We start from the raw sequence: 230,686 nt of genomic DNA, 5'->3' as shown, positions 1-230,686 counted from the left end.
ACTGTGCCATCGCGCGATTATGTTTTTCAGAAATGCCATAATGATCACCATATAAAACAATAATAGAATCATCATACATTCCCTCGGCTTTTAAACGCTCAATAAATTTTTTTATTGATTCGTCTAAGTAACGTGCTGTTACAATATAACGATCAAATACGCCATTACCAGAGTTATATGGTTCAATGAATTGTGTATCTTCATCATACGTAAATGGATAATGGTTCGTTAAAGTAAGAAAACGAGCGTAAAATGGTTGATCAACAGTTTTTAATATATCTACTGATTGATCAAAGTATTCGATATCTTTTAAGCCCCAATTTAAATTTGTTTCGGGCGTAATTTTGTAATCAAGTTCATTATAGTAACGATCATAACCGAGAGCAGAGTACATGATGTTACGATTCCAAAATGTGGCGTTATTCGCATGGAATACAGAAGTGAAATAACCTTGCTGACGTAGAATTTCTGGAGTCGCAGTATAATCGTTGTTACCGTGTGTGAAGAATACAGCTCCTCGATTTAATGGATACAATGACGTATCGATTAGAAATTCAGAATCGGATGTTTTTCCTTGCCCAGTTTGGTGGAAAAAGTTATCAAAGTAATAGCTTTCATTTATGAATTCATTCAAAAAGGGTGTAACTTCTTGTCCGTTAACTGTTGCTCCTATTAAAAAGGTTTGCAGGGATTCAAGAGTGACAACAATTACGTTTTTTCCTTTCGCTACACCAAACATATTAGGGTTCGGCTCACTTTGGTTTGCCTTCACGTAGTTTTCAGTTTCTTGTAATTTGCTACTATCAGCAAGTGCCTTTTGTGATCCTGCTTTTACTTGCAGTGTTAAATCATAAACTTGATGCGTGTATAGTCCTAAATTTTTAACAAGCATAACTCGGTCAAATGATCTTGTTAATAGTTCAGGTCGCTCTTTTTCTGCAAGATGTAGATTAGCAAAAAATACACCAATCGTTAAAAGAAAATATAACAAGCGTGCCGGATGAGTTACACGTCCTGTTTGGAAGACTATTGATTTTTTCTTCAATAAAATAAAGAAGAAAATAATGTCTACGAATGCGAGTATAATTTTGTAGTTCAATATTTCTATAATACTGCCGCCTAATTGGCCGAAGTTTGATGTTTGTCCAAGTACTGGTAACGTAACGAAATCGCTATAAAAATCATAGAACATTACATTTCCAACGAGTACGATTGTTAATACGAAGTTGATACATAGCGCGATATAATTTCTTTTTTCACCGGTTGCAAATAATGCTAATCCGACAAAAGCTAATGATGTAGCGAGTGGACTAATAAACAAAATAAGCTCTTGTGTAGAAGATTCAATTTTTAAATCAAAACTGAACCTTGTAATAAGATATGTTTTTAACCATACTGCTAAAGCAATTATTAAAACAAAGCTTATATTTTGCATTTGTAAATTGATTTTATTTTTCATTTTTACTCCTTCTTTTTGTAATTTATTTAACTTGTGTTATATATTATATTTTTATAACTATTATAGTATACTGAACCATTTAGCTAATGGTTTCTAAAGGTAATAATATAAAGTATTCACATACGTACAATGAGGAAATTTAAAGCGTAAATCTATTTTTTAGAACAGAGCAGAAAAAGTCATAGTTGTAGTAAAAAATACTTATAGACATCCTAACATATTAAACACTATGATGATGTTACAAAATATCGAACAAATGAAAATGGAAATGAATAGAGGATTTTAAAACTGTTGACATTCAATTTGTGAGAATTGAATGTCAATGGCTATGTTAAATATGTATCTCATAAAACCCTGATTTTTTGTGGGGAAATAGTAAGCTATTACTATGGAAGTTAAAATATTTAATTGCAATCTGAATGAAGGAAATTAAATGTGAGATAAATATTTTCCAACATATAACCCACTTGCAGCAGCTTGAGATAATGAATGAGTGACGCCTGAACAATCCCCAACTAAAAATAGGCCATTTATACTCGTTTCAAAATGATTATTGAGTTTTATCGTAGGAGCATAAAACTTTCCGTCAATTCCATATAATAAAGTATCTGTATCGATCGGTTCTTGGATGAATTGTTCTAATCGTAATAAAAATTCTTTAAGTCCTTCAATATATAATGGAGGAATTTCTGTATTCAAATCTCCATAATCTCCTTGTAGCGTAGGTTGTATACGGTTATATTTCATGTCGTTCGCTATTGTAGGCTGTTTATTTAGTAAGTCCTCTAAGCGCTGTATAACAATCCGATCTCGTCCTTGGTTAATGTTTTTAATAATTGAACTTGCATATACATTTGCTTCTTTGAGAGTTGGAAAATAGCGCGGGATAAATAAAGTGAAGTTTAAGTTAGGTGTACCAGTTCCTTTCTCTCGAAAATTTTGACCGTCAGGCATAACTAAACCTTCTTCGTACTTTCTAATAATGCGTCCTTTTGGATTCATACAGTATGTAGTCGCTGTGAAATCTTCATGCTCATAAGAAAGTTTAGTCTCAAATGTATCTTTTAATATAGAACGTAATTGGTGTTCTTTCATCTCTACCCTGATACCTAAATCTACACGAGTTTGTTCCTGAGAAATATGTAGAGAAGTGCACATCTCCTTTAACCAATCTGCTCCGGAACGCCCAGTTGCAAATACTAGTTGCCTAGATTGAAATGTTCCTTCATTTGTATCTATAGTAAAATGATCTTTCTGTTTCATAATATGTTGTACATCTATATGAAATTGTATATTTATTTTCGTAAGTAAAAATTCGTAGAGTTGCTGAAAAATTTCATTTGAAAGGGTAGTACCAAGATGCCGTACTTCTGTTGTTAGCATTTGTAAACCACACGATGCAGCTCTCTTATTGAGATTTGGATTTTCTGTAGAATATTTTGAAACTGAATTTCCTCCGAACTGACATAGAATTTCATCTACTTCAGCCATAAGTTGTATAAAGCCCTCTTTACCAACTTTTTGCTCAAGTTCTCCACCAAATCCGTTTGTATAATTAAATTTCCCTTCAGATTTTCCTAAACCAGCAAATCCGAAATATTTATCACATGTAGTACAATTACACGCTTTTCCTTCGTCTAAAGGACAATGGCGAGCTCCTAGCGTTTTACCTTTATCAAGAATTAAAACTTTTTTGTTATTTTTAACTAGTGAATAAGCCAGAAAAATGCTACTTACTCCAGCGCCGATAATTGTAACATCATACATATTCTTTCACCTGCTAACGAATAGTTTGTTTTTTATTTTTCTAGTGTATAACAATTTTATGAAGGTAAGAAATAAATTTTATTAATAAAGGGGAGTTTTTGAACTTGACGCTTTTTTAATTTCTTAGAGTGATGAAGTAAATACAAGTGTCTTTATTTACAAGAAGAATTAGTTTTCAAAGACCACTATATCACATGATAAATAAATTCTTACATACAAAAAAACAGACCTTTTAAGTGAAGAGGTCTGTTAATGATTTTAAATGTTATTTAGCGAAGACGTGGTTACCAATTACTGCTACTGTTTGACGTGTCGTAATCCACTTGTCTGTTGATGTTTTCGGGTTATAGAAATAAAGCCAATCAGAATGTATTCCATTTGTGGAGATAGCCTCTTCTACAGCCATTTTTGCTTCTGCGCTTGCAGGCTGATTAATTCTTCCATCTGTAACAGGAGTAAATGCATATCCGTATTTAATAGGTTCATAAATAACGCCTGTTATTGTATTTGGAAAACCTTTTGCGTTTACACGGTTTAGTATAACTTTAGCTACTGCTACTTTTCCTTTATATGATTCGCCACCTGCTTCAGCGGTAACTAAGCGTGCCATTAAGTCTTTTTCTTTTTCTGAAATACTTGAGTTGATTTTTAAATGTTGTCCTGTATAAAGCTTGTTTTCGATTGTGTTGTTCATTTGTTTTATAGATTGAACGGTAACATTGTAACGCTTTGCTATCGTTTCTAATGAATCTCCCGGTTGTACCTGATAAATAATTTGTCCAGAAATGTTCGCAGGCTTGGCGTTTTGGCGAACAGTGATTTCATTTGAGTTGACGGAACCCGGGATATGTAACTGTTCGCCAATGAAAGTTTGATCGTTTCCTTTATTATTAGCCTGTTTAATGGATTGTATTGAAACGCCGTATTGTTTACTAATGCCCCAAAGTGTATCATTCTTTTTTACTGTATGAATGGTAGAAGCTTCAGCTGTACTGTGACTACATACGAATGTAATTGCAGCTGCAGATAAAGGGATTATATGTTTTATTTTTAATAATTTCATTGTAAATCCTCCTAGGAAAAATAAGGTAAAACGGTTAAGTAATGTAGCTTAAAATGTCTACATATAATATTTTAATGTAAGTATATTAGCACATATAAAATAAATAATCATTATAAGTTTCTTATTTATTTAGTGTAGAGTCCGAATATGAAATATTGCATATGAAAATACATTGAAGTTCATATTGCTGATTACTATAATCTATTTAGTAGAAAGGGAATATGTTATATAAATAAAATCATTATAGATTAATATAGTGATTAATTATTATTAATAGGAGGATTGATGTAATGAAAATATTTCAAAAAATGTGTACGTCAACTGTAATTATTACAACACTTTTAGGAATAGGAGGCACTGTCAATAGTGTACATGCTGATTCTATAGAACAGCAGAGTAAATTAGGAATAGAACAAGAAACAGATAAGCAAATCATTGTAAAATTTAAAGCGGATTTGAAATTTCCATATGAAGATGGTATTGAAAAACAAATACAATCTCAAACGAACGATAAAGTAATAGAAGATCTTTTGGCAGAATACCCAGATGTAACATTTACTCGTTTATTCACATCTGTAAGCCCGGAACAAATACAAAACCTTGAAGTGAAAGCACCTAATAATGTATCTACAAGTTTATTAAACTACTATATTCTTCAAACTCAACATGGTGGGCAAGAGGAAGAACTAGTAGATAAGTTAAAGACATCTTCTTTAATAGAAGATGTGTATATAAAGAAACAAGAAAAAATAACACCACCGGAAGTACAGCCATTAAGTGTATCGTTTAATCCTAATAACAATCCTAGATATGAAAAACAAGGTTATCTTGAAGCAGCACCATCTGGTATTAATGCGCCTTTCGCCTGGGGAGTCCGAGGCGGTAATGGAAGTGATGTAACCTTTGTTGATATGGAATATGGATGGTTATTAAATCATGAGGATTTAGTACATCAAAATATTGAATTAATGTCTGGAAGAAATATAGATCAACATGTCGGTCATGGGACGTCTGTACTAGGAATTGTATCCTCTGAGGACAATGAAGTTGGGAATATTGGGATTGCGCCAAAAGCGAAAGCAAAGGTGATTTCTCAAATAAGAGATAACGGACAGTATAATACAGCTGATGCAATATTAAGTGCTATAAATCAGTTAGAAGCTGGGGATGTTTTATTATTAGAGGCACAAGCTTCCTTTGATGGGTATGGTGATAAATATTTACCTGTTGAGGTACAACCAGATATCTTTGATGCAATTCGTGCTGGTACAGATAAAGGTGTTGTCATTATAGAAGCTGGAGCGAATGGTTGGAATGATTTAGATCAATTTAAAGATAGAAATGGTAAACAAATTTTAAATCGTAATAGTAAAGATTTTAAAGATTCAGGTGCAATTATGGTAGGAGCGGGCTCTTCATCTTTCCCTCATGAACGTATGTGGTTTTCGAATTATGGAAGCCGTATTGATGTGTATGGTTGGGGAGAAAACGTAGATACAACTACAGCTGAGCAAAGTCGAAGTGCTGTAAATCTTTATACATCTAGCTTTAGTGGCACGTCGAGTGCGTCACCTATTATTGCCGGAGCAGCGACTTTAGTACAAAGCATTGCTAAAGAAAACTTAGGACAACCATATAGACCGAGTGAACTAAGAGCAATATTAAGCAACCAGGATACAGGAACAAAATCTAAAGATCCATATTCAGATAGAATTGGTGTTTTACCAGATTTGAAGTCTATACTAGTAAACTTAGGGTATGGACAAAGAAAACCAAACGGTGGAAATGAGTTACAAGTAACAGAAAATGAACCAAATAATGAACGTATACAGGCAAATAAAGTTAACTTTCATACACCGATGAAAGGGACACTACATAATAGTGATAGAGTAGATGTATTTACTTTCCAAATTGACTCGCCAGAAAATATTACTATTTCTCTATTAAATGAACAAAACATTGGGATGACATGGGTGCTTCATCATGAATCAGATTTAAATAACTATGTAGCATATGGTGAAAACGAAGGAAATGTAGTTAAAGGTACTTATAATGCAAAGCCAGGTAAATATTATTTATACGTCTATAAGTATGAGAATAAAGATGGTTCATATGTATTGAATATAAAGTAAACGAAAGGAACTTCAGGTGAAGTTCCTTTAAATTTTTCTAATTTAGGATATGTGAATGATTTTTTTACTTTACTTCTATGTAATATTTCATATTTATGAAATGTTATTTATTTTTTACTCACCAGATTATATTATATTCAATAAGTTTGATATAAAACAGAAAAAGGAGGAATAATAATGAGCAGTAAGAAATTTATTTTGAAATTATTCATATGTAGTACGATATTTATCACATTTGTATTTGCTTTACATGATAAGCAAGTAGTTGCAGCAAGCTCTGTTAATGAGTTTGAAAATTGGTCAAAGTGGATGCAATCTATACCTGATAATATCTCATTAGTACGAATTTCAATTCCAGGAACACATGATAGCGGGACGTTCAAATTACAAAATCCAATAAAGCAAGTGTGGGGAATGACGCAAGAATATGATTTTCGTTACCAAATGGATCATGGAGCTCGTATTTTTGATATAAGAGGACGTTTAACAGATGATAATACGATAGTCCTTCATCATGGGCCATTATATCTTTATGTAACACTGCATGAATTCATAAACGAAGCGAAACAATTTTTAAAAGATAACCCAAGTGAAACGATTATTATGTCTTTAAAAAAAGAGTATGAGGATATGAAAGGAGCAGAAAGTTCCTTTAGTAATACGTTTGAAAAAAGTTATTTTGTGGATCCTATCTTTTTAAAAACAGAAGGAAATATAAAATTGGGAGATGCTCGTGGGAAAATTGTACTACTAAAAAGATATGGTGGTAGTAATGAATCTGGAGGATATAATAATTTCTATTGGCCAGATAATGAGACGTTTACCACAACTGTAAATCAAAATGTACATGTAACAGTACAAGATAAATATAAAGTGAGTTATGATGAGAAAGTAAAATCTATTAAAGATACGATAAATGAAACGATGAACGATAGTGAGGATTTAAATCATCTATATATTAATTTTACAAGCTTGTCTTCTGGTGGTACAGCATGGAATAGTCCATATTACTATGCCTCTTATATAAATCCTGAAATTGCAAACTATATAAAACAAAAGAACCCTACAAGAGTAGGCTGGATTATTCAAGACTATATAAATGAAAATTGGTCACCACTGCTATATCAAGAAGTTATAAGAGCGAATAAGTCACTTATAAAAGAATAAAGATGATGAGGATAAGAAGCGATAAAATACGTCGCTTCTTATTGAAAATACAGTGTATCTTGTAAATGGAACAATTTTCGATTTATCTCAATCGATGTTTCATTATGAAAAGACTAAACTTTTAAATCGAATTAATTTCAAATGAAAATTGGCATAAATAATCCTGGGAAAAAGCAACTGATCATAAGTGTTCAGTTGCTTTTTATTTTTAAAGTGGATGAGCAAAAAAATATAAAAGTGGTTGGTCCGTTTTTTGCAAACATCTATTATGATAAGAGAAGAAAGGTAGTATGTTATCAACGTTTTAAAGAGGAAGTTCTTAATAAAAATAGACTGGCCTTAGAGAGGTGAAAATACAATGAGCTTTGCGATTTCACTAGTCGTTATTATTGTAATTGTATCACTGTTTGGGACCGTGCTAGTTGCACGAAATGTAGAGGAGAATTACGGCAAGTCCACAAAGAGAAATGTGAAAAATTTATCTGCCATCTATATTGTCCTTCTTTTTGTTCTACTGCTAGGGGTAACATGGTATGCGGTAATAATTTGATAGTTTGTAACCGAACTGCAACGAGAGCATGAAGCTGGAATTTCAGAAGCTATCGAGTAATTAGAGACGGAGCTATTTTAATATATCCATTTTTGGATGAGAAAATGTGACTAATTAATACTATTTTTACGGTGAATACTGTTAGTAATAAATTGAGGATAGTTCGTTTTGAAAGGAGGCAACTATATGGAATGGAAACCAAATCGTGCAGATAAGACGCCTGTATATAAACAAATAGCGGGTTATATTGAAAGGGGTATTTCTTCAGGTGAGTTTCCTTCTGACAGTAAGTTACCTTCTGAGCGTATGTTAGCAAAAGAATTACAAGTGAATAGGAGTACGATAGTAGCTGCATATGAAGAATTAAAATCACTTGGAGTAGTAGAACGGCAAAAAGGAAGCGGAACGCGGGTGAATACAGATATATGGGGTGTTTCGCATAAACGAATACCAAACTGGGGTAGGTACGTCGAGGATGGGTCATTCTTACCTAATGTACCACTCGTTCAACAAATTCGAACGGAAACACAAAAAAACGACTTAATTAATTTAGCGAGTGGTGAATTGTCACCAGAATTAATTCCGAGTGATAGATTCCGAACGATTTTGTCGGAGAAAACATTTATGGAAAACCTCGGTTATGACCATCCACTTGGAAATGAAATGTTGAGAAAAACAATTGCAGCACATGTTCAGCAATATAAACAAATTGAAGCAGATTCGAATTCTATCCTTATTACATCTGGAGCACAACAGGCACTTAATCTTATCGTTCAATGCCTATTAAAACCTGGTGATGCGATTGCAATTGAGGACCCTTCGTATTGTTTTTCACTGCCGATATTTAAATCAGCTGGCTTAAAAATATTCCATTTACCTGTTGATCAGCATGGAATGAATCCAGATGACTTAATTGATTTGCATAAAAAGCATCGTATTCGTATGGTATTTTTAAATCCGGATTATCAAAATCCAACTGGAACCGTGCTTTCATTGGCAAGACGTAAAAAGATTTTAGAACTGTCTTCTGAATTTGGCATACCGATTGTAGAAGATGATCCGTATAGTTTAACTTCATTTAATGGTGAAGTGAATCCAACATTAAAATCAATGGATCAAAACGGGAATGTTCTTTATATAAGTTCACTATCAAAAATTGTTGCATCAGGATTACGGATTGGCTGGGTAATTGGCCCTACGCGTGTAATAGAGCGTTTAGCGGATGCGAAGCAGCAAGTTGATTTTGGCCATAGTGTATTTACACAGTGGGTGGCAAATCAATTTTTAGAATCAGAAGATTTTCATGCACATATTACAATGCTTCGTGGACAATTGAAAGAAAGAAGAGATGCGTTAATTAGAAAGCTTAAAGAAATATTAGGGGATCAGGTTGAATTTTTTGTTCCAGAGGGTGGAATACATTTATGGTGCAAAGTGCAAGGAACGTTTGATGAATATCATTTATTAGGCGAATCTATACGAAATGGTGTAGCGTTTGTTCCGGGAAGTGTTTTAGGTACTAAAAGTGAATATATTCGTTTTACTTTTGGGAGAGTTAATATAGAACAAATTCAACTTGGAATTGCACGGTTTGCTGATACGTTAAATGAGATTTCATAACATGGATGTGAGATAGTGAAAAGAGGAGAAGAAATGAAGTACGTGACACTTTTACTTCAAGTATGCGTGCTATATATATTTAGCTTAGTTGGTCTATGACTTCTAGTTTTGTAGTTGTTGCAGGAATCACAGGTGCTATTATTGGACCAACAGTACTTAAGTTTTTCCGTATAACGAGTACAATTGGAAAAGGAGTGGGAATGGGCTGCTCATCACATATTATCGGGGTAAGTCGTCTTGTGAAGGAAGGCGAGAAAGAAGCGACGATCGGTTCGGTGACGATGATTGTAACCGGAATACTTATTAGTATAATTATACGGTATGGAACGAAATTTATATTTTAAAATGTAATGGAGATGATGAAAATGACAACATGGTTTATAGTTACATTATTTATTTTTGGTGCGATTAAAGTACTAGTTTCTAGTATGCCGACTTCTGTTGTAGAATCAATTATTAGTAGATTTGAATTGCATCAAAAACTTGAGGAAGAGAATACCACTATATTGATAGACGGAAAAAATATAGAGGGGGAAACGAAACTACAAGTTATTCATGAATTTAACGAAGCTCTATTTTTAGATAAACATTATTTTCCGCCGCACGGGGAAGGAACACCAATCGTTATTAACACGAAGAAAGGGAATAAAGAGATTCGATTTTCTCTGTATAGTCATGAGGAACATGTTGATGTAATAAAGCAATATAAAAAGAAAATCGTTGCCTATCGTTTGCGTTCAAAACGCCTTCAAAATCCTACATCATTAGCAATAACTGAAGATTATGCTTAAAAAGAGATCGTTATAAAAACGGTCTCTTTATTAAAGTGGGTTATATAATTATTAAATTTTTATTCATATCGTAGTCCATTTGAAAGGGTATCAATAGCTTTCCAATCGTCAACAACAATTTGTTTATTATTTTTATGCATGATATTGTTAGCTATTAGTTTTTCAATGACTCGATTAAGATGACGGGTAGTTGTCCCGATTAATGAGGCTATTTCATGATGATCTTTAGTATGAATTTCGCGCCCAAATAAATTAGATGGATTTCGGGCTGTACATAAATAACTAGCAAAGCGTGTTTCCACAGAAGCTAGTAAATTGATACGTGAAGCTGTTGTGCAGGTTTGTAGTTTATAAGTGACGTGATGAATGAGTTCTTGAAGGAAGATTACATCTTGTAATAAGTAACTTGTTACATAATTTTTATCAATAAAAAGAAAATCCGTCTGTTGTTCGGAGGTTACATGAGATTGTATGTTTACGGACTGAATTAATTCAATATCTCCCATGATAGAAACGGCAGAACAAAATCTTAGTAATAATGCTTTACCTGTAATTACACTTGAAGTTATTTTTGTACGACCTGACATTTGAATATATAGGCCATCAATCATTTCGCCTTCGTGTAGTACAGTTTCTTTCGCTTCATATCTAAGGATCTTAAATGGATGATTGAATTGTTGGAATAGCTTTTTTATGTACTCGTTATTTAAGTAGCTTAATAATAAGGTATTATCTACAATATTTTGCATAATGTTTCTCCTTTTGGGACGTCTGTCCTTTCTATTATAAAATAATTCATATACATTAAAAAGAAAGGAGTGATGTATATGAAATTTATTTTTGATATTGATGGTACTATTTGTTTTAAAGGGAACGCAGTAACGAAAGGGATAATTCACGCACTAGACGTATGTCAAAGTAAAGGGCATGAGGTTATATTTGCATCAGCTAGACCGATTAGGGACTTATTACCGGTGCTACCAAATCATATGCATCATTATTCAATGATTGGTGGGAATGGGGCATTTATTGCAAAGGGAAAGGAGACTATCGAAGTTATAACTTTTGATCCAGGAACGGTAAGTGCTATACATTCAATAATAAAGAAACATAGTCTTTCATATTTGATAGATAGTCATTGGAATTATTCTTATACAGGAAGCGAGAATCATCCTATCTACAAAAACATAGATCCTAATCAATTGGCTAATAATGTACATATTGATGAAATTAAGGAAGTAGTGAAGGTGGTATTATTTCCTGACCATGTTCAAAAAGAATATATTATGAATATGTTAACAGAACTTCCTATACGTATTTATGAACATGATAATGAAGGGATCGTGGATATAAGCCCTGAGAATATTGATAAATGGGTAGGGTTACAACGATTGGGTATAAAAGAGAGAGAATTCGTAGTGTTTGGTAATGATTCGAACGATTTATCAATGTTTCTACACGCTAAGGAAAGCATTTGTGTTGGGAGTCATGAAGTATTATTGGGTCATGCATCCACATGTTTAAAAATAGATGAACAAAGTATTGTTAATAAAATAATTGAGTTATCCGAATTATATGCGTAATAAATATATGAAACATAATAAAAAAGAGTACGAAAAGGTTTGCTAGCCTTTTAGTACTCTTTTTTATTAATTATGAAATAATATACTTTCCAAATAAAAGAAAAGAAAATCATATAGCCAAATAAAGAATATGTATGATTCCAATCCAAACTATGAATAAAGAAACCGAATCTTTCAGAAATCTGTTCAAAAATGCTAGCACAAATACCTATTGAAATAATAAATAGACTTCTAGAAACTGTAGATAATGTTTTTGAAATTTGTATGAAAATCGTTGTTAAAATCGGTAGTACAAATAAAGTAAAGCCAATGTTAATTGAAAATATGGATGAGAATGGTCTAACCGGAAAGGAATACATTTGTTTCGCAACAAAGAAAGCATCTAAGCAAGTTCCGATAATAGAAGAGAATAAGATTGTAATAACTAATGCGAAAAGGTTATTCTTCTTCTCGAAGGAGGACGTTTTTCTTTGCAAGAATTGCCAACTCAATTTTTTCGAGTGTTTTACAGTAGTCTTCTGTAATTTGTCCATGTATCCTTTCCTCCTTATCGGTTAAATAATGTATGACTTGCCAGTCGTTAAACCAATCTTCATGTTCTGTTTCTTCATGTTTCATATTTTTCCATACATACATAAGTGCAGGGCTATATATACGGTGGGCATCACTTTTTAATTGGCATTTCTTTATTCTTCGTTTATAAAACTCTCTTGAAAAGGATTCATTCACACTTGAAAATAAATGTGGCCAATAATCTTTTCGTGATCCAGTATGTGGATGAGTGTCAGCCCATTGTAGTATACGAGCTAAAACGTGTTCATCATGAAACAATAATGTATATAATCGTTTTCCGAGCAAAATTCGTTCGTGTAAGGAAGTGAAATGTTTCATTGTATCACCAATTAATATTGTTTTTTGTACAGTATTTTCTTCAGAGAAAGGGAAGAGAATATGATTAAATTGAAAGAAATCAAAAAGTTTAAATCCAATACTATTTAGTACATTTTTTTTGAAGTATTTATTTTGAATCACTCTTTTTTCTAAGTAGTTTTGTTCATTAATAATAGTCGCAATCGTTAATATTTGTTTGTTTCCAGTTTTCCAAAAAAAGTTCCACATCGTTTCCATAAATGTTGACACATTGAGGTGAGGGAGGAGATGAAAAAGATTTTTATTTTTTTTAACACTCTGTTCATATAATAAAAATTGTGGATACACATCTTGAAAGATAAGCCAATTACCCCGTTCTAAAAAAGAAAAGAAAGTAAATTGATCGTTATCAGATAACAATTTCGTATATAAATCCCCCTTTAAATCGGTCATATTCCAACCGCCGTTCCGCGATACCATATGTCCAAGTAATGCCCAATGTATTTCAGGATATCTTTTGTAAAATTGATAGTAAGCACGAGTTCTTGTAACATTATTTTGATTCAATAATTTTGTTCTTTCTTTAATTGTATATATGAATACTTTTTCTTCGTTCGAAAGGGGAGCAAGGAAGTTATTTACGTTGATGCATTTTTGTTTTAGCTCGTTTTTTATTGAGAAGAGGGATAGAGGAATGTTTTTGGAAAGTTTATGATTTGGATTGTCGTGGTGCATGTAATTCCCTCCTATTCAAGTCTGTTATCATAAATATATTAGTAACTACTTACATAAATGATATGTGAAGGAAATGAAAAGTTGCAAAGTACAAAAAAGGAAAGATGAGTCCGTCTCTTCTTTCCTTTTCTTGTATGTATTTACGTTACAGAGAATGAACACCTTTTTTGAGAAGAGTAGAAAATGAATCAGCATGAATAGGCTTGCTGTAGTAGTAACCTTGAATAAATTGACAATTATTTTTTTGAAGGAAACGCACGTGTTCTTTCGTTTCTACACCTTCAGCGATAACTGACATTCCTAATGTATTTGCTAATGTGATGATCGTTTTAATAATTTCCATTCCATCGTCACATGTTTCAGACATTGTAATAAATTCTCTCGGGATTTTTAACGTATCGATTGGATATAAAGGTAAATAAGCTAGCGAAGAATAACCTGTACCAAAGTCGTCAATTGAAATGTGAACGCCTAAACTCTTTAGTGTACGCAGTTTTATTAATGTTTCTCGCTCATCCATCATTGCAATTCGTTCTGTTAATTCAAGATCAAGAGAACTTGCTGGTAAACCTGTATTTGTTAATGTAGCAGAAATAGACTTTACAAAATCTTCTTGTTCAAATTCTTTAGCAGATAAATTTACGCCTATTTTTAAATGAGAATATCCGAGTGTATGCCAACGTTTCATTTGTTGACATGCTTGTTGTAATGTCCATTTTCCTATTGGAATGATTTGTAGTGTTTCTTCTGCAATCGGAATAAACTCGTATGGAGAAATAATACCTAATTCAGGATGATTCCACCTGATTAAAGCTTCAGCACCGATAATGTCGTTAGATTCGCTATCAACTTGAGGTTGATATAAAAGGAACAATTCTTCATTTTGAATTGCATTTGGTAAATCTTTTTCTAATCGTAATCGTCTTTCAATTTTGTTTGCAATTACGTCATCATAAATAGAGACAGAATTAAGTTCTTTTGCTTTCGCATCATACATTGCAACATTAGCGTTTTTCAGAAGTGTAGCGGTATCGATTCCGGAATATGGATAAATGGCGATGCCAATACTTAGTGATAAACTTAATGTATGTTCATGTATGACAAACGATTTTTCCATGCATTCAAATAACTGGTTGCATAACTCGAATAAAGAATCTTCATCAGTATAGTTTTCAATTAAGACTGTAAACTCATCACCACCGATTCTTGACAGATGAGTATGTGATGGAAGACAGGATTGGAATCGCTTCGCTACTTCTTCTAATATGTAATCCCCTGCCGAATGTCCAAGTGTATCGTTAATTGCTTTAAAGCGATCTAAGTCCAAATATAATAATGCAAACTCGCTTTCTGTCGTTTTAGCATTTTTTATAATTCTTTTTAATTTCTTATGGAAAAAGGCACGGTTCCCAATTTTCGTTACAGTATCATGGAATGCTAAATATTTTATTTCTTCTTGCTGTTTTTTTAGCGCAGTAATATCTTTCATCATAATATAGCTTCCTGAAATTTGCCCGTCTATCATAATAGGGACGATGGTAACGTATAAAGAATAAGTAAATCCATCTTTATATTGAGAACTAAGTTGTAAGGATGCTGATTCTTGTTGTTTCACTTTTTCTAATGCAGATGCTAGTTTATATTTGTCTTCATCTAAAATAATCGAAAAACAAGTTTCACCAAGTAACTCATCCGTTGGTGCACCGAGTAGTATACTTCCAGCTTTATTTACATTTAAGAATACGCCATTTAAATCAATTGTAAAAATAGGGTCAGGATGATATTCATATAATGATTTGAATTTTTGTTGCTTTTGAGATAGAGCCTCAGATTTATGAACTAAATCTGAAGTCCGTAAAGTAACCTTTTCTTCTAGTTGAGCATTAAATGCCTGTAAACGTTTAGTTAGGGAATTGTTTTGCATACGTACAATAGAATGACGAATGAGTACGAAAATAAAAGTAATACAATTTCCCGTAATGAGAGTGGAAGATGATGTTTGTTCCTTTAATGTAAACCCGATTAGTATTGCAACAGCAAGATAGGGAAATACAACTAAAGCCTTTTTTCCTATTATAGGGTTTACAATGAAATAATTTTTATGACTATTACGATCTTCTGAAATAGATCCAGCTATTGCAATAAGTAATATAGGTATTCTATATAAAAGACGTAATAATGTTATCGCTTCAGTTGATAAATGGTTATTTAAGTAAAAATAAATATAGTTAAAAGTTGCAGAACTTATTAATACAAAAATAAAGATATAAATTTTCCGTTTAGAATTAAAAATTGTTGGACGGAAAAAGAGACTAACACCTAGTAGAAGGAATAATAAATCTGCAATTGGATATAGAAATGAAAGAAAAACATCTCCTAGTGAAAGAGAGAATATATTTAAATTTGGTTGATTAAATAAATACCACTCTAATGTGAATATGGAAGTAAGTACTATGCATATATCACAAATAAAGAATGCTTTTTCCCATTTATCGCATTCTTTTAGGATTTTATAGCAGAAAGCGATAAGACAGAAAAGTAGAAAAAGCATATAAAACACATCAGAAATAGTAAAACGATGTATTGGAATTTTGAAGAAGCTATCTTGATATGTATATACTATTTTTCCTAATAAAAAACTACCAATTGCTATCGTGATACATATCCAAAACGGATTTGAACTAACTTTTTTAGAATATATAGAATAAATGAGTGATACAAATGTAATGGCTTCAACAATAAGTGAAGCGAAGCGTACATCCGAATTTGAAAAATGAGTGGGGAATAGATAGAAAAACATAAAATAGATTGAATAACACATTAATGTTCCAATTAATATACATAGTTGTAAATTTTTATTTAATTTCAATAAAATCACCTTCTTTAATTATGCACTATATTCGTAATATCTATACATAATAATATTATTTAAGAATTGTATCAGATTTCCTTATAAAAATCATGCGTATAAGGAAAGTGATGAAGAGTTTAATACTTCTTAAAATTAAAAAACATGGCGTTTGATAGTATATATTACATCAAGATTTTAAATGGAAATTGTATATTTAGTCATCCTTTGAATTTTAAAGGTTTTTTAGTGGTTCGCAAGTGAATATGTATAATTGCATAAGGGTATAACATTCAATTTTATATAAAATTGAATGTTATAAAGTATAAACTAAACTTTTGTATGCATCTATTCTCATACGAATGAGGGATTTCAAAAAGATGTTGCGTATATACAATAATACGTAAGTATGTATGAAATCTCTAGTATAGGAGGAAGAGCATGAAGAACTGGGTAAAGTTTCGAATAGCACGTCCAACTGATCAGTTTGAAAAGGTGATAGAATTCTATGAAAAAGGATTGGGCTTAAAACGTATAGGTGAATTCTATGATCATGAAGGCTATGATGGGGTCATGTTTGGACTCCCAGATGAAGAGTATCATTTAGAATTTACAAGACATATAGATGGGAGCCCATGTCCAGCTCCGACAAAAGATAATTTACTCGTATTTTATATGCATGAAGATAGTGAAATGAAAAAGGTGAGTAAAAGGTTGCATGCATTGGGATATGATGAAGTCGAACCAGAGAACCCATATTGGAAAGATAAGGGGATAACGATAGAGGATCCAGATGGCTGGAGAATTGTGTTGATGAAATTAGAAGAATAATGTGTAATTATGCTTGAAGTTCAAGTAGGAGGAAATACGTAAGAGAGCTTTCTTTTGAGGAGATACACTCATGGAAGGCTTTTTTTATTTGGAATCTGAAAAATAAAATTTGAAATTATGTTCTGAAAAGTTATAAAATAAGAACGTGTATTCCTATGGGGGTGAGAGGGGTGCCTGTAAAGATGAATAGAACACTAGGGGGACTTTTTTATGATATGCCGGATTAAGGATGCAGAAATATATTATGAAATTATTGGCGAAGGAAAACCAGTCATTATTATACATGGCTGTGCACCTGATCATAGGTTAATGCAGAGGTGCATGGAATCAGTATTCGAAAAATATAAAGGTTACCAAAGAATATATATTGATTTACCTGGCATGGGGAAATCGAATGCTCCAGATTGGATAAATAGTTCAGATCATATGTTAGAACTGTTAATTGCATGTATTGAAAAAATTATTCCAACGAAAAACTTTTTATTAATAGGGGAGTCCTATGGCGGATATTTAGCTCGAGGTATACTCACAAAGCTGTTTGAAAGAGTTAATGGATTACTATTAGTATGTCCTGTTGTTGTAGCGGAGCAAGAAAAAAGGATCCGCCCGAATAAACAGGTAATTGTACAAGATAAAGAGTTTTTAAATAAGCTTACTTCAACTGATAGAGAAGAATTTTGCGAGTTAGCAGTGGTCGCGAATGAATATACATATACGAGATTTAAAGAGGAGATTAAGCCGGGACTAGATATTGCTAATTATGAGTTTATTGAAAGGTTGCAAAAAAATTACTCTCTTACTATGAATTTTCATCATATGAAATATGAGAAACCTGTTCTTTTACTAGCTGGAAGACAAGATATATCCGTAGGTTATCAAGATATTATAGAAATTATTGATGATTATCCAAGAGCGACATTAGCGGTGTTAGATATGGCAGGGCATAATTTACAAATTGAACAACCTGAATTGTTCGAGAGTTTAGTAGGAGAATGGATTAAACGGACAAATCAGCAAAGTTTATAAAATATGAATGAATTAATATTTTCGAGGAGGAAGTATGAATACATATATTTATATGGTTAGGCACGGTGAATCACCAAAATTAGAAGAGGGTGAAAGAACACGTGGATTAACTGAAAAGGGAAGTTTAGACGCTCATAGAGTAACAGAGATATTAAAAACAGAGGGAATCGATACTTTCATTTCAAGTCCGTATAAGAGAGCGGTATTAACGATAGAAAAAACAGCCGATTTCTATGAAAAAGAAATATTAATATATGAAAATCTTAAGGAGTGTATGTTTTCCAGTGGAGATCAAGTTATATCAGATAAAGAAGTGTATCCACTTGTAAAGAAGATGTTCTCTAATCCGGACTTTGCACGAACGGAAGGAGAGTCATATGCGGATTGCCAAAGAAGGGTAGTGAAAGTATTAAAAGAAATCTTAATGGATTTTCAAGGACAAAAAATTATAATTGGTACACATGGACTTGTCATGACACTCATGATGAATTATTTTGATAAGCAATATGGTTTCGAATTTTTAATGAATACGTCAAAACCAGATATATATAAGATGGAGTTTAAAGAAGAACAATTAATGAATGTAGAGAGATTATGGAAAGCAGAATAAAATTGGTTGTATGGGCTTTATTGTAAAAGTTACTTTTATAGCAAAATCTTCTTATTTGAATAGAAAGTATTTTTATCAACTATTTTTAGAATGTTAAATCAATAAGTAATTATTCAGTTTCTGAATAATATAATTGGAAGTTGGTTTAAGTAAACAATTTTAAATGTGACAAAACTCCAAACGTTGGATTTATATTCAATAGGAGAAAAAGATGTAGAATTTTGTCTTACTGTCCTCGTTTACTTTTTATTTCATTACATATAGGCTTTGTGGTGTAAGGGGGGACATCACCTTTACGCAAAATCTATAAGGAGGTCATTGTAATGAAACAAATTAAAAAGTTTGCGGGAGTTGCTTTAGCGGGGACGATTGGATTAAGTGGACTACTGTTTTTAGAACCAAGTGTAAGCGCTGCGGAAGTACAGCAAATGAAAGAGGAGAATTTCAATGCAATTGATGTATCGATGAATCCAAATGAATTATATGTATTAAGTGGCAGAAGCATTGATGTTCTTTCTGGAGATAAAGAAGCAATTCAGCTAAACAAATACACAATTCGTTTTAGTAAACCTGGGAAGTACGTTATTAGGGTGAATGGTTGTATTTATAATGATGTATATACTTTTATTGTGAATGAGTAGCATATATTCTTAAATTGTGAGATGAAAAAGAAACACCCTATTTGCGGTGAGAGCCGTAAATAGGGTGAATTTATTTGTATTAAGTTGTGTTTTATAAATTTTCATTAATTTGCTCTTTGTTTTTGTTTTGTAAAGTATGTAGGAGTGTTTGAAACATTTTAAATGATTGCTGGAAGATTGGACTTTGAATAAAAGTGTATAGAAAAGTTACGACAAAAACAGGGCCACCGAGCATAAATCCAATAACTAGTACAAAGCATTCTACTATGATTCTAGCACGGCTAATAGATAGACCGGTTTTGTCGGAAATAGTAAGCATGAATCCATCACGAGGTCCAGCGCCGATTCCAGCCGCAACATACATACCTCCCCCGATACCTGTAATGGCAATGCCAGAAAATAAAATGAGTAAGTTTAACCATAAATAATCACTAGCGTTTGGAAGAATATTTGATTGTAAGAAAAAGTCCATAATCGGACCTATAAGTAGTGCATTTAAAAATGTTCCTACATTTATGTATTTTCGATCTACTAGTAAAGAAATGAGAACGAGACATAATCCACATACGACACTCCACGTACCAATAGTCCATCCAAACATTTGGTAGAGAGCCATGTTTAAAACTTCCCAAGGATGTAAACCGAGAAATTTAACTTTTACTGCAAGAGCATTTCCAAGGCCGAAAAAAATTAATCCTAAGAAAAAAAGAAAATAGCGAAAGAGAGTTAGCCTCATTTTTAAAACCTCCCATATTGTATAATTATGTATATTACATGTAAGAGTTCTAATGTACAAATATTACGACTTTTCAGTCGGTATTTAAAATAGCTAAAATGCAAATGAAATATATGTATTCACAGTCAAAAAAGTTAAAATATTTCGTCTCAAGGATTATAATAGAGAAAGAAATATAAAAGGGAGTGAACGAGTTTGAAACAAGAACTTATTGAAAGATTTACGAGATATGTAAAAATTGATACGCAATCAAATGAAGAAAGTCATACAGTGCCAACAACACCTGGACAAATTGAATTTGGTAAGTTATTAGTGGAAGAGCTAAAAGAAATTGGGTTAACAGAAGTGACGATGGATGATAACGGTTATGTAATGGCAACACTTCCTGCTAATACGGATAAGGATGTTCCTGTAATTGGCTTTTTAGCACATTTAGATACGGCGACAGATTTTACAGGGGAAAATGTAAAACCACAAATTCATGAAAACTTTGACGGGAACGCAATTACGTTAAATGAAGAGCTAAATGTTGTGTTAACACCAGAGCAATTCCCAGAGTTACCATCTTATAAAGGTCATACGATTATTACAACGGATGGTACGACACTTCTTGGAGCAGATGATAAAGCTGGTTTGACAGAAATTATGGTTGCAATGAACTATTTAGTACATAATCCACAAATTAAGCATGGAAAAATAAGAGTTGCATTTACGCCGGATGAAGAAATTGGCCGTGGCCCAGCACATTTTGATGTAGAAGCGTTTGGTGCATCATTCGCTTATACGATGGATGGAGGTCCATTAGGTGGTTTAGAATATGAAAGCTTTAATGCTGCAGGTGCTAAGTTAACGTTTAACGGAACGAATACACATCCTGGAACAGCGAAAAATAAAATGCGTAACGCAACTAAACTTGCTATGGAGTTTAATGGGTATTTACCAGTAGAAGAGGCGCCGGAATATACTGAGGGCTATGAAGGATTCTATCATTTACTTTCTTTAAATGGTGATGTTGAGCAAAGTAAAGCGTATTATATTATTCGAGATTTTGATCGTGAAAATTTTGAAGCACGTAAACATAACGTTGAAAATATTGTGAAGCAAATGCAAGAGAAGTATGGACAAGATGCAGTCGTTTTAGAAATGAATGATCAATACTATAACATGCTTGAAAAGATTGAACCAGTGAGAGAAATTGTTGATATTGCATATGAGGCAATGAAAAGTTTAAATATCGAACCAAACATTCATCCGATTCGCGGCGGGACAGATGGATCACAGTTATCATATATGGGATTACCAACGCCGAATATTTTCACAGGTGGTGAAAACTATCACGGTAAATTCGAGTATGTTTCGGTAGATGTTATGGAAAAAGCTGTTCAAGTTATTGTAGAGATTGCAAGACGATTTGAAGAACAAGCTTAAAAAAAGAACCAAGTAGTGCAGATGTGCTACTTGGTTTTTTAGTATAATACTCGCCACAAATAAAAAGTTGCGTAAGACTCCCAGTTCATCCAATTTGCCGCAAAATCTTTTATTTCCTGTTTAGTCGGTTTACTTTCGGAACCTGTTATATATTTAATTGCATTGTGCAAGCCAACATCGTCAATTGGAAAGGCAGAAGGAAAGCGTAAACAGCGCATTAAAACATAGTTGGCAGTCCACGGTCCTATACCATGTATAGCGGTTAATTGTTTTTCAGCTTGTTTCACATCTTGTATTTGCAGTAAAGATTCTTTTGATAGTTTTCCTTCTGTAATAAGCTTTGCAATACCGATTAAAGATTCACATTTTCTAGTCGTCATTTTTAAGTTTTTGAGATCCTCTACATGTAAATTGGCAATCGTTTCAGGAGAAGGGAATATCCAATGTTTTCTATCGTTCCATTCTACATAATTTCCAAAGTGTTCGACTAATCTTCTTTTTAGCGTATAAGCATATGTGAGGTTAATTTGCTGACCGATAATTCCCCAGGAAAGTGCTTCAAATAAGTCTGGAATACCTAAAGTACGAAGTCCATAATATTGTTCAATTGGTCTTTGAAGGAGTACATCATGTTTAGCCAATGTATAAAAGGGAGCTAAATCAGTAGTTAAATCAAACCAATCCTTCACATAGTTAGCTACAGATTCGTGTATCGATTCTTCAGATGTATATAATTCTTCTAAAAAACGTATTTGAATATGCTCATCTGTATTCATACTAATTGCAACTAAAGGATTTACATTGTGAACAGAGATAACTTTATAAATTTTGTTGTCTTCAATGTGAAACATACATTCATTGTTAGAACGTGATAGGTAGCGTAAATTTTCTTGGAAACTAAATTCTGTTGGCACTGCTAAAGTTAATGCGTTACTATATTCTGCTGTCATAAGAATTCTACCTGTGACTTTTCTAATGTAAGCAATTCTTTCTTCATTTCTAATCCCCCTCTAAAGCCAGTTAGTTTCCCATTCTTTCCAATAACACGATGGCAAGGAATCGTAATAAGAAGTGGGTTAGCCGCAATAGCAGTAGCAACGGCACGCACCGCTTTAGATTTTTGAATTCTTTCGGCAATTTCTGTGTAAGAATATGTTTTCCCATAAGGAATTTCACGTACTGTATTCCAAACAGATAATTGAAATTCAGTTCCGTAAGCATCGATAGGGAATGCAAAAGTTTCTCGCTTGTTTTCTAAATACTCGATAATTTCTTTTGTATATACTTGTAAGTAATCTGGATTATGGATCAATATATGTTGGGGTAGCTTTTTTCTAGCCCATATATTTAATTCTTCAAAGGTCTCATCTTGTGATCCAATGAAACATAGTCCATTTTCAGTTGCAGCAATATGAAATTGCCAATTTTCATGTGTAAGTAGCGTCCAATATATATAATCATTTTTGTAGGAATTCATTATTGTAACCCTCTTTCATTTCATTCTTTTTTCGATATGCAGTAGGCGTAAATCCGGTTTTCTTTTTAAATAAAGTTGCGAAATATTCTGGGTTTTCTATCCCAACAGCATTACTAATTTCTTTAATGGATTGATTTGTTTGTAATAGTTGTTCTGCCGCTTTAACAATTCTGAACTGTTGTATATATTCTATAGGACTTATTCCTGTCGTTTTTTTGAAAGTGCGTTGTAAATGAAATGAGCTACCATGGCACATTTCCGCAAGTATGTCGAGAGTTAATAATTCATCAAAGTGTTTTTCGATATACTTTTTAATTTGTTCTACCCACTCTTCATTAGGTAAAGTGAGCCCATTTGGTTTACAACGTTTGCACGGGCGAAAATTTTCACTTAACGCTTGCTCTGCATGATGAAAAATTCGTACATTGTTTTTATTCGGTATTCTTGATTTGCATGATGGCCTGCAAAAGATTCCGGTTGATTTCACAGCATAAAAGAACTTGCTATCATAGGAAGAATCATTATGAATAATCGCTTGCCAATGCTCATTTGTTAACGTAACTCCTTCATTGTACAAAGAACATCACCTCTGAAATTAGTATAACCTGAATAAAGTGCGTATGTATGTATTCACAAATGTAAGAGCAAGATTACAAAGGTGAAAATATTGGATGGCGTTTAGATTATTTTGTTGTTTCCGAAAGAATGAAAGACAAAATAACAGAGGCGAAAATTAATAGTGAAGTAATGGAATCAGACCATGGCCCAGTTGAATTACATATAAATTTCTAAAAAAAGAAGTATCCCCCTAACATTAGGCGGATACTTCTTTTTTATTCATTTTGTTAAAATTTTTCAAATCTTTCTTGAAATAATTGCGTATTAAATATATACTTAGTAACGATAATCATTATCAATTAAAATGATTATCAATGGATGAGGTATAAAAGAATTATAGCTTAGGGGAAGTGAACGCGAATGAGTTCTGGATAGAATTATTAATCTAATGAAATATATGTAAGACAAGTTTCATATAGTTAAATTTTATTGAGAATATAGTTTTGAAAATTCGAGAGGAGATGTATAAAGATGAATAAGAAGTTATTTACATTAGGGATGGTTACAGTTTTAAGCGTAGGGCTAGTAGCATGTAATAGTGCAGATAAAACTTCAGGAGAAAAAACACAACAGACAAAGGCTAGTGAGACGAAAAAAGACGAAAAACGAAAAATTACATATTTAGGTAAAGAATATACAGTGCCAGCAAAAGTAGATAAAATTGCGACAGCTAGTTTAGAGTCAATGGAAGATGCGGCGGTACTTGGTATTAAGCCAGTAGGTGCAATTACTGTTGGTGGTAAATTACCGAAGTATCTTGAGAAAGATTTAGAGGGTGCAAAATCTGTTGGTGAGAAAATGGAACCAAATTTCGAAACATTACTTCAATTAAAGCCAGATGTTATTACATCAAGTACGAAATTCCCAGCAGAAACAGCTGGAAAATTTACGAAAGTAGCTCCTACATTCCCGGTATCACATGTTTCAACAAATTGGGAAGATAACTTAAAGTTAATGGGAGAATTAACTGGCAAAAAAGATAAAGCGGAAAAAATTATTAAAGATTACAATGCGGACGCTGAAAAAGCAAAAGCAAAACTAGGAGATAAGTTAAAAGACAAAAAAGTACTTGTTATTAGACTAAGGGCAAACGAATTATTCCTATATCCAGAAGGAGTATACTTCAACCCTGTAATTTATAAAGATCTTGGGCTAACTGCTCCAGAACAATTAAAAACTGTAAAAGCACAAGAGAAGATTTCATTTGAAAAACTTGCTGAACTTAACCCGGATTATATTTTCTTACAATATGAAACAACTGAAAATAAAAACCCGAAAGTGCTAGAAGAAATTGAAAGTAATCCAATTTGGCAAAGTATGAATGCTGCGAAAGAAAAGAAAGTATTTGTAAACGTTGTGGATCCAATGGCACAAGGTGGTACTGCTTGGAGTAAAACAGCATTCTTAAAAGAAGCAGTGAAAAATTTATCTAAATAATATTTTAAGTAAGGTGCGTTGAATGATATGCAGAAAACAAATGCAGTACCAGTAACCATATTATGTATAGCACCCATACTCATCTTATTTACAGTTATACTTTCTATTTTGTATGGGGCGAAAAGTATTGATGCTGAAACGGTGTGGAACGCGTTATTTCATTTTGATTCAAGTGATGTAAATCATAATATCATTATTACTTCACGTTTACCAAGGGTAGTTGCAGCTCTTTTAGTTGGAGCATTTCTAGCCATATCAGGAGCACTTATGCAGGGGATGACAAGAAACTATCTTGCATCCCCTTCTATTATGGGTGTGACGGATGGGGCAGCTTTTGTTATTACACTTTGTATGATTTTTCTTCCAGGAATGTCATCGATTGGTATGGTTGTATGTTCAATGATTGGTTCTGCATTAGGAGCCGGTATCGTATTTGGTTTTGGTTCACTCCTTCAAAATGGCTTATCGCCAGTTAGGTTGGCAATTATCGGAACGGTTATTGGAACATTTTTAAGTAGTGTATCGGCCGCGATGGCTTCATATTTCCAAATTTCTCAAAATGTTAGTTTTTGGTTTAATGCAAAGTTAGATCAAGTTGATCCTAATATAATTAAAATCACAATACCTTTTGGGGTAATTGGAATAGTTTTAGCACTGTTAATATCAAAATCTATTACGATTCTTTCTTTAGGAGAAGAAGTTTCTATTAACCTAGGGCAGCGTACAAAACTAGTTAAAGCAATGGCTATTTTATCAGTAATCTTTTTAACAGGAACAGCAGTTGCTTTAGTGGGGAAAGTAGGTTTTGTAGGTTTAATTATTCCGCACATTACTCGCTTTATAATTGGAGTAGATTATAAGTGGATTTTACCATGTGCAGGCGTTATTGGCGGCGTTTTTCTAGCGTTATGTGACGTTTTAAGTAGATTTGTAAATTATCCATTTGAAACGCCGATTGGAGTCGTAACATCTTTAATTGGAATTCCTTTCTTCCTGTATTTAATCCGGACAAGAGGAGGAGAGAGACATGCTTAAAAGCTCAAATCAACGTTTCGGAATGACGATGGGGATACTTATATTTTTAATACTATGTGCTATTTATATTAGTTTAACGAATGGTACGTTTGATATTACGATTACAGATGTATTTAAAACACTCTTTAGAATAGATCCAGTACCAGACCATGATTTAGTTATTTTTGAGTTCCGTCTCCCGCGCATCATAATTGCTGGATTAGTAGGATTAGGTCTCGGTGTTGCAGGTGCTGTTATTCAAGGGATTACGAGAAATGGATTGGCAGACCCAGGTATTTTAGGGGTTAATGCCGGAGCAGGAACAGCAATCGTCATTTTTATGTTTTTCTTCCAAGGACAATTAAAAAGCACAGACTGGGTTTCTATTATGATGATGCCAATGTTTGGTTTAGTAGGTGGATTAGGTGCAGCTATCATCATTTATCTGTTTTCTTGGAAAAACGGTAAGTTAGATTCGCAGCGACTTTTATTAACAGGGATTGCAATTGGATCAGGATTTGGGGCATTTTCTATGTATTTATCACTCAAAATGAAGTCAACTGATTTTGAAATGGCTGCAGTATGGGTGTCCGGAAGTATATATAGTGCAAACTGGAAGTACATTATTGCCATGTTGCCGTGGCTTATCATATTAATTCCTCTCATACAAAAGAAAGCTTATTTATTAGATTTATTTCAGTTGGAAGAAACGAGTATTACAAGTTTAGGTGTTTCGCTAGAAAGAGAGAAATCAATTTTACTATTAAGTAGTATCGGACTTGTGAGCGCATGTGTTGCTGTTTCAGGGAGTATTGGTTTTATTGGATTAATGGCACCGCATATAGCGAAAAGACTTGTCGGTATTCAGCATAAGCATATCATTCCTACGTGCGGAGTAATCGGAATGTTTCTTGTAATTGCTTCAGACTTTATTGCAAAAACAGTTTTCACACCTGTAGAGTTACCAGTTGGAATCGTTATTTCTATTGTCGGTGTACCGTATTTCTTATATTTACTTTATAAGGCGAAAGCGTAAGAGGAGGAATAAAAGTGAGTATTTTAAGTGCAAAAAATTTAGAAACGAGTTATGAAAAGCTTACAGTGTTTCGCGATTTAAATGTGGAAATACAAGAAGGAAAAGTAACGACAATTATAGGGCCAAACGGGTGCGGCAAATCAACATTGTTAAAAACAATGGGAAGAATTTTAAAGCAAAAGAGTGGTAAAGTATATTTGCAAGGGCAAGATCTAAATACAATTCCAACGAAAGAAATTGCGAAGCAGTTAGCTTTACTCCCGCAAACTCCAATCGCGCCAGGAGAGCTTAAAGTAGAAGAATTAATTTCTTATGGACGTTATCCACATCGAAATAATGTAAATAAGTTAACTTCAAAAGATAAAGAGATGATTGACTGGGCATTAGATATAACGAAAACTTCTGCATTTCGAACGAGACAAATTGCAAATTTATCAGGTGGTCAACGACAAAAGGTATGGCTAGCAATGGCTTTAGCACAAGAGACAGAAGTGTTACTACTAGATGAACCAACTACATATCTTGATATGTCTCATCAATTAGATGTATTACAAATTGTGGAGAAGTTAAATAAAGAACATAATTGTACGGTTGTTATGGTACTACATGATATTAACCATGCAGCAAGGTTTTCAGATGAAATTATTGCAATGAAGGAAGGGGAGATTGTTACAACTGGTAGTCCAGAAGAGATTATTACAAATGAAGTATTAAAAGAAGTATTTCATATTGATGCGCGTGTCATGATCGATCCGTATAACGGGGCTCCTGTTTGCTTCGGTTATGATAGCGTTGTATCTCAAGAAGAAAAAGTGGAAATATATGTAACAAGTTAAAAGGGGGGATATAGGGTGAATACTACTATTGAAAAACAGCAGATTAAAACATCTAATACAGAACAGTGGAACATGTATTCAAAATTAGAAGGTAACGAATATCAAATTTATATTTCAAAGCCGAGGCAGCCAGCACCCGAGTCAGGGTATCCTGTTATATACGTATTAGACGGCAATGCCTTTTTTCAAACATTCCATGAAGCTGTTAAAATACAATCAGTTAGAGCAGAAAAAACAGGTGTTTCACCAGCCATTATAGTAGGTATTGGCTATCCGATTGAAGGGGCATTTTCAGGTGAAGAAAGATGCTATGATTTTACGCCTAGCGTAATTTCAAATGATGCACCTTTAAAGCCAGACGGTAAACCGTGGCCTAAAACAGGAGGAGCACATCATTTTTTTACTTTTATTGAAGAAGAATTAAAGCCGCAAATTGAAAAGAATTTTGAAATTGATAAAGGAAAGCAAACACTATTTGGGCATTCTTTAGGTGGTCTATTTGCTTTACATATATTATTTACAAATCTAAATGCTTTTCAAAATTATTTTATAAGTAGCCCGTCGATTTGGTGGAATAACCAATCTGTGCTTGAAAAAGAAGAGAATCTTATAAGTGAATTAAACAATGCAAAGGTTAAAACAGGAGTATTTCTTACAGTGGGTTCACTAGAACGAGAGCATATGGTTGTAGAGGCAAAGGAATTATCAGAGCGCCTTTTCCAAGTGAAACACGATCAGTTTAGATTTACGTTTTATGAAGCTGAAGGGGAGAATCACGCGTCTGTTGTGCCGACTTCTTTAAGTAAAGGATTGAGGTTTGTTAGTCACATATAGAAGAGGGAAAAGGTAAGCGATTGCTTACCTTTTTTTCATTATTGTTTAAAAGCAACGTATCCATCAATTAAAAAGCTAGTGAGAATGCGAGTAATTTAATATAAACGAGAAACATTCAAATAAATATTTGAATGTTTCTTATTTATAAGGTATACTACATACATAATCAAATATATATTTGAACAAGAGGTGTTACATATGAAGGAAGAACATTGTGAACTTTGTTATCATGATGAGCAAAAAGTAAAACATGCAAGTGATATGCTAGAGAAAGAAAATATAAGTAGTGTAGCAAAAATGTTTAAGGCACTTGCAGATGAAACACGTTTAAAAATTGCTTATGCGTTGTATACAGAAAAGGAACTTTGCGTACGCGATGTCGCAAGTATTATTCATAGTAGTATCGCAACAGCATCACACCACTTAAGACTATTACAAACGATAGGATTAGCGAAAAAGCGTAAAGAGGGGAAACTTGTTTTTTATTCATTAGATGACTCCCACGTAAATGGATTAATTGAATTAGCGTTTAGTCATAGTAGTGAAATAAGCAAAAAAGAACTAAATATGTAACAATGCATTTTCATAAAGATACTTCTTTATGAAAATGCAACTTTCAAGGGAGAGGGGATAATAAGTATGGTAAAGTTAGTTTTAATACGACATGGACAAAGTGAATGGAATGTTGAAAATCGGTTTACAGGTTGGACGGATGTTGATTTATCTAGTAAAGGTTTGGAAGAAGCAAGAGAAGCCGGAGTAATGCTGAAAGCTAGTGGTTTCTCATTTGATATCGCATATACATCTGTTTTGAGAAGAGCGATGCGTACTTTATGGATTACTCTCGAAGAAATGGATTTGATGTGGATACCTGTTTATAAAACATGGAAATTAAATGAGCGACATTACGGTGCACTTCAAGGGTTAAATAAGGAAGAGACAGCAAGAAAATATGGCGATGAACAAGTAACCTTATGGAGACGTTCAACAAATGTACGCCCACCAGCACTTACAAAAGATGATGAAAGATATGAAGCAGCACATCCGAAATATAGAGATATAAAAGATTATGAGTTCCCTCTTACAGAAGACCTAGAAGATACAGAGAAACGAGTTGTTTCATATTGGAATGAAGAGATAGCTCCTAACGTAAAAGCTGGTAAACAAGTAATTATTGCAGCCCATGGAAATACAATACGTGCTTTAGTAAAACATTTAGATCAAATTTCAGATAAAGATATAGAAAATGTAAACATTCCAACAGGAACACCATTAGTTTATGAATTGGATAACGATTTAAAACCGATAGGCCATTATTATTTAAATAGGGAAATAGAAACTTTAGAAGAAAAACAGGTGTGAAATAAACGATTTATAATACCCTACCTATGTATTGTATATTAACAATAGAGGTGATTAATAGTGTTACATTATACGGTCGTAAATAAAAAGAATTGTAAGTCATGTGGATTATGTACTTCTATAGCACCTGATATATATCAATTAGACGGAAGGGGGAAATCATTTGGTGTATTAGATAACAATCAAGGAATAGTGGGTATACCAAAAACTTTCTTGCAAGCAATGTTGGCGGCAAGTGACGGCTGCCCAACAAGTTCAATTCAGGTCAAAAAAGAGCCATTTATCCCACTTTAATGGGCAGTAAGACCCCCACTAATTGAAGTTTCACTTTATAAAGAAAGTAAAAATTTAATAGAGGAATTATGAAAGACAAAATTAAAAGGAGGCATTTATATGGGACATCATCACGGTCACCAACATCATGGACATGCTCATGGGCATTCACATGGACATCATCATTTTGAGGAAAGCAGGAAAGGAAATAGAAAAGGATTAATTACAGCTTTAGTAATTACAGCAACTATTATGTTCCTTGAATTTTTCGGGGGACTAGTCACAAATAGTTTGGCCTTATTATCTGATTCAGGCCATATGTTAAGTGATACAAGTTCATTATTATTAAGTTTAATTGCTATTGGATTGGCAGCTAGAACAGTTACTTCTAAAAAAACGTATGGATATTATCGTTTTGAGATTTTAGCAGCATTAATTAATGGAGTTACGTTATTTGTTGTAGCGGGGCTTATCGTATGGGAAGCAGTTGGTCGTTTTTTTGAACCACCAACTGTTGCAAGTGGTCCAATGATGTTAATCGCATCAATTGGTTTACTAGCAAATTTAATTAGTGCATGGGCACTTATGAGACAAGGTGATGTGAAAAATAATGTGAATTTACGTAGCGCGTATTTACATGTTCTTGGAGATGCTTTAGGATCAGTGGGAGCGTTAGTAGCTGGTGTACTTATGTCATTATTCTCATGGTATATTGCAGATCCAATTATTTCAGTAGTTGTTGCTTTATTAATTTTAAAGAGCGCGTGGGGAGTAACAAAACATTCCATTCATATACTTATGGAGGGTACACCCGTTGCAATTGAACTAGAGAAAGTAAAGCAAGCGATTAAAGGAGTAAAAGGTGTACGTGATTTACATGATCTTCATATTTGGACAATTACATCTGGATTAGATGCATTAAGCGTCCATGTAATGATTGATAAAAAACAGGATGATCAAGAAGTACTTCAAAATATTATTGATATGTTAAAACAAGAGTTTCATATTGAACATGCTACCATTCAAATTGAAACACTTACTATTAAACATAATGAAATGATCGTCTAATTATAAATGTAAACAAAAGGCTATGGGGAAATTCTCCATAGCCTTTTGTTTGCGTAAGTAGAATTGTCCTTTTTGAAAGTTTTGTTTCAATTTTTCGTCTAAAGAGACAAAAAGTTGTCACAATTCGTTCACAATTAGCATAAACATAAAATAGACGAAATGAATTTATTTCCGAAAAGGCTTGGTTCATTCCAATTATGATTCGTAGAGCTGAAAAAGCACGGATGAAAAGTTCACTATATTCTCAAGGAGGTAGATCGTATGAAAACTATTCTTGCTATTGCTGGGCTTATTTGGGTTTTATCACATGGCATTCCAATTTATGAAGGAGAACAAATTCGCAGTGCTCTGAATAAAAATTTTAATGAATATCATATTATTGATCGGCAAGATAACGTTGTGACTGTTCGTGTAAATGACTGTTTTCATACGGTAACCGTTGAAGGAACTTCAGTAGTGAATGATACAAAAGTATGTGATCAGCAATAATTATATATAGGAAGAAAAAGTCTCAATTTACATGTGTGAAGATTGAGGCTTTTATATTTGGGAATGAATAATAAGCGGGGATGGAAAATCCCCGCTTATTATTGTTTTTTGAAAAAAGGAAAGGGTATAATGAAAATTGAGACTGAGAAGCTAACAATGTATTAAAAATAATCATAAAGTGGAAATATACTCATATGGGGTATCATGCATGGATATTTAATGCTATAATTGGTATACTCGTAAAAGTAATTGTTTTATTGGATGAAGAGAAACTTTAAGAAGGTGATAATATGGGGCATAAAGAGCATGAAGCAGTAACACATAGATCAGAAAAAGAAAAAGAGCAAATTATAAATAGATTAAAGAGAATTGAAGGGCAAGTTCGGGGTATTCAAAATATGATTGAAAACGATCGGTATTGCGTGGATATTTTAGTACAAATTTCAGCGATTAATGCAGCGATGAAAAAAGTAGGAATGGGTGTATTAAAAAACCATACAAGTCATTGTGTTTCAGGTGCAATTAAAGATGGTAATGGTGACGAAGCAATTGAAGAATTAATGACAGTATTTGAACGTTTTTCAAAAGCGTAAAAACAAGCCAGTTACGTACTAGCTTGTTTTTTGTTTACTTTCATATAAGGTTTCGGGGTATTGATGTGAAAAGTGTATGTAAAATAAACTTTTAGAAAATAATTGAAAAATCATGATACAAAACTATTGATTACCTTAGGGGGGTATGGTAATATGTAATTGTGATTAACAAACAATGAAGAAACAAGAGGAGGATTTTAAATGGAACAGTTAACATTACAAGTTGAAGGTATGTCTTGTGGACATTGTGTAAATGCTATCGAAAGTAGTGTGAAAGAACTAAACGGTGTTGAACAAGTGAAAGTTCAATTAACAGAAGGAACTGTTGAAGTTACTATCGACTCATCAGTTGTAAAGTTAAAAGATATCGTTGCTGTAATTGAAGATCAAGGATATGATGTTCAATAATTATTTTTAGATATGGAAATAAATCGTACTTTATAGAAAGTACGATTTATTTTGCTAATAATTATACCTCATAAGGGTATATAGAGGTGAGAGACATGAATGAACAAAAAGAGGCCAATCTTCAAATATCAGGAATGACATGTGCCGCATGTGCAAATAGAATTGAAAAAGGCCTAAAAAAAGTAGAAGGTGTTCATGATGCAAATGTAAATTTTGCACTTGAAAAAACAAAAATAATGTATGATCCCCAAAAAACAAATCCGCAACAATTTAAGGAAAAAGTTGAATCGTTAGGATATGGAATTGTAAGTGATAAAGCTGAATTTACTGTTTCAGGAATGACATGCGCAGCATGTGCGAATAGAGTAGAAAAGCGTTTAAATAAGTTAGAAGGCGTGAACGAAGCGACAGTAAATTTCGCTTTGGAATCGGCTACAGTAGATTTTAATCCTGATGAAATTAATGTAAATGAAATGAAGAGTGCAATTACGAAATTAGGATATAAATTGGAATTGAAATCAGATGAGCAAGATGGATCAACTGATCATCGCTTACAAGAAATTGAGCGACAAAAGAAGAAGTTTATCGTTTCGTTTATTTTATCATTCCCGTTACTGTGGGCAATGGTAAGTCACTTCTCATTTACATCGTTTATTTATTTACCTGATATGCTTATGAACCCTTTGGTGCAGATGGCTCTTGCAACGCCAGTTCAATTTATCATTGGTGGACAGTTTTATGTTGGAGCTTATAAAGCGTTACGTAATAAAAGTGCTAACATGGATGTTCTTGTGGCACTTGGAACGTCGGCTGCCTATTTCTATAGTGTATATTTAAGCATTCAATCTATCGGTTCTTCGGAGCATATGACAGATTTATATTTTGAAACGAGCGCGGTACTTATTACACTAATTATTTTAGGTAAATTATTTGAAGCAAAAGCAAAGGGACGTTCATCAGAGGCAATTAAAAAGTTGATGGGTTTACAGGCAAAGACAGCTACAGTTGTGCGAGATGGAACAGAAATGAAAATTTTAATCGAAGAAGTAGTAGCTGGTGATATCGTTTATGTAAAGCCTGGTGAAAAAATTCCAGTAGATGGTGAGATTGTAGAAGGAAAGTCAGCAATAGATGAATCGATGTTAACAGGTGAAAGTATTCCAGTTGATAAAACAATTGGGGATGTAGTAATCGGTTCTACAATGAATAAAAATGGATTTTTAAAAGTGAAAGCAACTAAGGTAGGAAGAGATACTGCATTAGCTCAAATTATTAAAGTAGTAGAAGAGGCACAAGGTTCAAAAGCTCCTATTCAAAGGGTAGCTGATCAAATTTCTGGTATTTTTGTACCAGTTGTAGTTGGAATCGCGATTATTACATTTGCAGTGTGGATGATCTTTGTTACACCAGGTGATTTTGGCGGAGCACTTGAGAAAATGATAGCAGTACTTGTTATCGCTTGCCCATGTGCATTAGGTCTTGCAACGCCTACATCTATTATGGCTGGATCAGGAAGATCAGCTGAGTATGGTATTTTATTTAAAGGCGGAGAGCATTTAGAAGCAACGCATCGATTAGATACAGTTATTCTAGATAAAACAGGTACTGTGACAAACGGGAAGCCTGTGTTAACAGATGTAATTGTAGCAGATGGATTCCATGAAGAAGAAATACTACGTTTAGTAGGTGCGGCAGAAAAAAATTCTGAACACCCACTTGCAGAAGCGATTGTAGATGGAATTAAAGAAAAGAAAATTGATATTCCAAGTTCAGAAACATTTGAAGCGATTCCTGGATTTGGTATTGAATCAGTTGTAGAAGGGGAGCAATTATTAATTGGTACACGCCGATTAATGAAGAAATTCAATATTGATATTGAAGAAGTTTCTAAATCAATGGAAGAGTTAGAACGAGAAGGAAAAACAGCAATGCTTATTGCGATCAATAAAGAATATGCTGGTATAGTTGCCGTTGCAGATACTGTAAAAGATACGTCAAAAGCAGCAATCGCAAGACTTAAGAAAATGGGTCTAGACGTTGTTATGATTACAGGAGATAATACACAAACTGCTCAGGCAATCGCTAAGCAAGTAGGTATTGATCACGTAATCGCAGAAGTATTACCAGAAGGAAAAGCAGAAGAAGTGAAACAACTGCAAGCGCAAGGTAAAAAAGTAGCAATGGTTGGAGATGGAATAAATGATGCTCCAGCACTTGCAACGGCGGATATTGGTATGGCGATTGGAACAGGAACGGATGTAGCGATGGAAGCGGCAGATATTACGTTAATCCGTGGTGATTTAAATAGTATTGCCGATGCAATCTTTATGAGTAAGATGACGATAAGAAATATTAAGCAAAACTTATTCTGGGCACTAGCTTATAATGGCTTAGGAATCCCGATTGCAGCGCTTGGTTTCTTAGCGCCTTGGGTTGCAGGAGCAGCGATGGCATTTAGTTCTGTATCGGTCGTATTAAATGCATTACGATTGCAAAGAGTGAAGTTAAAATAAAGGCTTTATGTGCATAAAGGAACAAAAGAAACAGCATAATGGTCAGATTTTTATTAATTATGTAATGAAAAAAATAGCCCTCTCGTAAACGAGAAGGCTATTTTTCATTATTTTACAGCTTCTTTTAGTTCTTTACCAGCTTTGAAAGCAGGTACTTTAGAAGCTGCGATTTGCATTTCTTCACCAGTTTGTGGGTTACGGCCTGTACGAGCAGCTCTTTCGCGAACTTCGAATGTACCGAATCCGATAAGTTGTACTTTTTCACCAGCAGCTAGAGTGTTAGTGATTGATTCTACTACAGTTTGTACAACTACAGTAGCTTCTTTTTGAGAAATCTCAGCATTTTGTGCTACGTTTTTAATTAATTCTGTTTTGTTCATGTTTTTCACCTCATATGTAAATAATGCTATTTAAGTTGTTATTATAACGTATAAAACATTCGAGAACAAGTGTACGCACATATATTCGTAAAAAAAATGGAATTTGTAATATTTTTTAGATACGTCTATATAGACGGTTCATTTAAGCGGATACAGATTTTTTCTTTAATTCGGTTTGCTCTTTATTGGAAGGTAGTTTCTTATTATAAGATATGAAATAAGGTAATGCCACAAATAACATACCTCCCACTAAGTTTCCGAAGAAAACAAAAATGAAGTTTGGAAAATATTCAATCCATGTTAAATGACCAGCAAAAATTGCAGCTGGGATGACAAACATATTGGCTACAACGTGTTGAAATCCAATTGCAACAAAAGTCATAACTGGGAACCAAATGCCGATAATCTTTCCGATAAATTCTTTACTTCCCATACTAAGCCAAACAGCTAAACAAACGAGCCAATTACATCCGATGGCAGAAATGAAGGCTTGTAGTGGTGTATCTTGTAGTTTAGCTTGCGCAATAGAAACTGTTTTTGCTAAAAAAGCTCCCTCTGTTAATCCGACGACATGACCGAAAAAATAAGCAACGAATACAGCACCTATGAAGTTGCTAAACGTAACAATAACTAAATTTCGAATGAAGTGAAATAAGTCGATTTTTTTATGAAGCCACGCCATTGAAACGGTCATCATATTGCCAGTTACTAACTCACCGCCTGCAAGAATAACGAGTATAAGACCGATAGGGAATACAGCGGCACCTAGAAAACTAGTAAATGATCCCCAAGCTTTTGGCATTGTTCCAATAACATGAATATCGAGTAAATACCCTAATGCTATGAAAGCACCGCCAAAAAAACCGAGAATTAGCATAGGGAGTAATGATAAATGAGCTTTTTTTCTTCCGGAATTAGCAGCAAGTTCCGTGATTTCTTCTGGTGTAAATACAGACATGAATAATCTCTCCTTAATAAAATGATAAAAGAATAAATGGAACATTTTTAAGAATCTATGTATTATAAAAATATGTTATGACTTCTGTATAAATTTGTCAAAGTGAGCAGGGCTGGAATTGAATATAACTAACATTGTTCGTGTTGTCACATGAATGTAACAATAAGGTTTTAAAGTACTTCTAGAGGTGAGAACATGAATACGTATCACGTAAAAGAAGAACAAAAAAAATCAATCGTCAAGATATCTATAATCAGTTTCGTAAGTGTAGTAATGATTTCTATAAGTTTGTATTTCTATGCGACAGAAATAGAACGAAAACTAGTAACAGTTACGTGGAATGAAATAGAAGCTTCTACAATTCCTAAAGAGTTTCATAATAAAAAAATATTACAGTTCTCAGATGTACATTTAGGACCAGAATTCACACTGAAACAATTAGAAAATTTGGTGGAGAAGATGAATGCATTAAGTCCAGATGTAGTAGTTTTCACAGGGGATTTAATAGATAAGTTTGGATTGTACAAAGCCGAAAGAGAAGAAGCGAAAGGGATTTTACAAAAAATACATGCGCCCTTAGGGAAATATGCAGTGTTTGGGAATCATGATAGGGGCGGCGGAGGTAGTTTATTTTATAAAAAATATATGGAGGAAGCTGGTTTCGCTGTGTTAGTCAATGAAGTGCAGAAAATTAAAGCGGAAAACGGCAAATATATTACAATATCAGGTTTGGATGATTTTTTATTAGGTAAGCCGCAAATAGACTCGACTTTAAAACATGTAAGGCAACAAGATTTCAATATGTTATTAGTACATGAGCCGGATGTTGTAGACAAAATAGTACGTTACCCAGTTGATTTTCAAATGTCAGGCCATAGTCACGGAGGACAAGTTCAAATCCCTTTTATCGGTCCATTCATTACGACAAAACTAGCTGAGAGTCATGTTGAAGGTATGTATGAATTAGAAGGAAAGAATAAGCCATTACATTTATACGTAAATCGTGGGATTGGGACAACTCGAATGCCTGTTAGATTTTTGAGTGTACCTGAACTTTCAGTATTTGTATTGAAGCAAAATAGTAACTAATGTATTCAATTCCACATCATCATTCTTAATTTGATTTTGATGAACGAGCGATGTTAATTGATGGTAAATAAAAAACAACAATAGGTCATATAAAACCTATTGTTGTTTTTTATTATTTTTGCAAGGAAATCGCATCAAAATATGTTCTATAGTTATTAGAGAATTCAAAGTTGTTTTTTGCATCCCAATTAATAGACCAAGACATTAGGCCGCGGAATGCAGGATAGCCACTCTCATTTGAAAGTTTATACTTTCCTCCGAAAGGAATTCCCTTAATGATATAATCTAAAGCTTTTTTCATTTCAGTTGGAGAAATATACCCACCACTTGGAGCGGCCGCTGGTGCTGCAGGAAGTCCAATCATGACTTGATCCGAACGAAGAGCTGGGAACATGTTATTTGCATTACCACCTACAGGAAAACCATGTAAGAGCATATCTGCCATAGCGACCTCGTAGTCTGCAGTACCTTGATTGTAGTTATTACCGTCCATTCCAATGCCACTGCCAGCGTTGTAGTGTTGAACGTGAATGTATGTTAGTTTATCTTTCACTCCGTAAATAATCGGTAAATATGCGCCCCAGATGCTTCCGTATGCGCTATAACCGCCTTGAACATAAGCTGTTTCAGGAGCCATGCTTAATAGAAAGTCGGGACCGTAATGATCTGAGATTGTTCGAATAGCCGAAATAAGATTTACGATTTGAGGAGTAGTTGGGTTTTTGAAATTAGTGTCATTACCGTTTAAGTAAATACCTGATTCAAGGTCAATATCTATTCCATCAAAACCGTATTTATCGATTAGAGATTGTATGGAATTAATGAAACGTTGCTTAGCAGCATTGTCAGGAAGTAAAACGACCCCATTTTGTCCACCTATTGAAAGAACTACTTTCTTTCCTTTACTTTTTAAATAAGAAATATCTGATTTGAATTCTGCATCTGTACCATACACAGGAGAAAATTCAACAGTAGAACGATCACCACCAGTTTCCCCAAAAGATACATTGATTACATCCCATTTTGGTGAAACGTCTCTTAATTTAATAATGCCAGTACCGTTATCAAAGTTATGCCAGTATCCAACGAGTAGTTTTGATCCTAAATTGTTTGCTGCTTGTGCTTGAAAGGGGGATAGTGGTAACAGTAAAAAAATTACTAACGTACAACAAATGAATTTGAACTTGTTTAACATATCAACACTCCTATACAAAAAGTTGTCTAGATGTATAATCTTGTTTATTTAATAATATCTGAAAATTCATTCTTTTGTAAGGTAACTATAATTTTCTCAACAATTGTATATGGGAAATTGTTAAACTTAATGAAATAATTTTTATAGGAGCTTGCATTACAATTGTTAAATTCAGAATATTTTGATATATTTTAAAGTGTAGGCCAAGGTTTTTCACATAATACTCTTACATAAAGTTGAACCAATCGGGCATTTACGGGGAGTAGATTCCCACCTAACTTCTTTGCTTCCCCTGAATTTTGAGGTGGGGGTCTTACTGCCCGTTAATGCGGGGCAAATTTCAAAATTACGTTTGGAAGGGGATGTACAAGAGTTGGAAAAAAATCTTAAGAAAGACCTCAAAATACGCCATATTACAATGATTTCAATTGGTGGCGTAATAGGAGCTGGTTTGTTTGTTGGAAGTGGGGCGGTTGTACATTCAGCCGGACCAGGTTCTATCATTTCATATGCATTAGCAGGACTTCTAGTTATTTTCGTTATGAGAATGCTTGGAGAAATGGCAGCTATTAACCCGACAAGTGGGTCATTTGCAACATATGCAAGAGAAGCAATTGGTCCATGGGCCGGTTATACAATTGGGTGGCTATATTGGTTTTTCTGGGTAATTGTTATTGCAATAGAAGCCACAGCAGGTGCTGGTATTATTCAATACTGGATTCCAGAAATCCCACTTTGGTTATTAAGCCTAATATTAACGATTTTATTAACATTGACGAATGTTTTTTCGGTGAAATCATTTGGAGAGTTTGAATATTGGTTTTCTTTTATTAAAGTAATAAGTATCGTTTTGTTCCTTTGTCTTGGACTAGCTGTTATTTTAGGATTTGTACCAGGAACGGAAGCACCTGGCACTTCGAATTTAGTAGGACAAGGAGGATTTATGCCAAACGGTATAAGTTCGGTGCTACTTGGAATTACTGTCGTTATATTTTCATTTATGGGATCTGAGATTGTTGCAGTAGCTGCTGGAGAATCTGCTGAACCTGTAAAAGCAGTAAAAACAGCAACAAATAGTGTAATTTGGCGTATTCTCGTATTTTTCATTGGATCGATTGCTGTAGTTGTTACACTTCTTCCATGGAATTCAGCGAACATACTAAAAAGTCCGTTTGTAGCGGTACTGGAACATATAGGGATACCAGCGGCAGCACAAATTATGAATTTTATCGTTTTAACAGCTGTACTTTCTTGTTTAAATTCTGGTTTATATACGAACTCAAGAATGCTTTTTTCGATGGCAGAAAGAGGAGATGCTCCAAAGGCGTTTTTGAAATTGAACAATAGTGGTGTTCCAGTTCGGGCAGTTTTATTCGGAACGTTCTTCGCTTATATTGGAGTTGTTTTTAGTTATATATCTCCAGATAAAGTCTTTTTATTTTTAGTGAATGCATCTGGCGGGATTGCGTTACTCGTTTATCTCGTTATAGCTGTTTCGCATTTAAAGATCCGTAAAAAAATGGGGAAAGTAGAACAACAAAATTTGAAAGTGAAAATGTGGTTTTTCCCGTATGTAACGTATGTTACAATTGCCGCTATTATAGCAGTTTTAGTTGCGATGTTTGCAATTGAATCTTTACGTTCACAAGCACTTTTGACGATGCTTGTTACTGTTCTTATAATACTTTCTTATTTTATTTTCAATAGAAATAAAAATAGTACAGTATCGAATACTACAAGTAAGAATGAGGAATCTGTTCGATTCTAATTTCTTGTTTTCGAAGAGAGTTACACCCAATCATTGCTATAAAAGAATCATATATAATCATAGAAATGAGTAATTACTATTGTCATAGTGAATATAAACTTTTTTCTTGACTTTTTATACGAAGGCGAGCAGAATGGTAAAAAAGGAAGGGGGGATGACGATGGAAGATTACGTATTAGAGCTGTATAACCTGCTATATACGACAGAATGGCAAGATATTGTTTCGTTTCTAGGAATCGTATTTTGTATGAAAATAGTAATTGTATATATGGAAGAGCAAGGTATGTTCTATTCCTTCTCATCCCCGTTCGATATGCAACGCGAGCCGTTGCTAAACTATGCCAATGTGAATTACGAACAATTTCCTTTTGTTATTTTCTTTATGATTCGATTTATTACAGCAATTGTAAAGAAAAAGGAAAGTGACGATGAAGAGTGCCACTCAACTTGTAATATAGCGAATGTTTTTTAAGCTAAATACAAGGAGGAGATTTATATGTGGTTTCGATTTCTTATGATTGGTTTCTTTTCATTAACAGCAATTTCTTTAATGGGATATCAAGTGTCTGAAATTTTTCAAGCATATAGCGATACATTTTTTAACAAAAACTAATCGCATTGCTATTTGAATAATAAAGCGATAAAATCCTTCTTAAGAAGTTTTATTAAGAAGGGTTTTTTTCTTTGTTTTGTCTTGCTGTGTCAAACTATTGTCACATTTACACTGTGAATAGTATGTTAAAATAGTGAGGTTACGTATACATATTTGAAGGAAGAGGGAGTGACCATTTTGGTGGATCAATCAACAAATCAGAAAAGCTATGCTCCTATTGTGATAACGCTTTCTGTAATTGTAAATGCGATTATTTTATTTTTGTTCTTTGGACCTGTTGGCTATGAAGGAGAAGTACATTTTGATGTAACGATTTTACCAATGTTAAACGCAATTTTTAATAGCTTTACGTTCGTATTCTTATTAGCAGCGCTATACTCTATTATTAAGAAGAATGTGAAAATGCACCGTGGTTTCATCCTGGCAGCATTTACGACGACGTTGCTATTTTGTGTTTCTTATTTATCGTATCATTACTTAGCGCCGGCAACACATTTTGGCGGAGAAGGGTTTATTAAATATGTGTATTTCATCATTTTAATTACACATATTATCCTGGCAGCAATTATTGTACCGCTTGCATTGTTTGCACTTGTATTTGGTTTTACAAATCAATTAACACGTCATCGTAAAATTGTACGTTGGACGATGCCGATTTGGTTATATGTAAGTTTATCTGGTGTTATTGTTTACTTAATGATCTCACCTTATTATCAATAAAAAATCTCAGCCTATAGGCTGGGATTTTTTTGTTAGGCAAATATTTTTGTGAAATGAAAAAAATATGGTATACAAAAGTATAGTTACTTTTCATATAGAAGGGATGGTAAAGGGATATGCAAAATTTTGTATTTCGTAATCCAACGAAACTTATTTTCGGTAAAGGGCAATTAGAACAGTTGAAAACTGAAATTCCACAGTTCGGTAAAAAAGTTCTTCTCGTATACGGGGGAGGTAGTATTAAAAGAAACGGTATTTATGATAATGTAATTTCTATTTTAAAAGATATAAATGCAGAAGTGTTTGAATTGACAGGCGTTGAACCGAATCCACGTGTATCAACTGTAAAGAAAGGAATTCAAATTTGTAAAGATAACGGTGTTGAATTTATTTTAGCAGTTGGTGGAGGAAGTGTAATTGACTGTACGAAGGCAATTGCTGCTGGTAGTAAGTACGATGGAGATGTGTGGGATATTGTAACGAAAAAAGCTTTTGCTAGTGAGGCATTACCATTTGGTACTGTACTTACGCTTGCAGCAACAGGATCTGAAATGAATGCTGGTTCTGTCATTACAAACTGGGAAACGAATGAAAAATATGGTTGGGGTAGTCCAGTTACTTTCCCGCAATTTTCAATTTTAGATCCCGTTCATACTGCGTCTGTACCGAGGAATCAAACAATTTACGGTATGGTAGATATTATGTCGCACGTATTAGAGCAATATTTCCACCACGGAACAAATACAGAATTACAAGATCGTTATTGTGAGTCTGTTTTAAAAACAGTAATTGAAACTGCCCCTAAGCTTTTAAGTGATTTAGAAAGTTATGAGCATAGAGAAACTATTTTATACTGCGGTACTATGGCGCTAAACGGTATTTTAGCGATGGGAGTAAAAGGAGACTGGGCAACACACAATATTGAGCACGCAGTTTCTGCGGTTCATGATATACCACACGGAGGTGGCCTTGCGATTTTATTCCCGAACTGGATGAAGCATGTTGTAGATGAAAATGTAAGTCGTTTTAAACAATTCGCTATTCGTGTATTCGATGTAGAAACAGATGGAAAGACTGATCGAGAAATTGCGTTAGAAGGAATTGAGGCGTTACGTCAATTTTGGACTTCAATTGAGGCACCAGTAACGTTATCTGATTATGCTATTGGAGAAAATGAAATTGATGTAATGGCGGATAAAGCGATGGCTTATGGCGAATTTGGTAACTTTAAAAAATTAAATAAAGACGATGTTTTAAGCATATATAAAGCTTCCCTATAAGTGAAGCGAGTAAAGGAACCCATTTGATATAACAATCCAATGGGTTTCTTTTTTGGTGTTTATAACTGTTTGTGACTGATTTTGATTATTTGTGAATGTTTATGGTTGATTTTTGTGATCGTTTTCATTATACTGTAATCAAAGAAGAGGTGAATGAAATGTTAACTCCTGAACGTCATCAAATGATATTGCAACTTGTAAAAGAGCAGAAGGTTGTTAAATTACAACAATTAGTGGAAAGAACAGAAAGCTCTGAATCAACAATTCGTCGTGACTTAGCACAATTGGAAAAGCAAAGGTTATTAAAAAGAGTTCATGGTGGTGCGGCTGTTTTAACGGGAAAAGGACAGGAGCCAACGATGGTTGAAAAATCATCCAAAAACATTCAAATAAAACAACAAATTGCGAAGTATGCGGCTAACGTTGTGGAACAAGGTGATTGTATTTATTTAGATGCAGGAAGTACAACATTTGAAATGATTCCATTTTTAATAAATAAAGATGTTACCGTTGTTACGAATGGACTTATGCATATTGAAGCTTTAGTTGAAAATAATATTCGTGCATATTTACTAGGCGGAATGATGAAGAGTAGGACGAAAGCTTTAATCGGTGCAATGGCGCAGGAAAGTATGCAGAAGTATCGTTTTGATAAATGTTTTTTAGGAGCGAATGGTGTACATGAACAGCTTGGTTTTACAACACCAGATCCAGAAGAGGCACTTTTAAAGCAAATGGCATTAACATTAGCAAATGAAGGATATTTCTTAATAGATGAAAGTAAGTTTTCGGAAGTTGCGTTTGCGAAAATTGCCAATGTGGAAGAGGCAAATATTATTACAAACCATTTAGAAATTGATTTAGAAAAATATAAAAGACAAACCAATGTAATTGAGGCTGATAAACAATGATCTATACAGTAACTTTAAATCCATCTATTGATTATGTAGTACAAGTTAATTCCTTAGATTTAGGCGCAGTAAATCGAGCGGAGAAAGATATGAAGTTTCCTGGAGGAAAAGGAATTAATGTTTCTCGCGTTCTTCATCGTTTAGGTGTTGAAAATGTAGCGCTTGGATTTACTGGTGGATTTACCGGTCGATTTATTAAAGATGTATTACAGACAGAAGGTGTAATAACAAACTTCATCCAAGTAAGCGAAGATACTCGAATTAACGTGAAAATAAAAGGACGAGAAGAGACAGAATTAAATGGACAAGGTCCTAGTGTGACTAAGGAACAATTTGAACAATTAATGAAACAAATTGAAAGTATGGAGCAGGGAGATTGTGTTGTACTAGCTGGAAGTGTACCAGCGTCTATCCCAACTACTTTTTATGAATCAATCGCAGCGTTCGGAGCTGAAAAAGGCATTCGTGTAGTAGTAGATGCAAGTGGTAGTGCCTTGCAGCATGTAGTTAAAAATAAACCATTTTTAATAAAGCCTAATCATCATGAACTTGGTGAGTTATTCGGAGTAGAGATTTCCACAGTAGAAGATGTTTTACCATATGGAAGAAAATTAGTTGAACAAGGTGTAGAGCATGTTATCGTATCAATGGCTGGAGATGGGGCTTTATTATTTACGGCAGAAGGTATATATGAAGCAACTATTCCAAAAGGTGTTGTAATTAATTCGGTTGGGGCTGGAGATTCTCTCGTTGCGGGATTTGTAGGAAGATATGAACAGACAAAAGATATTGAAAAGGCATTTCAATATGGCGTTGCAACAGGGAGTGCAACAGCATTTTCAGCCGATTTATGTGAAAAGGAAAAAGTAGAAGAATTATTGTCGCAAGTAATTGTAACTAAGCGATAGGGGGAAGCAACATATGAAAATTACAGAACTATTAAAAAGGGATACAGTTATTATGAATTTGACAGCTTCAAATAAAGAAGCTGTCATAGATGAGTTAGTTGAGAAATTAAACGGGGCAAATCGTTTAAATAGCAAAGCTGAATTTAAAGAAGCTATTTTAAAGCGGGAGTCACAAAGTACAACCGGCATTGGTGAAGGGATTGCTATACCTCATGCGAAAACAAAAGCTGTTAAGCAACCAGCGATTTGTTTTGGTAGAAGTGTAAGCGGTATCAACTATGAATCGCTTGACGGACAACCTGCGCATTTATTCTTTATGATTGCTGCGAGTGAAGGGGCGAATAATACGCATTTAGAAACGTTATCACGCCTATCTACACTATTAATGGATGAAGGGTTTCGTAAGCAATTGTTAGAAACGAAGGATGAAGAAGAACTTCTTCGTTTATTTGATGAAAAAGAAAATGAAAAAGAAGAAGAGGTTGAAGTTGCAAAACCAGAAGGGAATGAACCGTACGTATTAGCTGTTACAGCTTGCCCGACTGGAATCGCTCACACATATATGGCTGCAGATAGCTTGAAAGCAAAAGCAGAAGAGCTAGGAATTGCAATTAAAGTTGAAACGAACGGATCAACAGGTATAAAAAACGGTTTAACGAAAGAGGATATTGAACGCGCAACAGCTATAATTGTTGCGGCAGATAAACAAGTAGAAATGAATCGTTTTGCTGGTAAACATGTTATTCAAGTGCCAGTCGCTGACGGGATTAGAAAAACTGAAAAGCTTCTTAATCGTGCTGTAAAACAGGATGCACCAATCTTTAAAGGTGTAAAAGAGGATGGAAAGGCAGAAAATACGGAGAAAGAAAATGGATTAGGAATTTATAAGCATTTAATGAACGGCGTAAGTAATATGCTTCCATTCGTTGTTGGTGGCGGGATTTTAATTGCGCTAGCGTTTTCGTTTGGTGGTATAAAAGCAGAAGGTCCTTTAGCTGAATTGTTCATGTCTATTGGAGGAGGGGGAACAGGGGCATTTCTATTCCTTGTACCAATTTTAGCAGGATTTATTGCTAGTTCTATTGCTGATCGTCCTGGTTTTATGCCTGGTGTTGTCGGAGGATTTTTAGCGGCACATGCGAATGCTGGATTTTTAGGTGGATTAATTGCTGGTTTCTTAGCCGGATATGTTGTTTTAGGATTGAAAAAATTATTTTCAGGGTTACCAGTACAGTTAGAAGGAATTAAGCCTGTTTTGTTATATCCAGTCTTTGGATTATTGATTACAGGAGTTGTTATGCAAAAAGTAGTAATTCCGCCTGTAGTAGCATTGAATGAAATGTTAACAGGATGGTTAAATGGTTTGAACGGTACAAATGCTATATTACTAGGTCTTATTTTAGGTGCGATGATGGCAATTGATATGGGTGGTCCAATTAATAAAGCAGCATTTACGTTTGGTATTGCTGCGATAGAAGCGAAGAACTTTGGGGTGCATTCAGCGGTTATGGCTGGTGGTATGGTGCCACCGCTTGCAATTGCGTTAGCAACTACCTTCTTTAAATCGAAGTTTACAGAAGCGGAACGTAAGTCTGGTTTAACAAATTATATTATGGGGGCATCGTTTATTACAGAAGGTGCGATTCCATTTGCAGCAGCAGATCCGGTTCGGGTAATTGTCAGTTGTGTTGTCGGTTCAAGTATTGCAGGTGCATTATCAATGTTATTCCAAATTACATTACCAGCACCGCATGGTGGATTGTTTGTTATCGCTTTAGTAAATAAACCAGTGTTATATATTTTCTCGATATTGATAGGGGCAGTTGTTTCTGCTCTTATGATGGGAATTTGGAAAAAGAAAGTTAAATAATACGTGTAAAGGGAGTAGCTTTTATTAGCTGCTCCTTTTTATTACAAAAAAGGAGGTTGATAATTGGAGAATGATGAATTTTGGTAAAAGATGTAATGAAATATGATTTTTTTGTAACAAAAAAGTAATACTGTAATTTTTTCTGGGAAAAAATTCTGGTGCTTGTATGTGGAAAATATATGAAAACTATTGGGAATTCTATAGGAAATGTAATCCATTAATATGGAAATTTATGTTACAGCTCATTAATCGTATATTACGAATGGTTTGTAATTGTGTGTTTTCTAAAAATCTTAAAAATCCGTTGCTATAATAAAAATACGAAAACAAAGCAAATGGAGGCTATTCATGAAAAAATTATTAGGTATAGCAACGGCGGCAGTTTTTGGTCTTGGGATTTTTGCAGGTTCTGCGAAAGCGGAAACGATTGTAACAACAGACGTATTAAATGTTAGAGAAAACCCAACTGTAGAGTCTAAGCTTGTAGGTAAAATGTTAAGTGGAAATAAATTAGATGTTGTAAATACAGAAAACGGATGGACAAAAATTAAATTAAATGGTCAAGAAGCGTTTGTAAGTGCTGAATTTACAAAAAGTACATATTATGTAACGGCGGGTGTGTTAAATGTTCGCGCTGGAGCGAATACTGACTCAGAAATTCTTGGAAAACTGAATAAAAATGATGTAATTGAAACGACAAATCAAGTTCAAAATGAATGGTTGCAATTTGACTATAATGGAAAAACAGGATATGTTCATGTGCCATTTTTAACAGGAACGGCACCAGTGATTGAAAAGAAAGAAGTTGCAACGAAAGAAGAAGCGCCGGAAAGAGTAAATACGCCGGTTAAAAGTAATAAAGTAGTTAAGAGTAAAGAATCTGTTAAGAATGTAGAATCAAGTAAACCTGTGGCAAAACAGCAGTCAACTACGAAACAAGTTGCGAAATCTAATGAAACAAGTGCACCGACTAGTGGACGTGAAATAACGGTAGAAGCGACAGCATATACAGCAGATCCGAGTGAGAATGGTTCGTATGGTGGTCGTGTATTAACTGCAATGGGGCATGACTTAACAGCGAATCCAAATATGAAAGTAATTGCTGTTGATCCTAAAGTAATTCCACTTGGATCAAAAGTATGGGTAGAAGGATATGGAGAAGCGATTGCTGGAGATACTGGTGGTGCGATTAAAGGAAATCGTATTGATGTTTTAGTTGGCTCAGATGGTAGTGCGAATAGCTGGGGGCGCAAATCTGTAAAAGTGAAAGTTATAGAGTAGTATATATGTAATATAAAAGGCGGTTGCTTGAAAGTATGTAAGCAATCGCCTTTTATGGATTATTGAAAAGGATAAATAGTTTTACCTGTAATAATTTTATATGCGCTGCAAAATTGGTTTTGTATATACTCTGTATCTTTATTTTCTAGATGTAATGTTGTTTCTTGGAGAGCAGAATGAAAAGAACGTAGTAAACAATTTAAGGCGAAGTATAATTCTTCTTGTGAACAATTGTGTTCTTTTGTAGCAGTAGCTAAAATGAGGTCTTTTGTCAAAGATGAAAAATTGATAGTGGATTGTTTCATAGTTAACTCATCCTCTCGAAGGTATTTTTAATCATGTATATGCGGAATTGGACAAACTATGTTCTTTTTTATTTATAATTTCATGTACCGTAATGAAAGAACTTGCAATCATGCCGTTAAAATTGGTAAGATTGGATATAATCAATAGATGGAGTACATTACATAAAGAGAGTTGAATGATATGGGAGAAGTGCAACGTGAAAAAGTTGCTGTCATCATTGGACCAACTGCTGTGGGGAAGACGAAGTTAAGTATTGATCTTGCCAAAGCGTTAAATGGTGAAATTATAAGTGGAGATTCCATGCAGATTTATCGTACGATGGATATTGGAACCGCAAAGGTGACGAAAGAAGAGATGGACGGAATTCCACATTATATGGTTGATATAAAAAATCCGGAAGAATCATTTTCGGTTGCCGAATTTCAAGAACGTGTTCGTAAGCATATTCGCGAGATTACAGAGCGTGGTAAATTGCCGATTATCGTTGGTGGAACTGGTCTGTATATACAATCTGTTTTATTCGATTATCAGTTTACGGATGATGCTGGTGATGCTATATACCGAGAACAAATGGAAAAGTTAGCATTAGAACATGGTGTGGAATATGTACATAAGAAATTACAGGAAGTAGACCCAGAAAGCGCTGAGCGTATTCATGCAAATAATGTACGCCGTGTCATTAGGGCGTTAGAAATTTTCCACACGACGGGTGAAAAAATGAGTGATCAACTTGAAAAACAAGAAAACGAGTTATTATACGATGTTTCCTTAATTGGCTTGACAATGGATCGTGAAATGCTATACGATCGCATTAACTTACGAGTTGATATAATGATGGACCAAGGTTTATTAGAAGAAGTAGAAGGGTTGTATAATCGAGGGATACGAGATTGTCAATCTATTCAAGCGATTGGGTATAAAGAGATATATGATTATTTTGAGGATCGTGTCTCTTTAGAAGAAGCGGTATCACAATTAAAGACGAATTCACGTCGTTATGCAAAACGTCAATTAACGTGGTTCCGTAATAAGATGGATGTCACATGGTTTGATGTTACAGACGGTGAAAAAACGTCAGAAATTTTACGATACATAGAAGGAAAGCTACAACTAAAGTCGAATAATAGTAAGTAGAGAAAAAGAGGAGGATTCGACATGAAGCAATCAATCAATATTCAAGATCAGTTTTTAAATCAACTCCGTAAAGAGAATACGTTTGTTACGCTGTACTTATTAAATGGTTTCCAGCTTCGTGGATTAATTAAAGGATTTGATAATTTTACAGTCCTACTGGAAACAGAAGGTAAGCAACAGCTTATTTATAAACATGCAATTTCTACGTTTGTACCACAAAAAAATGTTTCAATTGAATTAGAATAGTAATGAATTATTGTACATAACAAAAAAGAGCGAAATTTCTCGCTCTTTTTTTATTTGCTATAAACAATAAATAGTGAAATTTAAGCGATTCTAAATACAGTTAGACGAATGTTAGTGTTTCCTGTTGCAGGGATCGTAATCTCGTTAAGAGTAGATTGGACAGAAATGTTTGCTCCTGCAGCTAATGTTTCGATTGTAGTAAATGAAAGTGAGTCGCCTATTAAATTTGAAGAGAAGTTGTCAGTTGCGACTGCTCCATTTATTGAAATTCCTACTCCGAGTGGCGCACATCCTGGTGCAGTTGTAGAGATGGATACGCTAATTACATAAATACCACCGTTGATAACTGTAACTGTGTCTGTGCCATTAAAGATAATATTATTTACGTTAATTGCAGTACTGAAGATAAAGTTATTAAATTGTAGTACTGTTTGTTGAATGTTGTTTGTTACAACAATTGTTGCTATAGGGAAGCTAGGTCCAGTAGGCCCAGTAGGTCCGGTAACTCCTATACCAGTAGCGCCCGTTGGCCCTCGAACACCTTGAGGTCCAGTAGCACCAGTAGCACCCGCCGGTCCTTGAACGCCTTGAGGTCCAGTGGCACCAGTAGCACCCGCCGGTCCTTGAACGCCTTGAGGTCCAGTGGCACCAGTAGCACCCGCCGGCCCTTGAATACCTTGAGGTCCGGTAGCACCTGTATTACCTTGAGGTCCCTGAGGTCCAGTAGGTCCAGGAGGCCCACCAGAAGGCCCAGTAGGTCCGGTAACTCCTATACCAGTAGCACCCGTTGGCCCTTGAACACCTTGAGGTCCAGTGGCACCAGTAGCACCTGTGTTACCTTGAACGCCTTGAGGTCCAGTGGCACCAGTAGCACCTGTGTTACCTTGAACGCCTTGAGGTCCAGTAGCGCCAGTAGCACCCGCCGGTCCTTGAACACCTTGAGGTCCAGTGGCACCAGTAGCACCCGCCGGTCCTTGAACGCCTTGAGGTCCAGTAGCACCAGTAGCACCTGCTGGTCCTTGGACGCCTTGAGGTCCAGTAGCGCCGGTAGCACCTGTGTTACCTTGAACGCCTTGAGGTCCAGTAGCGCCAGTAGCACCCGCCGGTCCTTGAACACCTTGAGGTCCAGTAGCGCCAGTAGCACCTGTGTTACCTTGAGCACCCTGAGGTCCAGTAGCGCCGGTAGCACCTGTGTTACCTTGAACGCCTTGAGGTCCAGTGGCACCAGTAGCACCTGTGTTACCTTGAACGCCTTGAGGTCCAGTGGCACCAGTAGCGCCTGTGTTACCTTGAACGCCTTGAGGTCCAGTAGCGCCAGTAGCACCTGTGTTACCTTGAACGCCTTGAGGTCCAGTAGCGCCCGTGTTACCTCGAGGTCCAGTTGGCCCTGCTGGCCCAGTTGGCCCAGTTGGCCCAGTAGGTCCTTGAATGAATGAAGCAGAATTAACTAGAGCGGTTTGTAATGCTGCGATTAATTTAAGAAGCTCTTGAAGTGTGCAAGGGTCAATTCGGAATAGTTTTGTAATGGATAGTAAATAATTAATTAGATTTTGAAGTTCGATAAATACAGCGCTTGCTACGAAAGTTGGATTTTTTAATATAGTTATTAAGTTTTTAATAATAGCTAACCCTTGTGCTTTCAGGGAGGAAGTAGCATCTAGTGAACAAATAAATTTACTTAGTAGGTTCAATGTATCGATTAGATCTTCAATATTTTGGGGAGATGGATTTGCGAAAAGTTTTGGGATTATTTTTGTTAAATCGATAATGATTGCGCGAAATGTTCTAAGTTGTGCCTTAGTAACTGGGATTGATGGAGTGTTGGGGATTCGCCCAGCGCTACTTGGAAAGCATGGTTTGGAGAATTTGTTTTGACTGTCGTCATAACGAGACATTAAATCTCTCCTTTCTAATGAGAATGTGAATGAAACTCATCATAGTAGATGCAAAAATTAGTTAAATGGTCATAGTAAAATCGTTTGTTTGAAGAAAAAATAGAAAAAACGCCTTATGATAAGGCGTTTTTTCTATTTTCTGCGTATTGATAATATCGTTTTAGTGAAATCTTTGATTTGAACCCAGCTAGCTTTATAATTTCTGACTCTGGAGTCTCTTTTTTGATTAAATTTAAAATATAGGTGTTACGAAAGTGTTGCCCGGAGATTCCTTTGCGTAAATTAGCTCTAGACACTTCAAGGCGAATCATTTTTTGGATAGCGATTTCTGTTAATCCCTTTGGTGCATCATTTTCGTATACCCATCTGTATGTTCCGCGATTAAAATCGAATGCGACAAATAATGGGTCATTACTATGGTATTTTGGACGAACGGGTTCAGGGATACTTTTGTAATAAGTATATAGTTGTTTTTTGTCTTCGCTAGTTAATGTAATTGTTCTTTCTACTCCTGCGGTTGCAGGTATAGATAACGTGTTAGTTTCAAAGTGGACGTGATGCATAGTTAATGCTGTAAGTTCCTGTAAGGATAATCCATAGTCAATTAATAAATTTAAAATAGCGATATTACGATCCATCAATAAAGGGCGTACAGGACGTTGTTTTTCTGAAAGTCCTTCTAATGAAGTGACTATATGTTTTAATCTTTTTTCTTCATCAGATGAAATGAAATCTTCATTGCGGAGTGTGCGGTCTGGTTGAATAGACATTTCTATGTTCTTTAATGGGTTAGGAATATTTAGAAAGTGATGCATTCTATTTAATACAATGAATACACGGTGCATCGTTTTCTCTGAGTAATGTCGATTCTTTTTTAAGTCGGAAAAGTAATCTTCGTAGTCTTTTGTACAAAGTGTAGCCCATATATTACTGGAAGGAAGCTTTTTGTTTTTTTCTAACCAATGTCCGAAATCTTCAATGTCATAAACGTAACGTTTAATGGTTGAAGGTTTTCGGCCTTTATTCAATAAAAAAATAGAAAAGGCTTGTATTGTATCATGGAATTCCGTTGTCTCCATAGTCCCACCACCTTCATTATTTCTTTTATTATAGCAAACTTTTCTGAAAATAGTCATTTGCAAAGGAGACGAGAATAATAATATTTGGTGAGTGGATAAAATGAGGTGATTGTATGGAACAATCGATGCGAAAGAAAAATAATAATCAAATTAACATTGTGTTAAATCATCGAAAGAAAATTTCTTTACCGGCTGCAGAAAATAAAACAGTAATTTCAAGTGAAACTACTACGAAACATGAGATGCTGCAAAGAATTGAAGAAGAGATGGGAAAACTCGTTGGGATGGATGATATAAAAAAGATAATAAAAGAAATATATGCTTGGATTTATGTGAATAAAAAAAGACAAGAAATAGGATTGAAGTCTGAGAAACAAGTACTTCATATGTTATTTAAAGGGAATCCAGGTACAGGGAAGACAACTGTTGCTAGAATGATAGGGAAATTATTATTTGAGATGAATATTCTATCAAAAGGGCACTTAGTTGAAGCTGAACGTGCGGATCTTGTAGGAGAGTACATCGGTCATACAGCTCAAAAAACAAGAGATTTAATAAAAAAAGCAATGGGAGGAATTTTGTTTATTGATGAGGCGTATTCATTAGCCCGAGGGGGAGAAAAAGATTTTGGAAAAGAAGCAATTGATACGCTCGTAAAACATATGGAAGATAAACAACACGGTTTTGTATTGATTTTAGCTGGATATTCAAGAGAGATGAATCACTTTCTTTCATTGAATCCAGGACTGCAATCTCGTTTTCCATTTATAATTGAGTTTGCGGACTACTCAGTAAATCAGTTGTTAGAAATAGGGAAGAGGATGTATGAAGAACGTGAATATCAGTTATCGAAAGAGGCTGAATGGAAATTTAGAGATCATTTACATGCTGTAAAGTACTCATCGCAAATTACATCCTTTAGTAATGGACGATATGTCCGGAATATTGTTGAAAAATCGATTCGTACACAAGCTATGCGGTTGTTACAAGAGGATGCATATGATAAATATGATTTGATTGGAATATCAAGCAGTGATTTGATGCTTGAAGAGGAGACGCACAGTACGTAAACTGTGCGTCTGTTTTTCTGTATAAGTGCTTCTATTACTTTTTTGCTTTTTCTTGATAAGATTTATGGAATCGTTCCATTTTAGCACTTTTTTCGTGTGCGGAATTAGGGTCGTGTCCAATTTGACCTACTGAGCTTTTTTGAGCCCCTTTATTCACATGGTTTGTCATTTGTATTCACCTCGCTTTGAGGATTAGTATAAACATTCTGTAAAGAAAAACTCATTAGAAAAGAAAAACCCCTTTACGATTTGTAAAGAGGTTGGATTGCTATTTATGCATTGAACGTTCGTTTGTGTCTATGCGTCTATGCGGTAAATGCCATTTGTAATGAATAGAAACCATGCGGAAGCAAACAATTAAAATGAATAAGGTGTATAGAGCCCAATCGCTAACAATAATTTGAGCGCCAATTAAGAAACCTGCCAGAATCGTCCAAAAAGCATATACATCAGCTCGAAGAACGAGAGGTTTTCTACGGGCTAAAAGATCGCGGATAATACCGCCTCCAATGCCAGTTAAAACGGCTGCTACGATTGTAGCACTAATTGGTAAATTTAATTTTTGAGCGTATAATGCCCCTTGTACTGCAAATGCTGATAAGCCGATAGCATCAGTGATGTTTTCCCACTTTTTCCAGTGTCTAATTAATTTATTTGGAAAAAGAAAAATAATCGTCATTGATAAAAGTGCGATTTGGAATAACATGTCTTGTTGCCAAAACGCGACAATCGGATAACCGATTAATAAATTACGAAGGGCACCTCCCCCAAATGCGGTTGCCATTCCTAGAATATACACCCCGAAAATATCATAATCCTCTTCCATTGCAACAATAGCCCCGCTTAATGCGAAAGCAATTGTGCCTATGATGCTAAAAATCTCCCATGCCATGAATTTTCTCCCCCGCTAACTAGATGAAATGTGCTTCCTCTGCTATTATATTAGAAGGTTTAAATTTCGAAAAGGATGAGTGAACATATTTGATGGAAGAAAAAGAGAAAGTCATATTAGTGGGCTGTCAATTGCCGCAAGATGATGATGAAAAATTTATGCATTCCATGAAAGAACTTGCATCATTAGCGAAAACTGCACGAGCAGAATTGTTAGTGTCTACAACGCAAAAACGACCGAAGTTTCATCCGGCGACTTATATAGGTAAAGGTAAATTAGAAGAGCTTGCAATGTTAACTGAAGAATTAGAACCGGATGTTATCGTATTTAATAACGAATTAACACCGAGTCAAATTCGGAATTTATCCTCAGTATTAGATGCGAGGGTAATTGATCGAACGCAACTCATATTAGATATTTTTGCGCAACGTGCGAAGTCGAGAGAAGGGAAGCTTCAAGTTGAATTAGCTCAGTTGCAATATACAATGCCACGTCTTATGGGGCAAGGATTGTCTTTATCACGTCTTGGTGGTGGTATTGGAACGAGAGGGCCGGGTGAAACGAAACTTGAGACGGATCGTCGTCATATCCGATCACGGATTGATGAAATAAAGAAACAACTTGCAGTTGTTGTAGAACATCGGAAAAGATATCGTGAGAGAAGAAAAGATAATAAAGTATTTCAAGTTTCGTTAATAGGATATACAAATGCAGGGAAATCTACGTTGTTTAATAGATTAACGGAAGCCGATACATTTGAAGAGAACTTGTTGTTTGCAACGCTAGACCCGACAACAAGGAAGATGCCGTTACCTTCTGGTTATACAGTATTACTAACTGATACGGTTGGTTTTATACAAGATTTACCTACATCATTAATTGCTGCATTCCGCTCGACATTAGAAGAAGCTGGTGAAGCGGATGTTATTTTACATGTTGTGGATTCTGCAGATCCGAATTATGTAGGGCATGAGAAAACAGTAAAACAATTATTGTCAGAACTTGAAATCAATCATATTCCTATTATTACGTTATATAATAAAAAAGATGAATTACATCAAAACTTTATTCCGTTTCCGAAAAGTGACTTCTTAATGACTAGTGCTTTTGAAGAAAATGATCTATTACATATAAAAGAAGCGATAGAAACGAAAATGAAGAAAGAAATGAATCGTTATCAAGTGGAAATTCCTCCGAGTGAAGGTAAGTTATTAACTCTATTAAAGACAGAGACGCTATTAACAAAAATGGAGTTTTTGGAAGATAAATTTGTATATGATTGCGCGGGGTATATTTTTGCTCATTCATCGCTTAATGTACAATTAAAGAGATTTTTAGTGGAAGAAGGAGAAAATAAAAATGTTTGATCGTTTGAAAAATGGAGAAAAAATTGCTCCAATCGTAAAAGAAGTAGAGAGTCAAATTACAGAAGTACATAAACGTGCGGATGAAGTAATTGAAAGTAATCAGTTTCGTGTGTTAGAAAGTTTCCGTAAACATAAAATTAGTGATTCACATTTTATTCCGACGACAGGTTACGGTTATGATGATATTGGTCGTGATACGTTAGAAAAAGTGTATGCCGATGTATTTGGAGCGGAAGCTGGTCTTGTTCGTCCGCAAATCATTTCAGGTACTCACGCAATTTCAACAGCGCTATTCGGTATTTTACGTCCAGGAGATGAGTTGTTGTACATCACGGGTAAGCCGTATGATACATTAGAAGAAATTGTTGGTGTACGTGGAAAAGGTGTAGGATCATTCAAAGAATATAATATTGGTTATAATGCAGTTCCGCTTACTGAAGAGGGGCTAGTTGATTTTAGAGCTGTTGCAGCTGCCATTCATAGTAATACGAAGATGATTGGAATTCAGCGTTCAAAAGGTTATGCTACTCGTCCGTCGTTTACTATTTCTCAAATTAAAGAGATGATAGCGTTTGTGAAGGAAATTAAATCGGATGTTGTCGTGTTTGTAGATAACTGTTATGGCGAGTTTATTGAAGAGCAAGAGCCATGTCATGTTGGTGCAGATTTAATGGCAGGTTCGCTTATTAAAAACCCGGGTGGGGGAATTGTTAAAACTGGTGGTTACATTGTCGGTAAAGAACAGTATGTTGAAGCGTGTGCATATCGTTTAACATCTCCAGGAATCGGTGCGGAAGCAGGGGCATCTTTATACAGTCTGCAAGAAATGTATCAAGGTTTCTTCTTAGCGCCGCATGTAGCAGGACAAGCGCTAAAAGGTGCGATTTTTACAGCTGCATTTTTAGAAAAGTTAGGAATGAATACATCACCAGCGTGGAATGCACCAAGAACGGATTTAATTCAATCTGTTCAATTTGATGACAAAGATCGCATGATTGCATTCTGCCAAGCAATTCAATATGCATCTCCGATTAACTCTCATTTCACTCCATATGCCAACTATATGCCGGGGTATGAAGATGATGTAATTATGGCTGCGGGAACGTTTATTCAAGGTGCAAGTATTGAATTGTCGGCTGATGGTCCAATTCGTCCGCCTTATGTTGCTTACGTACAAGGTGGGCTAACTTATTCGCATGTGAAGATTGCGATTTGTTCTGCAATTGATGCATTAATTGAAAAAGAATTATTAACAATTTCTTAAAGGGAAGCTGTCAATTTTGACAGCTTTTTTTCGTGTGAAAGGAATGATTTATTTCATTAGAAAAAAGAATGAAAAAATTTATAAAAAATCATGTAAGAAAAGCTAACATCTATTGACATCAAACATAACATGGTATAAAATGAGAAGCAGTTAAGGCGAAGGAGGAACTGAAGCAATGAAAGAAGATAGACGTTCTGCCCCGCTGTTTCCTATTGGTATTGTTATGGATTTAACACAATTATCTGCACGTCAAATTCGCTACTATGAAGAGCATAATCTTATTTCTCCAACCCGTACAAAGGGGAATCGTAGATTATTTTCATTTAACGATGTAGATAAGTTGTTAGAGATTAAAGATTTATTAGATCAAGGCTTGAATATGGCTGGTATTAAACAAGTGTTACTAATGAAAGAAAATCAAACAGAAGCAGTGAAAGTAAAAGAAGAAACGAAAGAAATTTCAAAAACTGAGCTTCGCAAAATACTTCGAGACGAACTACAACATACAGGTAGATTTAATCGAACTTCATTGCGACAAGGTGATATTTCAAGGTTTTTTCACTAAAGAGAACTGATTCTGAAGGTGTTTAGAGGGACTAAGGAGGAATTTATAATGGCTAGGTACACAAAAGAAGATATTTTCCGTTTGGCGAAAGAAGAGAATGTAAAGTATATCCGTTTACAATTTACGGACCTTTTAGGAGTAATTAAAAACGTAGAAATTCCAGTGAGCCAATTAACAAAAGCTCTTGATAACAAAATGATGTTTGATGGATCTTCTATTGAAGGTTTCGTACGTATTGAAGAATCTGATATGTACTTATATCCAGACTTAGATACTTGGGTGATTTTCCCTTGGACAGCTGAAAAAGGTAAAGTAGCTCGATTAATCTGTGATATTTACAATGCAGATGGCACTCCATTTGAAGGGGATCCACGTAACAATTTAAAACGTGTATTAAAAGAAATGGAAGCTTTAGGATTCTCAGATTTCAATCTTGGACCAGAGCCGGAATTCTTCCTATTCAAAGTAGATGAAAAAGGAAATCCAACATTAGAATTAAACGATAACGGTGGATACTTCGACCTTGCGCCGATGGATCTAGGGGAAAACTGTCGTCGTGATATCGTTCTTGAACTTGAAGAAATGGGCTTTGAAATTGAAGCGTCTCACCATGAAGTTGCTCCAGGGCAGCACGAAATTGACTTCAAATATGCAAATGCAATTCGTTCATGTGATGACATTCAAACATTCAAACTTGTTGTAAAAACAATTGCTCGTAAACACGGTTTACACGCAACATTTATGCCAAAACCATTATACGGTGTGAACGGTTCAGGTATGCACTGTAACTTATCACTATTCAAAAATGGTGAGAACGTATTCTATGATCAAAACGGTGACTTACAATTAAGTGATGACGCTCGTCACTTCATCGCAGGTATTTTAAAACACGCACCAGCATTTACAGCGGTAGCAAACCCAACTGTAAACTCTTACAAGCGTTTAGTACCTGGATACGAAGCTCCTTGTTATGTAGCGTGGTCTGCACAAAACCGTAGTCCATTAGTACGTATCCCTGCATCTCGTGGTATTAGCACACGCGTAGAAGTACGTAGTGTTGACCCAGCTGCAAACCCATATTTAGTAATGGCAACATTATTAGCAGCAGGTCTTGATGGAATTAAAAACAAATTAACTCCACCAGCTGCAGTAGATCGTAACATCTACGTAATGACAAAAGAAGAGCGCGAAGAAGCAGGTATCGTTGATTTACCGGCAACATTAGCGCAAGCTTTAGTTACATTACAATCTAATGAAGTAATTAGTAACGCATTAGGAGATCACTTACTTGAGCACTTCATCGAAGCGAAGGAAATTGAGTGGGATATTTTCCGCACGCAAGTTCACCAATGGGAACGCGATCAATATATGTCTCTATACTAAGAGGTGAGGAAGCCCTGATACTACGGTATCAGGGCTTTTTTATTTGTCGACAATATAGGTGTTAGTTGAAATGAATTGAATAGATGCCTGAAAAAATATGACGGTATTTGAATTTCTATTCCATATCTTTAATGTAACGTGGTGAAATTCGAATTACTTTGTGTTCCAAAAGGGTGGATAAGTAAAAGTAACATGCGTAATATCTATGGGTTTAAAAAATTGTATGATATGTTGTGTTCGGTATTGGATATGTTTAACACTGAAGTTCGAGTGTTTAAAAATATAGTACCTTGCAATAAATAGTACTAAGTGGTATATTATGGATAAGGAAGGTACCGTGTATTGAACAGTACTGAAATGAGAAAGGCGGATTGCACTTGAACGTTCAGTTTAAAAAAGGTGTGTTAGAACTGTGTGTACTGGCACTTGTGAAACGTAAGGATTGTTACGGTTATGAACTTGTTCAGCAAATCTCAAATAAATTTTTAATATCGGAAGGGTCAGTATATCCTTTATTACGCCGTTTAACGAAGGAAGGATATTTTCAAACGTATTTAAAAGAATCTACGGAAGGACCACCTCGCAAATATTATCAACTAACTGAGCAAGGGGAAACGCAACTGAATTTGTTAGTAACAGAGTGGCGTGATTTTGCGAAAGGTGTACAAGAAATTATTGAAGGGGTGGAATGGGATGAGTAAAGAACAGTTTCTTAAGGAATTATCAAGTCACCTTAGAAAGTTACCGGACGAAGAGAGAAAAGATATTTTATTTGATTATGAAGAGCATTTTCAGTTTGGGATAGAAGAGGAGAAAACTGAATCGGAAATAATAAAGGGGCTTGGTTCTCCGAAAGTAATTGCAAAAGAATTGCTTGCGATGTATCGTTTCGATGAAATGAAAAAAGATCCATCAACTTCAAATGTGACAAGAGCTGTCATGGCGGCGATTGGACTTAGTTTGTTTAATTTCATTATTGTGTTAGGCCCGTTAGTTGCAATTATTGCTTTTATATTTTCTTTTTGGGTCGGTGGGATTGCTAGTGTAGTGACACCATTTTTCGTAATTGGAAAAGTATTTATGGGTACTTTTATATGGTTAGATTTATTTGTTAGTATAACTTTTGTTGGAGTAGGTTTGTTGTTATGTATGATTGCTTATTATAGTACGAAGTGGTTTAAAAGGCTTTGTGTACGTTATGTCATATGGAATTTCAAAATGATAAAAGGGGAGTAGATGATGAAAAAAATATTGTTAGTAGCAATCGCTTGTATCATTATTGGAGTAATTGGGATTTCACAAACATATGAAAAAGCAGTGCAAGCTGCAGAAGAAGGAAACAAAGAAGATAAAATTAAAAATGAAACACTAAAAAATATAGAAGTTAAGTTAGATGTCGGGGATATTGTTGTCCAAAAATCTCCTGACGCTTCTTTTTATGTAAAGCAATCAGGAGATGCTCGTAAACAAGAGATTCGTATTACTGAAGATGGTGACACATTAAAAATCATTGGGGAAAGAGAAAAAGATGCTTTATTTGATTTTTCTTTTTACGATTTTAGGTTTCAAACGTCTACATTGACTCTCCTTGTGCCTGAACGCTCTTACCAAGATGTAAAAGTAAATTCATCTGCTGGACAAATTGAAATAAGTGATGTGAAAAGTGACCGTGTAAGTGCTAGAACACTTACTGGAGAAGTGGATTTGAAACATGTAACGACTAAGAATGTGGAGGGATCTACAAAAGCTGGTGAAGTAAACTTTAAAAAAGTAATAGGGAAAGTGACTGCAAAAACGACCAGTGGGGAAATAAATATTCTAGATCATGATTCTAAGTACAATCTAGAAGCAAGTTCAACTGCGGGAGATATAAATATTACTTTATCGGAAAAACCAAAAGATGCGGTAATTACTGGGCAAAGTGCTGCCGGGGATGTAACAATTTTTAATGAAGAAAATAAAGACGTAACGATTGGTAATGGGAGTAAAAAGATTAGCGGTAAAACAGCTGCGGGCGATGTGACGATTGAAACGCGTTCATAAGAAATAGAATGTGTGAAAATCTATCAAAATACAAAAAAAGAAGATAATTACCGTATAAATAAGGTAATTATCTTCTTTTATATTCTTAATGTAAATCACGATATACGCCAATTACTTTACCGATAACTGACACTTGCTTTAAAATGATAGGTTCTAATGAAGAGTTTTCCGGTTGTAGACGGAAATGGTCTTTTTCTTTATAGAAACGTTTCACAGTTGCTTCATTATCTTCTGTTAAAGCGACTACAATTTCACCATTATATGCAGACTGTTGTTGGCGAACAACAACTAAATCTCCATCGAAAATACCAGCTTCAATCATACTATCTCCAGAAATACGTAACATAAACACTTGATCTGCTCCTGCGACAATGCTAGCTGGAAGAGGGAAGTGTTCCTCAACGCTTTCGACTGCTGTAATTGGTAATCCAGCAGTAACTTTCCCTACAATTGGAACTTGAATAACAGATTGTGTTTCTGTATCCATTCGGTCTTCACCTAAAATTTCAATTGCGCGTGGTTTTGTTGGATCGCGTCGAATGTATCCTTTTTCTTCTAATCTTGATAAATGTCCGTGCACTGTAGAACTAGAAGCGAGGCCGACTGCTTGACCAATTTCACGTACGGAAGGTGGATATCCTTTTTCTTGTACTTTTAGCTTAATAAAGTCGAGAATGTCTTGCTGGCGTTTCGTTAACTTTTCCATGTTTTCTAACACCTCGTTTTCTTTCATTTTTCTTATTAATAAGTATAACATGTGAAAAAACATTCTACAAACATAAGTTCGAACAAAAGGCGAATTTATGTTACACTAAAGGGAAATTATAGTGAGAAAGAGGGGTTCATAATGAATGCAATTATTTATGCGCGTGTGAGTACAACAAAAGAAGCGCAAGAAACATCATTATTACGTCAAAAAGATGAATTATTGCATTTAGCGGAGCGCTATCAAATGAATGTTACTAAGGTGATTGAAGAGCAGGCTAGTGGCTATACAATTGAACGTGACGGCATATTAGAAGTGCTAGATACAATTCGAGACGAACAAATTGATGTGCTACTTATACAAGATGAAACGCGCCTTGGTAGGGGGAATGCAAAGATTGCGTTAATGCACTGTTTACATAAAGAAGGAATAAAAGTATATACGCATACACATAATGGTGAATTGCAATTGTCGGATTCTGATTCAATGGTATTAGATATTATTGGTATTGTTGAAGAGTATCAAAGAAAGATTCATAATTTAAAAATTAAACGTGGTATGCAACGAGCAGTAGAAAAAGGCTATCGTCCAGAAAATAATTTAAAGAATCGTCATTTAAGTGTAGGACGAGAGAAGAAAGAAGTGCCAATTGAGGAAATTGTACGTTTGCGTAAGAGTGAACTTACTTTCGAAGAAATTGCAGCAACACTACGTGGCTTTGGCCATAATGTTTCAAAAGCGACGGTACATCGTAGATATGTAGAGTATACAAAGCAATTGCTTGATAAAGAAGAGTAACTATTGTATGATAATAATCAGTTTTGAGTAGAAGGGGGATTCGAGATGCTTAGTCACGAACTCGTTGAACGCATTAACTTCTTAGCGAAAAAAGCAAAAGCTGAAGGTTTAACTGAAGAAGAACAACGTGAGCGTCAATCGCTACGTGAACAATATTTAAAAGGATTTCGTCAAAATATGTTAAACGAACTAAAAGGAATTAAAGTCGTTAACGAACAAGGTACTGATGTTACACCGGCGAAATTAAAAGCTTTAAAAAAGCAAGATAATGCAAAATTAAACTAAAAGATGGGCGAAGCCCATCTTTTTTATTTATTATAATCGTTAGTTAATAACTTTCCAGTTGTTATTGACTGTTGCTTCTATCTTTTTATGCTTCAATATATAGTTAGCGATAAGTTCAGACATATTTGTTGGTATATCTTTTATTACGGGCTTATTTTGAAACATAAAGAAGTTCCCTCCGCCGCTCGCGCGATAATTATTCATAACGACGTCATATTCTTCACTCATATTAAGAGGAGTGCCTTTATGCTGTAAAGATTCTACTCTTTCGCCAATTGGTTTGGAAATGTTTAATACGTACGAAATTCCTTCCCACATATCGTAATTATAGTGTTGCGGTTTTGGTTCTATGTAGCTAGGGTTTACGATGATGGTTCCATCTTCTTTTAATGTGAAATAAGAAGCAGAGAGTTCGAGAGCATCTTTTATATCAGCTCCAGTTATTCTAATTACTTTTAATGTATTTGGATAAATATAATTAGAAACGATGTCACGCATTGTTACATATGTCGGAAAACCTGGAGATGTATTATGGAATAAGCTTGTACAAGAAATAGAAACATTAGCTATATCCATCTGTATTTTATTTATGAATTCAATAAAAGGATGGTCTTGCAAACGAGTTTGCATAGCATCTGAAATTTGCATGTCACCGTGGATGGTTCCAATAGGTTGATCAAGCCATTTTTGTGTTTTCTCTTCATAATCGGTTACCAAGTAAAGAACATCTGGATCTGCCTCGATTTCTTGCACAGTCAATAGTTCTGAATGACTCTCTTTTTTTACCCACTCTTGTTTCATTTTTTCAAATGTTACAGTTACTTTTCCAACTGAATGTCCATTACATCCAGTCTGTAAAATTGTTACATCATTACCCACTGTTTGAGCCATTTCTCGGTGCTGATGGCCTGTTAATAAAATATCTATGCCCTCAATTTCATGACACATAGCATACCCTTGGTTTTCGCCTGTTAAAACTTCAGTCGGTTCTCCAGTTTGTAAATCGCGTTCAAATCCCCCATGATACGCTACGACTAGTAAATCTGGTTTCTCATGTTCGTGAATGTAAGAAACCCAATTTTTTGTTGTTTCTAACGCATCTTCAAATTGCAAGTCTTTAATGTGATGGGGTTGTTCCCAATTTGGAATATAATGCGTTGTCACCCCTAAAATAGCAATTTTTATATTTGCTTCAATATGTTTTATTATATATGGTTTCCCAAAATAAGGTTTTTTACTGCTTTTGTCTAAAATATTTGCTGATAAATATGGGGAGTTTGCAGTAGAAATAGCATTGTTTAATACATCCATTCCATAATTAAATTCATGATTCCCAATCACTGCAGCATCATAACGTAAATAGTTTGCTATTAATGACATTGGGTTTTTCTTATCTTTTTCGTATGTAGCGTAATGGTAAGTAAATGGTGTTCCTTGTATGAAGTCACCGTTATCAATTAAAAGAACGTTTTTATTTTGGGACCGTTCTTTTTTTATAAGAGTAGAAATCTTAGCTAAACCAATTTCTGCTGGAGAGTTATCTTGGTAGTGAATTGGATAAACAGTACCATGTATATCACTTGTTAATAGGATGTTTAAAGTTACAATTTGATTTTGATTCAATATCATTCACCTTTTCTATTATTATCTACTGATTAAGCATATCAAATATATGGAGAGAATTTTAATGTGAGTGTATAGAATATGTAAAGATTCTGTAAATAATCAATTATTTGTAAAAATGTGTGATATATTTCTTCATGTTTATGAAAGGTTATTTTATAACAATGAAAAATGGAGGCATTAACATGTTGAAAAAAGTTTTTGCAATGAGCACAACAGTTGTATTAGCAGCGGGTTTGTTAAGTGGCTGTGGAACGAAGGAATCAAGCGCAAGTAAAAATGAAGATACGAAAAAAGGGTATGTACCGAAGACTTTAAATGTTCAATTTGTTCCTTCTCAAAATGCAGATACGTTAGAGGCGAAGGCAAAACCACTTGAGAAGCTATTAAGTGATAAGTTAAATATTCCAGTAAAAGTTAGTATTTCAACGAATTATAATACAATTGTAGAAGCGATGGCATCTAAGCAAGTAGATGTAGGATTTTTACCCACAACAGCGTATGTGTTAGCACATGAGAAAAAGGCAGCAAACGTAATTTTACAAGCGCAACGTTTTGGCGTAGATGATGAAACGGGAGCTCCTACAAAGGACTTAGTAGACTTTTATAAATCTGAGTTTGTTGTTAAGAAAGATTCAAATATTAATAGTGTAAAAGATTTAAAAGGTAAAAAAATTGGCTATCAAGATGTAACGTCATCAGCGGGATATGTGTGGCCTGCGGCTGTACTATTAAAAGAGGGCGTTGATCCGTTAAAAGATGTGAAACCTGTTACATTAAAAGGTCACGATCAGTCGCTTATTGCTCTTTTAAATGGTGATGTAGATGCAGCTGTTGTATTCCAAGATGCTCGTAATATTGTAAAAAAAGATTATCCGAATATATTCGATCAAACGAAAATAGTGAAATTTACGGAGAAAATTCCAAACGATACGATTTCGGTACGCTCTGATTTAGATGAAGAGTGGAGCAAGAAATTACAGGATGCTTTCATTGAAATTGGAAAGAATGAGGAAGGTCACAAAATCATTAAAGAAGTATATTCACATGAAGGATATGTTAAATCTGATGATAGTAAATTTGATATCGTTCGTGAATATGGAAAGAAAGTAAAAACGCAATAATACATATGGAAATGGCAACTAGCTGGAAAGGTATGTTTTCAGTTAGTTTGCCGTTTTGAATACATAGAAGGTAGGTAAGATGTGTGATAGAGTTTCGAAATGTTTCCAAAGTGTATCCAAATGGTACAAAAGGATTGAATAATATAAACTTGAAAATTCAAAAAGGTGAGTTTGTTGTAATGGTAGGGCTTTCCGGAGCTGGAAAGTCTACACTTCTAAGATCGGTAAATCGTCTTCATGAGATTACAGAAGGAGAAATCATGATTGAAGGTGAGTCTATTACGGCTGCGAAAGGGAAAGGATTACGCCGCATGCGCCGGGATATTGGTATGATTTTTCAAAGTTTTAACCTTGTAAAGCGATCAACAGTATTAAAGAACGTATTAGCTGGCCGTGTTGGGTATCATTCGACGTTGCGTACAACGTTAGGTCTATTTCCGAAAGAAGATTTGGAGCTTGCTTTTCAATCGTTAAAAAGAGTAAATATTTTAGAAAAAGCATATGCGCGTGCTGATGAATTATCAGGAGGACAACAGCAACGTGTATCGATTGCTAGAGCGTTGGCGCAAGAAGCAAAAATCATATTGGCAGATGAACCTGTTGCATCGTTAGATCCGCTAACAACAAAGCAAGTATTAGATGATTTGAAGAAAATTAATGAAGATTTTGGAATTACAACAATTGTAAACTTACATTCTATTGATTTAGCTAGGCAATATGCGACGCGCATTATTGGATTACATGCAGGAGAAATTGTTTTTGATGGCTTAGTAGAAGAGGCAACGGATGAAAAGTTTGCTGAAATTTATGGTGACGTAGTACAGAAAAGTGAATTGTTAGAGGTGGCAGTTAAATGAATGACGTGACGATATATTCGAAATCGATACCGAAGCCACCGAGTAAGTTGAAACATATGTTAACGGCTGTTCTAGTCATTTTACTGTTGTGGGGAAGTAGTGTACAGGTCGATGCATCATTGTCAAAACTAGTAGTTGGTTTTCCTAATATGATGGATTTGTTAAAAGAGATGGTGCCGCCAGATTGGAGTTATTTTCAAGTTATTACAACAGCGATGTTAGATACAATACGTATGGCGATTATTGGGACGACTTTAGGTGCGATTTTAGCTATTCCACTGGCACTATTTGCGGCAAGTAATGTATTTACTAGTACATTTTTATACAGTCCAGCTCGAATGATATTAAATTTTATCCGAACGATACCAGATTTATTATTAGCGGCAATTTTCGTGGCGATTTTTGGAATCGGGCCACTTCCAGGTATTCTGGCTCTTACTTTTTTCTCGATTGGGCTCGTGGCGAAATTGTTGTATGAGTCAATTGAATCAATTGATCCAGGTCCTTTAGAGGCGATGACAGCAGTAGGAGCAAATAAAGTGCAATGGATTGTTTATGGAGTAATTCCGCAAGTGAAAGCGCATTTTGTCTCTTATGTTCTGTATACATTTGAGGTGAACGTACGTGCAGCAGCTGTGTTAGGTTTAGTAGGAGCAGGTGGTATTGGATTATACTATGATCGTACACTTGGATTTTTACAATATCAGCAAACTGCATCTATTATTATCTATACCCTTGTTGTTGTATTGTTAATTGATTATGTAAGTACATTGTTGCGGGAGAAATTATAATGAGTAAAACGACGATAATCGTACCAAAACCGAAGAAACCGAGTGTGTATCGCTTGTTTATTTTTATAGCACTTACATTTGTTTACGTATGGGCTTTTTCAGGAGTACCGCTAGAAGGAATTAAGGATACGGCAGGAGAAATTACAAAAGCAATTATGACAGGTGTATTGAATCCAGATTGGGCGTATGTATCTTTGCCAGATGGTGAAGATTTATTACATGGTTTAATTGATACGTTGGCAATTGCGATATTGGGTACATTTATTTCTGCCTTTTTATCTGTTCCATTTGCTTTTTGGGCGGCGACGAATATGAGCAGTGGAAAACTAACTTCAGGAACTGGGAAATTTGTACTTAGTTTTGTTCGTACATTTCCTGAATTAGTTATGGCCCTTTTATTTATAAAGGCTGTTGGACCAGGCTCTTTTGCCGGCGTTCTAGCTTTAGGATTACACTCTATTGGAATGTTAGGGAAATTATATTCAGAAGGAATTGAAAATATAGATAAGGGGCCGACAGAGGCGTTAATAGCTACAGGCGCAAACCGGTTCCAAATACTTTGGTATGCAGTATTGCCACAAGTATTACCAGATTTTCTATCGTATACATTATACAGGTTCGAAATTAATGTACGATCCGCTGCCATTTTAGGTGTTATTGGAGCAGGTGGTATTGGTACGCCCCTAATTTTTGCGCTGAGTTCACGTAATTGGTCTCGCGTGGGAATTATTTTATTGGGCATCATTTTAATGGTCATTATCATTGATTTTATTTCAAGTTCGATTCGGAAACGGATTGTTTAACTGATTTGAAAAGCATCGAATGTAGATGTTTTTTGGTATTTTTAACGCATTATCCGAAAGAAATCTCCTTCCTGGGGCGTGTGAAAGACGATAGCCTAGCGGTAGGTGGGAGATGGATTTCGGTTTGGCGTAACCAAACATTTGGTTTTCCCATTTATTTCGCCCCTGCTATAATCAGTCTTATAAGAGGTAAAGTTTGGTATAACAATGAAAGTAGATAATAATCATGTTAAGTGGGGGTAGTTCACAAGCGGGTTAAAAAGTTAGTATAGAAGAATTTTGTATATCTGTATAAATATACAGATAATTCCCTTTCTTTTTAAAATAAAAATAATGAAAAAGTATGTCATATTGAATGCCTATACATTCCCGGAATCATTGATTTTTTTATAAAAAATCAAAAAAACATCAACATATTTGTCGATACATGTTGTATAATCTTGCGTGGGAAGCTATCATATAAATGTATAAAACGTTTACTAATATAAGCGAAGGGAAGAATAGCATGTCACATTCAATCGAACAACTTTCTATCAACACGATTCGCACATTATCCATCGATGCGATTGAAAAAGCAAACTCTGGTCACCCAGGAATGCCAATGGGTGCAGCACCAATGGCTTATACATTATGGACTCAATTTATGAAACACAATCCAAATAACCCAACGTGGTTTAACCGTGATCGTTTCGTATTATCTGCAGGTCATGGTTCAATGTTATTATACAGCCTACTTCACCTATCTGGTTATGATGTAACAATGGATGACTTAAAGAACTTCCGTCAATGGGGAAGCAAAACTCCAGGACATCCTGAGTACGGTCATACAGCTGGTGTAGATGCAACGACTGGTCCACTTGGACAAGGTATTGCAACTGCTGTAGGTATGGCAATGGCTGAAAGACATTTAGCTGCTAAATATAACCGTGATGCGTATAATGTAGTAGATCATTATACATACGCTATTTGTGGTGATGGAGATTTAATGGAAGGCGTTTCTGCTGAAGCATCTTCATTAGCTGCTCATTTACAATTAGGTCGCCTTGTCGTGCTTTACGATTCAAACGATATTTCATTAGATGGCGATTTAAATCGTTCATTCTCTGAAAGTGTAGAAGATCGTTACAAAGCATACGGATGGCAAGTAATCCGTGTTGAGGATGGAAACGATATTGAAGCTATCGCAAAAGCAATCGAAGAAGCGAAAGCTGACGAAAAACGCCCAACGCTAATTGAAGTAAGAACGACAATTGGTTTCGGTTCTCCAAACAAATCAGGAAAATCAGCTTCACATGGTTCTCCACTAGGTGTAGAAGAAACAAAATTAACGAAAGAAGCATATGCTTGGACTGCTGAGCAAGACTTCCACGTAGCAGAAGAAGTATACGACAACTTCCGTAAAACAGTACAAGATGTTGGTGAAACTGCGCAAGCAGAGTGGAACACGATGCTAGGTGAATATGCACAAGCATACCCAGAATTAGCAAACGAATTCCAAGCAGCAATGAACGGTCAACTTCCAGAAGGTTGGGAGCAAAACTTACCAACTTATGAATTAGGATCAAAAGCAGCAACTCGTAATTCTTCTGGTGCTGTAATTAATGCAATTGCAGAATCTGTACCATCATTCTTCGGTGGATCAGCTGACCTTGCTGGTTCTAACAAAACATACATGAATAACGAAAAAGACTTTACAAGAGATGATTACAGCGGTAAGAACATTTGGTACGGTGTACGTGAGTTCGCAATGGGTGCAGCAATGAACGGTATTGCACTACATGGTGGTTTAAAAACTTACGGTGGTACGTTCTTCGTATTCTCTGACTACTTACGTCCAGCAATTCGTCTTGCAGCATTAATGCAATTGCCGGTAACGTATGTATTCACACACGACAGTATCGCTGTTGGTGAAGATGGTCCAACACATGAACCAATCGAGCAATTAGCGGCGCTACGTGCAATGCCAAATGTATCTGTTATTCGTCCAGCTGACGGTAACGAGTCTGTTGCGGCTTGGAGACTAGCTCTAGAATCTACAAACAAACCAACTGCTTTAGTATTAACTCGTCAAGATCTTCCAACATTAGAAGGTGCAAAAGACGATACGTATGAAAAAGTAGCAAAAGGTGCATATGTAGTTTCTGCAAGCAAGAAAGAAACAGCTGATGTAATCTTACTTGCAACTGGATCAGAAGTAAGTCTAGCTGTTGAGGCTCAAAAAGCATTAGCAGTAGACGGTGTTGACGCATCTGTTGTCAGCATGCCATCTATGGATCGCTTTGAAGCTCAAACTGCTGAGTACAAAGAATCTGTATTACCAAAAGCAGTAACAAAACGTTTCGCAATCGAAATGGGTGCTACATTCGGATGGCACCGTTACGTAGGTCTTGAAGGAGATGTGTTAGGTATCGATACATTCGGTGCTTCTGCTCCTGGTGAGAAGATTATGGAAGAGTATGGATTTACTGTAGAGAACGTTGTTCGTAAAGTAAAAGAAATGCTTTAATGATTTTAGAAAAATCTCTCCGGCATGGAGAGGTTTTTCTATGTAAATGAGTTTTTTCGACAGAAAAAGTTTTTTCTCTCTCCGCAGTCAGACAATCATTGCAAAATTTCTTCTATATAATGAAGAGAAAAGGTTGTCCAGATTGGGAGGCGAAAGATGAAAACGTATGAATTGTATTTAATTCAAGAGGATATTGCGAAAGCTTACTTTGGTCGTGAATATTTGTTTTTTGATTTATTTGCTCGATTTTCAGAATCTGGGTCCCTTTCGGAGAAAAAAGTGCTATATAAACAAATGATGTATATAACGATGCCGTTACAAGTAATGAAAATTCATCATAAATTAGAACAAGCTTTGCGCGTTCTTGGTAAATATGATCGAACACATCATACACATACACTTTATACAGGGGCAGAATATGGCGAAATAATGGTGAAACCACACTATATTCGCATGAATACCTCTGGAAATGTTTCTATGGAAACGACTTTCTTTGAGGTGCTTCGGAAGTGTGAATTAACATTTTTAGCTATGGATTATGAAAATACAAAGTACGGATGGCTGAATCCTCTAAAACAAGTACGAACATATGTGTAAAAAATGTCGAATTGTATCTTGTCTTATTGAAAAGGTTTTAGTACACTGTAAGGTAGACAACATGAAGGAGGAAAATATATGCCAATTTGGTTAGGTATTCTAGTGGGCGTAGTAGCACTAGTAGCAGGCGTGGCGTTAGGATTTTTCATTGCCCGCAAATACATGATGAATTACTTACAAAAAAATCCACCAATTAACGAACAAATGTTAAAAATGATGATGATGCAAATGGGACAAAAACCTTCCCAAAAGAAAATCAATCAAATGATGAGCGCGATGAACAAGCAACAAATGAAATAAGCGCTAAAAGACACTCGCTAAGAGTGTCTTTTCTTTTTGATATAGACAGAGTTTAAAACTTTTAAAAATTCTGTATTTTTGGTAAACTGAAAACATCGCTCATTTTAAGGGAGGAGGAAAAATATGAAAGTATTTATGAATTTAGCGTGGTTTTTTAAACAAGAAAAACGAGCGTACATAACCGGAATTATTTTATTATTTGGCGTCGCACTTTTAGAACTTGTAGCACCAAAAGTGATTGGGATTGTTGTAGATGAAATTAACGATGGAACATTAACGACTGATAAGTTACTAAAATGGGTTGTACTCTTAGTGCTCGTAGGTATTACGATGTACATATTACGTTACGTGTGGCGCATTATGATTTTTGGGTCTTCATTAAAGTTAGCTCGCCAATTACGGAAAAATTTGTATGAACATTTTACAAAGATGAGTCCATCTTTCTATCAGTCAAATCGAACAGGTGATTTAATGGCGCATGCGACCAATGATATTCAAGCAATTCAGCAAACTGCTGGGGCGGGTGTTTTAACACTTGTTGATTCATTAGCTGTTGGAGGATGTGTACTCGTAGCGATGGGTTTTACAATTAGTTGGAAGTTAACATTGTTAAGCTTAATTCCAATGCCGATTGTAGCAATATCGACAAATTATTACGGCACTTTATTACATAAAAGGTTTCATAAAGCACAGCAATCGTTTTCGGAAATCAATGATAAAGTGCAAGAGAGTATGAGTGGGATGAAGGTAATTCGATCGCTTGGACAAGAAAAAGAAGATTTACAAGCGTTCCGAAAAAAATCAGAAGATGTCGTACATAAAAATATGTTAGTTGCACGTATTGATTCGTTATTTGATCCAACAATCGCTCTTATCGTAGGTTTTTCTTTTTTAATTGCAGTATGTTACGGGTCAGTATTAGTTGTGAGAGGTGAATTAACAGTAGGTGATCTCGTTACATTTACGACATATTTAGGTACTCTCGTTTGGCCGATGTTAGCGTTTGGATGGCTGTTTAATATTATGGAGCGTGGGCGTGCTTCGTATGACCGTGTAGAAAAAATCCTCTCACAAAAATCAGATGTAGTAAATAGAGAAAATGCTGTGCATACAATAGCGAGCGGTGATATTTCATTTGCGGTCGATTCGTTTTCGTATAAGAAAAATGAACTGTTACATTTAACGGATATTCACTTTGATTTGAAGAAGGGGGAAACGTTAGGGATTGTAGGACGTACAGGTGCAGGGAAAACGACTTTATTAAAATGTTTAATACGTGAGTATGATCATTTTAATGGTGAGTTAAAAGTTGGGGAGCGGGATATTCGCGATGTAACACTTTACGGTGTCCGTTCTGCCATTTCATACGTGCCGCAAGATCATTTTTTATTTTCAGCAAGTATTGGGGAGAATATTGCCTTTGGAAAGGCGGATGCTACATATAATGAAATTACTCGGGCCGCAGAGATTGCTTGTATTCATAATGATATTCTCCAATTTTCAGAAGGATATGAAACAGTAGTAGGAGAAAGAGGCGTTTCGTTATCTGGAGGTCAAAAACAGAGGATTTCTATTGCGCGTGCTTTATTAACGAATGCTGAAATTTTAATTTTAGATGATTGTTTATCAGCAGTAGATGCAAAAACAGAAGAAACAATTTTAAATGCTTTAAAGAGGGAAAGAGCAGGGAAAACGACAATTATTACTGCCCATCGTTTAAGTGCAATTCAGCATGCCAATCTTATTCTTGTTGTGGATGAAGGTAGAATTGTACAACGAGGTACACATGAACAACTAATGAAAGAACATGGTTGGTATAAAGAAATGTATGAAAGCCAGCAGTTAGAAGCATTAGTCGAGAAAGGAGGCGTATGATGGCTGAGAAAAAACAGAGCGATTTAAGAAGATTACTGTCTTATATGAGGCCATATAAAGGACTGTTAGCATTAGCATTTTTATTTCTAGTTGGTGCAACTGTAACAGAAATGATGGGTCCTTTTTTAATTAAACAATTTCTTGATGAACACTTAGTACCACGTAACTTTGATCAATCAGCACTTGTTACTTTATTTGTAGTGTATATTGTTGCTCACTTATTAAAAGTATTATTTACTTATTTAGACTTGTTATATTTTCAAAATATTGCTTTTAAAATTGTTCAAGATATGCGTGTTGAAGTATATGAGCATGTTCAAAAGTTGTCATTAAGTTTCTTTGATCGTACGCCGATTGGTACGCTCGTATCGCGCATAACGAATGATACAGAAGCAATTAAAGATTTTTATGTCAGTGTATTATCAACATTTGTTAAAAATATCGTATTTTTAGTAGGGATTTTAGTAGCGATGTTTTTATTAAATGTAAAATTAGCGCTATTTTCTCTCGTATTAATTCCGATCATGTTTGCGATTATGGTGCTATATCGCCGGAAAAGTGCAGCTTTTTATTTAGAAGTCCGTAATCAATTAAGTGTGTTAAATGCAAAGTTAAACGAGTCCATTCAAGGGATGAATATTGTTCAAGTGTTCAGACAAGAAAAGCGCATGAGAAAAGAATTTGAAGAAGTGAATAATAAACATTATAGTGCAGGGCGACGTACATTAAAGTTAGATGCATTGCTTTTACGTCCAGCAACTGATTTAGTTCATATTGTAGCTATTGCGTTAGTACTTGGTTTATTTGGAATTGATGCTTTGAAGAGTCCTGTTGAAGTAGGCGTTTTATATGCGTTTGTTAACTATATACATCGTTTTTTCCAGCCTGTAAATGAGATGATGATGAAATTATCATTTTTCCAACAGGCACTGGTTTCATCATCACGTGTATTTCATTTAATGGATGAGAAAGATTTAGCGCCAGTTCAAAAAGGGGATGGAAATCCTCAAGTTATTAATGGAGATATTGAATTTAAAAATGTTACTTTTTCGTACGATGGAAAACGTGATGTTTTAAAAAATGTATCTTTTCACGTGAAACAAGGGCAAACGGTTGCTTTCGTTGGGCACACTGGCAGCGGAAAGAGTACTATTATGAATTTATTACTGAGATTCTATAATATTAATTCCGGAAATATTGTAATAGATGGTGTAGAGTTAGAGAAATTTGAAGAACAAGAAATTAGAAAGAAAATAGGACTTGTATTGCAAGATGCATTTTTATTTGCGGGAAATGTAAAACAAAATATTCGTATGTATAATGAAGAAATTACGGATGAAGAAGTAAAAGAAGCGGCACAATTTGTGCAAGCGAATACGTTTATTGAAAAATTACCAGAGCAGTATGAAACGGAAGTAGTAGAAAGAGGAGCTGCATTTTCTAGTGGTCAACGACAATTAATTGCTTTCGCTAGAACGATAGCAACGAATCCGAAAGTGTTAGTATTAGATGAAGCAACAGCAAATATTGATACAGAAACTGAAGATGCAATCCAAACAGCGTTACAGCAAATGCGAAAAGGACGGACTACGATAGCGATTGCGCACAGATTATCTACCATACAAGATGCAGATCAAATTTTTGTTATGCACGATGGAGAGATAGTAGAAAGAGGGACGCATCAAGAATTACTGAGTGAACAAGGATTGTATTATAATATGTATTTACTACAAAATAAAGGAAGTTTACAAAAGGCCTTGTAATTACAAGGCTTTTTTACTTTGGTTATAAAATATGTTTGCTCTTTATGTCTATAGTATAAACGTCGTCACCCTTTAATAAAGTTGTACATATTGTATGTATACGAAATGAAAAAATTGATAGGAGCTTTTATATGCAAGATAGATCTAGTTCAAATATTACGTTTATTGATGTGTCTCATTGGGAAGGGAATATTGATTGGAATGCAGTGAAGGGATCCGGTATTTCAGCGGCGTATGCAAAAGCGACAGAAGGTGTAAATTACATTGATCCTACTTTTACTAAGAATGTACAAGCAGCACGAAATGCGAATGTATTAATCGGTGCATACCATTTTGCACGCCCAGAACAAAATGATGCAATTTCAGAGGCGAAATATTTTGTGAGTATATTACAAAGTAACCACACAGACTTAATGCCAGTTCTGGATTTAGAATCACCAACAGATCCGAGCAACAGTAATTTAACTGGTAGCGCTATATCGAATTGGGCAAGAAGCTTCATAAATTATGTGAAACAGGCTACTGGAAAAGATGTAATGTTATATACAGGAGTTTGGTATATTAATGAGTTCGGAATTAGCGGATTAAGTGATATTCCACTTTGGATTGCTAGATACTCGAGTACACCGCCTGCTGATGCTGGTGGATGGACAGAGTGGACAGCGTGGCAGTACACAGATTCTGGACAAATTTCAGGCGTAGGAAATTGTGATGTATCAGCTGCAGTTTCATTAGAAGCTTTACAAGGGAATGGAGCAAGTGGTGGAGGTAATGTTTCCCCGTTTAATAATGCAACTCCAGTGTACGGAGTTGTTATAATTAATGGAGATAATGTGAATTTGAGAAGTGGACCATCTTTACAGTCTAGTGTAATTCGCCAATTGAATCGTGGCGAAGCATATGAAGTTTGGGGAGAACAGGGTGGTTGGCTTTGTTTAGGGACAAATCAGTGGGTATATAATGATTCGAGTTATATTCAGTATAAACATTATGTGGCGACTATTACTGGTGATAATGTAAATCTACGTGATGCTCCATCATTAAATGGAAATGTTATAAGACAGTTACATCATGGTGAATCGTATCGAGTATGGAGTAAGCAAGATGGATGGCTTTGCTTAGGGACAAATCAATGGGTATACTACGATTCAAGTTATATTCAGTATGGTGTACAATAGAGTGGAAATAAAAGGTATCTCTTCAGAGGTACCTTTTATTAAAAATATACAACTTTTACAAGGTCTATATCGAAACCATAGTATACTATAATAGATATATTTATAAAAAATAATTGAAAATGAAATAAAGGAGAAAAAATATGGATTATGTGCTAATAGGTGTAATTTTATTATTATTAGCTGCAGTATTCGTGCTGTTTTATAAAAATAAACAGCTAGAATCAGAGAGCCAGCAAGCGGAATTTGAAAAGAAACAAGCAATTGAAACGTACGAAAATGAAATTGCAGCTACGGTTACAGAACATAAAGAGCAGCAAAATACATTAAAAAATATGGAACAGAAAAAATACAATGATTTACAAATAAGTGCAGCTAGAGAACTTGAAAATATGCGTATGATGAAAAATCAATTAGCTGTGCAACATAGTAAAGAACGCAGTGAAATGCAAGAAAAACATAGTAACGAAATACATATGTTTCAAAAGTTAATTGCAGATTTGCGAGAGTATACGAAAAATGGAGCCGAAGTGAGTACGCACGAAACATTACAATATATGAAGCGTGGCTTCGTAGAGCAAGGCATAATACTAGATAATGAATTTCATATAATGCCGAATGTTTTTATGAGGAATCAGCATGGAAGAAATGATTTTCGAATTCATCATCTTGTTTTAAGTAAAACGGGTATGTATGTACTTGAAACGAAAGAATGGACAGGGAAATTAATTCATGGCTTAACGAAAGAAAATGCTAGTACATATTCATTTATGATTGATGAAATTGGCAAGTATCAACAAGAGATAGAGAAAGAAGAGACGTTTGAATATATTACAGGTGAAGATTCATTAACGATACAAGTGAAAAATGAAGGGAACCCAGTATATAGAGCGAAGAAACTATCTCATATTCTATACAATTGTTTGAAAGAAATGCAAGTTGATATTGTAAAGGAAAACATAAATCCGATTGTATATTTTTATAATGAGAATGGGAAAGAAGTGCTAGATCTTTCTGAAGAAAAAACGCCGAGATTAAAAGATAGAGAGCAAATTGTATCGTTCTTCAGAAATGAATTCTTAACGGGGAAAGTAATATATACAGGTCAAGAGTTGGAAAAACTTCGAGAAACCATTAATCGAATGAATTATATAATGAATTAAAAAGAGGTGGGCTTTCTGAGTGTTATATTAAGGGGTATTTTGTATGTTTATATTTGTTTGTATATACTCATGTATCTTGCTTTTATGTTTATTATTGGTATGGCTCATACGTCATTAAGTGTAACGAGCATTTTTATAATAGCCATGCCATTTGTTTTATTAGTTATGATTCAAAAGTCGATCTTATATGTTGCTAAAAATCGTAATGAAGAAAAGAAGCAAATATCGGGGGTGTTAATAGTAGCACTTATTCCGTTAGTAGTATGTACTGCACAATTAAGTATGAATACGTACACTTCCAAGTTTAACCAAGATCGGTGGTTACATGCTGAAGATAAACGGGTACATATGGTAGATGATCTATTGCAAAAATATAAATTAACAGGAAAATCAAATGAAGAAATTACACAATTATTAGGAACGCCTACTGAAACGAGAAATGGAGAAAACGGGGTTATCACTTCGTACTATCTTGGAACTGAACGTGGCTTTATTCCCATAGATAGTGAACATCTTGTTTTACAATTTGATAGAGATGGTAAAGTTGTGGAATATAAGGTGCATAACGATTGAAGAAACGTAGAGAGAAGCTATATATTATAGCTTCTTTTTATATTCCAATATAGTAAATGTAGGCAAATAGTAGTCATTCCTATCTATACGAATTGAAATGAGTCTGTTATATTGTAAATGGTTATGTTGCTTAATAGTTTAGTAGATAATCTATATTTTGGTTGAGGAGGGGAATTTTAACACGAATTTAATGATATGCGTGTTAAGTATTTATGATGAAAAAAGGATTTTATAATGTTTTAGCTGCATCAATTGTATTTAGTATGGTGACGATTCCAAATTATTCCTATGCTAATGAGCTTGGAAAAACTGTTACAGTTTCATCCGATGAACAAGCTTTAAAAAGTATTGAAAACCATATGAAAGATGAAGATGGTCGAGGGGAAGATAGAGGAGTAAGAAGTGAAGTGCAAGGTGAGTTTCTTGTACATATAGTGAAAGAAGTACCTTTATACGATTCTAGTAATTTTCAAAAAGAGACAGGGATTCGTATTTCGAATCAAGTCGTAAAAGCTGAGAAGAGAAAAGGAAACGCTTACTATGTTCAAACTTCATCGGGAACGGGATGGATACAAAATAGTGATGGAAATGTAGAGGTTAAAGAAATTCACCCGTTATTAAGTGAAAAGTTAGTTATTAATGAAGGAAGCTCTACTTACTCTGAACCATTTACTTCATACAAAGAAGAAAATGTATTGGAGCCGCAAACTATTCAAGCAATTGGACAGGCAGGAGAATGGTTCCAAGTAAAAATAAATAATGAGATGAAATGGATTCATTCACCTTCAGCAAAATTTGAAGGAACAAAAGCTTCACTTATACAAGATGCAGCACCAACACGTACAAAACGTGCAGCAGCTATGTATGTTGCCCCAATAGAAGAGAAAACAACGGATATTTATGGTGTACCTTTAAAAGAAATGATTGTACCAAAAGGAAATGAAAATATTCGTCCAGGTTATGCGATGAACCCGAAGTATATTACGATTCATGAGACCGATAATTATAGTGTTGGGGCAAATGCTAGAAACCATGCGATATATTTATATAACCAAGCAACGGGAACGGAAGATCGTTCAGCGTCGTGGCACTTTACGGTAGACGATAAAGAGATTTATCAACACCTGCCATTAAACGAAAATGCTTGGCATGCAGGAGATGGGGCAGAAGGAACTGGGAATCGAGAATCAATTGCGATTGAAATTGCTGTAAACGAAGATGGTGATTACAATAAAGCTGTTGAAAATGCTCGTAAACTAGCAGCTTATTTAATGGGGGAATTAAATATTCCTTTAGAAAATGTGAAAAAACATCAATTTTGGAGTGGGAAGATTTGTCCAGCCATTATGATTAAAAATAATGGGTGGGAACCATTCTTGCAAGGAACAAAAGTTTATTATGATGCGAACCATAAAGATGATATAACGGGTGGTTGGTATGAAGCAGACATTCGTGAATTAGATAAGCGCGGTATTATGGTTGGAGATGGAAAAGGTTCTTATTGGCCAGAGCGCCTTGTGACACGTGGTGAATTTGCAAATTTAATATCAAGATCATTGCAGCTACCTGAAGGATCATCGAATTTTAATGACTTAAATACAGCACATCCATCGCTAATAGATGGTATTAATCGTGCAGCAAGTGCTGGGATAATAAGTGGTAGAGGAAATGGTATATTTGCTCCAAACGATACGATTAAACGAGATGAAGCTGTTATCATGATTGACCGTGCACTGCAATATAAAAAAATTAAAGGTAACTTAGTCTCGTTACCATTCTCAGATCAAGATTTAGCATATGATAAACAAGCTGTACAACGTGTTTATGGATTAGGTATTGTAAAAGGAAATGAAAATAATGAATTTATGCCGAAAGGTTCTGCAACGCGTGGGGAATCGGCAGCATTTATTAATAGAATGTTAAAAGTAATAGAAAGTAAATAATGAAAAAGCATTCGCGATTGCGAGTGCTTTTTTATTTTTCAATACGTTATGGAAGGGAGAGAAGGGTTTTGAAGGGAATAAGGAATGAAAGCGGAGGTGATGCATATATATAGATGCGTTAAGTTGTTTTTGGCATATTGTATAAATGAAAAGGAGGTAAGACGGTGAAAGCTATACCGACTGATGTCCTGAGTAAAGAATTGATGGAAAGAGAAGGCGTTATATCTATTACAGTAAAGGAATTTGAAAAAATCGAAGTAGCTGGAGTAGTAGTCGCTGGCCCCGCGGTTATTTTGATTAATCAAGATTAAGTACATAGTATTGAAATAAAAAGTATCCTAGATGGATGCTTTTTATTTGTGTAGAAGAAAGAATATGGTGGATAATTGCCTTACTGGAGGGAGAGTATGTGGCAATTATTATAACGATGTTAGTAATGGGGATTTTATTAGGGTTTGTTGGAGCTGGGGGAGCCGGGTTTATTATCGCGATACTCACTTTAGTATTCCATATTCCTATTCACGTTGCACTTGCAACGTCTTTAACTGCTATGGCATTTACGACATTATCTGGGGTTATAAGTCATTATCGTGAAGGAAATGTAGTACTTACTATAGGCGGGATTGTTGGGGGATGTGGAGCGCTTGGTTCTTATATCGGTTCAAAAATTGGTTCACTTATACCAGGACATCTTCTTCATTGGTTTACAGCTGGGATGTTATTTTTATCTGCAATTTTTATGTTTATTAAATTAATTAAGTTTCAAAATAGGGAAGAGTTACTTTTAGCAGAGATTAAAGATTTTTCGAAAGAGAACATAATGAAATGTATATGTCTTGGATTAGTCACTGGAATGATGGCTGGTTCATTCGGGATAGGTTCTGCACCATTTATTCAACTTGGATTAATGTTTCTATTAGGATTAACGATCCAGCAATCTGTAGGAACAACAATGCTGGTTATATTGCCAATTGCGATTGGAGGTGGGCTAGGATATAGTTCAGAAGGCTACCTAGATCATATATTATTATTGCAAGTATTAATTGGGACGATGTTAGGAGCGTATATTGGGGCGAAGTTTACAAATTATGCACCAAGTATGCTTTTGAAGTTTTCAATGATTATGACACCAGTTCTAGCTGGATGCATGTTATTCATGGAATAAAAATAATATAGCAAACTAATATGTTTTACGAATGAATTATGTAAGTAATTCATATTTCCCATATAAAAGGATTTGCTTTAATATAATGAGTGTAAAGTTCGAGTATTCGAAGTACTACTTGAATTATATCCCTATCCCTTTTCTAAAAATGCGAACAAGTTTTGCCCTATTCTATTCAATATTTAATTGTATAGAAATATATTGTTCGATGACCATTATGGAACGTACATAATGGGAAAATCCCGATCCTTAAAGAGGATGCCCCTAATCTTCATGTGAAAATATGATCGGATATGAAAGCTGACCATAAATTGGTCAGCTTTCTTTTTGTTCAAAAACTATTTCTTCTTTAATTTCAGTTTGTAATAATAAAGCTTTTCCGAAACGACGTTTACATTCTGCACGCACTTTTTCAATAGCTAGTAGCTGAGTAGTAGCTGGAACTGTGACGATAGCCTGGCGAGGTTTTCGATTTTCTTCGCAAAAGACACATTCTACAACATATTTAGAAATCATGCTTTCATCCTTCCGTTTTTAATTTCTAAGAAGGAACTGCCTATGAAGTTGATGTAAATTTTCGTCATCGTTTTCCTTTTTTCCTCTTTTTTCAAGGAGAAAAGGAAAAAGGAACCGAATAGTAGTAGGGGAGGGATGTATATGGAAAGATGGATAGGCTGTGCAGCAGTATGTGTAAATGAAAGAAATGAAGTTTTAATGGTATTACAAGGACAAAAGGATGAAGAAAAAAGGTGGTCCGTCCCAAGTGGAGGACTTGAAAAAGGAGAAACATTAGAGGAATGTTGTATCCGAGAAGTTTGGGAAGAAACAGGCTACAATGTGGAAGTTGTAAGTAAAATATACGAAAAGGAAGGGATTACATATGGGGTTCCTGTATACGTTCATTATTATGTCGTAAAAAGAATAGGCGGTAGTATGAAAATCCAAGATCCTGATGAGTTAATACATGAAATTGCTTGGAAGGGGATAGATGAAATGAAGGAATTAACGCTATCTTTCCCGGAGGATTATGAGATTTTAAACAAATACATAAATAAAAAAGCGAGTGTGTAAACACTTGCTTTTTCAATGTATCCACGATAAGAAAAGCGGAACGATAACTAAACTAGCTCCTGCAGTTAAAAGCATAGATAAACTTGCGATCGTTCCCTCTACAGGACCGATTTCGAATGCTTTTGATGTGCCGGTTCCATTTGCGCTTGTTCCTAACATAATACCTTTTGCAATTGCTGTTTTAATACGACATATACGAATGAGAGAAGGTCCGAGCAATGCTCCTGTTAATGCAGTTAAAACAACAAATACTGCTGTTAATTGTGACATACCACCAATCATTTCTGAAATGGCCATTGCAATTGGTGTCGTTACAATATGAGGTGCTAAACTATGTTCTAACGATGAATCAATTTGAAAATAATTTGCTAGTAGTGCTGAAGTAATAACTGATAGAAACGAACCGACAATGACATTAAGTAAAATAGCCATTCCATGTTTCTTGAGTAAATCAAAGTATTTATAGATTGGCCATGCAAAAGCAACTGTTGCAGGTTTTAATAATTCTGTTAACCATTGGCCTCCAGTTTCATACGTTTCATAAGATGTGTCTAGTCCGAGTAATAAAGCGATTAAAATAATAGGACAGACGAGAAGAGGAGAAAGTAAGCTCCAATTCCAGCGTTTATACATTTTCTTCGATATCCAATATGTGAATAGTGTTAATAGTAAACAAAGAAAACCGATCATTGCACGGATCCTTTCCGCTTTAGTAGCAATTCTGTTAAAAGTCCTGTAACGAGAGTGACACAAAGTGTACTAATCATAATAATTAAGATGAGATCGATTCCATATTGTGATAGTGTATCTTTGTAGCGTATGACAGCGACTGCAGAAGGAATGAAAAATAAAATAAGTTCTTTTAATAAAAAGTCTGCACCGTCTTGTATCCACTCTTTTTTCACTAGGTTAAATTTTAATGAGATTAATAATAAAAAAATACCGATAATACTTCCTGGAACTGGGAGGTGTGCCTGTTTTGCAATCCATTCACCTGTCCAAGCGAAACAAAATAATAGTAAAATTTGTCCGCTTAATTTCCACCATTTCATACAGTAACCACCTCTTTCTTTTTTTACATAAAAATTGTAAAAAAGAATTAACAATTTCTACTATACGTTCATTCGAAAAATTTGTCTAATATATAAATTATATGTTATTAATATATTAGACGTATTAATTGAAATGGAAAAGGGTGTCCAAAATGGAATTACGGCATTTGCAATATTTTGTTGTAGTGGCAGAGGAGTTACACTTTGGACGAGCGGCTGCTCGTTTACAAATGACACAACCACCGCTTAGTCAACAAATTCAGCAATTAGAAAAAGAAATGGGAGTTATGTTATTTTCAAGAACGAAGAGAAAGGTTGAATTAACAGAAGCTGGAGAAATGTTTTTGAAAGAAGTAAAAAAAGCGTTCGAACAAATTGAAAAAGCGGTAGAGATTGCACAAAGTGCCCAAAGGGGAGAAGTGGGCTCACTTTCAATTGGTTTTGTAGGTGCGGCGATATATGATATTTTACCATCTATCGTAAGGGAGTATAGAAAGAAATTTCCGAGGGTGTCTGTTGCATTACATGAATTATCTACTCCAGATCAAGTGCATGCACTTCATGATAATCGTATTGATATTGGATTTTTGCGTCCACCAATCCCAACACAATTATTAGAATTAGAGCCGATACAAAAACTATCGTGTACTTTATGTTTACCGAAGGCTCATCCACTTGCAGAAAAAGATGAAATACATATAGAAGATTTACGGGATGAACCGTTTGTATTTATTACGAGACCAGTATGGCCAGCGTTATACGATACAATTTTATCACTTTGCCGCGACGTCGGGTTTAGTCCGCGTATCGTACAAGAAGCGACGGAATATCAAACAGTTATGGGACTTGTAGCAGCGGGGATTGGAATTACAGTCATACCCGTATCGGCAAATAAATTATATAAAACAGAAGTTGTATATAAAGAGCTATATGATTCTAATTTTGTTGCAGAAATGTCAGTAGCTTACAAAAAAATGAATAGCAATCCAGAGCTACTAGAGTTTTTAAAAATTGCAAGAGAGAAGAAAAGAATAGAAGTTGAGGATGAGATTAATTAAGTTATTAAAAAGTACACCTCATTAAACAATAAAGCGGAAAGGCAATATAATTGCCTTTCCGCTTTATTGTTCTTTTTTTAGTTTATACTAAAGAGATAAACATGTTCATTTTTGTTTTCTAGGACTAAAGGCTTAGAAAAAACTCCGATTGTAGTGCGATGTTTAAAATGTCATATTTTTATACACTAGTAGTATAGAATGCGTATGTAATAAGGTAGGGGAAGAATTTTATGTCTTTATGTCGGTTAGCGAGAAAAAATATAAGAACATTTGCTACCAAAAGGAAGAAGCAATTTATGTGGATTGCTATGAGTATTATGATTTTGTTTTTTATGATATCGCTACAATTTAATGAAGTAGTTGCTGGGGAATTAGGGACTACACTTTTATTTCAAATGTGTTTTTACACGTTGTTTATTGCAGTCATTTTCATATGTACGTTTATTACATATAAAATGACTTATTCTCTTCTGCAAGCGAGGAAAGAAGAAATTAAATCTTATGTAGCAGAGAATAGGAAGAGAAATGATGTACTATGTTTATTATGTCAGGAGCAATTATTTATTTATGGAGCAGCGTTTGTTTTTGGATTAGTTAATGGGATGTTATTTTTAAAATTATTTACGATTATCTTTATGAAAATAACAGGAATACAAGGGATAAATAGTGCACCGATTACAATATATGCAATAGTAGTAGTGAGTATAATTATGATTGTTATTCTTCTATTATCGATGGTGCAATGTTTTCGATTTGTTCAAAGTTTACAAGATAAAAATTCGTTTCATTTCAAGGAAAAGGCATGAGGAATCATGCCTTTTTCTATTTTACACAGAAAAATAATCATGTTACAGTGTAAAGACCTGACAAAGAATGGGAAGGAAAGGTTGTATAGAATGACAAATGAACAATCAATTGTAAAGGTCGAGCGGTTAACGAAGCGAATCGGTTCAAAGACACTTGTAGAAAATATTAGTTTTGAAGTTAAAAAGGGTGAAGTAGTTGGTTTGCTCGGACCAAATGGCGCTGGAAAAACGACTTTAATGAGAATGATGGTCGGCATGATTCGTATGACAGAGGGCGAAGTTTGGATTGATGGTCAATCTGTAAAACAACAATTTGAAAGTACTGCTTCGAAAATTGGAGCAGTAATTGAGACACCGGAATTTTATCCTTTCTTGAGTGGCTATGAAAATTTAACATATTTCGGACGAATGAATGGGAACGTGACAGAAGAACGTATCGATGAAGTAGTGAAATTGTTAGGAATGGGACAAGTAATTGACCGCAAAGTAAAAGCATATTCACTCGGCATGAGACAACGTTTAGGAATTGCTCAAGCGCTTATTCATGATCCAGATGTATTAATATTAGACGAACCAACGAATGGATTAGATCCTAGTGGAATACATGAAATGAGAATGTACATAAAGAAAATTGCACATGAACAAGGAAAAGCTGTTCTTGTATCTAGTCACTTACTTTCAGAAGTTGAATTAATGTGTGATAGAGTTATCATTATTCAGCACGGAGAATATGTCGCGACGCAAAATATTCAGCATAATCAAAGTGAAGAGATGGAGACAATCCGTATACGCGTAGATGATGCGAATAAAGCGGCAGAAATGTTAGACCAAGATGTTTTAATAAAAGGTAATGATTTACTTATTCATGTAAAAGATGAAGAAATCCCAAATGTTATTCGTACATTGCTTGAGAAAAACATTCAAGTGTATCGTGTATATGAAGAAAGAAAAACGTTAGAAGAGCAATTTTTAGAATTAACAGGGGGAAAAGATATTGTTTAATTTAGTGTATAACGAATTGTATAAAATATTTAAGCGAAAGCGAACGATTATTCCATTTGCAGTTATTGCAGTATTAATAATCGGATTAGGATGGGTTACTGTAAAGTATCTGGAGCCGGAAACAAAAGGATGGAAAGCTGATTATACAGAACGAACTGTAGAAATTGAGAAAAAGCTAGGCATGGAAAAAGAAGCAATTTTAGCGGAACGATCTGGGGATGAGCTTGTAAAGGAATATCAGCTTAAGATGAAGCATTTAGATACAGATACAGCACCGGCAAGTAGTTCTCCACTTTCTTTCATGAGAGATACAGGCTTTATCGTATTTCCAATATTACTTCCGTTTATCCTCGTGTATGCAAGTACAATTTTTGCGAATGAATATAGCTGGGGAACATATAAATTTTTAACGATACGACCAGCGAGTCGCTTTAAAATTTTGACAGCTAAGTTTTTAGCAATTGTCATATTTGCAGCGTTATTGTTTATATTTAATATGATTTTTTCCATTTTATGTGGGCTTGTTATTTATAAATTCCAGCAGCCTGCATGGAGCGAATTTATTTTCCAAGATGGAAATATTATAAAACAAAATATTTTTGTAGAGGCTAGTAAGTATTATATTTTATCGTGGTTGCCAACGATTGTGTATGCAGCGTTTGCATTTATGATTTCTGTGCTAACAAGATCTAGCGGAGGCGCGATTGGTATTTCACTATTTCTCGCTTTATCAGGAAACATCGCATTACTAGCAGCAACTAGATATGATTGGGCGAAATATTTATTGCCAGCAAACACAGATTTATATAGTATTGCAAAGAATGGAAGCTTTATTGATGGAGTAACGTTCCCGTTTGCATCATGTATGCTACTACTTTATTTATTCGTATTTTTAGGGGTTTCTTATACTGTATTTTTAAAACGAGATTTAACTTAAAAGAAAAGCCGTTAAGCACACTCTTAACGGCTTTTCTTTATGTTAATTGTTTAAGCGCTTTTTCGGCTAATAAAGCGAAAAATTTTGCGCTGATAGGCAATGCTTGTTCATCGATAGTGAACGAGGGATGGTGCCATTCATGTGTACCACTCGTTCCCATAAAGACGAATGATCCTGGTATGTGTTGTTGATAAAAAGAGAAATCTTCGCCAGCCATGGAAGGAGTAGGGGTAATCACGTCTAGTGACATTTCCTGTGCAGTTTGTGTACATAAATGAGTAAGACTTTCATCATTATGGACGGCAGGAGGACCTGAATAAAAACGAAATTCTGTTTTTACACCTAATGCATCAGAAACTCCTTGAATAATACGTTTCATGAGTGCAGGAATCTTTTCACGTGTTTCCGTTTGGAATGTACGTACAGTTCCTTCCAGCGTTGCTTTTTCAGGAATAACATTCCACGTATTTCCTGAATGTATGTTTGTGACACTAACGACGGCATTATGAGAGGAACTTATATTTCGGCTTACAATTGTTTGGAGTGCCATAACAATTTGAGAGGACGCGACAATAGGGTCTACCCCAGCATCTGGTACAGCTGCATGTGTACCAACTCCGTGAATTTCAATTTCAAATCGATCAACTCCGGCCATCAGTGGACCATCTTTAATACCGATTGTACCTACTGGTAAATCAGGTTTATTATGCATACCGAAAATAGCTTGCACACCATGCAGATGCCCGGCTTCGATGACTTTGCAAGCACCATTACTACTTTCTTCAGCCGGCTGGAATATAAAGCGTACAGTTCCGCTAAGAGAAGACTCTTTTTCCTTTAATAAATAAGCGGCACCTATAATAGCAGCTGTATGAAAATCATGCCCACAAGCATGCATTTTACCGTGAATTTTTGAAGCGTATGGCAAATTTGTTTCTTCTTGAATAGGAAGGGCATCTATATCAGCACGGATTGCTATAAGCGCTCCGTTGCTATTCCCCGAAATTTCAGCAATAACGCCTGTTTCTAAATTAGAACTTATAATCGTAATGTTTTTCTCTTCCAACCAATTCTTTATAGCTTTCGTCGTTTCAAATTCTTCGTATGATAGTTCTGGATGCTCATGTAAATTTCGACGAATAGAAATTAGCGTCTCAGTTAATTGCTCTAGATTTGCTGCCACTTATAATGCCTTCTTTCTTAAATTAAGTATTTAAATTAAGTATTTAAATTAAGTATATAATATTAAAAGAGAGGATTCTCAAATGAAAATCCTCTCTCGTTTATGCTGCCAATTTTTTGTGTGTATGATGTTTACGATAACGTCCACGCATTGCATAAGCAATTTGCGGGATTGCAATCCCGATTAAAATAAGTGATACACCGAACCATTGTGAAGATAGTACAGCTTCTTTTAAAATGAATACAGACATAATTGTTGTAACTGGTAGTTCCGCAGCGCCAAGAATAGTCGCTAAGCCAGAACCAATCTTTGGAATACCAATTGTAAAGGCGATAGAAGGAATGACGATACTGAATGTTCCTAAACCTAAACCGTATTTCCAAAGTCCTTCAGAAATTGCACCGTTAAAAATAAATGTTGGGGGGAATACGATCATTACTAAAGTTAAAGCACCAGCCATTAAAAGAACACCGCGTGGTAATGAAGGTACTTCAACAGCAACTTTTCCGCTCACGAAAATGTATGTGGCAAATGTAACAGCAGATAATAAACCTAATATGATTCCAGTCGTATCGAAATCACCTGCTGATTTTTCTAGTAAACCACTTGATAAAAATGTACCTGCGAGTAAGAAAATAACAGAAATAACTTTTTCTCTTGAAGGTAAAGTTTTTGTTGCGACTGCTTCAATAATAATTCCGACCCAAACGAATTGGAATAAAAGTATAATTGCGATAGATGCTGGTACAGTTTTTAATGAAGCATAATAAAAAATTCCAGTGAAACTTGCAGATGTACCTGCAACGAATAAAGTTAATGCTTGTTTTAATGGAACACGATGTCTAGAAAATAGAAGTGTAATAGCAAGCAAAATAATCCAACCGAACAAATATTGGCTGCCAATAACCTCTCCAAGTGAAAACCCTTCTGCATATGCAAGTTTAACGAAAATAGCTAAAATCCCATAACTACACGCTCCTAATAAAACTAAAAGAGAATAGCGAAGCATGAAAAATTCCTCCCATCTATATGAAATTGTTCCGTAACGGACATATATAACTAGAGGGAAGTATACAAAATTAAAAATAAAGGGTCAAATAAAAGAAAAGTATGACATTTTATAGAATAATAATAAAAGTATGATATTTATGCATAATCTTGAAATTAGTAATAATAGAAGTATTGTAAAATCAGCTTTGTATTGTATAAAGACAGCATTTGAAAAAAATATTTTTTAATAATATGTATATAAGGCATACGAATAACATGCTAATCATTTGAGAAACGATGTTAGCTTTGTTATGTTAATAACAATTAGAGTAGTTATATAATCAAATTGAGATTTTTCTATATAATAGAAGGAAATGGAAACGTTTTTTTAGAAAAAGTGTGAAAGGGTAGTTTTTCTTATTATCACGTTGGAAAAGTGATTTCACGAATTGTTCATAGTATTTTTATATGTTTTTGCTACAATATGTAAGGAGAGGAGTGGAATAATGCAAGATATTAGTATTTTTTTAGCGTTTGGTGCTGGGTTTTTATCATTTATTTCCCCATGTTGCTTACCGCTTTATCCGGCATTTTTATCGTACATAACAGGTATGTCGGTTTCTGAGTTGAAAGAAGAAAATGCAATGCTTCGCAAAAGAAGTATGATACATACAGCGTTTTTCTTACTTGGATTTTCAATTATATTTATTGCAATTGGATTTGGTACAAGCTTTATCGGGGGCATTTTTACGAATTATAAAGATTTAATTAGACAGTTAGGTGGTATATTTATCATCGTGTTCGGTTTAATTATTGTCGGTGTATTTAAGCCGAAGTTTTTAATGCAAGACCGTAAATTTACATTTAAGAATCGTCCGAGTGGTTATTTTGGATCAGTATTAATTGGATTGGCGTTTGCCGCAGGATGGACTCCTTGTACTGGACCTATTTTAGTGTCTGTCATTGGATTAGCAGCAACGAACCCAGAGTCTGCGATGATTTATATGATCGCATATATACTTGGATTCGCTATCCCGTTCTTCGTACTATCATTCTTTATTACGAAAATGTCTTGGATTAAAAGAAATAGTATGAAGTTCATGAAAATCGGGGGATACGTTATGATTATCATGGGTATTTTCTTATACTTTAACTGGATGACGAAAATTATCGTATATTTCTCAAGTTTATTTGGTGGTTTTAAGGGTTTTTAGTATTATTCTGTGAAAATGTTGGAAATACTAACGGAAAAGCATATAATGAAAGTATATTTTGCATATAGCCACAAAAAAGGATGAGAAAATATGAACATAGTTGTTTTATCCAGTATCGTTGCTGTTTGTATGGCTGTTGGTGCGATGTTTATTCGTTTAAAAGCAGCTAAGAAACCTGCAACATTGAAAAAAATTATACTTCCACCATTTTTTATGAGTACGGGAGCATTGATGTATGTTTTTCCTGAATTTCGATTAACTCCAGCAGAGATGTTAGAAGCGATTGGTGTAGGTTTGTTTTTCTCTATTTTTCTTATTAAAACATCTAAATTTGAAATTAGAGGACAAGAGATTTATTTGAAGCGTTCCAAAGCCTTTGTTTTTATATTAATTGGATTACTTGTCGTGCGAATTGTATTTAAAACATACTTAAGTCAATCTCTTGATTTAGGACAACTTAGTGGCATGTTCTTCTTACTGGCGTTCGCGATGATTGTGTCATGGAGAATTGCCATGTACCGTTCCTTTACGAAATTACAAAAGGAAATGGAAAAAGAAGATGGTTTTTATAATGAAAAAGATATGAAACTAACGTGAAGTATATATCTGTACAGAAAAAACAGCGTCAAAGACGCTGTTTTTTTATTGATATTATTAATGATTTTTTGTTCCAATCGCAACGTATAAATTGTTTAGTCTTGCGGTTAACGTGTTTGAAAAATGAAGATTATTTTGCTAATAAAGTTTTATAATTTGAATAATCAATCTCTTTTTCTTGTAGTTTTTTTACTAAAAATTTATGATCACGTTTTGGTGTAGCGATAATATACCCTTTAATAATTAAATCTTGTGTAATTTGAGAGGCTTTTTCTTGTAAGGCAAGTTCTCCGATTTTGCCAGCAATTTTTGATTTAGCGACATCGCGAAATAGTTCTGGAACAGGACTTACGAGCTCTTCTAATAATTGTTTTTGTTCATCATTCCATAAATGCCTAGTTTTATTAATATAGTGCTCTTCCCAATCTAAAATGGACATACCATCTTCTTTTGGTAATCGTTTTAAAAATTTTCTGAACATAAAGTATCCACCGATAGACATAAGTCCTAATAAAATAACAGTCCATAGCACAATAAACCAACTGAACCATCCTTCGAGCAAGCGTATCCCCCCTTAATGATTGCGGTTTTCTTTTATTCATATTATAAACAGTGAGATTCATAGAAAGCAAGAACGCTTGGTCATTTTGACCAAGCGTTATCATTTAAACGAAGTATAGTTGTTCAACACATAAATTATTATTATCATCTTCTACATATTCAATGATTAATGTGCCAACTTTACGATCTTTATCTTCAGTTGTGAAAATAGAGTAAGAAGTAAAACGTGCTGTTGATAGGCCGCTTATATGTGTAGGTAAAGAAATGTAGTCGTTATCGCGGAAGAATTCCATCAGTTCAATATCCTCAAATTCTTTTCGGTCAACTTGTTTGTTTGTATAGCGGCGTTGAAGTTGTTTTAAAGACTCATTCCAAGAAATTGCTTTTGTGTCGTATACCATTTTGTTCTATCTCCTTACTGTATGTAATCATTAAGAACATACGTTCTAATTTAGTATACTCTTTTTATTAGAAAAGGGAAAGCAAAAAATAATGTAAGCTTGGATTTCCAAGCTTACATTATTGATGCGTCCGTCATAATCTCTATTTTTTATTATATGTTAGATAAGAATAAGAAACAAGATGATATATATTTTGTTGATAGTTTTCAAGATTCTGTATATTATAGTTTTACTAAAGCGCAAGGGAATGAGAGGAATGGCATATGTAATTTCACTCCAAGGACCGATGGCAAGCGGAAAAACGACATTGGCTAAAAGGTTAGAGCGATGTGGGTTTTCAGTTATATATGAAAATCCTTATCCAATTGTAGAAAAGCGAAAGCGATTAAAGTTGGATATGAATTCAAAAGAAGGGTTTATAGCAAATCAAAAAATGTTTATAGAAGCTAAAATAAAAGATTTTCAAAATGCAAAAGGTTCAGTCGTGATTTTTGATCGTGGGCCAGAAGACATCGAATTTTATACACTTTTTTACCCAATGGTTATAGGGAAAGAGTGGGATATAGAAATTGAATTGAAAGATGAATTATATAAATTAAGAGAATGTCGTTCGGATGCTATTTTTTATTTGGATGTATCGGAAAGTAATTTATATGATAGAAAAAATAATGATAGAACAAGAAACAGAAGTACATTTGAGGAGCAATTTAAATTAGTAGAAACTGAAAAAGACTGGTATAAACAATTTCCTGTAACTTATGTGGACACGAATAGATTAGCGGTAGATGCATTAGAGTCATATTTTGCGAAGTGGTTAAAGGGGAGAGGGGTATGAAAAAAATACTATTATTCGTATATCCAACATTTGCGGAGTTTGAAATTACGGTAGCAACGGCATTGTTGAAAAATAAATATGAAATTATTACAGTGAGTTTAACAAAAGAATTGATTATAAGTGAAACAGGTTTGCAAGTGCAGCCACATATAGAATTAAGAGAAGTGCGTGTAGAAGAATATGAGGGAATTATTATTCCAGGCGGAGATGCGATACATATGAAGGATGCAGCAGGACTCTTTTCAGTCATCCGTCAATTTCACGAACAAGAAAAATTAGTAGCTGCTATTTGTGCTGGGCCTTATGCGCTAGCAAAAGCAGGCTTATTCAAAGAAATCTCGTATACAGTAACTATGGATTATAGAAAATTAGATTGTTTTCCAGTAGAAAATTTTGTGTATGAAGAAGTTGTGGAACATTCAAACATTATTACAGCGCAGGGGCATGCATTTGTACCATTTGGAATAGCGATTGCCTCTTATTTTGGAGTAACAAACGAACATAATATAAATTTTTACAGTGGTAAGGGGAATGTGATGATGGAGGAGCTTTTGCCTGAGAATGTATAAAAGCTAGCTAATGCTAGCTTTTTTCTTTTTGACATCGATAAATGGCTAACGTTTTCGGATCGCGCCATATACCGTTATGAAGTGACAATTCATTTTCTACTTCTTCTTTTAGCCATTCCTTCATTTCCGCGTGAAGAATTGTATTATCAGGTATATTTAGCGATGGAAACATGCTAGAAATATAGTTTACAATCGGAGTAGCATGATGAAAAACGAGAGCGTTATGAATAACTTCTACTTCAACAGTTGGAAAAACAGACTGTAATATCTCTTTACCATTTTCTAAACAAAATGGAGTGACTGATGATGTTGTTTTCGGCAAATCAAATGCGTCTAACATGCGGTTACACATTTCAACTATACGAGGTAATGTAACGTTAGAATTTGTTGTAGCTAAAAGTGAGCCACCAGGACGAATTACTTTATGGAATCCTTGGATTGTTTTTACGACATCTTTCATGTGATATAACATGTGTCTTGCGATGATCCAGTTGTAGCTATTAGCTTTGAAAGGAAGTTTACCAGCGTCACCTAGTCTCCATTCAATTATGCTATTCTTTATTGCTGCCTCAGAAAGCATCGTTTTCGATTGATCAAAACCGGTTAGTTGGCCTTTATGACCGTTAGTTTGTAAAAGGGAAAGGAAATTTCCATTAGCGCACCCAACCTCTAATATTTTTTCGTCTCCTTGAAGTTGTAAATGTTCCATGACGACTTTATCTAAATTCACTTGTTTTTCTTCGTAATGTTTATGCGTATCAATACGTGTTTGTAAATGGTTACTTACGTTATATTGGCGTTTTACATCATTCATTTTTTCACATTCCACCTTCGTGCAAAATTGCTGAATCGCATGTGTTAATACGTCGGTTTTCTTTAAGCCTTCGTAATGGAGTGCAGCTTCAAACCTTTCAAGTAATTTTTCTTCAATTCGAAAATGAATATCTTTTCGCTTTGTCATTGAAAATTCGCTCCTTTGCATCTGTTAGTGAGACTATAGCATGCCTGAAAAAAATGTGTAAATCATTTGTGTACACAAATGGAGGGGATGAAAAAATTATTTGAATGTGAGTTTAAACTATTGACGATTTAACCGTTTTCATATATTCTTAAATTAAGAAATATTCAAATAATTAAAAGAAATGAGAGAGTCACATGCTTCTTCAAGGAACACATCGAATTGGTCGTATGGCCATGCTGTTGGCACTTGCGGATGAGAATGAAAGCCTTGTATTATCTATCCCAAAAGGTTGGAAGTATTGTACTGGGAAAGTGGGTTCGATGAATTCGCAAAAGGTTGTCGCAGCAATGGAAACAGCGGCTAAGAGCAACCAAGTTATTGAAACAGACGTTTACAGAGAAACACATGCACTTTATCACGCAATTATGGAAGCTTTGTACGGAGTGACGAGAGGTCAAATTCAGTTAGCAGACGTTCTTCGTACAGTAGGACTTCGCTTTGCGATTGTGCGCGGTACACCATACGACGGAAAAAAAGAAGGCGAATGGGTTGCTGTTGCATTATATGGAACGATTGGTGCACCTGTAAAAGGATCTGAGCATGAGGCGATTGGTTTAGGAATTAATCACATATGATTTGCCCATAGTCTATTAGTTAGAAGGGGGCCTTACTTTTTTTAGGACAGCAGTCTGTCTTAAAAAGATAAGGCCCCCTTTTGCCTTTTTAAGGAGGAAAAAGAATGATTACATTAACGGGACATACATTGACAATTGAAGAAATGAAGAGGTTGTTACTTGAAGGGGAAGGTGTAACAGCTTGTCCAACTAGTATGCAAAAGGTGGCAGAGTGCCGCGAAGTAGTTGAGAAAATTGTAGAGGACGGAAAAGTCGTTTACGGTATTACAACTGGATTTGGAAAGTTCAGTGACGTGCTAATTCAAAAAGATGATGTAAAGGCACTTCAGCACAATTTAATTCAGTCACATGCATGTGGGATAGGCGATCCATTCCCTGAAGAAGTATCACGCGGTATGTTAATTTTACGAGCGAACACGATGCTTAAAGGAGTATCTGGCGTTAGGCCGCTCGTTGTAAATATGCTTCTTGAGTTTGTGAACCGTAAGATTCATCCAGTCATTCCGCAACAAGGATCACTTGGTGCGAGTGGCGATTTAGCACCTTTATCTCATCTTGCGCTCGTATTATTAGGCGAAGGTGAAGTGTTCTATAAGGGGAAACGTGTTCATGCGATGGTTGCTCTTACAGAAGAAGGTCTTGAGCCAATTGAACTTGAAGCAAAAGAAGGTCTGGCGTTAATTAATGGTACGCAGGCGATGACAGCGCAAGGAGTTCTTTCTTATATAGAAGCAGAAGCAACGGCTTATCAAGCTGAATTCATTGCATCTATGACAATTGAAGGTTTACAAGGCATTATTGATGCATTTGATGAAAATGTTCATAAAGCACGTGGTTATAAAGAGCAAGTGGAAGTAGCGAGCAGAATTCGTGACATCCTTCATGATAGTAAATTAACAACAAAACAAGGAGAACTACGTGTGCAGGATGCATATTCACTTCGCTGTATTCCGCAAGTACACGGTGCTTCTTGGCAAGTTTTAAATTATGTGAAAGAAAAATTAGAAATTGAAATGAATGCAGCAACGGATAATCCGCTAATCTTTGATGGCGGGGAAAAAGTAATTTCAGGTGGTAATTTCCACGGTCAACCAATTGCATTTGCGATGGACTTCTTAAAAGTAGGGATGGCAGAACTTGCAAATATTTCAGAGCGTCGTATTGAGCGTTTAGTGAATCCGCAATTAAACGATTTACCACCATTTTTAAGTCCAGAACCAGGACTTCAGTCTGGTGCAATGATTATGCAATATGCTGCAGCGTCACTAGTTTCTGAAAATAAAACGTTAGCACATCCGGCGAGTGTTGATTCAATCCCGTCATCAGCTAACCAAGAAGATCACGTAAGTATGGGAACAATCGCTTCACGCCATGCACATCAAATTATTCAAAACGTAAGACGTGTTCTTTCAATTGAGATGATTTGTGCGATGCAAGCTGCAGAATATCGCGGTATTGAAAACATGAGTACAGTGACGAAAAGTTTCTATCATCAAGGTCGTCAGCAAGTGCCTTCTATTACAAATGACCGTATATTCTCAACGGATATTGAAAATATTGCGCATTGGTTAAAAACGAATTATTCGATCAAAGAAAGATTAGATGTAAACGCAGCACTATAAAATGAGAAAAGGGAGAGATTGAAATGGAAAAAGTTAAACAAACAATTCGCGCGCCAAGAGGTACGGAGTTACAAACGAAAGGGTGGGTGCAAGAAGCTGCACTTCGTATGTTAATGAACAATTTAGATCCGGAAGTTGCTGAAAAGCCAGAAGAATTAGTTGTATATGGTGGAATCGGCCGTGCAGCTCGTAACTGGGAAAGCTACAATGCAATTGTAGATTCATTAAAAACGTTAGAAAGCGATGAAACATTACTTGTTCAATCAGGAAAACCAGTTGCAATCTTTAAATCACATGAAGATGCACCTCGCGTTCTTTTAGCGAACTCAAACTTAGTACCGAAGTGGGCGAACTGGAATCACTTCCGTGAACTAGAGAAAAAAGGTCTTATGATGTATGGACAAATGACAGCAGGTAGCTGGATTTACATTGGAACACAAGGTATTTTACAAGGAACATATGAAACGTTTGGTGAAGCGGCACGTCAACATTTCGGTGGTTCATTAAAAGGTACATTAACACTTACTGCTGGTTTAGGTGGTATGGGCGGTGCACAACCTCTTGCTGTAACGATGAATGGCGGTGTTGTTATCGCTATTGATGTTGATAAGCGCAGTATCGATCGTCGTATTGAAAAGAGATACTGTGATATGTATACAGAATCATTAGAAGAAGCATTAACGGTTGCGAACGAGTATAAAGAGAAGAAAGAACCGATTTCAATTGGTTTATTAGGAAATGCGGCAGAGATTTTACCAGAGCTAGTGAAGCGTAATATTACGCCAGATTTAGTTACTGATCAAACATCTGCTCATGATCCATTAAACGGTTATATTCCAGTAGGTTACACGTTAGAAGAAGCAGCAAAACTTCGTGAAGAAGATCCGGAGCGCTACGTACAATTATCAAAAGAAAGCATGACAAAACATGTAGAAGCCATGCTTGCTATGCAAGCAAAAGGCGCAATTACATTTGATTACGGAAATAACATTCGCCAAGTTGCTTTTGATGAAGGTTTGAAAAATGCATTCGATTTCCCAGGATTCGTTCCAGCATTTATCCGTCCATTATTCTGCGAAGGAAAAGGACCATTCCGCTGGGTAGCACTTTCTGGTGACCCAGAAGATATTTATAAAACAGACGAAGTAATTTTACGTGAGTTTGCTGATAATGAGCATTTATGTAACTGGATCCGTATGGCTCGTCAGCAAGTTGAGTTCCAAGGTCTTCCGTCACGTATTTGTTGGCTTGGTTACGGCGAGCGCGCGAAATTTGGTCGCATCATTAATGAAATGGTTGCAAATGGTGAATTATCAGCACCAATCGTTATCGGTCGTGACCATTTAGATTGCGGATCAGTAGCATCTCCAAACCGTGAAACAGAAGCGATGAAAGATGGTAGTGATGCAGTAGCTGACTGGCCAATTTTGAATGCATTAATTAACAGTGTAAACGGTGCAAGCTGGGTATCTGTTCACCACGGTGGCGGCGTTGGTATGGGTTATTCACTTCACGCTGGAATGGTTATCGTTGCAGATGGAACGGAAGCAGCAGCAAAACGTATTGAGCGCGTATTAACTTCTGACCCTGGTATGGGTGTTGTTCGTCACGTGGATGCAGGGTATGACTTAGCTGTGGAAACTGCGAAAGAAAAAGGCGTTAACATTCCAATGATGAAATAAGGAGGAGAAAAACATGCTGGACACTTTACTAATAAATATCGGTCAATTACTAACAATGGATCAAGAAGATGGCTTGTTAAGACGGGAAGCGATGAACACGCTTCCTGTTATCGAAAACGGTGCGGTTGGAATTGAAAATGGTGTAATCACTTTCGTTGGAACAGCAGAAGAAGCAAAAGGACTTCAGGCAAAAGAAGTTATTGATTGTGGCGGGAAAATGGTTTCTCCTGGTCTTGTTGATCCGCATACCCACCTTGTATTTGGTGGATCTCGTGAAAATGAAATCGCGCTAAAATTACAAGGAGTTCCATACTTAGAAATTTTAGAACAAGGCGGAGGTATTCTTTCAACTGTAAATGCAACGAAACAATCGTCGAAAGAAGAGCTTGTTCAAAAGGCGAAATTCCATTTAGACCGTATGCTATCTTTCGGAGTTACAACTGTAGAAGCGAAGAGTGGTTACGGATTAGATGATGAGACGGAATGGAAACAATTAGAGGCAACTGCACAATTACAAAAAGAACATCCAATCGATTTAGTGTCAACGTTTTTAGGTGCTCATGCAGTTCCAAAAGAGTATAAAGGTAGATCGAAAGAATTTTTACAATGGATGTTAGATTTATTACCAGAAATGAAAGAGAAGCAATTAGCGGAATTCGTTGATATTTTCTGTGAAACAGGTGTGTTCTCTGTTGAAGAGTCAAAAGAGTTTTTATTAAAAGCGAAAGAGCTTGGATTTGATGTGAAAATTCATGCGGATGAAATTGACCCTCTTGGTGGTGCGGAAGCAGCGGCTGAAATTGGTGCAGCATCAGCGGACCATTTAGTTGGTGCTTCTGATAAAGGAATTGAAATGCTTGCAAACTCTAATACAGTAGCGACTTTATTACCAGGAACAACTTTCTATTTAAATAAAGAAAGCTTTGCACGCGGCCGAAAAATGATTGATGAAGGTGTTGCAGTTGCGTTAGCTACAGACTTTAACCCGGGCAGCTGTCCAACGGAAAACATTCAGCTTATTATGAGCATCGCAATGCTGAAGTTGAAAATGACACCAGAAGAAGTTTGGAATGCGGTAACAGTTAACTCTTCTTACGCAATTAATCGTGGCGATGTAGCTGGGAAAATTAGAGTAGGTCGCAAGGCAGATCTAGTGCTATGGGATGCTTATAATTATGCTTACGTACCGTATCATTACGGCGTAAGTCATGTAAATACAGTATGGAAGAATGGTAATATCGCATATACAAGAGGTGAACAATCGTGGAGCACGGCCACTATTTAAAGAAAAATGCCAAGTTTATCGATCGTGAAGTGACAAAATGGAGTGAAATGATTAAAGATTGGGAGGAAGGCGTGGAAATATTCGGTGCGGCCTTAATTGGAGCACCCCTTTCTAAACCATCTATTAGTCATTCAGGAGCAAGTTTTGCTCCAAAAACAATTCGTGCGATGTTAGATGCATATAGCACGTACGCAGTTACAGAAGAACATGATATGAAAGAAAGTGTCTTATATGATTGCGGAGATATTACGATGCATGTGACGGATATAAAAGAAAGTCATAACCGAATTGCGAAAACAGTTGGTCATGTAACGAAAGTAAATCCGAACATGATACCAATCGTTCTTGGTGGGGATCATTCGATTAGTTTTCCGAGTATAACAGGATTTGCAAATAGTAAAGGGAAGATCGGTATTATTCAATTTGATGCCCATCATGATTTGCGCAACTTAGAAGATGGTGGTCCGTCAAATGGTACACCGTTCCGTAGTTTACTAGAAAATGGTGTTATTACAGGAAAACAACTCGTTCAAATCGGTATTCGTAATTTTTCAAATGCACGAGCGTACCATGAATATGCAAAAGAACATGGCGTGACAGTGTATACAATGAAAGATGTACGAGAGCGAGAAATAAAAGATATTATGACGGAAAGTATCGAAGTATTAAGAAAGCAAGGCGTGACTTCTATTTATATTTCTCTTGATATGGATGTACTAGATCAAGCATTTGCGCCAGGTTGTCCAGCGATTGGTCCTGGGGGAATGGATAGCGCGACTTTACTGGATGCGATTGAATTTCTTGGCAAAGAACCTCTCGTTCAAGGGATGGATATTGTAGAAATTGATCCAACTCTTGATTTCAGAGATATGACGAGCCGAGTAGCTGCGCAAGTGATTATGAGTTTTCTTTTGGCGAGGGAGACGATCAGGAAAGAGATTCGTATATAAGGAGAAACCTCTCTATTTTATTAGAGAGGTTTTTCTATATACGAATATTACTAGGTAAGAGCGTATAAATTGACGTTACTATCTAAAAGTAAGTATGATGCGATTGTAGTAAGAATTTTTTTAGGGGGAAAAAACATGACAAGTTCGAACAAGAAAGCGGCAAGTATTTATGAAGGAACAAATGTAAACGCTTGGGGATCTTTTGAAAATATTGAAGAAACGAAGTTGTTTGATCAGATTCAAGTCGGAGCTTGGTCTCTTCGTAATCGCATAGCAATGGCACCAATGACAAGATGCTTTGCAGATAATGAAACTGGAGTAGTTGGTGCTGATGTAGCGGAATACTACAGAAAACGTGCTGCTGACGGAGTTGGATTAATTATTACAGAAGGAATTGTCATTAGTCCGAGAGCGAAAGGGAATCCAGGAGTACCAGGGATTTATACGCAAGAACAAATCGATTCTTGGAAACCTGTTACAGAGGCAGTACATAAAGAAGGCGGAACGATTATTGCTCAAATATGGCATGTTGGACGTATGAGTCATCACGAAATAATTGGTGGGCAAATGCCGCAAGCGCCTTCTGCAATCGCTGCAGAAGGGAATGTTCCGCGTTTTCGTAAACCATTTGATACACCAGAAGCAATGACGTTAGAAGAAATACAAGAAGTTATCAGTCAATACGCACAAGCTGCGAAAAACGCGATCGAAGCTGGATTTGATGGGGTAGAAATTCACGGTGCACACGGATATTTAATTGATCAATTTACTTATGAGTTTGCTAATAAGCGTACTGATAAATATGGCGGTGACTTAAAGCAAAGGTTAACGTTTATGAAAGAAGTAACAGAGGCTGTAATAGAAGCAGTTGGAGCTGATAAAACACTTCTTCGTTTCTCTGCTTTTAAAGGGGATAATCCTACTTATATGTGGGAAAACCCTGAGCTGGCAGTTGAAACATTCGTAAATATGTTTAAAGAAGTTGGATTAACGATGATTCACCCTTCAACGATGAATTATACGCAAGTGATTGCTGACGGAAAGAATTTTCATCAATTAGTAAGAAAATATTGGGATGGTACGATTGTTGGGGTTGGTAATTTGAATCCGAAAGAGGCAGAAGAAGCACTGCAAGAAGGAACAATTGACATAGCTGCATTCGGAAGACCGTTAATTGCTAATCCAGATTTTGTTCATCGAATTAAACATGCTGAAAGTTTAGTTGAATATGACGCGAAAGAGCATCTTGCTACATTAATTTGAATAAAGATAAAAGGAGAACACATGGAGTGTTCTCCTTTTATTATGGAATTTCATAGGGGGAAGCGAGATGAGTGAAACGCTACTCGTTATTATTAGTATATTACTATTATTAATGTTGATTTTAATCGTCTTTTTTATTATCACATTTTTTATAAAAAAACGGACGCATCATTCTATTTTAAAATTACATCCATACTTAGGAAGAATGCGTTACTTACTGGAAAAGATAGGGCCGGAATTCCGACAATATTGGTTTGATCACGATACAGATGGAAAACCTTTTTCACGTTACGATTTTCAAAGTGTTATGTTTTTAGCGAAGTATCGCTCTGAAATACTTGGTTTTGGGTCGAAACGAGATTTTGAAGCATCTGGTTATTATATTGCTAATACGTTGTTTCCGGTATTAACAGAAGAATTAAGTGTGAACGTAACGCAAGAACGTGAAGGGAAAAAGTATGTGATTCATAAAGAAGGATTATTTTCACGGAGAGAAAAATTGACAGCGGATACAACGAATCTTTGGTTATACGAAGAAGACGATGCAATTATCGTCGGCGAAAATCGTAAATATCCATGGAAACTGTATGGCATGTTTGGGGCATCAGCAACTTCTTACGGTGCGATTGGCGAAAATTATATTTTAGCGAGCGGCTTTGGAGCGAAAATGGCAGGCGGATCGTGGATTAATACTGGTGAAGGTGGCGTTATTCCAGAACATTTACATACAGGGGCGAATATCGTGGCGCAAATTGGTCCAGGGCTATTTGGATACCGTGATGAGGACGGGAATTTTTCAATGGAGAAATTTATGGAGAAAGTGAAAGAAAGTAATATTAAAGCATTTGAATTGAAATTTGGGCAAGGTGCGAAAATACGTGGTGGTCATTTAGAGGGGCAAAAAGTAAATGAGAAAATTGCTTCGGTTCGGAATGTACGAGTAGGAGAGACGATTAATTCTCCGAATCGATTTTCATTTTTGAACAATGCAGCAGATACACTTTATTTTATTCAGCGTTTGCAAGAAACTGGCGGGAAACCAATCGGTATGAAAATTGTAATTGGACAGCAGGAGCCGTTGGAAGATTTATTTAAAACGATGAAAGAGTTAAATATCTATCCGGATTTTATTACAATTGACGGTTCAGAAGGTGGATCAGGAGCAACATATAAATCGATGGCAGATAGTATGGGGATGCCGCTTATTCCAGCGTTACTGACATGTATTGATACAGCGAATCATTATGGTGTTCGTGATAAATTCAAAGTGTTTGCCTCGGGGAAATTAATTACACCAGATAAAGTGGCAATTGCTTTAGCGATTGGTGCAGATGCTGTAAACTCGGCACGTGGTTTTATGATGGCAAGCGGTTGTATTATGGCGCTGCAATGTAATTCTGGCCAATGTCCATCTGGTGTTGCCACGACGAATCCGCACTATCAAAAAGCACTAGATCCGTATGAGAAGAAGTGGCGAGTCATGAATTATATAATAAGTATGAGATATAGTTTGTTCTCACTTGCAGCAGCAGCGGGAGTAAAGAGTCCACGTCATTTAACGAGAGAGCATATTGTGTTCAAGGATGAGATGGGGCGGGTAGTTTCTCTTTCAGATTTGTTTCCTATAGTAAATCGAACTTAAAAGTATATTTGAAATGTAAGATTTTCAGGAGGAATAATCATATTCTTTAGAAAATATTAGGAGTATAATGGAAAGGCTTTTAAAAATAAATATTTTTAGGGAGAGATTCACTTGCAGCAAGGTTCGTACAGTATTACAATTTTTTTACTCGTTATAGGGCTCGTTATATTTAGACGTATGCGTTCTATGAATCGACCAATTAAAAATAAAGGAAGACGACTATTATTGCCATTATTCTTTTTATTTCCAGGTTTTTCTTTATATGCAGCACCAATCCAACTTGCTGGTTGGAAAATTGGGATAGTTGCTGGGATTGGACTGTTATTATCAATTCCACTTATTATTTTAAGTGGATATGAAATCAGAGAAGATGGTCAAATTTATGCAAAAAAAAGTATTGCTTTTATTGCTACATTTTTAGTTATCGTTCTTTTACGTGCTTATTTTAGAAGACATTTACAAGGTTTAGATCCAAAGTCAATTGGCATTCTTTTCTACACCCTTGCGGTTTGTTATATAGTACCTTGGCGTATTGGGTGCTATATGAAATTCCGGAAAGTATATGTAGAGAAAGAGAGATTTGCGATGCCAATAAGCTGAAAGTCATACATTCGTATGGCTTTTTTCTTTTAAAATTTTTCGGATGAAAAATGAAAATAAGATGTGAAAAAACACACCGTGTTATTTTCTGAATATTTTTACTTTTATTTCTTTTGAAACCCGGGTAATCCACTGGGATAAAGGCGTTTATGAAGGTTTTCATATGTAGTAAAAAACACCTGTTCACTTGAAAGAACAAAAAATGTTTGTTAAGGTAGGGAACCATAAGCGAAAACAAGAAAATAGAAAAAGTCATTTTTCGAAATTTTGAATGGCTTATGTAACTAAGGGAGAGATTTGGTGAAGATTGAGATTATGGTTTCGCTTGCTATTTATATGGCAGGTATGTTGTATATCGGTTATTGGTCTTATAAGAAGACATCCGATTTATCAGATTATATGTTAGGCGGAAGGGGACTCGGTCCAGCAGTTACAGCTTTATCAGCTGGTGCTTCTGACATGAGTGGTTGGATGCTAATGGGATTACCTGGTGCGATGTATGCGACAGGGTTATCAAGTGTGTGGATTGCGATAGGTTTATTAATAGGTGCTTATGCAAACTATTTAATTCTTGCCCCGCGTTTGCGAACGTATACAGAAGTGGCTAATGATTCAATTACGATTCCAGACTTTTTAGAGAATCGATTTAAAGATCGTACGAAAATACTTCGTTTTGTCTCCGCTATCGTCATTTTAGTATTTTTCACATTTTATGCGTCGGCTGGTTTAGTATCAGGTGGACGTTTGTTTGAAAATTCTTTCAACCTTGATTATAAAATTGGTTTATTTGTAACTGTCGGTGTCGTAGTTGCTTATACACTATTCGGTGGTTTTTTAGCAGTAAGTTGGACCGACTTTGTGCAAGGGTGTATTATGTTTATTGCTCTCGTATTAGTACCAATTGTTGCTTTTACAGATGTCGGTGGTGTAACAGAGACATACAATACGATTAAGCAAGTTGATGCATCGCATTTAGATATGTTTAAAGGGACCACAATTCTTGGTATTATTTCCTTTTTAGCATGGGGTCTTGGGTATTTTGGTCAACCACATATTATTGTCCGCTTTATGGCAATTACCTCTATTAAAGATTTGAAAACTTCTCGTAGAATCGGTATCGGTTGGATGGCGATTTCCATTATAGGTGCAATGCTTACTGGCTTGGTTGGTATCGCCTACTATGCTAAAAATAATGGGACATTACAAGACCCAGAAATGGTCTTTGTAACATTCTCAAACATTTTATTCCATCCGTACATTACCGGGTTTTTATTGTCAGCTATATTAGCTTCTATAATGAGTAGTATTTCCTCGCAATTACTTGTTATTTCAAGTGCAGTAACGGAAGATTTCTATAAAACATTTTTCCGTCGTAACGCAAGTGATAAAGAACTTGTATTTATCGGTAGACTGTCAGTTTTAGTAGTAGCTATGATCGCAGTTGTTTTAGCGTATCATCCAAGTGATACAATTTTAACACTCGTCGGTTATGCTTGGGCAGGATTTGGTTCAGCATTCGGACCTGCCATTTTATTAAGTTTATATTGGAAAAGAACGAACAAATGGGGCGTTCTTGCTGGGATGATTGTTGGTGCAGTAGTTGTAATTACTTGGGTACAAATTCCAAGTTTAAAAGCGACTATGTATGAAATGGTACCTGGATTCTTCTGTAGCTTATTAGCTGTGATTGTTGTAAGTTTAGTAACGAAAGAACCAGTTAAAGCAATTCATCGTGAATTTAATGAGATGGAAGCAGTGCTGGAAGAAGAAACGAAATGATTTGAAAAGGGAGTAAACGGTGAATAGCGTTTACTCCCTTTTCATTTTAAATGAAATAAGTAACTTGTTGACAAAGAAAAGTAAGTAACTTATAATAAGTGTTAAGTTCGAGGTAAATGATATTCTAAATCACGTTTTATCCCACTTTAATGGGCAGTAAGCCCCCCACTGATTATGGTATTAAAGTGAGTAAATTTTTTGGAAACTATCTTGAAATCGAGATAATTTCGATAAGTTAAACGTTAATGTGTAATTTTATAATTAATATCTCGAATTCGAGATAAAATTATCATGACGGATTTTACTTTCTAGTATGGACAAAATGAATAATGAATTTTAATGTAAAGCAATTTTTATAATGAATTAAAAAGGAGTGGACGAAATGGAAAAGAAAACAATGGGGATACATCACATTACAGCAATTGTAGGACATCCACAAGAAAATGTAGATTTTTATGCTGGTGTATTAGGTTTACGTTTAGTGAAACAAACAGTAAATTTTGATGATCCGGGTACGTACCATCTTTATTTTGGTAATGAAGGAGGAAAGCCTGGAACAATTATTACGTTTTTCCCATGGGCAGGTGCTCGTCAAGGAGTTATTGGTGACGGTCAAGTAGGTATCACTTCTTATGTTGTACCAAAAGGTGCAATGGAGTTTTGGGAGAATAGATTAGAAAAATTCGATGTTTCATATACAAAAATGACTCGATTTGGAGAGCGGTATTTAGAATTTGATGATCCACATGGTTTGCATATAGAATTAGTAGAAAGAGAAGAGGGTGAATTAAATAATTGGACGTTTGGAGAAGTTACGCCAGAAGTAGCAATTAAAGGATTTGGTGGTGCGGTTCTATTATCGGCACAGCCTCAAAAAACTGCTGAACTGTTAGAACATATTATGGGTCTTGAGAAAATTGGAGAAGAGGGTGAATTCGTTCGATTCCGTTCTTCTGCTAAGATTGGAAATATTATCGACTTGAGGTTATCAACAATCGGTCGTGGCCAAATGGGCGTTGGTACAGTGCATCATATTGCTTGGAGAGCGAGTGACGATGCTGATCAGCTAGACTGGAAAGAGCATGTGTCCCGTTTTGGATACCACGTAACTCCTGTACAAGATCGTAATTATTTTAACGCAATTTATTTTAGAGAACACGGTGAAATTTTATTTGAAATTGCAACAGATCCTCCTGGTTTCGCTCATGATGAATCGTTAGAGACAATGGGTGAGGAATTAAAATTACCGGAACAATATGAACAGCATAGAAAACAGATTGAACAAACGCTTTTGCCGTTTGAAGTGAGACATTTAGATTAAAGTGATTGAAAGGGGAAAAGGATTATGATGAAACATGTTTTTCAAAAAGGAAAAGATACGTCAAAACCAGTGTTGTTATTACTTCATGGTACAGGAGGAAACGAATTAGATTTATTACCACTTGCAGAAATAGTTGATCCGGAAGCATCTGTATTAAGTGTTAGAGGAAATGTATTAGAAAATGGCATGCCACGTTTCTTCCGTAGATTGGCAGAAGGCATTTTTGATGAAGAAGATTTGATTTTCCGTACGAAGGAATTAAATGAGTTTTTAGATGAAGCTTCAAAAGCATATGAATTTGATAGAAATAACATTGTAGCTATCGGGTATTCAAATGGAGCAAACATTGCGGCAAGCTTATTATTCCATTACGAAAATGCATTAAAAGGTGCTGTGCTTCATCACCCAATGGTGCCTAGAAGAGGAACACAATTGCCTAATTTAGCTGGGAAATCCGTGTTTATTGCTGCTGGGACAAATGATCCAATTTGTTCATCTTCTGAGTCAGAGGAATTGAAGCTACTATTAGAAAATGCAAACGCTAATGTAACAATGCATTGGGAAAATAGAGGACATCAATTAACGATGGGTGAAGTAGAAAAAGCAAAAGAATGGTATGGAAAAACAGTTCTATAAGTATAAATAATAAAAGAAGCATCTGCTAATCGTTAGCAGATGCTTCTTTTATTATTTAAGACTGGATTGCAAGGTGGGGTGAAGAAAGTGGTAGGTGAATATCGACGACCGTACCTTTATTTAATTCACTTGAAATGTGTAATTTACCATGATGTTCTTCAATTATTTTGTAACACATCATTAATCCTAGCCCTGTGCCTTTTTCTTTTAAACTATAAAACGGTTCGCCTAAACGGGAGATACGATCTTCTGGGATACCGCAACCTTCATCGATAATCCGTATTAAGATGAAATTCCCCTCTAATGGTTTTGTTTGGATGAAAATATTTCCGCCATTGGGCATTGCTTCAATCGCATTTTTTAATATATTTATAAAAACTTGTTTTAATTGGTTACCGTCACATTGAATGTCATATACGTAATCAAAATGATCCATAATGATATGAACGCTATGCATAATTGCGGTTGGTAAAATAAATGTAACTACCTCTTCAATTAAAGTTTGTATGTTACAAGTTTGGATTGCTAATACTTGTGGTTTAGACATCGCCATAAATTGACTCGTGATAGATTCCATCTGTGAAATTTCACTTAACATAACATCGATATACCACTTCTGCTCCTCATTTATTTCAGGGAGTAGCAATGTTAGAAAACCTTTTAGAGAAGTGAGTGGATTTCGAATTTCATGAGCGATTCCAGCTGTCAGTTGTCCGACTACTGCGAGCTTTTCAGATTTTCGTAATAACTTTTCCGTTTCCTTTAGCTCAGTAATATCTCTTCCCATTACGATAAGACCTTTACGGGAGCCGTCAGGGTGATAGAGAGGAACTTTCGATATACTTAAGATTAGGTCGAAATCATCTCTATGAATAATAAATTCTTCACCATGAAGAATTTGTCTTTGTTGCCATGCTAATTCATCGACTTCTTCACAATGTAAAAAAGCTTCTCGGTACGCTTCATTATATTGAATGAGTTCACTATCTTTTTTTCCGTGGTAAGGTACATGATGGAAATTGAAGCAAGAAAGTGCGTAGTCATTTGCCTCAAGCCAGCGCCCTTCATGATCTTTAAATATAACAAACGCAGGCATGGAGTTTACTAATGTACGTAACCTCTTCTCACTTTCTTTAAGCTTTTTCTCAATTCTTTCTGATTTTTCAAGAGGCTTCATAATGGCATATACGCCAGTTAGACGATTTTGGACAAAAATAGGAACTAGTTTTGTCACGACATCTAATAAGAATCCATCTTTATGATAAATAGATAAAATATACTCTTGTTGATTATCCGCTTCCGTATTCTTTATATTTTGTAATACTTGCTCAGAAATATGAGCTTCTAAAATCGAGGTAATGCTTTTCCGCTCTAACTCTGAAGAAGTGTAACCTAGTATTCTTTCGGCAGAAGGATTAGTGTGTATAATAATTCCCTCTAAATTTAATGAAATAATACCATCAGGGTTGTGTTCGAACAGAGATGCGTACATTTCTGTTAATGAACAATCTTGTATATGGTTGCGTAAACGTCTAGAAATGTTCGGATGACGTTTTCTTTGAGTTGATGAATATTTTTTACGACTCATAATAGTTCCTCCGTACAAATAGCATCTAAAAAGATTTGTCTATTCATAACTATAATATAGATGTAATGTGTATTTCTATAAAAAATGGAAGTTATAGAATAAATTTTGTTTTCTTTATTTTTCGCAAAGTGAATGTAGGGTAGTAATAAGGGGAGCTTATATTGTTTTATAAACCTTTTGTAAGTTACAGGAGTAGGTTTTCCTTATAATATTAGGATAGAGGAGGGGGAGAGAAAATGAAAAATTATATTCAAGGGATCGATCATGTACAAGTAGCTGCGCCTGTAGGGTGTGAAGAAGAAGCACGAGAATTTTATGGTGAAAAAATAGGTATGGAGGAAATTCCGAAGCCAGAGGAATTAAAGAAACGTGGTGGATGTTGGTTTAAGTGTGGAAATCAAGAGATTCATATCGGAGTTGAGCAAAACTTCAAGCCAGCAAAAAAGGCGCATCCAGCTTTTTATGTTTTAAAAATTGATGAATTTAAACAAGAGTTAATAAAGCAAGGTATGGAAGTAATAGATGACCATGCACGTCCAGATGTAATTAGATTTTACGTATCAGATCCGTTCGGAAATCGAATTGAATTTATGGAAAATAAAAACTAGGTGGAAATCCACCTAGTTTTTTAACCTTTTCTAAACAATCCTAATACTTCAACCGTTTCGGTAATGTTAACGAATGCATGAGGGTCAATTTCAGAAATTGTTAATTTCATACTTGCTAATTCTTCTCGAGAAACAACGGTCATAAGTACACGTTTCTTTTCGCTAGAATAAGCACCTTCGCCATCAAGTAATGTAATGCCACGTACAACAGTTGAAAGAAGTTGTTTTTTCATTTTTTCCGCTTCATTTGTTACAATCATAAGTGTAACCTTTCGATGTTTCGTATGAATAGCATCGATAACTTTACCAGTTACATAAATGGAAAGTAAGCTTGTAAGGGCAACATCCCAAGTGAAGAAGAATCCTGCAATAATAACAACGACTGCATTTAAAATAATAAGGAATCCACCAAGTTTAATGTCTCTTTTGCGAGACAACAACATACCGATAATATCAAATCCACCAGTTGATCCATTACAGTTAAAAACAAGACCGATACCAGCTCCGGCAATGACACCACCAAAGATGGAAGATAAAAGTGGATCTGTTGCTACGACTTTTACTGGAACGTAGTATAATGCAACAGATAATACAATAACAGAGACAATCGTGTTAAAAATTACTTTTTTTCCAAGGCCTATGTATCCTAAAATAAGGATAGGTAAGTTTAATACAAAGTTAATAATACCTGTGTTTACAGGAGTTACAATCCCTAAAATAATAGCAATTCCGCCAATTCCACTACTTAAAATTTTGTGGGGGATAAGGAAAAGATTAAAGGCAATCGCAATAATAATAGAACCAATAATAACACCAAGAAATCTGACCATCTCTTTCCCGTCCTTCACTAAAAAATTCATATTATTTCAAGATTATATATGATATTGAAAGTTTTGGGTAAAAACAGTTTATTTCGGTAAATTTGATTAATCAAAAGAATTTGAGTATTTTATCATTTGAAAGGGGATACAGTTGTGAAGATAAAAACATATCAACAGAAAAGCCCGTTGAAGCAAGAATGTGAGGATTCTTATTTTTGTAATGAAGAAAATAAGATATATGGTGTATGTGACGGTGCAACACCTCTCGTCCCGTTTCGTGATGAACAGGGACATAATGGAGCATACATCGCTTCGCATTTATTTGCAAGTTATTTTGCTTCATTACGTGAAAATCATAGTTTACCAGTTGCAGTTGCAAAAGCAAATGAAGCATTGCAAAGAAAAATGTTAGAATATAAGGTAGATACGAGAAAAAAAGAGCATTTGTGGTGCACATGTATTGCGGCAGTTCAAATAGGTGGAGAGAAAATTGAATACGCACAGTTAGGGGACTGTATGATTGTCGCAATACTTCGAAATGGAACAATACAAGTATTAACGAAAGACACAGTTGAAGGAATTAGCAAACGAGCAAAAAAGAAGAGAGAAGAAGATCGTAAACAAGGGTTATCTGTACTAGAAGAACATGTTTTTCAAGATGTGCGAGAACAGTTAAAATATAATCGTTATCTTGCAAATATGCAGGGCGGGTATTCCGTTGCAAACGGAATGAAAGAAGCGATACATTATTTACAGCATGGTGAATTACATATAGATGAAGTGAGCGGCATTTTTATTTGTTCAGACGGATTATTCCACCCAGATTGGTCGCTCGAACAAGCTGTTGCATATATAAGAAAGAATAGTATAAGTGAATATGTAGCAATTATCGAAAAGCTAGAAGGAGAAAAGAGAATAAGACCAGATGATAAAACAATGATGATGATTGATTTTTAAGGGAGGATGTTCAAATGGAAATTAAATGTGTTAATTTAACCTTTCAAGATGAATTAGTTCCTTTAGAAAAAGTGAATAAACTGATTATCCACCATACATCCGAAGATGGATGGGATGTATATCAAACACATGAGTTTCATCAAAAAGTAAGAGGATGGAGCGGGATTGGTTACAATTATTTTATTGAAGAAGATGGAACCATAGTTGAAGGACGAGGTTTACATATTGGAGCACATGCGAAAGATAATAATAGGGATACAATTGGAATATGTATGACAGGTAATTTTGATAAATACGATCCAACTCCTGCACAAATGAATGCATTATATTCTTTATGTAAAATGTTTATGAAGCAGTTTGCTATAAAGAAAGAAAATATACTTGGTCATAGAGAGCTAGAAGGGGTTACAAAAACTTGTCCTGGAAAGCGTTTTTCTATGGTAGAGTTAAGAAACGTACTATCATAAATATAGAGGAGTAACAAATGATGATGAATATAAAAATACCAAATGATAAAAAAGAAGAGCTAGTAGCACAAATTCAGCAATTTTTCGTTGAAGAAGATTTAGATGAAATTGGACGCTTCCAAGCAGAGCGTTTAATAGAAGAAATGATTAAATTAGTAGGACCATTTGCATACAATCAAGCAATTGGAGATGCTAGAAAGCTTGTAATAGAGAAATTATCTAATATTGAAGAAGATTTGTATGTGTTAGAGAAGAATGAAGGGAAATAAAAAAGACTAGAAATTCTAGTCTTTTTTTATTTGATTGATAGAAAAAACATGGAGAAAACACGGGAAGGACATTGAAAATACACCTTTTGTTTTTAGAATATTCTTAGTTTTAAAATACTTCAGAAAGGGAGAGCGTAATGAGATTAACGCCAAGAGAAATTGATAAACTGCTAGTAGTTGTTGCGGCTGATTTAGCTTATCGACGAAAGGAGAGGGGGCTTAAGTTAAACTATCCAGAAAGTATCGCTATTATTACGTATGAAATTTTGGAAGGAGCAAGAGATGGTAAAAATGTGGCGGAATTAATGGAGCTTGGAAAAAATATTTTAAGTGCTGAAGATGTTATGGATGGTATTGCAGACATGATATCAGATATTCAAGTCGAGGCAACTTTTCCTGATGGAACAAAATTAGTAACTATTCATCAACCAATTCATTAAAGGAAGTGAATGTTATGATTCCAGGGCAATATATTCTTGCGAAAGAAGACATAGTATGTAATGGAGATAAAAAAGTAACGAAAGTTAAGGTGTTAAATCAGGGAGATAGACCTATTCAAATTGGATCTCATTACCATTTTTATGAAGTGAATGAGGCATTAAAATTCGATCGTAGTGTAGTAATTGGACAACACTTAAATATTCCAGCGGGTACAGCTGTAAGATTTGAACCTGGAGATGAAAAAACGATTGAATTAGTTCCATATTCCGGGGAACAAAAAGTGTATGGATTTAAAAATAAAGTGGATGGCGATATTCAATCTTACACAAAAAGAGGGAGATAGCATGAGTTTTAAGATGTCACGTAAACAATATGCTGATTTATACGGTCCAACTACAGGAGATTCTATTCGTTTAGCGGATACACAATTATTCGCACACATTGAGCGAAATGCCACTGTATATGGTGATGAAGCTGTCTTTGGCGGAGGAAAATCAATTAGGGATGGTATGGGACAAAATTCACAACTTACAAGGGAACAGGGGGTTGTGGATGTTGTTATTACGAATGCAATTATTATTGATTATACGGGAATATATAAAGCGGATATTGGTATAAAAGATGGGAAAATTTCAGCAATTGGTAAGAGTGGTAATCCTTCGGTTATGGATAATATTGATATCATCATTGGAACATCGACGGAAGTAATTTCTGGTGAGCGAAAAATCGTTACAGCTGGAGGTATCGATACACATGTACATTTCATATCCCCACAACAAATTGATACAGCATTAGCTTCAGGTATAACAACTTTAATTGGTGGGGGAACAGGACCCGCAGAAGGGACTAAGGCAACTACAATAACACCTGGATCTTGGAACTTAAGAAAAATGCTAGAAGCAGCAGAAGCTTTTCCAATAAACCTTGGATTTTTAGGGAAAGGAAATAGTTCAAGTCTACCTGCCTTGGAAGAACAAATATTTGCAGGGGCTATCGGATTGAAAATTCATGAAGATTGGGGAGCGACTTCTTCCGCAATTAATCACTCGTTACAGATTGCTGATAAATATGATATTCAAGTCGCTATTCATACCGATACGTTAAATGAATGTGGTTTTGTGGAAGAAACGATAAAAGCTATTGATAATCGTGTTATTCATACGTACCATACTGAAGGGGCTGGAGGTGGGCATGCACCCGATATTATAAAGATTGCTGCACTAAATAATATTTTACCATCTTCAACGAACCCGACCTTGCCATATACAGTGAATACGCTGGATGAACATTTAGATATGCTTATGGTATGTCATCATTTAAAAGCCAATATTCCAGAAGATGTAATGTTTGCAGATTCAAGAATTCGAAAAGAAACAATTGCGGCAGAGGATATTTTGCAAGATTTAGGGGTTTTCAGCATGATTAGCTCTGACTCACAGGCGATGGGAAGGGTTGGAGAGGTTATTATTCGCAATTGGCAAACCGCCGATAAAATGAAAAAGCAGATTGGTAGTTTAGAGGGAGATAAAGAATATAACGATAATAATAGAATTCAACGCTATATAGCGAAGTATACAATTAATCCAGCTATTACACATGGGATTTCAGAATATGTCGGCTCTATTGAAGTAGGAAAGTACGCTGACCTTGTAATATGGGATCCGCAATTTTTTGGTGTTAAGCCAGATATGGTTTTGAAAAACGGGATGGTGGTGATGGCATTAATGGGAGACGAGAATGCTTCGATTCCTACACCACAACCATATTATGAAAAAAAGATGTTTGGTGCATATGGAAAAGCAGTACAGTCCAGTTCGATTACATTTGTATCGAAAGTAGCTTATGAGAATAATATTAAAGACAAATTAGGTTTAAATAAAGTTGTATTACCTGTTAAAAATACGAGAGAGATTTCGAAGCAAGATATGAAGCTAAATAATGCAACACCAGAAATTGAAGTGGATCCGCAGACATATGAAGTTAAAGTTGATGGAAAAGTAATCACGTGTGAAGCAGTAGATGTACTACCTATGGCTCAAAGATATTTTTTATTTTGATATAACGGGGGAGATAAAATGATTATTGAAAAAATTAATAACAATGTATGCAATATGGATGATTTTTCAAATACAAAAAAGCATCTTGATAAAATATTGATTTCTAGTGAGCTTTTACTGAAGAGGGTTCAGAAACTATATTCAGAATCTGGTTTTGAAATTGGGGTGTCTTTAGGTAGTGGAGAAACATTAAAGAACGGTGATATTTTATATGAAGATGAAAATCGAATTGTATATATTGAAGTATTACCAGAAGAAGTAATTGTAATTACTCCAACATCAATAAAAGAAATGGGAATCATTGCTCATAACTTAGGCAATAGACATTTACCAGCACAATTCGATGAAGGGTGCATGATTTTGGCGAATGACTACTTAGTAGAAGATTTGCTTAAAAAGGAAGGTGTTCCTTATCAAAAAGAAAATAGAGTATTACCAAAACCGTTCAAGCATGCTTCACACAAACATATTTAACCTACTTAACCTACTCCAAATTAGTGATTCTAACTTCCCAACAGGAAGTTTTAGTCACTCTTTTGGATTAGAAACGTTTATTCAAGAGGGACAAGTTACAAATAAAGCCGGATTTTTTAAATGGATGAATCGATATATAAAAGTGCAATTAACATACACGGACGGCTTAATTTGCAAATATACTTACGAAGCAATTAAGAATAATGAGGGAGAACAAATTACATTTTTAGATGATTTAATAACAGCACAAACATTGCCTTTTGAATGTAGAAAAGCAAATAGAATGATTAGTAAAAGTACTTCTAAATTATTGTGTGAATTGTTTTCATTTGTAAATTTAAATATATATAAAGAAAATATTATAGGTAATAAATTACAAGGTCATCCGAGTATCGTATATGGAATATTAGGAGCGGAATTGAAAATGACAATAGAAGAAACCCTCTTAGTTTTCTTATACTCAAGTGTTGGAAGTATAATTCAAAACGGTGTGAGAGCCATTCCTCTTGGACAAACAGACGGTCAAAAACTATTACAAGAATGTCATGGATTAATCTGTGAATCTATTGATAGAATTCAAATACTTTCATTAGATGATTTTGGATTGAATGATCCTGAATTCGAAATAAATCAAATGCAACATGAAGATGTAAATGTAAGGGTCTTCATGTCATAGGGAGGAAAAATAAAATGATAAAGCCTATTAAAATTGGTATCGGTGGCCCGGTAGGTGCTGGGAAAACAATGTTAGTTGAAAAGTTAACAAAACATCTAAATACAGATTATGAAATTGCAGCAATTACAAACGATATTTATACGAAAGAAGATGCAAAGATTTTATTGAAAACAGGTGTTTTACCAGAAGATAGAATTATTGGTGTAGAGACAGGAGGGTGTCCACATACAGCAATTCGAGAGGACGCTTCTATGAATTTTGAAGCAATTGAAGAACTCATGATTAGACATAATAATTTAGATATTATTTTTATTGAAAGTGGGGGTGATAATTTAGCTGCCACATTTAGTCCGGAGCTAGTGGATTTTTCAATTTATATTATTGATGTGGCGCAGGGAGAAAAGATTCCACGGAAAGGTGGGCAAGGAATGATTAAATCTGATGTATTTGTAATTAATAAAACGGATTTGGCACCTTATGTAGGGGCAGATCTTGGAGTTATGGAGCAGGATACAAAACATTACCGACATAATAAACCATACTTTTTTACAAATTTGAAGGATGAGGAAGGTTTACAAGAATTAATAAATTGGATGCGACAAAACATTATGTTAGAAGGATTGAAAAAATGAAATCTCCTACAGGTGTCTTAAACATTGATGTGATGGAAAAGAGAGATAAAACCGTACCTATTAAGGTTTATCATAAAGATGCCTTAAAAGTAACGCAGCCGATATATTTGGACAAGTATGGTAGAGCATATTACTATATTATGAATTCTGGTGGAGGCTATTTAAAAGGAGATTTCTATTCTATAAATATAAATGTTGGTAAAGATGCGAAAACATATATAACAAGCCAATCCGCAACGAAAGTTTACAAGACTCCAAATAGTTATGCTTTGCAAGAATTGAATTTTTATATTGGTCAGAATGCTGCTATGGAATATCTACCAGACCCGTTAATTATGTACAAGGACGCAGCATATAAGCAAAAAACAAATATATATATGCAAAATAATTCTACATTGATTTTATGTGATTCAGTTACGCCTGGCTGGTCGCCGAATATGGAGAAGTTCACATACCAATATTTTGATTCGCTAACAAAAATATATATGGAAAATAAACTTGTAGTATATGATCATTTATTGCTAAACCCTTTTAAAGAGTCATTAGATCAAATGGGAATATTAAATCAATATTCCCATTATGGTACTTTCATAGTTATTAATGAGAACGTTACAAATGACTTAATTGCAGCATTAAAAACATCGTTTTCTAACACTAACAATATGAAGATTGGAATAGCTTCTACGACATGTAAAGGCTTTGTCATACGCATACTTAGTCATAATACAGAGGATATGGAGTCTATATTTTTTCAGTGTCATCGTTTTGTTAGAGAAAATTGTCTGCATGAAGAATTAACATCCTATCGAAAATATTAAGTAGGAGAAGGGGATACTATGACTAATGTGGGATTATTATTTGTTGGTGCAGTTCTATTTATGAATTCACTAGCAGCTTTTAAACTCATTGATAGCAAAAGTGTAGGGTACTTTAATTTATTTGTAGGGGCACTACAAACTTTGACACCATTATATTTATTATTTACAGGAAGTCAATCCGATGAGTGGACTATCCTATCTAATGGAACTATCTTTTTATTTGGTTTTACTTATTTATATGTTGGTCTTACAAATATACTAAAACTTGATTCTTCAGGTGTAGGCTACTATTCTCTTTGGGTTGCTATCATTGCAACGGTTATGGGAATAGTGAATCAATTACATGAGAGTGGAGGCCTACAAAGTACAATAATTTGGTTCTTTTGGGCATTCCTTTGGTTTTTATTTTTCCTGCAAGATGGGTTGAAAAAGAAGATTCATATTTATGTAGGAATTGTATGCTTCGTTGAATCTTGGATTACTGCAACAGTACCAGCTCTGTTAACACTTACAAATCATACAGATGTATTAAATAATTTTGTAATTATTTTAGCGACTATTATAACGATCGTAGTTTTTATTATGGCACTTTTCGTTTTCAAAAGTATTCAATTTAAAGTAGAAAGGGCTAGTAACTATGTGGAAAAGTGAACTGAAGAAGGCAACTAAATTTTTTGTTATTATTATATTTCTTCATGTGCTTGGGATTCTCTTATTATTACCAGCACTGTATAAAGGTAATAGCATAATTGGAATGGCTATTATTGCATATTCTTTAGGATTGCGTCATGCGTTTGATAGTGATCATATTGTCGCAATTGATAATACTGTTCGGAAATTAATTGAAAAAGGTAAAAACTCACAGGGGGTGGGATTTTACTTCTCATTAGGACACTCTACAGTAGTATTTGTGATGATTGTATTAATTGCTTTAATTGGAAAAACGGCAAAACATGGAATGGAGAGTTTTTCTACTATAGGCGGTATTATTGGTACAATCGTTTCTAGCACATTCCTTATTATTATCGGTCTTACCAATCTGTTGTATCTTATTAAAGTGTTACGGAGCCAAGAAGATAAGCAACCAGAAAACTTAGGGTTTATATATCGTTTCGCACAACGTTTATTTAGTTTTATTAATAGTCAGAAGCAATTGTATATGATCGGTTTTTTATTTGGGCTCGGTTTTGATACAGCAAGTGAAATTGGATTAATTGCTCTTTCTACAGTAACTGCAACAAGTCAATCTATTCCACTTGTAAGTATATTTGCTTTCCCCATTTTATTTGCTGCAGGAATGTCATTGATGGATACATTAGATAGTACATTCATGAATACGAATTATAAGTGGGCAATGGAAAATAATCGAATAAGAAATTCGTATAATGTATTAATTACCTTAATATCTGTTATAACGGCTTTTTTAATAGGGGGATATCAACTATTATCTTTGCTTATTGAAAGCTATAATTTACAGGGACCGTTTTGGAATCTCATACAGGTAGTTAATTTTGATTATTTGGGTATATGTCTTGTTGTATTCTTTATTATTTCTCTTATTGTTTTTGTTGTATGGAATAGAAATGCCTTTAAAGAGCCACTTACAAAAAGTATAGAGAAATAAAAATATATCATATGTTATGTGGTTCATTATGTATATAAATAAAAACACGTTAGATGAAAATACATCTAACGTGTTTTTATTATTTATGCTCTTTATATTCATGTACTTTTTCTTTCACATTGCCAACCGTATCTTTAGCAGTGCCTTTTACTTTATCCCATTTTCCTTCAGCTTGTAATTTTTTATTGTCAGTTACTTTCCCGACAACTTCTTTTACTTCGCCTTTTACTTTATCAATAGCACCTTCTACTTTTTCTTTTAAACCATGATCATGTTTAGTCATACATTTCTCCTCCTTGTAGTTTGATTAGAGTTCTCTTTTCATATTGCAAGTTGAATGATGTATCTAGTAATAGCTTAACAAATACAGTTTGAATATTCAAATGATTAATGGTATAGAAAAGGAATTGTCATGGAATGTATAAGATTGTAATGGAAGGAGAAGGAATGTTAATTACATGTCTTTTGCAGTCCATATTGATTTTGTATAAGCAATTTTCATATGGGCACGTTCCATATTATTTTGACTGCTGCTACCGAATTTTGCTTGTCCGACTATTAAATGACAATTGGATTCAATAGCTGTCTCAATTCGTTTTTGAATTAAGGCAGTATGACAGCCTTTACGCTGAAATTCTGGCAAAGTAGCAGAAGCAGCTAATGAAGCAATCCCATTATTTATGTACAGAACACCAATGCCTGCAGGAGTATTTTGAACTTCGGCTATGAAAAAATGCCATCCTGGTTTATTATAAAGAATTTCGTTATTTTGGCGCACACCATCTTTTGTAAAGGATGGCATGTTAAATCCACGCACATATATGTCTGCAAAAATATGAAATTCATTTTCTTTTAGTTGGCGTACTGAAATGTTAGAAGGAAGAAGGGATGGATCTTCTCTCGGTATACTATATAAAGCGGTATGGAAGCTAGATTGATAAAAACCTTTTTCAGATAAGTAATGAAATAGTTCAGCTGTACCTTGAGCGGGTGTAATTTCAAAACGACAAGGGATTTGTAGTGATTGATAATAAGAGATAATTTCATCTAACTCATCTGTATTTGTAAATGTAATACCTTTTACCGTATTAAAAGCCGGACCAGCAATTACTTTTGATGAAAAAGCAGTGGCACTACCGAACTTTTTCATTTGTACTTGCATTGGATTTTCGTTTATTGCTTGTAATAGCGTTAATCTAGAAGAGAGCATATGTATTTCTGCGTTTTCAATTTCTTGAGCTGTATTAAACGTCATAATCGTATTCATAAAGTTCCTCCGTCAATAAATATATTTCATAGTACATATACGATGTTTGTTCTGAGATTCCTGTTGAAATGTAAGAGAATAAGAGGTTTTTTGGAAGGGAAATGGAAGTGAACTGTCGAAGGGAGTAGAAACAGATTAAAGGTGGTGCTCTCATGAAACAGAAAGACGTGCAGACATGCTCTAATTGTGGTTCTCAAAATATAGGAGAAGGTGAGTTTGTCGGTTATGCACAAATACGGAAAAAGGAGACGATGTTCACATCTTCACCGGTAGATGCTTATATTTGTACAGATTGCGGGAATGTCCTTTTATTAAAAGTACGACATTATGAAAAGTTTAAGCAGAAGCCGTTATGATTATTGAGAAGTGGTTTTATTAGAGAAATTAATAGGAGTAATATTTTACATATATATGAATACGCCTTATATAAAGAGATGACAACATATACTGTGTGGGATGCTTATTAATCGTTGCACAACATGCAAAAATGTATAGAAGAAATTGTGAATTAATATGAGAAAGAAAATTAGCCCTTCTTGGAATATTTCATATCGAAAACTCCTTTAAATGAATAAGGGAGTTTTTATTTTTTATAACAAAAATTACCTTTAATTGTTATAATTAGTTATTAGGAGAGGGTGATTTATTAACGCCACAATCTTAGAAGAAAAATAGCTAAATCGTATATAAAACCGCTATATAACACAATCGCAACCGTAAGTTGACAAAGTGCAACCACAGGAAGATAGAGATAAGTGCAATGTTTACATACAATTTAGGTAAGAAAACAAAGGGGGACACACATATGGGATTTGGTGAGAAGCTTTTTAAATTAAGAAAAGAAAAAGGTCTTTCTCAAGAAGCATTAGCCGAGAAATTAAACACAACAAGGCAAGCGGTTAGTAAATGGGAAAACGGTCAAGGTTTTCCTGAAACTGAAAAGTTAATAATGATTGGAAATGTATTTGAAGTATCACTTGATTATTTATTAAAGGAAACTGCTGAGCAAAGTAATGAAAATGTAGATGGATATTATGTAAGTCAGGAAATGGCAGAAGGGTATGTAGTGTATGGACAAAAAAATTCTAAATATATTGCGTTAGGATTTAGTTTGCTCATTTTATCGACAATACCGTATTTATTATTTAAAGAAAATGCAACAATGTCGACATTTCTTGTCATTATTATTGCTGTTCTTGGAATTGGAGCAATGATGGTACCTGCAACGATAGAAGAGAGTCGATACAATGTATTGAAAAAAGAAGAACTATTATTTGATCAAAACTTTCTAAAAGAATTGACAAAAAGATATGCGATTATTAAGAAAAAGTATGCGGCAGTAATGATCATTGGATTTTGTTTTATAGCCGCAGGCGCAATACCGTTTTTGTTTGAGAAAAAGCATATCACTTCAGGAGAATTAGTGCAGTATTACCCTTACTGTGTTGTACTTATTGCAATTGGAGTCTATCTTTTTGTTCGTGTGTTAGGAGTATTAGAGGTGTATCGAATTTTAGTAGAAAATAAAGAATATAGTAATCGTCTTATTTTTAAACTGAAAAAGAAAGTGAGAGAAAAAGTGGATAATTTTTAATAGGAGAAAACATACTTTTATGAAAAGTTAAGATAGGAGTGTAATGATGTCAAATCTTCTAGAAATTGAAAATTTAAGTAAATCATTTGGAAACAAAGTTGTTTTAAGAGATGTTTCTTTCAATGTGCCGTCTGGATCAATTGTTGGATTCATTGGTGACAATGGGGCAGGGAAATCAACAACTTTTAAAACAGTACTACAATTAATTTCTAAAGATAGTGGTACAGTCAAAATATTTGGTAAAGAAAATATAAATAAAGATGCCAAGAATAAGGGGAAGATTGGAGTCGTATTTGATGCTATGAATCTCCCGGCTCATCTTACAATAAAACAAATAAATAAGGTTTTTGAAAAGATGTTTGACTCTTGGGATAGAGAAAATTTTTACCGATTAGTTCATTCTTTCTCTTTACCTACTTATGAAAAAGTAGGTAGGTTTTCCCGTGGAATGTCGATGAAACTATCTATAGCTGTTGCATTATCACATAATGCCAAATTATTAATTCTAGATGAAGCGACGGGAGGTCTTGATCCTTCATCTAGGGAGCAGGTGTTAGAGGAATTAAAAAGTTTTGTGAATAAAAGTAATGGTGGTATATTACTTTCTTCACATATTATGAGTGATGTAGAAAAAATAGCTAGTCACCTTATTGTGATAAAAGATGGAGAAATTTTATTGAATGAAGAAAAGGATAAGGTTTTAGACAATTATGCCATTGTAGATGTTGATGAGGAACAACTAACTTTAATCAACAAAGATATAGTTGTGGTGAAAAGGAATAATGGTTCTTATTTCAATGTACTTGTATCAGATGTGCATAAACTACCAAATGGGATTGCTCATAGAACCATTTCGATAGAAGAAATAAGTGTTTTATTAACAAGGGGTGAAAAATAAATGAAAGGTTTATTATTGACAAACTATTATCTAGTGTATCGAACTTTCTTTACGTTCATGGGAATAGCGATATTAGGATCGGGATTTGTTTTTTATTTTGGTAATGCATCAATGTACCGTTTAATTGCTACATTCATTATCTTATTTGCTGCAATTCCTGCACTTGAAGTTATTAAGTATGAGAGTAAGTCGGGTTATGAAAAATATGTACTTACTTTACCGGTTACTAGAAATAACATTGTGCAAAGTCACTACCTTTTCTATTTTATAGTTGTAATTATTGGTACTTTATTATCGTATAGCATATTTTACGTACATGCTTCAGTTTCAGATACGCCAATTGATGATGATATATTTAAGAGTGTTTCTTTAGGGACGTTCATCATCCTTAATGCCGGAGCAATAGCCTATCCACTCCTCTATATTTTTGGAGCAGAAAAATCTGATGCTATTACAATTGGAGGCGCATGTGGGGGACTTGTTATTTATTTTGGATTACAAAGTGTAATTGGCTATTTAATAGGACAATTTCCAATATCAAATTTAAATTTATCTGTATACGTTTCAATTCTATATACAATATTTGGCGTTATCATATATATCTTTTCTTTTGTTATTTCGGTATTTATATATCGTAAGAAGGAATTTTAGTATATTTTCTCTTAGTATTTTCTGAATTATTTCCAAAGAAATAATTCAGAAAATACAGAAAAATGTCGTAATTATTTACGAGAGTCTGTTATAATAAACGAAAAATGAAAACGCTTTAAAGGGGGATATAACCAATATGATGATGAATGTACCGCTAACAATTAGTTCTATGATGGAAAGAGCAGAAAAATTGTTTTCAAAGAAAGAAATTGTTTCACGGACACATGATACAATTACGACGTTAACGTATAAGCAGTTAGGTGAAAGGACGAGAAGGCTTTCCAGTGCGTTAAAAAAGTTAGGAATTAAGGAAGGCGAGCGTATAGGAACGTTAGCGTGGAATCATCATCGACATGTGGAAGCGTATTTTGCTATTCCAGGTATTGCTTCTGTTTTGCACACAATTAATATTCGTTTATCTCCTCAACATATTTCATATATTATTCAGCACGCAGAAGATCGCATTCTACTTATAGATGAAGATCTCGTACCGCTCGTTGAAAATATTCAATCACAACTATCAGCTGTACAAGCTTACATTATTATGACTGATAAAGATGAACTTCCAAATACTACGCTAGAACCTGTATATCATTATGAAAAGCTATTAGAAGAAGGCGATCCAAATTTCCAATTTGTAAAAGATATTGATGAAAACACACCTGCTGGTATGTGTTATACGTCGGCGACTACAGGAAATCCAAAAGGTGTTGTATATACGCATCGTAGTACTGTATTGCATTGTATGGCACTTGGTTTAGCGGATACAGCTGCTTTATCGGAAAGTGATGCAGCAATGGCGATTGTACCGATGTTCCATGTGAATGCTTGGGGACTTCCTTTCGCTGCTACGTGGTTTGGATCAAAACAAGTTCTTCCAGGACCGATGTTTACACCAAAAATTTTATTAGAAATGATCCAATCTGAAAAAGTGACGTTAGCTGCTGGTGTGCCGACAATTTGGCTCGGTGTATTACAAGAGTTAGAAAATAATAGTTACGATTTATCTAGTATGACGAGAATACTATGTGGTGGTGCAGCTGCACCGAAAAGTGTTATTAAAGCATTTGAACAGAAACATAATGTTCCTTTCATCCATGCATATGGTATGACGGAAACGAGCCCACTCGTAACACTTGCGCGTTTAAAAAGTTATGAAACAGAATTATCGTATGAAGAGCAATTAGAAATTCGATCAAAACAAGGGTATCTTGTACCTGGTGTAGAGATGAAAGTAGTCGGTACAAATGGTGAAGTGAAGTGGGATGGTACGGAGATGGGAGAACTATGTTTACGAGCGCCGTGGATCGCTGAAAGTTATTATAACGATGAACGTACTGTCGAAGGGTTTCGAGATGGGTGGTTATATACAGGAGATGTTGTAACAGTGGATGAGGAAGGTTGCGTAAAGATTGTTGACCGTACGAAAGATGTGATTAAAAGCGGAGGAGAGTGGATTTCTTCAGTTGACCTTGAAAATGCTTTAATGGCACATGATGCTATATTTGAAGCAGCTGTCGTTGCTGTTCCTCATCCGCAGTGGCAAGAGCGCCCAGTTGCCTGCGTCGTTCAAAAGAAAAATAGTACAGTAACAAAAGAGGAAATATATGAGTTTTTAAAACCACAGTTTGCGAAGTGGTGGTTACCAGACGATATTGTATTTATGGAAGAAATACCGAAAACATCTGTTGGGAAGTTTTTAAAACAAGCGCTTCGGAAAGAACTTGAGCATTTGCATAAAGAGAAATAATGGAATCTATATTTGTAAACCTAATACGAAAACAAGTTGACAAACGCTAGATAGAAAGATAATATAACTCCTGTAATATGTTACCTAAAAATCATTTTAAGTTTACAAATAGGAGAAGCAAATATGAATACAAAAAACTTAGTTTTCGTCGCTTTATTTAGTTCTATTATGGGAGTGTTAGGGTTAATTCCTCCAATTGCTCTTTCTATTACACCAGTTCCAATTACATTACAATCACTTGGTGTTATGCTTGCTGGTGGACTATTAGGATCACGTCTTGGTGCATTAAGTCAGCTAGTTTTCTTACTTATTGTAGGAGTTGGAGCACCATTACTTGCTGGTGGACGCGGTGGCTTTGGTGTATTTGTTGGGCCAAGTGCAGGATATTTACTTGGTTATATCGTTGGAGCATTTGTCATTGGTTATTTAATTGAGCGTTTACGTGAAGTTTCTATAATAAAAGTATTATGTATTAATATAATTGGTGGTATTTTCGTAGTTTATGTATTTGGTATTATTGTACAAGCTTTTGTAATGGATATTTCTATATGGCAGACGATGAAAGTAAGTGTCGCATTTTTACCAGGTGATTGCATAAAAGCAATTATAGCAGCAATTCTTGTAACAAAATTACATCGTTCATTGAAACATATTATTACGCCAGCTTTAAAGAATGGGAAATATACAAAAGCGGGATAAGAAAGAGAAGAAACACGTTCATTACGTGTTTCTTTTTATTATTTTGTCAAGAAAGGACGTCTCAAATGGGGATTACAAAAGAATATAAAAATTATGCCTCTTTACAACCGAATAAAATAGCAATAAAGGAAAATGATCGAGTTTTAACATATAAAGAGTGGTTTGAGTCAGTGTGCAAAGTAGCAAACTGGTTGGCTGAAAAAGAATCGAAGAATAAAACGATAGCAATTGTATTAGAAAATCGTATCGAGTTTTTACAACTATTTGCAGGTGCTGCTATGGCCGGATGGGTTTGTGTGCCATTAGATATAAAATGGAAAAAGGATGAGCTAAAGGAAAGACTAGTAATCAGTAATCCGGATATGATTGTGACGGAACGATATAAGTTGAATGATATATCGGGAGAGGAAGGAAGAGTAATAGAAATTGATGAGTGGAAAAGAATGATAGAGAACAAACTGCCTGCATATTATCCTGTAGAAAATGTACAACATGCTCCTTTTTATATGGGGTTTACATCAGGATCAACTGGAAAAGCAAAAGCATTTTTACGTGCGCAACAATCGTGGGTTCATAGTTTTGATTGCAATATACATGACTTTCATATGAAAAAGGAAGATTCTATTTTAATAGCTGGAACGCTCGTTCATTCTCTTTTTTTATACGGGGCAATAAGTGCATTATATATAGGACAAACGGTGCATATTATGAGAAAGTTTATTCCGAATCAAGTGTTGGATAAGTTAGAAACGGAAAAAAATTCGGTCATGTATACAGTTCCGACAATGCTAGAATCTTTATATAAAGAAAAAAGAGTAATAGAAAATACATTGAAAATTATTTCGTCAGGAGCGAAATGGGAAGCTGAGGCGAAAGAAAAAATAAAGAGTATATTTCCTTATGCGCAAAAATATGAATTTTACGGTGCATCGGAACTAAGTTTTGTAACAGCATTAGTTGATGAAGAGAGTGAAAGAAGGCCAAATTCAGTAGGGAAACCTTGTCACAATGTGCAAGTTCGAATATGTAATGGAGCAGGTGAAGAAGTACAGAAAGGTGAGGTAGGAACTGTTTATGTGAAAAGTGATCAGTTTTTTATGGGTTACATATTAAATGGGATTGTAGTTCCAGAATTGAATGCAGATGGCTGGATGACAGTGCGAGATGTAGGCTATGAAGATGAAGAAGGCTTTATATATATTGTAGGTAGAGAAAAGAATATGATTTTATTTGGAGGAATTAATATTTTTCCAGAAGAAATAGAAAGTGTATTACATGAACATCCAGCTGTAGATGAAATAGTTATAGTTGGTGTGAATGATAGTTATTGGGGTGAAAAGCCTGTCGCCATCGTCAAAGGAAGTGCTACGAGGCAACAATTAAGGAGTTTTTGCTTACAACGATTATCCTCGTTTAAAATACCGAAAGAATGGCATTTTGTAGATGAAATACCTTATACAAATAGTGGAAAGATTGCTCGTATGGTAGCAAAAAGTATGATTGAAAAACGGGAGAAAATATATGAATAGGGCAGTTATTGTAGAGGCGAAAAGAACACCCATTGGTAAGGAGAATGGGATGTTAAAAGATTATGAAGTTCAGCAATTAGCAGCACCACTCCTTACGTTTTTAAGTAAAAGGATTGAGAGAGAAATAGACGATGTTATATTAGGGAATGTTGTGGGACCAGGAGGGAATATTGCGAGATTATCTGCTTTAGAAGCAGGACTTGGTTATCATATTCCGGGAGTAAAAATTGATCGGCAATGTGGTGCCGGGTTGGAAGCGATTCGCACCGCATGTTATTTCATTCAAGGCGGGGCAGGTAATTGTTATATTGCAGGAGGAGTAGAGAGTACAAGTACATCACCTTTTCAAAATAGAGCGCGATTTTCACCAGAAACAATTGGCGATCCTAGTATGGGAGTAGCGGCTGAATATGTTGCAGAACGTTATAACATCACGAGAGAAATGCAAGACGAGTATGCTTGCCTCAGTTATAAACGAACACTGCAAGCGTTAGAAAAAGGATATATACATGATGAAATAATGTCTTTTAATGGATTATTAGATGAATCTATAAAGCTAGAAATGAATTATGAACGAATGATTAAAAGAACAAAACCTGCATTTTTACAAAATGGTACAGTAACGGCAGGAAACTCATGTGGTGTAAATGATGGGGCATGTGCAGTTCTTGTAATGGAAGAGCGGCAAGCTCGAAAGTTAGGATACAAGCCCGTTCTTCGTTTCGTTCGCAGTGCTGTAGTTGGAGTGGATCCCAACCTTCCGGGGACTGGTCCAATATTTGCGGTGAACAAATTATTAAACGAAATGAATATGAAAGTAGAGGACATTGATTATTTTGAAATAAATGAAGCATTTGCTTCAAAAGTTGTTGCTTGTGCAAAGACGTTACAAATTCCGTACGAGAAATTAAATGTAAATGGTGGTGCAATTGCGCTCGGTCATCCGTACGGTGCATCTGGGGCTATGCTTGTAACACGTTTGTTTTATCAAGCGCAAAGGGAGCATATGAAGTATGGAATTACGACGTTAGGAATTGGGGGCGGAATAGGGCTTGCTTTATTATTTGAGAAAGTAGAAGACTAGAAAGGAACTAGTTTTCTACTTTTTGAGGAACATAAACATTGCTACCAGGTTTTGCTTTTATTTCATTCCAAGCAGCGATAGCATCAGCTTTTGTTTTCCCTTTGTTATTTGGATCTTCGAAAAAGTCGCGAGTAAAGCGATTGTATTCAAACTGCGAGCTGATAGTTGTTTTATAAGTAGGATCTTTTTTTCGTTCGTTCTCTTCATACCAAAACGTTATCGCGTCTTCATATGTTTTGCCAACATTCTCTTTAAAAAACTTTTGAAGAGCTACTGTAAAGCGGAAGTTTGCTCCGATTTTTTCTTTGAAAAAAGCACGAACATCTTCGCTACAGCGGTGATTGTTAGTAATAATTGTTTGAAGAGAAAGGTCTTTATAAGAGAGGGAAGCTTTACTCACCTTTTGAACAGAGTTGTTTTTCGATATTTTACCAGTATGTAAATAATGAGAGATACGCTCGGTTATTTCAATCTTAGAGCCACTAGCTGGCAAACCATGCTCACGACAAAATGTTTGGAGTTCTGCTTTTAACCAATAATAGTTTTGGAAATCTTCAAGTGATATAAACTTTGTTAAAAGTGGACGCATGAATGTAACAACTTCTTTCTTCCATAATTTCCTTTAATTATAAAACGTACGTTCTTTTTGTGGAAGGATTAATTTGTAAATATAACGGGAAGAGGAGATTACATATGGAAAATGTAATGCAAGTTCGTGTAACTGGAATTTTAATTGAAGATGAAAAGTTATTGCTAGTAAACCAAAAAGTAGCTAATCGCAATTGGTCTTTACCTGGGGGAAGGGTAGAGAATAGTGAAACGTTAGAAGTAGCGATGATTCGAGAAATGAGAGAAGAAACAGGGTTAGAAGTTAAAATTAAGAAGCTACTCTATGTTTGTGATAAACCAGATGTTAGGCCATCTTTATTACATATTACGTTTCTGCTTGAAAGGATCGAGGGAGAAATTACGCTACCTTCTAATGAGTTTGATCATAATCCAATTCATGATGTGCAAATGGTACCGATTAACGAATTAAGTCATTATGGTTTTTCGGAAACTTTTATAAAATTGGTAAATGAAGGGTTTGCAAATGCAGGGAGTTATCAAGGCTTGAAACAAAATGTAGGCCTGTAAATATAGTTGAAGGATAGCCGTTAGCTATCCTTCATAAACATGTTTTACACTGCTGACTGTAAAGAAGAAACAAGTTGATTTAAAAACTCATCCCCAGTCATAACCGCTTTTCCGCCGCCGCGCGCACTCTTTTTATTTCCGCCGCCTTTTCCTTCGATTGTAGGAAGTGCCTTTTTTAACAGAGCATTCATATCGAGCGTGACTGTTTTTCCGCAAGCAAGGATGCATTGTAGTTTGTCATCATTTTCAATGACAAAGTATGTAATGGCGTGCTCTTGTTGTTCTGTAATAATAGCAGAAAGCTTTGAGACTTCTTGCATAGAACGATTTGTAAACATTTTAGAAATAAGTATGCCAGCATGTATTTCGGTAGGGTGTTGAAGTAGTTCGTTTGCCTCTGCATATAATAATTTTTCAGTCATTGTTTGTATTGTTTTTTCGTTTTCTTTTTGAGAAGTAAGCAGTTGTGCTACTTTTGCTGAAATATCACTTTCGCTACTGTTTAATTGTTTGGAAACATCCTTCATAATTTGTTGCTGTTGCCCCACAAGTTTTAGTGTGCGCCAGCCAGCGATAAACATTAGTCGTATGCCACCTTTATTGCGTTCCCAGCTAAGAACTTGAATAGGACCTACTTCACCAGTACGTTTCGGGTGTGTTCCGCCACAGCCGTTATAATCAAAGTTTTCGATCATAACAACGCGTATATTTTCAGTCATAGTCGGTTCTTTACGAAGGGGTAACGTTTTCGCTTCTTTTAAGTTCATCCACTCTATACGGATTGGATGGTTTTCAAAAACTATATTGTTTGCAATTTGTACTGCTTTTTCAACTGTTTCTGTATGCAGATTTTCTGTTTCTAAATCAATTGTTACCGTTTCTCTACCAAGATGGAATCCAATCGTAGGTATGTTAAAATGATCCCAAAAAGCAGCAGATAAAATGTGTTGAGCTGCATGTTGTTGCATATGATCAAAACGACGCTCCCAATTAATTTTACCTTCTACTTCTTCTGTATGTAATTGTTCTGTAATGAAGTGGCGGATTTCTTCATCGACTTCTTCAACATCGAGTACAGCAATACCATTTAAAGTTCCAGTGTCATGTGGTTGTCCGCCGCCTGTCGGATAAAATGCCGTTTCGTTTAAAACAACGTATAAGTTACCGTCTTTATCATAATTTTGCTTTATAACTTTTGTAGTAAAGTCTTGTTTATAAGCGTCAGTGTAATATAATTTTTGCTCCAATTTTCTTTCCCCTTTCGTGTTCACTAGTTTCATTGTAAAGCAATCGAAATTAGTTTCCTAATATTTCAGAAGAAAGAAACTTTTTTTAGAATTTTCTTGCTATAATAAGAAAAAGAAAATGCGGGGGTGGAATGAATATGTTATATGAAAATGGCGTAGATAAACTGCTTAGTTTAAGCAAAAATATTTCTGAATTGTATCGAGAATTAAATGAAATGACCCGGATTTTAACGGATTGTAATCGAGAAAGTGTGAAGTTTGATCGGTTATATGTAAAAGAGGTACTGTGGAAGAAAGAAGATGTAATCGAGAAATATGACCAGCTGCTTGTGCAACTTTGTATAAATGAATGCTTTGATCTAAAAAGTGTTATTACAGGAGAATATAAGTATACATATGAAGAAGTAGAAAACATCGTTTTACAATTTAATGAAAAGTATAATGTAGCAATTTTAATTAAAGATGTTTGTAAAGAATTACAGTTTACATATGGCATAGATATGGATATAACGAGAACAGCTCGGGTATCAACAGCTCAAGTATAAAAAGGGAAAAGAGAGCAGATCCTTTGCTTTCTTTTTTTATGTGATAACAGGGAGAGTAGGTTTTTAAGATGAAGGGGAAGTTACAAAATATTCATCCGTTAGGAATGACAATTATAATAGGGACTTTATTTGCGAGGTTCGCCACGTCAATGAGTATCCCTTTTTTAGCGATTTATTTAACGACTGTTAAAGGTGTATCAGCTGGAATGACTGGTGCTATTATTGGAACGAGTGCACTTGTTGGTGTTTTTGCTAGTTTTATCGGAGGGAATTTATCAGATCGATTTGGCCGGAAAATGATTATGCTCTGGTCCATGATTGTTTGGATGTTTGTGTTTATAGGTTTTTCACTTGCAGATCATGTTTTAAGTTTCTTTTTATTAAACGCTTTAAATGGATTATGTAGGTCGTTTTTTGAGCCAACATCAAGAGCATTATTATCAGATTTAACAAAGCCTGAGTATCGGTTACTCGTCTATAACTTGCGATATGGTGCAATAAATGTTGGAGTTGCAATTGGACCAATTGTTGGACTACAGATTGGAAGTGCAAAATCAACAATTCCTTTTTTAGTAGCAGCTGGGGTATATATTCTATATACAGCTATACTAGCGTTCCAATTTAAGAAGTATCCAATGGAAAAAAAGAAAGTGAGTACAGAAAAACCTGTTACAATGCTAAATGCAATGCGTATATTGCGAAAAGATATAGTATTTTTAGTTGCTTTAGTCGGTATTATTTTGAGTAATTGTGGTTTTTCACATTTGACGACGACGGTATCTCAATATTTTGCAAATGCACATATATTCCAGGATGGAGTGAAATTATTTTCATATATGTTAGCTTTAAATGCGATTGTTGTAGTCGTAATTCAATACCCTGTTATTCAAATATGTAAAAAGTATACACCGTTAGTATCCATTATGGTTGGAACTTTATTTGTGAGCGGAGGATTGTTTGGATTTGGAATAATAGAATCTACGCTAGGTGCTGCCATTTGTACAATTATTTTTACAATTGGAGAAGTCTTAATGTTTTCGATGACCGATGTATTTATTGATGATATTGCTGTTGCGCATTTAAAAGGAACATACTTCGGAGCGATGGGTTTTTCAGGAATTGGAGCAGTAATTGGTCCGTGGTTTGGGGGAGTACTTCTTGATTACTACGGATATCAAAATGGATTTATTGTATTTTCAGCGTTAGCTATATTTTCAACTGTAGCATTTCCTGTACTTTTAATTACAAAAGGTTTATTGAAAAAAAGATATGACAGAAATTCTAATATGGAAGTACATGCGAAATAAAATAAGCCCCAGTAGACGACTGGGGCTTATCTTTGTATTTATTTTAATTCTCAATTTGAAAAAGAACTTTCTCTTCATGTTTATTAGCTACTTCGTTTTTGGAAATATGAATGGCTAAATATCCATTCTCTAAGCAGGCTAGCATCTTTTTATAAATAATATTATCGGGTAAAGGAATGATTCTCTGCAAAGAAATATTTTTATGAAGTATGCAAATGTTTAGGCCTGTCTTCATCTTTTTAATGACTACATTTTGTTCTTTTACATTTGGTACATCTGTTTCCAAAATGTATTCTTGTTCCGTTTCACAAAGGTCAATATGAATTTGATTTGGGAAACTAAAGTTGCTACAAGAATCAGAACAAAACTGATCCATCCATTCTTCGAAACCATCAACATGAAAAAGACAATCCTTCTTTTTCTTGCCCATGTAAGACACCCTCCGTAAAATCTCAATTCATACTATGTTATGCATGAATGAAGTAGGGGTGAAGAATAAATGGAAAAATATAAACATTGTATGTGGAAAAGGTAGCTAGTGTGCATTTTTTGTTTTACATATCATGATGTGCATGATGTTTTTGGCGTGAATGGTTACGGTTTTTTACTTTATGAGATCCGCTTAATGGTTCGGGTTGTCCTTTTTTTTCTTTCGCTTCACGATTGTTTTTGCTCATTGTCTGTGACACCTCCTCTTTCTTTTTAGAATGAGAGAAGTTTGCAAATTTATACGAGAATGTTTTTAGAAAAAAAGGTAAAGATAAGTGGGACTAACTATTATGGAAAGGGGATTGTATAATGCCATATCATAAAGATAAGCAACAAGCTTTTCAAGCAGCGCAGCAAGGCGTTACACAAGCAGAAAATGCATTTAACAACATTGTGAAAAATGATCCAAACTACGGTCATGATTTAAAAGAATTACGCCAAGAGGTTCAGGAAGCATATGAACAAATTCAAAATGCACTAGAGGTAGCTTCAGAAACACAACGTCCACAACTTGAGCAATATGAAAGTAATCTCCAAAACATTATGCGAAATGTAGATCAATTAGAAAAGTAAATGAGATTGTTGGTATTCGACAATCTCTTACTTTAATGAATATTATGCTAAAACAGAAAGTTTTTTTAGTAATTTTTTCTTTACTATGCGCAGTACATATATTTCAAGTGGAAAAAGTGGAAGCGAAAATGTTGCTCAGAAAAGAGCTAGAACCAACTGGCTATGTAACGTGGGAAGTACCTAATAATGAAAAGGTTATTGCCATTACATTTGATGATGGACCAGATCCAACTTATACAACACAAGTTTTACATTTATTACGTCAATATAAAGCGGAAGCAACATTTTTTATGATCGGATTTCGAGTGCAGCGAAATCCATATTTAGTAAAACAAGTGTTGAAAGAGGGACATGAAATTGGAAATCATACGATGAATCATTTATATGCGAATAGTTCATCAGATGAAAAATTAAAAAAAGATATTTTAGATGGAAAGAAATATTTTGAAAAATGGGTAAAAGAACCTTTGTTATTCCGTCCACCTGGTGGATATATTAACGATGCTGTATTTAAAACAGCGAAAGAAGCTGGGTATCAAACTGTACTATGGTCATGGCACCAAGACCCACGTGATTGGGCAAATCCAGGTGTTGAATCCATTGTAAATCATGTAGTGAAAAATGCTAAAAGCGGAGATATTGTATTGTTACATGATGGAGGAAATGATCGTAGTCAAACAGTAGCAGCGCTAGCAAAAATTTTACCGGAGCTTCAAAAGCAAGGCTATCGATTTGTAAAGGTTTCGGAATTGTTACGTTATAAACATTAGAAAAAATCCCAAAAGGTGAATGTTCCTTTTGGGATTTTTCGTTACTGGTTCTTTTTGCGTTTCTTATTATTTTGTCGTTCTGCAGGAGTTAAGTTTTCATTTGCAAACTCTTCGTTATAACCAGCACCTTGTCCTTGTGCAGATGCCGCATTCATTCCTGAAATAGTATGATTTGCTTTTCTTTTACCCATTTTATTTCACCTCTATAACTTTTTTTGTAAGTTGAATGATGAGCAGTTCATAGTATGTATGAACTGTAAGTAAAGCGCTAATAGAGCACTTTACTTTATGGTAATAGTATTCATAAGGAGCATGAACACTATTCAAATTTAGAAACATAAAGAAAACTTATGATAATCTATAAGTTTCTTATTATTTACTTATTTAGAAAGTTGTAATAAGATATTATCGTAAGGTATTGAAAAGTTTGTCTACATTTTATATTCAGACAACTTAGTCACGTTTAACAGGGGGGAAACATAATGGTCAAACATAATCCATTTCAATCACGCGCAACTTTTGAAGTAGATGGAAAAACGTATCATTATTATGATTTGAAAGCGCTTGAAAACGCAGGGGTTGGCAACGTATCTCAATTACCATATTCCGTGAAAGTTTTACTTGAGTCAGTACTTCGTCAAGTAGACGGACGTGTAATTACAGAAGAGCATGTTACAAATTTAGCGAAATGGGGAACGAAAGATGTGCAAGATATCGATGTTCCATTTAAACCATCTCGTGTAATTTTACAAGATTTCACTGGTGTTCCAGCTGTTGTTGATTTGGCTTCGCTTCGTAAAGCAATGGCAGACATGGGTGGGGATCCTGATAAAATTAATCCGGAAATTACTGTAGACCTTGTAATTGATCACTCTGTACAGGTTGATAGAGCGGGTACGGCAGACGCGCTTGCATTCAACATGGACTTAGAGTTTAAACGTAATGAAGAACGTTATAAATTTTTAAGCTGGGCACAAAAATCATTTGATAACTATCGTGCAGTTCCACCAGCTACAGGTATTGTACACCAAGTAAACCTTGAATATTTAGCACCAGTTGTTCACGCTGTGAAAAATGCGGAAGGTGACTTAGTTGCATATCCAGATTCATTAGTTGGAACAGACTCACATACAACAATGATTAACGGTATCGGTGTTCTTGGATGGGGCGTTGGTGGTATTGAAGCAGAAGCAGGAATGCTTGGACAGCCTTCATACTTCCCAGTACCTGAAGTAATCGGTGTGAAATTAACTGGTACACTTCCAAGTGGTACTACAGCAACTGACGTTGCATTAAAAGTAACGCAAGTATTACGTCAAAAAGGTGTAGTTGGTAAATTCGTTGAGTTCTTCGGTAATGGACTAAAGAGCATGCCTTTAGCTGACCGTGCAACAATTTCAAACATGGCACCAGAATACGGCGCAACTTGTGGATTCTTCCCAATCGATGATATTTCATTAGAATACTTACGTTTAACAGGTAGAGATGAAGAGCAAATTCGAGTTGTTGAAGAATACTGTAAAGCAAACGGTTTATTCTATACAGCAGACAGCAAAGATCCAATTTACACTGATCTTGTTGAAATTGATTTAAATACAATTGAATCTAACCTTTCTGGACCGAAACGCCCACAAGATTTAATTCCACTTTCAGATATGAAAGATGCGTTCCACAAAGCTGTTGTAGCACCAGTTGGAACACAAGGACTTGGATTTAATGAGCAAGAGTTCGATAAAGAGGTGAAGGTTACATTAGAAGATAAAGAAGTAACGATGAAAACAGGTGCAATTGCAATCGCTGCAATTACAAGCTGTACAAATACATCAAACCCGTACGTATTAATTGGAGCAGGTCTAGTTGCGAAGAAAGCAATTGAAAAAGGACTTAAAGTACCTGAATACGTAAAAACATCATTAGCACCAGGATCTAAAGTTGTTACAGAGTACTTAGATAAGTCTGGTTTAACAACATATTTAGATCAATTAGGTTTCCAAACAGTTGGTTACGGCTGTACGACTTGTATCGGTAACTCTGGTCCATTAGCGCCAGAATTAGAAGAAGCAATCGCAGCAAACGACTTATTAGTAACATCTGTTTTATCTGGTAACCGTAACTTTGAAGGTCGTATTCATCCACTTGTAAAAGCGAACTACTTAGCATCACCACCACTTGTTGTGGCATATGCACTTGCAGGTACTGTTGATATTGACCTGAAAAATGATGAAATCGGTAAAGATGCAAATGGCAATGCTGTTTACTTCAACGATATTTGGCCATCAGCTAAAGAAATTGAAGATGTAGTTCAAAGCGTTGTTACATCTGAACTGTTCAAAAAAGAATATGCACAAGTATTTAATAGCAATGAGCGTTGGAATGAAATCCAAACTTCAAACGAAGCTTTATATACTTGGGATAATGATTCAACATACATTCAAAATCCACCATTCTTTGAAGGTTTATCTAAAGAGCCAGGTGAAGTTGAAACGTTATCAGGCTTACGCGTAGTTGGTAAATTTGGTGACTCTGTAACGACAGACCATATTTCACCAGCAGGTTCAATCGGTAAGCATACACCAGCTGGACGCTACTTATTAGAAAACGGCGTACAACCAGTTGACTTTAACTCTTACGGTTCTCGTCGTGGTAACCATGAAGTGATGATGCGTGGTACATTCGCGAACATCCGTATTAAAAACCAAATTGCACCAGGCACAGAAGGCGGATATACAACATACTGGCCAACTGGTGAAGTAACATCAATCTATGATGCTGCTATGAAATATAAAGAAGACGGCACAGGCCTTCTAGTTGTTGCAGGTAAAGATTACGGTATGGGAAGTTCTCGTGACTGGGCTGCAAAAGGTACAAACTTATTAGGTATTAAAGCAGTAATCGCAGAAAGCTTCGAGCGTATTCACCGCAGTAACTTAGTGTTAATGGGCGTATTACCGCTTCAATTTAAAGATGGTGAAAGCGCTGAAACATTAGGTCTTGTTGGTAACGAGTCATTTGAAATTCAAATCGACAAAACAGTTAAACCACGCGATCTTGTAAAAGTAGTTGCAACTGATGCAGATGGCAACGAAAAACAATTTGAAGTAGTAGCTCGTTTCGATAGTGAAGTAGAAATTGACTACTACCGTCACGGTGGTATTCTGCAAATGGTTCTTCGTGAGAAAATCGAAGAGTCTAAAGTGTCGAACTAAACAATTGAAATGAATGATAAGGAAGCTAACAACTGTTAGCTTCCTTATTTTATCCGACTTTAATGGGCAGTAAGACCCCCACCTCAAAATGCAGCGAAAGCAAAGAAGTTAGGTGGGGGGCGGGCTGTCCATAAAAGTCCGATTGGTGAGGGCTGATAATCAGTGGGGGATGAAGAAAACCCCCACTGATTAAAGTTTCACTTTATGGAAAGGGATGAAACCATTTGGTTTCATCCCTTTCTTTTTACTATAAAAATGGAGGGGATATTATGAAAGAATATAAAAGAATTTTGTTACCGTTACAGAAAGAAAAAATATTAGTAATAGCAGCTGTATGCAGTGGGATTTTTGCAGCTATTTTAAATCTATCTCGTCCACTATTCATGGGACTAATTGTAGATAACCTAATTCAACGAGAGCTGAAGGGAGCGTATCTTTACATTACTTTGTTTGCAGTTAGCCGCTTGTTGATGTGGGTGAACAATCTTTCATTTGATTATGTAAGCTCAAAAGCAAGTCAACGAATATTGCAAAAGAAGCGTATAGATGTATTGCGCCATTTTTTCTTATTACCATTTGAAGAGAGTGAGAAAATCAAACAAGGAGAGTTAGAAACGTTAGTTGTGTCTGATATTCCAAACTGGGTCAGATTATATGGTTCTATATTAATAGAATATATACATGCCATTGCACAATTTATAGGTGCGTTCATAGCACTACAACATATAGATATACAGTTTATATTGTGGGTAACTCCGTTTTTATTTTTAAGTGCAACGGTTCCGATATTGATGGGGAAAAAGGTAAGAAATATTGCAAGTATTGCTCAAAACAATCAGTCAACTGTTGTAGAGATGGTGTCACAGTTTGTAAAAGGAGTACAAGATTTGCGTAGTTTACAAAAAGAAAAGTGGGCCATTCGCTTATTTAAGAGAGTAACAGCACAATCTTATAAAACAGAAGTAAAGAAGACGATGATGCAACATTGCATTGGGGTAGTTGGAACGGTGATTGAAACAGGAGCATATATCGTTGTTCTCATTATAGGTGTGCAAAAAATAATGAAGGGGGAAATAGAAGTTGGTTCACTTGTTGCAGCGTTAGCGACAATTGAAATGCTCTTTTTCCCTGTCCGTTATGTGGGCGATTTATTAATGATGACACAAGTTGCAATTGCTTCGGCAAATAGAGTTTTTTCCTTTTTAGATAAGCGAGTGGCAAATAGTAATGTAGAAAGAGCGATGGGGATGACATTAACAAATGTTTCATTTCAGGAGAATGATGAAGAGAAATGCAGAATTTATAATATTGATTTGCAAATTAAACCTGGTGAACTCATTATGATTGTAGGAGAAAGTGGTGCAGGAAAAACAACGCTTTTAAAATTAATGGCAGGCTTGTATAAACCATCTAACGGTAGCGTTGCTTATTATGGAAATGAGGCTCGATTGACTACAGTGTGGCAAGAACCACGTTTTTTTCGGACGACAGTAAAAGAGAATATGTATTTCGGTGAAGAGTATATAGAACACCGGTTAGAAAAAAATATTGAACTTGTAAATGGAACATCAATTATTAGGGACTTGCCTGAAGGGATTCAAACTGTATTACATAAAAGTGGTGAAGAGTTTTCGGGAGGAGAAAGGAAACGTCTTGCATTATTGCGAGCAATTGTTTCAAATCCAAATCTTATTATTTTAGATGAACCGACTGCCGGATTAGATCCGAGCAATCAAGAAATTGTTTGGAATATGATAGAAGGGCTGGGAGGCGAGGTCACGAGAATTGTGGCGACACATGATGTAGAGAAAGTAATACTAGCAGATCGCGTTGTCATCATGAAAGAAGGAAGTATTGTAGCATGTGGAAGTCCTGAAAAATTAATAAATAGTCATTCATTTTTTAAGAGATGTGAATAAAGATAAGAACAATGCTCTTATCTTTATTCAGCGTCATTTATTTGATACTCGATAGATTCTGAATGATTCAGATCGACGTTAAAAGTAGCTGTCATAAGGAAAGTTGCAATTCCAAGAATTAAGAAAAGGACGAATGAGACTAGAGAAACGTAGAGACAAATACGCCCTACTTTCTTTTTTTCAAGATCGTTACTAAAGAGTGAAATGATCCATGTAATAATACCGATTGGGTATAAAAGAAAACTAAGAATATATAATGTTATTTTTTCGAATGAATTCATAAAAAACCCCCCTTTTGTTGAAGTTTATATAACTACGAAAGTAAAAAGGTGAATAGGTCCATAAGAAAATAAACAACACTGCATTTATTTTTCTAATTATATGATAAAAAGGAAAAAAATGAACTTTAAATAAGAATATTCTAATTATTTAGACTGTGAATATTTCCAAGCTTGTCCGTATAAGCTAAAATAAGGTATATAGTATTTTGATAAATATGTTAAAAGAAGATAAATACGTTAGGGTGATATAACATGTGGCGGAAGCTTACGATTATTGTAGTATTACTTTGTTTAGCAGGATATGCAGCTTATGAACAGTTTGGTAAAAACGATCAGGCGGTCCAAGGGGAGCGCACAAAAAGTGAAGCTGCTATGAAAGAAATGATTGCAAGTAATGGTATTGAAATAGGGAAGAGTGCGCCAGACTTTGAATTAACGAAGTTAGATGGAACGAATGTAAAGTTATCAGATTTAAAAGGAAAGAAAGTGATTTTAAACTTTTGGGCAACGTGGTGTGGGCCTTGCCAGCAAGAAATGCCAGATATGGAGGCTTTCTATAAAGAGCATAAAGAAAATGTAGAAATTTTAGCAATAAATTATACGCCTTCAGAAAAAGGCGGGGGGATAGAAAAGGTAAGTAATTTTGCAAAGGAAAAAGGAATTACTTTTCCTATTTTATTGGACAAGAACATTGATGTAACAACAGCGTATAAAGTCATTACGATCCCAACTTCGTATTTTATAGATACAAAAGGTGTCATTCAAGATAAGTTTATTGGACCGATGACACAAAAAGAAATGGAGAAACGGATTGCTAAATTAAAATAACAGTGAAAAGGTAGAGATGGAATATAATCATTTCTGCCTTTTCTTTTTCACGTAGTGAAAGCTTCATGATATGATGAAAGAAATATAAACGTTGAGAGATAAAGGAGTGTATTTGGAGTGGGGAATATATCCTTACCGTTAGATTATGTTGTAATTGACTTTGAAACAACAGGATTTAACCCTTATAATGATAAAATTATTCAAGTCGCAGCAGTGAAATATCGTAATCATGAACTAGTAGATCAATTTGTTTCCTATGTGAATCCAGAGCGTTCAATTCCGGACCGAATAACGAGTTTAACAGGTATTACAAATTATCGTGTTTCGGATGCACCGACGATTGAAGAAGTGTTACCTTTATTTTTAGCATTTTTACATACAAATGTAATTGTCGCTCATAATGCATCTTTTGATATGCGCTTTTTGAAAAGTAATGTGAATATGCTTGGTTTACCGGAACCGAAAAATAAAGTGATTGATACTGTATTTTTAGCGAAGAAATATATGAAACACGCTCCTAATCATAAACTTGAAACGTTAAAGCGAATGCTTGGAATTCGTTTAAGTTCTCATAATGCATTTGATGATTGTATTACTTGTGCAGCAGTTTATCAAAAATGTGCCTTTATTGAAGAAGAGGCGAAAAGGAAATCGAATACAGAAGTACTTGATGAAACAGCAGTATATGAAGCGGTAAAAGAGATACTTGTACGAAATAAACGTGATATTGAATGGATTCGTTGCATGAATGTAGGAAGCTATTTAGATATAAAAGCTTTTTATCCAGTTATGAGATTAAAGGTAAAAGGGCGAAAGAAATACGTATTAACAGACATATTAGAAGATGATGTGAAAGAAATATGTACGAGTTTAGCCTGTGAACCGGCGTTAAAAAGTGAAGTTGGTAACACGAGAATTATGCTGAATAGCTTAGAGGACGTCCTGAAATTAGAAAGTTATATTTTAGAACAGTATGATTTTGTATTGCAAGCGCTGCATGATTATAAACAAAGTGAAATGAATGCAGATGAAAAACTAAAAGAATATTTGAATATTATGGTGTGATAAACTCCGTGTACATTTTACTGTACACGGAGTTTTTTTAGGAGTACTAAAACATAAAATTTTCTTGCAAATCTGATTAAATAGTTTTTCCTTTGCTCATACTATGTAATAAGAAAGCGAAGGAGAGAGGGTGAACAGCATGAGAAGAAGTCGCCGTAAATCGTTTGACGAGCTTGTGAAAGAAAATAAACAACAATTATTAAGTGATCGCGATGCAATCGATCGTATTGAAGAGCGTATTGAAAAACGTTATGAAATGAAACTTTTTAAGCAGGCTGAATAATTCTTAACACTAGTACGATACTACTGTTAAGGAGGCGATAGTAATGGGTAATCCGAAAAAAAATTCAAAAGACTTTGCACCGAATCATATTGGAACACAATCAAAAAAAGCTGGTGGCAATAAAGGAAAGCAAATGCAAGACCAAACGGGCAAACAACCGATTGTTGATAACGGTTAAAGAAAAGGAGAATATTGTATTCTCCTTTTTTCTGTATAAATTTGAGGGAAGATAGGTAATTTAAGATGGTGTGTATATACAATATTAGGAGGAAAGTGCATGCCAAATCCAGATAATCGAAGTGATAACGCTGAAAAGTTACAAGAAATGGTGCAAAATACAATTGATAACTTTAATGAAGCGAAAGAAACAGCGGAACTTTCTAATGAAAAAGATCGTTCTGCTATTGAAGCAAAAAATCAAAGACGTTTAGAAAGTATTGACTCATTAAAAAGTGAAATCAAAGATGAATCTTAACAAAATGTACAAAAAGGGCTGACTTTTGTCAGCCCTTTTTCGTAATCGTAAAGTTTTCAACCAGTAAACGCCAATTTTGTGGGAATGGTAAACCGATCTTCCAGTAGCTAATACCGCCTATACCTTGTTCTTTCATTAAATTGAATTTACTTTGAACAGAACGTGAATCTTCAAACCAAACTTCGTGTTGTACACCATTTTCATCAAAGTAATTGAAATGTGGAGCTTGAGCTGTGAAATCATAGCGGATAGGAACATTGTATTTACGAGCAAGTGCAACAGCTGCAACAGAGCTAACTGCTTTTGCTGGTGGGTTTCCTTGTTTGAACGGAAGTTTCCAATCGAATCCGTATAAGTTTTGCCCCATCATAATTTTTTGTGGAGGCATTTGAGATTTTGCGTATTGAAGTACTTCTTTTACAGGACCGATAGGAGAGATTGCCATCGGTGGTCCGCCCTGCCATCCCCAGTCATATGTCATAATGACGACGAAATCAACAATTTGTCCTTGTGCTTTATAATCGTGAGCTTCGAAAAATTTTCCTTTTTGATTGGAACTTGTTTTTGGTACAAGCGTTGTACTTAATGTGTATCCGTTAGGTAAGCGTGTTTTCACATTTCGTAAAAAACGATTATACGCTTCGCGATCTTCGGGTGCAACACTCTCAAAATCGAAATGAATATCTCGCATACCGTACTTCTCAGCAGTTTGCAAAATATTTGTAATAAATTTGTTTTGGATTGTTGCGTCCCGTAAAATAACGGATGTTAGATCGGCACTGAAATTTCCGTTTTCGATGTTCGTAATAACGAGCATAGGGATGGTATTACCTTGCGTTGCAATATTAGCGATTTTAGCTGTTTCAGTTGGTTCTTTTAACGTACCATCTCTTTTTGCCTCGAAGCTGAAGTAAGCTAAGTATGTTAAAAATGGATTAATAGCACGTGTAGCATTAACTAAACTTTCTTTAATAGGTATAGTGGAAGGTTGTAAATAAGCGATGGATTCTACTGCACGTTTCGTCCCTTTCGGTATATATAATTGCTGTCCAACGTGGAGAATGGATTTTAAAGATAAGTTATTCACTTTAGCTAAACTAGCGAGAGGAACGTTATATGTTTGAGAGATTCGATATAAGCTATCGCCAGGCTGTACATAATAATTATTCCCTTTCGTATTCACGATCAGTGCCTGACCAACAACGAGTGTTTCAGCTGGATTTAATCCATTGTCTTTTACTATCTCGTCAGGTGTTGATCCATATTTTGATGCCAAGCTATATACGCTATCACCGCTACGAACCGTTACAATTTGAATCATATGCTTGCTCCTTTCGGTAAAAGATTCACTGTTTTTATTTTATTTTTGATTTCACTGTATTATGATTAAATGTATGCAAGGTAGCAGAAGTGAAAGAAGGCGAATATATATGTTTGTAGCAGAACATGAAGTTGAAATCCGTTATGCGGAAACAGATCAAATGGGTGTTGTTTACCATTCAAACTATTTGGTGTGGCTTGAATTAGGTCGCACGAAACTTATACAAGATTTAGGGTTTTCATATGTTGAAATGGAGAAAGAAGGAATTATTTCTCCTGTGTTAGATTTGCAAATTTCTTATCGTAAAGCAATGCGTTACGGGGAAAAAGCAATTGTAAAAACGTGGGTTGATACAGTGAGCCCGCTTCGCGTTGTATATGGATATGAAATATATAATGGTGAAGGTGAACTTTGTATTACGGCAAGTACGACAAATATTTGTGCGAAAAAAGAAGGGTTCAGGCCCGTATCATTTAAAAAGTTCTATCCAGAGTGGTATGCGAAATATGAGGAAATTAAGAAAAAATAAAAAAGCGTGGCGGAAGCCACGTTTTTTTATTTTTCATAATTAAATTGCGGGAAATCATCCCCGTCGTTAAATGTAACAGATAAATTATGTCCATCGAAGAACCATTCATCATCGCTTTCAATAAAGAAGTTAATACCTTCTTCTTGAATTTGAACAGCAGGATGTGCAGGATCATCTTTACGAATACCTAAAGAAAGTCCTTTTTGCACAGTACTACAACCGCCATATTGTACGAAAAGGCGCAGTGTTTCACCCGATTGTAAGTTTAATTCGTTTTTATACCATTGTGCTGCTTCTTTTGTTACGGAAAGATTCATGTATAGTTCCTCCAAATTATGTTGCTTTTTCTTTAGTATAAAAAATAACGCAAAAAGACGCTATTAATATGCTTCACGTTTTCTTTTTGCGTTATGTGGGTTACGATCTTATTTTTGCTTTTTTGAAAAGTTTGCTTTCGGTTCAGTTTTATTTATAATTCGTCCAATATTTGCACGGTGTTTATAAATAACCATACCTGCTAATAAACACATCGCAATAATGAAGATTTTATCCCCGCTAACAATTGATGCGATAACGGCAACGACAGCTGTTACCATAGAAGAAAGTGATACGTATCTTGTTGTAAATAAAAGGCTGAAAAAGACAACAGCTAAAATTGCAAAAACAACTGGTGAGTAGCATAATAGCACGCCAGCAGAAGTTGCAACTGCTTTACCACCACGGAATTTCGCGAAAATCGGATACACATGTCCAAGAACAGCTGCTAATCCGAACCATAGTGGATGAATGTCTAACGCGAAAATAATCGGTAGACTCGTTGCTAATGTACCTTTTAAAATGTCAGCAATTGTAACGATAAAACCTGCTTTTTTCCCTAGTGTGCGGAATGTATTGGTTCCGCCTAAATTACCGCTTCCGTGCTCACGAATGTCAATTCCATAACCAATCTTTCCAACGACTAGTGCAAATGGAATCGAGCCAAGTAAGTAGGCAACGATAAATAAAAGATATGTAGTAACCATAAGTTCAGTCTCCTTTATTCAAATGTGTTGATAAAGGGTAAAAAGAGTTTTTCCCGTATATTGTACCATACATTTGTAAAGAGCACATTTCTTTTTTGTAAATGAAAAATTCATTATTTCGTGCAAAAAATTTCACAGGAATGTTACATTTCTCACAGAAACACTAAGACTATATGTAGTAACATTTTAATCAAAAGACAACAACATATTGGTGGAGGGTTATAAATGTTACAAAAAAATACACGTGGAGAAGAATTAATGAGAATATTTGAGACAATAGTCCACGGAAATGAACAAGATTTAATGCAAGAAAATGCAAATGTAGATGGCCGCTCTCCGATGGGAGTAATGGGAACGTTCGCATCTGAGAGTGCGAAATATTACGCTGTTGAAAATTTATTGTCAGATCAAGTGAAAAAAGCGATAAATGAAAATATATTATATCCACATGATTTAGATTTTTATGCGACAGGAACGACAACTTGTTCACAAATTCCGTTAGCGCAAATGCTTGCGAATGGTTTTCATACCGGACATGGACATATGAGACAACCGCAAGACATTAAAAGTGCATTAGCTCTTTCATCTATTATTTTTCAAGCGAATCAAAATATGCAGCATGGTGGTCAATCGTTTGCACTCTTTGATGTTGATTTAGCTCCATATGTGAGAAAAACAGTAGAGAGACATAAGAAACGATTACAGTCATATCCGCTTACGAAAGAACAAATAGAAGAATTTGCGTGGAAAGAAACAGAAAATGATACGTATCAGGCTTGTGAAGCTTTCATTCATAATTCAAATAGTATGCATAGTAGGGGCGGGGGGCAAGTACCGTTTATTTCTATTAATTATGGAACAGACACATCGAAAGAAGGAAGACTTTTAATTAAACAACTTTTAAAAGCGACACAAGCTGGTCTTGGTAAAGGGGAAACACCAATTTTTCCTATTCAAATTTTTAAAATGAAAAAAGGTGTGAATTTTGAAGAATGCGATCCGAACTATGATTTATTTGAATTAGCGTTAGAGACAACGGCTGAACGATTATTCCCTAACTTTTCATTTTTAGATGCGCCATTTAATGCTGTGCATTATGATGGAAGACCGGAAAGTGAAGTATGTTACATGGGATGTCGTACTCGTGTTATGTCTAACATACATGGAGAAGAAACGGCGATTGGAAGAGGGAATTTATCATTTACGTCCATTAACTTAGTGAAATTAGCACTCATTAGTGGTTCACAAGAAGCGTTTTTTGAAGCGTTAAATTATTACTTAGATGTAGGAATCCAGCAATTATTAGAGAGATTTGAGTATCAATGTACGAAACGAGCAAGAGATTTTCGATTTTTATATTCACAAGGTGTATGGCGCGGTGGAGAAAAGTTACAGCCTGAAGATTCTGTAGCATCGATTTTAAAGCAAGGGACGTTAAGTCTTGGTTTTATCGGTCTTGCGGAGTGTTTAGTAGCTTTAACAGGAAAGCATCACGGAGAAGATGAAGAATCATGGAAACTCGGATATGAAATTATTTCCTTTATGAGAGATAGAATGGATAAAGCGACAGAAGAACATGAACTGAATTTCTCAGTCATTGCAACTCCTGCAGAAGGGTTATCAGGGAAGTTTGTGAAAAAGGATAGGGAAGAATTTGGCGTGATTAGCGGTATAACGAACCATAATTATTATACGAATTCATTCCATATTCCAGTTTATTATAACATTCAGGCGATAAATAAAATTCGTTTAGAAGGCCCGTTCCACGCTCTATGTAACGGGGGACATATTACGTATATTGAACTAGATGGAGCAGCAATGCATAACAAAAAGGCATTAAAACAAATTGTACAAGCGATGGCAGAGAATGGCGTTGGATACGGTTCAATTAATCACCCTGTTGACCGTTGTAAGTGCTGTAGTTATCACGGAGTTATTGGAAATGAATGTCCGAGCTGCGGAAATGAAGATGAGGCTAACATAGAAAGAATTCGCCGCATAACAGGTTATCTTGTAGGAGATATGTCGAAGTGGAATAGTGCAAAACGTAGTGAAGAGATGGATCGGGTGAAGCATAAATGAAAGTGATGAATATTATTCATGATAGTGTAGTAGATGGAGAAGGGTTGCGGACAGTCGTGTTTTTTGCGGGCTGTCCGCATCGTTGTTTCGGTTGCCATAATCCGAAATCGTGGAATATTTGTAATGGAACTGAAATGACAGTAGAAGAAATTGTGAAAGAGATTGCAAGTAATCCATTAACTGATGTAACATTTTCAGGTGGAGATCCATTTTTTCAAGCTGCTGAAGTGAAACAAGTAGCAAGAGCAGTGAAAGATTTGAAAAAAAATTTATGGATGTATACAGGTTATACGTTAGAAGAGATACAGAGTTCTCAAAATAATGATATGATAGAGTTGTTACATTATGGGGATGTTTTAGTCGATGGAAGGTTTGAAATCGAGAAAAAAGATTTAACACTTCCATTTCGCGGAAGCTCCAATCAACGTATTATTCGATTGAAAGAGTAAAAAGGCGGGATAGATTATATGAATAAAACAGTATTACTTGTCGAAGATGAAAGAAGATTACGTGAAATTGTTAGCGATTATTTTCGTAATGAAGGTTTTGAAGTAATCGAAGCAGAAGACGGAAAAAAAGCGCTAGAATTATTTGCAGAGCATGAAATCGATTTAATTATGTTAGATATTATGTTACCAGAAATAGATGGATGGTCTGTTTGTAGACGAATTCGAAAAGAATCAGCAGTGCCAATTATTATGCTCACAGCACGTTCAGATGAGGATGATACATTACTAGGATTTGAATTAGGTGCAGATGAGTATGTAACGAAACCTTTCAGCCCGAAAGTGTTAGTAGCTCGAGCAAAGACTTTATTGAAGCGTGCGGATGGCGTGGTGGGAGTAGCTGAAGAAAATGCTATGTCTTTAGCTGGAATAGAAGTGAATCGTCTATCTAGAACCGTTTTAGTAGATGGAGAAGAAATTATATTAACACATAAAGAATTTGAACTTCTCGTTTATTTAATGGAGAACAAAGGAATTGTGTTATCACGTCAACATTTATTAGATCAGTTATGGGGATATGACTATTACGGTGATGACCGAACGGTTGATACTCATATTAAAAAACTACGAAATAAGCTAGGAGATAAAGCGAAGCATATTGGTACTGTTATTCGAGTAGGTTATAAGTTTGAAGAATAATCGTAACGGATTGTGTACTTTAGCCTAGGGAAATGTCGATTTTATATCCTCTTTGGCAGGCAGAATGTACAAAAAATACATTTCTTGTCTACAATGTTAGATAAGAGTATTTTTTTAATTGGATTTCACGATGAGTTCACAAGAAGGACACAAAACGTGACTATACTGAAAATACGAATTCACCAGAGAGGGGAAGTAAACATGGGATATTACGACGGACCAAATTTAAATGAAGAGCATAGTGAAACGAGAGAAGTGAGAAAATCAGGAAGTAAAAAAGGTTATTTTTTCACAGGTTTAGTCGGAGCTGTAGTTGGGGCTGTTTCAATTAGTTTTGCAGCACCATATATGCCATGGGCTCAAAATAATGGAGCGGCGGTATCATCATTTAGTTCAGATTCGAAAGTAGAAGGTACTGTAGTTCCTGTTGTCAATAAAGCAAAAAATGAGACTGATTTACCTGGGATGATTGAAGGCGCGAAAGATGTTGTTGTAGGTGTTATTAATATGCAACAAAGCATTGATCCATTTGCAATGCAACCGACAGGTCAAGAACAACAAGCCGGTTCAGGGTCAGGTGTGATTTATAAAAAAGCAGGAAATAAAGCATATATTGTAACAAACAACCACGTAGTAGATGGAGCAAATAAACTTGCTGTAAAACTAAGTGATGGTAAAAAAGTAGATGCAAAGCTTGTAGGGAAAGACCCTTGGTTAGATTTAGCGGTTGTAGAAATTGATGGATCTAATGTAAATAAAGTTGCCACTTTAGGTGATTCAAGTAAAATCCGTGCGGGTGAAAAAGCAATTGCGATCGGTAACCCACTAGGGTTTGATGGAAGTGTAACGGAAGGTATAATCAGTAGTAAAGAACGTGAAATTCCAGTTGATATTGATGGGGACAAACGTCCAGATTGGCAAGCACAAGTTATTCAAACAGATGCAGCGATCAATCCAGGTAATAGTGGTGGTGCGTTATTTAACCAAAACGGTGAAATAATTGGGATTAATTCAAGTAAAATTGCACAACAAGAAGTTGAAGGAATTGGATTTGCTATTCCAATTAATATCGCAAAGCCAGTTATTGAATCACTTGAAAAAGACGGAGTAGTGAAACGTCCAGCCCTTGGAGTAGGTGTTGTTTCATTAGAAGATGTGCAAGCTTATGCAGTAAATCAATTGAAAGTACCGAAAGACGTAACAAACGGTGTTGTATTAGGTAAAATTTACCCAATATCACCGGCCGAAAAAGCTGGTTTAGAGCAATATGATATTGTAGTAGCATTAGATAATCAAAAAGTAGAGAATGCTCTTCAATTCCGTAAATATTTATATGAAAAGAAAAAAGTAGGCGAGAAAGTGGAAGTTACATTCTATCGTAACGGTCAAAAAATGACGAAAACAGCTACTTTAGCAGATAACTCAGCTACAAAGAATCAATAATCGGAATAAAAGAAAGTCTCTTTCATATTGAAAGAGACTTTCTTTATCGGCTATACTAAAGGAATAGGAGGGATTAATTATGATGATTGAAAACCCAACTCGTACGGAAATTGGTGAAGTATTAAAGAAAAGCAAAACAATTGCGGTTGTTGGATTATCAGATAAGCCAGAACGTACATCGTATATGGTTTCAAAAGCAATGCAAGATGCTGGGTATCGCATTATTCCAGTAAACCCAACAGTAGATGAAGTGCTTGGAGAAAAGGCAGTTGCTTCACTAAAAGATATTAAGGAACATGTTGACATTGTAAATATATTCCGCCGTTCAGAATTTTTAATGGATGTTGCAAAAGAATTTGTGGAGATTGATGCAGATGTTTTTTGGGCACAATTAGGAGTACAAGATGAAGATACATATCAACTTTTAAAAGAAAAAGACTATACTGTAATAATGGATCGTTGCATAAAAGTAGAACATGCAATGACAAAATAGTATAGATTGTAAAGTTAGAAAGATTGCTTCAGCCCTTATTATAGATAAGTAGGGCCGATGAACGAGGTGTTCATCATGAGATTTTTTAAAGGCTGTTTTTGGGGATTGTTACTTGTAATCCCGTTTTGGATATTGATCATTTGGATCATAATAAAGGTTTGGAATGTGTAATCTTGGAATACATATCCATTTCTCGTTGACAAACGATTATTTTTCTGAAATAGTAGCCTAGAGGAATCCTTGTGAAAAAACAAGGATTTTTCTATTGAAAATGGTATATAAAAGAGATAAGATAACTTGCCAAAACTATAGTCGAGGCGTTATTCTATAATAGAAACATATGTTCTGATTTTGGATTAGGAAAGGAGCAAGGAGTTTGGCGAAGCATCAGTTCCAATATAATGAAGATGCGATTCAAGTGTTAGAAGGACTTGAAGCCGTTCGAAAACGCCCGGGTATGTATATCGGGAGCACGGACAGCCGTGGATTGCATCATTTAGTATACGAAATAGTAGATAACTCCGTTGATGAAGCGTTAGCGGGATTTGGCGACGAAATTTCTGTCGTAATACATAAAGATAATAGTATTAGCGTTATTGATAAAGGGCGAGGAATGCCTACGGGAATGCATAAACTTGGGAAACCGACACCTGAAGTTATTTTAACTGTACTTCATGCAGGCGGTAAGTTTGGTCAAGGTGGCTATAAAACAAGCGGTGGTTTACACGGTGTTGGGGCATCAGTTGTAAACGCCTTATCAGAATGGTTAGTCGTAACGATTAAGCGTGACGGAAATATTTATGAACAACGCTTTGAAAATGGTGGTGTTCCTGTAACGACGCTTGAAAAAATCGGAAAGACGAAAGAATCTGGTACGACAATGCATTTTAAACCAGATACAACAATTTTCAGTACAACAAATTATAACTATGAAACTTTATGTGAAAGATTACGCGAATCTGCATTTTTATTAAAAGGGATGAAAATCTCAATAAAAGATGAACGAAATGATTTAGAAGATGTGTTTCATTATGAAACAGGAATTGAAGCTTTCGTTTCATACTTAAACGAAGAGAAAGATTCGATTCATCCAGTTGTATATTTCTCTGGTGAACAAAATGGAATTGAGGCAGAGCTAGCATTTCAATTTAACGATGGCTACTCAGAAAATATTCTATCGTTTGTAAATAACGTACGTACAAAAGATGGTGGAACACATGAAGCTGGATTTAAGACAGCAATGACACGTGTGTTTAATGAGTATGCTCGTAAAGTTTCGCTATTAAAAGAAAAAGATAAAAACTTAGAAGGTACAGATATTCGTGAAGGTGTAGCGGCTATTGTTTCTGTACGTGTACCAGAAGAAGTACTTCAGTTTGAAGGACAAACGAAGGGGAAACTAGGTACAAGTGAAGCTCGTTCTTCAATTGATGCCATTGTATCAGAGCATTTAGCTTACTTTTTAGAAGAAAACCCGGACGTAGCTACACTTCTTGTGAGAAAAGCAATTAAAGCAGCACAGGCACGTGAAGCCGCTCGTAAAGCGAGAGAAGAAGCGCGTACTGGTAAAAAGAAAAAGAAATCAGAAGGTACATTAAGTGGTAAATTAACACCCGCACAATCACGTAATCCGCAGAAAAATGAACTGTACCTAGTAGAGGGTGACTCTGCCGGTGGTTCTGCGAAACAAGGACGAGATCGACGTTTCCAAGCGGTATTACCATTACGTGGTAAAGTAATTAATACAGAAAAAGCAAAGCTTGCTGATATCTTTAAAAATGAAGAGATTAATACAATCATTTATGCAATTGGCGGCGGTGTAGGCAATGAATTTGATGTGGAAGACATTAACTACGATAAAGTTGTCATTATGACCGATGCTGATACAGACGGGGCGCATATTCAAGTATTGTTATTAACATTCTTCTACAGATATATGAAACCACTTATCGAAGCTGGTAAAGTGTTTATCGCACTTCCTCCTTTATACAAAGTAAGTAAAGGAAAAGGAAAAAGTGAAGTAATTGAATACGCATGGTCAGATGATGAATTAGATGAAGTAACGAAAAAAGTTGGAAAAGGTTACATGTTACAGCGTTACAAAGGACTTGGCGAAATGAATGCGGATCAATTATGGGAAACAACGATGAATCCTGAAACGCGTACATTAATTCGCGTGAAAATTGATGATGCAGCGAGGGCAGAGCGCCGCGTTACAACATTAATGGGTGATAAAGTAGAACCGCGTCGTAAATGGATTGAGCGCAATGTACAGTTTGGTATGCAAGAAGAAGGAAATATTTTAGAAAATGAAATGATCATGGAGACGGAGGTGGAATAACATGCAAGCAGAGAAGTTTCATGACCTCCCGCTTGAAGACGTGTTAGGTGATCGCTTTGCACGTTATAGTAAATATATTATTCAAGATCGCGCGCTTCCAGATGCGCGTGACGGTTTAAAGCCGGTACAAAGACGTATTTTATATTCTATGTATGTAGAAGGAAACGTACACGATAAAGCGTTCCGTAAGTCAGCTAAAACAGTCGGTAACGTTATTGGTAATTATCATCCGCATGGTGATTCCTCTGTATATGAGGCGATGGTACGTTTAAGCCAAACTTGGAAAGTGCGTAATGTTTTAGTTGAGATGCATGGTAATAACGGTAGTGTTGACGGGGATCCAGCAGCAGCAATGCGTTATACGGAAGCCCGATTATCACCAATTGCATCTGAGTTATTACGTGATCTTGATAAAGAAACAGTAGAATTCGTATCCAACTTTGATGATACGAGTGAAGAACCGGTTGTTTTACCAGCAGCGTTCCCGAACTTATTAGTGAACGGATCTACAGGGATTTCCGCTGGTTATGCAACAGAAATTCCTCCGCATCATCTTGGAGAAGTTATTGACGCTACAATGATGCGTATTGATAAACCGAATAGTACTGTTGATGATTTATTAACAGTTATGAAAGGACCTGATTTCCCAACAGGTGGTATTATTCAAGGGATTGACGGTATTAAAAAGGCGTATGAAACAGGTAAAGGTAAAATTATTATTCGCGGGAAAGCAGAAGTTGAAACGGTTCGTGGTGGGAAACAGCAAATCGTAATTACTGAAATTCCATACGAAGTAAATAAAGCAAACCTTGTTAAGAAAATGGATGAGTTACGTCTAGATAAAAAATTAGATGGCATTGCTGAAGTGCGTGATGAGACAGATCGTACAGGTCTTCGCATTGTCGTAGAATTAAAAAAAGAAGCAAATTCTGAAGGTATTTTAAATTATTTATATAAAAATACAGATTTACAAATACCATATAACTTTAATATGGTAGCGATTAATAATCGCCGTCCAACGCTTATGACATTACCGAAAATTTTGGATGCATATATTGGACATCAAAAAGAAGTTGTTACGAGACGTTCGCAATATGAATTACGAAAGGCAGAAAATCGTCAACATATTGTGGAAGGTTTAAAGAAAGCATTATCGATTTTAGACCAAGTTATTGAAACGATTCGAGCTTCAAAAGATAAGCGTAATGCAAAAGATAATTTAAGTGCGAAATTTGGATTTACAGAAGCGCAAGCGGAAGCAATTGTATCCTTGCAATTATATCGTTTAACGAATACAGATATTACAGCACTACAACAAGAGGCAGATGAGCTTAATAAGAAAATTATTGAGCTACAGGCAATTTTACAAAGTGAAAAAAGATTACTTCAAGTAATTAAAACAGATTTAAAGAGAGTTAAGAAAACATATAGTGATGATCGACGCGCGATTATTGAAGATCAAATCGAGGAAATTAAAATCGATGTAGAAGTGATGATCCCACAAGAAGATGTCATCGTTACTGTAACGAAAGAAGGATATGTGAAACGTACTGGATGGCGCTCACATAATGCCTCAAACGGCAAAGACTTCGGTATGAAAGAGGGTGACATCTTACTTGAACGATTCGATACGAATACGACAGAGACAGTCCTCTTATTTACGAATAAAGGAAACTATATATATTTGCCAGTATACGAAATGCCAGATATTCGTTGGAAAGATTTAGGTCAACACGTTGCTAATATCGTTTCACTCGACCGGGATGAAACCATTATTTGGGCAACTGTCGTACCGAACTTTGAGGAAGAAAAGCGATTTATCGTATTTGTAACAAAGAATGGTATGATTAAGAAGACAGAATTAAACCAATATAAAGTACAGCGTTACTCAAGAGCGTTCGTTGCTGTAAACTTGAAAAAAGATGATGAAGTTGTTGATATATTTGCGACAGATGGAACGAGTGATATCGTTCTTGCTACACACGGTGCATATGCACTTATTTTCCATGAAGATGAAGTAAGTCCAGTCGGTGTAAGAGCCGCTGGTGTGAAAGCAATTAATTTAAAAGAAGATGACTATGTTGCTGCTGGTAAGCCATTAAATGGTGACAAAGATCAACTTATTCTCGTAACGCAGCGTGGTGCTGTAAAACGCCTAAAAGCATCAGAAATTGAGAAATCAACGAGGGCGAAGCGAGGTCTTGTTATTTTCAAAGAGTTAAAACGTAATCCATACCGCATTGTCGGTATTGAAATCGTTAGAGACGATGAACTAGTTTACATGAAGACAGAGAAACATATCGTAGAAGAAATTGATCCGAAAGCGTATCGAAATAAGGACAGGTATAGTAACGGTAGTTTAGTACTAGATGTTAATGATACTGGTGAAGTTATTGAAACGTGGACGAAAAAACGCCCGGAATAAAAAAAGCATCTTGCCATGAATAATGGCAAGATGCTTTTTTCTAGGCAATTTATTATGTGAATAATAATAATCTTGTTATAATAATTGAATGAAATCGTTCTCATGAAGTGAAACTTAAATGAGTGGGGGTCTAACTGCCCACAAATAGCGGGATAAATGGAGGGGCAACATGAAAAAAATAGGTGTAGGGATTGTAGGTTTTGGATTTTCTAGTACAACATTTCATATCCCATTATTACAAACGATAGAAGAATACGATATTCGTGCCATATTATCTTCAAAAGAAGAGGTAGTAAAAGAAACATTACCGAGTGCTAACGTCGTTAGTACAATTGATGAATTGGTGAAGCGAGCTGATATTGACTTAGTCGTCATTACTTCACCAAATACAACTCATTTTCCATATGTAAAAGAAGCAATATTAAACGGTAAGCATGTTGTTGTAGAAAAACCATTTGTTGTTTCAATTGAAGAAGGGGAAGAGCTTATTTCATTAGCAAAGAAACATAATGTGGTATTAAGTGTATATCATAATCGCCGTTTTGATAATGATTTCTTAACAATTAAGAAATTATTAGAAGAAAATAGAATAGGGAATCTATACGCATATGAAGCGCATTTTGATCGTTTCCGTCCACATGTACGTGATCGCTGGAGAGAAAAGAACTTACCAGGATCAGGAATATTATATGATTTAGGATCGCATTTAATTGACCAAGCATTATCATTATTTGGGAAACCAAATGCGATACGTGCAGATGTAATTAAGCAGCGACCAGGTGCAGAGGTGGATGATTATTTCCACATAGTACTTCACTACGGAGTTAAACGTGTCATTTTACGTAGTAGCAGTTATGTGAAAAAGGCAGGTCCACACTTTACACTGCATGGAGATAAAGGCTCTATCGTGAAATACGGTATGGATTCACAGGAAGAACAATTAAAAAAGGGAATGAAGCCAGGCGATAACGGTTATGGAGTAGACATTGAAGAGAATTTTGCTACTCTAGAAACAGAAGAAGAGTTAGTACGTATTCCAACAGAAGTCGGCTGTTATGACATGTACTATAAAGGTGTAAGAGATAGTATTATAAGTGGTGAGAAATTACCTGTAACAGCGCAAGAAGGTTTAGAAGTAATTAAGCTGATTCAATTAGCGGTTGAAAGTAGTGAAACGGGTAGAGTTATCACTGTAAAATAAAAAGACACGAATTTCGTGTCTTTTTTATTAGGAATATGGCAAATTATTTAGTTTAATCGTTTATCATACATTAACTGGATTTGGATGCCGTAAGGATCTTCAATAATACCATATGCTTCACTAAATATATTTTTTTCTAGTGGAGAGATTACCTTCACATCTTTATCGGCAATTAAATTATTATAAAATCTTTGTATTTCTTCTAAATTAGCGCTTTGAATGCAAAGTGACATGTTATTTCCAATGTTATAACCTTCGTTAGGATTCATTGTATCTTCTGCTATCATTAGCTTTGTATTCCCAATTTGTAAAACAGAGTGAGCAATATGATCTTTATTTTCACTTGTAATTTTGAAAGAACTATCTCTTTTCGCCAGTTCTTCATACGTAACAACCATTAACTTTTTGGCTTCTAAATTACGTATATAAAAATGAATTGCCTCCTTTGCTTGCCCATTCATTGAAAGAAAAATAGCTATTTCTAATGTCATAAATTTATAACTCCTTTATTAGTTAATAATTATAATATAGACTAAAAAGGTTTCAATACATGACACCTTTCGAGGAGGGAAATATGAAAAAAACGGAACGAATAAATGATATGCTTATTTTCTTAAATAATAAAAGATATTTTAATTTAAAAGATTTAATGGTTAGATATGCTATTTCTAAAAGTACCGCGTTGCGAGATATTCAATCATTAGAAGAAATAGGTGTACCAATATATTCTGAACTAGGCAGAAATGGAAGTTATAAAATTATAGAAAATAGTGTGTTGTCACCAATTTATTTTAGTGTGGATGAAATGTATGCATTATATTTTTTAATTCTTACATTAAATGGATACAAGACAAAACCATTCAATATAGAAAGTATTGCGCTTGAAAATAAATTTAAACATGTCTTACCTGATAATGTACGTAAAAATATTGCAATTATGGAACGAACGCTTTCTTTTGAAGTAACAAATCATAGTAATTTTAGTCCGTTCTTAAAAGAAATTTTGCAGGGGATTTTTGCTGAGCGAGTTTATCATTTAACATATTTAAAAAAAGATGTGGAGAAAGCCTTGATTGTACAATTTATTCGAATAGAATCTAAATTTGGCCAGTGGTATGCTAAAATCTTTAATTTTGAGACAAATAATGTTCAAATAATTAGATGTGATAAAATTCTTTCTATTGTGGAAACAAGTAATACGAAGCCAAAAAATCTTGAGGAATTATTAAATTATCTTGCTACTTTTCACAGAAAACCTGATGCAATTGATTTTATTGTCATTGTTAATCAAAGAGGAAAAGACATTTTTGATAAAGAGAATTATCCTTCCATGAGGATACAAAAAGAAAATGAACATTATATTATAACAGGCTATTTCAATAAACAAGAAGTTGATTTTATCTCGAACTATTTTCTGAATTTCGGTGAAACGATTATCTCAATTCAGCCTGTTATGCTAAAAGAGTTAATCTATAATAAGGTGTTATCTATAAAGCAGCATTTCACTTCTTTAAGATAAAGCTAGTTTTAGCCATTTATTTGACATGAAAAAGCCCTTGAGATTTAAATATCAAAGGGCTTTTTGTTGATTTTATTTGTTCTTTAGATACAATTATTTTTCTGGGACGGACAGTCCATAAAAGAACATCGTAACGATATCTTGTATATGTTTTTCACGATCTCTTTCAAGAAGTTGTGCTCCGAAATCATCCCCTAATTTAGTGAACATTTGAATGTAAAGTAACATCATTTCTTTAGTAAGGTGAGGGTTAATTTCATTTTTTTGCTGTGCTTGTTCTAATATTTCTAAATACCAAGGCAAGATTTTTTCGTTTTGATAACTATAAATAAACTTTCGGAGCTCTTCATCTCTTTGCATCATTTGTAGTAACATATCCGGCTGAAATAACCCACCAGTATTCATTTTTCTTACAATCATTTTTTGCATCATATCATGAAAAGGTAATTTTTCCGCTGCAAGATCTTTATAATATTGAAATTCAGATATAATAAATTCTTGTATAAGCTCTCGAAATAACGCATCTTTACTTCCGAAATGATTATAAATGGTAACTTGAGAAACGTTTGCTTCTTTTGCAATGTGTTCTATTTTCACTTCATTAAATCCGCGTTCTGAAAATAATAAGAAGGCTGCCTCTTTAATAGCACGTTTTTTCTTTTCTTTCACTTTTTCAAAGCCGTTCAATGCAATCACCTCAATTAAAATATACAAGAAAAAATAATGAAAAACAATAATTTTGAAATATAGACATATAAATATTTCAAAAAGTTGTTGCGAATATGAAAGATGAGGAGTACAATAATTTTGAAATATCACATATTAAATATTTCAAAAAATGAGGTGGATTTATGATTTCAGTTCAAAATGTTACAAAACAATTTTCGAACGGAAAAGGTTTGTTTCATATTACATTTGATGTAAAAGAAGGAGAAGTGTTCGGTTACTTAGGACCGAATGGTGCAGGTAAATCAACGACGATTCGTAATTTAATGGGATTTATAAAATCGACATCTGGAAAATCTTCAATTTTTGGATTGGATTGTTGGAATGAAGCAGCGAAAATTCAAAGGGAGGTTGGTTATTTGCCGGGTGAAATTTCTTTTATTGAAGGAATGAACGGATTAGAATTTCTGAAGTTAATGCAAGGAATGCGTGGGCTAAAGGATACGAAAAGACGAGATGAATTAATAGAACGTCTACAATTCGATGTGAAAACACCGATTCGAAAAATGTCTAAAGGAATGAAACAAAAAGTAGGAATTGTCGCTGCATTTATGCATGAGCCAGAAGTGTTAATTTTAGATGAACCAACATCAGGACTTGATCCACTTATGCAGCAAGTGTTTATAGATTTAATAGTAGAGGAAAAGCAAAGGGGAAAAACGATTCTTATGTCTTCACATATTTTCACTGAAATTGAGCGTACATGTGACCGAGTAGCGATTATTAAAGATGGGCGCCTTGTAACGGTTGAAAATATTCATGATTTACAAAGTATGAGACGACAAGTGATAGATGTAACCGTATCATCAGAGGAAGAGATTAAATCTCTTACGCAATGTAATTTACAATTTGAAGCGGTGAAAGGTAGAGAGGCATCGATTATCGTACAAGGAAACTATCAAACTGTTTTACAAATACTTTCAAACTATAATGTAACGGCGCTTCAAACGCGAGCAATGGATTTAGAACATTTATTTATGCATTATTACGATAAGAAAGAAGGGGTAAAGCATGAATAAGGAATTGTTTTTAGCTAGTTTGAAAGAGACGCAAAAAAGTATTTTGAGTTACGCAACTGGTTCAGCTCTATATTTATGGTTGTTAATTTGGATATTTCCTTCCATGGTATCAGCGAAAGGGTTAAATGAATTAATAAGTGCTATGCCTGATAGCGTGAAAAAAATTATTGGTATGGAAAGTCCGATTCAAAACGTAATGGATTTTTTAGCTGGCGAATATTATAGTCTATTGTTTATTATTATTTTAACGATTTTTTGTGTAACAGTTGCAACACATTTAATTGCTCGTCATGTAGATAAAGGAGCAATGGCATACTTGCTGGCAACGCCTGTATCTAGAGTACGAATTGCAATCACGCAAGCTGCTGTTCTCATATTGGGACTACTGATCATTGTAGTTGTTACGTATGTAGCTGGTTTATTAGGTGCAGAATGGTTTTTAAGTGATAATAACTTAAATAAAGAATTATTCCTAAAGATAAATATAGTAGGAGGGCTCATATTTCTAGTCGTTAGTGCTTATTCATTTTTCTTTTCTTGTATATGTAATGATGAAAGAAAAGCACTTAGCTATTCAGCAAGTTTAACTATTTTATTTTTTGTACTAAATATGGTAGGTAAATTAAGTGATAAGTTAGAGTGGATGAAAAGTCTATCGTTATTTACACTGTTTCGTCCAAAAGAAATTGCGGAAGGAACGTATAATATATGGCCGGTAAGTATAGGTTTAGCTGCGGGAGCGCTTTGTATTTTTATAGTAGCGATTGTATTGTTTAAGAAGAGGGATTTACCGTTGTAGAGTAGAAAGTCCACTATATGAGTGGACTTTTTTTGATGAGGAGGAAACGAATGAGTTGCAGCTATATGTAAATGATGTAGAAAAGTCATTATTGTTTTATAAAAAAATAATTGCTTTAAAGTTGTCGATCCAAATGGATATCTCCTCAGAGTTACGTATAAAAAAAGGTAAACATGAAAAATGTTTACCTTTTTTTATGAAAATATTCAAAAAAATGAACCTTTTTCTAGGCTCATCCGTCTAATACATGTAAAGTTAAATTTGAAGTGAGGATGAAACAGGAGGAGCAATTGTGAAAGTAATCCCTTTATATAAAATGATTGTAAAAGAAGAAACCGATGTTTCTTTAGCGAAAAAAGGTGATCATGAAGCATTTATGAGGCTTATACATACAGAAAAAGTAAAGATGTATCGTATTGCAAAGGCTATGTTACGTGATGAGACAAATATAGAGGATGCGATACAAACAACAATTTTAAAAGCCTATGAAAATATAAAAAAATTAAAGAAAGAAGAGTTTTTTCAAACTTGGTTAATTCGAATTTTAATGAATGAATGTAATAACATTATTAGAACGTATAAAAAGATAATTGTGACAGAAGAGAATGATTACAATATGAGTGCGTGCGATCAGTATGAAGATATAGATTTGTGTAATGCGATTCAATCGTTACATGAAGAGTTAAGAGCTGTTACGGTGCTTTATTATTATGAAGATATGAATCAAGAGAGTATAGCGAAGCTTTTAGAAGTACCAAAAGGAACAGTGAAATCGAGATTGGCACGTGCGAGGGAACAACTACAGAAACGATTAAAGATGGAATAGGGGGTGCAAAGGATGGATAATGAAAAAATATTTGATGAGAAATTAAAAAAGAGAATAAAAGAAGAGAGTGTTATAGTGCCACCAGAGTTAAATGAAAAGATCAATTGTACACTACATAATCTCCCGGTAAAAAAGAAAGGTTACAGAGTTTATATGATGGCTATAAGTGCTGCGGTTCTAGCACTTTCCATTGTGTCTATGTCGGAGTTTTCTGATCAAATTTTTGCTCAAAACGGCGGAGTGTTTGAATATGTAAAGAAAAAGGCATTTTCTGATTACGAAAACGAAGAGGAAATAAAAGCGAATGCAAATTATCCAGATAAAGAAAAGATTCATGAAAAGATGCTAGATTCCATTGATCATTTTAATAATATTTCAGGACAATTTGAGGAATATTCTAGTTCTTCAAGAATTGCTACAACATACAAATATGCGATTGATACGGAGCAACAAAGAGGTATCTCTTCGAAAGAAGATAAACTAGCGAAAAAACGAACCATTATATATAACGAGGGCAAGAAAAAAGAGTTTGATGACGAGAAGTATACATACAAAGAAACAAAATGGAGCCCGAAAGAAAGAAACTATGAACTATTAAAATTAAATCCTACGGAAAGGTTATTGAGAAAATCAGGTGAGAAAAAAAGATATGATGATGAATATGTGGGATTCGCGAAGTATAGTATTCAATCCGAATTTGCCGATCTATTAATTCGATATAAAGATTGGAATTATAAAGAAGCGAAGTATCTTGGACTTGATTGCTACAAAATAGAAGGGACAATAAATATAGAAATGCCTGTAAGTACATCTGAAGATTTACGAGGGAAATTTGAAATGGTTGTAGAGAAAAATACAGGGATTATGCTAAAATTCCTTAGTTTCCACGAAGGTATGATTCAATATTCGATTACGACTGAATGGATACAAATAAACAAAGGGTTGAAAGAGAATGCATTTCAAAAGGATAGCGCTAAGTATGAAAAATTGAAAAATATATTAGATGAATAGAAAACGGAGGAAACTATATGGAGAATCATTCTTCTTCAAGAGAACAGAAAAATAAACGAAAATATAAAAAGACAACGATAATAAGTGTATTGTTAGCGATATTACTATTTTGCGGATTTGGATATGGTACTTACGTATATATGAAAACTTCTAATCTCGTACAAAAATCAAATGTTAATTTAGCACGTGGTGAAAAATCAAATTTACGTGAGGAAACTGTAAAACCGATTACGAATAATGTTTCACTTTTAATTATGGGAATTGATGAAAATCAAGAACGACAAAAGGAGTATAATGGTGCATTTCATACAGATGCACTACTGTTAGCTACTTTTAATAAAGATGATAAGACTGTGAAATTAACGAGTATACCACGTGATACATACACATATGTTCCGGTTGAAAAGAAAAAAGATAAAATAACGCATGCATATGGAAGTGGTTTCGTTAAAAATGGTAAAGATGGAGGGCCGCAAGCTTCAGTGGAAGCGGTAGAAAAGTTATTACAAGTGCCTGTTGATTATTTTGTAAAGTTTAATTTTAATTCATTTACTAAAATTGTTGATGGATTAGATGGGATTGAAGTAGATGTCCCAGTTGAATTTACGGAGCAAAATAGTAAAGATGAACCTGACGCGATCCATTTGAAAAAAGGACTACAAAAATTAACAGGGGAAGAAGCGCTTGCCTTAGCAAGAACGCGCCATATTGATAGTGATGCAATGAGAGGACAGCGCCAACAACTTGTTATTGAGGCGATTTTAAGTAAATTAAAAAGTGTAGGATCAATTACGAAGCTAGAAAAAATAGTCGAGGCGGTTGATGGTGATTTTAAAACAAATTTAGTAATGGATGATATTTTATCTTTTTATAAATACGGTTTAAATTGTTCGATTGAAAAAATTCAATTAGCAGGTGATGATTTATACTTACCTAATGGTCCAAATGGGCAACGTGTATATTATTATAATCCTAATAAAAAAGATTTGCAGAGTTTGAGTAATACGCTTAGAACACATTTAGGATTAAGTGAAAAACAGATTGAGGAAAATTAAAGCAGATGTAATGTCTGCTTTTTTATTACGTTTAATAGTATGTACTTTATTCATTAATGTTATATACTATTTCCAAATTCAAGATAATAGTGTAACATAAAATTGTAGTTTAAGTTACATAACAGGGGGGCTATTACATAGAATATATCATTAGCAATTATTGAAAAAGTATGGGAGAAATGAAAGAAGCAGGGGAGTATCAAAAATGAGAATCGTAAAGAATTTAACATTTCAAGTTATTGTGGCCATTATTTGTGGTATTGCAGTAGGAGCTATTTGGCCGAGTGTTGGACAAGAGATGAAGCCAATTGGTGAAACGTTCATCAATATGATTAAAATGGTTATTGCACCGATTATCTTTTTAACAATTGTGCTTGGTATTGCAAGTATGGGAAGTATGAAAAAGGTAGGTCGTGTTGGTGGTAAGGCATTATTATATTTTGAAATTGTTACAACTGCGGCTTTAATTATTGGTATCATCATAGCGAATGTTGTACGTCCCGGAGATGGATTAGATCCCTCAAAGCTAAAGGGCGGAGATGTTTCGCAATATGTACAAAGCGGGCAAGAAATGAAGTGGGTGGATTTCTTTTTACATATTGTACCGTCTAACATGTTTGAAGCATTTGCAAAAGGTGATATTTTACAAGTGCTGTTCTTCTCCATTTTATTCGGTGCTGGGTTAACGATGTTAGGGAAAAATGGACAACCGGTAATCGATTTTTTTGAAAGATTATCGAAAGTATTTTTTAACATTTTATCAATTGTAATGAAATTAGCACCGATTGGAGCATTCGGCGGGATGGCGTTTACAATTGGCAAATATGGTTTAAGTACACTTATTCCACTTGGTAAATTAATGATTTGTGTATATGCGACAATGGCATTATTTGTTTTTATTGTTTTAAATTTTATTTGTAAACTGTACAAATTTAGTTTGTGGAAATATTTAGCGCATATTAAAGAAGAATTACTTATTGTTCTTGGGACATCATCATCAGAATCAGTATTGCCGCGAATGATGACAAAGATGGAAGACTTCGGATGTTCGAAGCCGGTAGTAGGTTTAGTCATTCCGACGGGGTACTCTTTTAATTTAGATGGAACAACAATTTATTTATCCATGGCTACTATATTTTTAGCGCAAGTCTTTCACGTCGACCTTTCACTAGGTCAACAATTAACTATAATAGCTATTTTATTAGTTACATCTAAAGGAGCAGCGGCAGTAACAGGCGGGGGATTTATTGTATTAGCCTCTACTTTGTCAGCGATGAATGTTATCCCACTAGAAGGGTTAGCGCTATTACTTGGTGTAGATCGTTTCATGTCAGAAGCACGTGCTATCGTTAATTTAATTGGTAACGGTATTGCGACTGTAGTTGTTGCAAAAAGTGAAAATGAATTTGATAACGAGAAGTATATGAAAGTAGTAGAGGAAATGAAAAGAGAAAAAATGGCCGGGTAAAAAGTCAGCTTTGCTGACTTTTTTATTTTTGTAGAAAAGAGGTTTGTTACGATATACATTATTTACTAACAATAATTTACAAGTGTTTTATAGTGAAAGGACATAAAGACTATTAAATCAATACATAAGATTCAATAAGATATAGTGTTTCGAAAGATTATGGAATTTTTATGAATATTACTGTAATAAAATAATTTTTTAAAAATTTTCAATAATAACACTTTACAAAACTCAAAAAATTAGTAGAATAATAGTTAATAAGAATCTTCTGATAAATATATAAAGAAAAACAGAATTATCAGAAAATTCTTAAATGAGAGCGTTAAGAATTAGGGAGGGTACAGAAAGTGAAAAAGAAAAAAATGAAAAAACTAACAGCAGTTGTAGCACCAGTTTTAGCAATGAGTATGGCATTAACAGCATGTTCTACATCAGGTGGAGATAAGAAGACAAGCACAAATTCTAGCTCAGGCGGAGATAGCAAATCAGAAGAAAAATTAGCAGCGAAACAAGTACTAAATCGTACTGAAACAAATGAGATTCCAACAATGGATACTTCTAAAAATACAGATACATTAGGTTCTCAAATTTTAGGGAACACGATGGAAGGTTTATATCGATTAGATAAAGATAACAAACCAATCCCAGCTGCGGCAGAATCAAGCACGAAGAGTGAGGATGGTAAAAAATATACATTCAAATTACGTAAAGATGCAAAATGGTCAAATGGTGATCCTGTAACAGCGAAAGATTTCGTATATGCATGGCAACGTTTACTAGATCCAAAAACAGCTGCTGAGTATGCATTTATCGCATTCCCAATTAAAAATGCAGAAGCGGTTAATAAAGGCGAAAAACCTGTAACGGAACTAGGAGTAAAGGCAGTAGACGATCTTACTTTAGAAGTTGAATTAGAACAAGCAGTGCCATACTTCTTAAACTTAGTAGCATTCCCATCGTACTATCCGTTAAATGAGAAATTTGTAACAGAAAAAGGGGATAAATTCGGTTTAGAGTCTGATACGACAGTATATAACGGACCGTTCGTTCTTACTGATTGGAAGCATGAGCAAGGCTGGAAACTAAAGAAAAACGATCAATATTGGGATAAAAAGACTGTAAAACTAGACGAAATTAACTATAGTGTAGTAAAAGAAGTAGCGACAAGAGTAAACTTATATGATACAAATGCAATTGACTTCGCGCTATTATCGGGTGAATTCGTTGATAAGTATAGAAACAATAAAGAAGAGTTTGGCACATACTCACAAGTAAGTACTTACTTCTTACGTATGAACCAAAAACGTGGCGGGCAAGATACACCGTTAAAGAGCCAAAAATTACGTGAAGCAATTGCATTATCAATTGATAAAAAGAATTTATCAAATGTTATTTTAAATGATGGATCTAAGCCTGCGGACTTCTTAGTACCAAAAGGATTAGCGACTGGACCAGACGGTAAAGACTTCCAAGAAACATTTAAAAATGGTATTAAACCAGATGCGAAAAAAGCAGCAGCTGCATGGGAAGAAGCGAAAAAAGAGCTTGGAAAAGACCAAGTTACAATTGAGTTATTAAACTATGACACTGGTAATGCGAAAAAAGTTGGGGAATATGTAAAAGATCAAATTGAGAAAAACTTAAAAGGTGTAACTGTTAATATTAAACTTCAACCATTCAAACAAAAACTGAAATTAGAAACAGAGCAAGATTATGATTTATCATATGCTGGTTGGGGACCTGACTACGCTGACCCAATGACATTCTTAGATATGTTCCAGTCTAATCATTCTCATAACCAAATGAGCTTCGCTGATCCGAAATATGATGATATGATCAAAAAAGCTGGCGGAGAATTAATGGGTGATGCGAAGAAACGTTGGGAAGAGCTAGGAAAAGCTGAGAAATTACTTCTTGAGCAAGATGTAGCACTTGTACCTTTATATCAACGTGGTGATGCATACGTTCAAAAACCAAATGCAAAAGGCATCGTTCACCATAACATTAGCCCAGAGTATAGCTTCAAGTGGGCATATATGACTGAAAAAGATGGGAAATAATTTTAAAGAATAATACTATCTTGAAGTGGATGCATACAAGTTTCTTAGCTTATTTTGTAGTAAGAATCTCGTTGTCCACGATAGAAAGATAAAATGATAGAGCATTCCAAAAGTAGACTATTGACTTTTGGAATGCTCTTTTATTATGAGATTAAATGTAAATGAACCGATAGATAATTTGTATAGTAACAACTGTGAAAAATGTCTTTTACTATTACAAAAAAAATAATTTTTAGAATATTTTAAAAATAACTTTACAAAACCGGAAAAATTAGTAGAATATTAATTAATAAGAATTTTCTGATAACTAGTTATTAGAAAATCTCTCAAAATGAGTTTCGTACATATAATTGGGGAGGGTATAAAAATGAAGAAAAAGATGAAAAAGTTCACGGCAGTTGTAGCGCCAGTTTTAGCAATGAGTATGGCGTTAACAGCGTGTTCTGGATCTGGTGGGGAGAAGAAAACAACTACGACGTCTAGTGGTGGTGGGGACGAGAAAAAATCCGAAATTAAATACGCAGCGAAGCAAGTGTTAAATCGTACAGAAAACCAAGAAATTCCGACGATGGATACTTCTAAATCTACTGATACGTTAGGGGCACAAATTTTAGGAAATACGATGGAAGGATTATATCGTCTTGATAAAGATAATAAGCCAATCCCAGCTGCAGCGGAATCTAGTACGAAGAGCGAGGATGGCAAAAAATATACATTTAAATTACGGAAAGATGCAAAATGGTCAAATGGTGATCCAGTAACAGCGAAAGATTTTGTATATGCATGGCAGCGCTTACTGGATAAAAATACAGCAGCAGAATATGCGTTTATTGCTTACTATATTAAAAATGCAGAAGCAATTAATAAAGGTGAAAAACCTCTAACAGATTTAGGAGCAAAAGCGGTAGATGATTATACGCTAGAAGTAGAATTAGAAAAGCCAGTACCGTATTTCTTAAACTTAGTAGCATTCCCATCATACTACCCGTTAAATGAGAAGTTTGTAAAAGAAAAAGGTGATAAGTACGGTTTAGAAGCAGATACAACGTTGTATAACGGGCCGTTCGTTATGTCTTCATGGAAACATGAACAAGGATGGCAGCTAAAGAAAAATGATAAGTATTGGGATAATAAGACTGTAAAATTAGAAGAAATTAACTATAGTGTAGTAAAAGAAGTTGCGACGAAAGTAAACTTATATGATACAGGATCAATTGATTTCACACTATTATCAGGAGAATTTGTTGATAAATATAAATCGAACAAAGAAGAGTATGGTGAGTACTCAGAAGCAAGTACATTCTTCTTACGTTTAAATCAAAAACGTAATGGACAAGACACACCGTTAAAGAGTAAAAAACTACGGGAAGCAATCGCATTATCAATTGATAAAAAAGGTTTAGCAAACGTTATTTTAAATAACGGTTCAAAAGCAACAGATCAATTGGTTCCAAAAGGGCTTGCGACAGGACCTGATGGTAAAGATTACCAAGATACATTTAAAAATGGTCTGAAATATAACCCGAAAAAAGGTGCAGCAGCTTGGGAAGAAGCGAAAAAAGAGCTTGGTAAAGATCAAGTTACAATTGAATTACTAAGCTATGATGATGGAACAGCGAAAAAAATTGCTGACTACTTTAAAGATCAAATTGAGAAAAACTTAAAAGGTGTAACGGTTAATACGAAAATTCAGCCGTTCAAACAAAAACTAAAATTAGAATCGGCACAAGATTATGAAATTTCATTTGCTGGTTGGAGTCCGGACTATGCGGATCCAATGACATTTATTGATATGTTCGAATCGAAGAGCCCATATAACCAAATGAGTTATTCGAATCCAAAATATGATGAAATGGTGAAAAAAGCAGGGAATGAATTAATGTCTGATGCGAAGAAGCGTTGGGAAACGTTAGGGAAAGCAGAAAAATTATTACTTGAAGAAGATGCAGGAATGGTACCTTTATATCAAACAGGTAGAGCATATGTAATGAAACCGAATGTAAAAGGCATTGTGAAACATAACATTAGTCCAGAGTATAGCTTTAAGTGGGCTTATGTAACGGAAGGGAAATAATAAAAAGGAGCGTGTTAAAAGATAATTACCTTTAACACGCTCTTTTTCTATTAAATTAAATAGAGAAGAATAAGAAAAGTGGTACTGACATATAGTAGATGGGGGAGAATTCGTATAGTAGTAATAGTAAAATACTTAGTTACTATAAAAATAAAATAAGTGAAACTTCAAAAATGAGGATAATTAACAGGATGTTAATTAGTGAAAAGGTATTAATAACTAAGTTCATAGAAAAATCTCTCAAAGTTAGTTTCGTACATATAAATTGGGGAGGGTACAAAAATGAAGAAAAAGATGAAAAAGTTTACGGCGGTTGTAGCGCCAGTTTTAGCAATGAGTATGGCTTTAACGGCATGTTCTGGATCTTCTGGTGGGGAGAAAAAAACGACTACAACGTCTAATAATGGTGGGGAAGAGAAGAAATCTGATATTAAATATGCAGCAAAGCAAGTGTTAAATCGTACAGAAACGAATGAAATTCCGACAATGGATACTTCCAAAAATACAGATACACTTGGTTCACAAATTTTAGGGAATACAATGGAAGGTTTATATCGCCTTGATAAAGATAATAAGCCAATCCCAGCTGTAGCGGAATCTAGCACAAAAAGCGAGGATGGTAAAAAATATACATTTAAATTACGGAAAGATGCAAAATGGTCAAACGGTGATTCTGTAACAGCAAAAGATTTCGTATTTGCATGGCAACGTCTAGTAGATCCAAAAACAGCTGCTGAGTATGCATTTATTGCATACTATCTTAAAAATGCAGAAGCGATAAATCAAGGAAAAGCAGAAGTTTCGACATTAGGGGTAAAAGCGGTAGATGATTATACGCTTGAAGTAGAACTAGAAAGACCTGTACCATATTTCTTGAACTTAATGGCATTTGCTTCATACTATCCATTAAATGAAAAGTTTGTAAAGGAAAAAGGAAATAAATTTGGTTTAGAGTCTGATACAACGCTTTATAATGGTCCATTTGTGCTTACTGATTGGAAACATGAGCAAGGCTGGAAATTAAAGAAAAATGATCAGTATTGGGACAAAAAGACTGTAAAATTAGATGAAATTAACTATAGTGTAGTAAAAGAAGGGGCTACTCGAGTGAATTTATATGATACAGGTGCAATTGACTTCGCGCTTCTATCAGGTGAATTTGTTGATAAGTATAGAAATAATAAAGAAGAGTTTGGCGCATATTCGGAAACAAGTACGTTTTACTTACGTTTAAATCAAAAACGTGGTGGGCAAGATACACCATTAAAGAGCAAAAAACTACGTGAAGCAATTGCATTATCTATTGATAAGAAAGCTTTAACGAATGTTATTTTAAATGATGGTTCAAAACCAGTGGATTACTTAGTACCAAAAGGTTTAGCGAGTGGACCAGACGGTAAAGATTTTGCAGAAACGTTCAAGAATGGTTTAAAACAAGACTCCAAAAAGGCAGCGGCAGCCTGGGAAGAAGCGAAAAAAGAACTAGGAAAAGATCAAGTGACGATAGAGTTATTAAATTATGATACTGGTAATGCGAAAAAAGTTGGGGAGTATGTAAAAGATCAAGTTGAAAAAAACCTAAAAGGCGTGACAGTAAATATTAAACTGCAACCATTTAAGCAAAAACTAAAATTAGAATCAGACCAAGATTATGATTTTTCATATGGTGGCTGGAATCCAGATTATGCGGATCCAATGACATATCTTGATATGTTTGAAACAAAAAATTCGCAAAACCAGATGAGCTACTCAAATTCAAAATATGATGACATTATTAATAAAAGTAAGACAGAATGGATGGCTGATGCAAAAAAACGTTGGACAGAGTTAGGGAAGGCTGAAAAAATATTACTTGAAGACGATGTAGCGCTTGTACCATTATATCAAAATGCTAGATCATATGTAATGAAACCAAATATAAAGGGAATCGTGAAACATAATATTAGTCCGGAATATAGTTTCAAATGGGCGTATGTAGAAGAGAAATAAAAAAGATAAGAGCATTTTCAAGTTGCGGTATTGCACTTGGAAATGCTTTTTTATGTGCACTATTTATTGATGGGTGAATATATGTATTATAGAAAATTTAAAGGAGAATTTTATGGAACGAAATACTTACATCGATTTCCTGGCTTATTACGGAATAGGGAGTGCTCATCCTGGTGGTTTTACGTTAACAAAACAACTGTTAGCACAACTTCCTTTTAGACATGGAGCGAATGTTCTTGAGATAGGTTGCGGCACGGGAAAAACCGCAGCATATATGGCAAAAAATTTTGGATATAAAGTAACAGCGGTGGAAAAGAATGAAATTATGATTCAAAAGGCGAAAGATAGATGGTCGTTTGAAGGATTAGATATACAATTAATTGAAGAAAATGTAGAGAATTTACCGTGTTTGAATAACTCATTTGAATTGGTACTCGGAGAATCGATACTTGCTTTTACAGAGAAAGAAAGGGTTATTTCGGAGTGCTATCGTGTACTACAGAAAGACGGTAAGCTTGTTGTCATTGAAATGATTATTGGTAGGCATATTGGTAAGGGTGAGGAAGAGAAAATCGCTCAATTATACGGGATGAAAGAGCTATTAACTGAGAGTGAGTGGGTACAATTATTTCAGAAAGCAAATTTTAAGCGGGTTACTATTGCTGGCGGTGGTACAATTGCAGAAACAATCACTGCTTATATAGAAGAGCCGGAATGGAATGTATCACAATTTATTCCGAATGAGTTATATGAGGCATGGGTGCAACATGAAAATATAAGGCTTATGTACCAACACATTTTAGGGCATCGTATTTTTATATGTGAAAAATGAAGAAAAAGAGTTGGCTAAAAATAGTCAACTCTTTACTTATATTAAATGAAAAATAATGCAGCTAATGTAATTCCGAAGATAAAACCAAATCCGAGTTCAACACCCCAGCCGCAACCGCCGCCCCAGCCACAACCGCCGCCATCACAATTACCACAACCTCGACCACCACAACCGCAACCACTGAATCCACCGCCGCAACCGAATCCACAGCTGTCACATCTACTAAGGCCACCGCAAAGGTCACAGCCACCGTTTGCATATGCGTCATAGTATCCGAATCCTGTATCAAAAGATGAATGCTGTTGCATGGGCTCAATCCATACGGAATCTTTTGTCACATCGATTATTTTACCTAAATGAATACGACCATCAATGTCTTCAATTCGAACAACTTTACCGAAATAACGTCGGCACGTATCATAACATTTTTGTCTATGCATGTTTCTTCTCCTTCCGCATTACAGTAATACGATATGTAAAGGGGACAAGTGCGGCTTGTACGAATGCCCTATCTATCATAATTGTTATAGGAAAGGGGAAATATAGGAAGAGGATATATAAGGAGGAAAAGGCATGAAATCTACAGATCAGTTTCAGACATACGAAGTATCATGGGAAGAGTTTATTGAAGCATTGCGAGAGGAAATGAAGAAACAAGTAGGGGCAGATATTATTGATACAGTAGTTTGCAATTTAGAAGACGGTTTTGAAGTGTATACATATGTGCAAGGGGATTTGGATTTTGAATATAAGGAAGCACTGGAAAGGAAATACGGGAGCGATGCAAAAACTCCTAATGTGCTAACGATTATGTTATTAGCTAGTATTTATAGTACAAGTGAAGAGAATATACGTTTGCATGCGGATCATAAAGATAATCCAATTGTTGAAGTGTATGTGAAGAAATGAAACACGCTGTGAAAGGCGTGTTTTTTAATTGTCCCGCTATTTGTGGGCAGTAAGCCCCTCACCTCAAAATTCAGCGGAAGCAAAGAAGTTAGGTAGAGGATTAACTGCCCGTAAAAGCCCGATTGGTGAGGGCTAATAATCAGTGGGAAATGAACAAAACTCCCACTGATTCAAGTTTCACTTTATATGATAAAATATTAGAAAATTAAGAAAGAAGGTGAAGGATTGGGAATTAAACATCTTAATTTAACAGTTACAGATGTAACAGCAGCTAGAGAGTTTTTAGAAAAGTATTTTGGCTTAACTTGTAGCGGAACAAGGGGAAATGGCTTTGCAGTTATGCGTGATAATGATGGGTTTATCCTTTCGGAAAGAAGACTCCATCTGATTTGTATTACGGGTGAAACCCAACAATTCAGGTGGAGATGAATTGCCGTCAGCAGGTAGGCTGAACTCTTTTGTTTCGCTCATAATAATATTTGAGGACGAATGTTTGTTTCTTTTTTTCTTACGATATCATGTAGATAAAGAGGAAATAGATTGTAAGACAACGAAATTAGATAATGATTCTCATTCCGCTACTTGTTCCATTTCTTTCTAAATATTAATTTGTCAAAAATAATTTTAATACTCCTTCTAAGAAAGGTGGTGAAAACAATGGCTAGAAAGAAAGCAGTGAAAGTATTACGGAAACAAAAGAAAAGAGAAACGATGCAACGATTCACGCAGAAACAGAATATCGGACGAGCTTGTCTGACTGCAAAAGAATTTCGTTTACTTCAGCGTATGTCGCATAGTTCAAAAGCGTTGCGAAATGTTGGATTGTACACGATGAAACAAAGTTACTTGAATCATAACAGGATGGCTACTGTCAAAGAAGTGGACACTGCCATGCAAAATGATATGAACTACTCGGGCATTCAATCAAACTCTGTTCAAGCGATTCGTAGAGCCTTATTTACAGAAGGGAAGAGCTTTTTTAAGGCATTGGAACAGTGGAAGAAAAATCCCGAGAAGTTCACAGGTCGTCCGAAGTTTCCGAATTATTCTCGTTCCACTGACAAACGAATTATTGAAATCTATCAAGTGCCAAAAGTGGATGAGAACGGGTATTGGATGATTCCGATGAATGTTGCATTTAGAAAAAAATTCGGTTCTATTAAAATACGTATGCCAAAAAATTTAAGAAATAAAAACATCTCCTACATTGAGATTGTACCGAAGCAAAAAGGTCGGTTCTTTGAGGTGCATTATACATATGAAATGCACGTTTCTCAAATGAAGAAACCACCCACGACTACGAGTAACGCTTTGAGTTGCGATTTAGGTGTAGACAGATTAGTAAGTTGCGTAACCAATACAGGTGATGCCTTCTTAATTGATGGAAAAAAACTAAAATCCATAAACCAGTACTTCAACAAAATGATATGTAACCTCCAACAGAAAAATATGGACAATGGAATTGCAAAACGTATTGTAACGAATAAAATCGCTGCACTTTGGCATAAACGAGAAAGACAAATAAACGGTTACATTGCACAAACTGTGGGCCTATTGTTCAAAAAAGTGAAAGAATTCGATATAGATACGATTGTTATAGGGTATAACGCTGGTTGGAAACAAAAATCTCATATGGGGAAAAAGAATAATCAAAAGTTTGTTCAAATCCCATTTCAGAAATTGATTGCAGCGATTGAGAATAAATGTGTAAAAGAAGGCATTCGCTTTTTTAAACAAGAAGAAAGCTATACTTCAAAAGCTAGTTTTCTTGATAAAGATCCGGTTCCGGTTTGGTCTAAGGATGATAAGACGCAGTATCGCTTTAGTGGCAAACGAATTACGCGTGGTCTGTATCAAAGTAAAGCAGGAACATGTATCCATGCTGATATTAATGGTGCGCTGAATATATTGAAAAAATCAGGAGTTGTAGAATTGGATGACAATCTGAAAGTGAAAACGCCGATTCTATTAGAAGTGAAAAAACGTAAGGCTGTTACTTCGCGCATAGCTTAGTGGGTGCGTCAACCATCCATGTGTACGCGACTTGTCGGGGCTTGTAGCACACGCCGGAGTCATCTGAGTGGTGGCTTCTTCCACAAGGGAGAACTGCTCTTTTTCGAAAGGGTGGTGCAAGTGGGAAAACAATCGTTCTTTGTCAGTACCAACCAAAAACATACTTGGGGTGTTACCGTAGGGTAGCATGAATGCTAGAGCGTCAAACTGTCTAGCGATAGACGAAAAGACCTAGTGTTCGAACTCAAGCCCCTACTGAAAGGCTTTATCTCAGTGGGGGTAGTTGACGTGGAAGCACCTGGTGGATTTACAATAGAAGTGATGTGTTAATTCAAAAATCAAACTTTTTGCTATGTGTTTTTAAAATAAAAAGTAGGAAAAGTCTGTTTTAAGTGTAGAGCTTAAACAGGCTTTTTTACTTATAGTATCGGATAGAAAACGCTAGAAGGAATCATATTCAGCTTTTATAACTGTTTACATAATAAAGTTATGCTGTGTTCGTTGTCCTAAAATACAAGTCATATATCTTGTATCCTCTCATAAATTTAAACATAGGAATTTGTCTACAAAGGTGGCGAAGCCTCATCATGAAAATTCGAATTTGTGCCACATTCATGTTGTTTCTATTTATATGGTTACATCCTTTTTGGACTTTTGCAAAAGGAGAGGAGGCAAAGGAAAGGGTCGTTTCACTTGTATATGATGATTCGGGCAGCATGAGAAATAACGATCGCTGGAAATATGCCAATTATGCTTTGCAAAGTTTAGTTGCGCTATTAGATGAAAAAGATAAATTTTCTTACGTTCCAATGAGCAAGCCGAATGATCCATTAAACATTTCGTTAACGAAGGATAAGAGACAAACGGAAATTGAGGGAATTGGAGCGTGGAAAACGTATTTAAATACTCCGTTTAGCGCAGTAGAAACGGCGATGCAATCTATAAAAAAGGAAGCAGATATAGATGGGAAACGTGAATTTTGGCTTATTGTCTTAACTGACGGGGCATTTAATGATTTAGAGAAAGATAAGATTGGCGGAAAAGAACAAATTACACAAAAGTTAGCACAGTTTAAGAAAGAAATGGATGCAAAAAAGATATCGTTACATCCAATTTTAATTACGATGGAAGAGGATTTAGGACAGCAAGAAAAGGCACAACTAAATACGTTTAAAGAAATATGGAAAAAAGAGATAAATGGAGTTACGATGCCATCTAGTGGAGAGGATGGTATTGTAAAAAGCGTCAATCAAGTGGCGGCATTAGTTGCAAATCGTGATCCGTTCTCCTCTGTTGAATCGATTGTGAAAACGAAAGTGGTAGGAAAGAAAGTAGAGATTACAACACCATTTCCGTTAAAACGTATGACGCTTGTGCGACAATCGCCTTCTTTGTCTAATTATCAGGTCACACAAATTTCTAAACCATTACAATTACAATCTTCTTTTTCCATACATGCACCAGGTGAAGCGAAATTGTTCGGAAATATAGTTCATATCAGTACGGAAAATGAAGAAGTTATTAAACCAGGAACGTATACGATAGAAGTGGATCGAGATATTGAGAAAGAAGGGTTACAAGTACTAGTCGAACCGGCGCTTAATTATACTGTTTCTACTTATGACAAAGAGGATAAGGATAGAAAAAATGTTGAGGAAATGTATGAAGGTGTGACAGCTGTTATTGAAGCAAAACCTACTGAGTTGCCAGTTCAGTCTTCTTACTTTCAGGCAGAAGTAGAAATAGGCGGAAAGCAATATGCGATGAAGTGGGACGATAAAAGACATGTATTTTATTACGAAACGAAGCTTACTAAAGGATTAGTACGCGGGAAAGTTCATATGAACATAAAAGGATTTTACAGACAGACGAAAGAATTTAAAATCGAAACAACGAAAAAGCCTGAATTATCTCTTCGAACTGTCACGAAAGATTATGAAGAAAAAGTAACGAATTTAGAGAGTAGTAAACCATTTATTATACAACCACAGTTAGATGATAAGCCGATGACAGAAGAGGCTGTAAAAAAACTATTAAAATCTACTGGTGTCACATCTAAACAATCCATCAACTATGAAATAAAACAACATGGTAATCAAATTTATATTTATCCTCGACCTCATTACTCCGACACGTTCAATTTTACAGATACCGGCACCGTAGAAGCTACCATCGTAGTGCAGGATTCAAAGTTACAAGAAGTAAAGAAAAACATAAAACTCCACATTCAAGATGCACCGTTTTATGAAAAGTATGCGCTTATTTTTAAGTTTGTTATTCCTATCACTTTATTACTGTTAATAGTAGGAATAATCGTTTTAGGATGGATTGTCCGTCCGAGATTTCACCGTAAAGCACTATTGTATTACGAATGGGATCAAGAGGTAGCGAAAGATTGGTTATATCAATCTGAGCCAGAATTACTGAAAAATAAATGGTGGAAGCATTATTTTGGTATTCCGTTTAGGGCAGAAAGAAAGACTGTGCAATCCGTTACGTTTATAGCGAAGAAAGGATCAAAATCGATATTTGTAGCGAAAGAGTCACAAGTAGTAGGAATGATTATTGATGGGATGTTTATAACAGAGGATGAGGTTGGAATGGAACATAAGACACTATATCCAAATGAACTTTTAGTAATTGATAGAGGATATGGTAAGGAGATTTACAAATACGAGTGTGAATAGTAGGTGGGGAGAAGAGGAGAATGTTATCTTTCCCTCCTCTTTTCAAACAAGCAAGAATAGGAAGGTGGTTCACATGACGTTACAAGTTCCAACGATATTAATTGGTTTAGGTGGAATCGGTAGTACTGTGACACATCAAATATATGAAAGACTGCCTGAGGAGCGTCGAAAAAAGGTAGCAATGCACGTATTTGATACAGACGTGAATACATTGAGTAAATTTGATCATATTCGAAAGTTTAAGACGCAAACGAGTTCGAGCAAAACGCCTAGGGAGTATATTGCAGGAGATCCAACGATTCCAGAATGGTTTCCGATGGACCCGACTATACTTGATAAACCACTGACAGAAGGGGCAGGACAGTTACGCGTTATTTCCCGTTTAGCGTTACGTGCTGCGATGAAAGAAGATAAACTCACGTCCTTTTGGCAAGAAATTGAGAAGATTTTTCCAGTTACGAGCGATCAAACAGAATATGGAGTGCGTGTCATTATCGTAACATCACTAGCGGGCGGAACAGGTTCAGGAATGTTTCTACAAATTGCATTATATTTACGTGAAATGCTTCGGAAAAAACTGCAGCATCACAACATTTTAATACGCGGTGCATTTCTAATGCCGGATGTGTTAGTGAAGACGAGAACGGTTAGTGCGAAAGAGTTTGAAACGGTGCAAGCAAATGGCTATGCCTCGTTAAAAGAATTACATGCTATTACGCTTGGCTCTACTGGAGAATTATCAAAACGCGGCGGGGTTACGATTGAATTAGAGTATCGACCGGATCAAGTAGATGAGGACGGAAGAACGAATCATACAATTAAACAACACCATTTACCGTACAATTATTGTTTCTTATATGATTACGAAAATTTACATGGACACCATCTGCACAATTTATCAGATTATATGGAGCAAATGGCAAATACGATTTATTTACAGTTATTTAGTCCGATGTCCGCAAATCATTTTGCACAGGAAGATAATCAAATTCAGCAATTAGCAGAATCAAGTGGGAAAGGACGATATTGCGGAGCAGGAACGGCAAAGATTATTTATCCGTATGAGCATGTGTTAAAATATTGTGCTTTAAAATGGGCCGTGCAAGGTTTAGATGAATCGTGGCTTCATTTAGATCAATTGTTTCAAGAGAAAAAGCATAGATATGACCAAGATGTAAAACGTGGTATGCAGCGTGAAAAGCCAGAGCGCGGGAAAAGTTATTTAGAAGATTTAGAACATCTTGCTACTCGTCCAGAGCAGGCTCATATTTTCTATAGACAAATGTACAATGAAACGCGTGAAGGAACAGAAGGCGGTAAGGTTGGTGTTGCGAAATCTAAACTGTTTTTAGAAGCTGTAGAAAGCTATGTACAGCGTACGGTACAAAAAGACGAGGAATTAAATCGTCTGCAGCATGAGTGTAAAATTTCGGCTGCGAAACTGAAAATGATGGAACAAATGAAAGGTGAAGTAGCAAGGGTCGATCATGCGGTTCGTTTATATGCGTATGCGATTCCGAGCCGTGTACATGAACATGTAACGACACTTTTATATGACATGATTGAATCAGACCGTTTTTCACCGAGTGGTTCTGAAGGCCAGTCATATCAATTAAATACATGGTTTTTAAAGAAAACAGATCCAGTTCATCCAGTAGCAGCTCGTTTTATGTTGTATGAAATTCGAAAGCAGTTAGTGGAAAAAATGAATCGACTACATGAAAATAATGAACAAAAGCGTAATTTAATTCAAAACTACGATAAGAAATTTAATGTGAGTAACATTGATGGAACGGTAACAGCTGTACGCCGAGTAGAAATTGCGCAACAACAAGGTTGGTTCGGAAAAATGATTAATAACCAGCAGCGTTTATTTAAAAAGGAATTTGAAGATATTGTAACGCAGTACGTACACAAATTAAACGAATACCGTAAAGAAATGCTATTAGAACTCGTTTATCAATCGCTATATCAAGCGGTTAATAAAATGATTCAATATTGGGAAAGGTTTTTTGATAATTTACATGAAACACGTGAAAATTTATTGTTCGAAATTCAAAAACGAAGCAAAGAATTTGAAGGGAAAACAAACCCAACGAATGTATACGTATTAGCGGAAGAGAAGTTACAAGAAAAGATATGGCAAGATATGCAACAACATTTAAATTTAGGTGTATTACCGAAAGATATATCAGCAGAAATTTATATGAGCTTATACGGGGAATATTGCCGGGATGCGAAAACAGAAGAGATTCAATCGAAAAAGGTAGAAGACTTTTATCGTGAGCACATACTAAGCTATTGCTATGACGAATTACAAATACGCTATCGCGATAAATTAGAGCTGAATATCGTTGAGGCATTACGAAAAGAAGCGGATTATAAGAATCGTGATCGTGATGAATATGTTCGTGAAAAAATTGAAGACTTGTTCCATTTAGCAAGTCCATTCGTGCCGAAAGTTTCTCATCATAGGGAATTACAATATTGGGGCATACATCCATCTTTAAAGAAAGAACTGCAAGAGGAATTAATGCAAGAAATGTTTAAAGAAAAAGATACAGTAAATGAAGCTTTCTCGCCATTTGAAGTCATTTGTTATCGTGCACATTACGGTTTATCACTACAAGACTTTCCTAAGCTTTCGTCTGGACATATTGCAAATGGATTTATGAATGATAAAGGTGATTATTTTCAGTCGTACTATCGCCGTGTAAACAAGTTGAATAGTAAAAAATCTAGTTTAACACCGCATTTAGATAAGTATTGGCACTTACCAGCATTCATGCCAGACTTAAATGCAACGCAAACGAAGTTAGATTATGATAAATGTAATCGAGCTCTTCTATACGCGTATATGTATCGCTGGATAAGTTTAGTTGCTGTTGATGGTCAGTTCGTGTATCAATATAACGGTGTTGGACGTAGCTTCTTAATTCAGTCGATGGGTAAAAATATTTCAAGTGAAAGTTATAAATTACACAGAGCATTGCTTCATAACCCATTTATTTATGAAAACATTTTGTCCAGATTTGAAGAAGAACAAGAAAAGGCGATGATACAAGGTGGACATTTATATACGCATCCATTTGTATTAGGTGCTCAAGATATTAGATGGCTACGTAAAGAGCATGTCCATAATATTTTAGATATGATTTTAATGTATGACCGTGAAGCGAAATATGATCCAACGTTAGAAGAAACTTCTGATGAATTATTAAGGCTGTTCCTTGATGAAATTGAGTTATATTTCCAAAACTATTACGGTACAGGTGCTGATATGGTTGCCAAGAAAGAGAAAGAGATGTTTATTAAACAATTGTGGGATCGTTCGTACGCGAAAGGATATGTAGATCCAAATAGTGCGCCTTATAAAAAGTGGCAAAATTTATTAAGCGTTCATGATGAAGAAGAAACGCCAAAAACGAATGTATAATGAATGAAAAGGGAATCCTTAAAAGTGGCAATACAACTTTAGAAAAGAGGGATCCCGATGCCGTTTTTAGGAAGTGTATATCAAATATTTGGATTGTATCCAGAAATTTATTATGGAATGATTTCAGCTGAGCTTGCAGAGCAGCAAAGATTGGAAGAAGTGGAAAACGAAGAACCAGAAACAGAAGTGTAACTGTATAAGAAGCTTCAAAATAAAAATGATAACACGCTACTTGTTCTTTAAACGTATAAGAACGAGTAGCGTGTTTTTGCTATTTAATAATCCCATTTTCTAAAATTTTAATAGTAGGTGCTACTTTTACGTTAGCTTTTGAAAAGGCACTCGGCCAATCGTCTTCAACTTTTTTCCATTCTTCATATTGAAACGCTCTCGCATAATCACCAAATCCGAATGGATCAAGCTGCTGTTTTTGAATGTTGTGGATTAAATCGTTCAAATCTTTGTTTAGTTGTTTTGTAATAAGAGAAGTTAATTTCTTTCTATCTTTGTCTATATCCATATTGAATGTAAGTTCAGATACAGCGATTTTTAAATTCATTTTAACATTAAATTTGAAGCGGTTATCGCTATAGTCTGTATGGATATCACGATTCATGCTAAGAACATTTATTGTTACGAAATCGCCGCCATCGGTATCTTTTAAATCACTATTACTTTCAACTGAAGTAGAAGGGATTTTCAATGTAAGCGAAACCGGTGTATTCGCTTTCTTTTGTAACAAAAGAAGAAGGGCGCTTTCATAACGATTTAATGACATTTTATAAATTCCGCGAGAAGTTAATAGCGCGGAACCGGTAACGATAACATCTTTTTTACCTTTTTTTATTTCTGAAATAGCAGGTGTTATACCTTTATTAAACGTTTGCCTGTGAAATTCATGGAATGTTGTAAAAACGGTCCGATTGTACAGTTTGTTCGTATTAATTAAATCTGTTAAATACTCGGGAAGGGCAGGCTTGTCTTTAAAGTTATTATATATAACTGAAGAAATTGGACCGTCTACTGCAACCATACGCATGTTTCCAGTGTTTTTAGGATCACGATACCAAACATCAAGGTAAGGCATAGCCCCTTCTTGTTTTAAAAAATTTGTGCTAAATAAAATGAGCTGTAACTTTTCTGTAGATACTAAACCGCCACTTGAACTATTAAACGTTGCTTTTGCTTCTCGAGGTGTACGTACTTTCGCTTCATGTGTTTCGTACTTTTTTTCTACGTCTTCATTAAAAATAGGATTTACGTGGTACACAATTAATTTTCCTTTTGCTTTTGCGTCAAAGCCGTAAATTAATGAAATCGATTGTTTTTCTAAGTCGAGTCGATCTCCACAGCCTGTTAAAAAGGTTATGAGAAAGTAAAGTATAGTGAAATGAATAAAGCGCCTCATTTAAACTCTTCTCCTTTTCCAATGCTGATAAAGTGTCATGTATAAGAGAAATACGACTGGAAATAGAAAAACGATAAAATAACTGGCAGTTCCCCAAAAGTCTCGCAAAGCACTTATTTGGTAAGAGGAAGGGATATAAAAGAATAAGACAACAATACACCCGAATAATAAAAACCAAATAGGTAAGGAACTCCCTTTTTTGTTAAGTAATTGATTGATTCCATCTGAAGCAGTAAATATGTAAGGAATGCAAGAATCAAAAATAATGAAGAGATAAAAAGATAAAAAGATAATTTCAAACCGTTCAAGAAATGAAAAGTGAAATGGTGTAACAAGAGAAAGGGTGGGCCATAAAAACTTTGTTATACCATCTGGACTAAAATAAACGAAAGAAACGAACGTGACTTGAAGATAGAGAAATAGTGTAATTAAATTTGCGATAACAATCCCTTTTTTTGCAGAGGATTTGTTATTCAAATAAGGATAAAGGATAAATGCAAACTCAAATCCAAGAAATGCAATAATAGTTGATTTTACGGTGTTTAAAACTGGTATCCAGCCCTCTTTGAGGAGAGGGAGAAGGTATATCCAATGCCCATCTTTAAGAGGGATAAACAATAGCAAAGGCATCCACAGTGTGAAAAACACAGTGAAAACAGCATAGCGACTTATAATAAGAACGCCTTTACATGCGAGCATAAGCATGGGAATAGATAGTAAAATCATAATTAAAAACATTGGAGTTCTAGGTAAAATCCAAATGTGAATAACGTATAAGAGGGAAAAAATTAAGGAAATAGCTGCAAGGACAGCATATAAAATCCAAAAAATCATTCCTGCTCTTCCTAGCCACTTCCCAAGATAACGAGTTAGCACATCGAGTAAAGTATACCCAGGGTGTTTTTCCATGATTTTCACAATACATAGACTGACTAAAGTAGTGATAGCGCATCCAATAATAATAGAAATCCATCCATCTGTATTTGCCCCTTGTGCAACTTCACGAGGAAGTGTAAGGACACCGAATCCTACTTGAACACCACTAATCGTTAAAATGTATTGAAATAAACTAATCTCCCTCTTTGCACGCTTTGTCACTTCTCTTCCTCCGTTCCTTCTATATCGCTTTGTCGATTCTCTTGTTTTAAGTTAAGGGATAATGGGCGTTTCTTCATTATTTTCCATGGTAAACGTATAAGAATATCTTTTAAATCCGAAGCAAATAACGGAGAAAACGGACTACCATAAGGAACACCGAGAGATTCCATGGAAAGTATATGAATAATAATGATTGCCATCCCAACCATAATGCCAATGACACCAAATAAAGAGGCAATTATCATCATTGGGAATCGAAGAAGGCGAATTCCTGCAGACATTTCTAGGTTAGGGATGATGAAAGAAGCGACTGCAGTAATAGATACGACGATAACCATAACATTACTTACTATTCCTGCTTGAACTGCAGCTTGTCCAATAACAATTCCTCCTACGACACCAATGGTTTGTCCAACGGGTCCAGAAAGCCGAACTGCAGCTTCGCGGAGCATTTCAAGTACTAATTCCATCAAAAGTGCTTCTAATATAGGAGGAAAAGGAATTTTAGCTCGAGATTCTCCAATCGTTAACAATAATTTAAGGGGAATCACTTCATAATGAAAGGAAATCATAGCAATATAAAGAGCAGGAGCAAAAATTGCAATAAATAATCCAGTGAAACGAAGTAATCGTATAAAAGATGGAATCATTGGTCTGAAGCTGTAATCATCTATCGTCTGAAAAAAAGCTGAAAAAGTCATTGGTCCTATTAATACGCCTGGTGAACGATCTACAACAACAGCAATTCGCCCATCCAGAATATGATGTGCTGTTGTGTCAGGGCGTTCAGTTATTGATAATTGCGGAAAGAGAGTATAGGAATTATCTTCAACAAATCCTTCTAATTCTCCGGTAGTAAGAATGGCATCTACTTTGATTGATTCGATGCGGCAGGCCATCTCTTGTACAACATCTTCGTTTGCAATGTCTGCTAAGTACAGCAAAAAAACTTTTGAAGTAGCTCGTTCACCAACAGTGAATTCCTTTACTTTCAATTCGCGATTTGGAATATATCGACGAATAAGTGCAAGGCTGTCGCTTGCTACTTCATTAAATCCTTCGTGTGAGCTTTTTATGGCGCTTTCTGTTGTAGGTTCTTCAATGCTCCTTTTTGGTGCCGCTTGCGTATCAAGCTCTAAAGCGGATAGTTGCCCGTTTATAAATAAAATACTTTTGCCGTGCAAAAGAGATTGTTCAATGTCTGTCCACTGTTGAACTTTTTTAATATTTCCGATAGAAACAGAGGCTTCCCAAAAATCGTCTTCATTCCACTCTTTAAATAAGAGAGGACGAAGGATGTTTACGTTAATAACAGTTTTGTCTACAAGTCCTTCCATATATATAAGTGCAGCTTCCTGTCCGTTTTTTAATGGAAAAGTGCGTGTTATTAATTCTGGAATACCGCTAAACAGTTTGGACAAATGCTTTAAATTAAGGGAAAGGGAAGAAGAGATAAGTTTATTTAATGTATGATCAGCTTGCTCTTGGGTAGAAAAAGATTTTTCACCACGAATCCATTTATTAAAAGACCCCATTTGTTTGCTTACTCCTTGTTATGTTTTATCCCGATTGGTGAGGGCTGATTAAAGTTTCACTTTATATGGGTTATTATGGATAGTTCCAAGCTCACATATGCGTAGTTTAAATTTTATATTGTATATTTTTAACTTTAACGCTATAATTATAGTGTTAAAGATGGAATCGTGATATGACCTGTTATGAATCTATCGTTTTATTTATGAATAAATGGATTGGTATTTTAGCAAGATGTGCTAATAAACTACTCCACCATGATAATAACGTGCCGAAATGTGGTGCGTATATTTTCGTGGTGGAGTTTTTTTATTCTCAAAAAGGGGGAAAGACCATGAATAACAACATGGTTCATATTACAATTGACGGAAAAAAGTATACAGCGGAGCCCGGTTCAACGATATTGGGTGTTATGAACGAGAACGGGATTGAACATCCGCAAATTTGTTACGTGCCAGAAGTAGATCCTATTCAAACATGTGACACTTGTATTGTAGAAGTTGACGGAAAGTTAATGCGCTCTTGTTCGACAGTAGCGACAGAAGGTATGAACATTGAACGTAACTCTACTCGTGCGAAAGAAGCACAAACAGAGGCGATGGATCGGTTATTAGAAAATCATTTATTATACTGTACAGTATGTGACAACAACAATGGGAACTGTAAACTGCATAATACAGCAGAATTAATGGAAATCGAACATCAAAAATATCCTTATGAACCGAAAGTAGATGTAAGTGAAGTTGATATGACGCATCCGTTTTATCGCTATGACCCGAATCAATGTATTGCATGTGGTCAATGCGTTGAGGTGTGTCAAAACTTACAAGTAAATGAAACGTTATCGATAGACTGGGAAGCGGAGCGACCACGAGTGATTTGGGATGAAGGAGTAAATATTAATGATTCTTCATGCGTGAGCTGTGGTCAATGTGTAACGATTTGCCCTTGTAACGCTTTAATGGAAAAAACGATGCTCGGTGAAGCTGGATTTATGACGGGATTAAAACCAGATATTCTTGAACCAATGGTAGATTTAATTAAAGAAGTTGAGCCTGGATATAGCGGTATTTTTGCGGTATCAGAAGTGGAAGCGGCCATGCGTGATACTCGTACGAAGAAAACGAAAACAGTATGTACATTTTGTGGTGTAGGGTGTTCATTTGAAGTGTGGACGAAAGGACGTAAAATTCTTAAAGTACAACCTTCTTCTGATGCGCCAGTTAACGCAATTTCTACCTGTGTAAAAGGAAAATTCGGTTGGGACTTCGTAAATTCTAAAGAACGAATTACGAAACCTTTAATTCGTAAAAATGGAACGTTTATTGAATCTACATGGGAAGAAGCATTGAATGTAGTTGCAAGTAAATTAGGAGCGATTAAAGAAGAGTACGGAAAAGATGCTATCGGTTTTATATCTTCATCTAAAATTACGAATGAAGACAATTATGTGATTCAAAAATTAGCTCGACAAGTATTTGAAACGAATAATATTGATAACTGCTCACGTTATTGTCAATCACCAGCGACAGACGGATTATTCCGTACAATTGGTATGGGCGGAGATGCTGGAACGATTAAAGATATTGCACAATCTGGTCTTGTTATTATTGTAGGTTGTAATCCGACAGAAGGTCATCCTGTTTTAGCTACACGTATTAAACGTGCACATAAATTACACGGACAAAAATTAATTGTGGCTGATCTTCGTAAAACAGAAATGGCAGAGCGTTCAGATGTCTTTATTAGTCCAAAACAAGGAACAGATCAAGTATGGTTAATGGCTGTTACAAAATATATGATTGATCAAGGCTGGCATGATCAACGATTTATTGATGAGAATGTAAATTTCTTTGAAGATTTCAAAGAGAGCCTTACAGCATATACACTTGAATATGCAGAAGAAATGACTGGTATTTCAAAAGAAACACTGATTCAAATGGCTGAAATGATTCGTGATGCAGATGGTACATGTATCCTTTGGGGAATGGGGGTAACGCAAAATACAGGTGGATCTGATACTTCCGCTGCGATTTCAAACTTACTACTTGCAACAGGTAATTATCGTCGTCCAGGCGCTGGTGCATATCCGCTTCGAGGTCATAATAACGTACAAGGTGCTTGTGATATGGGTACTTTACCAGGATGGCTTCCTGGATATCAGCACGTTACGAACGATATGGAACGTGCGAAATTTGAAATGGCTTACGGAGTGAAAATTAATAGTGAACCAGGTCTGAATAATATTGAAATGCTTCACGCGATTGACGAAGGGAAAATGAAAGCTATGTATCTTGTTGGAGAAGACATGGCTCTTGTAGACTCTAATGCAAATCATGTACATGAAGTATTATCAAGCCTTGATTTCTTCGTTGTGCAAGATGTTTTCTTATCTAAAACGGCTCAATATGCAGATGTTGTATTACCAGCAGCGCCATCTCTTGAAAAAGAAGGTACTTTCACAAATACAGAGCGTCGTGTTCAAAGACTATATCAAGTTCTTCCTACGCTTGGAGATGCGAAGCCAGACTGGTGGATCGTGCAGGAAGTTGCGAATAAATTAGGTGCAAACTGGAATTATAGCCATCCAAGTGAAATCTTTGCTGAAATGGCAAGTTTATCACCACTATTCTCACAAGCAAACTATGAAGTACTGGAAGGATGGAATAGTTTCCATTGGGGAAGTTTTGACGGCACGAATACACCATTACTTTTCCAAGATGGATTTAACTTCCCGGATAAAAAAGCTCGTTTTGCGATTGCTGACTGGGTGCGCCCAGCTGAATTCCCAGCTGAGTTCGACCTTCATATTAACAATGGTCGTATGCTTGAGCACTTCCATGAAGGGAATATGACAAATAAATCAACAGGTATTCAAACGAAAGTGCCTGGCGTTTTCGTCGAAGTTTCTCCAGCACTTGCAAAAGAACGTGGAGTAAAAACTGGTTCATTAGTCCGTCTTGTCTCTCCGTTTGGAGCGTTAAAATTACGTGCACTTGTAACAGATCGTGTAAAAGCGAATGAGTTATATTTACCGATGAACTCTACAGATAATGAAACAGCAATTAATTTCTTAACAGGTCCTGCCGTTGATACGCGTACGAACACACCTGCTTATAAACAGACGAAAGTGCGTATGGAAGTGCTGGAAGTTGAGGGTGAAAATCCGATGCCAAAAGCGAATCCGCGTAATAAAAAACGTCACCCTCAAGCTGGTATTGAGGTACATCGTAAGTGGGCACGTCCAGGGTATGTGCATTTAACGGATAAGTAGGAGGAGAAAAATATGGCTGCACCTATAAAAATGATTCAAAAACAAGAATTAACTGAGGAAGAAATAAAACAGAAAAAATTAGATGATTTAAAAGAGCTTCTAGCTAATAATGAAGACGCTCTAAATCAAATGTTTAACATTGTAGGGGAATTGAATGATATTGGCATGTTAGAAGCTGCAAATTCTATGCTAAAGGCGAAAGAACCAATCGCAAAGATTGTTCTTGGCCAAGTGACTCGTGAGCCGGTTACAAATTTAATTAATAATATGATGGGGGCTGCAGGTGCTCTAACAGAACTTGATCCGGAACTTACGAAAAAGCTTATAGGTAGCTTATTAGTAGGGCTAGAAGAAGGTAATGAACATCTAGAGAGTAATAAAAAAGTAGGGGTATTCGATCTTATGAAAGTATTGAAAGATCCAGACATTAACCGTGCTATCGGATTTGGGCTTCATTTCTTAAAAGGTATGGGTAAAGGGTTAAAAGACGAGTAACCTTCACGAGGTGAATCCTTTCGCCCAAATGTTTGTACGAAATAGTTTGGGCGGAAGGCTCATTTTGGTAAAATATATAATAAAGTAAAATGAGGCTTTTGGGAGGTATAATGGTATGTCAAAAAAAGTACATGAATTTAATGATATGATTCGAAAACTTCGAAAGGAACTTTTCGGAAAAGGGCCAGAACGAATTCATACTGTTTTTGCTGAAAATATGGCGATTGCGACTCTTTACGGAAACTTAACACCTACTGAGAAATTCATTTCAAGTACGATGGACGGTGCGGAAATGGTTCATATGGCTAGAACGAAAATGATTCAAGAAGTGTATGCTGCGAATTCCCGTGAACATTTGGAGGAACTTGTTGGAGCGAAATTAGTGAATTTGTTTTCAGATATGAAAGTAGAAGAAGATATTGCAGTTTCGGTATTTGTTTTTGATAAAAATATAACGTGAGAGAAGGATACTGATCGTGAAACCGATACAGGTAGAAAGAGAAATCTTTCGTTATGAACAAGGGGCGTTTAAGCATATAGAGGACAGCATTGTAACAGAGTTTCCAGTCACGATTAAAATGAACGGACAGGAGTTTGTTACAATGGTTAGTACTCCAGAATATATAGAAGATATGGTAATAGGCTTCCTAGCATCTGAAGGAATTATTCGGAAGTATGAAGATATTGATGACATATGGGTACAAGAGAAAGAAGGATTTGTACATGTCACGACGACAAAAGTAAATCCTTATTACGAACAAATGCAAAATAAACGCTATATTACTTCATGCTGTGGCATGAGTAGACAAGGGTTTGTTTTTGCAAATGATGCATTAAGCGCAAAGAAAATGAATGGCGTTCATGTACAGGTTGCTGCAGAAGACTGTTTTCGATTAATGAAAGAAATGCAGCAATCTGCAGAGACATTTCATCATACAGGCGGCGTTCATAATGCATCTTTGTGCAATGTGAATGGTATTATTTTAAGCCGAATGGATATCGGTAGACATAATGCGTTAGATAAAATTTACGGTTATTGCTTAAAAAATAATATTTCTATAAGAGATAAAATCATTGTTTTTAGTGGTCGTATTTCTTCGGAAATACTATTGAAGGTTGCAAAAATTGGTTGTGAAATTATACTGTCAAAATCAGCTCCAACTGAGTTGGCTTTACAGCTAGCTGAAGAATTAGGTATTACTACGATAGGGTTTATTCGGAATGAATCCTTAAATGTATATACGCATCCGGAGCGTGTTTTAAATATAAAATAAGTAAAAGCGAGGCAATAAATATGAAATCTGTCACATTAGACAAACTACAACGTCCGTTAAAGGATTTACGTATTTCAGTTACTGATCGCTGTAATTTTCGCTGTCGATATTGTATGCCAGAAGAAATATTTGGTCCGGATTACTCGTTTTTGTCTAATGATAAAATTTTATCTTTTGATGAAATTGAAAGGATAACGCGTATTTTCGTTTCTTTAGGTGTTAGAAAATTACGGATTACAGGCGGAGAACCGTTACTTCGAAGAGGTCTTCCGCAGCTTATCGAGCGCCTGAATAAAATAAATGGTGTGGAGGATATCGGTTTAACAACTAATGGATCGTTACTTAAAAAGTTTGCTCCTGATTTATATAAGGCGGGTTTATCACGTGTGACAGTTAGTTTAGATTCCTTAGAAGAAGAGCGGTTTTTCTATTTGAATGGTAATAGAAGCAAAGTACAAAGGGTTCTGGAAGGAATACAAGCTGCAGCTGAAGTCGGTATGAAAATTAAAATAAACATGGTCGTTCAAAAGGGGAAAAACGAACAGGATATCTTGCAGATGGCGCAATACTTTAAGGAAAATAAACATATTCTTCGTTTTATTGAGTATATGGACGTTGGAAATTATAACGGTTGGGATTTAAAAGAGGTTGTCTCTAAACAAGAAATAGTAGATACGATTCATCAAGTTATGCCATTAGAACGAATAGAAGCGAATTATGCAGGAGAGGTTGCGACTCGCTATCGTTATATTGGAAGTGATGAAGAAATAGGTATTATTTCATCAGTAACAGATTCCTTCTGCTCCTCATGTACGAGAGCCCGTATTTCTGCAGAAGGAAAGTTATACACTTGTTTGTTCGCTTCTAAAGGAAATGATTTGAGAGAATTGCTTCGATCTGAATACAATGATGAAGAAATAAAAGATATCGTAAGCGATATATGGAACAACCGAGAAGATCGTTATTCAGATGAACGCTTAAGTCATACAAGTAAAAAAAGAGCACCTAAAATTGAAATGTCACATATTGGTGGTTGATATATATAAGTGACACTATGATGCAGTATATACAAAATGGAAGATGTGCAACGTTTGTAGATTTTCTATTTTATAGTAAAAGTGATGATTGATCTCTCTGTAAAAGATGTGCAGAGAAATTAAGCAGCATTCAAAAACCTTTATTTTGAGGAGGTTTTTTGAAGCTGCTTTTTTATTTGGAGAAAATGGAGGAATTAGTAATGGCATTTCATAAACCGGAACAAATTGCTGAGCTTGTAATTGAGGCCGGTGTTCAAAAAGTAAGTCAGACCTTGCCAGCAATGCTTATTCTCGGTTTTTTAGGAGGAGCGTTTATTTCGCTAGGTTTTTTACTTAACATTCGCGTTTTAGGTAATTTGCCTGAGCGCTGGGGGAGTTTAGTGAATGTTTTAGGAGGAGCGGTTTTTCCTGTTGGACTCATGCTCGTCGTATTAGCAGGAGGAGAATTAATTACCGGAAATATGATGTCACTATCTATGGCGCTATATGCAAAGAAAATTACATTGGTTAGTGTGCTAAATAACTGGATTTGGATTACTTTCATGAATTTTGTAGGAGCTATTTTCGTAGCGTATTGTTTCGGTCATCTTGGCGGATTAACAGAGGGAGATTATTTAAATAAAACGGTAGCGATAGCAGAAGGAAAGTTACATGAATCATTTGGGAGAACTTTAATTTTAGCAATTGGGTGTAATTGGCTCGTTTGTTTGGCGCTTTGGCTCGCTTATGGGACGAGTGATTTTGTCGGAAAAATAATCGGAATTTGGATTCCAATTATGGCATTTGTAGTGATTGGATTTCAGCAAGTGGTAGCAAATATGTTTGTCATCTCAGCAGTTATTTTTGCAGGTCATTTGACATGGATGGATCTTGCTAAAAATTTTGTTCCTGTCTTTATCGGAAATGTAATTGGCGGAGCTGGTTTTGTTGGATTTGCGTACTTTGCTTGTTATCAAAAACAACATTCTAATATGAAATAGAGTTCGTGAGAGGAAGGGTATGTAATGGCTGAGCGGTATTCACGACAACATTTGTTTAAACCAATTGGGAGTAGAGGGCAAGAAAAAATTCGAAATAAACATGTGTTAATTGTAGGAGTAGGCGCATTAGGAAGTGCAAGTGCCGAAAGTTTCGTACGTGCAGGTATTGGCAAGTTGACGATTATAGATCGCGATTACGTTGAATGGAGTAATTTACAAAGGCAACAATTGTACTCTGAACAAGATGCAAGAGAGAAATTGCCAAAAGCAATCGCTGCTAAAAATCGGCTAGAAAAACTTAATGCGGAAGTACAAATACATGCTTTCGTAATGGATGCATGTGTAGAAAACTTGGAAGAGCTATTAGAAAATGTCGATGTAATCATTGATGCAACAGATAATTTCGATATCCGATTTATAATAAATGACTTATCACAAAAACATAATATCCCGTGGGTATATGGTTCTTGCGTTGGCTCGTACGGTATGAGTTGTACAATTATTCCACAAGAGACACCGTGTTTACATTGTGTGCTGAAGAACGTTCCAGTTACAGGTGTGACGTGTGATACAGCTGGAATTATTAGCCCGACTGTACAAATCGTCGCAGCATATCAAGTGGCGGAAGCACTCAAAATTTTAGTAGAAGATTTTGCAGCAATTAGAAAAACATTTTTCATGTTTGATATATGGAGTAATCAAAACCATTTTATAAAACTAGGGAAAATAAAAACAGATGCTTGTCTCTCATGTGGTTTGAATCGAACTTATCCTTATTTATCATATGAAAACCAAACGAAGGTAGCTGCTTTATGCGGAAGAAATACAGTTCAAATTAGATCAGTAGACAATAGAAAATACAATTTTGATGATATAGAAAAAGTATTAAAAAAAGTGGGGGAAGTAAATCGGAATCCGTATTTACTATCTTGCCAATTAGATGAGTACCGCATCGTTGTTTTTCAGGATGGTCGTGTTTTTATTCATGGCACAAATGATATTTCGAAAGCGAAACAACTATATTATCGCGTATTTGGCTAATAGAAAGGGTTGTCAACAATGGAAAGAAGAGTACCAATCACAGTTGAAGAGGCTGTTCGTAAAGTGATGGGATTTGCTCATAACGGCTTAAAGGAGCTACTACCTATTGAATTAGCTTATGGACGTATATTAGCAGAGGATTTAGTAGCTGACCATGATGTGCCGTCATTTAATCGTTCACCGTATGACGGGTTTGCTATTAGAGCAAAAGATACGGATTTAGCAAGTTATGAAACTCCAATTGTATTTGAAGTAGTGGGTGAAATCGGTGCAGGATCGCTATTCGATGAGAAAGTAGGTCCATTTCAAGCAGTTCGAATTATGACAGGAGCGCAAATTCCGAATGGGTGTGATGCGGTTGTTATGTTAGAGCTAACTCGTCAATATGAGGAGGATGGCAACAAATATATGGAAGTGAAGCGATCATTCAAAACGGGCGACAATATTTCTTTTCAAGGTGAAGATGCTCGTAGAGGCACGGTTCTTGCAAAGAAAGGGTCATACATTCATCCAGGTATTTCAGCTCTTCTTGCTACGTTTGGGTATAGCGAGGTACCGGTGGCTAGAAAGCCTGTAATTGGACTATTAGCGACTGGAAGTGAATTACTGGACGTAAACGATTCATTACAGCCAGGGAAAATCCGAAACAGTAATACGTATATGATATTGTCTCAAATTCGAAGAGCGGGCGGAAGAGTAAAATATTTTGGGAAGTTTAGCGATGATTTTCATACATGTTTCAAAGCTGTAAAAGAAGCGCTTGGCCAAGTAGATATGCTCATTACAACAGGCGGTGTATCAGTAGGGGATTACGATTATTTACCAGCTATATATGAAGAGTTAGGTGCATCTGTTCTTTTCAATAAAGTTGCAATGAGGCCAGGAAGTGTTACGACTGTAGCACAATTAAATGGCAAGTTATTATTTGGTTTATCAGGAAATCCATCTGCTTGTTACGTAGGGTTTGAATTATTTGTAAGACCTTGTATTCGGACGTATATGTTTAGTGAAAAAGCACATGTAAAGAGAGAAAAAGCGTTATTAGGAGAAGACTTTCTAAAGCCAAATCCATTTACAAGATTTGTACGAGCGAAACTGACATATAACGAAGGTCAGTTAATTGCTTGTCCTTCAGGATTTGATAAATCTAGCTCGGTCTCTTCATTAGCAGAATCGAATGTTTTTATCGTATTACCAGGTGGGACAAGAGGATATAAAAAAGATATGTTTGTGGATGTTCTTTTATTGGAAGATAACGAAGGTAGTGAATGGCCTTGGACATTTCGCAAAGTGAGAGGTGGTTCCAATGGGACAAGTGCTATTTGAGATTGTTGATATACCGATTGTAGTTGAAGAAGTAACGAATAAAGTTGCAAGAAGAGAGGCAGGTGCGATTACAACTTTTATTGGTACAGTGAGAGAATTAACAAAAGGAAAACGAACGCTACATTTAGAGTATGAAGCATATAAACCGATGGCAGTAAAGCAACTTATGAGAATTGGTGAAGAAATTAGTGAAAGATGGCCGGATGCAAAAGTAGCAATTACTCACCGAGTAGGCCGGCTAGAAATAATGGATATTGCGGTAGTCATTGCAGTTTCATCACCGCAGCGCAAAGTAGCTTATGAAGCGAATGAATACGCAATTGAACGTATAAAGCGAATCGTCCCAATATGGAAAAAAGAATTTTGGGAAGATGGGACGATGTGGATTGGCGATCAACTTGAAAATACACCATATCCAGCAGGAAAACCGAAGAAGGAAGAATGAGAAAATGATTACAATTTTACTGTTTGCAAATTTGCGTGAGGAAGTCGGATTAGATCGATTCGTAATTTCAGAAAAAGAAGAAATGACAGTGCAGCAATTAAAAGAATGGCTCAAAGCAAACTATAGTTTACAATCGCTTGATAAAGTGATGGTGGCTGTTAATGAAGAGTTTGTAACGAATGACGAGATGATACAAGCTGGAGATATCGTCGCATTTATCCCGCCTGTTAGTGGTGGATAATAAGTGTTTCTCGCAACGACAAGAAGATGTTGTATATAAAGTGAAACTTTAATCAGTGGGGGGGTTCTTCATCCCCCACTGATTATTAGTTAAAGTCGGATAAATTAGAATACGAGAAGGGATGAGTTTTATGATTACTCAAGAACAAATAATGAATGCGTTAAAACATGTAGAGGATCCAGAATTACACAAAAGTATTGTAGAGTTAAACATGGTTAGAAATATACAAATGAATGGAACAGAGGTTAAACTTGAAGTAGTGCTAACGATTCAAGGTTGTCCGTTAAAAGCAAAAATTCAACAAGATGTGGAAGAGTCTCTGCATGCAATAGGTGCATCTAAAGTAGATTTGACGTTTGGTTCTATGACACAAGAAGAACGAGCTGCGCTAACAGAAAAGTTAAAGAAAAATAGTAGAACAGAAACTGGTATGCCGAGCATGCTTCGTCCTGATTCAGGAGTACGATTTATTACTGTAACGAGCGGAAAAGGTGGAGTCGGAAAATCAACTGTAACAATTAATCTTGCAACAGCTTTAGCTCGTATGGGCAAAAAAGTGGGGATATTAGATGCAGATATATATGGTTTTAGCATTCCAGCTATGATGGAAACGAATCAAAAACCAACGATGATTGATCAAACAGCAATTCCAGTTATTAGTCACGGTGTTAAAATCATGTCGATGGGATTTTTTACAGAAGGAAATAATCCGGTTATGTGGCGCGGACCGATGTTAAATAAATGGATTCAAAATTTCCTTGCGAATACGCACTGGGGAGAATTAGATTATTTACTTCTTGATTTACCACCTGGTACAGGAGATGTTGCTATTGATGTTGCAGCAATGATTCCGCAGGCGAAAGAAATTATTATTACAACACCACATAATGTAGCTTCATTCGTAGCATCTAGAGTAGGCGTAATGGCAAAACATACGAAACACGAGATTTTAGGTATTGTGGAAAACATGGCTTATTATGAAGAACAAGATGGATCGAAAAATTATCTGTTTGGAAAAGGCGGAGGCGAAATGTTAGCAGAACAATTGCAAACAGAAGTAATCGCACAAGTACCTTTTGCAAAACGTGAAGAAAATAGCGGTTCATCTGTATATGATGAAGATTCTCTTGTTGGAGAAGTGTTTACATCGTTAGCAGAAGATATTATTTATAAAGGATAGAGGAGGAATTTTTTATGGCGTGTAATATCGATCATTCTATTGAAGATGTAATGAATAAACTTGAAAGTCAAAAGATTTTTTTATCTGAAGATATTTTTAAAGGGTTAAAAAAATTTTTGCAAGGTAATCACTCACAAGAAATGTTAAATGATGTATTTCACCTTTTAAAAAAGTATGACTTAGTAAGTGAAGAAGAAAGAGAGGCGAGAAATACTCAATTATTGCTGATTATAAAATAAATACACTTTGGCTTTTGTTTTGCAACAGGAGGGGTAAATGTAATGGATATGAAAAAGATGATTGAAATGATAGAAGCAACAAAAGTGACTAAAGAAGAATTATCGATTTCTACTTTACATCAAGAGCTTGTGAAGTTATATAGTGAAAAAAATGTTGCTCATTATACGGAGCTATTAAAGTATATTTTATCATTATCCGTGCAGCTAAACCTACATCTTGTATTGAAATATTTTGGCGTGCGACCGATTATTGCTGTAGACGAGCGTATGCAATTTCAAGAGATATTTAAATGTTTAGCTAAGAAAGATGATAATGAGGAATGGTTTCTAAATTTCGTTTCTTTATATGTGGGGCTAATCGTAGTTCTTCATTTTGATGAAAAAGAGATTGAGAGAAGTTTTTTCGATGCTATGGTAGTGGGTGAAGGGAATGAAATATAAGATCTTGCCCATAACATCTTTCTGTTTAATTGGCTATGTAAATATGAAGGTAACTAATCAATAAAAAGCGTTCTTCAGTTGTTTCCATCATTTTTTCATGTTACCATTAAGCGAATTTTTCATAGGGAGAGAAAGCGATGAAATGGATTTATTTTATTATTATTAACGTTATAGCTTTTAGCCTTATGGGGCTTGATAAACGAAAAGCGAAGAAGAAACAGTGGAGAACGCCAGAAAGTACGTTGTTTTTATCAGCAGCAGCTGGGGGAGCAGTTGGAGCTTGGATTGGTATGTATATGTTTCATCATAAAACTCATAAAAAGAAATTTGTTTTCGGCATACCGTTACTTGTTGTAATAACGGTATGTTTATTATTCGTTGTATGAGAAATGTCGAAAGAAATGCAGATTGATTATTGGTAAAGTGAGCACGTGGGAACGTATAATGGAGAAAAAATGAGAAGAGGAGAAAAAGGAAGATGGGGAGTCAATCAGCAGAGCAAAAAAAAGGGATTATATATGCGGCTGGTGCGTATACGATGTGGGGAATACTACCAATCTATTGGAAATGGGTTGAGGAAGTCCCAGCAGATGAAATATTAGCACACCGCATCGTTTGGGCGTTCGTGTTTATGTTAATCATATTAGGTGTTACGAAGAGATTTCGTCAGTTTATTGGAGAGTTCATGAATCTTTTTAAACGACCTAAATTATTAATGTCATTAACAATAGCTTCAGTCTTGATTAGCGGAAACTGGTTTGTCTACATATGGGCCGTTAATCATAATCATGTCATTGAAGCAAGTCTTGGCTATTATATTAATCCGCTTATTAGTATTTTACTTGGTACAGTCGTTTTAAAGGAAAAGTTAAACTTTTGGCAATACGTTGCAGTTGGTTTAGCTGGAGTAGGAGTTATCATTTTAACAGTACGTTTCGGGGCTATTCCATGGGTTTCTTTATCACTTGCCCTTTCATTTGGATTATATGGATTAACAAAAAAATTGTTAAACTATGATGCGACAATTGGACTTACGATGGAAACGATGTTAGTGACACCGTTTGCGATTATTTATCTAGTAATGACAGGAGTACATGGTTTCGGCTCATTTGGCTCTATCTCAATGTTATCGACATTACTATTAATAGGAGCGGGCATTGTTACAGCATTGCCACTTTTTTATTTTGCAAAAGGAGCCCAACTTATTCCACTTTATATGGTAGGTTTTTTACAATATATTGCGCCAACAATTAGTTTAATTTTAGGTGTATTCGTATTTGGTGAACATTTCACATCTACTCATATGATTGCATTTTTCTGTATATGGGTTGCATTAGTTGTATTCTCGGTAGCGAAAACAAAGTTCTTAGTGCAGAAACAACCGAAATTTATAAAAAATAAATCAGCAAAAGTATCGTAATGCGTAGTATTTTCTACGCATTTTTCTTTATACTGATACTATAGGATTTCCATTATAGCTAGTAGGGAGCTGAGAACGTGGAAACAATTTTACATAACGATCCACTTATGGCCGCTGTAATTTCATGGTTTTTAGCACAATTAACGAAAGTAGTCTTTAAATTATTCAAAACGGGTGAATTTGATTTTGCAAAGTTTTTCGCTTCAGGTGGGATGCCAAGTTCTCATGCTTCAACTGTTACAGCACTGGCGACAGGTGTTGGCGTTGTGGAAGGTGTGGAAAGTACTTTATTTGCAATTGCTGCTATTTTTGCCATTATAGTTATGTATGACGCTTCAGGAGTAAGGCTGGCAGTAAGTAAACAGGCGAAAATATTGAATGAGTTTTTTCACGGTAGACAAACAGAATATAAGAAGTTAAATGAGCTTGTCGGGCATACGCCGTATGAAGTAGTAGTTGGTGCTTTATTAGGGATTATTGTCGGAGTAGGATATTGTTTATGAGCAGAGCATCTTATATGTTCTGCTTTTCTTTGTATTCATACATATTCAGCTACCTTCTTGAATATCGTTATACGGATTTCGAAAGGGTGGGTGAGTAACTTGTTATTATATGAAAAAGCGCATGAAGAAATAGCGAGAAGAGCAAATGCACTTCAAACGATGCAACGGCAAGATGGTACGTGGCGATTTTGTTTTGAAGGAGCTCCATTAACAGATTGCCATATGATTTTTTTATTAAAATTATTAGGTAGAGATAAAGAGATAGAACCGTTTGTAAAAAGGTTAGCATCACTTCAAACAAATGAAGGAACGTGGAAATTGTATGAAGATGAAGTGGGAGGTAATTTATCAGCTACCATTCAATCTTATGCGGCCTTGCTAGCATCGAAAAAATATACAAAAGAAGATGCGAATATGAAGCGAGCGGAAAATTTTATTAAGGAACGCGGAGGCGTGGCGCGTGCTCATTTTATGACGAAGTTTTTATTAGCAATTCATGGAGAATATGAATATCCTTCACTCTTTCATTTACCAACACCAATCATGTTTCTACAGAATGATTCCCCCCTCAGTATATTTGAATTGAGTAGCTCAGCACGTATCCATTTAATTCCGATGATGGTGTGTTTAAATAAAAGATTTCGAGTAGGGAAAAAGTTATTGCCAAATTTAAATCACATTGCGGGCGAGGGCGGACAATGGTTTCGGGAGGATCGGTCTCTGTTGTTTCAAACGTTATTAAGTGATGTAAAACAAATTATCTCGTACCCACTTTCGTTACATCATAAAGGATATGAGGAAGTCGAACGTTTTATGAAAGAGCGTATTGATGAAAATGGAACGTTATATAGTTACGCAACTGCCTCGTTTTATATGATTTATGCTTTACTTGCGTTAGGGCATTCTCTTCAATCATCACTGATTCAAAAGGCTATAGCTGGGATAACATCTTATATATGGAAGATGGAAAGAGGGAGTCACTTGCAAAACTCTCCTTCGACCGTATGGGATACAGCTTTACTCAGCTATGCGTTACAAGAGGCCCACGTTCCGAAAGATCACAAGATGATTCAACAGACAATAACATATTTATTAAAAAAACAGCATACAAAAAAAGCTGATTGGAGCGTACATGCTCCCGCACTTACTCCAGGTGGTTGGGGTTTTTCGGATGTAAATACGACAATTCCAGATGTCGATGATACAACAGTTGTGCTAAGAGCGTTGGCAAGGAGTAGAGGAAACGAAAATATAGATAATGCTTGGAAGAAAGGGGTCAATTGGATTAAAGGATTACAAAATAATGATGGTGGCTGGGGAGCGTTCGAAAAAGGTGTGACGAGCAAATTATTAGCGAATTTACCAATCGAAAATGCAAGTGATATGATTACGGATCCTTCCACACCAGATATTACAGGAAGAGTGTTAGAGCTTTTCGGGACATATACGCAAAATGAATTACCTAAGAAACAAAAACAAAGTGCGATAAATTGGTTAATGAATGTACAAGAGAGAAATGGATCCTGGTATGGGAAATGGGGGATTTGTTATATATATGGTACGTGGGCTGTTATGACTGGTTTACGGTCACTCGGAATTCCATCTAACAATCCATCATTAAAACGAGCAGCTTTATGGCTTGAACATATACAGCATGAAGATGGTGGATGGGGAGAATCATGCCAAAGTAGTGTGGAGAAAAGATTCGTTACTTTACCATTTAGTACACCATCTCAAACAGCATGGGCGTTAGATGCTCTCATTTCTTACTATGATAAAGAAACACCAACTATTCGAAAAGGCGTTTCATATTTGCTTGCGAATCCTTATGTGAATGAAAAATATCCTACTGGAACAGGTTTACCTGGTGGGTTTTATATTCGTTATCATAGCTATGCCCAAATTTATCCGCTACTTACTTTGGCACATTATACAAAAAAATATCAAAAATAAACCGAGAGATGTTTCTCGGTTTATTTTGTTGGGTAGTAGGTCCCTGTTGAAAAGAATAAGGTTGTGCTTTCCTTATTTTTCTGTTGACTGGCGTTTTTGACGTGCATCAGCGGCATTTGCACGTGCGTTTGCTTCTAAGTCATTGTGGTCAGCAAGTTCACGAGAGAACTCTACATCAATGCCATCAGTAGCTTTGTTTTGTTTGAAATTTTTTTTGTTCATTCGACACAATCTCCTTACACTTTATGCGGCGTTGCAAAGTTAGTTTGACACAAATAGACTTTTTTATACAAAGAGGAATTGGAAAGTAAAAAGCCGAAATATACAGTATAAGTAATAGAAATGGGGGATAGGGATGAAGTTTTTAAATGGGAAAACAGCTGTTGTAACAGGAGCTGCACAGGGAATTGGAAAAGAGATTGCAAAGGTTTATGCAAAACTAGGGGCGAAAGTATTAATTAGTGATGTAAATGAAGAGAAGCTACAAAAAACGACACGTGAGTTATCGGATGAAGGATATGAAGTGAGCTTATATCGATGTGATGTGAGTAATCAAAATGAAGCAAAGTCGTTAATTGAATATGCGGTTCAAAAATTCGGAACATTACATATTTTAGTGAATAACGCTGGAATTACAAGAGATGCAATGTTACATAAAATGGAGAAGTCTGCTTGGGAACAAGTATTACAAGTGAACTTAACTGGAGTTTTTTATTGTATGCAACCAGCGCTGCTTTACATGAGACAACAAGGGTATGGACGTATTATTAATATATCTTCAATTAGTAGAGAAGGAAACATAGGTCAAGCAAACTATGCAGCTACGAAGGCAGGCGTTGTAGGTTTAACGAAAACGGCAGCGAAAGAAGTTGGAAATTTCGGTATTACGTGTAATGCGATTTGCCCAGGATTTATGGATACAGATATGACAAAAACGATACCAGATAAAGTGAAAGAAAAGATGGTCGGCGCGATTCCGGTTGGTAGAATTGGAACGCCAGAAGATATTGCGAACGCAGCTGCCTTCTTAGCATCAGAATACGCATCCTATATTACAGGAGAAGTATTAAATGTGAGCGGGGGACTGCAAGTTTAAAGACATACATAATGAAAAGAACCTGACCGGATAGGTCAGGTTCTTTCTCTTTAATTTAAGTTAAGCCAAACGCTCTTCACTTCTGTATAGTTATTTAATGCATAAGATCCCATTTCACGACCAAGACCGGATTGTTTAAATCCTCCAAATGGAGATGCTGCATCAAAGACGTTATAACAGTTTACCCATACTGTACCAGCGCGTACTTTACTTGCAACGTAGTGTGCTGTTTTAACATTTTCTGTCCACACACCAGCTGCTAAGCCAAATTGTGATTTATTTGCACGTTCAATTACTTCATCAATATCGTTAAACGGTATAGCAGAAATAACTGGACCGAAAATTTCTTCTTTTGCAATCGTCATTTCATCATTTACGTCAGCGAATACTGTAGGAGAAACGAAGTAGCCTTGATCAAATGGATTACTTCCTCCGCAAAGTACTTCAGCACCTTCTTCAATCCCTTTTTCGATGTAGCCCATTACACGTTTTTGTTGTTCTTCGGAAACGAGAGGACCGATTGTAGTTTCTGGACTTAAGCCAGCACCTTGATTTAATTTTTTAGAGTAAAGGACAAGGTCAGCCATGACATTATCATACATTTTCTTCGGAACAAATAAACGTGATCCAGCAGAGCATACTTGTCCTTGGTTAAACATAACACCAGAAAGTGCGCCAGGAATCGCGCGAGATAAATCAGCATCTGGCAAGATGATATTTGGTGATTTACCGCCTAACTCAAGTGTAACGCGCTTTAATGTTTCAGATGCTTGGCGCATAATTTGCTTACCGACTGGAGTAGAACCAGTAAATGCAATTTTATCAACGAGTGGATGATTAACAAGAGCTTGTCCAGCTGATTCACCGAATCCAGGAACGATATTAATAACACCTTTCGGGAATCCAGCTTCTTCAATTAATTCAGCTAAGTATAAGGCAGATAGTGGAGTTTGTTCTGCAGGTTTTAAAACGATTGTACATCCTGTAGCAAGCGCTGCTCCCATTTTCCACATTGCCATAAGAAGCGGGAAGTTCCAAGGGATAATTTGACCAACGACACCAACAGGTTCATGACGTGTATAGTTAAAGTAATCACCGGAAACAGGGATTGTTTGACCAACGATTTTCGTCGCCCAGCCGGCATAATAGCGCATATGTTCAATTGCGAGTGGTATGTCTGCTGCCATTGTTTCACGGATTGGCTTTCCGTTATCTAGCGTTTCAAGCTGTGCAAGCTCTTCTTTATGTTCTTCCATTAAATCAGCTAACTTGTACATAAGCCGGCTTCGCTCAGCAGTGCTCATGCGAGACCAAGGACCTTCGTCAAAAGCCATGCGAGCTGCAACGACAGCTTTATGAATATCTTCGCGACCAGCTTCAGAAACGACGGCAAGTGTTTCGCCAGTTGCTGGGTTAGGTGTGTTAAATGTTTTGCCGGAAGCGCTTTCAATAAAGGATCCATTCACATATAACTTTTTTGTACCTTGAAGAAACTTTTCTACCTTTTCATGAAGATTTACAGCTAGTTGACTCATTGTATAACCCCCTTGAAAATATAATGTAAACGCAGTACGAGACGGCGTTTATTCCGAAATCAAGGATGTGGAAACTAGATGGAAAGCCTCTAATTAAAATCATAATTAACAAATACTGAAAATTCAAATTTCATTTGTGTTACAATTGTAAAAAATATGTAATGTAAGAAAGTCTTCTATATGATTATAAAAAATCCTGCTTGTTTTTGCTTTCTAGTAGGAAAAACTAGAAGAACAATGGTACAATAATACATCGTGAGAGGAGGGAGAAAAATGAAGAATTATCATGATGATCCACGCTTTCGAATCGCCCATAGAGAAGCGTTAATTGGTCTTGGACTTGCTATTATCAATTTTATAATATGGTACGGATTTGCTTATGGGCTTGGTAGTAAAAATCCAAGTGAATATACATATGTATTTGGTTTTCCAGCATGGTTTTTTTATAGCTGTATCGTTGGTTTTATCGTTATGGTTATTTTACTTAGTTTAGTTGTTCGTTTTGTATTTCAAGATATTTCACTCGATGAGGAAGAAAAAAGTGAGGAATAATAGATGAATTGGTATGTAATCATTCCAATGATAATTTCGTTTATCGTTGTATTTTTAATTGGTGTATATGCTTCAAGACGTGTACAAGCGACTGCCCATAATAAGTTTTTGCAAGAATATTTTTTAGGTGGGCGTGAGCTCGGTGGTTTATTATTAGCAATGACAATGATTGCTACGTACGGTAGTGCTAGTAGCTTTATTGGTGGCCCTGGTATAGCATACAATATGGGGCTTGGATGGGTATTGTTATCTGCGATTCAAGTTGTAACAGGGTATATCGTTTTAACAGTTATCGGTAAAAAGTTTGCCATTATTGCTAGGAAGATGGAAGCTATTACTCTTATCGATTATTTAAAGGGAAGATACAATAATAAAGCAGTTGTCATACTTTCTGCGTTATGTATTATTATCTTTTTATTTTCAGCAACAGTAGCTCAGTGGGTCGGCGGTGGCCGATTAATTGAGTCGCTAACGGGTCTTTCTTATACAACAGCACTATTTTTATTTACTTTTTCTGTACTTGTGTACGTATTAATTGGTGGATTTCGTGCAGTTGCTTTATCAGATACGTTATTAGGTATCATTATGTTAGTTGGGACGACAATCATTTTAATCGCTACTGTCGTTGCCGGTGGTGGAATTGAAAAGATTATGCAGGAACTTGTTCAAATCAATCCGAATTTAATTACACCATTCGGAGCGGATGGAAGCTTAACGAAATCATATGTGACATCATTTTGGATTTTAATTGGAATTGGCGTTGTTGGTTTACCGCAAATTAGTGTGCGTGCCATGTCTTATAAAAATTCAAAAGCGATGCATCAAGCGTTAATAATTGGGACGATTGTTGTGGGTACCATTATGATTGGTATGCATTTAACGGGTGTGTTCGCACGAGTCGTACTTCCAGGTATAACAGTACCAGATAAAGTAATGCCGCTACTCGCGATGGAAGTGTTGCCACCGTGGCTAGCTGGGGTTTTCTTAGCTGCACCAATGGCAGCCATTATGTCTACAGTAAACTCGTTATTGCTACTTGTAAGTTCATCAATCATTAAAGATATATACGTGAATTACATAAATAAAGATGCGACAGATAGTACGATTAGAAAAGGAAGTTTATGGATTACTGCTATCGTAGGGCTGCTCGTTTATGCAGCAGCAATTAAACCACCAGATTTTTTAATATGGTTAAATTTATTTTCTTTCGGTGGATTAGAAGCAGCATTCATTTGGCCGATCGTATTAGGGTTATATTGGAGAAAAGGAAATGCAACAGGAGCGCTTGCGTCTATTGTAGTTGGAGTAGGGTCATATATGTGTATCCATCTTTTCTACCCAAATCCGTTCGGTATACATACGGTTGTCTTCCCGATTTGCTTAGCGTTTATCGCTTACATCATTGGAAGTATGAGTGCTGTGAAAAAAACAGCATAGGTTATATGAAAAACGTAGTCCTTATAGGACTGCGTTTTTTCGTATGAATTTGTTCTTTTTTATTCTGTATATCAATGACTATTCATAAATTAATAACAATTGAGGGGGATGGAGTTGAGGTCGATGAAAAAAGTATTATTTTTAGGAGACCCGGGAATTGATGACTCTTTAGCAATTATGTATGGATTGTTGCATCCTGATATTGATATTGTCGGCGTAGTAACGGGATATGGAAATGTAACGCAAGAAAAGGCGACGAGTAATGCAGCATATTTATTACAGTTAGCAGGAAGGGAAGATATACCGGTTATTAATGGTGCGAAGATTCCTTTATCAGGAGATATTACAACATACTATCCGGAAATTCACGGGGCAGAAGGTTTAGGACCAATTCGTCCTCCGAAAAATCTTTCTCCAAATATAAAGCCTTTTTGTGTGTTTTTTGATATTCTTGAAAAATATAAAGGAGAATTAATTATAGTTGATGCTGGCAGGTCAACGACACTTGCGACAGCGTTTATTTTAGAAAAGCCGATGATGAAGTTTGTGAAAGAATATTATATAATGGGCGGTGCTTTTTTAATGCCTGGAAATGTGACACCAGTCGCAGAGGCAAATTTTCATGGTGATCCCATTGCGTCACAATTAGTTATGCAAAATGCTAAGAATGTGACATTAGTGCCACTTAACGTTACATCTGAAGCTATTATTACGCCGGAAATGGTAAAATATATTACAAAACACTCTAAAACGAGTTTCAATAAGTTGATCGAGCCGATATTTACGTATTATTATAAAGCATATAAAAAGTTAAACCCGAAAATAACAGGTAGTCCAGTACATGACGTCGTTACAATGATGGTTGCGGCAAATCCGTCCCTTTTGGATTATGTATATCGCCGAGTCGATGTAGATACAGTTGGAATTGCAAAAGGAGAGAGTATTGCTGATTTCCGGCCTCAACCTGACTCAAAAGCATTAAAGAATTGGGTGCGAATTGGTTGGTCGTTACATTATAAAAAATTCCTCGAAGATTTCGTTAAAATTATGACGTAGACATAATGGGAGAATACAAGTTAAAATAATGGAGATGATTACTAAAATAATCATCTCCATTATTTTGTTTGTAAGAGATAGATAGAGAAGAGTTACACAATAGGAGAGGAATTTTATTTGAAAAAAACTATAGTATGCGCAGTGATTGTGGGTATTTTCGTTTTGCTAATATCGGGTAACTTTTTAGTGAAAAAAGTGTGGAGTTCAAATAATGATGATGCACAGTATATTGCATCCTTTATTGAAGAACATAAAGATGAAAAAAATAGTGCGCTTCTAGTAAAGAGAAATGATAAAGTTGTTTATTCTGTCAATCCTAACGTTGTATTGCCAGTTGCTAGTACAATGAAATTAATTGTGGCGCTTGAATATACGAAACAAGTTACGGAAGGGAAAATTGATTCGTCTAGTTTTGTTTCCATTAATGACGTGAATCGTTATTATGTACCGAATACAGATGGTGGTGCACAAGATAGATGGCAAAGATATTTGGAGAAGACAGGCAAGATAACTGAAGGAGCGGTTTCTTTAGAAGAAGTGGCAAAAGGAATGGTTAAGTTTAGTTCGAATGCGAATGCTGAATATTTAATGGAAGTGTTAGGATTAGATAATATTAATCGGAATTTACAAAGTTTATCGCTTCCAGCACATCAGCCGCTATTTCCAATCGTTTCATCTTTATACATTCCAGGATATTTGCATAAAGAATTACATGTTCCGAAATATAAAATAGAGAAAAAGTTAAAAGAAATGTCTCAAGAGCAATATCGTGAATATGCAATGATTATTCATGAACGCTTAAAAAAGAAGGGGCCATTATTACAGAAGGAAATTCCTCTTTACTTAGAGGAACGTTACGATAAAATTTGGTCAGATCGATTGCCAGCTGCTTCTGCAAACGATTATATGGTACTGCTTCAAAAGGCGAATCATAAAGGTGGCCTAACAGAAGCTGAAGAAAAAGTATGGGCGAATATCGTTGAAACAGATATGAGCGCTAAGAAATATCGTAAAACATTTAGACATGCAGGGCAAAAAAATGGTTATACGCCATGGACAGTTACAAAAGCAGTTTACGCGATGGATAAACGCGGGAACTGTACAGAAATAGTGTTTTTAGCAAATAATTTAAATGAGGACGACAGTGTAGAAATACGGAAACATTTAGCAAACTTGCATTTCCAAGTGTTGCAAAGTGATAAGTATGATGCGACTTTTATTAAATAAACTCGGTGCAGAGGCGCCGAGTTTATTTTTATATACAAGCACTTTTTTGCTATATCTGGGTATGATGGGTAGTAATACTTAGGTGAAAGGGGAAAAGGTGATGAAACAAAATAAAGAAGAGTTTATAAAGAGTGAAGGCGCTGATTTCCCTGGGAAAACATATGTGGATTGTGTATTACAACATGTATTTAATTTTCAACGAAATTACTTATTGAAAGATATGTTTCAAGTGCATAAAGCGCATATTACAATGCTGATGGAAGAAAATTTAATGAAAAAGGAAGAAGGTAAAGTTATATTACACGCATTAAAAAAGGTAGAGGGAATGCCAGAAGAGCAATTGCTCTATACAGAGCAGCATGAAGATCTCTTTTTTTTAGTGGAACATTTAATTTCTCAAGAAGCAAAAAGCGATTTTGTAAGTAATATGCATATTGGTAGAAGTAGAAATGATATGGGTGTAACGATGTATCGCATGAGTTTAAGACGGTATGTATTACGATTAATGGAACATCATTTGTTATTGCAGGAAAGTATGCTGCAACTTGCTTCTGATCATAAGGAAACGATTATGCCAGCTTATACACATACACAACCAGCGCAGCCAACGACATTTGGTCATTATACGTTAGCAATTTATGATACGATGCAGAGAGATTTAGAACGCATGAAAAAAACGTACAAACTTTTAAATCAGTCGCCAATGGGAGCCGCTGCGCTTTCTACAACAAGTTTCCCAATTAAACGAGAGCGAGTTGCCGATTTACTTGGGTTTACAAATGTAATTGAGAACTCATATGATGCTGTTGCTGGAGCGGATTATTTATTAGAAGTTAGCTCGTTACTTATGGTAATGATGACGAATACGAGCAGATGGATTCATGACTTCTTACTATTAGCGACGAAAGAATATGATGGTATTACTGTTGCAAAGCCGTATGTACAGATTAGTAGTATTATGCCGCAAAAGCGAAATCCAGTTTCAATTGAGCATGCGCGTGCGATTACGAGTAGCGCTTTAGGAGAAGCATTTACAGTATTTCAAATGATTCATAATACACCATTTGGTGATATTGTTGATACAGAGGATGACTTGCAACCGTATTTATATAAAGGGATTGAAAAGACTATTCGTGTTTTTTCTATTATGAATGCAGTTATTCGAACGATGAAAGTAGAAGAAGAAACGTTGAAAAGCCGTTCCTATAAACATGCAATTACGATAACTGATTTCGCAGATGTTTTAACAAAAAACTATGACATTCCATTTCGGCATGCGCATCATGCAGCAAGTGCTATTGCAAATATGTTATTGGAGCAGAAAAAGGAGCTTTATGAATTACATTTGAAAGATGTGAATATGTACTTACAAGAAAAATTTAATATAACTTTATTAGAAAAAGAGTGGAAAGAAATTATATCGCCAGAAGCTTTTATACAAAAAAGAAATGTATACGGTGGGCCGAGTAAAAAAGAAATGGAGCGCATGATTAACAATCGAAAAGAGTCATTTCGACAAGAAGAAGAGGTATTTGAAAAGGAAAAACAGAGAATTTTACAAGCTGAAAATAATTTGAATACGTTAGCTTCAAATATTATTGAATCGTAAAAGAGGAATTTAATGAATTAATCGCCAATACCTTAATAAAATTATAAATAGAGAGAAGAGATTGTCGATGATTCAATTGCATGTATATGAAGAGATTGTTAATTTTAAAGAAGAAGTTACACTATTTCTAGAAAAGAATGAACAGGAAAATAATCTTATATTAGGCGTATTACAAATGGTCCAGCAACCGATATTTATGGGGATAGCGAAACAAGGAGAAGAAATTGCGGTTGTATTTCTTCAAACAGAAGAGAAGAAACAAATCATTGTTGCAACTTCTGAAATTTCGGGAGTAGCTATCAAGGAGCTTGCAAAAGAGTTAACGAAAATATATCCGGATATTCCTGGATTAATTGGTGATAAGAAAGTTGTACAGCACTTAGCAGAAGAGATTGCAGTGCTAGAAAATAAGAAAACGAATGTTGTAATGAAGCAAGGAGTATATGAGTTGAAAGAAGTGAAGAAGAAACCGAGCGAGGATATTTTTTTTCGAGAAGTAAGTAGTGATGAACTAACATTAATAGAAGAGTGGATATATCAATTTTGCAAAGATGTGAATCTTCCTACTACGAAAGAAGAAGCAGAACAAACCGCACGTACATTAATTACTAATCATCGTTTATTTGGTCTAGAAGTAGACGGGAAACTTGTTTCTGTAGCTGCAAAAACACGTCCAACTAAAAATAATATAACAGTTAATTTCGTATATACGCCGAAAGAAGCAAGGAAAAAGGGATACGCATCTAATTGTGTAGCGGCACTTAGTCAACGTATGTTAGATGAAGGGTACAAGACGACTACGTTATATACTGATCTAGCGAATCCGACATCGAATAAAATTTATCAAGAAATTGGTTATGAGCAAATTGCGGAGTCTGTGCTTATATTTTTAGAGAAGTAGAACAAAAAGGCGTGCTATTTTAGCACGCCTTTTTGTTATTCATCGATTCTAATAACCTCGCCTTGAGGGAAGTCCTCAGTTTCTAGTAAGTTACGAATAGCTTTCGCAACATATTCGGGTGATAAGAGTTTTCCTTCTTCTTTTAATGCAATGAAGCGGTCCAAATTTATGAAATCTTCTTTATTTGTTTCACGAATTTGTGATTGCATATTTGTATCAACAACGCCAGGTGCAAAAGCGACGATTTTTACTGGATATTCTTTTTCCACTTCTTCAGTTGCTACGCACTGTGTAAACATATTTACACCAGCTTTCGTTGTACAATAAGCGCCCCAGCCAAAGTAAGGGTTTTTTCCTGCGCCAGATGAAATGTTAATAACGCGTTTATCTGCTTTCCATTCTTTCGTATGTTTCATGAAAGTAGATGTAAGAATCATAGGGGCAAGTAAATTAATGTGAACGTTCGTAATGAATTGTTCGCTTTCTGCTTTTTCAATTGGTTTCATAGGTGCAACTGTGCCCGCATTATTAATTAAATGAATAGAAGATACACTGTCTTCTTGAATAGATGAAATGATTTTGTTAAAGTTCGTTTCTAAATTATGTACATCTTGAAGATCTAAGGAGTGGAAAATACAATTGCTATTATATTGTTTTGCAAGTTTCGTAAGCTCTTTATTTTCTCTTCTAGAAATAGAGATGACAGTTGTATTTTCTTCTAACAATTGCGTAGCAATTGCCTCACCTAAACCTTGTGAAGTTCCTGTTATGATAACGTAGCGCATAGTGTAGTAAACTCCTCTCCATATATGTGGAATTTTGTTGGACAACGTACATTACATAGTTTGTCTACATTTTATAGTATAGAGCACTTTTTACTATAAATGAAATGAGATGATTGTGTGCCTTTTATGAATCGCTTTACGACAACAGTAACTGGTGCCGTCACGTTCACTGGGAACACGTTAGGACTAAGTCCGACATCACCTGCACCAGGTAATAATTTTGGTACGATTGATGTATTCACAACGGTGAATACATCACTTCAAGTACCTGGATTCCCAGCAGGAACGACGAATGATTGGCCATTAAATTCTTCGAGTGCAATTTTAAACCTTCCAGCAGGGAGTAGCGTCTTATACGCAGAACTTGTGTGGGCTGGCACATACCGGACTGATACTGAGGATGTTACTGCGTTTTTAAATGATGATATCACCTTTACAACACCAGTGGGAACATTTTCTGTTGCACCAGACCCAGCAACTGCGCAGCAAGGTTCAGTAGGGAAGCAGTTTTATTATAGTCGCTCTGCTAATGTAACGAACCTTGTTAGTGCGGCTGGGGCCGGGACATATACAACAGGTGCTGTGCCAGCTGCAAGAACATCAGCTGATTCAACAATTAGTCGTTCAGTTGGTTGGACGCTTGAGGTTGTGTATCAAAATGCGAGTTTACCACTAAGGAATTTATCAGTGTATGCAGGACAAGAAATTATTGATGCTTCATCCCCGCCAGTTGATGCTCTTATTTCAGGTTTTGCAACACCGTCTACGGGAATTGTTACAGGAAGGGTACTCGTAACTGCCCAAGAAGGTGATTCTAACATTGTTGGAGATCAACTTCGCTTTGGACCGAATGCAAATGCTACAGTTGCATTATTCGGACCGAGAAACCCTGCAAATAATTTCTTTCAGTCACAAATTTGTAATGACAATGGAAATTTAGATACGAGTGGTACATTTGGAAATCTGAATCAGCCGTTAGGAATCGCTTTAGCGATCCGAAGACAAGGGTGGGATATTACGAATGTAGATGCCTCCTCATCTTTAGTAAACAATCAGACGTCAGCAACTGTTCGCTTCGTTACAAATGGAGATGGATACGCTGCAGCTGGTTTTGGTGTTCAAATTGATGCAACAGGTCCAATTATTAATCCTGTTAAATCGGTTAATAGAACAGTCGCAGGGGTAGGGGATACTCTCACTTATACGATTACGGTCCCGAATACAGGAACAGGGAGTGCAGAAAACGTTGTATTACGAGATAGTATTCCGAACGGAACGACGTTTATAGCAGGTAGTGTAACGGTAGGGGGAGTAACACAGCCGAATGCAAACCCTGCTAATGGAATTAATTTAGGAACAATCCCAAATAACACGCAAAGAGTTGTTACATTTCAAGTACGAATAACATCGTTTCCGAATCCAAATCCTATTCCCAATCGTGCAATGGTGTCTTATCAATTCCGTCCTTTCGTCGGTAGTCCACTTATTACTAGTATGTCTTCTTCAAATACAGTACAAACGATAGTGAACCAAGCAACTATTAGTATGCAAAAATCTGTAGATTTACAGACGGCAACACTTAATGATGTATTAACATACACGGTTAATGTCACAAATAATGGGAATGTTGCTGCAAACAATGTGATTTTTGTTGATAGCATCCCGGCTGGCACAACATTTGTTCCAAATAGTGTTACAGTGAATGGAGTAGCGCGTCCAGGAGCGAATCCAGCAAGTAGTATTAATCTAGGAAGTATTAATGCTTCACAAACGACTGTAGTGCGCTTTCAAGTTCGAGTAACATCTAATCCTCTTGTCAATCCAATTCCGAACCGTGCGAGTGCAACCTTTACCTTTACCCCAGTGCCTGGTCAACAACCAGTTTCAGGGCAAGCGACAAGTAATACTGTAGTGACTACTATTAATATAGCTGATATAAGAACGAGAAAAACAGTAGATAGAGCTTTTGCGACAGTGAATGACGTTCTTACGTACACTATTACTATTGAGAATATCGGAAATGTACTTGCGACAAATGTTATTTTTCAAGATCCGATTCCAGTTGGAACGACTTTTATCGCAAATAGTGTGACTGTGGACGGGGTTTCACAACCTGGGGCAAATCCAGCGACTGGGTTTACAGTAGCTAATATATCTCCTGGCGGAAGTAGGACCGTTACATTTCAAGTGCGAGTTACATCTACACCATCGGGAGGTACGATTGCGAATCGGGGGAGTATATCTGCTGATTTTGTTGTTAATCCGAATCAGCCACCAGTTACAATTAATAGAATGACGAATACAGTGGTAACACAAATTAATACAGGCGGTTTAAATGTAATAAAAGAAGTGAATACAACGCAAGCAGCAGTAGGAGATACTTTAACATATACGATTGCCGTTCAAAATACAGGAAACGTTCCCCTAACAAATGTGTTATTCCAAGACACTATTTCTTCCGCTGTTTCTTTCGTTGCAAATTCTGTAACAATTAATGGAGTACCACAAAGTGGATTGAATCCGAATACAGGATTTTCTCTTCCAAATATTCCTGCGGCTCAAACGGTTGTAGTCACATTTGAAGTAGTAATTGTACAGGATCCAGGAGATGAAGATATTTTAAACCGCGCGAATGTCACAGCAAGTTTTCAAGTGAATCCGAGTGAACCACCAGTTACGATTACTATTCCGAGTAACCTAGTGAATACAACTGTACAATCAGGGAATTTTGAAGTTGTGAAAGCAGTGAATACGGATGTGGCAACCGTAGGCGATATTTTAGTATATACAATCGAAATTATAAATGCAGGTAGTGTACCAGCTACAAATGTGTTTTTCCAAGATTCAATTCCACAAGGAACATTATTTATTGAAAACAGTGTATTTGTTAATGGTATTTTACAAGAAGGTGCAGATCCAGAACTTGGATTCCCGTTAAATGATTTGCCTACTGGCGCGAATGTAATTGTTACGTTTGAAGTATTAATTGATGAAATTCCCCAAGGAAATAATGTTGTAAATAATGCGAATGTCACTGGAGATTTCCTTCTGAATCCAACAGAGCCACCAATTACTGTAACAGTACCAAGTAATACTGTTATGACGGTCGTGAATTCTTCAGGATTAAATGTAATGAAAAGTGTAAGTGCTACTGAAGCTGGTGTAGGAGATACGTTAACGTATACAGTTCTTATACAAAATAGTGGAACAGTAGCAGCGACAAATGTATCATTCCTTGATCCGATTCCAGTTGGAACCACTTTTGTAGCGAATAGTGTAACAATAAACGGAGCCCCGCAATCGGGTTTAGATCCGACCTCTGGATTTCCGCTTGCTAATATTCCAGTAGGAGGGACAGTAACAGTTACTTTTCAAGTGACAATCACAAGTGAACCACCAAATAGAGTTCTTCCGAATAATGCGAATGTAACTGCGGATTTCCAAGTCAGTCCTCTCCAGCCACCAATTACAATTGTAACGATTAGTAATATTGTTGTGACGCGAGTGAATGTGGGATCGCTTAATGTAATGAAGAGTGTAAATACAACACAAGCGGGAGTAGGAGATACGTTAACGTATACGATTCTTATTCAAAATACAGGAACTGTTCCTGCAACGAATATTATTTTTCAAGATCCAATCCCATCTGGAGCTACATTTGTAGCGAATAGTGTAACGATCAATGGAGTCGTTCAGCAAGGTGCGAATCCTATAGCGGGTTTTCCTGTTACCAATATTCCGGTGGGGCAAACTGCTACAATTACGTTCCAAGTGACAGTGACAAGTGTTCCGAGTGGTGGAAATATAAGAAACCAATCAAACGTTACCGCAAGTTTCCTTATTAATCCAGCAGATCCTCCTATAACAACTACTACAACTAGTAATTTTGTAGTGACACAAGTAAATACAGCACAGTTAAATATACAAAAATCTTCATCTGTACAACAAGCAGCACTTGGAGAAACTTACACGTATTCTGTTGTCATTCGAAATAACGGCACAGTAACAGCAACGAATGTCTCTTTCATTGATCCAATTGCTCTAGAAACAACATTTGTAGCAAATAGTGTGACGATAAATGGAACGCCACAACCTGGATTTGACCCAAATGTAGGTTTCCTGCTTCCTAATATTGCAGCTGGAACATCATTGACAGTAACGTTCCAAGTTACGGTAGTTGCACCGTCTACACGCGGAGCAGTATTAAATACAGCATCTGCTACAGCCACTTTCTTATTAAATCCTTTACAACCACCTGTAACAACAACGAATTCAAGTAATACAACGGTAGTTACAATACCATTACCTCCTCCTGGCGAAGTGACAGCAACAAAAACAGTAAATGTTGCCGCCGGAGCTGTTGGAGATGTATTAACGTATACAGTGTTAATAACGAATGTAGGAATTATCCCTGTTACAGACGTACTCTTCCAGGATGTCATTCCAGAAGGGACGACGTTTGTTGAGAACAGTGTAACGATAGGTGGAATACAGCAACCTGGATTAAATCCAGAAATAGGCTTTACAGTTACTCCGTTATTAAATACTGGTGCGAGTATTTCTGTAACGTTCCAAGTGACCATTACGGAAATTCCAGATAATGAAGTCATATTAAATGATGCTGACGTTACGTTTACTTCACAACCAAATCCGCAGGAGCCACCGATTACGCAAACGATATTAACGAATTTAGTCGTTACGACAATTAATATAGCTTCAATTTCTCCAGTGAAAATAGTAGATAAAGAGGCAGCGACGGTTGGAGAAATATTAACCTATGATGTACTAATTTCTAATTTTGGAACAGTACCGGCAACGAATGTTCAATTTCTTGATTCTAGTACGAGTGGTGTAGCATTTGTTCCAGGAAGTGTGAGTATAAATGGAATACCAGAACCTGGACTAGATCCATTCATAGGCTTTACAGTTCCAGATATACCTGTAGGTGATTCTGTACTTGTCACATACCGAGAGATGGTAACGAGCATACCTCAAGGTGGAACAGTTGTTAACTTTGTAGACGTTACAGCTACATTTACAGTAAGTGAAACAGAGCCGCCTATTACGGAAACAACGACGAGTAATACGACATTAACAGAAATCAATGAGCCTGGTTTAAATGTATTAAAATCAGTAAGTCAGCCGGTTGTTGCGGTAGGCGATACAATCACATATACAACAGTAGTTCAAAATACGGGAACCGTGATAGCAACGAATGTTCAATATAGTGATGTATTACCTTCCTCTATAACATTCATACCGAACAGTGTAACGATAAACGGTGTGTTACAACCTGGGTTCAATCCGAATAATGGGTTCACGCTTCCAGATATAAATCCAGGTGAAAGTGTAGAAGTCACATTCCAAGTAACAGTTGTTAGCGTTCCGTCAAACGGAACAATTGCCAATACGGCAAATGTTACTGGAAGCTTTATATTAGTACCAGGAGAACCACCAGTTATAGTAAATCAGCCAAGTAATACAACACTCACAACTGTAAATAGAGGACGCTTTAATGCTATTAAACAAGTAAATAGAGTCGCTACTCTAGTGGGAGATATATTGACGTATACAGTACAAATAACGAATACAGGAACAGTAACAGCTAACAATGTTCAGTTTATTGATACCATTTCAACAGGTGCGTCATTTGTAGCAAATAGTGTAACGATAAATGGAGCCCCGCAACCAAACTTAAATCCGATTACTGGATTTGGAGTTGGAGATATACCAGTTGGTGAAACGGTTATCGTGACGTTTCAAGCGACAGTTACAAACATCCCGTCATCAGGAACAATTACGAACGTTGCAAATATAACAGGAAGCTTTACTTTAGTGCCAGGAGAGCCACCAGTTATAGTAAATCAGCCAAGTAATACGACAATAACGAGGGTGAATAGAGGGCGCTTCAATGTAATAAAAACAGTAAATAAACAAGCAACGCGAGTAGGAGATACGTTAACGTATAGTGTGCAAGTTACAAATACGGGAACGGTAACAGCGACGAATGTTCAGTTTGTTGACGTCCCATCACCTAGTTTAGAATTCGTTCCTGGAAGTGTACAAATAAATGGAATTCCGCAAGTAGGCTTAGATCCATTTGTAGGCTTTTCATTACCGAATCTTGCAGTAGGAGATAGTGTATTAATTACATTTGAAGTAAATGTAATCGCGGTTCCACCTTCTAGTAGTATTATGAATACAGCGAGAGTAACGGGTGATTTCGAATTGATTCCAGGAGAACCTCCGTTTACAATTACGAATTCAAGTAATACGACGGTTACGCCAGTAAATAGAGGCAGCTTAGATATGCTAAAAGAAGTAGATCATTCAGTTGTTGGAGTAGGAGAAACGGTAACGTATACGGTTCGTATATTAAATACTGGTACTGCTGATGCAATGAATGTTCAATTTATAGATGTGCTATCTCCAGAAGCCGATTTCGTCGCAAATAGTGTAACGATAAATGGAGTTTCACAGCCGGGGTTAAATCCGCAGCTCGGATTTACGATACAAGATATTCCAGTTGGTGAGACCGTACTTGTAACATATAAAGCTACGATTACAAGTTTTCCAGATGGTGGTACAGTAGTGAACGTTGCAGGGGCGTTGGCAGAATATATTTTAGTACCAGGAGAGCCGCCAGTTACAGTGATGGATACGAGCAATACAGTTATAGTAACGGTAAATACTGCAATCTTATTTGTTGCAAAAGGAGCAAACTTTGAAGTAGCGATGGTAGGAGATGTTATCACTTACGGAATCGCCGTTATAAATGACAGTACAGTTCCTGTGACGAATATTATTTTAACAGATATCATTGATCCGAATACGTTATTTATAAATGGCACGGTAACGGTAAATGATGTACCTCTCCCATTTGCCAATCCGAATACTGGTATCCCGTTAGGTGATTTTCAGCCAAATGATGCGGCAATTATTAATTTCCAAGTTGTAATAACAGGAGGACAAATAAATAATTTAGTTACAAATACTGCTATAGCAAATGGGCTTGCAATTGTAACCCCGAATGAGCCGCCAGTATTAGTTGAAGGTGATAGCAATACAGTTGTTATCCCGTTTATTTCTCAAAATGTCTCAACGACAGTCGTAAAAACAGCAGATTTACAGGCAGCAACGATTGGAGATGTTATTACGTTTACGACAGTTATTACAAATACGGGGGATACAGCAATACAAAATATTCGTTTTCAAGATATGTTAGATAGTAGTGTTCAATTTGTCCTTGGAACTGTAGCGGTTGATAATACGTCAGTGCCAAATGTAAACCCAGTATCAGGATTTCTTATAGGAAGTTTAAATCCTGGTCAAGCGCGAACCGTTTCGTTCCAAGTAGTAGTGCAGAGTGCACCAAGTGGTTCAGGAAATTATATTAATCAAGCGAGTATTCGTTTCGAACATCAAGTAGGTACAGTATTGCCACCTGTTACACAAATAGTAGAAAGTAATATAGTCGTCATTCCGTTCGTTCCAACGATACAACAAATTTGCGAAACGAATCTTAATTGTTTAGGGAAAATTCCTTTTCAATGTTCTCTGTGTGATCACTTGCAAATAAAGAAAAAATAAATGCAGAAAGAGCATCCTGTAAGAGAAGGATGCTCTTTCTGCATGAATCATGTAGATTCTTTTTCGGGCGAGGTGAAAAATTCATCGGTTTTGTCGGAGAGTAGTAATGGAATCGCTCTTTTTATAACAGAAATGTCCCAATCCCACCATGCAAGATTCTCTAGTTTGTCAATTGTTTCTTGCGGGAAACGATATCGAATAAATTTTGCTGGATTACCAGCCACAATTGCATATGGAGGGACGTCTTTTGTAACAACACTTTTGGCACCAATAATGGCACCGTTACCAATTGTAACACCAGATAAAATGCAGGATTGATAACCAATCCATACATCATTGCCGATTACGATATCACCTTTTGAAGAGGGGTGACCAGTAATATGGGCTCCTTCGCTGAAAAGAGCGTTAAATGGATAAGTCGTTATCCAGTCCGCGCGATGTTCTCCGCCAAGTATGAAAACAACGTCTTCTCCTAATGAACAAAACTTACCTATTTTTAATTTCGTTTCATCATTCCAAGAAAAAATAGTTGGACCTACTTTACTATAAGTATAATCACCGATATCATACTTACTATATTCAGGTTTTTGATTTAAATATAACATGATTCTTCAACCTTCTTTCTCAATCAAGAAATAAGCGTGGAATATTATATGCAAGGTGTAGTAAGGTGACCAGTGTTAATAAGTAAAATGAATAAATGGGAGTGGAATGTATGAGATATGAGATGGGATTATATAATAAACCTTTTCAGTCAATTCAATCAGGAAAAAAAGTGTATGAAGTGCGCTTATACGATAAAAAACGTCACCTCATAAAACAAGGCGATCATATTATATTTACGAACCTTACGACAGCAGCAACGATGGCTGTAAAAGTAACGGAGATAAAACGATACGAAAACTTTCAAGAAATGTACGAACAAATTGATAAAAAATTATTGGATTGTGAAAATGATAGTTTAGAGGAAATGTTAGAAAGTACATACAAAATATATACGAAAGAACAAGAACAAAAGTGGGGAACAGTTGCGATTGGTATTGAGGTAATAAAATGATAAGAAATCGCGGCGCGGCTATCATTGTGCAGAAAGGAAAAATAGCTCTTATAAAACGTATTCGAGAAGATGAAACGTACTATGTTTTTCCAGGCGGAGGAATCGAAGAAGGAGAAACACCTGAAGAAGCAACAAGGCGAGAAATTTTTGAAGAATTAGGGGTACATATAAAAGTGGAGCATTTAATTGCAAAGGTGGAGTATAAGAGTACGGAGTATTATTTTAATGCCGATATTGTAGGTGGAGTTTTTGGAAGTGGTAAAGCTGAAGAATTCGAAATGAAAGATAGAGGGATTTATATTCCGTTATGGTTGCCGATATATGAGTTGGAAAAAGTGAATATAAAACCGTATGAAGTGGTTGAAAGTATATTAGAACATTATAAAATATAAGGTCTGACAACATACAAAAAAAACCATTGACATAGTCTTCTGATTTAAGTATTGTATTCGAGTATGTTTATAATCAGGAGGTTTATATGAGCAATCAAACAACTACACATCATGTGAAAATGACAACAGCAGATCCATCTGGAATTGGTCTATTTGGATTAGCGATGGTAACACTTGTAGCATCATCTCAAAAGTTAGGCTTAACAGATGGCGTTTCACTAGTATTACCATGGGCAATCTTTTTAGGAGGATTTGCACAAATCTTTGCTTGCATTCACGATGCAAAGCATAACAATACATTCGGTACAACAGCATTCGGTGCATACGGTCTATTTTGGCTAGGTGTTGGAATGACTTGGTTAATTCAACTTGGAGTATTTGGCGAAAAATTAGCACAAGCTGCAGATTCAAAACAGCTTGGTGTAGCCTTTATCGGATATTTGATTTTCACAATCTTTATGACAATTGGTGCAATGGAAACACATAAAGTATTATTTATGATTTTCGTTCTTATTGATTTCTTATTTATTGGTCTTTCATTAAGTACTTTAGGTGTTATGCCGCATGCAATGCATAATTTAGCAGCATATTCTGAACTTCTTATTTCATTATTATCTTTCTATGGTTCAGCAGCAGCAGTGTTAAACACACACTTTGGAAAAGTTGTTTTACCAGTTGGAAAGCCGTTTGGTATTTTTAAAAAGTAATAAAAAGCACAGATGATTGTATAGTCATCTGTGCTTTTTTATATGGAATAAATAAAAATATAATTGAAATTGATTCTCATTATTAATATAATGAGAATGAGAATCATTTATTGTAAGAGGGGGATGCCGAAGTGGCGAAAATTTTAATAGCTTATGCGAGTATGTCAGGAAATACAGAGAGTATTGCTGATTTAATTAAAGTTAGTTTAGATGCCTTTGATCATGAAGTAGTATTGCAAGAAATGGAAGGCATGGATGCTGAAGAGTTATTAGCTTATGATGGAATCATTTTAGGGTCTTATACGTGGGGAGATGGGGAATTGCCATTTGAAGCGGAAGATTTCCATGATGACTTAGAAAATATAGATTTATCAGGGAAGAAAGCAGCGGTATTCGGATCAGGTGATACGGCGTATGAACTATTTTGTGAAGCGGTAACGATATTTGAAGAAAGACTTGTAGAGCGCGGTGCAGAGCTTGTACAAGAAGGGTTGAAAATCGAACTAGCTCCAGAAGATGAAGAGGATGTTGAAAAATGCAGTAATTTTGCAATTGCATTTGCTGAGAAGTTCTAAGAATGGGAGTGTCAACGTGGAGACAATGTTAAGTGCGACCGCTATTACAAAGTTAAGAGATGGAAAGCTTATGTTAGCTACTACATATAATGGTTTATTTATTGAACAAGACGGAGAATGGAAACAAATTTTAAATGGTTTTCAAAAACGAATTAGGGATTTACATAGCGAAGATAATGTAGTGTATGGTGTAGGTGACGAAGGAATTTTTATTCGTAGTATGAATGGTGGGGAGAATTGGACGGTTCAACGTTTTCCAACAAAGGCAACGAGTTGGAATGTGTGTAGTAATATAGAAGGAACTGTCATTGCTCATGGAGATAAAACGTTGTATCATTCGAATGATTTTGGTTCGACATGGGAAACCATTCATCCATTTCTTGAGTATGGTGGCGGGGCACCATCTATTCGATCGTTGTTTTTATATAAACATTACTTATTTATTGGTACGAAAATACATACTAAATATGGTGGTGTTTGGCTCTTTAATTTGGAGACACGTAAATTAAAGAGGATTAAAATCGTAATGAATCAGATGATTTCAGCGTTGACTTTACACAATTCTTATTTAGTAGCAGCCAGTGGGTCGTGCAAGGGGATTAGCGGTAATATTTCTTTTTGTAAAATAGATGAAAGTATAGAGAGTGAAAAAACATATTGGCACACATGTCAAAGTGAGCAAAAAGCAAGTAGCTATTTAGACTTAAGTGTAGATCAACATGTGCTATATACAACGTCAACGCAAAATAAGGCGGGGATTAGTACAGTTTGTCGTGTACTTCTAGAAGAAGGAATTGTTACAGTATGTGACTCAGTTAAAGGGCATGGTTGGCGCATCGTGAACGAAAAAGAAGGCTATGTTGTAGCTGGATCAGGTGAATCAAAAGCAATGCAATGGAAGAAAAAAGTTGTATAGTAAAAAAAACTTTGCTTTTATTATATTGATATGATATATTATATTTAAACCATTTTACTTTTAATAATATAGAGATTTAAATGAGCTGTAACTTCCGAGGAGGATAGCAATGTTAAATCTCCTCAGAGTTGCAGTTTTTTTAATGTCTGACTTATTTTTGTAAAGTGGTTGAAAATGAATATGTACATATAGGTACATTGTAGGAGGATTTTTTTCATGCAAAACGGTAAAGTAAAATGGTTTAACTCAGAAAAAGGTTTCGGATTCATCGAAGTTGAAGGCGGAGAAGACGTATTCGTACATTTCTCAGCTATCCAAGGCGAAGGCTTCAAAACTTTAGAAGAAGGTCAAGAAGTTACTTTCGAAGTAGAACAAGGTAACCGTGGACCTCAAGCTACTAACGTTAACAAGAAGTAATTGTGGAAAAAAGAAGGGCTTGCCCTTCTTTTTTTTTGCGTTTTTACTGAATAACCCCCTATGTACATATAGTAATGAGATTGAATTTGTTTTTTAGACAAGGTATTACATGCATAAAGTGTATGAATAAATAAATACTGAAAATAAAGTATGTGTGTGAAAAGGAACTTAGAAAGAGGTAAAAAAATTGAAAAACACTACACATTTTATTGTGTTTGATATAGAGAGAAATTTTAGGCCGTATAAATCAGACGACCCGTCAGAGATAGTTGATATCGGGGCTGTAAAAATAGAAGCGAGTACAATGAAGGTAATTGGAGAATTTTCGGAATTAGTAAAACCGGGTGCTAGGCTTACTCGCCATACGACAAAATTAACGGGAATTACAAAGAAAGATTTAATGGGTGTAGAGAAATTTCCGCAAATTATAGAGAAATTTATTCAGTTTATCGGAGAAGATTCTATATTTGTTACATGGGGAAAAGAAGATTATCGGTTTCTAGTTCATGATTGTACGTTACATGGTGTAGATTGCCCGTGTATGGAAAAAGAAAGAAGAATTGATTTGCAAAAGTTTGTTTTCCAAGCGTATGAAGAATTATTTGAGCATACACCGAGTTTACAATCTGCAGTAGAACAACTCGGTTTAACATGGGAAGGAAAGCAGCACCGTGCTTTAGCGGATGCTGAGAATACAGCGAACATACTTCTTAAAGCATATAGCGAGAGAGATATTACTAAAAGGTATAAAAGGCATGGTGAACTTGAACTAGTAGAGAACGGAAAACTAACAGAAAAAGCGAAAAAAAAGATGCGAAAATGGGTATTTAAAGAAATGAGAAAAAATACAGAGCGTCCTTTCGTTTGGAGTACATTTGAAAGTAGTGACACGTGGGAAAGTATAATGGAAAGATATTATATAAGTGAACCTACAATAGAACTTCTGAAAAAACATTTTCGTACGGCGGTTAGAAAAGCGGAAAGGCAGATTAGGTATTTGGCTGAGATGGAGAAGAATGCAGAGGTTAAATGACATTCTTCTCTATTTGTAGCTACATAAATTTACTGTCATTGTATTGATGGATGAATAAAGTATTCAGATAAATAGGAATTGATTTGTTGTGCTACTTTGAAATTTATGGTGTGGTAAGAAATTTTTTAATATATTCATAAAATTAGAGCCCATAGAAATGAAAGAGGGTAAAGTTGAATGGAAGCAATCTTTAACATTGTAACAGTTTTAGTTTTTGGGATAATATTTACCACGCTATTAGCGGTAATTACACTTCCTTTCATAGCAAAGAAGAAGAATTGGAAAAAGCTTAATATATCTTTAAAGCGTGGTGTATTAAAGATTAAAATCGAAGAGTAAAAGATGAGTTTTACACAAGGGAGGTGTGATAGTGATAGACTTAGATATTAAAGACGTCAACGTACAGATGGAATTAAACGGAGTCTTTTGGAATGAGGATGGGATTGCTGAAATGACGGTGACTACAAAAGAAGAGCATTCTTTTATTCTTCGTTTAGTAGTTGACTTAGAAAATAAAACGATTAGGGCGACGAGTATTGAAATAGTGAATGGATTCTGTCCGCTATGCAAACAGAAAAGGAACGAATGTAGTGAATTGAATGACTTGCAAAATAAAATGGAAATTTTAGAAGAAGCCTACGATTGGGTGAGAGAGCATCCAGAATATCGTTTTCAATTATCTTTCTACGATTACAATAAATTTGAGGTAGTGAAGTGAAATTTTCACTTGAACAACATACATAGTGACTAAAAAGAAAACATAAAAAATGTATAGACGGACTTGTTCAACTAGAAATATTGAAGTAAGTCCTTCTATTGGCAATACGCTTGTGTAATAAGGAAGTAATCTACTTGATTCTGTAACAAATGTCCTCTTGGATCAAAAATAAGCATATTTTATTATAAAGCAGAAAAACCGATTCTTAGTAGAATCGGTTTTTTACATAACTTTCAAATATGTCCTAAATAAAAGATCTTTTGTTAATAGCGCTCAGTAAAAATAGGTATATAGAAGAATTTATTCAATCCCGTTCGGATCATAAGAATACTGCTGCTTATTCTCAATGCGCTCAATTACGTCTTGCAATTCATCTGGCTTCAGAAACTCAATTGGAGAGAAGCCTTTCTCAAATGTAAGTGTATCAGCCTCAATCATTAATACGTATCGGTCATTTACCTTTGCGATATGTATTTGATCCCCGAAATCAGCAAGCAGGGCCTTTACAGAGATATGGTCTGCTTTTAGTTTTAATTCCACTTCAGGCGCGTGCTCGACGATTTGAGCGGTAGCTTCCATTACTTCTTCGGTTGAAAATTGTTCCATAATTTCGCGTTTTGGACTGGCAGCCCATACTTCCATCGCTTGGTCGAATTGTTCGCGCTCTTCCGTACCTTCTTCAAATACATCTTCAATTTGGTCGTATACCATGTCCATTACTTGTGTTTTCATAATTTCAGGCATAGAGCGTTCGTATTCGACGAATTTTAAGAAGTCTTCAAAGTAACGGGCGTGTGATGCTTGGTGAATTTTTAGCTCGCCCACTTCGACCATACCTTCTTCGGGCATGTACGGATATTGGATAGATTTCATATTTTTTGTTGTGATGGCCATTTCAACGTTACGAATTAGTGTGGATTCATCGGAAATAGAAGCGACTTTTGGCTCGAAGTCACATTTCATAACGAAGACGAATGGATCATCAAAGTATTTGCGTAGTTTTGCTTGCGCAATTAAAAATACACCACCGCGCACAGCACTTGTGTCAAGATATGTATAAACGAGAGGTTCGCTCATATCTTTGAAGTTTTCCTTCGTTTCTGCAAAGCGGATGCGATTAAATAAGTTGTAATGAGGGTTTGAATCAAGTTCGTGCCCTTCTTCTACAATAAAGCGACCGATCTTTGTCGGAGCTTGTTCTGTTTTCGCATGACGTTCTACTTTTCGCTTTGAAATTTTTAATAATTCTCCATTCAAAAATTCTTTTAAGGAGCTATCTTCATACTCTTCAGCGTCTAATGTTTGAAAATGTTTGTAGCGTTTATCAACAGCTTCACCTTTTCCTTCTACTTGTACAACATAAAAGGAAAGATAATTTATTTCAAAATCCATATTTATCACCTTGTTTCATTTCATTAACTCTTATCAGTATAGAGATGGAAAAAACTTTCGTCAATTTATATAAGGAAGGGGAGCCCCCTTCCTTCATATATTTTTTATTTTCGAAATTAAAATCCGTCTTCTAATGCTGAAAATGGAATGTTCAGTCTGTTTTCTACTGTACGTAAACGTTGGTTTAAGCGGTTTAATCTACGTGTATGACGTTCAACCGTGTTCTCTAATTGACGTACTCTTTGTTCAAGCTCATTTACTCGTCTTTCTAATTGACGGTTTCCAGCACCAGGAAAAGAGATTGGAAGTTGGAATTGTCGAGTTTGATCATATGGATTAACTTGTTCTACTGGATCTATATATTGTTGGTATTGTGCTTGTAAATCATATTGAGGTTGATAACCAGTTTGGTTATATGGATCGTATGGATTGTAGGGGTACATAAAAACATCCTCCATTTCTTTAAAATAGGTTAATTCACCATAATGTATGTGTAAAAGCGGAGTGTGGCACGGCAAATACCTATTTATGTTCACAGGATGTTTTTTTATAAATACGAATATGGAGTTTTACATTTGTATTTCGTTCGTTTTATGGTATATACTGGATAATAGGGAGAGGTTACGTAAAGGTTACAATTCTATCAAACTCAAACTTTTATGTAAATATGTATAGACATTTGGAAAAGAAAAGAGTAATTTATATAGAGTAAAAAATAACTTGTAACAATTTATAAATATATTGTAAAATGATTGTAACAAAACATACATAAAAATGAAATAATACATAAAAGTAGTATTGGGGAAAAGGGGAGAGTATATTGTTCCGTAAAGTAAAGGGTATATTAGTTGGGGTTTTATGTGTAGCTGTAGTGAGTGGCTGTGGTACAAAAGTAAGTGATGTTGCATTAGTAAGTGATATTGGTGGCCACACGGTAGAGGCTAAAGCAGAAGTACAGGATTCTATTAGTTTAGTAGATGGTCGTACAGGTACGGAAGTGAAAAAGCTAGATTTGTCGAGTCTAGGTTATTTTGAAGATGAAGCGAAATTTAAAAAATCAGTTGAGAAGGTTGCTAGGGAAGTTGGAAAAAATGTTGACAAAAAGATGGTCCCTTCACGTCTAGGATCTGATGGAAGTTGGCAAGAAGGGAAACCTTCTTATGAATTAATGGAAAAAGAATTAGTAGATAAATTATTAAACGTAGGTATGTGGGATTCTTCCTATCAATTACCTATTGTTGAGAAGAAGCCTACTGCAACATTAAGTGATGCGCAAGGAAGTGGTACGGTAATTGGTAGATATGAAACGAATTTAGGTGGCTCAACAGGTGGCCGTATTGAAAATATTCGTTTGTCAGCAGCGAGCATAAATGGAGTTGTATTAGCAAAAGGAGACCGTTTCTCTTTCAATGCATTAATTGGTGATACAACGCCAGATAAAGGATATCAATTAGGAAAAGAAATTGTAGATGGTAAATTAGTAGATGGATATGGCGGTGGTGTTTGTCAAACATCATCAACATTATACAATGCAGCAGATCAAGCTGGTTTGAAAATGGTAGAGAGAACAACACATTCTAAAACGGTAGGTTACGTTCCACAAGGAAGAGATGCTACAATTGCATATCCATACTTAGACTTAGTGTTTGAAAACACGAATGATGCACCTGTGAAGCTTTATATGGGTATTCAGGGCGGAAAGTTAGTTGCTGAAGTACATAAAATGCGATAAGAATCATAATCTAGAAAAAGCCATTATTTCTACTAACAATAGAAATAATGGCTTTTTCTGTGTAGTTTATCCAGTATTAGTGATACATTTCAAGACTAGGTGAATGTGAGGAACAAGATGTTTGGGAATTTATCCGGCTTTAATGGGCAGTAAGACCCCCCACCTCAAAATTCAGCGAAAGCAAAGAAGGTTAGGTGGGGGATGAAGAACCCCCCACTGATTAAAGTTTCACTTTATCGAATTTAATTCTTAGTTTTCATATTGACATTATTAGTTATTAATTGTATTCTTCATAATAACAACTAAATAAATGGAAAAATTTATTAGTTTTCTTATCAAGAGAGATGGAGGGACTGGCCCGATGAAATCTCAGCAACAGGCTATAAAAGTACTGTGCTAAGTCCAGCAAACGTATGAAGCGTTTGGAAGATGAGGGGAAATGGATTAACATTCAACTCTTCTTATATGTGTAAGAAGAGTTTTTTATTTAGAGAGGGGGGATAGAGTGAAGTTTGATGTAACGTATTTTTTAGAAAGTTTTCCGCAATTATTTAAGTATGTATACATAACTTTAGGAATTACTGTAGTTTCAATGATTATTTCTTTTGTTATAGGGATAGGTTTGGCGATCATAACGAAAAACAAAACGAAATTTCTATATTCTATTGCAAGAGTATATATATCTTTCTTTAGAGGAACACCTTTATTAGTTCAATTGTTCGTGTTGTATTTCGGATTGCCGCAAATATTCCCAACCTTTACAGTACTTACAGCGATGCAAGCGACTTTAATTGGTCTCAGTTTAAATAATGCAGCGTATTTGTCAGAAATTATTCGAGGTTCATTAAATGCTGTCGAATCGGGACAAATGGATGCTTGTTTATCAGTTGGAATGACAAAGGCACAAGCTATGCGACAGATTATCTTTCCGCAAGCTATTCGGGTTGCAGTACCGTCACTTGGAAATAATTTTGTTGGATTGTTAAAAGAATCTTCGTTATCTTTTGCACTTGGGGTGGCTGAAATTTTAGCGCAAGCGAAAATGTTAGCGGCACAATCGTATCGTTATATGGAAAGTTACTTAGCGGTAGCGATTGTATATTGGATTATTACAATCGTAATTAGCTGGGGACAGAAAAAGTTAGAAAAGAAACTTGATGCACCGTATTTGTAACAAGGATGAGGTGATATGTGTGATTGAGATAAGTGATTTGTATAAATCTTATAAGAGTAATGAAGTACTAAAAGGAATCTCACTTACTGTAAATAAAGGAGAAGTGGTAGTCATTATTGGACCTTCTGGTTCAGGTAAATCGACACTAATAAGATGTTTAAATTTATTAGAACAACCAGAGGGTGGAAGTATTAGAATTGAAGATTTAGAGATTCATGTGAAGAAGCTTTATAAAAAGGAAATAATAAAATTACGCCAAAAAACAGCAATGGTTTTTCAAAACTATAATTTATTTAAAAATAAAACAGCATTGCAAAATATTACAACGCCATTAACAGTTGTACAGAAAAAAAGTGAAGAAGAAGCAAAAAGAATAGCAAGAGAAATATTAAAACAAGTAGGTTTAGCTGAAAAAGAAAATTTCTACCCAACGATGTTATCAGGTGGGCAACAACAAAGAATAGGTATTGCTAGGGCAATGGCTTTAAATCCCGCTGTATTATTGTTTGATGAACCGACTTCTGCACTTGATCCAGAATTAGTGAACGAGGTATTGCAAGTCATTAAGGATTTGGCAAGGCAGCATATAACGATGGTTATTGTCACACATGAAATGAATTTCGCAAAAGAAGTAGCGGACCGTATTATATTTATGGCTGAAGGCATTATTGTAGAGCAGGGAACGCCAGAAGAAATTTTTCGGAATCCACAA

229 protein-coding genes, 6 pseudogenes and 1 riboswitch (2 of these 236 only partly in view) are annotated in these 230,686 nt (G+C 35.4%); of the genes and pseudogenes, 181 read left to right on the top strand and 54 right to left on the bottom strand.

The features are described from left to right. From ACTFRN_RS01475 to ACTFRN_RS01465, 3 genes are all read right to left on the bottom strand, one after another. Nucleotides 1-1,459, bottom strand: the 5' portion of a protein-coding gene (locus ACTFRN_RS01475; RefSeq protein ID WP_088106443.1) for an LTA synthase family protein. It extends 434 nt beyond the left edge of the window; only the first 1,459 of its 1,893 coding nucleotides appear in the window; the start codon lies at nt 1,457-1,459; the stop codon falls past the left edge of the window. A 429-nt stretch (nt 1,460-1,888) separates the two neighbouring features. Continuing rightward, entirely contained in the window at nt 1,889-3,226 is a 1,338-nt protein-coding gene (locus tag ACTFRN_RS01470; RefSeq protein WP_000272374.1) for an NAD(P)/FAD-dependent oxidoreductase, read from the bottom strand. 265 nt (nt 3,227-3,491) lie between these two features. Then, nucleotides 3,492-4,289, bottom strand: coding sequence for a cell wall hydrolase (locus ACTFRN_RS01465; RefSeq protein WP_016718289.1), 798 nt, complete (start codon nt 4,287-4,289; stop codon nt 3,492-3,494). Between the two features lie 290 nt (nt 4,290-4,579). On the opposite strand from ACTFRN_RS01465, the gene ACTFRN_RS01460 reads away from it, so the two are divergent. From ACTFRN_RS01460 to ACTFRN_RS01430, 7 genes and pseudogenes are all read left to right on the top strand, one after another. Next, nucleotides 4,580-6,421: a S8 family peptidase gene (locus ACTFRN_RS01460; RefSeq protein ID WP_088106444.1), complete on the top strand. Its 1,842-nt coding sequence runs from the start codon at nt 4,580-4,582 to the stop codon at nt 6,419-6,421. Between the two features lie 177 nt (nt 6,422-6,598). Further along, nucleotides 6,599-7,588, top strand: coding sequence for a phosphatidylinositol diacylglycerol-lyase (gene plcA / locus ACTFRN_RS01455; RefSeq protein ID WP_088106445.1), 990 nt, complete (start codon nt 6,599-6,601; stop codon nt 7,586-7,588). Between the two features lie 31 nt (nt 7,589-7,619). After that, nucleotides 7,620-7,733, top strand: a pseudogene (locus ACTFRN_RS01450) (GntR family transcriptional regulator); the annotation flags it as partial. Nucleotides 7,734-7,946: 213 nt separating this feature from the next. Continuing rightward, nucleotides 7,947-8,138 (top strand): hypothetical protein, encoded by a 192-nt coding sequence (locus ACTFRN_RS01445; RefSeq protein ID WP_000006463.1) that lies wholly within the window; start codon nt 7,947-7,949, stop codon nt 8,136-8,138. A gap of 186 nt (nt 8,139-8,324) precedes the next feature. Beyond that, nucleotides 8,325-9,758 carry a MocR-like pyridoxine biosynthesis transcription factor PdxR gene (pdxR, locus tag ACTFRN_RS01440; protein WP_000454988.1) on the top strand — a complete coding sequence of 478 codons (1,434 nt, stop codon included), beginning with the start codon at nt 8,325-8,327 and terminating at the stop codon, nt 9,756-9,758. A 92-nt stretch (nt 9,759-9,850) separates the two neighbouring features. Then, nucleotides 9,851-10,102 (top strand): annotated as a pseudogene (locus ACTFRN_RS01435) (LrgB family protein); the annotation flags it as partial. Nucleotides 10,103-10,123: 21 nt separating this feature from the next. Further along, nucleotides 10,124-10,549 carry a YfmQ family protein gene (locus ACTFRN_RS01430; RefSeq protein WP_087954531.1) on the top strand — a complete coding sequence of 142 codons (426 nt, stop codon included), beginning with the start codon at nt 10,124-10,126 and terminating at the stop codon, nt 10,547-10,549. Between the two features lie 59 nt (nt 10,550-10,608). On the opposite strand, the gene ACTFRN_RS01425 is transcribed toward ACTFRN_RS01430, so the two are convergent. Further along, nucleotides 10,609-11,298: a Crp/Fnr family transcriptional regulator gene (locus ACTFRN_RS01425; protein WP_001179788.1), complete on the bottom strand. Its 690-nt coding sequence runs from the start codon at nt 11,296-11,298 to the stop codon at nt 10,609-10,611. A gap of 78 nt (nt 11,299-11,376) precedes the next feature. Here ACTFRN_RS01425 and ACTFRN_RS01420 point away from each other — a divergent pair, with 78 nt between their 5' ends. Then, nucleotides 11,377-12,132 carry an HAD-IIB family hydrolase gene (locus ACTFRN_RS01420; protein WP_000668601.1) on the top strand — a complete coding sequence of 252 codons (756 nt, stop codon included), beginning with the start codon at nt 11,377-11,379 and terminating at the stop codon, nt 12,130-12,132. Nucleotides 12,133-12,182: 50 nt separating this feature from the next. Here the strand turns inward: ACTFRN_RS01420 and ACTFRN_RS01415 are convergent, their stop codons facing one another. The 3 genes from ACTFRN_RS01415 to ACTFRN_RS01405 form a co-directional block, all read right to left on the bottom strand. Further along, nucleotides 12,183-12,608, bottom strand: coding sequence for a CBO0543 family protein (locus ACTFRN_RS01415; RefSeq protein WP_014893544.1), 426 nt, complete (start codon nt 12,606-12,608; stop codon nt 12,183-12,185). Beyond that, nucleotides 12,571-13,737 carry a DUF2515 domain-containing protein gene (locus ACTFRN_RS01410; protein ID WP_088106446.1) on the bottom strand — a complete coding sequence of 389 codons (1,167 nt, stop codon included), beginning with the start codon at nt 13,735-13,737 and terminating at the stop codon, nt 12,571-12,573. Before ACTFRN_RS01410 ends, ACTFRN_RS01415 begins: the two co-directional genes overlap by 38 nt. A 145-nt stretch (nt 13,738-13,882) precedes the next feature. Beyond that, nucleotides 13,883-16,606 carry a putative bifunctional diguanylate cyclase/phosphodiesterase gene (locus ACTFRN_RS01405; RefSeq protein ID WP_140383340.1) on the bottom strand — a complete coding sequence of 908 codons (2,724 nt, stop codon included), beginning with the start codon at nt 16,604-16,606 and terminating at the stop codon, nt 13,883-13,885. Between the two features lie 420 nt (nt 16,607-17,026). On the opposite strand from ACTFRN_RS01405, the gene ACTFRN_RS01400 reads away from it, so the two are divergent. The 4 genes from ACTFRN_RS01400 (at nt 17,027) to ACTFRN_RS01385 (ending at nt 19,693) form a co-directional block, all read left to right on the top strand. After that, nucleotides 17,027-17,416, top strand: a complete 390-nt coding sequence (locus ACTFRN_RS01400) for a VOC family protein (RefSeq protein WP_000800657.1) — start codon at nt 17,027-17,029, stop codon at nt 17,414-17,416. A gap of 210 nt (nt 17,417-17,626) precedes the next feature. After that, on the top strand, nt 17,627-18,442 hold the full coding sequence (locus ACTFRN_RS01395; protein ID WP_000563089.1) for an alpha/beta fold hydrolase: 816 nt from the start codon (nt 17,627-17,629) through the stop codon (nt 18,440-18,442). A gap of 34 nt (nt 18,443-18,476) precedes the next feature. Beyond that, complete coding sequence (locus ACTFRN_RS01390; RefSeq protein ID WP_001099563.1) at nt 18,477-19,052, top strand: histidine phosphatase family protein; 576 nt, start codon at nt 18,477-18,479, stop codon at nt 19,050-19,052. 323 nt (nt 19,053-19,375) lie between these two features. Beyond that, nucleotides 19,376-19,693, top strand: a complete 318-nt coding sequence (locus ACTFRN_RS01385) for a hypothetical protein (protein WP_000809490.1) — start codon at nt 19,376-19,378, stop codon at nt 19,691-19,693. 91 nt (nt 19,694-19,784) lie between these two features. Here ACTFRN_RS01385 and ACTFRN_RS01380 read toward each other — a convergent pair whose 3' ends face one another. Beyond that, nucleotides 19,785-20,429: a YczE/YyaS/YitT family protein gene (locus ACTFRN_RS01380; protein WP_014893546.1), complete on the bottom strand. Its 645-nt coding sequence runs from the start codon at nt 20,427-20,429 to the stop codon at nt 19,785-19,787. 195 nt (nt 20,430-20,624) lie between these two features. Between ACTFRN_RS01380 and pepT the strand changes: the two genes are divergently transcribed. After that, nucleotides 20,625-21,857, top strand: coding sequence for a peptidase T (pepT, locus tag ACTFRN_RS01375; RefSeq protein WP_000807006.1), 1,233 nt, complete (start codon nt 20,625-20,627; stop codon nt 21,855-21,857). 38 nt (nt 21,858-21,895) lie between these two features. On the opposite strand, the gene ACTFRN_RS01370 is transcribed toward pepT, so the two are convergent. The 3 genes from ACTFRN_RS01370 to ACTFRN_RS01360 are packed head-to-tail and all read right to left on the bottom strand — an operon-like array spanning nt 21,896 to nt 23,911. Continuing rightward, entirely contained in the window at nt 21,896-22,807 is a 912-nt protein-coding gene (locus ACTFRN_RS01370) for a DNA-3-methyladenine glycosylase family protein (RefSeq protein ID WP_049112241.1), read from the bottom strand. After that, nucleotides 22,804-23,334 (bottom strand): methylated-DNA--[protein]-cysteine S-methyltransferase, encoded by a 531-nt coding sequence (locus tag ACTFRN_RS01365; protein WP_001089809.1) that lies wholly within the window; start codon nt 23,332-23,334, stop codon nt 22,804-22,806. Before ACTFRN_RS01365 ends, ACTFRN_RS01370 begins: the two co-directional genes overlap by 4 nt. Beyond that, the gene (locus ACTFRN_RS01360) at nt 23,315-23,911 is read right to left on the bottom strand and encodes a bifunctional transcriptional activator/DNA repair enzyme AdaA (RefSeq protein ID WP_000282156.1); all 597 of its coding nucleotides are present in this window, start codon (nt 23,909-23,911) and stop codon (nt 23,315-23,317) included. The genes ACTFRN_RS01365 and ACTFRN_RS01360 overlap by 20 nt, the downstream gene beginning before the upstream one ends. 77 nt (nt 23,912-23,988) lie before the next feature. Between ACTFRN_RS01360 and ACTFRN_RS01355 the strand changes: the two are divergent. The 15 genes and pseudogenes from ACTFRN_RS01355 to ACTFRN_RS01285 form a co-directional block, all read left to right on the top strand. Further along, nucleotides 23,989-24,126, top strand: a pseudogene (locus tag ACTFRN_RS01355) (exodeoxyribonuclease III); the annotation flags it as partial. Between the two features lie 297 nt (nt 24,127-24,423). Beyond that, nucleotides 24,424-25,389 (top strand): iron-hydroxamate ABC transporter substrate-binding protein, encoded by a 966-nt coding sequence (locus ACTFRN_RS01350; RefSeq protein ID WP_001035517.1) that lies wholly within the window; start codon nt 24,424-24,426, stop codon nt 25,387-25,389. Between the two features lie 27 nt (nt 25,390-25,416). Then, nucleotides 25,417-26,424 (top strand): FecCD family ABC transporter permease, encoded by a 1,008-nt coding sequence (locus tag ACTFRN_RS01345; protein ID WP_001173062.1) that lies wholly within the window; start codon nt 25,417-25,419, stop codon nt 26,422-26,424. Beyond that, nucleotides 26,417-27,439, top strand: coding sequence for a FecCD family ABC transporter permease (locus ACTFRN_RS01340; protein ID WP_000920433.1), 1,023 nt, complete (start codon nt 26,417-26,419; stop codon nt 27,437-27,439). Before ACTFRN_RS01345 ends, ACTFRN_RS01340 begins: the two co-directional genes overlap by 8 nt. A gap of 14 nt (nt 27,440-27,453) precedes the next feature. Then, complete coding sequence (locus tag ACTFRN_RS01335; RefSeq protein ID WP_000025777.1) at nt 27,454-28,275, top strand: ABC transporter ATP-binding protein; 822 nt, start codon at nt 27,454-27,456, stop codon at nt 28,273-28,275. A 15-nt stretch (nt 28,276-28,290) separates the two neighbouring features. Beyond that, nucleotides 28,291-29,109: an alpha/beta hydrolase gene (locus tag ACTFRN_RS01330; RefSeq protein WP_001098329.1), complete on the top strand. Its 819-nt coding sequence runs from the start codon at nt 28,291-28,293 to the stop codon at nt 29,107-29,109. 198 nt (nt 29,110-29,307) lie between these two features. Continuing rightward, complete coding sequence (locus ACTFRN_RS01325) at nt 29,308-29,682, top strand: ArsR/SmtB family transcription factor (RefSeq protein ID WP_000656811.1); 375 nt, start codon at nt 29,308-29,310, stop codon at nt 29,680-29,682. Between the two features lie 66 nt (nt 29,683-29,748). Further along, a complete protein-coding gene (gene gpmA, locus ACTFRN_RS01320) occupies nt 29,749-30,471 on the top strand; it encodes a 2,3-diphosphoglycerate-dependent phosphoglycerate mutase (RefSeq protein ID WP_000240143.1) in 723 nt (240 codons plus the stop codon). A gap of 60 nt (nt 30,472-30,531) precedes the next feature. After that, complete coding sequence (locus ACTFRN_RS01315; protein ID WP_000903572.1) at nt 30,532-30,765, top strand: ferredoxin; 234 nt, start codon at nt 30,532-30,534, stop codon at nt 30,763-30,765. 99 nt (nt 30,766-30,864) lie between these two features. Continuing rightward, nucleotides 30,865-31,812: a cation diffusion facilitator family transporter gene (locus tag ACTFRN_RS01310; protein WP_000509825.1), complete on the top strand. Its 948-nt coding sequence runs from the start codon at nt 30,865-30,867 to the stop codon at nt 31,810-31,812. 261 nt (nt 31,813-32,073) lie between these two features. After that, entirely contained in the window at nt 32,074-32,301 is a 228-nt protein-coding gene (locus ACTFRN_RS01305; RefSeq protein ID WP_000849103.1) for a hypothetical protein, read from the top strand. 290 nt (nt 32,302-32,591) lie between these two features. Next, a complete protein-coding gene (locus tag ACTFRN_RS01300; protein WP_000509876.1) occupies nt 32,592-32,894 on the top strand; it encodes a metal-sensing transcriptional repressor in 303 nt (100 codons plus the stop codon). A gap of 201 nt (nt 32,895-33,095) precedes the next feature. Further along, nucleotides 33,096-33,302 (top strand): copper chaperone CopZ, encoded by a 207-nt coding sequence (gene copZ, locus ACTFRN_RS01295; RefSeq protein WP_000436978.1) that lies wholly within the window; start codon nt 33,096-33,098, stop codon nt 33,300-33,302. 95 nt (nt 33,303-33,397) lie between these two features. Continuing rightward, the gene (locus ACTFRN_RS01290) at nt 33,398-35,815 is read left to right on the top strand and encodes a heavy metal translocating P-type ATPase (RefSeq protein ID WP_088106448.1); all 2,418 of its coding nucleotides are present in this window, start codon (nt 33,398-33,400) and stop codon (nt 35,813-35,815) included. Next, nucleotides 35,811-35,903 (top strand): annotated as a pseudogene (locus ACTFRN_RS01285) (GNAT family N-acetyltransferase); the annotation flags it as partial. The gene ACTFRN_RS01290 and the pseudogene ACTFRN_RS01285, both read left to right, overlap by 5 nt. A 19-nt stretch (nt 35,904-35,922) precedes the next feature. On the opposite strand, the gene ACTFRN_RS01280 reads toward ACTFRN_RS01285, so the two are convergent. After that, nucleotides 35,923-36,195, bottom strand: a complete 273-nt coding sequence (locus ACTFRN_RS01280; RefSeq protein ID WP_001043904.1) for an HU family DNA-binding protein — start codon at nt 36,193-36,195, stop codon at nt 35,923-35,925. Nucleotides 36,196-36,337: 142 nt separating this feature from the next. Further along, the gene (locus tag ACTFRN_RS01275; protein WP_000110523.1) at nt 36,338-37,153 is read right to left on the bottom strand and encodes a formate/nitrite transporter family protein; all 816 of its coding nucleotides are present in this window, start codon (nt 37,151-37,153) and stop codon (nt 36,338-36,340) included. A 195-nt stretch (nt 37,154-37,348) separates the two neighbouring features. Here ACTFRN_RS01275 and ACTFRN_RS01270 point away from each other — a divergent pair, with 195 nt between their 5' ends. Beyond that, a complete protein-coding gene (locus tag ACTFRN_RS01270; protein ID WP_001099524.1) occupies nt 37,349-38,242 on the top strand; it encodes a metallophosphoesterase in 894 nt (297 codons plus the stop codon). 112 nt (nt 38,243-38,354) lie between these two features. On the opposite strand, the gene ACTFRN_RS01265 is transcribed toward ACTFRN_RS01270, so the two are convergent. Further along, nucleotides 38,355-39,437, bottom strand: coding sequence for a chitinase (locus tag ACTFRN_RS01265; RefSeq protein WP_000932466.1), 1,083 nt, complete (start codon nt 39,435-39,437; stop codon nt 38,355-38,357). A gap of 373 nt (nt 39,438-39,810) precedes the next feature. Here ACTFRN_RS01265 and gabP point away from each other — a divergent pair, with 373 nt between their 5' ends. From gabP to entD, 8 genes are all read left to right on the top strand, one after another. After that, entirely contained in the window at nt 39,811-41,205 is a 1,395-nt protein-coding gene (gabP, locus tag ACTFRN_RS01260) for a GABA permease (protein ID WP_000414398.1), read from the top strand. A gap of 133 nt (nt 41,206-41,338) precedes the next feature. Beyond that, a complete protein-coding gene (locus tag ACTFRN_RS01255) occupies nt 41,339-41,677 on the top strand; it encodes a hypothetical protein (protein WP_116733334.1) in 339 nt (112 codons plus the stop codon). Between the two features lie 318 nt (nt 41,678-41,995). Next, entirely contained in the window at nt 41,996-42,538 is a 543-nt protein-coding gene (locus tag ACTFRN_RS01250) for a DUF420 domain-containing protein (RefSeq protein WP_000228316.1), read from the top strand. Nucleotides 42,539-42,654: 116 nt separating this feature from the next. Continuing rightward, a complete protein-coding gene (locus ACTFRN_RS01245) occupies nt 42,655-43,818 on the top strand; it encodes an iron-containing alcohol dehydrogenase (protein WP_088106449.1) in 1,164 nt (387 codons plus the stop codon). 158 nt (nt 43,819-43,976) lie between these two features. Further along, nucleotides 43,977-44,729 (top strand): DeoR/GlpR family DNA-binding transcription regulator, encoded by a 753-nt coding sequence (locus tag ACTFRN_RS01240; RefSeq protein ID WP_000957276.1) that lies wholly within the window; start codon nt 43,977-43,979, stop codon nt 44,727-44,729. After that, nucleotides 44,726-45,637 carry a 1-phosphofructokinase gene (gene pfkB, locus ACTFRN_RS01235; protein WP_000640847.1) on the top strand — a complete coding sequence of 304 codons (912 nt, stop codon included), beginning with the start codon at nt 44,726-44,728 and terminating at the stop codon, nt 45,635-45,637. Before ACTFRN_RS01240 ends, pfkB begins: the two co-directional genes overlap by 4 nt. Nucleotides 45,638-45,650: 13 nt before the next feature. Next, nucleotides 45,651-47,507, top strand: a complete 1,857-nt coding sequence (locus tag ACTFRN_RS01230; protein WP_049112629.1) for a PTS fructose transporter subunit IIABC — start codon at nt 45,651-45,653, stop codon at nt 47,505-47,507. Nucleotides 47,508-47,855: 348 nt separating this feature from the next. After that, a complete protein-coding gene (gene entD / locus ACTFRN_RS01225) occupies nt 47,856-48,788 on the top strand; it encodes a cell wall-binding protein EntD (protein ID WP_000734633.1) in 933 nt (310 codons plus the stop codon). 59 nt (nt 48,789-48,847) lie between these two features. Here the strand turns inward: entD and ACTFRN_RS01220 are convergent, their stop codons facing one another. After that, nucleotides 48,848-49,093 carry a hypothetical protein gene (locus ACTFRN_RS01220; RefSeq protein ID WP_000814415.1) on the bottom strand — a complete coding sequence of 82 codons (246 nt, stop codon included), beginning with the start codon at nt 49,091-49,093 and terminating at the stop codon, nt 48,848-48,850. Between the two features lie 181 nt (nt 49,094-49,274). Between ACTFRN_RS01220 and miaA the strand changes: the two genes are divergently transcribed. Both miaA and hfq read left to right on the top strand, forming a co-directional pair. Continuing rightward, the gene (gene miaA, locus ACTFRN_RS01215; protein ID WP_049112626.1) at nt 49,275-50,228 is read left to right on the top strand and encodes a tRNA (adenosine(37)-N6)-dimethylallyltransferase MiaA; all 954 of its coding nucleotides are present in this window, start codon (nt 49,275-49,277) and stop codon (nt 50,226-50,228) included. A 21-nt stretch (nt 50,229-50,249) separates the two neighbouring features. Then, nucleotides 50,250-50,474: an RNA chaperone Hfq gene (gene hfq, locus ACTFRN_RS01210; RefSeq protein WP_000813896.1), complete on the top strand. Its 225-nt coding sequence runs from the start codon at nt 50,250-50,252 to the stop codon at nt 50,472-50,474. A gap of 80 nt (nt 50,475-50,554) precedes the next feature. On the opposite strand, the gene ACTFRN_RS01205 is transcribed toward hfq, so the two are convergent. Together ACTFRN_RS01205 and ACTFRN_RS01200 are read right to left on the bottom strand one after the other, a co-directional pair. Beyond that, nucleotides 50,555-52,369 carry a Gly-Xaa-Xaa repeat protein gene (locus tag ACTFRN_RS01205; RefSeq protein ID WP_440038032.1) on the bottom strand — a complete coding sequence of 605 codons (1,815 nt, stop codon included), beginning with the start codon at nt 52,367-52,369 and terminating at the stop codon, nt 50,555-50,557. A gap of 113 nt (nt 52,370-52,482) precedes the next feature. Next, nucleotides 52,483-53,448: a tyrosine-type recombinase/integrase gene (locus ACTFRN_RS01200; protein WP_088106451.1), complete on the bottom strand. Its 966-nt coding sequence runs from the start codon at nt 53,446-53,448 to the stop codon at nt 52,483-52,485. A gap of 113 nt (nt 53,449-53,561) precedes the next feature. Here ACTFRN_RS01200 and spoVK point away from each other — a divergent pair, with 113 nt between their 5' ends. Further along, nucleotides 53,562-54,518: a stage V sporulation protein K gene (gene spoVK / locus ACTFRN_RS01195; RefSeq protein WP_000438184.1), complete on the top strand. Its 957-nt coding sequence runs from the start codon at nt 53,562-53,564 to the stop codon at nt 54,516-54,518. 34 nt (nt 54,519-54,552) lie between these two features. Here the strand turns inward: spoVK and ACTFRN_RS01190 are convergent, their stop codons facing one another. Both ACTFRN_RS01190 and ACTFRN_RS01185 read right to left on the bottom strand, forming a co-directional pair. Next, nucleotides 54,553-54,687, bottom strand: coding sequence for a hypothetical protein (locus tag ACTFRN_RS01190; RefSeq protein WP_000181496.1), 135 nt, complete (start codon nt 54,685-54,687; stop codon nt 54,553-54,555). Nucleotides 54,688-54,786: 99 nt separating this feature from the next. Then, nucleotides 54,787-55,410 carry a trimeric intracellular cation channel family protein gene (locus ACTFRN_RS01185; protein WP_000312265.1) on the bottom strand — a complete coding sequence of 208 codons (624 nt, stop codon included), beginning with the start codon at nt 55,408-55,410 and terminating at the stop codon, nt 54,787-54,789. 92 nt (nt 55,411-55,502) lie between these two features. Here ACTFRN_RS01185 and hflX point away from each other — a divergent pair, with 92 nt between their 5' ends. The 7 genes from hflX (at nt 55,503) to ACTFRN_RS01150 (ending at nt 62,032) form a co-directional block, all read left to right on the top strand. After that, complete coding sequence (gene hflX, locus ACTFRN_RS01180; RefSeq protein ID WP_000391386.1) at nt 55,503-56,777, top strand: GTPase HflX; 1,275 nt, start codon at nt 55,503-55,505, stop codon at nt 56,775-56,777. Continuing rightward, on the top strand, nt 56,770-58,041 hold the full coding sequence (locus ACTFRN_RS01175; RefSeq protein WP_000460299.1) for a methionine gamma-lyase family protein: 1,272 nt from the start codon (nt 56,770-56,772) through the stop codon (nt 58,039-58,041). Before hflX ends, ACTFRN_RS01175 begins: the two co-directional genes overlap by 8 nt. A 175-nt stretch (nt 58,042-58,216) precedes the next feature. Then, complete coding sequence (gene glnR, locus ACTFRN_RS01170; RefSeq protein ID WP_000656779.1) at nt 58,217-58,606, top strand: transcriptional repressor GlnR; 390 nt, start codon at nt 58,217-58,219, stop codon at nt 58,604-58,606. 48 nt (nt 58,607-58,654) lie between these two features. Next, a complete protein-coding gene (glnA, locus tag ACTFRN_RS01165; protein ID WP_000135330.1) occupies nt 58,655-59,989 on the top strand; it encodes a type I glutamate--ammonia ligase in 1,335 nt (444 codons plus the stop codon). Between the two features lie 377 nt (nt 59,990-60,366). Then, complete coding sequence (locus ACTFRN_RS01160) at nt 60,367-60,690, top strand: PadR family transcriptional regulator (RefSeq protein ID WP_001102620.1); 324 nt, start codon at nt 60,367-60,369, stop codon at nt 60,688-60,690. After that, nucleotides 60,683-61,225, top strand: coding sequence for a DUF1700 domain-containing protein (locus ACTFRN_RS01155; protein ID WP_088106452.1), 543 nt, complete (start codon nt 60,683-60,685; stop codon nt 61,223-61,225). The genes ACTFRN_RS01160 and ACTFRN_RS01155 overlap by 8 nt, the downstream gene beginning before the upstream one ends. After that, nucleotides 61,226-62,032 carry a DUF4097 family beta strand repeat-containing protein gene (locus tag ACTFRN_RS01150; protein ID WP_088106453.1) on the top strand — a complete coding sequence of 269 codons (807 nt, stop codon included), beginning with the start codon at nt 61,226-61,228 and terminating at the stop codon, nt 62,030-62,032. It begins immediately after the preceding gene. Between the two features lie 85 nt (nt 62,033-62,117). Here ACTFRN_RS01150 and lexA read toward each other — a convergent pair whose 3' ends face one another. Beyond that, nucleotides 62,118-62,738 (bottom strand): transcriptional repressor LexA, encoded by a 621-nt coding sequence (gene lexA, locus ACTFRN_RS01145; RefSeq protein ID WP_000413738.1) that lies wholly within the window; start codon nt 62,736-62,738, stop codon nt 62,118-62,120. 141 nt (nt 62,739-62,879) lie between these two features. On the opposite strand from lexA, the gene ACTFRN_RS01140 reads away from it, so the two are divergent. Then, on the top strand, nt 62,880-63,536 hold the full coding sequence (locus ACTFRN_RS01140; RefSeq protein WP_000991471.1) for a YneB family resolvase-like protein: 657 nt from the start codon (nt 62,880-62,882) through the stop codon (nt 63,534-63,536). A 45-nt stretch (nt 63,537-63,581) separates the two neighbouring features. After that, nucleotides 63,582-63,821 carry a DUF896 domain-containing protein gene (locus tag ACTFRN_RS01135; protein WP_000948565.1) on the top strand — a complete coding sequence of 80 codons (240 nt, stop codon included), beginning with the start codon at nt 63,582-63,584 and terminating at the stop codon, nt 63,819-63,821. 39 nt (nt 63,822-63,860) lie between these two features. Here the strand turns inward: ACTFRN_RS01135 and ACTFRN_RS01130 are convergent, their stop codons facing one another. Beyond that, nucleotides 63,861-65,444: a bifunctional metallophosphatase/5'-nucleotidase gene (locus tag ACTFRN_RS01130; RefSeq protein WP_074568237.1), complete on the bottom strand. Its 1,584-nt coding sequence runs from the start codon at nt 65,442-65,444 to the stop codon at nt 63,861-63,863. 185 nt (nt 65,445-65,629) lie between these two features. Here ACTFRN_RS01130 and ACTFRN_RS01125 point away from each other — a divergent pair, with 185 nt between their 5' ends. From ACTFRN_RS01125 to ACTFRN_RS01055, 15 genes are all read left to right on the top strand, one after another. After that, nucleotides 65,630-66,568, top strand: coding sequence for a phosphate/phosphite/phosphonate ABC transporter substrate-binding protein (locus tag ACTFRN_RS01125; RefSeq protein ID WP_088106454.1), 939 nt, complete (start codon nt 65,630-65,632; stop codon nt 66,566-66,568). 83 nt (nt 66,569-66,651) lie between these two features. Continuing rightward, on the top strand, nt 66,652-67,425 hold the full coding sequence (phnC, locus tag ACTFRN_RS01120) for a phosphonate ABC transporter ATP-binding protein (protein ID WP_000569254.1): 774 nt from the start codon (nt 66,652-66,654) through the stop codon (nt 67,423-67,425). Then, nucleotides 67,422-68,216, top strand: a complete 795-nt coding sequence (phnE, locus tag ACTFRN_RS01115) for a phosphonate ABC transporter, permease protein PhnE (protein ID WP_074540617.1) — start codon at nt 67,422-67,424, stop codon at nt 68,214-68,216. The genes phnC and phnE (ACTFRN_RS01115) overlap by 4 nt, the downstream gene beginning before the upstream one ends. After that, nucleotides 68,216-69,019 carry a phosphonate ABC transporter, permease protein PhnE gene (gene phnE, locus ACTFRN_RS01110; RefSeq protein ID WP_000047890.1) on the top strand — a complete coding sequence of 268 codons (804 nt, stop codon included), beginning with the start codon at nt 68,216-68,218 and terminating at the stop codon, nt 69,017-69,019. Before phnE (ACTFRN_RS01115) ends, phnE (ACTFRN_RS01110) begins: the two co-directional genes overlap by 1 nt. Nucleotides 69,020-69,524: 505 nt before the next feature. Further along, entirely contained in the window at nt 69,525-71,525 is a 2,001-nt protein-coding gene (gene tkt / locus ACTFRN_RS01105; protein WP_000019767.1) for a transketolase, read from the top strand. Nucleotides 71,526-71,681: 156 nt separating this feature from the next. After that, nucleotides 71,682-72,122, top strand: a complete 441-nt coding sequence (sirA, locus tag ACTFRN_RS01100) for a sporulation inhibitor of replication protein SirA (protein WP_000860645.1) — start codon at nt 71,682-71,684, stop codon at nt 72,120-72,122. Between the two features lie 78 nt (nt 72,123-72,200). Then, nucleotides 72,201-72,422: a YneF family protein gene (locus tag ACTFRN_RS01095; RefSeq protein WP_001123317.1), complete on the top strand. Its 222-nt coding sequence runs from the start codon at nt 72,201-72,203 to the stop codon at nt 72,420-72,422. 123 nt (nt 72,423-72,545) lie between these two features. Continuing rightward, on the top strand, nt 72,546-74,297 hold the full coding sequence (locus ACTFRN_RS01090) for an ABC transporter ATP-binding protein (RefSeq protein ID WP_000862464.1): 1,752 nt from the start codon (nt 72,546-72,548) through the stop codon (nt 74,295-74,297). Further along, the gene (locus ACTFRN_RS01085) at nt 74,297-76,060 is read left to right on the top strand and encodes an ABC transporter ATP-binding protein (protein WP_000818393.1); all 1,764 of its coding nucleotides are present in this window, start codon (nt 74,297-74,299) and stop codon (nt 76,058-76,060) included. Before ACTFRN_RS01090 ends, ACTFRN_RS01085 begins: the two co-directional genes overlap by 1 nt. Before the next feature lie 131 nt (nt 76,061-76,191). Then, entirely contained in the window at nt 76,192-77,238 is a 1,047-nt protein-coding gene (locus tag ACTFRN_RS01080; RefSeq protein ID WP_001154090.1) for a GH25 family lysozyme, read from the top strand. 140 nt (nt 77,239-77,378) lie between these two features. Then, nucleotides 77,379-78,398 carry a nuclease-related domain-containing protein gene (locus ACTFRN_RS01075; RefSeq protein WP_000386802.1) on the top strand — a complete coding sequence of 340 codons (1,020 nt, stop codon included), beginning with the start codon at nt 77,379-77,381 and terminating at the stop codon, nt 78,396-78,398. 6 nt (nt 78,399-78,404) lie between these two features. Beyond that, entirely contained in the window at nt 78,405-78,971 is a 567-nt protein-coding gene (locus ACTFRN_RS01070) for a hypothetical protein (RefSeq protein WP_088106456.1), read from the top strand. Nucleotides 78,972-79,186: 215 nt separating this feature from the next. Then, complete coding sequence (locus ACTFRN_RS01065) at nt 79,187-80,914, top strand: S-layer homology domain-containing protein (protein ID WP_014893551.1); 1,728 nt, start codon at nt 79,187-79,189, stop codon at nt 80,912-80,914. A 164-nt stretch (nt 80,915-81,078) separates the two neighbouring features. After that, complete coding sequence (locus tag ACTFRN_RS01060) at nt 81,079-81,225, top strand: BC1881 family protein (RefSeq protein ID WP_000644411.1); 147 nt, start codon at nt 81,079-81,081, stop codon at nt 81,223-81,225. A 98-nt stretch (nt 81,226-81,323) separates the two neighbouring features. Next, nucleotides 81,324-82,079, top strand: a complete 756-nt coding sequence (locus ACTFRN_RS01055; RefSeq protein WP_000974645.1) for a sulfite exporter TauE/SafE family protein — start codon at nt 81,324-81,326, stop codon at nt 82,077-82,079. A 315-nt stretch (nt 82,080-82,394) separates the two neighbouring features. On the opposite strand, the gene ACTFRN_RS01050 is transcribed toward ACTFRN_RS01055, so the two are convergent. After that, nucleotides 82,395-82,595 (bottom strand): DUF3903 domain-containing protein, encoded by a 201-nt coding sequence (locus ACTFRN_RS01050; RefSeq protein WP_000624205.1) that lies wholly within the window; start codon nt 82,593-82,595, stop codon nt 82,395-82,397. Between the two features lie 141 nt (nt 82,596-82,736). Here ACTFRN_RS01050 and ACTFRN_RS01045 point away from each other — a divergent pair, with 141 nt between their 5' ends. Beyond that, nucleotides 82,737-83,150 (top strand): NUDIX hydrolase, encoded by a 414-nt coding sequence (locus ACTFRN_RS01045; RefSeq protein WP_074568255.1) that lies wholly within the window; start codon nt 82,737-82,739, stop codon nt 83,148-83,150. A gap of 12 nt (nt 83,151-83,162) precedes the next feature. Here ACTFRN_RS01045 and ACTFRN_RS01040 read toward each other — a convergent pair whose 3' ends face one another. Both ACTFRN_RS01040 and ACTFRN_RS01035 read right to left on the bottom strand, forming a co-directional pair. Beyond that, the gene (locus tag ACTFRN_RS01040; protein ID WP_000578951.1) at nt 83,163-83,840 is read right to left on the bottom strand and encodes an LrgB family protein; all 678 of its coding nucleotides are present in this window, start codon (nt 83,838-83,840) and stop codon (nt 83,163-83,165) included. Beyond that, nucleotides 83,837-84,202: a CidA/LrgA family holin-like protein gene (locus ACTFRN_RS01035; RefSeq protein WP_000872364.1), complete on the bottom strand. Its 366-nt coding sequence runs from the start codon at nt 84,200-84,202 to the stop codon at nt 83,837-83,839. The genes ACTFRN_RS01040 and ACTFRN_RS01035 overlap by 4 nt, the downstream gene beginning before the upstream one ends. A 152-nt stretch (nt 84,203-84,354) precedes the next feature. Here ACTFRN_RS01035 and alsR point away from each other — a divergent pair, with 152 nt between their 5' ends. The 4 genes from alsR (at nt 84,355) to ACTFRN_RS01015 (ending at nt 88,005) form a co-directional block, all read left to right on the top strand. Continuing rightward, nucleotides 84,355-85,260 (top strand): acetoin biosynthesis transcriptional regulator AlsR, encoded by a 906-nt coding sequence (gene alsR / locus ACTFRN_RS01030; RefSeq protein ID WP_000423223.1) that lies wholly within the window; start codon nt 84,355-84,357, stop codon nt 85,258-85,260. Between the two features lie 230 nt (nt 85,261-85,490). Then, on the top strand, nt 85,491-86,066 hold the full coding sequence (locus tag ACTFRN_RS01025; RefSeq protein WP_074568256.1) for a DUF2304 family protein: 576 nt from the start codon (nt 85,491-85,493) through the stop codon (nt 86,064-86,066). Nucleotides 86,067-86,156: 90 nt separating this feature from the next. Continuing rightward, on the top strand, nt 86,157-87,068 hold the full coding sequence (locus tag ACTFRN_RS01020) for an ABC transporter ATP-binding protein (protein ID WP_000180642.1): 912 nt from the start codon (nt 86,157-86,159) through the stop codon (nt 87,066-87,068). Further along, nucleotides 87,061-88,005: an ABC transporter permease gene (locus ACTFRN_RS01015; protein ID WP_000482765.1), complete on the top strand. Its 945-nt coding sequence runs from the start codon at nt 87,061-87,063 to the stop codon at nt 88,003-88,005. The genes ACTFRN_RS01020 and ACTFRN_RS01015 overlap by 8 nt, the downstream gene beginning before the upstream one ends. A 37-nt stretch (nt 88,006-88,042) precedes the next feature. Here ACTFRN_RS01015 and ACTFRN_RS01010 read toward each other — a convergent pair whose 3' ends face one another. Next, entirely contained in the window at nt 88,043-89,188 is a 1,146-nt protein-coding gene (locus ACTFRN_RS01010; protein WP_088106457.1) for a M20 peptidase aminoacylase family protein, read from the bottom strand. A gap of 100 nt (nt 89,189-89,288) precedes the next feature. After that, nucleotides 89,289-90,197 (bottom strand): EamA family transporter, encoded by a 909-nt coding sequence (locus ACTFRN_RS01005; protein WP_088106458.1) that lies wholly within the window; start codon nt 90,195-90,197, stop codon nt 89,289-89,291. 327 nt (nt 90,198-90,524) lie between these two features. Between ACTFRN_RS01005 and ACTFRN_RS01000 the strand changes: the two are divergent. The 3 genes and pseudogenes from ACTFRN_RS01000 to ACTFRN_RS00990 all read left to right on the top strand — a co-directional run bounded on the left by ACTFRN_RS01000 (nt 90,525) and on the right by ACTFRN_RS00990 (nt 91,989). Continuing rightward, a pseudogene (locus tag ACTFRN_RS01000) lies at nt 90,525-90,668 on the top strand (peptidase T). Nucleotides 90,669-90,684: 16 nt separating this feature from the next. Further along, nucleotides 90,685-91,392: a cytochrome c-type biogenesis protein CcdA gene (gene ccdA / locus ACTFRN_RS00995; RefSeq protein ID WP_001152682.1), complete on the top strand. Its 708-nt coding sequence runs from the start codon at nt 90,685-90,687 to the stop codon at nt 91,390-91,392. A gap of 90 nt (nt 91,393-91,482) precedes the next feature. Next, on the top strand, nt 91,483-91,989 hold the full coding sequence (locus tag ACTFRN_RS00990) for a CcdC family protein (protein ID WP_001028639.1): 507 nt from the start codon (nt 91,483-91,485) through the stop codon (nt 91,987-91,989). 130 nt (nt 91,990-92,119) lie between these two features. Here ACTFRN_RS00990 and ACTFRN_RS00985 read toward each other — a convergent pair whose 3' ends face one another. Both ACTFRN_RS00985 and ACTFRN_RS00980 read right to left on the bottom strand, forming a co-directional pair. After that, nucleotides 92,120-92,551 carry a DUF2621 domain-containing protein gene (locus ACTFRN_RS00985; protein ID WP_042989588.1) on the bottom strand — a complete coding sequence of 144 codons (432 nt, stop codon included), beginning with the start codon at nt 92,549-92,551 and terminating at the stop codon, nt 92,120-92,122. Between the two features lie 103 nt (nt 92,552-92,654). After that, nucleotides 92,655-92,951, bottom strand: a complete 297-nt coding sequence (locus tag ACTFRN_RS00980; protein ID WP_000262403.1) for a hypothetical protein — start codon at nt 92,949-92,951, stop codon at nt 92,655-92,657. A 256-nt stretch (nt 92,952-93,207) separates the two neighbouring features. Here ACTFRN_RS00980 and ACTFRN_RS00975 point away from each other — a divergent pair, with 256 nt between their 5' ends. Then, the gene (locus ACTFRN_RS00975) at nt 93,208-93,786 is read left to right on the top strand and encodes an AAA family ATPase (protein WP_088106459.1); all 579 of its coding nucleotides are present in this window, start codon (nt 93,208-93,210) and stop codon (nt 93,784-93,786) included. Further along, nucleotides 93,783-94,355: a DJ-1/PfpI family protein gene (locus ACTFRN_RS00970; RefSeq protein ID WP_088106460.1), complete on the top strand. Its 573-nt coding sequence runs from the start codon at nt 93,783-93,785 to the stop codon at nt 94,353-94,355. The genes ACTFRN_RS00975 and ACTFRN_RS00970 overlap by 4 nt, the downstream gene beginning before the upstream one ends. A gap of 13 nt (nt 94,356-94,368) precedes the next feature. On the opposite strand, the gene ACTFRN_RS00965 is transcribed toward ACTFRN_RS00970, so the two are convergent. Beyond that, on the bottom strand, nt 94,369-95,316 hold the full coding sequence (locus ACTFRN_RS00965; protein WP_140383341.1) for a class I SAM-dependent methyltransferase: 948 nt from the start codon (nt 95,314-95,316) through the stop codon (nt 94,369-94,371). Between the two features lie 194 nt (nt 95,317-95,510). Between ACTFRN_RS00965 and hutP the strand changes: the two genes are divergently transcribed. The 11 genes from hutP (at nt 95,511) to ACTFRN_RS00910 (ending at nt 108,731) form a co-directional block, all read left to right on the top strand. Continuing rightward, entirely contained in the window at nt 95,511-95,951 is a 441-nt protein-coding gene (gene hutP, locus ACTFRN_RS00960; RefSeq protein WP_087967222.1) for a hut operon transcriptional regulator HutP, read from the top strand. 104 nt (nt 95,952-96,055) lie between these two features. Beyond that, nucleotides 96,056-97,573, top strand: a complete 1,518-nt coding sequence (gene hutH, locus ACTFRN_RS00955; RefSeq protein ID WP_088106461.1) for a histidine ammonia-lyase — start codon at nt 96,056-96,058, stop codon at nt 97,571-97,573. Nucleotides 97,574-97,596: 23 nt separating this feature from the next. Next, nucleotides 97,597-99,255, top strand: a complete 1,659-nt coding sequence (gene hutU, locus ACTFRN_RS00950; protein WP_000416709.1) for a urocanate hydratase — start codon at nt 97,597-97,599, stop codon at nt 99,253-99,255. 13 nt (nt 99,256-99,268) lie between these two features. After that, nucleotides 99,269-100,540: an imidazolonepropionase gene (gene hutI, locus ACTFRN_RS00945; RefSeq protein ID WP_000887535.1), complete on the top strand. Its 1,272-nt coding sequence runs from the start codon at nt 99,269-99,271 to the stop codon at nt 100,538-100,540. Continuing rightward, nucleotides 100,519-101,490 (top strand): formimidoylglutamase, encoded by a 972-nt coding sequence (gene hutG, locus ACTFRN_RS00940; RefSeq protein WP_088106462.1) that lies wholly within the window; start codon nt 100,519-100,521, stop codon nt 101,488-101,490. Before hutI ends, hutG begins: the two co-directional genes overlap by 22 nt. A 135-nt stretch (nt 101,491-101,625) precedes the next feature. Next, nucleotides 101,626-102,753: an alkene reductase gene (locus ACTFRN_RS00935; RefSeq protein ID WP_074568003.1), complete on the top strand. Its 1,128-nt coding sequence runs from the start codon at nt 101,626-101,628 to the stop codon at nt 102,751-102,753. Between the two features lie 67 nt (nt 102,754-102,820). Next, nucleotides 102,821-104,395: an FMN-binding glutamate synthase family protein gene (locus tag ACTFRN_RS00930; RefSeq protein WP_061183398.1), complete on the top strand. Its 1,575-nt coding sequence runs from the start codon at nt 102,821-102,823 to the stop codon at nt 104,393-104,395. A gap of 111 nt (nt 104,396-104,506) precedes the next feature. Then, entirely contained in the window at nt 104,507-104,995 is a 489-nt protein-coding gene (locus ACTFRN_RS00925) for a CcdC protein domain-containing protein (protein ID WP_001183912.1), read from the top strand. Between the two features lie 300 nt (nt 104,996-105,295). Then, the gene (gene putP / locus ACTFRN_RS00920) at nt 105,296-106,774 is read left to right on the top strand and encodes a sodium/proline symporter PutP (RefSeq protein ID WP_000687613.1); all 1,479 of its coding nucleotides are present in this window, start codon (nt 105,296-105,298) and stop codon (nt 106,772-106,774) included. Nucleotides 106,775-107,156: 382 nt separating this feature from the next. Beyond that, a complete protein-coding gene (locus tag ACTFRN_RS00915; protein WP_000412747.1) occupies nt 107,157-108,095 on the top strand; it encodes a ring-cleaving dioxygenase in 939 nt (312 codons plus the stop codon). A gap of 24 nt (nt 108,096-108,119) precedes the next feature. Continuing rightward, on the top strand, nt 108,120-108,731 hold the full coding sequence (locus ACTFRN_RS00910) for an alpha/beta hydrolase (RefSeq protein ID WP_000975490.1): 612 nt from the start codon (nt 108,120-108,122) through the stop codon (nt 108,729-108,731). A gap of 55 nt (nt 108,732-108,786) precedes the next feature. Here ACTFRN_RS00910 and ACTFRN_RS00905 read toward each other — a convergent pair whose 3' ends face one another. Beyond that, entirely contained in the window at nt 108,787-110,319 is a 1,533-nt protein-coding gene (locus ACTFRN_RS00905) for a BA3702 family sensor histidine kinase (protein ID WP_000087685.1), read from the bottom strand. 236 nt (nt 110,320-110,555) lie between these two features. Here ACTFRN_RS00905 and ACTFRN_RS00900 point away from each other — a divergent pair, with 236 nt between their 5' ends. Further along, entirely contained in the window at nt 110,556-110,927 is a 372-nt protein-coding gene (locus ACTFRN_RS00900; protein ID WP_000800774.1) for a VOC family protein, read from the top strand. A 20-nt stretch (nt 110,928-110,947) separates the two neighbouring features. Here ACTFRN_RS00900 and ACTFRN_RS00895 read toward each other — a convergent pair whose 3' ends face one another. After that, the gene (locus tag ACTFRN_RS00895) at nt 110,948-111,757 is read right to left on the bottom strand and encodes a YitT family protein (protein WP_000251336.1); all 810 of its coding nucleotides are present in this window, start codon (nt 111,755-111,757) and stop codon (nt 110,948-110,950) included. A 126-nt stretch (nt 111,758-111,883) separates the two neighbouring features. Here ACTFRN_RS00895 and ACTFRN_RS00890 point away from each other — a divergent pair, with 126 nt between their 5' ends. The 12 genes from ACTFRN_RS00890 to ACTFRN_RS00835 all read left to right on the top strand — a co-directional run bounded on the left by ACTFRN_RS00890 (nt 111,884) and on the right by ACTFRN_RS00835 (nt 120,163). Next, nucleotides 111,884-112,705 (top strand): protein phosphatase 2C domain-containing protein, encoded by an 822-nt coding sequence (locus ACTFRN_RS00890; protein ID WP_041184503.1) that lies wholly within the window; start codon nt 111,884-111,886, stop codon nt 112,703-112,705. A gap of 14 nt (nt 112,706-112,719) precedes the next feature. Then, nucleotides 112,720-113,172, top strand: a complete 453-nt coding sequence (locus ACTFRN_RS00885) for a peptidoglycan recognition protein family protein (protein ID WP_000402972.1) — start codon at nt 112,720-112,722, stop codon at nt 113,170-113,172. Nucleotides 113,173-113,189: 17 nt separating this feature from the next. Further along, nucleotides 113,190-113,441 (top strand): DUF2164 domain-containing protein, encoded by a 252-nt coding sequence (locus ACTFRN_RS00880; protein WP_041184504.1) that lies wholly within the window; start codon nt 113,190-113,192, stop codon nt 113,439-113,441. 137 nt (nt 113,442-113,578) lie between these two features. Continuing rightward, the gene (locus ACTFRN_RS00875; protein WP_001241327.1) at nt 113,579-113,881 is read left to right on the top strand and encodes an urease subunit gamma; all 303 of its coding nucleotides are present in this window, start codon (nt 113,579-113,581) and stop codon (nt 113,879-113,881) included. Nucleotides 113,882-113,895: 14 nt separating this feature from the next. Beyond that, the gene (locus ACTFRN_RS00870; protein ID WP_000612159.1) at nt 113,896-114,225 is read left to right on the top strand and encodes an urease subunit beta; all 330 of its coding nucleotides are present in this window, start codon (nt 113,896-113,898) and stop codon (nt 114,223-114,225) included. Between the two features lies 1 nt (nt 114,226). Next, nucleotides 114,227-115,939, top strand: a complete 1,713-nt coding sequence (gene ureC, locus ACTFRN_RS00865; RefSeq protein WP_000008663.1) for an urease subunit alpha — start codon at nt 114,227-114,229, stop codon at nt 115,937-115,939. 18 nt (nt 115,940-115,957) lie between these two features. Then, nucleotides 115,958-116,413, top strand: coding sequence for an urease accessory protein UreE (locus ACTFRN_RS00860; protein WP_000582801.1), 456 nt, complete (start codon nt 115,958-115,960; stop codon nt 116,411-116,413). Further along, nucleotides 116,391-117,089 carry an urease accessory protein UreF gene (locus ACTFRN_RS00855; RefSeq protein WP_000903409.1) on the top strand — a complete coding sequence of 233 codons (699 nt, stop codon included), beginning with the start codon at nt 116,391-116,393 and terminating at the stop codon, nt 117,087-117,089. The genes ACTFRN_RS00860 and ACTFRN_RS00855 overlap by 23 nt, the downstream gene beginning before the upstream one ends. Nucleotides 117,090-117,103: 14 nt before the next feature. Further along, nucleotides 117,104-117,721 carry an urease accessory protein UreG gene (gene ureG, locus ACTFRN_RS00850; protein WP_000594924.1) on the top strand — a complete coding sequence of 206 codons (618 nt, stop codon included), beginning with the start codon at nt 117,104-117,106 and terminating at the stop codon, nt 117,719-117,721. Beyond that, on the top strand, nt 117,718-118,539 hold the full coding sequence (locus ACTFRN_RS00845) for an urease accessory protein UreD (protein ID WP_000841917.1): 822 nt from the start codon (nt 117,718-117,720) through the stop codon (nt 118,537-118,539). Before ureG ends, ACTFRN_RS00845 begins: the two co-directional genes overlap by 4 nt. Before the next feature lie 18 nt (nt 118,540-118,557). After that, the gene (locus ACTFRN_RS00840; protein ID WP_000185992.1) at nt 118,558-119,190 is read left to right on the top strand and encodes an AmiS/UreI family transporter; all 633 of its coding nucleotides are present in this window, start codon (nt 118,558-118,560) and stop codon (nt 119,188-119,190) included. Then, nucleotides 119,177-120,163, top strand: coding sequence for a HoxN/HupN/NixA family nickel/cobalt transporter (locus tag ACTFRN_RS00835; protein WP_000265975.1), 987 nt, complete (start codon nt 119,177-119,179; stop codon nt 120,161-120,163). Before ACTFRN_RS00840 ends, ACTFRN_RS00835 begins: the two co-directional genes overlap by 14 nt. A 79-nt stretch (nt 120,164-120,242) precedes the next feature. Here the strand turns inward: ACTFRN_RS00835 and ACTFRN_RS00830 are convergent, their stop codons facing one another. Both ACTFRN_RS00830 and ACTFRN_RS00825 read right to left on the bottom strand, forming a co-directional pair. After that, entirely contained in the window at nt 120,243-120,446 is a 204-nt protein-coding gene (locus ACTFRN_RS00830; RefSeq protein ID WP_000160408.1) for a CsbD family protein, read from the bottom strand. 171 nt (nt 120,447-120,617) lie between these two features. Next, entirely contained in the window at nt 120,618-121,430 is an 813-nt protein-coding gene (locus tag ACTFRN_RS00825; protein WP_049111148.1) for a GNAT family N-acetyltransferase, read from the bottom strand. Between the two features lie 152 nt (nt 121,431-121,582). Between ACTFRN_RS00825 and ACTFRN_RS00820 the strand changes: the two genes are divergently transcribed. The 8 genes from ACTFRN_RS00820 (at nt 121,583) to ACTFRN_RS00785 (ending at nt 129,635) form a co-directional block, all read left to right on the top strand. Further along, complete coding sequence (locus tag ACTFRN_RS00820; RefSeq protein ID WP_000810212.1) at nt 121,583-121,786, top strand: hypothetical protein; 204 nt, start codon at nt 121,583-121,585, stop codon at nt 121,784-121,786. A gap of 449 nt (nt 121,787-122,235) precedes the next feature. Further along, complete coding sequence (locus tag ACTFRN_RS00815; RefSeq protein WP_000505624.1) at nt 122,236-123,024, top strand: helix-turn-helix domain-containing protein; 789 nt, start codon at nt 122,236-122,238, stop codon at nt 123,022-123,024. A gap of 46 nt (nt 123,025-123,070) precedes the next feature. Then, nucleotides 123,071-123,922, top strand: coding sequence for an ABC transporter ATP-binding protein (locus ACTFRN_RS00810; protein WP_000067335.1), 852 nt, complete (start codon nt 123,071-123,073; stop codon nt 123,920-123,922). Further along, nucleotides 123,923-124,573 carry an ABC-2 transporter permease gene (locus tag ACTFRN_RS00805; protein ID WP_000677371.1) on the top strand — a complete coding sequence of 217 codons (651 nt, stop codon included), beginning with the start codon at nt 123,923-123,925 and terminating at the stop codon, nt 124,571-124,573. A 136-nt stretch (nt 124,574-124,709) separates the two neighbouring features. Next, nucleotides 124,710-126,323, top strand: a complete 1,614-nt coding sequence (locus tag ACTFRN_RS00800) for a long-chain fatty acid--CoA ligase (protein ID WP_049111932.1) — start codon at nt 124,710-124,712, stop codon at nt 126,321-126,323. Nucleotides 126,324-126,446: 123 nt separating this feature from the next. Then, nucleotides 126,447-127,022, top strand: coding sequence for a biotin transporter BioY (locus ACTFRN_RS00795; protein WP_001093341.1), 576 nt, complete (start codon nt 126,447-126,449; stop codon nt 127,020-127,022). A 65-nt stretch (nt 127,023-127,087) separates the two neighbouring features. Further along, on the top strand, nt 127,088-128,551 hold the full coding sequence (locus tag ACTFRN_RS00790) for an acyl-CoA synthetase (protein ID WP_000513190.1): 1,464 nt from the start codon (nt 127,088-127,090) through the stop codon (nt 128,549-128,551). Beyond that, nucleotides 128,544-129,635, top strand: coding sequence for an acetyl-CoA C-acyltransferase (locus ACTFRN_RS00785; protein WP_088106463.1), 1,092 nt, complete (start codon nt 128,544-128,546; stop codon nt 129,633-129,635). The genes ACTFRN_RS00790 and ACTFRN_RS00785 overlap by 8 nt, the downstream gene beginning before the upstream one ends. Nucleotides 129,636-129,642: 7 nt before the next feature. Here the strand turns inward: ACTFRN_RS00785 and ACTFRN_RS00780 are convergent, their stop codons facing one another. After that, nucleotides 129,643-130,224 carry a DUF6434 domain-containing protein gene (locus ACTFRN_RS00780; protein ID WP_014893556.1) on the bottom strand — a complete coding sequence of 194 codons (582 nt, stop codon included), beginning with the start codon at nt 130,222-130,224 and terminating at the stop codon, nt 129,643-129,645. A 104-nt stretch (nt 130,225-130,328) separates the two neighbouring features. Here ACTFRN_RS00780 and ACTFRN_RS00775 point away from each other — a divergent pair, with 104 nt between their 5' ends. After that, complete coding sequence (locus tag ACTFRN_RS00775; RefSeq protein WP_000432556.1) at nt 130,329-130,772, top strand: NUDIX hydrolase; 444 nt, start codon at nt 130,329-130,331, stop codon at nt 130,770-130,772. Between the two features lie 44 nt (nt 130,773-130,816). Here the strand turns inward: ACTFRN_RS00775 and ACTFRN_RS00770 are convergent, their stop codons facing one another. After that, a complete protein-coding gene (locus ACTFRN_RS00770) occupies nt 130,817-132,019 on the bottom strand; it encodes a serine-tRNA(Ala) deacylase AlaX (protein ID WP_000435907.1) in 1,203 nt (400 codons plus the stop codon). A gap of 137 nt (nt 132,020-132,156) precedes the next feature. On the opposite strand from ACTFRN_RS00770, the gene ACTFRN_RS00765 reads away from it, so the two are divergent. Both ACTFRN_RS00765 and ACTFRN_RS00760 read left to right on the top strand, forming a co-directional pair. Continuing rightward, nucleotides 132,157-132,564, top strand: coding sequence for a hypothetical protein (locus ACTFRN_RS00765; protein ID WP_000965140.1), 408 nt, complete (start codon nt 132,157-132,159; stop codon nt 132,562-132,564). Nucleotides 132,565-132,632: 68 nt separating this feature from the next. After that, complete coding sequence (locus ACTFRN_RS00760; protein ID WP_000676819.1) at nt 132,633-133,871, top strand: MDR family MFS transporter; 1,239 nt, start codon at nt 132,633-132,635, stop codon at nt 133,869-133,871. Nucleotides 133,872-133,914: 43 nt separating this feature from the next. Here the strand turns inward: ACTFRN_RS00760 and ACTFRN_RS00755 are convergent, their stop codons facing one another. Together ACTFRN_RS00755 and ACTFRN_RS00750 are read right to left on the bottom strand one after the other, a co-directional pair. Continuing rightward, entirely contained in the window at nt 133,915-134,301 is a 387-nt protein-coding gene (locus tag ACTFRN_RS00755; protein WP_000516733.1) for an Hsp20/alpha crystallin family protein, read from the bottom strand. Nucleotides 134,302-134,425: 124 nt separating this feature from the next. Next, nucleotides 134,426-134,548: a small acid-soluble spore protein P gene (locus ACTFRN_RS00750; RefSeq protein WP_000042141.1), complete on the bottom strand. Its 123-nt coding sequence runs from the start codon at nt 134,546-134,548 to the stop codon at nt 134,426-134,428. A 121-nt stretch (nt 134,549-134,669) separates the two neighbouring features. On the opposite strand from ACTFRN_RS00750, the gene ACTFRN_RS00745 reads away from it, so the two are divergent. Together ACTFRN_RS00745 and pdaB are read left to right on the top strand one after the other, a co-directional pair. Then, the gene (locus ACTFRN_RS00745) at nt 134,670-134,933 is read left to right on the top strand and encodes a hypothetical protein (protein WP_001146297.1); all 264 of its coding nucleotides are present in this window, start codon (nt 134,670-134,672) and stop codon (nt 134,931-134,933) included. 44 nt (nt 134,934-134,977) lie between these two features. Further along, nucleotides 134,978-135,703 carry a polysaccharide deacetylase family sporulation protein PdaB gene (gene pdaB / locus ACTFRN_RS00740; RefSeq protein ID WP_116733340.1) on the top strand — a complete coding sequence of 242 codons (726 nt, stop codon included), beginning with the start codon at nt 134,978-134,980 and terminating at the stop codon, nt 135,701-135,703. Nucleotides 135,704-135,744: 41 nt separating this feature from the next. Here the strand turns inward: pdaB and sspO are convergent, their stop codons facing one another. Then, a complete protein-coding gene (gene sspO / locus ACTFRN_RS00735) occupies nt 135,745-135,894 on the bottom strand; it encodes an acid-soluble spore protein SspO (RefSeq protein ID WP_000518052.1) in 150 nt (49 codons plus the stop codon). A 291-nt stretch (nt 135,895-136,185) separates the two neighbouring features. Here sspO and acnA point away from each other — a divergent pair, with 291 nt between their 5' ends. Continuing rightward, nucleotides 136,186-138,909: an aconitate hydratase AcnA gene (acnA, locus tag ACTFRN_RS00730; protein WP_000238560.1), complete on the top strand. Its 2,724-nt coding sequence runs from the start codon at nt 136,186-136,188 to the stop codon at nt 138,907-138,909. Between the two features lie 269 nt (nt 138,910-139,178). After that, entirely contained in the window at nt 139,179-140,828 is a 1,650-nt protein-coding gene (locus tag ACTFRN_RS00725; RefSeq protein ID WP_140383342.1) for an ABC transporter ATP-binding protein, read from the top strand. A 23-nt stretch (nt 140,829-140,851) separates the two neighbouring features. Here ACTFRN_RS00725 and ACTFRN_RS00720 read toward each other — a convergent pair whose 3' ends face one another. Continuing rightward, the gene (locus ACTFRN_RS00720) at nt 140,852-141,109 is read right to left on the bottom strand and encodes a hypothetical protein (protein WP_001083879.1); all 258 of its coding nucleotides are present in this window, start codon (nt 141,107-141,109) and stop codon (nt 140,852-140,854) included. A 252-nt stretch (nt 141,110-141,361) separates the two neighbouring features. Here ACTFRN_RS00720 and ACTFRN_RS00715 point away from each other — a divergent pair, with 252 nt between their 5' ends. From ACTFRN_RS00715 to tlp, 5 genes are all read left to right on the top strand, one after another. Further along, nucleotides 141,362-141,937, top strand: a complete 576-nt coding sequence (locus ACTFRN_RS00715) for a TlpA family protein disulfide reductase (protein WP_000269068.1) — start codon at nt 141,362-141,364, stop codon at nt 141,935-141,937. Nucleotides 141,938-142,054: 117 nt separating this feature from the next. Continuing rightward, nucleotides 142,055-143,002 carry a 3'-5' exonuclease gene (locus ACTFRN_RS00710; RefSeq protein ID WP_000526915.1) on the top strand — a complete coding sequence of 316 codons (948 nt, stop codon included), beginning with the start codon at nt 142,055-142,057 and terminating at the stop codon, nt 143,000-143,002. 139 nt (nt 143,003-143,141) lie between these two features. Further along, nucleotides 143,142-143,285 carry an FbpB family small basic protein gene (locus ACTFRN_RS00705; protein WP_001254697.1) on the top strand — a complete coding sequence of 48 codons (144 nt, stop codon included), beginning with the start codon at nt 143,142-143,144 and terminating at the stop codon, nt 143,283-143,285. Between the two features lie 43 nt (nt 143,286-143,328). Further along, nucleotides 143,329-143,463 (top strand): acid-soluble spore protein SspN, encoded by a 135-nt coding sequence (gene sspN / locus ACTFRN_RS00700; protein WP_000527987.1) that lies wholly within the window; start codon nt 143,329-143,331, stop codon nt 143,461-143,463. 99 nt (nt 143,464-143,562) lie between these two features. Beyond that, nucleotides 143,563-143,760, top strand: coding sequence for a small acid-soluble spore protein Tlp (gene tlp, locus ACTFRN_RS00695; protein ID WP_001133509.1), 198 nt, complete (start codon nt 143,563-143,565; stop codon nt 143,758-143,760). Nucleotides 143,761-143,788: 28 nt separating this feature from the next. On the opposite strand, the gene ACTFRN_RS00690 is transcribed toward tlp, so the two are convergent. Then, a complete protein-coding gene (locus ACTFRN_RS00690; protein WP_074567569.1) occupies nt 143,789-145,081 on the bottom strand; it encodes a glycosyl hydrolase family 18 protein in 1,293 nt (430 codons plus the stop codon). 109 nt (nt 145,082-145,190) lie between these two features. On the opposite strand from ACTFRN_RS00690, the gene ACTFRN_RS00685 reads away from it, so the two are divergent. Beyond that, nucleotides 145,191-145,610: an acyl-CoA thioesterase gene (locus ACTFRN_RS00685; RefSeq protein WP_000495815.1), complete on the top strand. Its 420-nt coding sequence runs from the start codon at nt 145,191-145,193 to the stop codon at nt 145,608-145,610. 26 nt (nt 145,611-145,636) lie between these two features. On the opposite strand, the gene ACTFRN_RS00680 is transcribed toward ACTFRN_RS00685, so the two are convergent. Then, the gene (locus ACTFRN_RS00680; RefSeq protein WP_001054446.1) at nt 145,637-145,927 is read right to left on the bottom strand and encodes a HesB/YadR/YfhF family protein; all 291 of its coding nucleotides are present in this window, start codon (nt 145,925-145,927) and stop codon (nt 145,637-145,639) included. A gap of 108 nt (nt 145,928-146,035) precedes the next feature. Then, on the bottom strand, nt 146,036-146,632 hold the full coding sequence (gene plsY, locus ACTFRN_RS00675) for a glycerol-3-phosphate 1-O-acyltransferase PlsY (RefSeq protein ID WP_000258965.1): 597 nt from the start codon (nt 146,630-146,632) through the stop codon (nt 146,036-146,038). 225 nt (nt 146,633-146,857) lie between these two features. Between plsY and ACTFRN_RS00670 the strand changes: the two genes are divergently transcribed. The 8 genes from ACTFRN_RS00670 to ACTFRN_RS00635 all read left to right on the top strand — a co-directional run bounded on the left by ACTFRN_RS00670 (nt 146,858) and on the right by ACTFRN_RS00635 (nt 157,762). Then, nucleotides 146,858-148,714, top strand: coding sequence for an anaerobic ribonucleoside triphosphate reductase (locus ACTFRN_RS00670; protein WP_049111405.1), 1,857 nt, complete (start codon nt 146,858-146,860; stop codon nt 148,712-148,714). Continuing rightward, entirely contained in the window at nt 148,711-149,163 is a 453-nt protein-coding gene (gene nrdG, locus ACTFRN_RS00665) for an anaerobic ribonucleoside-triphosphate reductase activating protein (RefSeq protein WP_000867064.1), read from the top strand. The genes ACTFRN_RS00670 and nrdG overlap by 4 nt, the downstream gene beginning before the upstream one ends. Nucleotides 149,164-149,181: 18 nt before the next feature. Then, complete coding sequence (locus ACTFRN_RS00660) at nt 149,182-149,859, top strand: response regulator transcription factor (protein WP_001044683.1); 678 nt, start codon at nt 149,182-149,184, stop codon at nt 149,857-149,859. A gap of 201 nt (nt 149,860-150,060) precedes the next feature. Then, the gene (locus ACTFRN_RS00655) at nt 150,061-151,302 is read left to right on the top strand and encodes a S1C family serine protease (RefSeq protein WP_000542636.1); all 1,242 of its coding nucleotides are present in this window, start codon (nt 150,061-150,063) and stop codon (nt 151,300-151,302) included. A 79-nt stretch (nt 151,303-151,381) separates the two neighbouring features. After that, entirely contained in the window at nt 151,382-151,795 is a 414-nt protein-coding gene (locus ACTFRN_RS00650; protein ID WP_000972423.1) for a CoA-binding protein, read from the top strand. 376 nt (nt 151,796-152,171) lie between these two features. Continuing rightward, on the top strand, nt 152,172-154,136 hold the full coding sequence (gene parE, locus ACTFRN_RS00645) for a DNA topoisomerase IV subunit B (protein ID WP_001062200.1): 1,965 nt from the start codon (nt 152,172-152,174) through the stop codon (nt 154,134-154,136). Between the two features lies 1 nt (nt 154,137). Further along, a complete protein-coding gene (parC, locus tag ACTFRN_RS00640) occupies nt 154,138-156,561 on the top strand; it encodes a DNA topoisomerase IV subunit A (RefSeq protein ID WP_001147473.1) in 2,424 nt (807 codons plus the stop codon). Nucleotides 156,562-156,730: 169 nt separating this feature from the next. Next, nucleotides 156,731-157,762: an oxidoreductase gene (locus ACTFRN_RS00635; RefSeq protein WP_049111406.1), complete on the top strand. Its 1,032-nt coding sequence runs from the start codon at nt 156,731-156,733 to the stop codon at nt 157,760-157,762. A gap of 47 nt (nt 157,763-157,809) precedes the next feature. Here the strand turns inward: ACTFRN_RS00635 and ACTFRN_RS00630 are convergent, their stop codons facing one another. Then, on the bottom strand, nt 157,810-158,253 hold the full coding sequence (locus ACTFRN_RS00630) for a VOC family protein (protein ID WP_016718218.1): 444 nt from the start codon (nt 158,251-158,253) through the stop codon (nt 157,810-157,812). Nucleotides 158,254-158,312: 59 nt separating this feature from the next. Here ACTFRN_RS00630 and ACTFRN_RS00625 point away from each other — a divergent pair, with 59 nt between their 5' ends. After that, nucleotides 158,313-159,281: a helix-turn-helix transcriptional regulator gene (locus ACTFRN_RS00625; protein WP_049122470.1), complete on the top strand. Its 969-nt coding sequence runs from the start codon at nt 158,313-158,315 to the stop codon at nt 159,279-159,281. Between the two features lie 93 nt (nt 159,282-159,374). On the opposite strand, the gene ACTFRN_RS00620 is transcribed toward ACTFRN_RS00625, so the two are convergent. Continuing rightward, nucleotides 159,375-159,977 carry a TetR/AcrR family transcriptional regulator gene (locus ACTFRN_RS00620; protein WP_226990212.1) on the bottom strand — a complete coding sequence of 201 codons (603 nt, stop codon included), beginning with the start codon at nt 159,975-159,977 and terminating at the stop codon, nt 159,375-159,377. A gap of 155 nt (nt 159,978-160,132) precedes the next feature. On the opposite strand from ACTFRN_RS00620, the gene ACTFRN_RS00615 reads away from it, so the two are divergent. The 10 genes from ACTFRN_RS00615 to ACTFRN_RS00570 all read left to right on the top strand — a co-directional run bounded on the left by ACTFRN_RS00615 (nt 160,133) and on the right by ACTFRN_RS00570 (nt 173,140). Beyond that, complete coding sequence (locus ACTFRN_RS00615) at nt 160,133-161,026, top strand: ABC transporter ATP-binding protein (RefSeq protein WP_074540656.1); 894 nt, start codon at nt 160,133-160,135, stop codon at nt 161,024-161,026. Further along, entirely contained in the window at nt 161,019-161,825 is an 807-nt protein-coding gene (locus ACTFRN_RS00610) for an ABC transporter permease subunit (protein WP_074567568.1), read from the top strand. Before ACTFRN_RS00615 ends, ACTFRN_RS00610 begins: the two co-directional genes overlap by 8 nt. Before the next feature lie 292 nt (nt 161,826-162,117). Next, entirely contained in the window at nt 162,118-162,651 is a 534-nt protein-coding gene (locus ACTFRN_RS00605) for a sigma-70 family RNA polymerase sigma factor (RefSeq protein WP_000864742.1), read from the top strand. Nucleotides 162,652-162,663: 12 nt separating this feature from the next. Further along, nucleotides 162,664-163,662 (top strand): hypothetical protein, encoded by a 999-nt coding sequence (locus ACTFRN_RS00600; protein WP_000368230.1) that lies wholly within the window; start codon nt 162,664-162,666, stop codon nt 163,660-163,662. Nucleotides 163,663-163,679: 17 nt separating this feature from the next. Continuing rightward, a complete protein-coding gene (locus ACTFRN_RS00595) occupies nt 163,680-164,717 on the top strand; it encodes an LCP family protein (RefSeq protein WP_000427605.1) in 1,038 nt (345 codons plus the stop codon). A 205-nt stretch (nt 164,718-164,922) separates the two neighbouring features. Further along, nucleotides 164,923-166,185: a dicarboxylate/amino acid:cation symporter gene (locus tag ACTFRN_RS00590; RefSeq protein WP_001223615.1), complete on the top strand. Its 1,263-nt coding sequence runs from the start codon at nt 164,923-164,925 to the stop codon at nt 166,183-166,185. Nucleotides 166,186-166,532: 347 nt separating this feature from the next. Next, nucleotides 166,533-168,245 carry a peptide ABC transporter substrate-binding protein gene (locus ACTFRN_RS00585; RefSeq protein WP_000727524.1) on the top strand — a complete coding sequence of 571 codons (1,713 nt, stop codon included), beginning with the start codon at nt 166,533-166,535 and terminating at the stop codon, nt 168,243-168,245. Between the two features lie 367 nt (nt 168,246-168,612). Next, nucleotides 168,613-170,319 carry a peptide ABC transporter substrate-binding protein gene (locus tag ACTFRN_RS00580; RefSeq protein WP_000728457.1) on the top strand — a complete coding sequence of 569 codons (1,707 nt, stop codon included), beginning with the start codon at nt 168,613-168,615 and terminating at the stop codon, nt 170,317-170,319. Nucleotides 170,320-170,601: 282 nt separating this feature from the next. Beyond that, on the top strand, nt 170,602-172,308 hold the full coding sequence (locus ACTFRN_RS00575; RefSeq protein ID WP_000728473.1) for a peptide ABC transporter substrate-binding protein: 1,707 nt from the start codon (nt 170,602-170,604) through the stop codon (nt 172,306-172,308). Between the two features lie 112 nt (nt 172,309-172,420). Beyond that, nucleotides 172,421-173,140 carry a class I SAM-dependent methyltransferase gene (locus tag ACTFRN_RS00570; protein ID WP_000440859.1) on the top strand — a complete coding sequence of 240 codons (720 nt, stop codon included), beginning with the start codon at nt 172,421-172,423 and terminating at the stop codon, nt 173,138-173,140. 41 nt (nt 173,141-173,181) lie between these two features. Here the strand turns inward: ACTFRN_RS00570 and ACTFRN_RS00565 are convergent, their stop codons facing one another. Then, nucleotides 173,182-173,580 (bottom strand): hypothetical protein, encoded by a 399-nt coding sequence (locus tag ACTFRN_RS00565; RefSeq protein ID WP_000554981.1) that lies wholly within the window; start codon nt 173,578-173,580, stop codon nt 173,182-173,184. Nucleotides 173,581-173,713: 133 nt separating this feature from the next. On the opposite strand from ACTFRN_RS00565, the gene ACTFRN_RS00560 reads away from it, so the two are divergent. From ACTFRN_RS00560 to ACTFRN_RS00535, 6 genes and pseudogenes are all read left to right on the top strand, one after another. Continuing rightward, nucleotides 173,714-174,049 (top strand): hypothetical protein, encoded by a 336-nt coding sequence (locus ACTFRN_RS00560; RefSeq protein WP_000842919.1) that lies wholly within the window; start codon nt 173,714-173,716, stop codon nt 174,047-174,049. Nucleotides 174,050-174,274: 225 nt separating this feature from the next. Further along, nucleotides 174,275-174,418, top strand: a pseudogene (locus tag ACTFRN_RS00555) (VOC family protein); the annotation flags it as partial. A 288-nt stretch (nt 174,419-174,706) separates the two neighbouring features. Then, on the top strand, nt 174,707-176,062 hold the full coding sequence (locus ACTFRN_RS00550; protein WP_000101453.1) for an RNA-guided endonuclease TnpB family protein: 1,356 nt from the start codon (nt 174,707-174,709) through the stop codon (nt 176,060-176,062). A gap of 587 nt (nt 176,063-176,649) precedes the next feature. After that, nucleotides 176,650-178,749, top strand: a complete 2,100-nt coding sequence (locus ACTFRN_RS00545; RefSeq protein ID WP_000702086.1) for a vWA domain-containing protein — start codon at nt 176,650-176,652, stop codon at nt 178,747-178,749. A 73-nt stretch (nt 178,750-178,822) separates the two neighbouring features. After that, nucleotides 178,823-182,185 (top strand): tubulin-like doman-containing protein, encoded by a 3,363-nt coding sequence (locus ACTFRN_RS00540; RefSeq protein ID WP_088106465.1) that lies wholly within the window; start codon nt 178,823-178,825, stop codon nt 182,183-182,185. Between the two features lie 57 nt (nt 182,186-182,242). After that, nucleotides 182,243-182,377 (top strand): hypothetical protein, encoded by a 135-nt coding sequence (locus tag ACTFRN_RS00535; protein WP_001116176.1) that lies wholly within the window; start codon nt 182,243-182,245, stop codon nt 182,375-182,377. A gap of 79 nt (nt 182,378-182,456) precedes the next feature. On the opposite strand, the gene gerSC is transcribed toward ACTFRN_RS00535, so the two are convergent. Genes gerSC through gerSA form a run of 3 tightly spaced genes read right to left on the bottom strand, consistent with a single transcriptional unit; the run spans nt 182,457 to nt 186,226 of the window. Beyond that, complete coding sequence (gene gerSC, locus ACTFRN_RS00530) at nt 182,457-183,593, bottom strand: spore germination protein GerSC (RefSeq protein ID WP_001252219.1); 1,137 nt, start codon at nt 183,591-183,593, stop codon at nt 182,457-182,459. Further along, the gene (locus ACTFRN_RS00525) at nt 183,594-184,691 is read right to left on the bottom strand and encodes an endospore germination permease (RefSeq protein ID WP_000166502.1); all 1,098 of its coding nucleotides are present in this window, start codon (nt 184,689-184,691) and stop codon (nt 183,594-183,596) included. Further along, entirely contained in the window at nt 184,688-186,226 is a 1,539-nt protein-coding gene (gene gerSA, locus ACTFRN_RS00520) for a spore germination protein GerSA (protein ID WP_440038031.1), read from the bottom strand. The genes ACTFRN_RS00525 and gerSA overlap by 4 nt, the downstream gene beginning before the upstream one ends. 332 nt (nt 186,227-186,558) lie before the next feature. On the opposite strand from gerSA, the gene fdhF reads away from it, so the two are divergent. The 17 genes from fdhF to shc all read left to right on the top strand — a co-directional run bounded on the left by fdhF (nt 186,559) and on the right by shc (nt 202,073). Next, nucleotides 186,559-189,498, top strand: a complete 2,940-nt coding sequence (gene fdhF / locus ACTFRN_RS00515) for a formate dehydrogenase subunit alpha (protein ID WP_001063661.1) — start codon at nt 186,559-186,561, stop codon at nt 189,496-189,498. A 12-nt stretch (nt 189,499-189,510) separates the two neighbouring features. Next, nucleotides 189,511-189,993 carry a DUF1641 domain-containing protein gene (locus ACTFRN_RS00510; RefSeq protein ID WP_000729887.1) on the top strand — a complete coding sequence of 161 codons (483 nt, stop codon included), beginning with the start codon at nt 189,511-189,513 and terminating at the stop codon, nt 189,991-189,993. Between the two features lie 115 nt (nt 189,994-190,108). Next, on the top strand, nt 190,109-190,453 hold the full coding sequence (locus ACTFRN_RS00505) for a DUF2294 domain-containing protein (protein WP_000039582.1): 345 nt from the start codon (nt 190,109-190,111) through the stop codon (nt 190,451-190,453). Between the two features lie 16 nt (nt 190,454-190,469). After that, the gene (fdhD, locus tag ACTFRN_RS00500) at nt 190,470-191,267 is read left to right on the top strand and encodes a formate dehydrogenase accessory sulfurtransferase FdhD (RefSeq protein WP_000802679.1); all 798 of its coding nucleotides are present in this window, start codon (nt 190,470-190,472) and stop codon (nt 191,265-191,267) included. Nucleotides 191,268-191,287: 20 nt separating this feature from the next. Next, complete coding sequence (moaA, locus tag ACTFRN_RS00495; RefSeq protein ID WP_000844150.1) at nt 191,288-192,304, top strand: GTP 3',8-cyclase MoaA; 1,017 nt, start codon at nt 191,288-191,290, stop codon at nt 192,302-192,304. 200 nt (nt 192,305-192,504) lie between these two features. Next, nucleotides 192,505-193,284, top strand: coding sequence for a formate/nitrite transporter family protein (locus ACTFRN_RS00490; protein ID WP_000864003.1), 780 nt, complete (start codon nt 192,505-192,507; stop codon nt 193,282-193,284). Nucleotides 193,285-193,308: 24 nt separating this feature from the next. Beyond that, complete coding sequence (locus ACTFRN_RS00485; protein ID WP_000840939.1) at nt 193,309-194,325, top strand: molybdopterin-synthase adenylyltransferase MoeB; 1,017 nt, start codon at nt 193,309-193,311, stop codon at nt 194,323-194,325. A gap of 18 nt (nt 194,326-194,343) precedes the next feature. Continuing rightward, nucleotides 194,344-195,651, top strand: a complete 1,308-nt coding sequence (moeA, locus tag ACTFRN_RS00480; protein WP_088106466.1) for a molybdopterin molybdotransferase MoeA — start codon at nt 194,344-194,346, stop codon at nt 195,649-195,651. Next, nucleotides 195,632-196,096: a molybdopterin synthase catalytic subunit MoaE gene (moaE, locus tag ACTFRN_RS00475; protein WP_074567565.1), complete on the top strand. Its 465-nt coding sequence runs from the start codon at nt 195,632-195,634 to the stop codon at nt 196,094-196,096. Before moeA ends, moaE begins: the two co-directional genes overlap by 20 nt. 4 nt (nt 196,097-196,100) lie before the next feature. After that, nucleotides 196,101-196,337, top strand: coding sequence for a molybdopterin converting factor subunit 1 (gene moaD / locus ACTFRN_RS00470; RefSeq protein ID WP_000628474.1), 237 nt, complete (start codon nt 196,101-196,103; stop codon nt 196,335-196,337). Nucleotides 196,338-196,467: 130 nt separating this feature from the next. Continuing rightward, nucleotides 196,468-197,517 carry a P-loop NTPase gene (locus tag ACTFRN_RS00465; protein WP_074567564.1) on the top strand — a complete coding sequence of 350 codons (1,050 nt, stop codon included), beginning with the start codon at nt 196,468-196,470 and terminating at the stop codon, nt 197,515-197,517. 14 nt (nt 197,518-197,531) lie between these two features. Continuing rightward, nucleotides 197,532-197,756 carry a hypothetical protein gene (locus ACTFRN_RS00460; RefSeq protein ID WP_000752372.1) on the top strand — a complete coding sequence of 75 codons (225 nt, stop codon included), beginning with the start codon at nt 197,532-197,534 and terminating at the stop codon, nt 197,754-197,756. Nucleotides 197,757-197,798: 42 nt separating this feature from the next. Then, entirely contained in the window at nt 197,799-198,197 is a 399-nt protein-coding gene (locus ACTFRN_RS00455; RefSeq protein ID WP_000367286.1) for a hypothetical protein, read from the top strand. A 137-nt stretch (nt 198,198-198,334) separates the two neighbouring features. Then, nucleotides 198,335-198,583, top strand: a complete 249-nt coding sequence (locus ACTFRN_RS00450; protein ID WP_000871327.1) for a DUF1294 domain-containing protein — start codon at nt 198,335-198,337, stop codon at nt 198,581-198,583. Between the two features lie 92 nt (nt 198,584-198,675). After that, nucleotides 198,676-199,617 carry an EamA family transporter RarD gene (rarD, locus tag ACTFRN_RS00445; protein WP_074567563.1) on the top strand — a complete coding sequence of 314 codons (942 nt, stop codon included), beginning with the start codon at nt 198,676-198,678 and terminating at the stop codon, nt 199,615-199,617. A gap of 77 nt (nt 199,618-199,694) precedes the next feature. Next, nucleotides 199,695-200,120, top strand: a complete 426-nt coding sequence (locus ACTFRN_RS00440) for a divergent PAP2 family protein (RefSeq protein WP_000447815.1) — start codon at nt 199,695-199,697, stop codon at nt 200,118-200,120. A 99-nt stretch (nt 200,121-200,219) separates the two neighbouring features. After that, nucleotides 200,220-202,073: a squalene--hopene cyclase gene (gene shc, locus ACTFRN_RS00435; protein ID WP_074567562.1), complete on the top strand. Its 1,854-nt coding sequence runs from the start codon at nt 200,220-200,222 to the stop codon at nt 202,071-202,073. 72 nt (nt 202,074-202,145) lie between these two features. Here the strand turns inward: shc and ACTFRN_RS00430 are convergent, their stop codons facing one another. Beyond that, nucleotides 202,146-202,295, bottom strand: a complete 150-nt coding sequence (locus ACTFRN_RS00430; protein WP_001035808.1) for a YfhD family protein — start codon at nt 202,293-202,295, stop codon at nt 202,146-202,148. 133 nt (nt 202,296-202,428) lie between these two features. Between ACTFRN_RS00430 and fabG the strand changes: the two genes are divergently transcribed. Further along, nucleotides 202,429-203,169, top strand: a complete 741-nt coding sequence (gene fabG / locus ACTFRN_RS00425) for a 3-oxoacyl-ACP reductase FabG (protein WP_000670493.1) — start codon at nt 202,429-202,431, stop codon at nt 203,167-203,169. A 50-nt stretch (nt 203,170-203,219) separates the two neighbouring features. Here fabG and dhaS read toward each other — a convergent pair whose 3' ends face one another. Further along, nucleotides 203,220-204,704 (bottom strand): aldehyde dehydrogenase DhaS, encoded by a 1,485-nt coding sequence (gene dhaS / locus ACTFRN_RS00420; protein ID WP_049111859.1) that lies wholly within the window; start codon nt 204,702-204,704, stop codon nt 203,220-203,222. Nucleotides 204,705-204,977: 273 nt separating this feature from the next. Here dhaS and ACTFRN_RS00415 point away from each other — a divergent pair, with 273 nt between their 5' ends. The 6 genes from ACTFRN_RS00415 (at nt 204,978) to ACTFRN_RS00390 (ending at nt 211,486) form a co-directional block, all read left to right on the top strand. Further along, the gene (locus ACTFRN_RS00415; protein ID WP_000800722.1) at nt 204,978-205,256 is read left to right on the top strand and encodes a YhdT family protein; all 279 of its coding nucleotides are present in this window, start codon (nt 204,978-204,980) and stop codon (nt 205,254-205,256) included. Nucleotides 205,257-205,259: 3 nt separating this feature from the next. Further along, nucleotides 205,260-206,693: a sodium/pantothenate symporter gene (gene panF, locus ACTFRN_RS00410; RefSeq protein ID WP_001104831.1), complete on the top strand. Its 1,434-nt coding sequence runs from the start codon at nt 205,260-205,262 to the stop codon at nt 206,691-206,693. 114 nt (nt 206,694-206,807) lie between these two features. Continuing rightward, nucleotides 206,808-207,749 carry a nucleoside hydrolase gene (locus ACTFRN_RS00405; protein WP_306470986.1) on the top strand — a complete coding sequence of 314 codons (942 nt, stop codon included), beginning with the start codon at nt 206,808-206,810 and terminating at the stop codon, nt 207,747-207,749. A gap of 117 nt (nt 207,750-207,866) precedes the next feature. Beyond that, a complete protein-coding gene (locus tag ACTFRN_RS00400; RefSeq protein WP_000751371.1) occupies nt 207,867-208,976 on the top strand; it encodes a serine hydrolase in 1,110 nt (369 codons plus the stop codon). 100 nt (nt 208,977-209,076) lie between these two features. Then, the gene (gene argH / locus ACTFRN_RS00395; RefSeq protein ID WP_000812401.1) at nt 209,077-210,585 is read left to right on the top strand and encodes an argininosuccinate lyase; all 1,509 of its coding nucleotides are present in this window, start codon (nt 209,077-209,079) and stop codon (nt 210,583-210,585) included. 67 nt (nt 210,586-210,652) lie between these two features. Further along, the gene (locus ACTFRN_RS00390; protein ID WP_000615391.1) at nt 210,653-211,486 is read left to right on the top strand and encodes a GNAT family N-acetyltransferase; all 834 of its coding nucleotides are present in this window, start codon (nt 210,653-210,655) and stop codon (nt 211,484-211,486) included. Nucleotides 211,487-211,521: 35 nt separating this feature from the next. On the opposite strand, the gene ACTFRN_RS00385 is transcribed toward ACTFRN_RS00390, so the two are convergent. Further along, nucleotides 211,522-212,271: a (S)-benzoin forming benzil reductase gene (locus ACTFRN_RS00385; RefSeq protein WP_001271047.1), complete on the bottom strand. Its 750-nt coding sequence runs from the start codon at nt 212,269-212,271 to the stop codon at nt 211,522-211,524. A gap of 117 nt (nt 212,272-212,388) precedes the next feature. Between ACTFRN_RS00385 and ACTFRN_RS00380 the strand changes: the two genes are divergently transcribed. Continuing rightward, on the top strand, nt 212,389-219,861 hold the full coding sequence (locus ACTFRN_RS00380; protein WP_088106467.1) for a DUF7507 domain-containing protein: 7,473 nt from the start codon (nt 212,389-212,391) through the stop codon (nt 219,859-219,861). Nucleotides 219,862-219,908: 47 nt separating this feature from the next. On the opposite strand, the gene ACTFRN_RS00375 is transcribed toward ACTFRN_RS00380, so the two are convergent. Further along, the gene (locus ACTFRN_RS00375; RefSeq protein WP_000966314.1) at nt 219,909-220,466 is read right to left on the bottom strand and encodes a CatB-related O-acetyltransferase; all 558 of its coding nucleotides are present in this window, start codon (nt 220,464-220,466) and stop codon (nt 219,909-219,911) included. Nucleotides 220,467-220,576: 110 nt separating this feature from the next. Here ACTFRN_RS00375 and ACTFRN_RS00370 point away from each other — a divergent pair, with 110 nt between their 5' ends. The 9 genes from ACTFRN_RS00370 (at nt 220,577) to ACTFRN_RS00330 (ending at nt 225,676) form a co-directional block, all read left to right on the top strand. Next, complete coding sequence (locus ACTFRN_RS00370) at nt 220,577-220,918, top strand: ASCH domain-containing protein (RefSeq protein WP_001268350.1); 342 nt, start codon at nt 220,577-220,579, stop codon at nt 220,916-220,918. Further along, nucleotides 220,915-221,310: an NUDIX hydrolase gene (locus tag ACTFRN_RS00365; RefSeq protein ID WP_000620839.1), complete on the top strand. Its 396-nt coding sequence runs from the start codon at nt 220,915-220,917 to the stop codon at nt 221,308-221,310. Before ACTFRN_RS00370 ends, ACTFRN_RS00365 begins: the two co-directional genes overlap by 4 nt. An 86-nt stretch (nt 221,311-221,396) precedes the next feature. Continuing rightward, nucleotides 221,397-222,017 (top strand): acetate uptake transporter, encoded by a 621-nt coding sequence (locus tag ACTFRN_RS00360; RefSeq protein ID WP_000070938.1) that lies wholly within the window; start codon nt 221,397-221,399, stop codon nt 222,015-222,017. 131 nt (nt 222,018-222,148) lie between these two features. Next, entirely contained in the window at nt 222,149-222,592 is a 444-nt protein-coding gene (locus ACTFRN_RS00355; protein WP_001062754.1) for a flavodoxin, read from the top strand. A 16-nt stretch (nt 222,593-222,608) separates the two neighbouring features. Next, the gene (locus ACTFRN_RS00350; RefSeq protein ID WP_074567560.1) at nt 222,609-223,508 is read left to right on the top strand and encodes a WD40/YVTN/BNR-like repeat-containing protein; all 900 of its coding nucleotides are present in this window, start codon (nt 222,609-222,611) and stop codon (nt 223,506-223,508) included. 216 nt (nt 223,509-223,724) lie between these two features. Further along, complete coding sequence (gene cspB / locus ACTFRN_RS00345) at nt 223,725-223,925, top strand: cold shock-like protein CspB (protein WP_001179150.1); 201 nt, start codon at nt 223,725-223,727, stop codon at nt 223,923-223,925. 187 nt (nt 223,926-224,112) lie between these two features. After that, nucleotides 224,113-224,958, top strand: a complete 846-nt coding sequence (locus tag ACTFRN_RS00340; RefSeq protein ID WP_074567559.1) for an exonuclease — start codon at nt 224,113-224,115, stop codon at nt 224,956-224,958. Between the two features lie 177 nt (nt 224,959-225,135). Next, the gene (locus ACTFRN_RS00335) at nt 225,136-225,297 is read left to right on the top strand and encodes a hypothetical protein (protein ID WP_000387289.1); all 162 of its coding nucleotides are present in this window, start codon (nt 225,136-225,138) and stop codon (nt 225,295-225,297) included. Between the two features lie 31 nt (nt 225,298-225,328). Next, on the top strand, nt 225,329-225,676 hold the full coding sequence (locus tag ACTFRN_RS00330) for a hypothetical protein (protein WP_000566101.1): 348 nt from the start codon (nt 225,329-225,331) through the stop codon (nt 225,674-225,676). A gap of 300 nt (nt 225,677-225,976) precedes the next feature. On the opposite strand, the gene ACTFRN_RS00325 is transcribed toward ACTFRN_RS00330, so the two are convergent. Together ACTFRN_RS00325 and ACTFRN_RS00320 are read right to left on the bottom strand one after the other, a co-directional pair. After that, nucleotides 225,977-227,068, bottom strand: coding sequence for a DUF3900 domain-containing protein (locus ACTFRN_RS00325; protein ID WP_000345047.1), 1,092 nt, complete (start codon nt 227,066-227,068; stop codon nt 225,977-225,979). 116 nt (nt 227,069-227,184) lie between these two features. After that, the gene (locus ACTFRN_RS00320) at nt 227,185-227,526 is read right to left on the bottom strand and encodes a hypothetical protein (RefSeq protein WP_001997954.1); all 342 of its coding nucleotides are present in this window, start codon (nt 227,524-227,526) and stop codon (nt 227,185-227,187) included. 362 nt (nt 227,527-227,888) lie between these two features. On the opposite strand from ACTFRN_RS00320, the gene ACTFRN_RS00315 reads away from it, so the two are divergent. The 3 genes from ACTFRN_RS00315 to ACTFRN_RS00305 form a co-directional block, all read left to right on the top strand. Next, complete coding sequence (locus tag ACTFRN_RS00315; protein ID WP_000488988.1) at nt 227,889-228,800, top strand: VanW family protein; 912 nt, start codon at nt 227,889-227,891, stop codon at nt 228,798-228,800. A 329-nt stretch (nt 228,801-229,129) separates the two neighbouring features. Beyond that, nucleotides 229,130-229,236, top strand: a riboswitch (SAM riboswitch). A 69-nt stretch (nt 229,237-229,305) separates the two neighbouring features. Next, nucleotides 229,306-229,974, top strand: a complete 669-nt coding sequence (locus ACTFRN_RS00310) for an amino acid ABC transporter permease (protein ID WP_000667175.1) — start codon at nt 229,306-229,308, stop codon at nt 229,972-229,974. Nucleotides 229,975-229,993: 19 nt separating this feature from the next. Next, nucleotides 229,994-230,686 carry the 5' portion of an amino acid ABC transporter ATP-binding protein gene (locus tag ACTFRN_RS00305; RefSeq protein ID WP_074567558.1) on the top strand. It continues 69 nt past the right edge of the window, so 693 of the gene's 762 nt are visible here — the first part of the coding sequence; it begins with the start codon at nt 229,994-229,996; its stop codon lies off the right edge, out of view.

The sequence above is a fragment of the Bacillus cereus group sp. MYBK245-2 genome (genome assembly GCF_051916145.1).
GTDB lineage: Bacteria > Bacillota > Bacilli > Bacillales > Bacillaceae_G > Bacillus_A > Bacillus_A pacificus.
Note: the sequence above shows the minus strand (reverse complement) of the source record. Positions and strands in the feature narration are given on the sequence as shown.

Coding starts and splice junctions, on each gene's coding strand:
- ACTFRN_RS01470 (WP_000272374.1), bottom strand. CDS start 3,226: ATGTATGATGTTACAATTATCGGCGCTGGAGTAAGTAGCATTTTTCTG.
- ACTFRN_RS01465 (WP_016718289.1), bottom strand. CDS start 4,289: ATGAAATTATTAAAAATAAAACATATAATCCCTTTATCTGCAGCTGCA.
- ACTFRN_RS01460 (WP_088106444.1), top strand. CDS start 4,580: ATGAAAATATTTCAAAAAATGTGTACGTCAACTGTAATTATTACAACA.
- plcA (WP_088106445.1), top strand. CDS start 6,599: ATGAGCAGTAAGAAATTTATTTTGAAATTATTCATATGTAGTACGATA.
- ACTFRN_RS01445 (WP_000006463.1), top strand. CDS start 7,947: ATGAGCTTTGCGATTTCACTAGTCGTTATTATTGTAATTGTATCACTG.
- pdxR (WP_000454988.1), top strand. CDS start 8,325: ATGGAATGGAAACCAAATCGTGCAGATAAGACGCCTGTATATAAACAA.
- ACTFRN_RS01430 (WP_087954531.1), top strand. CDS start 10,124: ATGACAACATGGTTTATAGTTACATTATTTATTTTTGGTGCGATTAAA.
- ACTFRN_RS01425 (WP_001179788.1), bottom strand. CDS start 11,298: ATGCAAAATATTGTAGATAATACCTTATTATTAAGCTACTTAAATAAC.
- ACTFRN_RS01420 (WP_000668601.1), top strand. CDS start 11,377: ATGAAATTTATTTTTGATATTGATGGTACTATTTGTTTTAAAGGGAAC.
- ACTFRN_RS01410 (WP_088106446.1), bottom strand. CDS start 13,737: ATGCACCACGACAATCCAAATCATAAACTTTCCAAAAACATTCCTCTA.
- ACTFRN_RS01400 (WP_000800657.1), top strand. CDS start 17,027: ATGAAGAACTGGGTAAAGTTTCGAATAGCACGTCCAACTGATCAGTTT.
- ACTFRN_RS01395 (WP_000563089.1), top strand. CDS start 17,627: ATGATATGCCGGATTAAGGATGCAGAAATATATTATGAAATTATTGGC.
- ACTFRN_RS01390 (WP_001099563.1), top strand. CDS start 18,477: ATGAATACATATATTTATATGGTTAGGCACGGTGAATCACCAAAATTA.
- ACTFRN_RS01385 (WP_000809490.1), top strand. CDS start 19,376: ATGAAACAAATTAAAAAGTTTGCGGGAGTTGCTTTAGCGGGGACGATT.
- ACTFRN_RS01380 (WP_014893546.1), bottom strand. CDS start 20,429: ATGAGGCTAACTCTCTTTCGCTATTTTCTTTTTTTCTTAGGATTAATT.
- ACTFRN_RS01370 (WP_049112241.1), bottom strand. CDS start 22,807: ATGACAGCAGAATATAGTAACGCATTAACTTTAGCAGTGCCAACAGAA.
- ACTFRN_RS01365 (WP_001089809.1), bottom strand. CDS start 23,334: ATGAATTCCTACAAAAATGATTATATATATTGGACGCTACTTACACAT.
- ACTFRN_RS01350 (WP_001035517.1), top strand. CDS start 24,424: ATGAATAAGAAGTTATTTACATTAGGGATGGTTACAGTTTTAAGCGTA.
- ACTFRN_RS01345 (WP_001173062.1), top strand. CDS start 25,417: ATGCAGAAAACAAATGCAGTACCAGTAACCATATTATGTATAGCACCC.
- ACTFRN_RS01340 (WP_000920433.1), top strand. CDS start 26,417: ATGCTTAAAAGCTCAAATCAACGTTTCGGAATGACGATGGGGATACTT.
- ACTFRN_RS01325 (WP_000656811.1), top strand. CDS start 29,308: ATGAAGGAAGAACATTGTGAACTTTGTTATCATGATGAGCAAAAAGTA.
- gpmA (WP_000240143.1), top strand. CDS start 29,749: ATGGTAAAGTTAGTTTTAATACGACATGGACAAAGTGAATGGAATGTT.
- ACTFRN_RS01310 (WP_000509825.1), top strand. CDS start 30,865: ATGGGACATCATCACGGTCACCAACATCATGGACATGCTCATGGGCAT.
- ACTFRN_RS01305 (WP_000849103.1), top strand. CDS start 32,074: ATGAAAACTATTCTTGCTATTGCTGGGCTTATTTGGGTTTTATCACAT.
- ACTFRN_RS01300 (WP_000509876.1), top strand. CDS start 32,592: ATGGGGCATAAAGAGCATGAAGCAGTAACACATAGATCAGAAAAAGAA.
- copZ (WP_000436978.1), top strand. CDS start 33,096: ATGGAACAGTTAACATTACAAGTTGAAGGTATGTCTTGTGGACATTGT.
- ACTFRN_RS01290 (WP_088106448.1), top strand. CDS start 33,398: ATGAATGAACAAAAAGAGGCCAATCTTCAAATATCAGGAATGACATGT.
- ACTFRN_RS01280 (WP_001043904.1), bottom strand. CDS start 36,195: ATGAACAAAACAGAATTAATTAAAAACGTAGCACAAAATGCTGAGATT.
- ACTFRN_RS01275 (WP_000110523.1), bottom strand. CDS start 37,153: ATGTCTGTATTTACACCAGAAGAAATCACGGAACTTGCTGCTAATTCC.
- ACTFRN_RS01270 (WP_001099524.1), top strand. CDS start 37,349: ATGAATACGTATCACGTAAAAGAAGAACAAAAAAAATCAATCGTCAAG.
- ACTFRN_RS01265 (WP_000932466.1), bottom strand. CDS start 39,437: ATGTTAAACAAGTTCAAATTCATTTGTTGTACGTTAGTAATTTTTTTA.
- ACTFRN_RS01255 (WP_116733334.1), top strand. CDS start 41,339: ATGGTAAAAAAGGAAGGGGGGATGACGATGGAAGATTACGTATTAGAG.
- ACTFRN_RS01245 (WP_088106449.1), top strand. CDS start 42,655: ATGCAAAATTTTGTATTTCGTAATCCAACGAAACTTATTTTCGGTAAA.
- ACTFRN_RS01240 (WP_000957276.1), top strand. CDS start 43,977: ATGTTAACTCCTGAACGTCATCAAATGATATTGCAACTTGTAAAAGAG.
- pfkB (WP_000640847.1), top strand. CDS start 44,726: ATGATCTATACAGTAACTTTAAATCCATCTATTGATTATGTAGTACAA.
- ACTFRN_RS01230 (WP_049112629.1), top strand. CDS start 45,651: ATGAAAATTACAGAACTATTAAAAAGGGATACAGTTATTATGAATTTG.
- entD (WP_000734633.1), top strand. CDS start 47,856: ATGAAAAAATTATTAGGTATAGCAACGGCGGCAGTTTTTGGTCTTGGG.
- ACTFRN_RS01220 (WP_000814415.1), bottom strand. CDS start 49,093: ATGAAACAATCCACTATCAATTTTTCATCTTTGACAAAAGACCTCATT.
- miaA (WP_049112626.1), top strand. CDS start 49,275: ATGGGAGAAGTGCAACGTGAAAAAGTTGCTGTCATCATTGGACCAACT.
- hfq (WP_000813896.1), top strand. CDS start 50,250: ATGAAGCAATCAATCAATATTCAAGATCAGTTTTTAAATCAACTCCGT.
- ACTFRN_RS01205 (WP_440038032.1), bottom strand. CDS start 52,369: ATGTCTCGTTATGACGACAGTCAAAACAAATTCTCCAAACCATGCTTT.
- ACTFRN_RS01200 (WP_088106451.1), bottom strand. CDS start 53,448: ATGGAGACAACGGAATTCCATGATACAATACAAGCCTTTTCTATTTTT.
- spoVK (WP_000438184.1), top strand. CDS start 53,562: ATGGAACAATCGATGCGAAAGAAAAATAATAATCAAATTAACATTGTG.
- ACTFRN_RS01190 (WP_000181496.1), bottom strand. CDS start 54,687: ATGACAAACCATGTGAATAAAGGGGCTCAAAAAAGCTCAGTAGGTCAA.
- ACTFRN_RS01185 (WP_000312265.1), bottom strand. CDS start 55,410: ATGGCATGGGAGATTTTTAGCATCATAGGCACAATTGCTTTCGCATTA.
- hflX (WP_000391386.1), top strand. CDS start 55,503: ATGGAAGAAAAAGAGAAAGTCATATTAGTGGGCTGTCAATTGCCGCAA.
- ACTFRN_RS01175 (WP_000460299.1), top strand. CDS start 56,770: ATGTTTGATCGTTTGAAAAATGGAGAAAAAATTGCTCCAATCGTAAAA.
- glnR (WP_000656779.1), top strand. CDS start 58,217: ATGAAAGAAGATAGACGTTCTGCCCCGCTGTTTCCTATTGGTATTGTT.
- glnA (WP_000135330.1), top strand. CDS start 58,655: ATGGCTAGGTACACAAAAGAAGATATTTTCCGTTTGGCGAAAGAAGAG.
- ACTFRN_RS01155 (WP_088106452.1), top strand. CDS start 60,683: ATGAGTAAAGAACAGTTTCTTAAGGAATTATCAAGTCACCTTAGAAAG.
- ACTFRN_RS01150 (WP_088106453.1), top strand. CDS start 61,226: ATGATGAAAAAAATATTGTTAGTAGCAATCGCTTGTATCATTATTGGA.
- lexA (WP_000413738.1), bottom strand. CDS start 62,738: ATGGAAAAGTTAACGAAACGCCAGCAAGACATTCTCGACTTTATTAAG.
- ACTFRN_RS01140 (WP_000991471.1), top strand. CDS start 62,880: ATGAATGCAATTATTTATGCGCGTGTGAGTACAACAAAAGAAGCGCAA.
- ACTFRN_RS01135 (WP_000948565.1), top strand. CDS start 63,582: ATGCTTAGTCACGAACTCGTTGAACGCATTAACTTCTTAGCGAAAAAA.
- ACTFRN_RS01125 (WP_088106454.1), top strand. CDS start 65,630: ATGTTGAAAAAAGTTTTTGCAATGAGCACAACAGTTGTATTAGCAGCG.
- phnE (WP_074540617.1), top strand. CDS start 67,422: ATGAATGACGTGACGATATATTCGAAATCGATACCGAAGCCACCGAGT.
- phnE (WP_000047890.1), top strand. CDS start 68,216: ATGAGTAAAACGACGATAATCGTACCAAAACCGAAGAAACCGAGTGTG.
- tkt (WP_000019767.1), top strand. CDS start 69,525: ATGTCACATTCAATCGAACAACTTTCTATCAACACGATTCGCACATTA.
- sirA (WP_000860645.1), top strand. CDS start 71,682: ATGAAAACGTATGAATTGTATTTAATTCAAGAGGATATTGCGAAAGCT.
- ACTFRN_RS01095 (WP_001123317.1), top strand. CDS start 72,201: ATGCCAATTTGGTTAGGTATTCTAGTGGGCGTAGTAGCACTAGTAGCA.
- ACTFRN_RS01090 (WP_000862464.1), top strand. CDS start 72,546: ATGAAAGTATTTATGAATTTAGCGTGGTTTTTTAAACAAGAAAAACGA.
- ACTFRN_RS01085 (WP_000818393.1), top strand. CDS start 74,297: ATGGCTGAGAAAAAACAGAGCGATTTAAGAAGATTACTGTCTTATATG.
- ACTFRN_RS01080 (WP_001154090.1), top strand. CDS start 76,192: ATGCAAGATAGATCTAGTTCAAATATTACGTTTATTGATGTGTCTCAT.
- ACTFRN_RS01075 (WP_000386802.1), top strand. CDS start 77,379: ATGGATTATGTGCTAATAGGTGTAATTTTATTATTATTAGCTGCAGTA.
- ACTFRN_RS01065 (WP_014893551.1), top strand. CDS start 79,187: ATGAAAAAAGGATTTTATAATGTTTTAGCTGCATCAATTGTATTTAGT.
- ACTFRN_RS01050 (WP_000624205.1), bottom strand. CDS start 82,595: ATGATTTCTAAATATGTTGTAGAATGTGTCTTTTGCGAAGAAAATCGA.
- ACTFRN_RS01045 (WP_074568255.1), top strand. CDS start 82,737: ATGGAAAGATGGATAGGCTGTGCAGCAGTATGTGTAAATGAAAGAAAT.
- ACTFRN_RS01040 (WP_000578951.1), bottom strand. CDS start 83,840: ATGATCGGTTTTCTTTGTTTACTATTAACACTATTCACATATTGGATA.
- ACTFRN_RS01035 (WP_000872364.1), bottom strand. CDS start 84,202: ATGAAATGGTGGAAATTAAGCGGACAAATTTTACTATTATTTTGTTTC.
- alsR (WP_000423223.1), top strand. CDS start 84,355: ATGGAATTACGGCATTTGCAATATTTTGTTGTAGTGGCAGAGGAGTTA.
- ACTFRN_RS01025 (WP_074568256.1), top strand. CDS start 85,491: ATGTCTTTATGTCGGTTAGCGAGAAAAAATATAAGAACATTTGCTACC.
- ACTFRN_RS01020 (WP_000180642.1), top strand. CDS start 86,157: ATGACAAATGAACAATCAATTGTAAAGGTCGAGCGGTTAACGAAGCGA.
- ACTFRN_RS01005 (WP_088106458.1), bottom strand. CDS start 90,197: ATGCTTCGCTATTCTCTTTTAGTTTTATTAGGAGCGTGTAGTTATGGG.
- ccdA (WP_001152682.1), top strand. CDS start 90,685: ATGCAAGATATTAGTATTTTTTTAGCGTTTGGTGCTGGGTTTTTATCA.
- ACTFRN_RS00990 (WP_001028639.1), top strand. CDS start 91,483: ATGAACATAGTTGTTTTATCCAGTATCGTTGCTGTTTGTATGGCTGTT.
- ACTFRN_RS00980 (WP_000262403.1), bottom strand. CDS start 92,951: ATGGTATACGACACAAAAGCAATTTCTTGGAATGAGTCTTTAAAACAA.
- ACTFRN_RS00975 (WP_088106459.1), top strand. CDS start 93,208: ATGGCATATGTAATTTCACTCCAAGGACCGATGGCAAGCGGAAAAACG.
- ACTFRN_RS00970 (WP_088106460.1), top strand. CDS start 93,783: ATGAAAAAAATACTATTATTCGTATATCCAACATTTGCGGAGTTTGAA.
- ACTFRN_RS00965 (WP_140383341.1), bottom strand. CDS start 95,316: ATGACAAAGCGAAAAGATATTCATTTTCGAATTGAAGAAAAATTACTT.
- hutP (WP_087967222.1), top strand. CDS start 95,511: ATGCTTCTTCAAGGAACACATCGAATTGGTCGTATGGCCATGCTGTTG.
- hutH (WP_088106461.1), top strand. CDS start 96,056: ATGATTACATTAACGGGACATACATTGACAATTGAAGAAATGAAGAGG.
- hutU (WP_000416709.1), top strand. CDS start 97,597: ATGGAAAAAGTTAAACAAACAATTCGCGCGCCAAGAGGTACGGAGTTA.
- hutI (WP_000887535.1), top strand. CDS start 99,269: ATGCTGGACACTTTACTAATAAATATCGGTCAATTACTAACAATGGAT.
- ACTFRN_RS00935 (WP_074568003.1), top strand. CDS start 101,626: ATGACAAGTTCGAACAAGAAAGCGGCAAGTATTTATGAAGGAACAAAT.
- ACTFRN_RS00930 (WP_061183398.1), top strand. CDS start 102,821: ATGAGTGAAACGCTACTCGTTATTATTAGTATATTACTATTATTAATG.
- ACTFRN_RS00915 (WP_000412747.1), top strand. CDS start 107,157: ATGGAAAAGAAAACAATGGGGATACATCACATTACAGCAATTGTAGGA.
- ACTFRN_RS00910 (WP_000975490.1), top strand. CDS start 108,120: ATGATGAAACATGTTTTTCAAAAAGGAAAAGATACGTCAAAACCAGTG.
- ACTFRN_RS00905 (WP_000087685.1), bottom strand. CDS start 110,319: ATGAGTCGTAAAAAATATTCATCAACTCAAAGAAAACGTCATCCGAAC.
- ACTFRN_RS00900 (WP_000800774.1), top strand. CDS start 110,556: ATGAAAAATTATATTCAAGGGATCGATCATGTACAAGTAGCTGCGCCT.
- ACTFRN_RS00895 (WP_000251336.1), bottom strand. CDS start 111,757: ATGGTCAGATTTCTTGGTGTTATTATTGGTTCTATTATTATTGCGATT.
- ACTFRN_RS00885 (WP_000402972.1), top strand. CDS start 112,720: ATGGAAATTAAATGTGTTAATTTAACCTTTCAAGATGAATTAGTTCCT.
- ACTFRN_RS00880 (WP_041184504.1), top strand. CDS start 113,190: ATGATGATGAATATAAAAATACCAAATGATAAAAAAGAAGAGCTAGTA.
- ACTFRN_RS00875 (WP_001241327.1), top strand. CDS start 113,579: ATGAGATTAACGCCAAGAGAAATTGATAAACTGCTAGTAGTTGTTGCG.
- ACTFRN_RS00870 (WP_000612159.1), top strand. CDS start 113,896: ATGATTCCAGGGCAATATATTCTTGCGAAAGAAGACATAGTATGTAAT.
- ureC (WP_000008663.1), top strand. CDS start 114,227: ATGAGTTTTAAGATGTCACGTAAACAATATGCTGATTTATACGGTCCA.
- ACTFRN_RS00860 (WP_000582801.1), top strand. CDS start 115,958: ATGATTATTGAAAAAATTAATAACAATGTATGCAATATGGATGATTTT.
- ACTFRN_RS00855 (WP_000903409.1), top strand. CDS start 116,391: ATGCTTCACACAAACATATTTAACCTACTTAACCTACTCCAAATTAGT.
- ureG (WP_000594924.1), top strand. CDS start 117,104: ATGATAAAGCCTATTAAAATTGGTATCGGTGGCCCGGTAGGTGCTGGG.
- ACTFRN_RS00845 (WP_000841917.1), top strand. CDS start 117,718: ATGAAATCTCCTACAGGTGTCTTAAACATTGATGTGATGGAAAAGAGA.
- ACTFRN_RS00840 (WP_000185992.1), top strand. CDS start 118,558: ATGACTAATGTGGGATTATTATTTGTTGGTGCAGTTCTATTTATGAAT.
- ACTFRN_RS00835 (WP_000265975.1), top strand. CDS start 119,177: ATGTGGAAAAGTGAACTGAAGAAGGCAACTAAATTTTTTGTTATTATT.
- ACTFRN_RS00830 (WP_000160408.1), bottom strand. CDS start 120,446: ATGACTAAACATGATCATGGTTTAAAAGAAAAAGTAGAAGGTGCTATT.
- ACTFRN_RS00825 (WP_049111148.1), bottom strand. CDS start 121,430: ATGAATACGATTATGACGTTTAATACAGCTCAAGAAATTGAAAACGCA.
- ACTFRN_RS00820 (WP_000810212.1), top strand. CDS start 121,583: ATGAAACAGAAAGACGTGCAGACATGCTCTAATTGTGGTTCTCAAAAT.
- ACTFRN_RS00815 (WP_000505624.1), top strand. CDS start 122,236: ATGGGATTTGGTGAGAAGCTTTTTAAATTAAGAAAAGAAAAAGGTCTT.
- ACTFRN_RS00810 (WP_000067335.1), top strand. CDS start 123,071: ATGTCAAATCTTCTAGAAATTGAAAATTTAAGTAAATCATTTGGAAAC.
- ACTFRN_RS00805 (WP_000677371.1), top strand. CDS start 123,923: ATGAAAGGTTTATTATTGACAAACTATTATCTAGTGTATCGAACTTTC.
- ACTFRN_RS00800 (WP_049111932.1), top strand. CDS start 124,710: ATGATGATGAATGTACCGCTAACAATTAGTTCTATGATGGAAAGAGCA.
- ACTFRN_RS00795 (WP_001093341.1), top strand. CDS start 126,447: ATGAATACAAAAAACTTAGTTTTCGTCGCTTTATTTAGTTCTATTATG.
- ACTFRN_RS00790 (WP_000513190.1), top strand. CDS start 127,088: ATGGGGATTACAAAAGAATATAAAAATTATGCCTCTTTACAACCGAAT.
- ACTFRN_RS00785 (WP_088106463.1), top strand. CDS start 128,544: ATGAATAGGGCAGTTATTGTAGAGGCGAAAAGAACACCCATTGGTAAG.
- ACTFRN_RS00780 (WP_014893556.1), bottom strand. CDS start 130,224: ATGCGTCCACTTTTAACAAAGTTTATATCACTTGAAGATTTCCAAAAC.
- ACTFRN_RS00775 (WP_000432556.1), top strand. CDS start 130,329: ATGGAAAATGTAATGCAAGTTCGTGTAACTGGAATTTTAATTGAAGAT.
- ACTFRN_RS00765 (WP_000965140.1), top strand. CDS start 132,157: ATGTTATATGAAAATGGCGTAGATAAACTGCTTAGTTTAAGCAAAAAT.
- ACTFRN_RS00760 (WP_000676819.1), top strand. CDS start 132,633: ATGAAGGGGAAGTTACAAAATATTCATCCGTTAGGAATGACAATTATA.
- ACTFRN_RS00755 (WP_000516733.1), bottom strand. CDS start 134,301: ATGGGCAAGAAAAAGAAGGATTGTCTTTTTCATGTTGATGGTTTCGAA.
- ACTFRN_RS00750 (WP_000042141.1), bottom strand. CDS start 134,548: ATGAGCAAAAACAATCGTGAAGCGAAAGAAAAAAAAGGACAACCCGAA.
- ACTFRN_RS00745 (WP_001146297.1), top strand. CDS start 134,670: ATGCCATATCATAAAGATAAGCAACAAGCTTTTCAAGCAGCGCAGCAA.
- pdaB (WP_116733340.1), top strand. CDS start 134,978: ATGCTAAAACAGAAAGTTTTTTTAGTAATTTTTTCTTTACTATGCGCA.
- sspO (WP_000518052.1), bottom strand. CDS start 135,894: ATGGGTAAAAGAAAAGCAAATCATACTATTTCAGGAATGAATGCGGCA.
- acnA (WP_000238560.1), top strand. CDS start 136,186: ATGGTCAAACATAATCCATTTCAATCACGCGCAACTTTTGAAGTAGAT.
- ACTFRN_RS00725 (WP_140383342.1), top strand. CDS start 139,179: ATGAAAGAATATAAAAGAATTTTGTTACCGTTACAGAAAGAAAAAATA.
- ACTFRN_RS00720 (WP_001083879.1), bottom strand. CDS start 141,109: ATGAATTCATTCGAAAAAATAACATTATATATTCTTAGTTTTCTTTTA.
- ACTFRN_RS00715 (WP_000269068.1), top strand. CDS start 141,362: ATGTGGCGGAAGCTTACGATTATTGTAGTATTACTTTGTTTAGCAGGA.
- ACTFRN_RS00705 (WP_001254697.1), top strand. CDS start 143,142: ATGAGAAGAAGTCGCCGTAAATCGTTTGACGAGCTTGTGAAAGAAAAT.
- sspN (WP_000527987.1), top strand. CDS start 143,329: ATGGGTAATCCGAAAAAAAATTCAAAAGACTTTGCACCGAATCATATT.
- tlp (WP_001133509.1), top strand. CDS start 143,563: ATGCCAAATCCAGATAATCGAAGTGATAACGCTGAAAAGTTACAAGAA.
- ACTFRN_RS00690 (WP_074567569.1), bottom strand. CDS start 145,081: ATGATTCAAATTGTAACGGTTCGTAGCGGTGATAGCGTATATAGCTTG.
- ACTFRN_RS00685 (WP_000495815.1), top strand. CDS start 145,191: ATGTTTGTAGCAGAACATGAAGTTGAAATCCGTTATGCGGAAACAGAT.
- ACTFRN_RS00680 (WP_001054446.1), bottom strand. CDS start 145,927: ATGAATCTTTCCGTAACAAAAGAAGCAGCACAATGGTATAAAAACGAA.
- plsY (WP_000258965.1), bottom strand. CDS start 146,632: ATGGTTACTACATATCTTTTATTTATCGTTGCCTACTTACTTGGCTCG.
- ACTFRN_RS00670 (WP_049111405.1), top strand. CDS start 146,858: ATGTTACAAAAAAATACACGTGGAGAAGAATTAATGAGAATATTTGAG.
- nrdG (WP_000867064.1), top strand. CDS start 148,711: ATGAAAGTGATGAATATTATTCATGATAGTGTAGTAGATGGAGAAGGG.
- ACTFRN_RS00660 (WP_001044683.1), top strand. CDS start 149,182: ATGAATAAAACAGTATTACTTGTCGAAGATGAAAGAAGATTACGTGAA.
- ACTFRN_RS00655 (WP_000542636.1), top strand. CDS start 150,061: ATGGGATATTACGACGGACCAAATTTAAATGAAGAGCATAGTGAAACG.
- ACTFRN_RS00650 (WP_000972423.1), top strand. CDS start 151,382: ATGATGATTGAAAACCCAACTCGTACGGAAATTGGTGAAGTATTAAAG.
- parC (WP_001147473.1), top strand. CDS start 154,138: ATGCAAGCAGAGAAGTTTCATGACCTCCCGCTTGAAGACGTGTTAGGT.
- ACTFRN_RS00635 (WP_049111406.1), top strand. CDS start 156,731: ATGAAAAAAATAGGTGTAGGGATTGTAGGTTTTGGATTTTCTAGTACA.
- ACTFRN_RS00630 (WP_016718218.1), bottom strand. CDS start 158,253: ATGACATTAGAAATAGCTATTTTTCTTTCAATGAATGGGCAAGCAAAG.
- ACTFRN_RS00625 (WP_049122470.1), top strand. CDS start 158,313: ATGACACCTTTCGAGGAGGGAAATATGAAAAAAACGGAACGAATAAAT.
- ACTFRN_RS00615 (WP_074540656.1), top strand. CDS start 160,133: ATGATTTCAGTTCAAAATGTTACAAAACAATTTTCGAACGGAAAAGGT.
- ACTFRN_RS00610 (WP_074567568.1), top strand. CDS start 161,019: ATGAATAAGGAATTGTTTTTAGCTAGTTTGAAAGAGACGCAAAAAAGT.
- ACTFRN_RS00600 (WP_000368230.1), top strand. CDS start 162,664: ATGGATAATGAAAAAATATTTGATGAGAAATTAAAAAAGAGAATAAAA.
- ACTFRN_RS00595 (WP_000427605.1), top strand. CDS start 163,680: ATGGAGAATCATTCTTCTTCAAGAGAACAGAAAAATAAACGAAAATAT.
- ACTFRN_RS00590 (WP_001223615.1), top strand. CDS start 164,923: ATGAGAATCGTAAAGAATTTAACATTTCAAGTTATTGTGGCCATTATT.
- ACTFRN_RS00580 (WP_000728457.1), top strand. CDS start 168,613: ATGAAGAAAAAGATGAAAAAGTTCACGGCAGTTGTAGCGCCAGTTTTA.
- ACTFRN_RS00575 (WP_000728473.1), top strand. CDS start 170,602: ATGAAGAAAAAGATGAAAAAGTTTACGGCGGTTGTAGCGCCAGTTTTA.
- ACTFRN_RS00570 (WP_000440859.1), top strand. CDS start 172,421: ATGGAACGAAATACTTACATCGATTTCCTGGCTTATTACGGAATAGGG.
- ACTFRN_RS00565 (WP_000554981.1), bottom strand. CDS start 173,580: ATGCATAGACAAAAATGTTATGATACGTGCCGACGTTATTTCGGTAAA.
- ACTFRN_RS00560 (WP_000842919.1), top strand. CDS start 173,714: ATGAAATCTACAGATCAGTTTCAGACATACGAAGTATCATGGGAAGAG.
- ACTFRN_RS00550 (WP_000101453.1), top strand. CDS start 174,707: ATGGCTAGAAAGAAAGCAGTGAAAGTATTACGGAAACAAAAGAAAAGA.
- ACTFRN_RS00545 (WP_000702086.1), top strand. CDS start 176,650: ATGAAAATTCGAATTTGTGCCACATTCATGTTGTTTCTATTTATATGG.
- ACTFRN_RS00540 (WP_088106465.1), top strand. CDS start 178,823: ATGACGTTACAAGTTCCAACGATATTAATTGGTTTAGGTGGAATCGGT.
- ACTFRN_RS00535 (WP_001116176.1), top strand. CDS start 182,243: ATGCCGTTTTTAGGAAGTGTATATCAAATATTTGGATTGTATCCAGAA.
- gerSC (WP_001252219.1), bottom strand. CDS start 183,593: ATGAGGCGCTTTATTCATTTCACTATACTTTACTTTCTCATAACCTTT.
- gerSA (WP_440038031.1), bottom strand. CDS start 186,226: ATGGGGTCTTTTAATAAATGGATTCGTGGTGAAAAATCTTTTTCTACC.
- fdhF (WP_001063661.1), top strand. CDS start 186,559: ATGAATAACAACATGGTTCATATTACAATTGACGGAAAAAAGTATACA.
- ACTFRN_RS00510 (WP_000729887.1), top strand. CDS start 189,511: ATGGCTGCACCTATAAAAATGATTCAAAAACAAGAATTAACTGAGGAA.
- ACTFRN_RS00505 (WP_000039582.1), top strand. CDS start 190,109: ATGTCAAAAAAAGTACATGAATTTAATGATATGATTCGAAAACTTCGA.
- moaA (WP_000844150.1), top strand. CDS start 191,288: ATGAAATCTGTCACATTAGACAAACTACAACGTCCGTTAAAGGATTTA.
- ACTFRN_RS00490 (WP_000864003.1), top strand. CDS start 192,505: ATGGCATTTCATAAACCGGAACAAATTGCTGAGCTTGTAATTGAGGCC.
- ACTFRN_RS00485 (WP_000840939.1), top strand. CDS start 193,309: ATGGCTGAGCGGTATTCACGACAACATTTGTTTAAACCAATTGGGAGT.
- moeA (WP_088106466.1), top strand. CDS start 194,344: ATGGAAAGAAGAGTACCAATCACAGTTGAAGAGGCTGTTCGTAAAGTG.
- moaE (WP_074567565.1), top strand. CDS start 195,632: ATGGGACAAGTGCTATTTGAGATTGTTGATATACCGATTGTAGTTGAA.
- moaD (WP_000628474.1), top strand. CDS start 196,101: ATGATTACAATTTTACTGTTTGCAAATTTGCGTGAGGAAGTCGGATTA.
- ACTFRN_RS00465 (WP_074567564.1), top strand. CDS start 196,468: ATGATTACTCAAGAACAAATAATGAATGCGTTAAAACATGTAGAGGAT.
- ACTFRN_RS00460 (WP_000752372.1), top strand. CDS start 197,532: ATGGCGTGTAATATCGATCATTCTATTGAAGATGTAATGAATAAACTT.
- ACTFRN_RS00455 (WP_000367286.1), top strand. CDS start 197,799: ATGGATATGAAAAAGATGATTGAAATGATAGAAGCAACAAAAGTGACT.
- ACTFRN_RS00450 (WP_000871327.1), top strand. CDS start 198,335: ATGAAATGGATTTATTTTATTATTATTAACGTTATAGCTTTTAGCCTT.
- rarD (WP_074567563.1), top strand. CDS start 198,676: ATGGGGAGTCAATCAGCAGAGCAAAAAAAAGGGATTATATATGCGGCT.
- ACTFRN_RS00430 (WP_001035808.1), bottom strand. CDS start 202,295: ATGAACAAAAAAAATTTCAAACAAAACAAAGCTACTGATGGCATTGAT.
- fabG (WP_000670493.1), top strand. CDS start 202,429: ATGAAGTTTTTAAATGGGAAAACAGCTGTTGTAACAGGAGCTGCACAG.
- dhaS (WP_049111859.1), bottom strand. CDS start 204,704: ATGAGTCAACTAGCTGTAAATCTTCATGAAAAGGTAGAAAAGTTTCTT.
- ACTFRN_RS00415 (WP_000800722.1), top strand. CDS start 204,978: ATGAAGAATTATCATGATGATCCACGCTTTCGAATCGCCCATAGAGAA.
- panF (WP_001104831.1), top strand. CDS start 205,260: ATGAATTGGTATGTAATCATTCCAATGATAATTTCGTTTATCGTTGTA.
- argH (WP_000812401.1), top strand. CDS start 209,077: ATGAAACAAAATAAAGAAGAGTTTATAAAGAGTGAAGGCGCTGATTTC.
- ACTFRN_RS00390 (WP_000615391.1), top strand. CDS start 210,653: ATGATTCAATTGCATGTATATGAAGAGATTGTTAATTTTAAAGAAGAA.
- ACTFRN_RS00385 (WP_001271047.1), bottom strand. CDS start 212,271: ATGCGCTACGTTATCATAACAGGAACTTCACAAGGTTTAGGTGAGGCA.
- ACTFRN_RS00375 (WP_000966314.1), bottom strand. CDS start 220,466: ATGTTATATTTAAATCAAAAACCTGAATATAGTAAGTATGATATCGGT.
- ACTFRN_RS00370 (WP_001268350.1), top strand. CDS start 220,577: ATGAGATATGAGATGGGATTATATAATAAACCTTTTCAGTCAATTCAA.
- ACTFRN_RS00365 (WP_000620839.1), top strand. CDS start 220,915: ATGATAAGAAATCGCGGCGCGGCTATCATTGTGCAGAAAGGAAAAATA.
- ACTFRN_RS00360 (WP_000070938.1), top strand. CDS start 221,397: ATGAGCAATCAAACAACTACACATCATGTGAAAATGACAACAGCAGAT.
- cspB (WP_001179150.1), top strand. CDS start 223,725: ATGCAAAACGGTAAAGTAAAATGGTTTAACTCAGAAAAAGGTTTCGGA.
- ACTFRN_RS00335 (WP_000387289.1), top strand. CDS start 225,136: ATGGAAGCAATCTTTAACATTGTAACAGTTTTAGTTTTTGGGATAATA.
- ACTFRN_RS00325 (WP_000345047.1), bottom strand. CDS start 227,068: ATGGATTTTGAAATAAATTATCTTTCCTTTTATGTTGTACAAGTAGAA.
- ACTFRN_RS00320 (WP_001997954.1), bottom strand. CDS start 227,526: ATGGAGGATGTTTTTATGTACCCCTACAATCCATACGATCCATATAAC.